General features: G+C 59.4%; 169 protein-coding genes, 7 tRNA genes, 2 rRNA genes, 6 pseudogenes and 1 riboswitch (1 of these 185 only partly in view). Of the genes and pseudogenes, 99 read left to right on the top strand and 85 right to left on the bottom strand.

What is annotated here, in order from left to right; all coding sequences use genetic code 11:
* Positions 1–151 precede the first annotated feature (151 nt).
* The 6 genes from ACTG27_RS12985 to ACTG27_RS12960 all read left to right on the top strand — a co-directional run bounded on the left by ACTG27_RS12985 (position 152) and on the right by ACTG27_RS12960 (position 8,658).
* Positions 152–3,041: ribosomal RNA gene (locus ACTG27_RS12985) — 23S ribosomal RNA — on the top strand.
* 122 nt (positions 3,042–3,163) lie between these two features.
* Positions 3,164–3,278, top strand: a 5S ribosomal RNA gene (gene rrf, locus ACTG27_RS12980).
* 283 nt (positions 3,279–3,561) lie between these two features.
* Complete coding sequence (locus ACTG27_RS12975; protein ID WP_031227982.1) at positions 3,562–4,014, top strand: pullulanase; 453 nt, start codon at positions 3,562–3,564, stop codon at positions 4,012–4,014.
* 211 nt (positions 4,015–4,225) lie between these two features.
* The gene (locus ACTG27_RS12970; protein ID WP_439979778.1) at positions 4,226–6,373 is read left to right on the top strand and encodes an adenosylcobalamin-dependent ribonucleoside-diphosphate reductase; all 2,148 of its coding nucleotides are present in this window, start codon (positions 4,226–4,228) and stop codon (positions 6,371–6,373) included.
* Positions 6,374–6,383: 10 nt separating this feature from the next.
* Positions 6,384–7,067 carry a TSCPD domain-containing protein gene (locus ACTG27_RS12965; RefSeq protein WP_204477725.1) on the top strand — a complete coding sequence of 228 codons (684 nt, stop codon included), beginning with the start codon at positions 6,384–6,386 and terminating at the stop codon, positions 7,065–7,067.
* Between the two features lie 220 nt (positions 7,068–7,287).
* Positions 7,288–8,658, top strand: a complete 1,371-nt coding sequence (locus ACTG27_RS12960) for a PhoH family protein (RefSeq protein ID WP_005358170.1) — start codon at positions 7,288–7,290, stop codon at positions 8,656–8,658.
* Between the two features lie 80 nt (positions 8,659–8,738).
* On the opposite strand, the gene thiQ is transcribed toward ACTG27_RS12960, so the two are convergent.
* From thiQ to thiB, 3 genes are read right to left on the bottom strand one after another with little or no spacing between them, the layout of a single operon-like run.
* Positions 8,739–9,434, bottom strand: coding sequence for a thiamine ABC transporter ATP-binding protein (gene thiQ / locus ACTG27_RS12955; protein WP_439979777.1), 696 nt, complete (start codon positions 9,432–9,434; stop codon positions 8,739–8,741).
* The gene (thiP, locus tag ACTG27_RS12950) at positions 9,421–11,040 is read right to left on the bottom strand and encodes a thiamine/thiamine pyrophosphate ABC transporter permease (protein WP_439979776.1); all 1,620 of its coding nucleotides are present in this window, start codon (positions 11,038–11,040) and stop codon (positions 9,421–9,423) included. Before thiP ends, thiQ begins: the two co-directional genes overlap by 14 nt.
* Entirely contained in the window at positions 11,037–12,017 is a 981-nt protein-coding gene (thiB, locus tag ACTG27_RS12945) for a thiamine ABC transporter substrate binding subunit (RefSeq protein WP_058057209.1), read from the bottom strand. The genes thiP and thiB overlap by 4 nt, the downstream gene beginning before the upstream one ends.
* Positions 12,018–12,077: 60 nt before the next feature.
* Positions 12,078–12,168, bottom strand: a riboswitch (TPP riboswitch).
* 89 nt (positions 12,169–12,257) lie between these two features.
* Between thiB and ACTG27_RS12940 the strand changes: the two genes are divergently transcribed.
* The gene (locus ACTG27_RS12940; RefSeq protein WP_005339160.1) at positions 12,258–12,548 is read left to right on the top strand and encodes a PilZ domain-containing protein; all 291 of its coding nucleotides are present in this window, start codon (positions 12,258–12,260) and stop codon (positions 12,546–12,548) included.
* 30 nt (positions 12,549–12,578) lie between these two features.
* Here the strand turns inward: ACTG27_RS12940 and ACTG27_RS12935 are convergent, their stop codons facing one another.
* The 5 genes from ACTG27_RS12935 to leuA form a co-directional block, all read right to left on the bottom strand.
* Complete coding sequence (locus ACTG27_RS12935; protein ID WP_439980518.1) at positions 12,579–13,508, bottom strand: transglutaminase domain-containing protein; 930 nt, start codon at positions 13,506–13,508, stop codon at positions 12,579–12,581.
* A gap of 117 nt (positions 13,509–13,625) precedes the next feature.
* On the bottom strand, positions 13,626–14,225 hold the full coding sequence (gene leuD, locus ACTG27_RS12930) for a 3-isopropylmalate dehydratase small subunit (protein ID WP_100654506.1): 600 nt from the start codon (positions 14,223–14,225) through the stop codon (positions 13,626–13,628).
* 12 nt (positions 14,226–14,237) lie between these two features.
* Complete coding sequence (gene leuC, locus ACTG27_RS12925) at positions 14,238–15,635, bottom strand: 3-isopropylmalate dehydratase large subunit (RefSeq protein WP_439979775.1); 1,398 nt, start codon at positions 15,633–15,635, stop codon at positions 14,238–14,240.
* A gap of 33 nt (positions 15,636–15,668) precedes the next feature.
* Positions 15,669–16,754, bottom strand: a complete 1,086-nt coding sequence (leuB, locus tag ACTG27_RS12920; protein ID WP_042052497.1) for a 3-isopropylmalate dehydrogenase — start codon at positions 16,752–16,754, stop codon at positions 15,669–15,671.
* A complete protein-coding gene (gene leuA, locus ACTG27_RS12915) occupies positions 16,751–18,313 on the bottom strand; it encodes a 2-isopropylmalate synthase (RefSeq protein WP_139399027.1) in 1,563 nt (520 codons plus the stop codon). The genes leuB and leuA overlap by 4 nt, the downstream gene beginning before the upstream one ends.
* A gap of 408 nt (positions 18,314–18,721) precedes the next feature.
* Between leuA and ACTG27_RS12910 the strand changes: the two genes are divergently transcribed.
* The 8 genes from ACTG27_RS12910 (at position 18,722) to ACTG27_RS12875 (ending at position 25,696) form a co-directional block, all read left to right on the top strand.
* Positions 18,722–19,342, top strand: a complete 621-nt coding sequence (locus tag ACTG27_RS12910; RefSeq protein ID WP_005349170.1) for a TetR/AcrR family transcriptional regulator — start codon at positions 18,722–18,724, stop codon at positions 19,340–19,342.
* A 126-nt stretch (positions 19,343–19,468) separates the two neighbouring features.
* On the top strand, positions 19,469–19,972 hold the full coding sequence (locus tag ACTG27_RS12905) for a phosphatase PAP2 family protein (protein WP_005339149.1): 504 nt from the start codon (positions 19,469–19,471) through the stop codon (positions 19,970–19,972).
* The gene (locus ACTG27_RS12900) at positions 19,969–21,078 is read left to right on the top strand and encodes an MJ1255/VC2487 family glycosyltransferase (RefSeq protein ID WP_439979774.1); all 1,110 of its coding nucleotides are present in this window, start codon (positions 19,969–19,971) and stop codon (positions 21,076–21,078) included. Before ACTG27_RS12905 ends, ACTG27_RS12900 begins: the two co-directional genes overlap by 4 nt.
* A 37-nt stretch (positions 21,079–21,115) precedes the next feature.
* On the top strand, positions 21,116–21,268 hold the full coding sequence (locus ACTG27_RS12895) for a hypothetical protein (protein ID WP_005339147.1): 153 nt from the start codon (positions 21,116–21,118) through the stop codon (positions 21,266–21,268).
* A 390-nt stretch (positions 21,269–21,658) separates the two neighbouring features.
* Positions 21,659–23,377 carry an acetolactate synthase 3 large subunit gene (locus ACTG27_RS12890; protein ID WP_043823044.1) on the top strand — a complete coding sequence of 573 codons (1,719 nt, stop codon included), beginning with the start codon at positions 21,659–21,661 and terminating at the stop codon, positions 23,375–23,377.
* A complete protein-coding gene (gene ilvN / locus ACTG27_RS12885; protein WP_005311605.1) occupies positions 23,377–23,871 on the top strand; it encodes an acetolactate synthase small subunit in 495 nt (164 codons plus the stop codon). The genes ACTG27_RS12890 and ilvN overlap by 1 nt, the downstream gene beginning before the upstream one ends.
* A 103-nt stretch (positions 23,872–23,974) precedes the next feature.
* On the top strand, positions 23,975–24,601 hold the full coding sequence (locus tag ACTG27_RS12880; RefSeq protein WP_439979773.1) for a LysE family translocator: 627 nt from the start codon (positions 23,975–23,977) through the stop codon (positions 24,599–24,601).
* A gap of 135 nt (positions 24,602–24,736) precedes the next feature.
* The gene (locus ACTG27_RS12875) at positions 24,737–25,696 is read left to right on the top strand and encodes a LysR substrate-binding domain-containing protein (RefSeq protein WP_439979772.1); all 960 of its coding nucleotides are present in this window, start codon (positions 24,737–24,739) and stop codon (positions 25,694–25,696) included.
* Between the two features lie 89 nt (positions 25,697–25,785).
* Here the strand turns inward: ACTG27_RS12875 and ACTG27_RS12870 are convergent, their stop codons facing one another.
* From ACTG27_RS12870 to dusB, 6 genes are all read right to left on the bottom strand, one after another.
* Entirely contained in the window at positions 25,786–26,967 is a 1,182-nt protein-coding gene (locus tag ACTG27_RS12870; RefSeq protein WP_439979771.1) for a M20 metallopeptidase family protein, read from the bottom strand.
* Positions 26,967–27,416, bottom strand: coding sequence for a hypothetical protein (locus tag ACTG27_RS12865; protein ID WP_033114935.1), 450 nt, complete (start codon positions 27,414–27,416; stop codon positions 26,967–26,969). Before ACTG27_RS12865 ends, ACTG27_RS12870 begins: the two co-directional genes overlap by 1 nt.
* Positions 27,413–28,231, bottom strand: coding sequence for a DUF3100 domain-containing protein (locus tag ACTG27_RS12860; RefSeq protein ID WP_005339140.1), 819 nt, complete (start codon positions 28,229–28,231; stop codon positions 27,413–27,415). Before ACTG27_RS12860 ends, ACTG27_RS12865 begins: the two co-directional genes overlap by 4 nt.
* Before the next feature lie 258 nt (positions 28,232–28,489).
* Complete coding sequence (locus ACTG27_RS12855) at positions 28,490–29,371, bottom strand: DMT family transporter (RefSeq protein WP_127007841.1); 882 nt, start codon at positions 29,369–29,371, stop codon at positions 28,490–28,492.
* 112 nt (positions 29,372–29,483) lie between these two features.
* Complete coding sequence (gene fis / locus ACTG27_RS12850; RefSeq protein ID WP_005309538.1) at positions 29,484–29,780, bottom strand: DNA-binding transcriptional regulator Fis; 297 nt, start codon at positions 29,778–29,780, stop codon at positions 29,484–29,486.
* Positions 29,781–29,806: 26 nt separating this feature from the next.
* Positions 29,807–30,772, bottom strand: coding sequence for a tRNA dihydrouridine synthase DusB (gene dusB / locus ACTG27_RS12845; protein WP_019445016.1), 966 nt, complete (start codon positions 30,770–30,772; stop codon positions 29,807–29,809).
* A 292-nt stretch (positions 30,773–31,064) separates the two neighbouring features.
* Here dusB and ACTG27_RS12840 point away from each other — a divergent pair, with 292 nt between their 5' ends.
* From ACTG27_RS12840 to ACTG27_RS12825, 4 genes are all read left to right on the top strand, one after another.
* Entirely contained in the window at positions 31,065–32,462 is a 1,398-nt protein-coding gene (locus tag ACTG27_RS12840) for a TolC family protein (protein WP_219264872.1), read from the top strand.
* Positions 32,463–32,535: 73 nt separating this feature from the next.
* The gene (locus tag ACTG27_RS12835) at positions 32,536–33,540 is read left to right on the top strand and encodes an HlyD family secretion protein (RefSeq protein ID WP_021231970.1); all 1,005 of its coding nucleotides are present in this window, start codon (positions 32,536–32,538) and stop codon (positions 33,538–33,540) included.
* Positions 33,540–34,694: an ABC transporter permease gene (locus ACTG27_RS12830; protein ID WP_219264871.1), complete on the top strand. Its 1,155-nt coding sequence runs from the start codon at positions 33,540–33,542 to the stop codon at positions 34,692–34,694. Before ACTG27_RS12835 ends, ACTG27_RS12830 begins: the two co-directional genes overlap by 1 nt.
* Positions 34,694–35,890 (top strand): ABC transporter permease, encoded by a 1,197-nt coding sequence (locus tag ACTG27_RS12825; protein WP_139747908.1) that lies wholly within the window; start codon positions 34,694–34,696, stop codon positions 35,888–35,890. Before ACTG27_RS12830 ends, ACTG27_RS12825 begins: the two co-directional genes overlap by 1 nt.
* A 110-nt stretch (positions 35,891–36,000) precedes the next feature.
* Here ACTG27_RS12825 and ACTG27_RS12820 read toward each other — a convergent pair whose 3' ends face one another.
* The 3 genes from ACTG27_RS12820 to ACTG27_RS12810 form a co-directional block, all read right to left on the bottom strand.
* On the bottom strand, positions 36,001–36,636 hold the full coding sequence (locus ACTG27_RS12820; RefSeq protein ID WP_439979770.1) for an SDR family oxidoreductase: 636 nt from the start codon (positions 36,634–36,636) through the stop codon (positions 36,001–36,003).
* A gap of 133 nt (positions 36,637–36,769) precedes the next feature.
* Positions 36,770–37,624, bottom strand: a complete 855-nt coding sequence (locus tag ACTG27_RS12815) for a DnaA ATPase domain-containing protein (protein WP_005341142.1) — start codon at positions 37,622–37,624, stop codon at positions 36,770–36,772.
* Between the two features lie 71 nt (positions 37,625–37,695).
* Positions 37,696–38,394, bottom strand: coding sequence for a DnaT-like ssDNA-binding domain-containing protein (locus ACTG27_RS12810; RefSeq protein WP_021231965.1), 699 nt, complete (start codon positions 38,392–38,394; stop codon positions 37,696–37,698).
* Between the two features lie 240 nt (positions 38,395–38,634).
* On the opposite strand from ACTG27_RS12810, the gene ACTG27_RS12805 reads away from it, so the two are divergent.
* The gene (locus ACTG27_RS12805; RefSeq protein ID WP_439979769.1) at positions 38,635–39,606 is read left to right on the top strand and encodes a response regulator; all 972 of its coding nucleotides are present in this window, start codon (positions 38,635–38,637) and stop codon (positions 39,604–39,606) included.
* 74 nt (positions 39,607–39,680) lie between these two features.
* On the opposite strand, the gene ACTG27_RS12800 is transcribed toward ACTG27_RS12805, so the two are convergent.
* The 5 genes from ACTG27_RS12800 to ACTG27_RS12780 all read right to left on the bottom strand — a co-directional run bounded on the left by ACTG27_RS12800 (position 39,681) and on the right by ACTG27_RS12780 (position 46,435).
* On the bottom strand, positions 39,681–41,078 hold the full coding sequence (locus tag ACTG27_RS12800; protein WP_021231963.1) for a peptide MFS transporter: 1,398 nt from the start codon (positions 41,076–41,078) through the stop codon (positions 39,681–39,683).
* A 213-nt stretch (positions 41,079–41,291) separates the two neighbouring features.
* Entirely contained in the window at positions 41,292–42,203 is a 912-nt protein-coding gene (galU, locus tag ACTG27_RS12795; RefSeq protein WP_323876275.1) for a UTP--glucose-1-phosphate uridylyltransferase GalU, read from the bottom strand.
* Positions 42,204–42,298: 95 nt separating this feature from the next.
* Positions 42,299–42,619, bottom strand: coding sequence for a ComEA family DNA-binding protein (locus ACTG27_RS12790; protein ID WP_064341080.1), 321 nt, complete (start codon positions 42,617–42,619; stop codon positions 42,299–42,301).
* Between the two features lie 377 nt (positions 42,620–42,996).
* On the bottom strand, positions 42,997–45,177 hold the full coding sequence (pta, locus tag ACTG27_RS12785) for a phosphate acetyltransferase (protein ID WP_005339119.1): 2,181 nt from the start codon (positions 45,175–45,177) through the stop codon (positions 42,997–42,999).
* Positions 45,178–45,232: 55 nt separating this feature from the next.
* The gene (locus tag ACTG27_RS12780) at positions 45,233–46,435 is read right to left on the bottom strand and encodes an acetate kinase (RefSeq protein WP_005349210.1); all 1,203 of its coding nucleotides are present in this window, start codon (positions 46,433–46,435) and stop codon (positions 45,233–45,235) included.
* Between the two features lie 304 nt (positions 46,436–46,739).
* Here ACTG27_RS12780 and yfbV point away from each other — a divergent pair, with 304 nt between their 5' ends.
* On the top strand, positions 46,740–47,180 hold the full coding sequence (gene yfbV / locus ACTG27_RS12775) for a terminus macrodomain insulation protein YfbV (protein ID WP_005339116.1): 441 nt from the start codon (positions 46,740–46,742) through the stop codon (positions 47,178–47,180).
* Between the two features lie 60 nt (positions 47,181–47,240).
* On the opposite strand, the gene ACTG27_RS12770 is transcribed toward yfbV, so the two are convergent.
* The 3 genes from ACTG27_RS12770 to ACTG27_RS12760 form a co-directional block, all read right to left on the bottom strand.
* The gene (locus tag ACTG27_RS12770) at positions 47,241–47,741 is read right to left on the bottom strand and encodes a YfbU family protein (protein ID WP_439979768.1); all 501 of its coding nucleotides are present in this window, start codon (positions 47,739–47,741) and stop codon (positions 47,241–47,243) included.
* A gap of 163 nt (positions 47,742–47,904) precedes the next feature.
* Complete coding sequence (gene bcp / locus ACTG27_RS12765; RefSeq protein WP_005358255.1) at positions 47,905–48,369, bottom strand: thioredoxin-dependent thiol peroxidase; 465 nt, start codon at positions 48,367–48,369, stop codon at positions 47,905–47,907.
* A 24-nt stretch (positions 48,370–48,393) separates the two neighbouring features.
* The gene (locus ACTG27_RS12760; protein ID WP_005349229.1) at positions 48,394–48,927 is read right to left on the bottom strand and encodes a glycine cleavage system protein R; all 534 of its coding nucleotides are present in this window, start codon (positions 48,925–48,927) and stop codon (positions 48,394–48,396) included.
* Between the two features lie 205 nt (positions 48,928–49,132).
* Between ACTG27_RS12760 and dapA the strand changes: the two genes are divergently transcribed.
* The 3 genes from dapA (at position 49,133) to ACTG27_RS12745 (ending at position 52,411) form a co-directional block, all read left to right on the top strand.
* Positions 49,133–50,020 (top strand): 4-hydroxy-tetrahydrodipicolinate synthase, encoded by an 888-nt coding sequence (gene dapA / locus ACTG27_RS12755; RefSeq protein WP_439979767.1) that lies wholly within the window; start codon positions 49,133–49,135, stop codon positions 50,018–50,020.
* Entirely contained in the window at positions 50,013–51,140 is a 1,128-nt protein-coding gene (gene bamC, locus ACTG27_RS12750) for an outer membrane protein assembly factor BamC (RefSeq protein ID WP_335832842.1), read from the top strand. The genes dapA and bamC overlap by 8 nt, the downstream gene beginning before the upstream one ends.
* 167 nt (positions 51,141–51,307) lie before the next feature.
* Positions 51,308–52,411 (top strand): phosphoribosylaminoimidazolesuccinocarboxamide synthase, encoded by a 1,104-nt coding sequence (locus tag ACTG27_RS12745; protein WP_162506306.1) that lies wholly within the window; start codon positions 51,308–51,310, stop codon positions 52,409–52,411.
* 127 nt (positions 52,412–52,538) lie between these two features.
* Here ACTG27_RS12745 and ACTG27_RS12740 read toward each other — a convergent pair whose 3' ends face one another.
* On the bottom strand, positions 52,539–53,141 hold the full coding sequence (locus ACTG27_RS12740; RefSeq protein WP_021231956.1) for a short chain dehydrogenase: 603 nt from the start codon (positions 53,139–53,141) through the stop codon (positions 52,539–52,541).
* Positions 53,142–53,238: 97 nt separating this feature from the next.
* Between ACTG27_RS12740 and ACTG27_RS12735 the strand changes: the two genes are divergently transcribed.
* The 4 genes from ACTG27_RS12735 to ACTG27_RS12720 all read left to right on the top strand — a co-directional run bounded on the left by ACTG27_RS12735 (position 53,239) and on the right by ACTG27_RS12720 (position 56,159).
* Positions 53,239–54,138, top strand: coding sequence for a LysR family transcriptional regulator (locus ACTG27_RS12735; protein WP_439979766.1), 900 nt, complete (start codon positions 53,239–53,241; stop codon positions 54,136–54,138).
* 71 nt (positions 54,139–54,209) lie between these two features.
* The gene (locus ACTG27_RS12730; RefSeq protein ID WP_439979765.1) at positions 54,210–54,851 is read left to right on the top strand and encodes a DUF2057 domain-containing protein; all 642 of its coding nucleotides are present in this window, start codon (positions 54,210–54,212) and stop codon (positions 54,849–54,851) included.
* Between the two features lie 73 nt (positions 54,852–54,924).
* The gene (locus ACTG27_RS12725) at positions 54,925–55,371 is read left to right on the top strand and encodes an HIT domain-containing protein (RefSeq protein ID WP_005358267.1); all 447 of its coding nucleotides are present in this window, start codon (positions 54,925–54,927) and stop codon (positions 55,369–55,371) included.
* An 89-nt stretch (positions 55,372–55,460) separates the two neighbouring features.
* Entirely contained in the window at positions 55,461–56,159 is a 699-nt protein-coding gene (locus tag ACTG27_RS12720) for a DUF3334 family protein (RefSeq protein WP_005339098.1), read from the top strand.
* A 67-nt stretch (positions 56,160–56,226) separates the two neighbouring features.
* Here ACTG27_RS12720 and ACTG27_RS12715 read toward each other — a convergent pair whose 3' ends face one another.
* Positions 56,227–57,213, bottom strand: a complete 987-nt coding sequence (locus ACTG27_RS12715; RefSeq protein ID WP_106842250.1) for a DUF2860 family protein — start codon at positions 57,211–57,213, stop codon at positions 56,227–56,229.
* Between the two features lie 206 nt (positions 57,214–57,419).
* On the opposite strand from ACTG27_RS12715, the gene arcB reads away from it, so the two are divergent.
* From arcB to ACTG27_RS12685, 6 genes are all read left to right on the top strand, one after another.
* A complete protein-coding gene (gene arcB, locus ACTG27_RS12710; RefSeq protein ID WP_439979764.1) occupies positions 57,420–59,732 on the top strand; it encodes an aerobic respiration two-component sensor histidine kinase ArcB in 2,313 nt (770 codons plus the stop codon).
* A gap of 51 nt (positions 59,733–59,783) precedes the next feature.
* The gene (dgt, locus tag ACTG27_RS12705) at positions 59,784–61,148 is read left to right on the top strand and encodes a dGTPase (protein ID WP_439979763.1); all 1,365 of its coding nucleotides are present in this window, start codon (positions 59,784–59,786) and stop codon (positions 61,146–61,148) included.
* A 315-nt stretch (positions 61,149–61,463) separates the two neighbouring features.
* Positions 61,464–61,667 carry a hypothetical protein gene (locus tag ACTG27_RS12700; protein ID WP_005349248.1) on the top strand — a complete coding sequence of 68 codons (204 nt, stop codon included), beginning with the start codon at positions 61,464–61,466 and terminating at the stop codon, positions 61,665–61,667.
* Positions 61,668–61,890: 223 nt separating this feature from the next.
* Positions 61,891–66,132: an ATP-binding protein gene (locus ACTG27_RS12695; protein WP_439979762.1), complete on the top strand. Its 4,242-nt coding sequence runs from the start codon at positions 61,891–61,893 to the stop codon at positions 66,130–66,132.
* Complete coding sequence (locus ACTG27_RS12690; protein ID WP_439979761.1) at positions 66,113–67,324, top strand: EAL domain-containing response regulator; 1,212 nt, start codon at positions 66,113–66,115, stop codon at positions 67,322–67,324. The genes ACTG27_RS12695 and ACTG27_RS12690 overlap by 20 nt, the downstream gene beginning before the upstream one ends.
* Before the next feature lie 39 nt (positions 67,325–67,363).
* Positions 67,364–69,340 carry a HAMP domain-containing methyl-accepting chemotaxis protein gene (locus ACTG27_RS12685; RefSeq protein WP_439979760.1) on the top strand — a complete coding sequence of 659 codons (1,977 nt, stop codon included), beginning with the start codon at positions 67,364–67,366 and terminating at the stop codon, positions 69,338–69,340.
* 59 nt (positions 69,341–69,399) lie between these two features.
* Here ACTG27_RS12685 and rfaH read toward each other — a convergent pair whose 3' ends face one another.
* The 4 genes from rfaH to metN form a co-directional block, all read right to left on the bottom strand.
* Positions 69,400–69,900, bottom strand: coding sequence for a transcription/translation regulatory transformer protein RfaH (rfaH, locus tag ACTG27_RS12680; protein ID WP_005339074.1), 501 nt, complete (start codon positions 69,898–69,900; stop codon positions 69,400–69,402).
* Positions 69,901–69,996: 96 nt separating this feature from the next.
* Positions 69,997–70,797, bottom strand: coding sequence for a methionine ABC transporter substrate-binding lipoprotein MetQ (gene metQ, locus ACTG27_RS12675; protein ID WP_421222463.1), 801 nt, complete (start codon positions 70,795–70,797; stop codon positions 69,997–69,999).
* Positions 70,798–70,822: 25 nt separating this feature from the next.
* Complete coding sequence (locus tag ACTG27_RS12670) at positions 70,823–71,476, bottom strand: methionine ABC transporter permease (protein WP_005339070.1); 654 nt, start codon at positions 71,474–71,476, stop codon at positions 70,823–70,825.
* Positions 71,457–72,500 (bottom strand): methionine ABC transporter ATP-binding protein MetN, encoded by a 1,044-nt coding sequence (metN, locus tag ACTG27_RS12665; protein ID WP_005339067.1) that lies wholly within the window; start codon positions 72,498–72,500, stop codon positions 71,457–71,459. The genes ACTG27_RS12670 and metN overlap by 20 nt, the downstream gene beginning before the upstream one ends.
* Before the next feature lie 505 nt (positions 72,501–73,005).
* Here metN and ACTG27_RS12660 point away from each other — a divergent pair.
* Positions 73,006–73,461, top strand: coding sequence for a hypothetical protein (locus ACTG27_RS12660; protein WP_064338722.1), 456 nt, complete (start codon positions 73,006–73,008; stop codon positions 73,459–73,461).
* Positions 73,462–73,565: 104 nt separating this feature from the next.
* On the opposite strand, the gene ppgK is transcribed toward ACTG27_RS12660, so the two are convergent.
* Both ppgK and queG read right to left on the bottom strand, forming a co-directional pair.
* The gene (gene ppgK, locus ACTG27_RS12655; RefSeq protein ID WP_005339062.1) at positions 73,566–74,306 is read right to left on the bottom strand and encodes a polyphosphate--glucose phosphotransferase; all 741 of its coding nucleotides are present in this window, start codon (positions 74,304–74,306) and stop codon (positions 73,566–73,568) included.
* Between the two features lie 111 nt (positions 74,307–74,417).
* On the bottom strand, positions 74,418–75,572 hold the full coding sequence (gene queG / locus ACTG27_RS12650; RefSeq protein WP_439979759.1) for a tRNA epoxyqueuosine(34) reductase QueG: 1,155 nt from the start codon (positions 75,570–75,572) through the stop codon (positions 74,418–74,420).
* Positions 75,573–75,632: 60 nt separating this feature from the next.
* On the opposite strand from queG, the gene ACTG27_RS12645 reads away from it, so the two are divergent.
* From ACTG27_RS12645 to ACTG27_RS12595, 11 genes and pseudogenes are all read left to right on the top strand, one after another.
* Positions 75,633–77,144 carry an NAD(P)H-hydrate dehydratase gene (locus tag ACTG27_RS12645; protein WP_439979758.1) on the top strand — a complete coding sequence of 504 codons (1,512 nt, stop codon included), beginning with the start codon at positions 75,633–75,635 and terminating at the stop codon, positions 77,142–77,144.
* Positions 77,145–77,154: 10 nt separating this feature from the next.
* Entirely contained in the window at positions 77,155–77,628 is a 474-nt protein-coding gene (gene tsaE / locus ACTG27_RS12640) for a tRNA (adenosine(37)-N6)-threonylcarbamoyltransferase complex ATPase subunit type 1 TsaE (RefSeq protein ID WP_005358296.1), read from the top strand.
* A gap of 23 nt (positions 77,629–77,651) precedes the next feature.
* Complete coding sequence (locus ACTG27_RS12635) at positions 77,652–79,340, top strand: N-acetylmuramoyl-L-alanine amidase (protein WP_235664768.1); 1,689 nt, start codon at positions 77,652–77,654, stop codon at positions 79,338–79,340.
* Between the two features lie 16 nt (positions 79,341–79,356).
* Complete coding sequence (locus ACTG27_RS12630) at positions 79,357–79,536, top strand: hypothetical protein (RefSeq protein ID WP_439979757.1); 180 nt, start codon at positions 79,357–79,359, stop codon at positions 79,534–79,536.
* 3 nt (positions 79,537–79,539) lie between these two features.
* A pseudogene (gene mutL / locus ACTG27_RS12625) lies at positions 79,540–81,410 on the top strand (DNA mismatch repair endonuclease MutL).
* Complete coding sequence (gene miaA, locus ACTG27_RS12620; protein ID WP_439979756.1) at positions 81,400–82,329, top strand: tRNA (adenosine(37)-N6)-dimethylallyltransferase MiaA; 930 nt, start codon at positions 81,400–81,402, stop codon at positions 82,327–82,329. Before mutL ends, miaA begins: the two are co-directional and overlap by 11 nt.
* A 72-nt stretch (positions 82,330–82,401) precedes the next feature.
* Positions 82,402–82,665: an RNA chaperone Hfq gene (gene hfq / locus ACTG27_RS12615; RefSeq protein ID WP_005339045.1), complete on the top strand. Its 264-nt coding sequence runs from the start codon at positions 82,402–82,404 to the stop codon at positions 82,663–82,665.
* Positions 82,666–82,728: 63 nt separating this feature from the next.
* A complete protein-coding gene (gene hflX / locus ACTG27_RS12610; RefSeq protein WP_005339043.1) occupies positions 82,729–84,015 on the top strand; it encodes a ribosome rescue GTPase HflX in 1,287 nt (428 codons plus the stop codon).
* Between the two features lie 91 nt (positions 84,016–84,106).
* Positions 84,107–85,258, top strand: coding sequence for an FtsH protease activity modulator HflK (hflK, locus tag ACTG27_RS12605; RefSeq protein WP_005339041.1), 1,152 nt, complete (start codon positions 84,107–84,109; stop codon positions 85,256–85,258).
* A 3-nt stretch (positions 85,259–85,261) separates the two neighbouring features.
* Positions 85,262–86,146, top strand: a complete 885-nt coding sequence (gene hflC / locus ACTG27_RS12600) for a protease modulator HflC (RefSeq protein ID WP_005339038.1) — start codon at positions 85,262–85,264, stop codon at positions 86,144–86,146.
* Between the two features lie 105 nt (positions 86,147–86,251).
* Entirely contained in the window at positions 86,252–86,440 is a 189-nt protein-coding gene (locus tag ACTG27_RS12595; RefSeq protein WP_139434898.1) for a DUF2065 domain-containing protein, read from the top strand.
* A gap of 81 nt (positions 86,441–86,521) precedes the next feature.
* On the opposite strand, the gene ispB is transcribed toward ACTG27_RS12595, so the two are convergent.
* Positions 86,522–87,493 (bottom strand): octaprenyl diphosphate synthase, encoded by a 972-nt coding sequence (ispB, locus tag ACTG27_RS12590; protein ID WP_335866283.1) that lies wholly within the window; start codon positions 87,491–87,493, stop codon positions 86,522–86,524.
* A 242-nt stretch (positions 87,494–87,735) separates the two neighbouring features.
* On the opposite strand from ispB, the gene rplU reads away from it, so the two are divergent.
* The 4 genes from rplU (at position 87,736) to ACTG27_RS12570 (ending at position 91,462) form a co-directional block, all read left to right on the top strand.
* Positions 87,736–88,047: a 50S ribosomal protein L21 gene (gene rplU, locus ACTG27_RS12585; RefSeq protein WP_005304210.1), complete on the top strand. Its 312-nt coding sequence runs from the start codon at positions 87,736–87,738 to the stop codon at positions 88,045–88,047.
* A 17-nt stretch (positions 88,048–88,064) separates the two neighbouring features.
* On the top strand, positions 88,065–88,322 hold the full coding sequence (gene rpmA / locus ACTG27_RS12580; protein ID WP_005339028.1) for a 50S ribosomal protein L27: 258 nt from the start codon (positions 88,065–88,067) through the stop codon (positions 88,320–88,322).
* Positions 88,323–88,522: 200 nt separating this feature from the next.
* Complete coding sequence (cgtA, locus tag ACTG27_RS12575; RefSeq protein WP_005339026.1) at positions 88,523–89,725, top strand: Obg family GTPase CgtA; 1,203 nt, start codon at positions 88,523–88,525, stop codon at positions 89,723–89,725.
* Between the two features lie 366 nt (positions 89,726–90,091).
* Positions 90,092–91,462, top strand: a complete 1,371-nt coding sequence (locus tag ACTG27_RS12570; protein ID WP_005339025.1) for a YjiH family protein — start codon at positions 90,092–90,094, stop codon at positions 91,460–91,462.
* 84 nt (positions 91,463–91,546) lie between these two features.
* On the opposite strand, the gene ACTG27_RS12565 is transcribed toward ACTG27_RS12570, so the two are convergent.
* On the bottom strand, positions 91,547–91,885 hold the full coding sequence (locus tag ACTG27_RS12565; RefSeq protein ID WP_106842265.1) for a hypothetical protein: 339 nt from the start codon (positions 91,883–91,885) through the stop codon (positions 91,547–91,549).
* Between the two features lie 305 nt (positions 91,886–92,190).
* Here ACTG27_RS12565 and ACTG27_RS12560 point away from each other — a divergent pair, with 305 nt between their 5' ends.
* Together ACTG27_RS12560 and ACTG27_RS12555 are read left to right on the top strand one after the other, a co-directional pair.
* The gene (locus ACTG27_RS12560) at positions 92,191–93,180 is read left to right on the top strand and encodes a luciferase-like monooxygenase (RefSeq protein ID WP_439979755.1); all 990 of its coding nucleotides are present in this window, start codon (positions 92,191–92,193) and stop codon (positions 93,178–93,180) included.
* A gap of 172 nt (positions 93,181–93,352) precedes the next feature.
* Positions 93,353–93,853, top strand: coding sequence for a 2TM domain-containing protein (locus ACTG27_RS12555; RefSeq protein WP_236563163.1), 501 nt, complete (start codon positions 93,353–93,355; stop codon positions 93,851–93,853).
* A 119-nt stretch (positions 93,854–93,972) separates the two neighbouring features.
* Here the strand turns inward: ACTG27_RS12555 and ACTG27_RS12550 are convergent, their stop codons facing one another.
* Genes ACTG27_RS12550 through lptD form a run of 6 tightly spaced genes read right to left on the bottom strand, consistent with a single transcriptional unit; the run spans position 93,973 to position 100,734 of the window.
* Positions 93,973–94,794: a symmetrical bis(5'-nucleosyl)-tetraphosphatase gene (locus tag ACTG27_RS12550; RefSeq protein WP_439979754.1), complete on the bottom strand. Its 822-nt coding sequence runs from the start codon at positions 94,792–94,794 to the stop codon at positions 93,973–93,975.
* 6 nt (positions 94,795–94,800) lie between these two features.
* Positions 94,801–95,163 (bottom strand): Co2+/Mg2+ efflux protein ApaG, encoded by a 363-nt coding sequence (gene apaG, locus ACTG27_RS12545; RefSeq protein ID WP_031227971.1) that lies wholly within the window; start codon positions 95,161–95,163, stop codon positions 94,801–94,803.
* Positions 95,164–95,167: 4 nt separating this feature from the next.
* The gene (gene rsmA, locus ACTG27_RS12540) at positions 95,168–95,980 is read right to left on the bottom strand and encodes a 16S rRNA (adenine(1518)-N(6)/adenine(1519)-N(6))-dimethyltransferase RsmA (protein WP_439979753.1); all 813 of its coding nucleotides are present in this window, start codon (positions 95,978–95,980) and stop codon (positions 95,168–95,170) included.
* Positions 95,970–96,965, bottom strand: a complete 996-nt coding sequence (gene pdxA / locus ACTG27_RS12535; protein WP_064337249.1) for a 4-hydroxythreonine-4-phosphate dehydrogenase PdxA — start codon at positions 96,963–96,965, stop codon at positions 95,970–95,972. The genes rsmA and pdxA overlap by 11 nt, the downstream gene beginning before the upstream one ends.
* Positions 96,965–98,263, bottom strand: a complete 1,299-nt coding sequence (gene surA / locus ACTG27_RS12530; protein WP_005349338.1) for a peptidylprolyl isomerase SurA — start codon at positions 98,261–98,263, stop codon at positions 96,965–96,967. Before surA ends, pdxA begins: the two co-directional genes overlap by 1 nt.
* Positions 98,264–98,289: 26 nt before the next feature.
* Positions 98,290–100,734 (bottom strand): LPS assembly protein LptD, encoded by a 2,445-nt coding sequence (gene lptD, locus ACTG27_RS12525; RefSeq protein WP_106842269.1) that lies wholly within the window; start codon positions 100,732–100,734, stop codon positions 98,290–98,292.
* Positions 100,735–100,908: 174 nt separating this feature from the next.
* On the opposite strand from lptD, the gene ACTG27_RS12520 reads away from it, so the two are divergent.
* The 3 genes from ACTG27_RS12520 to djlA are packed head-to-tail and all read left to right on the top strand — an operon-like array spanning position 100,909 to position 103,437.
* On the top strand, positions 100,909–101,919 hold the full coding sequence (locus ACTG27_RS12520; protein WP_439979752.1) for an aminoglycoside phosphotransferase family protein: 1,011 nt from the start codon (positions 100,909–100,911) through the stop codon (positions 101,917–101,919).
* Positions 101,916–102,584 carry an N-acetylmuramate alpha-1-phosphate uridylyltransferase MurU gene (murU, locus tag ACTG27_RS12515; RefSeq protein WP_100654471.1) on the top strand — a complete coding sequence of 223 codons (669 nt, stop codon included), beginning with the start codon at positions 101,916–101,918 and terminating at the stop codon, positions 102,582–102,584. Before ACTG27_RS12520 ends, murU begins: the two co-directional genes overlap by 4 nt.
* 19 nt (positions 102,585–102,603) lie before the next feature.
* Positions 102,604–103,437, top strand: a complete 834-nt coding sequence (djlA, locus tag ACTG27_RS12510) for a co-chaperone DjlA (protein ID WP_021231926.1) — start codon at positions 102,604–102,606, stop codon at positions 103,435–103,437.
* 81 nt (positions 103,438–103,518) lie between these two features.
* On the opposite strand, the gene ACTG27_RS12505 is transcribed toward djlA, so the two are convergent.
* A complete protein-coding gene (locus ACTG27_RS12505) occupies positions 103,519–104,970 on the bottom strand; it encodes an aminoacyl-histidine dipeptidase (RefSeq protein WP_439979751.1) in 1,452 nt (483 codons plus the stop codon).
* Between the two features lie 947 nt (positions 104,971–105,917).
* Between ACTG27_RS12505 and gpt the strand changes: the two genes are divergently transcribed.
* The 5 genes from gpt to ACTG27_RS12480 all read left to right on the top strand — a co-directional run bounded on the left by gpt (position 105,918) and on the right by ACTG27_RS12480 (position 110,851).
* Positions 105,918–106,385 carry a xanthine phosphoribosyltransferase gene (gpt, locus tag ACTG27_RS12500; RefSeq protein ID WP_005339007.1) on the top strand — a complete coding sequence of 156 codons (468 nt, stop codon included), beginning with the start codon at positions 105,918–105,920 and terminating at the stop codon, positions 106,383–106,385.
* 171 nt (positions 106,386–106,556) lie between these two features.
* The gene (gene frsA / locus ACTG27_RS12495) at positions 106,557–107,825 is read left to right on the top strand and encodes an esterase FrsA (protein WP_005349360.1); all 1,269 of its coding nucleotides are present in this window, start codon (positions 106,557–106,559) and stop codon (positions 107,823–107,825) included.
* Positions 107,826–107,887: 62 nt separating this feature from the next.
* The gene (crl, locus tag ACTG27_RS12490) at positions 107,888–108,280 is read left to right on the top strand and encodes a sigma factor-binding protein Crl (RefSeq protein ID WP_005339003.1); all 393 of its coding nucleotides are present in this window, start codon (positions 107,888–107,890) and stop codon (positions 108,278–108,280) included.
* Positions 108,281–108,459: 179 nt separating this feature from the next.
* The gene (proB, locus tag ACTG27_RS12485; protein WP_033114873.1) at positions 108,460–109,563 is read left to right on the top strand and encodes a glutamate 5-kinase; all 1,104 of its coding nucleotides are present in this window, start codon (positions 108,460–108,462) and stop codon (positions 109,561–109,563) included.
* Positions 109,564–109,597: 34 nt separating this feature from the next.
* Positions 109,598–110,851: a glutamate-5-semialdehyde dehydrogenase gene (locus tag ACTG27_RS12480; protein ID WP_439979750.1), complete on the top strand. Its 1,254-nt coding sequence runs from the start codon at positions 109,598–109,600 to the stop codon at positions 110,849–110,851.
* An 85-nt stretch (positions 110,852–110,936) separates the two neighbouring features.
* Here ACTG27_RS12480 and ACTG27_RS12475 read toward each other — a convergent pair whose 3' ends face one another.
* Genes ACTG27_RS12475 through rsgA form a run of 5 tightly spaced genes read right to left on the bottom strand, consistent with a single transcriptional unit; the run spans position 110,937 to position 113,771 of the window.
* Positions 110,937–111,326 (bottom strand): hypothetical protein, encoded by a 390-nt coding sequence (locus tag ACTG27_RS12475; protein WP_139747880.1) that lies wholly within the window; start codon positions 111,324–111,326, stop codon positions 110,937–110,939.
* Between the two features lie 2 nt (positions 111,327–111,328).
* Positions 111,329–111,580, bottom strand: a complete 252-nt coding sequence (locus ACTG27_RS12470) for a DUF2960 domain-containing protein (RefSeq protein WP_005338984.1) — start codon at positions 111,578–111,580, stop codon at positions 111,329–111,331.
* A complete protein-coding gene (locus tag ACTG27_RS12465; RefSeq protein WP_005349372.1) occupies positions 111,570–111,839 on the bottom strand; it encodes a VF530 family DNA-binding protein in 270 nt (89 codons plus the stop codon). The genes ACTG27_RS12470 and ACTG27_RS12465 overlap by 11 nt, the downstream gene beginning before the upstream one ends.
* The gene (gene asd / locus ACTG27_RS12460; protein WP_026034874.1) at positions 111,836–112,708 is read right to left on the bottom strand and encodes an archaetidylserine decarboxylase; all 873 of its coding nucleotides are present in this window, start codon (positions 112,706–112,708) and stop codon (positions 111,836–111,838) included. Before asd ends, ACTG27_RS12465 begins: the two co-directional genes overlap by 4 nt.
* Before the next feature lie 28 nt (positions 112,709–112,736).
* Positions 112,737–113,771: a small ribosomal subunit biogenesis GTPase RsgA gene (gene rsgA, locus ACTG27_RS12455; RefSeq protein ID WP_439979749.1), complete on the bottom strand. Its 1,035-nt coding sequence runs from the start codon at positions 113,769–113,771 to the stop codon at positions 112,737–112,739.
* A 91-nt stretch (positions 113,772–113,862) separates the two neighbouring features.
* Here rsgA and orn point away from each other — a divergent pair, with 91 nt between their 5' ends.
* The 8 genes from orn to ACTG27_RS12415 all read left to right on the top strand — a co-directional run bounded on the left by orn (position 113,863) and on the right by ACTG27_RS12415 (position 115,285).
* Positions 113,863–114,408, top strand: a complete 546-nt coding sequence (gene orn, locus ACTG27_RS12450; RefSeq protein ID WP_042080584.1) for an oligoribonuclease — start codon at positions 113,863–113,865, stop codon at positions 114,406–114,408.
* A gap of 178 nt (positions 114,409–114,586) precedes the next feature.
* Positions 114,587–114,662, top strand: a tRNA-Gly gene (locus tag ACTG27_RS12445).
* A 37-nt stretch (positions 114,663–114,699) separates the two neighbouring features.
* A tRNA-Gly gene (locus tag ACTG27_RS12440) sits at positions 114,700–114,775 on the top strand.
* A 33-nt stretch (positions 114,776–114,808) separates the two neighbouring features.
* Positions 114,809–114,884: transfer RNA gene (locus ACTG27_RS12435), tRNA-Gly, on the top strand.
* Positions 114,885–114,909: 25 nt separating this feature from the next.
* Positions 114,910–114,985 (top strand) — tRNA-Gly (locus tag ACTG27_RS12430).
* 24 nt (positions 114,986–115,009) lie between these two features.
* Positions 115,010–115,085: transfer RNA gene (locus tag ACTG27_RS12425), tRNA-Gly, on the top strand.
* Positions 115,086–115,109: 24 nt separating this feature from the next.
* Positions 115,110–115,185, top strand: a tRNA-Gly gene (locus tag ACTG27_RS12420).
* A 24-nt stretch (positions 115,186–115,209) separates the two neighbouring features.
* A tRNA-Gly gene (locus ACTG27_RS12415) sits at positions 115,210–115,285 on the top strand.
* A gap of 239 nt (positions 115,286–115,524) precedes the next feature.
* Here the strand turns inward: ACTG27_RS12415 and ACTG27_RS12410 are convergent.
* From ACTG27_RS12410 to ACTG27_RS12400, 3 genes are all read right to left on the bottom strand, one after another.
* Complete coding sequence (locus tag ACTG27_RS12410) at positions 115,525–115,734, bottom strand: cold-shock protein (protein ID WP_005338972.1); 210 nt, start codon at positions 115,732–115,734, stop codon at positions 115,525–115,527.
* A gap of 274 nt (positions 115,735–116,008) precedes the next feature.
* On the bottom strand, positions 116,009–116,677 hold the full coding sequence (locus ACTG27_RS12405) for a LysM-like peptidoglycan-binding domain-containing protein (protein WP_076492804.1): 669 nt from the start codon (positions 116,675–116,677) through the stop codon (positions 116,009–116,011).
* A 99-nt stretch (positions 116,678–116,776) separates the two neighbouring features.
* Positions 116,777–118,879: a methyl-accepting chemotaxis protein gene (locus ACTG27_RS12400; protein WP_439979748.1), complete on the bottom strand. Its 2,103-nt coding sequence runs from the start codon at positions 118,877–118,879 to the stop codon at positions 116,777–116,779.
* Between the two features lie 273 nt (positions 118,880–119,152).
* Here ACTG27_RS12400 and gltX point away from each other — a divergent pair, with 273 nt between their 5' ends.
* Positions 119,153–120,568: a glutamate--tRNA ligase gene (gene gltX / locus ACTG27_RS12395; RefSeq protein ID WP_439979747.1), complete on the top strand. Its 1,416-nt coding sequence runs from the start codon at positions 119,153–119,155 to the stop codon at positions 120,566–120,568.
* Positions 120,569–120,740: 172 nt separating this feature from the next.
* Here gltX and ACTG27_RS12390 read toward each other — a convergent pair whose 3' ends face one another.
* The 3 genes from ACTG27_RS12390 to ettA form a co-directional block, all read right to left on the bottom strand.
* A complete protein-coding gene (locus ACTG27_RS12390; protein WP_439979746.1) occupies positions 120,741–122,084 on the bottom strand; it encodes an NCS2 family permease in 1,344 nt (447 codons plus the stop codon).
* 264 nt (positions 122,085–122,348) lie between these two features.
* The gene (locus tag ACTG27_RS12385) at positions 122,349–122,678 is read right to left on the bottom strand and encodes a hypothetical protein (protein ID WP_005343410.1); all 330 of its coding nucleotides are present in this window, start codon (positions 122,676–122,678) and stop codon (positions 122,349–122,351) included.
* A gap of 93 nt (positions 122,679–122,771) precedes the next feature.
* Complete coding sequence (gene ettA / locus ACTG27_RS12380) at positions 122,772–124,439, bottom strand: energy-dependent translational throttle protein EttA (protein ID WP_005358378.1); 1,668 nt, start codon at positions 124,437–124,439, stop codon at positions 122,772–122,774.
* 243 nt (positions 124,440–124,682) lie between these two features.
* Between ettA and ACTG27_RS12375 the strand changes: the two genes are divergently transcribed.
* Together ACTG27_RS12375 and ACTG27_RS12370 are read left to right on the top strand one after the other, a co-directional pair.
* A complete protein-coding gene (locus tag ACTG27_RS12375) occupies positions 124,683–125,258 on the top strand; it encodes a Crp/Fnr family transcriptional regulator (protein WP_439979745.1) in 576 nt (191 codons plus the stop codon).
* A 57-nt stretch (positions 125,259–125,315) separates the two neighbouring features.
* On the top strand, positions 125,316–125,879 hold the full coding sequence (locus ACTG27_RS12370) for a YgjV family protein (RefSeq protein WP_439979744.1): 564 nt from the start codon (positions 125,316–125,318) through the stop codon (positions 125,877–125,879).
* An 8-nt stretch (positions 125,880–125,887) separates the two neighbouring features.
* Here the strand turns inward: ACTG27_RS12370 and ACTG27_RS12365 are convergent, their stop codons facing one another.
* The 5 genes from ACTG27_RS12365 to ACTG27_RS12345 form a co-directional block, all read right to left on the bottom strand.
* Complete coding sequence (locus tag ACTG27_RS12365) at positions 125,888–126,745, bottom strand: lytic transglycosylase domain-containing protein (RefSeq protein ID WP_439979743.1); 858 nt, start codon at positions 126,743–126,745, stop codon at positions 125,888–125,890.
* A gap of 155 nt (positions 126,746–126,900) precedes the next feature.
* Positions 126,901–127,089: a hypothetical protein gene (locus ACTG27_RS12360; protein ID WP_111901619.1), complete on the bottom strand. Its 189-nt coding sequence runs from the start codon at positions 127,087–127,089 to the stop codon at positions 126,901–126,903.
* A 204-nt stretch (positions 127,090–127,293) separates the two neighbouring features.
* Complete coding sequence (locus ACTG27_RS12355; RefSeq protein ID WP_439979742.1) at positions 127,294–127,899, bottom strand: DUF2076 domain-containing protein; 606 nt, start codon at positions 127,897–127,899, stop codon at positions 127,294–127,296.
* A 97-nt stretch (positions 127,900–127,996) separates the two neighbouring features.
* The gene (locus tag ACTG27_RS12350; protein ID WP_439979741.1) at positions 127,997–129,022 is read right to left on the bottom strand and encodes an NAD-dependent epimerase; all 1,026 of its coding nucleotides are present in this window, start codon (positions 129,020–129,022) and stop codon (positions 127,997–127,999) included.
* The gene (locus ACTG27_RS12345; protein ID WP_439980516.1) at positions 129,019–130,398 is read right to left on the bottom strand and encodes a UDP-glucose dehydrogenase family protein; all 1,380 of its coding nucleotides are present in this window, start codon (positions 130,396–130,398) and stop codon (positions 129,019–129,021) included. The genes ACTG27_RS12350 and ACTG27_RS12345 overlap by 4 nt, the downstream gene beginning before the upstream one ends.
* Before the next feature lie 242 nt (positions 130,399–130,640).
* Between ACTG27_RS12345 and ACTG27_RS12340 the strand changes: the two genes are divergently transcribed.
* Positions 130,641–131,252, top strand: a complete 612-nt coding sequence (locus ACTG27_RS12340) for a YitT family protein (RefSeq protein ID WP_005349421.1) — start codon at positions 130,641–130,643, stop codon at positions 131,250–131,252.
* Between the two features lie 101 nt (positions 131,253–131,353).
* Here the strand turns inward: ACTG27_RS12340 and ACTG27_RS12335 are convergent, their stop codons facing one another.
* The 5 genes and pseudogenes from ACTG27_RS12335 to ACTG27_RS12315 all read right to left on the bottom strand — a co-directional run bounded on the left by ACTG27_RS12335 (position 131,354) and on the right by ACTG27_RS12315 (position 137,523).
* Positions 131,354–132,400 (bottom strand): ABC transporter ATP-binding protein, encoded by a 1,047-nt coding sequence (locus ACTG27_RS12335; RefSeq protein WP_439979740.1) that lies wholly within the window; start codon positions 132,398–132,400, stop codon positions 131,354–131,356.
* Positions 132,397–133,455 carry an ABC transporter ATP-binding protein gene (locus ACTG27_RS12330; protein WP_100654459.1) on the bottom strand — a complete coding sequence of 353 codons (1,059 nt, stop codon included), beginning with the start codon at positions 133,453–133,455 and terminating at the stop codon, positions 132,397–132,399. The genes ACTG27_RS12335 and ACTG27_RS12330 overlap by 4 nt, the downstream gene beginning before the upstream one ends.
* Before the next feature lie 31 nt (positions 133,456–133,486).
* Positions 133,487–135,304 (bottom strand): extracellular solute-binding protein, encoded by a 1,818-nt coding sequence (locus tag ACTG27_RS12325; RefSeq protein ID WP_042054924.1) that lies wholly within the window; start codon positions 135,302–135,304, stop codon positions 133,487–133,489.
* A gap of 149 nt (positions 135,305–135,453) precedes the next feature.
* Positions 135,454–136,495 (bottom strand): annotated as a pseudogene (locus ACTG27_RS12320) (ABC transporter permease).
* Positions 136,496–136,497: 2 nt separating this feature from the next.
* On the bottom strand, positions 136,498–137,523 hold the full coding sequence (locus ACTG27_RS12315; RefSeq protein WP_005349436.1) for an ABC transporter permease subunit: 1,026 nt from the start codon (positions 137,521–137,523) through the stop codon (positions 136,498–136,500).
* Positions 137,524–138,262: 739 nt separating this feature from the next.
* On the opposite strand from ACTG27_RS12315, the gene ACTG27_RS12310 reads away from it, so the two are divergent.
* The 8 genes from ACTG27_RS12310 (at position 138,263) to ACTG27_RS12275 (ending at position 147,411) form a co-directional block, all read left to right on the top strand.
* Positions 138,263–140,818 (top strand): TonB-dependent receptor, encoded by a 2,556-nt coding sequence (locus ACTG27_RS12310; protein WP_100646683.1) that lies wholly within the window; start codon positions 138,263–138,265, stop codon positions 140,816–140,818.
* Between the two features lie 108 nt (positions 140,819–140,926).
* Complete coding sequence (locus tag ACTG27_RS12305; protein WP_005338938.1) at positions 140,927–141,691, top strand: DUF3450 domain-containing protein; 765 nt, start codon at positions 140,927–140,929, stop codon at positions 141,689–141,691.
* On the top strand, positions 141,688–143,061 hold the full coding sequence (locus ACTG27_RS12300; protein WP_439979739.1) for a MotA/TolQ/ExbB proton channel family protein: 1,374 nt from the start codon (positions 141,688–141,690) through the stop codon (positions 143,059–143,061). Before ACTG27_RS12305 ends, ACTG27_RS12300 begins: the two co-directional genes overlap by 4 nt.
* 10 nt (positions 143,062–143,071) lie before the next feature.
* A complete protein-coding gene (locus tag ACTG27_RS12295; RefSeq protein WP_005338936.1) occupies positions 143,072–143,599 on the top strand; it encodes a MotA/TolQ/ExbB proton channel family protein in 528 nt (175 codons plus the stop codon).
* 67 nt (positions 143,600–143,666) lie between these two features.
* Positions 143,667–144,074 carry an ExbD/TolR family protein gene (locus tag ACTG27_RS12290; RefSeq protein ID WP_005338933.1) on the top strand — a complete coding sequence of 136 codons (408 nt, stop codon included), beginning with the start codon at positions 143,667–143,669 and terminating at the stop codon, positions 144,072–144,074.
* Between the two features lie 16 nt (positions 144,075–144,090).
* Complete coding sequence (locus ACTG27_RS12285) at positions 144,091–144,726, top strand: energy transducer TonB (RefSeq protein ID WP_005343441.1); 636 nt, start codon at positions 144,091–144,093, stop codon at positions 144,724–144,726.
* A gap of 11 nt (positions 144,727–144,737) precedes the next feature.
* On the top strand, positions 144,738–145,979 hold the full coding sequence (locus ACTG27_RS12280) for a tetratricopeptide repeat protein (protein WP_439979738.1): 1,242 nt from the start codon (positions 144,738–144,740) through the stop codon (positions 145,977–145,979).
* A gap of 511 nt (positions 145,980–146,490) precedes the next feature.
* Positions 146,491–147,411: a L,D-transpeptidase family protein gene (locus tag ACTG27_RS12275; protein WP_005338927.1), complete on the top strand. Its 921-nt coding sequence runs from the start codon at positions 146,491–146,493 to the stop codon at positions 147,409–147,411.
* 92 nt (positions 147,412–147,503) lie between these two features.
* Here ACTG27_RS12275 and sppA read toward each other — a convergent pair whose 3' ends face one another.
* Positions 147,504–149,348, bottom strand: coding sequence for a signal peptide peptidase SppA (sppA, locus tag ACTG27_RS12270; protein WP_439979737.1), 1,845 nt, complete (start codon positions 149,346–149,348; stop codon positions 147,504–147,506).
* Between the two features lie 208 nt (positions 149,349–149,556).
* Here sppA and ACTG27_RS12265 point away from each other — a divergent pair, with 208 nt between their 5' ends.
* On the top strand, positions 149,557–151,584 hold the full coding sequence (locus tag ACTG27_RS12265; RefSeq protein WP_439979736.1) for an oxidoreductase: 2,028 nt from the start codon (positions 149,557–149,559) through the stop codon (positions 151,582–151,584).
* 114 nt (positions 151,585–151,698) lie between these two features.
* Entirely contained in the window at positions 151,699–152,247 is a 549-nt protein-coding gene (locus tag ACTG27_RS12260) for an NAD(P)H nitroreductase (RefSeq protein ID WP_201952553.1), read from the top strand.
* Between the two features lie 381 nt (positions 152,248–152,628).
* Here ACTG27_RS12260 and ACTG27_RS12255 read toward each other — a convergent pair whose 3' ends face one another.
* The 4 genes from ACTG27_RS12255 to ACTG27_RS12240 all read right to left on the bottom strand — a co-directional run bounded on the left by ACTG27_RS12255 (position 152,629) and on the right by ACTG27_RS12240 (position 156,862).
* Complete coding sequence (locus ACTG27_RS12255) at positions 152,629–153,183, bottom strand: sugar O-acetyltransferase (protein ID WP_439979735.1); 555 nt, start codon at positions 153,181–153,183, stop codon at positions 152,629–152,631.
* 66 nt (positions 153,184–153,249) lie between these two features.
* Positions 153,250–154,227: a D-2-hydroxyacid dehydrogenase family protein gene (locus ACTG27_RS12250; RefSeq protein WP_439979734.1), complete on the bottom strand. Its 978-nt coding sequence runs from the start codon at positions 154,225–154,227 to the stop codon at positions 153,250–153,252.
* A gap of 202 nt (positions 154,228–154,429) precedes the next feature.
* Positions 154,430–155,308 (bottom strand): 50S ribosomal protein L11 methyltransferase, encoded by an 879-nt coding sequence (gene prmA / locus ACTG27_RS12245; protein ID WP_005358410.1) that lies wholly within the window; start codon positions 155,306–155,308, stop codon positions 154,430–154,432.
* Positions 155,309–155,845: 537 nt separating this feature from the next.
* A complete protein-coding gene (locus ACTG27_RS12240; RefSeq protein ID WP_219595186.1) occupies positions 155,846–156,862 on the bottom strand; it encodes a zinc-binding alcohol dehydrogenase family protein in 1,017 nt (338 codons plus the stop codon).
* Between the two features lie 100 nt (positions 156,863–156,962).
* On the opposite strand from ACTG27_RS12240, the gene ACTG27_RS12235 reads away from it, so the two are divergent.
* On the top strand, positions 156,963–157,835 hold the full coding sequence (locus ACTG27_RS12235; protein WP_005358412.1) for a LysR family transcriptional regulator: 873 nt from the start codon (positions 156,963–156,965) through the stop codon (positions 157,833–157,835).
* Position 157,836: 1 nt separating this feature from the next.
* On the opposite strand, the gene ACTG27_RS12230 is transcribed toward ACTG27_RS12235, so the two are convergent.
* The 7 genes from ACTG27_RS12230 to acs all read right to left on the bottom strand — a co-directional run bounded on the left by ACTG27_RS12230 (position 157,837) and on the right by acs (position 165,727).
* On the bottom strand, positions 157,837–159,264 hold the full coding sequence (locus ACTG27_RS12230) for a PTS transporter subunit EIIC (protein WP_042080616.1): 1,428 nt from the start codon (positions 159,262–159,264) through the stop codon (positions 157,837–157,839).
* A gap of 89 nt (positions 159,265–159,353) precedes the next feature.
* Positions 159,354–160,811, bottom strand: a complete 1,458-nt coding sequence (gene panF, locus ACTG27_RS12225; protein WP_439979733.1) for a sodium/pantothenate symporter — start codon at positions 160,809–160,811, stop codon at positions 159,354–159,356.
* On the bottom strand, positions 160,801–161,064 hold the full coding sequence (locus tag ACTG27_RS12220; RefSeq protein ID WP_005349483.1) for a YhdT family protein: 264 nt from the start codon (positions 161,062–161,064) through the stop codon (positions 160,801–160,803). Before ACTG27_RS12220 ends, panF begins: the two co-directional genes overlap by 11 nt.
* Positions 161,065–161,191: 127 nt before the next feature.
* Complete coding sequence (gene accC, locus ACTG27_RS12215) at positions 161,192–162,532, bottom strand: acetyl-CoA carboxylase biotin carboxylase subunit (RefSeq protein WP_005338910.1); 1,341 nt, start codon at positions 162,530–162,532, stop codon at positions 161,192–161,194.
* Between the two features lie 15 nt (positions 162,533–162,547).
* Positions 162,548–163,006 carry an acetyl-CoA carboxylase biotin carboxyl carrier protein gene (gene accB, locus ACTG27_RS12210; protein ID WP_439979732.1) on the bottom strand — a complete coding sequence of 153 codons (459 nt, stop codon included), beginning with the start codon at positions 163,004–163,006 and terminating at the stop codon, positions 162,548–162,550.
* Positions 163,007–163,042: 36 nt separating this feature from the next.
* On the bottom strand, positions 163,043–163,492 hold the full coding sequence (aroQ, locus tag ACTG27_RS12205) for a type II 3-dehydroquinate dehydratase (RefSeq protein ID WP_005338907.1): 450 nt from the start codon (positions 163,490–163,492) through the stop codon (positions 163,043–163,045).
* Between the two features lie 288 nt (positions 163,493–163,780).
* Positions 163,781–165,727: an acetate--CoA ligase gene (gene acs / locus ACTG27_RS12200; RefSeq protein WP_439979731.1), complete on the bottom strand. Its 1,947-nt coding sequence runs from the start codon at positions 165,725–165,727 to the stop codon at positions 163,781–163,783.
* A 167-nt stretch (positions 165,728–165,894) separates the two neighbouring features.
* Here acs and ACTG27_RS12195 point away from each other — a divergent pair, with 167 nt between their 5' ends.
* Positions 165,895–166,176, top strand: coding sequence for a hypothetical protein (locus tag ACTG27_RS12195; RefSeq protein ID WP_234880392.1), 282 nt, complete (start codon positions 165,895–165,897; stop codon positions 166,174–166,176).
* A 57-nt stretch (positions 166,177–166,233) separates the two neighbouring features.
* Here the strand turns inward: ACTG27_RS12195 and ACTG27_RS12190 are convergent.
* From ACTG27_RS12190 to torC, 5 genes and pseudogenes are all read right to left on the bottom strand, one after another.
* Positions 166,234–168,599 (bottom strand): annotated as a pseudogene (locus ACTG27_RS12190) (sensor domain-containing protein).
* Between the two features lie 231 nt (positions 168,600–168,830).
* A complete protein-coding gene (locus tag ACTG27_RS12185) occupies positions 168,831–169,199 on the bottom strand; it encodes a hypothetical protein (protein WP_005349490.1) in 369 nt (122 codons plus the stop codon).
* Between the two features lie 7 nt (positions 169,200–169,206).
* Positions 169,207–169,875, bottom strand: a complete 669-nt coding sequence (gene torD, locus ACTG27_RS12180) for a molecular chaperone TorD (RefSeq protein ID WP_201905699.1) — start codon at positions 169,873–169,875, stop codon at positions 169,207–169,209.
* Between the two features lie 99 nt (positions 169,876–169,974).
* The gene (gene torA / locus ACTG27_RS12175; RefSeq protein WP_439979730.1) at positions 169,975–172,467 is read right to left on the bottom strand and encodes a trimethylamine-N-oxide reductase TorA; all 2,493 of its coding nucleotides are present in this window, start codon (positions 172,465–172,467) and stop codon (positions 169,975–169,977) included.
* A 27-nt stretch (positions 172,468–172,494) separates the two neighbouring features.
* Positions 172,495–173,661 (bottom strand): pentaheme c-type cytochrome TorC, encoded by a 1,167-nt coding sequence (torC, locus tag ACTG27_RS12170; RefSeq protein ID WP_080771394.1) that lies wholly within the window; start codon positions 173,659–173,661, stop codon positions 172,495–172,497.
* Positions 173,662–173,806: 145 nt separating this feature from the next.
* Between torC and torR the strand changes: the two are divergent.
* A pseudogene (gene torR / locus ACTG27_RS12165) lies at positions 173,807–174,519 on the top strand (two-component system response regulator TorR).
* A 36-nt stretch (positions 174,520–174,555) separates the two neighbouring features.
* Here the strand turns inward: torR and ACTG27_RS12160 are convergent.
* Positions 174,556–174,960 carry a GFA family protein gene (locus ACTG27_RS12160; RefSeq protein ID WP_201952530.1) on the bottom strand — a complete coding sequence of 135 codons (405 nt, stop codon included), beginning with the start codon at positions 174,958–174,960 and terminating at the stop codon, positions 174,556–174,558.
* A 37-nt stretch (positions 174,961–174,997) separates the two neighbouring features.
* Positions 174,998–176,044 carry a TMAO reductase system periplasmic protein TorT gene (gene torT / locus ACTG27_RS12155; protein WP_439979729.1) on the bottom strand — a complete coding sequence of 349 codons (1,047 nt, stop codon included), beginning with the start codon at positions 176,042–176,044 and terminating at the stop codon, positions 174,998–175,000.
* Between the two features lie 70 nt (positions 176,045–176,114).
* On the opposite strand from torT, the gene torS reads away from it, so the two are divergent.
* Positions 176,115–178,940, top strand: a complete 2,826-nt coding sequence (gene torS / locus ACTG27_RS12150; RefSeq protein ID WP_439979728.1) for a TMAO reductase system sensor histidine kinase/response regulator TorS — start codon at positions 176,115–176,117, stop codon at positions 178,938–178,940.
* Positions 178,941–178,994: 54 nt separating this feature from the next.
* Here torS and ACTG27_RS12145 read toward each other — a convergent pair whose 3' ends face one another.
* On the bottom strand, positions 178,995–179,279 hold the full coding sequence (locus ACTG27_RS12145) for a hypothetical protein (protein WP_236367529.1): 285 nt from the start codon (positions 179,277–179,279) through the stop codon (positions 178,995–178,997).
* A gap of 324 nt (positions 179,280–179,603) precedes the next feature.
* Here ACTG27_RS12145 and glyA point away from each other — a divergent pair, with 324 nt between their 5' ends.
* The 13 genes and pseudogenes from glyA to ACTG27_RS12080 all read left to right on the top strand — a co-directional run bounded on the left by glyA (position 179,604) and on the right by ACTG27_RS12080 (position 193,162).
* Positions 179,604–180,857, top strand: coding sequence for a serine hydroxymethyltransferase (gene glyA, locus ACTG27_RS12140; protein ID WP_005338884.1), 1,254 nt, complete (start codon positions 179,604–179,606; stop codon positions 180,855–180,857).
* Between the two features lie 150 nt (positions 180,858–181,007).
* Positions 181,008–181,457, top strand: a complete 450-nt coding sequence (nrdR, locus tag ACTG27_RS12135; RefSeq protein WP_005338880.1) for a transcriptional regulator NrdR — start codon at positions 181,008–181,010, stop codon at positions 181,455–181,457.
* 97 nt (positions 181,458–181,554) lie between these two features.
* Positions 181,555–182,663 (top strand): annotated as a pseudogene (gene ribD / locus ACTG27_RS12130) (bifunctional diaminohydroxyphosphoribosylaminopyrimidine deaminase/5-amino-6-(5-phosphoribosylamino)uracil reductase RibD).
* 55 nt (positions 182,664–182,718) lie between these two features.
* Entirely contained in the window at positions 182,719–183,372 is a 654-nt protein-coding gene (locus ACTG27_RS12125; RefSeq protein WP_439979727.1) for a riboflavin synthase, read from the top strand.
* 142 nt (positions 183,373–183,514) lie between these two features.
* On the top strand, positions 183,515–184,624 hold the full coding sequence (ribBA, locus tag ACTG27_RS12120; protein ID WP_005358461.1) for a bifunctional 3,4-dihydroxy-2-butanone-4-phosphate synthase/GTP cyclohydrolase II: 1,110 nt from the start codon (positions 183,515–183,517) through the stop codon (positions 184,622–184,624).
* A 276-nt stretch (positions 184,625–184,900) separates the two neighbouring features.
* Entirely contained in the window at positions 184,901–185,371 is a 471-nt protein-coding gene (gene ribH, locus ACTG27_RS12115) for a 6,7-dimethyl-8-ribityllumazine synthase (protein ID WP_005338866.1), read from the top strand.
* A gap of 14 nt (positions 185,372–185,385) precedes the next feature.
* Complete coding sequence (gene nusB / locus ACTG27_RS12110; protein ID WP_005343514.1) at positions 185,386–185,799, top strand: transcription antitermination factor NusB; 414 nt, start codon at positions 185,386–185,388, stop codon at positions 185,797–185,799.
* 57 nt (positions 185,800–185,856) lie between these two features.
* Positions 185,857–186,816 (top strand): thiamine-phosphate kinase, encoded by a 960-nt coding sequence (gene thiL / locus ACTG27_RS12105; protein WP_026034998.1) that lies wholly within the window; start codon positions 185,857–185,859, stop codon positions 186,814–186,816.
* Positions 186,813–187,307, top strand: coding sequence for a phosphatidylglycerophosphatase A family protein (locus ACTG27_RS12100; protein WP_021230380.1), 495 nt, complete (start codon positions 186,813–186,815; stop codon positions 187,305–187,307). Before thiL ends, ACTG27_RS12100 begins: the two co-directional genes overlap by 4 nt.
* Before the next feature lie 487 nt (positions 187,308–187,794).
* Complete coding sequence (locus ACTG27_RS12095) at positions 187,795–189,519, top strand: dipeptide ABC transporter ATP-binding protein (RefSeq protein ID WP_236321221.1); 1,725 nt, start codon at positions 187,795–187,797, stop codon at positions 189,517–189,519.
* 69 nt (positions 189,520–189,588) lie between these two features.
* Positions 189,589–191,145: an ABC transporter substrate-binding protein gene (locus ACTG27_RS12090; RefSeq protein WP_439979726.1), complete on the top strand. Its 1,557-nt coding sequence runs from the start codon at positions 189,589–189,591 to the stop codon at positions 191,143–191,145.
* 99 nt (positions 191,146–191,244) lie between these two features.
* A pseudogene (locus ACTG27_RS12085) lies at positions 191,245–192,218 on the top strand (ABC transporter permease).
* A 2-nt stretch (positions 192,219–192,220) separates the two neighbouring features.
* Positions 192,221–193,162 (top strand): ABC transporter permease, encoded by a 942-nt coding sequence (locus ACTG27_RS12080; RefSeq protein WP_040068611.1) that lies wholly within the window; start codon positions 192,221–192,223, stop codon positions 193,160–193,162.
* A gap of 126 nt (positions 193,163–193,288) precedes the next feature.
* On the opposite strand, the gene ACTG27_RS12075 is transcribed toward ACTG27_RS12080, so the two are convergent.
* Together ACTG27_RS12075 and ACTG27_RS12070 are read right to left on the bottom strand one after the other, a co-directional pair.
* The gene (locus ACTG27_RS12075) at positions 193,289–193,504 is read right to left on the bottom strand and encodes a SlyX family protein (RefSeq protein ID WP_005335285.1); all 216 of its coding nucleotides are present in this window, start codon (positions 193,502–193,504) and stop codon (positions 193,289–193,291) included.
* Positions 193,505–193,518: 14 nt separating this feature from the next.
* On the bottom strand, positions 193,519–194,259 hold the 3' portion of the coding sequence (locus ACTG27_RS12070) for a hypothetical protein (protein WP_005349516.1). It continues 228 nt past the right edge of the window; the window shows 741 of its 969 coding nt (coding positions 229–969); the start codon falls outside the window, past its right edge — the gene reads right to left on this strand; the stop codon is at positions 193,519–193,521.

Raw genomic sequence — 194,259 nt, 5'->3', positions numbered from 1 at the left:
TTTAACAATCTGGAAAGCTGATTTAAAAAGTAGTTCTCAAACATTTGTTACAAGTGCTTTGGAAACTTCTTGGCGAAAACCAAATTTTATTTGGTCCTTGTTGTACGACAACAAGCTGTGCCGGTTTCACCGACACTTCTTGGGGTTGTATGGTTAAGTGACTAAGCGTACATGGTGGATGCCTTGGCAGTCAGAGGCGATGAAGGACGTACTAACCTGCGATAAGCTGTGAGAAGTCGGTAAGAGACGCTATTACTCACAGATTTCCGAATGGGGAAACCCACCCGAGATAACTCGGGTATCTGTTACTGAATACATAGGTAACAGAGGCGAACCGGGAGAACTGAAACATCTAAGTACCCCGAGGAAAAGAAATCAACCGAGATTCCCTCAGTAGCGGCGAGCGAACGGGGATTAGCCCTTAAGCATCTTGGAAGTTAGTGGAACGGTCCTGGAAAGGCCGGCGATACAGGGTGATAGCCCCGTACACGAAAACAACCTTGATGTGAAATCGAGTAGGGCGGGACACGTGACATCCTGTCTGAATATGGGGGGACCATCCTCCAAGGCTAAATACTCCTGACTGACCGATAGTGAACCAGTACCGTGAGGGAAAGGCGAAAAGAACCCCTGTGAGGGGAGTGAAATAGAACCTGAAACCGTGTACGTACAAGCAGTGGGAGCCCTTCGGGGTGACTGCGTACCTTTTGTATAATGGGTCAGCGACTTACATTTTGTAGCGAGGTTAACCGTATAGGGGAGCCGTAGGGAAACCGAGTCTTAACTGGGCGTCTAGTTGCAAGGTGTAGACCCGAAACCGGGTGATCTAGCCATGGGCAGGTTGAAGGTTGAGTAACATCAACTGGAGGACCGAACCCACTAACGTTGCAAAGTTAGGGGATGACCTGTGGCTGGGGGTGAAAGGCCAATCAAACTCGGAGATAGCTGGTTCTCCCCGAAAGCTATTTAGGTAGCGCCTCGGACGAATACTACTGGGGGTAGAGCACTGTTTGGGCTAGGGGGTCATCCCGACTTACCAACCCCATGCAAACTCCGAATACCAGTAAGTAATATCCGGGAGACACACGGCGGGTGCTAACGTCCGTCGTGAAGAGGGAAACAACCCAGACCGCCGGCTAAGGTCCCAAAGTTCTGGTTAAGTGGGAAACGATGTGGGAAGGCTCAGACAGCTAGGATGTTGGCTTAGAAGCAGCCATCATTTAAAGAAAGCGTAATAGCTCACTAGTCGAGTCGGCCTGCGCGGAAGATGTAACGGGGCTCAAACCAGGCACCGAAGCCGCGGATTCACACTTATGTGTGAGTGGTAGGGGAGCGTTCTGTAAGTCTGCGAAGGTGTATCGAGAGGTATGCTGGAGATATCAGAAGTGCGAATGCTGACGTAAGTAACGATAAAGGGGGTGAAAAGCCTCCTCGCCGGAAGACCAAGGGTTCCTGTCCAACGTTAATCGGGGCAGGGTGAGTCGACCCCTAAGGCGAGGCCGAAAGGCGTAGTCGATGGGAAGCAGGTTAATATTCCTGCACGACTTGTAATTGCGATGGGGGGACGGAGAAGGCTAGGTGGGCCAGGCGACGGTTGTCCTGGTGAAAGTGCGTAGGTGGTGTTTCCAGGCAAATCCGGAGACACAACACTGAGACACGAGACGAACACACTACGGTGTGGAAGCCATTGATGCCCTGCTTCCAGGAAAAGCCTCTAAGCTTCAGATTACAAGTCATCGTACCCCAAACCGACACAGGTGGTCGGGTAGAGAATACCAAGGCGCTTGAGAGAACTCGGGTGAAGGAACTAGGCAAAATAGAACCGTAACTTCGGGAGAAGGTTCGCTCTTGACAGTGAAGTCCCTTGCGGATGGAGCAGTTGGGAGTCGCAGTGACCAGATGGCTGGGACTGTTTATCAAAAACACAGCACTCTGCAAACACGAAAGTGGACGTATAGGGTGTGACACCTGCCCGGTGCCGGAAGGTTAATTGATGGGGTTAGCGCAAGCGAAGCTCTTGATCGAAGCCCCGGTAAACGGCGGCCGTAACTATAACGGTCCTAAGGTAGCGAAATTCCTTGTCGGGTAAGTTCCGACCTGCACGAATGGTGTAACCATGGCCATGCTGTCTCCACCCGAGACTCAGTGAAATCGAATTCGCCGTGAAGATGCGGTGTACCCGCGGCTAGACGGAAAGACCCCGTGAACCTTTACTACAGCTTGGCACTGAACATTGAACCTACATGTGTAGGATAGGTGGGAGGCTTTGAAGGCGTGACGCCAGTTGCGCTGGAGCCGTCCTTGAAATACCACCCTTGTATGTTTGATGTTCTAACGCAGGGCCCTGAATCGGGCTCGCGGACAGTGCCTGGTGGGTAGTTTGACTGGGGCGGTCTCCTCCCAAAGAGTAACGGAGGAGCACGAAGGTTGGCTAATCCTGGTCGGACATCAGGAGGTTAGTGCAATGGCATAAGCCAGCTTAACTGCGAGACGGACAGGTCGAGCAGGTACGAAAGTAGGTCATAGTGATCCGGTGGTTCTGAATGGAAGGGCCATCGCTCAACGGATAAAAGGTACTCCGGGGATAACAGGCTGATACCGCCCAAGAGTTCATATCGACGGCGGTGTTTGGCACCTCGATGTCGGCTCATCACATCCTGGGGCTGAAGTCGGTCCCAAGGGTATGGCTGTTCGCCATTTAAAGTGGTACGCGAGCTGGGTTCAGAACGTCGTGAGACAGTTCGGTCCCTATCTGCCGTGGGCGTTGGATGATTGAAGGGAGTTGCTCCTAGTACGAGAGGACCGGAGTGAACGAACCTCTGGTGTTCGGGTTGTCACGCCAGTGGCACTGCCCGGTAGCTAAGTTCGGAATCGATAACCGCTGAAAGCATCTAAGCGGGAAGCGAGCCCTGAGATGAGTCATCCCTGACCCCTTGAGGGTCCTAAAGGGCCGTTGGAGACCACAACGTTGATAGGTGGGGTGTGTAAGCGCGGCGACGTGTTGAGCTAACCCATACTAATTACCCGTGAGGCTTAACCATACAACACCCAAGAAGTGTTCTAAGGCTTGTAACAGATACCAAGCGAACTACTCAAATTCAGTGATAGTGACAAGCCAAGCGCAACATCACTACTCACGTCAGCTTTCTAGATTAAGAATTTGCCTGGCGGCCATAGCGCCGTGGAACCACCTGATCCCATGCCGAACTCAGAAGTGAAACGCGGTAGCGCCGATGGTAGTGTGGCATTCGCCATGCGAGAGTAGGACACTGCCAGGCACCCAATACAAGAAACCCCGCTCATCGAGCGGGGTTTTTTATGCCTGCAATTCAGCACGTCACCGGATTATTAGACTTTCCCCTTCTTGTCATTCATTGATTACCCTTCTAAAGCCCCAAAACGACCTCTTTTTCTGTTCGATATTTGCTCACCAGTTCAATGTGTTGGATACAAAAAGTACAGAATGTGATGCCTCTACCTTTCTTGTGATGCCTGCTCTGGTTTAATTCTTCAGTCCACATGGATGGACCAAGGAATCACAATAATTTAAGGAATAGACCCATGTTCAAAAGAACAGTAACGATGATGCTGGCGGCGGGAACCCTGGTATTAGGCGGTTGCGCATCCAATGGTGGTGCAGAGCAGGCTGGGGCAGACAACGGCGATTTCGGTGGCAAGTCCATCTACCTGCGTGGGGAGATGAACGACTGGATGGCCACTGATGAAAGCAAGGTAGTCAAGGTGGCGGACAAGCTCTATATGGCCAAAGGCACCCTCAAGAAAGAGTGGGCCCCCTACAAGTTCAAGTTTGCTGATTCAGGCTGGAGCTGCGGTACCAACTTTGGCTACAAGAGCCCGAGTGATGGTGTTGCCGTGTTGGGTGGTGAGGCGGTGCCGGTTAACCCCTGCTCCAAGTATGAGGACATGAAGTTCTCACCGGATGCTGATGGCGTCTACGAGTTCTATCTGAATATGGCGGGTGAAACACCGACCGTTTACGTCAAGAAGCCCTGATCTATCTCTGAGTGTTAAATCTCTTAGCAAATTAATCAGTTAAGTGCCCTGGCCCAGAAATCTGCTGGCCGGGGCATTTTTTTAGGTTAGAATCGACCCCCTCATGGCATCAGGTGTACTATATGTTGTGCCATTAATTTTAGATGGCACCATTAGTTGTGTTTTCTGCTGTTGTCATGATGTTGATGCATTCACATAAGGTTGATTGAAAATGGCTAAATCGAACCCGGTGCTGGAGAGTGAGCTTGGCTCCCGCCTTATCCCCATGCAGGAAACGTCCCTCGAGATCTGGGATAGCAAGTATCGCCTCAAGAGCAAGGATGGCACTCCCATCGACAGCTCTATCGATGAGACTTACCAGCGGGTTGCCCGTGCGTTGGCAGATCAGGAGCTGGAACCTGAGGCCTGGTATGAGCCGTTCCTGTGGGCGCTGCGCAATGGGGCCATTCCGGCGGGCCGCATCACCTCCAATGCGGGGGCGTTTGAGCACAAGCCTGCTACTTCAACCATCAACTGTACTGTTTCCGGCACCATCGAAGATTCGATGGACGATATCCTCGGCAAGGTGCACGAGGCCGGTCTGACCCTGAAAGCCGGTTGCGGTATCGGCTATGACTTCTCGACCCTGCGCCCGCGCGGTGCCTTTGTCTCCGGTGCCGGTGCCTACACTTCCGGCCCGCTCTCCTTTATGGATATCTATGACAAGATGTGTTTCACCGTCTCGTCAGCCGGTGGCCGTCGCGGCGCCCAGATGGGTACCATGGATATCCGCCATCCCGATGTGATCGAGTTTATTCAGGCCAAGCGTGAAGATGGTCGCCTGCGTCAGTTCAACCTCTCCCTGCTCATCACCGAAGATTTCGTCAAGGCGGTGAAAGAGGATGCCCCCTGGTCGCTGATCTTCCCCTACACCGCCAAAGAGGTGGAGCAGGATGGCATTGCGCTGGACGATCCTGCTCAGGTGCTATGGGCCGACTGGCCCAACAAGGAAGGGGTTGTATTCAACGAGCTGGGGCAGGTCGCCTGCAAGGTCTACAAGACCCTGCCGGCACGCAAGCTCTGGAACGTCATCATGACCTCCACCTATGACTATGCAGAGCCCGGCTTCATCCTGATCGACAAGGTCAACCAGATGAACAACAACTGGTTCAGTGAAGAGATCCGCGCGACCAACCCCTGTGGTGAGCAGCCGTTGCCGCCCTACGGTGCCTGTCTGCTGGGCTCGGTCAATCTGACCAAGTTTGTGCGCGACCCTTTTACTGAAAACGCGGCATTCGATTGGCAGGCGTTTCGCAAGGTGGTGGCCATCTTTACTCGCATGCTCGACAACGTGGTGGAGATCAACCAACTGCCACTGGCCAAACAGCGCGAGGAGATCACAGCCAAACGCCGGCATGGCATGGGTTTCCTGGGTCTTGGTTCGACCCTCACCATGCTGCAGATCAAGTACGGCTCTGCGGCATCCGTCGCCTTTACCGAGCAGGTATCCCAAGAGCTGGCGATGACCGGCTGGCAGGAGTCCCTGCGCCTTGCCAAGGAGAAAGGCTCTGCCCCCATCATGGAGCAGGAGTTTGAAGTGACTGGCAAGATGCTGCGTCTGCGCCCGGAAATGGCGGCTGATGGCATCAAGGTGGGCGACAAGGTGAAGGGCAAGGTGCTGCACGCACGCTACAGCCGTTACATGCAGCAGGTTGCCGAGGTGGATCCTGCGCTGGTCGCCGAGCTGGCGGAAGTGGGTGGGCGTTTCACTCACCACAGCAGTATTGCGCCGACCGGCACCATCTCGCTGTCACTGGCCAACAACGCCAGCAACGGCATCGAGCCGAGCTTTGCCCACCACTACAGCCGCAACGTCATCAAGCCGGGCAAGAAGAGCAAGGAGAGCGTGGATGTCTACTCCTTCGAGCTGCTGGCCTATCGCGAGCTGGTGAATCCGGCCGCCATGCCCTATGCCGATGATGAGGCGAGCCGTCTGCCGGACTATTTCATTACTGCCGATGACATCAGCCCGGCGCAGCATGTGGACATTCAGGCGGCGGCCCAGCGCTGGATTGACTCCTCCATCTCCAAGACTGCCAACGTGCCAACCGATTTCCCGTTCGAGCAGTTCAAGGACATCTACATGTATGCCTCGGACTCTGGCCTCAAGGGGTGCACCACCTTCCGCTTCAATCCGGAGGCCTTCCAGGGCGTGCTGGTGAAGGAGAAGGATCTGGAGAACACCCTCTATGAGTTCACCTTGGAGGATGGCTCCGTCATCTCCGTCAAAGGGAACGAAGAGATTGAATACGATGGCGAGCTGCATACGGCCGCCAACCTCTACGACGCCTTGAAAGAAGGCTATTACGGTAAATTCTGAGAACGACATTATGGTCAAGAAGATCGACAAGAAAATCGTCGCCTACAAGGTGCGTACCAAGGATGAGCCGCAAGAAGATCTCTCTGCGCAGGATGACGTGGTGCACATGCACGAAACCGTGCTGCGCCCGGAGCGGCTGATGGGTACCACCTACAAGCTGAAGACGCCGGAGCATGTCTCCGAGCACTCGCTGTTCATCACCATCAACGACATTATTCTCAACGAGGGCACGGTTCACGAAACTCGCCGTCCGTTCGAGATTTTCATCAACTCCAAGAGTCTGGAGCACTACCAGTGGATCGTGGCGCTGACCCGTATCATCTCGGCGGTATTCCGCAAGGGGGGGGATGTCACCTTCCTGGTCGAGGAGCTGCGTTCCGTATTCGATCCCAAGGGCGGCTACTGGAACAAGGGCAAGTATGTGCCGTCGCTGATCGCCGAAATTGGCAACGTGATCGAGAGCCATCTCACCGAGATCGGCATGCTCAAGGCGCCGGGTCTGGACGAGCATCAGCAGGCGTTTCTGGCCGAGAAGCAAGCCGAGTTGAAAGCCGCTCAGGAGGCTGAAGAGCAGGAGGCGAGCAGTGGTTTCCCGGCCAATGCCGCGCTCTGCTACAAGTGCCACACCAAGGCGCTGGTGCTGAAGGATGGCTGCATGACCTGCCTCAACTGTGGCGACTCCAAGTGCGGCTGACAGACATGCCCAAGTAGTTGAACGATAGAGAAAAGACCGGCCACAGTGCCGGTCTTTTTATTGCTGTTTTTATGCGCAATCAAATCAGGCGGCCCAGTGACTTGTTGCGCGATAGTAAAATCGGGCGTAGCGTTGAGGGTAATAAAACTGTCACGGCCGTGTGGTTTCAATGACATCTGAGATTCACACACGTGGCCCTTCAGTGCCAAGGAGGATGCTTATGGACAATACGGACCGAAAGCTGTTTATCCTGGATACCAACGTTCTGCTTCACGAACCCCTCGCTATCTACTCCTTCAAAGAGCACGACGTGCTCATCCCCATGACGGTGCTGGAAGAGCTCGATAACATCAAGGATCGCAACAAGGATGTCAGCCGCGACGCGCGGGTAGCCATCCGTGCGCTGGAAGATGTGTTCCGCGATGCAACCCCGGATCAGATCACCCAGGGCGTTCCACTGGCTGGCGAAGCGAGCGGCAATATCTGCATCTTCAGCGATCACCATCTGCCGCAGGATGCCGAGGTGTTTACCGACAAGGAGGCCGACAACCGCATCATCAACGCGGCCCTCTATCTGCAAAAGCACGAGTTGAAGCGTCAGGTGGTGCTGGTCACCAAAGACATCAACATGCGCCTCAAGGCCAAGGGGGCCGGGCTTGCTCACGTTGAAGATTACCGTAGCGACCAGCTGATCGACGATATCCGCCTGCTGGCTAAAGGCTTTCAGGTTGTGCCCGGCAGCTTTTGGGAGCGGGTTGGCGAGTGCGAGAGCGAGACCCATGGCCGCGACACCATCCATGTGATCGATGCCAATCTGCTGGAAGGGGTTCACGTAAACCAGTATCTGGTGGATGAAGAGAATTTCTTCGCCGCCCGGGTACTCAGCCACGATGGCAACAAGATCCGCATCAAGGATCTGGGCCGCGAGCGGCTGATGTCCCGCAAGGCGTGGGGTGTCCATCCCAAGAATGTCTATCAGGGGATGGCTTTGGATGCACTGCTCGATCCGCACATCGATCTGGTGATCCTGACCGGCCCGGCGGGTTGCGGCAAGACCCTGCTGGCGATGGCGGCGGCGCTGGAGTTGGTGATTGAGAAGGGCATTTACGAGAAGGTGATCGTCACCCGGAATACCCCGGAAATTGCCGAAAGCATCGGCTTCCTGCCCGGCACCGAAGAGGAGAAGATGATGCCCTGGCTGGCGGCGGTGACCGACACCCTGGAGGTGCTGCACAAGCAGGACGAGAACATGAGCGGCTCGCTCAGCTACATCATGGAGAAGGCCAACATCCAGTTCAAATCGGTCAACTTCATGCGCGGGCGCAGCATCCAGAACACCTTCGTGCTGCTGGATGAGTGCCAGAACCTGACCGCGTCCCAGATCAAGACCATCATCACCCGCTGCGGCGAGGGTACCAAGATCGTCTGCTCCGGTAACCTGGCCCAGATCGACTCCAACTATCTGAGCCCGGTGACCTCGGGTCTCACCTACATAGTCGAGCGTTTCAAGGATTTTGACGGCAGTGCCAACATTTTCCTCAATGGCGTGGTGCGCAGCCGACTGGCTTCGTTCGCCGAGGAAAACCTCTGATTTAAATGAATATTTCCAGATACAAAGGGAGGCCAATCGGCCTCCTTTTTTGATCATGGCGCAGTCTTTACTCCCAAGGGCTATTGGCCAAGGTAGCGCAGCAGCCCCGGGTGGTCGCTATTTTGCAGAATATCCGGCTTGCCTTGCAGGGCGATGCGGCCCTCGTCGACAAAGAGCACCTGATCGGCAATCAGCTGGGCATCTTCCGGATTGTGGGACACCATCAGTACGGTAATGCCCTGTTCGCAGGCTAGCCTCGCCACTTCCGCCAGCATCTCCCGGCGCAGGGCGGGATCGAGGGCAGAGAAGGGCTCATCCAGCAGCAGCAGCGGTTTGCCGCGCACCAGCGCGCGAGCCAGCCCGACTCGCTGCTGCTGGCCGCCGGAGAGCTGTTCAGGCTGGCGGTTTAACATCTCGCCAAGACCAACCCGTGCGGCTGCATCGATCACCTGTGCCCGCTGGGCGGCACTCAGGCGCAGACCCGGGTGCAAGCCGATGGCGATATTGTCGAACACCGACAGATGGAGGAACAGGTTGTGATCCTGAAACAGGGTGGTGACTGGTCGCTCGGCCGGGCCCAGCGGCAGCAGATCTTCGCCATCGAAGCTGAGGCGGCCTGATTCCACCGGCACGAATCCGGCGATCATCCCGAGCAGGGTCGATTTACCTGCACCGCTTGGGCCGATCAGTGCGGTGATCTCCCCCTTGGGCAGGGTTGCGCTGAAGCTGACGCACCAGTCGGGGTAGCTGGTCACCAGCGTATCAATGTTCAGCATGTTTTCCTCCAAGCCCCCGTTCCACCAGCCAGAACAGGGAGAAACAGAGCGTAAGCAGCAGCAGAGCGGTGGCAGCCGCCTCGGTCAGCCGGTAACTGCCAAGCTGCTGGTAGAGCAGCCAGGGCAGGGTGGTGAGCTCCTGACTGCCAAACATGGCGATGGCGCCGAGATCCCCCAGCGAGAGGATCATCGACAGCGCCATCGCCAGTGCCAGCGGGCGGCGCAGCAGCGGCCACTCCACCAGCCGCAGGCGATGCAGGCCACGTACCCCCAGGCTATCCGCCAGCCGATCGTATTGGCGTACCACCAACTGCATGGGGGCTGAGAGGGTGCGCAGCACATAGGGCAGCGCCATAAGGGCGTTGACCAGCACCACCAGCCAGGGGCCGAGGGCGAACACATCGGCGAACGGCATAAACAGGATGAAGAGACCGGTGGAGAGCACCACCGCCGGGATCATCAGGATCATCGAACCGCTGGCCTCCCACAGGGCGGCAGCTCGCCGCTGGCGGGTGCGTACCTTGAGGTGACGGCTGGTGAGCAGCAGGCCGCTGCCAAGCAGAGTGGCCAGGGTGCCCGCCGCCAGCGCAATCAGCAGCGACTGGCCGCTTGCCTGCCACAGCTTGCTGGAGGTGAGCGCCGTCAGCAGGCCGGGGTGGAGGCCTGCCACCACGATAGCCAGCAGTGGCGGCAGAAAGATGGCGAGCCCGATACCGAGTGAGAGCAGATCCACCACGGCCGCGCCCGGCTGATGGCGATCCGGCCGCAGGCAGGGGCGACGAGGCGTCACCCGACTGGCCGGGGTGCTCTGCAGCTTGTGTTGCAGGGCGAGCAGGGCGGCGGTCAGGATTAGCTGCACCAGCGCCAGTCCGCCTGCGGTGGCGAGATCGAAGTCAAAGCGCAGCGCCTGATAGACGGCCACCTCCAGCGTGGTGGATTTCGGGCCGCCGCCCAGCGCCAGCACTGTGGTGAAGCTGGTGAAGCAGAGCATGAAGATGAGGCTGGCAAGCCCCGGCAATATGCCGCGAATAAGCGGCCACTCCAGCAGCCGGAAGATGTGGGATGAGCGCATGCCGAGCTGGCTGGCGAGGCGCCAGCTCGATTCGGGGATGCTCTCTATGCTCTGCAACATCAGGCGTGCCGCCAGCGGCATATTGAAGAAGACGTGGGCCAGCAGGATACCGAACAGGCCGTAGAGATAATTGCCGGGATCCAGCCCCAATGAGCGCAACAGTTGCGGCAGCCACCCCTGTTTGCCGTGGACAGCCACGATACCGAAGATGGCGATGATGACCGGTAGTACCAGCGAGAGACCAAACAGCTTGATCAGCAGGGTTCGGCCAACGAAACGGCGCCGCGCCAGCGCGCGGGCCACCGGAATGGCCAGCCCGAGACTGAGCAGGGTGGAGAGCAGTGCCTGCCCCAGACTGAAGCCCAGCACATGACGCAGATAAGGATCTGCGATCAGGGTGCGGGGGGCCAGCGAACCGGCCTGCCACAGCAGTGCCGTCAGCGGCCCGAGGGATAACAGCAGGATCAACAGGGTGGCAGCACTGCCCGGCAACCACCAGAGGGGACGAGCCTGTGGTTTCAGATAACGGCTCACTGGGTGACGGCTTGCAGCCACTCGCGGATCCACCCTTTGCGATTGGCGGCCACCTCATCGCTGCTGAAGGCGAGCGGCTTGGCTACGGTGATCATCTGCTCGAAGCCCTTGGGCAGCGGCGTGTCGATAACGGGATACATCCAGTTGCCGGTCGGGATCTCGTTCTGGAAGGCGGGGCTCACCATAAATTGCAGGAACTGGTCAGCCAGCTTCTCCTGTTTGGCGCTCTTCAGCTTGGCGGCCACTTCTACCTGACGGTAGTGACCCTCCTCGAAGGCGGCAGCCTGATACTGGGGCTTGCTCTCGGCAATCAGGTGATAGGCCGGAGAGGTGGTGTAGGAGAGCACCATGTCCGCTTCGCCATCGAGGAACATGCCATAGGCCTCTGACCACCCCTTGGTGACGGTGACCGTCTTTTTGGCAAGCTCGGCCCAGGCGGCAGGCGCCTTGTCGCCGTAGACAGACTTCATCCACAGCATCAGCCCCTGCCCCGGGGTGGAGGTGCGGGGATCCTGATAGATCACTTTGAGGTCGGGACGCTCCACCAGCTCTTTTAGGCTCTTGGGCGGCTGCTTGAGTTTGTCTTTGTCATAGACGAAGGCGAAGTAGCCGTAGTCGTAGGGGACGAAGGTGTCATCCTGCCAGCCACCCGGCACCTTGATGCCATCCAGCTTGGCGGGATGGGGGGCGAACAGACCGCTCTGTTTGGCTTCGCTGATGAGGGCATCGTCAAGCCCCAGCACCAGATCGGCCTTGCTGTGGTTGCCCTCCAGCCGCAGCCGGTTGAGGATGGCGACCCCATCTTCGAGGGGAACCAGATTGAGGGTGCAGTCGCACGCTTTCTCGAAGGCCTGTTTGATCTTGGGCCCCGGACCCCACTCGGCAGTGAAGGAGCTGTAGGTGTAGACGGTGAGGGTGTCGGCGGCGAACACATTGGCCGACAGCAGGCCGGTGGTGACCAGCAGCAGGGTCTTCATGGGTGGCACTCCCTATTACTTGTTAATAACGAGGTGCCAGCGGGTGAGGGCGCAAAAAATGAGCGCCATGCCTCAAATTCCTCCGCCAGCATTATCTGGATCAGGTACACGGGTATAATCTCAGCGGTAAACCGCACCCCGTTTGAGAAACGAACCGCATTGTATTAACGTTCTTTTGGGTAGACCAGCACAATTGTGCAATACCCATGAGATGACGCCCACCCAACAGAGGATGTTCGCGTGCTTACCAATACCAAGGAAAGGCGTGCCTTTGCGCGCATGGTCATCAATGCTCCGGTCACCGTCTATCAGCAGCAGCTGGTGCTGGAGGGGATCTGCCGGGATCTCAGTGCCAACGGCATGGGGATTGCGGTCTCTGAACATCAGCTCGACATCAATCAGCCCATCCGGATCAGTCTTGCCACCAACAACAACCTGTTGCCTCCCTTTGAAGCCCATGCCCGTATTATCCGGGTGCTGGAGGAGGAGAGCGGGTTGCTGCTGGCGGTAGAGTTTCTGCCTCAAGGTTAATCCTCTCTCCCCATCGGCAGAGGGAGGGGATTAGCCTTTTTCCTGAACCGGCTGCACACTCAACTGCTTGCTATCGACCAGCGTTTTGCTGGTCGATGCTATTTGGCCTGCAGGCAAGGTGGCGGGACCGGTAGGTTCGAGCAACAGGTAGTTCTGCCCCTGCCAGTTGAGGGTCACATCCCCCGGCTTGGCGGGCAGGTCAACGGCCAGCAGGGCATGGCCGGGGACGAACACCATGGCCTGTTTCAGCTCCGGAAAGAGCTGAGCCAGCATGGCGGCCATCAGGGTTACCTTGCTGTCGCAGTCCCCCCGGTTCTGCTCCAGCACCTGACGGGGAGATAGAAATCCCTTGCCCTGCCTGCCGTTCAGGCTGTCGAGCTGCTGATAGGGGATGCTCTGGATAAAGGTGAGCATATGGGCCACGGTCTTCTGGCGCGCTTCCGTTTCGGTGCTGCCCTGCTGCTTGAGTTGATCCGCCAGCGGAGCCAGCCCGCTGCGACTCTCCAGCGCGATGCGCACATGATCCTGCTTCACCGCCAGCTGCCCGTCTGGGGTGTTGAAGTACTGGAAGTAGTGTTTGGTCAGCCACGCCTGCTCCTCTTTGCTCCGTTTGGACTGCAGAAAGGCCATCGCCTCGCGCGCCTTGTCCTGATTGCGGCTTTTCAGATGCAGCTCCAGCGAGGGACGGGCGAGGGTGAACTGCACCTCGGGGTAGTTCTGGCGCACCTCCCGCAGCAACACCTGCAACACCTCCTCCTGCATTCTCGCCGAGCGATAGGCGATAAGGGGCGGCAACTTGCCCTGTTCGAGCCGGTAGGTGAGCTGTTGGGGTTTACCTTCGCTATCCTGCCAGCCGACGCTGATCTGGCCGAGGCTGTTGTTGAAGCTGGTTTGATTGGCCCCCGCAGGCAGGGTAAGCAGCAGGGCACAGAGCAGAGGGATTGCCGTCGGTCTCTTCATCATCCTTTCCTGTGGCACGGGCCAGTTCCGGTGGCCCAAAGTGGGAAGCGTAGCGGGCAGTAAAACAGGGAGCCGAAGCTCCCTGTTGATTCTACTCGTTTTTTTGCAGCTGGCGCGTTAAATCCAGCTCGGCTGCTTCGCCTCAAAGGCGCTGATGGCGGCCTCGTGCTGCAGGGTCAGGCCGATGGCATCCAAGCCGTTGAGCAGACAGTAACGGCGGAATTCATCGATCTCGAAACCGAAGCAGAGGCTACCTGCACGTACCTGATTGGCCTCCAGATCCACCTCGATCTCGATGCCTGGTTTGGCGGCAACCAGCTGGAACAGGGCGTCGACCTCCTCCTCCTTCAGACGCACCGGTACCATGCCGTTGTTGATGGCGTTGCCGTAGAAGATGTCGGCAAAGCTCGGCGCTATGATGGTCTTGAAGCCGTAGTCGGCCAGCGCCCAGGGGGCGTGCTCGCGGCTCGAGCCGCAGCCGAAGTTCTCGCGGGCCAACAGGATGCTGGCACCGGCGAATTGTGGCTGGTTCAGTACAAACTCGGGGTTGGGCTGCTGGCCTGCATCGTCGAGGAAGCGCCAGTCGTGGAACAGGTGCTTGCCAAAACCGATGCGGTTGACCTTCTGTAGAAACTGCTTGGGAATGATGGCGTCGGTGTCGACGTTGGCGCTGTCGAGGGGGACGACGATCCCTTTATGCTGTTTGAATCCTGTCATCATTGGTTCCTCTTACAGTGCACGAATGTCGGCGAAGCGGCCGGTGACGGCGGCAGCGGCGGCCATGGCCGGGCTTACCAGATGGGTGCGGCCGGCGCGGCCCTGACGCCCTTCGAAGTTGCGGTTGCTGGTGGAGGCGCAGCGCTCCCCCGGTTGCAGCCGGTCGTTGTTCATCGCCAGACACATGGAGCAGCCCGGCAGGCGCCACTCAAAGCCCGCTTCGATGAAGATCTTGTCCAGCCCCTCGGCTTCGGCCTGGGCCTTCACCTGCTCGGAGCCCGGCACCACCAGCGCCTGCACGCCAGCTGCCACCTTGCGACCGCGGGCGATGGCGGCGGCAGCACGCAGATCCTCGATGCGGCTGTTGGTGCACGATCCGATAAACACCTTGTCGATGGCGACGTCGGAGAGCTTCTGGCCCGGTTGCAAGTCCATGTAGGCGAGCGCCTTGCGGGCTGACTGCTGCTCCATCAGATCGCTGAAGGATTCCGGCGCCGGAATGGGTTCATTAACGGCAATCACCTGCCCCGGGTTGGTACCCCAGGTGACCTGCGGGGCGATATCAGCGGCGTCCAGCACCACTTCGGCATCGAAACGGGCACCTTCATCGCTCTTGAGGCTCTGCCAGTAGGCGATGGCCTGCTCCAGCGCCTCGCCCTTGGGAGCAAACGCCTTGCCACGGATGTAGTCGATGGTGGTCTGGTCGGGGGCTATCATGCCCGCCTTGGCACCCAGCTCGATGGCCATGTTGCACACCGTCATCCGCCCTTCCATGGAGAGGCTCGCAATGGCCTCGCCAGCGAACTCCACCACGTAGCCGGTACCACCGGCATGGCCGACCTTGCCGATAATGGCCAGCACCACGTCCTTGGCACTGATGCCCTCGGCCAGCTTGCCGTTGACCGAAATGCGCATGGTCTTGGCGCGGCCCTGTTTCAGGGTCTGGGTCGCCATCACATGCTCCACTTCGGAAGTGCCGATGCCGAAGGCCAGCGAGCCGAAGGCACCATGGGTGGCGGTGTGAGAGTCACCGCAGACGATGGTAGTGCCGGGCAGGGTGATGCCGAGCTCGGGGCCCATCACATGGACGATCCCCTGATATTTGTGGTTGAGATCGTAGAGGCGAACCCCGAACTCCTTGCAGTTGTCGGCCAGCGTCTCCATCTGGATGCGGGCCATCTCGCCGGAGGCGGCGATGTCCTTGGTGGTGGTGGAGACGTTGTGATCCATGGTGGCCCAAGTCAGGTCCGGGCGGCGCAGCTGGCGGTTCATGGCGCGCAGGCCGTCGAATGCCTGCGGGCTGGTCACTTCATGCACCAGATGGCGGTCGATGTAGATGAGGGGGGTCTCCCCTTCCACTTCCCGTACCACGTGGGCGTCGAATACTTTCTGATAGAGGGTCTTGGCCATTGCTTCTCTCTTCCTTGTTCTCTGTTATGCGGCTCAGATCCGGGCGGCGATCTGGCTACCCATCTCGGACGTGCTCTGCACCGGATGGCGGGCGCTGGCCTGATGCAGGTCGGCGGTGAAGTAACCCTCGGCCAAGGTCTGGGCCACGGCCTGCTCAATGGCCTGGGCGGCAGCCTCCATCCCTAAGCTGTAGCGCAGCATCAGGGCGGCTGAGAGGATCTGGGCAATGGGATTCGCAATACCCTTGCCGGCGATATCCGGGGCCGAACCACCGGCCGGTTCGAACAGGCCGAAACCCGATTCGTTGAGGCTGGCTGAGGGGAGCAGTCCCATGGAGCCGGTGATCATGGCGCACTCGTCGGAGAGGATGTCACCGAACAGGTTGGAGCAGAGCAGCACATCGAACTGGGATGGATCCTTGATGAGCTGCATGGTGGCGTTGTCGATATACATATGGTTGAGGGTTACGTCCGGATAGGACTTGGCGACTTGCGTCACCACCTCGCGCCACAGAATGGAAGAGGCGAGCACGTTGGCCTTGTCAATGGAGGTGACTTTGCCACGGCGCACACGCGCCGACTCGAACGCAATCTTGGCGATGCGCTCAATCTCGAAGCGATGGTACACCTCGGTGTCGAACGCCTTTTCGTTCGCCCCTTCTCCCTCACGCCCCTTGGGCTGGCCGAAGTAGATGCCACCGGTCAGCTCGCGCACGCAGGCGATGTCAAAACCGCGATCGGAGATATCGGCACGCAGCGGGGAGAACTGCTCCAGACCGGTGTAGATGCGGGCCGGACGCAGGTTGCAGAACAGCTTGAAGTGGGCGCGCAGGGGCAGCAGGGCGCCACGTTCCGGCTGATCGTTAGGGGGCAGATGTTCCCATTTCGGGCCGCCCACCGAGCCAAACAGCACGGCATCGGCCGCTTCACAACCTTTGATCGTGCTTTGCGGCAGCGGGGTGCCGTGGTTGTCGATGGCGATGCCGCCCACGTCATGGCGATCATACTCGAAGGCGAGGCCGAACCTGGCCTGCACCTTCTCCAGCACCTTGATGGCCTCGGCCATCACTTCAGGGCCAATGCCGTCACCCGGCAATACTGCGATCCGATAACTGCTCATACTGTCTCCGTCTTGATAGTGTTATTTCGTTCCATCTGTTCGGCGACCTGATCGGCGCGCCAGATGCTGTTGATCACATGGAGCAGGGCGTGGGCCGAGGATTCGATGATGTCGGTGGCCAGTCCCATGCCGTGGAATTTGCGCCCTTTGTACTCGGCGACGATATCGACCTGACCGAGGGCATCTTCCCCTTCGCCCTTGCTCTTGAGGGCATATTTGTCGATGCGGATCTCATAGCCGGTGATGCGGTTGATGCACTGGTAGACCGCATCCACCGGGCCATTGCCGGTGGCCGCTTCGCAGATCAGATCCTGTCCCACCTTCAATTTGACCGAGGCGGTGGCCAGTACCGAGCTGCCGCTCTGGACCCCGAGATACTCCAGCTTGAAGTGTTCCGGCTCTTCGTGGATCTGGCTGAAGAAGGCCAGCGCTTCGAGGTCGTAGTCGAACACCTGACCCTTCTTGTCGGCCAGGGTCAGGAATTTGCCGTAGAGGTGGTCGAGGTCGTAGCTGCTCTCGGCGTAGCCCATGGACTCCATCCGGTGCTTGATGACGTGGCGGCCGGAGCGGGAGGTCATGTTGAGGTTGTTCTGGGTCAGGCCAATGCTCTCGGGAGTGATGATTTCGTAAGTGTTTTTCGCCTTGAGCACCCCATCCTGATGGATGCCGGAGCTGTGGGAGAAGGCGTTGGCCCCGACGATCGCCTTGTTGGGCTGCACCGGCATATTGCACAGCTGGCTGACCAGCGTGCTGGTGCGATGAATTTCGTTGTGGCGGATATTGGTTTGCACCCCGAGCAGGTCGGCGCGGGTTTTGAGGATCATCGCCACCTCTTCCAGCGAGCAGTTGCCCGCCCGCTCGCCGATGCCGTTGATGGTGCACTCGATCTGGCGGGCCCCCATCTGCACCGCGCCGATGGAGTTGGCCACCGAGAGCCCCAGATCATCGTGGCAGTGCACCGAGATGATGGCCTTGTCGATGTTGGGAACCCGGTTGAACAGGGTGTGGATGATGCCGGAGAACTCGGTCGGTACCGTGTAGCCCACGGTATCGGGGATATTGATGGTGCGGGCCCCCGCCTTGATGGCGGCCTCCACCATGCGGCAGAGATTATCGATCGGCGTACGGCCCGCATCCTCGCAGGAGAACTCCACATCATCGGTGTAGCGCAGGGCGTGCTTGATGGCGCCGACTCCCATCTCCAGCACGTCTTCGAAGCTCTTTTTCAGCTTGCTCTCCACGTGGATGGAGGAGGTGGAGATGAAGGTATGGATGCGAAACGCCTCGGCGACCCGCAAGGCTTCGCCTGCGGCGTCGATATCCTTGGGCAGGGCGCGGGCGAGGGCGCAGACCCGGCTGTTTTTGATGTGGCGGGCGATGGTCTGCACCGATTGAAAATCGCCGGGAGAGGAGACCGGGAAGCCCACCTCCATGACGTCGACACCGAGCCGCTCCAGCGCCTGGGCGATCTGCAGCTTCTCCTTGACTGTCAAACTGGCCGCCAGGGCCTGCTCACCATCACGCAAGGTGGTGTCGAATATGATGACCCGATCTGACATGTGACTTCCCTCTTCCTAAGTTCGGTAACGTGCATCCTGCGGCGGCATAAAAAAACCCGTGCAGGGTGCACGGGTTTTTGTAAATTCCGGCTATGCCTTAGCCCGGCTACAAGGATCCCGCGCGAGTTAACGCGATTAGGGAGATTAGTAGTAGCGGGGTGGCGATACGCATGACGTTGTTATTCCTTCCAGTCGATAACGCTTTTACCAATATCGAGATTTTTATGCTGTGTCAACACGGAAGGTCAGGGGCAATCTGCTGACGTATTTAATCGGATTGTAAAGGATTGCAAATTTCCTTGTCCCATATTCGGCCCATGACCGATTATCTGGTCATTCCTGCTGTGCTCTATTCTCTGCACAACCAGATCGACTTATCAGCATTGGCTGAATTATCTGAGGTGTTAAATGGAAAAACGTAGACCTGGTCGTCCGGTCGGACGTTCTGACATTCGTGACAAGTTGCTTGCTGCCGCCCGTGAGCGTTTTCTCAATACTCCCTATAGCAAGGTAACTACACGCGAAATCGCGGAGCTTGCTGGCTCCAATCTGGCAATGATCCACTACTACTTCGGCAGTAAAGAGGGTCTGTACAAAGCGGTGCTGGGCGATGTCGCCGAGCCCCTCGACCATGCCTGGCAAGATGAACACAGCAATCACAGCCTCAACGAGCTGCTCAACACCTACTATCAGGTGATGGCGCCCAACAGCGAGCTGACCTCTGCCATCTCCAGCGCATTGTCGACCGAGAAGAGCCCGGGCCGGGATTTTGTGCTGAACCGCCTGCTGGAGCGTCAGCTGCCGCAGTTCGATGCCCTGCTGGAAACCATGAAGTCCAACGGCGAGCTGGGTGACAACCTGGATCCCGACATGCTGAAGATCTCCTTCCTCAGCATGATGTGGCAGCCGTTCGTGATGAAAGATCTCTACGAGCAGGTGTTTGGCCTGAAAGTGGATGAGCACTTCATGGCCCGTCTGGCGGACCACAACTGCCGTCTGATGGAGACCGGTCTGCGCGGCAGCCACTGATTTTGCCGCAACATCGAGATTAAAAAGGGCCATTCGGCCCTTTTTTCATAAATCTGTTATCCCTTGTTCAACGTAACGTCATCCCGCTTTCTTACTCTGCAAGCAGAATTCAGGGAAGGAGGGGATATGAACAAGATCCAGCAATGGGACCTGCAGGTGTGCCGGGTCTGCCTGCTTCACGGCTACAACCGGCAGCAGGCGAGGGTGAGTCGTCTCATTTCCCGCACCGGCGATGGCCCGCTTTACGCCGTGCTGGCCGCCCTGCTCTGGTGGCAGGGGGAGGCAGAGCGGGAGCTGGTGCGACTGGCGCTGCTCGCCTTCGCCATCGAATTGCCCCTCTATCTGCTGCTGAAAAACAGCCTGAAACGGCAACGGCCGGTCGGCTTGCCGGTCTTTATCACTCCTTCCGATCGTTACAGCCTCCCCTCCGGTCACACCGCTGCCGCTTTTCTGATGGCTACCATACTGGCCACCGGCTTTCCGCTCTGGGCGCCCCTGCTGTTTGGTTGGGCGGCGCTGGTGGGGGCATCCCGGCTGCTGCTCGGGGTACACTACCTGAGTGATTTGGTAGCCGGTGCCCTGCTGGGTGGCGGTTGCGCCGTGCTGGCGCTCGGCTGGAGTCACTCATGAGGATACTGTTTGGGGTGCAAGGCACTGGCAACGGTCATATCAGTCGCAGTCGCACCCTGGCGCGGGCGCTACGCACGGCAGGGGTCGAGGTGGATTATCTCTTCAGCGGTCGCCCCGCTGACCGCTACTTCGACATGGAGGAGTTTGGCGCCTACCGCGCCTTTCCCGGCCTCACTTTTGTCAGTCACGAGGGGCGAGTTTCTCCGTGGCGCACCCTGCAAGCCGCCTCGCCGCTCACCTTCTGGCGGGATCTGCGGTCTCTCGATTGCAGCGAATACGATCTGGTGGTGAGCGATTTTGAGCCGTTGACCGCCCACGCCGCCCGCCGCTATGGCAAGCCGAGCCTCACCGTCAGCCATCAGGCCAGTTTCAACTGGCCCATCCCGCGCTGGGGGGAGGATGGGGTCAGCAGCCAGCTGATGCGCCACTTTGCCCCGGTGGATCAGCCGCTCGGGCTGCACTGGTTTCACTTCGGTCACCCTTTGCTGCCGCCGGTGATCGACCCCATCACCGCCGTACCGGATAACGGCGAGATCCTGGTCTATCTGCCGTTCGAGCAAACCGAGGCGATCGCTGCCCTGTTGTCGCGCTTTGGCCAGCAGCGCTTCGTTTGCTTTCACCCCGCCATTCGCACCCCCAGCCAGTGGCGCAACCTGCGCTTCGAACCGCCATCGCGGCACGGGTTTATCGCCGTGCTGGCCGGTTGTCGCGGCGTCATCTCCAACGCGGGTTTCGAGCTGGCTTCCGAGGCGCTCACCCTCGGCAAGAAGCTGCTGGTCAAGCCCCTCGGCGGACAGTTTGAACAGCTGACCAATGGCAAGACGCTCGAGATGATGGGGCTGGCGACCCTGATGGATGTGCTCGATGCCAATCTGGTGCGTACCTGGCTCGACAGCGCCTCGCCAGGGGCTGTCTGTTACCCCGATGTGGCGGGGGAGCTGGCTCGCTGGCTGGCGGCAGGAGCCGACGAGAGCGTGGCCTCTCTGTCACGGCGGCTCTGGGCGCGCACCCTGTTTCCGGAGGAGGTGAGTGATCGCCTGAGCGAGCTGGATGGGGGCGACTGTTTATCCAGTTGCTGGTTATCGCAAGTGAGCGTTGTTGACTAGACTGAAAGGCGATCCCACCAAGGAGAGGACGGAGCAAATGCGCTTTACCAATGAAAACGGCGAAGTCATGAACCTGGCTGACAATCTCACCCTGCACGAGTTGCTCGATATGGGTGTCAGCATTTCGGTCAGTGAAGAGACCGATCCGGATCAGCAGATCTGGCTGGCTGAGCCGGATCAGGAGAACTGAGTAATCATTCGGCATCAAGCCCACCAATGAGCGGTGGGCTTTTTTGTGGCTGTTTTTCCCCTCTGCGGAATGATCCGCTGGCCATTCCCCGACTTCCTTCCCTTTTGTCTCATGGTCGCTGCGGCAAGTCATTGAATGTTAATAGCCGGTTGAAATGTATGACTGTTCTGGTCAGATAAAGCCGTGGACAAGCGTTATGAAGCGGGTTAAGTTGGTTTTTCACCCTATTTTCGGGTGAATGACGGAAAAATCCTTTTTTTCTACTGTCGACGGGGCTGAATTGGGCCGATCTGCATTCAGATAACAACAAGAAACGGATCGGGCCGTGCCGGGAAGCACGGCATCGTCGGCGGGATTCGCTAAACGGAGCAAAGCCTGGAGGGCTTTATCATGGAGATGTTATCAGGCGCCCAGATGGTGGTTAGAGCGCTGGAAGATCAGGGAGTTGAGCACGTCTTCGGCTACCCTGGTGGCTCAGTGCTCGACATCTATGACGCTCTCTTCGAAAACGGCAAGATGGAGCATGTCTTGGTGCGGCACGAGCAAGCCGCGGTTCACATGGCTGACGGTTACGCCCGTTCCACCGGCAAGGTGGGGACTGTGCTGGTAACGTCAGGCCCGGGAGCGACCAACTGCATTACCGGTATTGCCACCGCCTATATGGATTCCATTCCGCTGGTGATCCTCTCCGGCCAGGTGCCGACCAGCATGATCGGTGAGGATGCGTTCCAGGAGACTGACATGATCGGTATCTCCCGCCCGGTGGTGAAGCACAGCTTCCTGTGCAAGAAGGCGAGCGATATTCCCGAGGCCATCAAGAAGGCCTACTACATTGCCGCCAGCGGCCGCCCGGGGCCGGTGGTGGTGGATCTGCCCAAAGATGTGCAGAACCCGAAAGAGAAATTCCCCTATCAGTATCCCGAGACGGTCTCCCTGCGCTCCTACAACCCGACCAAGTCTGGCCATAAAGGGCAGATCAAGCGGGCAGCCAAGCTGCTGGTGGATGCCCAGCGCCCGGTGATGTACGTGGGCGGCGGCGCCATCAACGCCAATGCGGACCATCTGGTGACCAAGCTGGCGGAGCTGCTGAACCTGCCGGTGACCACCACCCTGATGGGACTGGGGGCTTTCTCCGGTGTCCATCCGCAATTTATCGGCATGCTGGGGATGCACGGCACCTTCGAAGCCAACAAGACCATGCACAACGCGGATCTCATCTTCGCCGTCGGTGCCCGCTTCGATGACCGCGTCACCAACAACGTGGCCAAGTTCTGCCCCAATGCGACCGTGGTTCATATCGATATCGACCCCACCTCCATCTCCAAGACGGTGCAGGCCCATGTGCCTATCGTCGGCTCGGTGGAAACCGTGCTGGAGCAGATGTTGGAAGTGATCCGCGAGTGTGGCTTCGATAACGACAAGGAGGCGCTGGCGGACTGGTGGAGCCAGATCAACCAGTGGCGCTCCCGTCACTGTCTGGCCTACGAAAAGTCGGCCACCCAGATCAAGCCGCAACAGGTGATTGAGACCCTCTACAAGGTGACCCAAGGTCAGGCGTTCGTCGCCTCCGACGTCGGTCAGCACCAGATGTTTGCTGCCCTCTACTATCCGTTTGCCAAACCGCGCCAGTGGATCAACTCAGGGGGCCTCGGCACCATGGGCTTTGGCATTCCGGCCGCCATGGGGGCCCAGTTTGCCAACCCGGATGCGGTGGTCTGCTGCGTCACCGGCGATGGCTCGGTGCAGATGAACATTCAGGAGCTCTCTACCTGCATGCAGTACGGGGTGCCCATCAAGATCATCTCCATCAACAACCGTGCGCTGGGCATGGTCAAGCAGTGGCAGAAGATGTTCTACGGCGGCCGTCACAGCCACTCCTACATGGAGTCCCTGCCGGACTTCGTCAAACTGGCGGAAGCCTACGGCCACGTCGGCATCGCGGTGAGTGATCCGGCCGAGCTGGAGAGCGCCATGGAGAAGGCCTTCGCCATGAAGGATCGGCTGGTGTTCATGGATATCTCGGTCGACCCGGATGAGCACGTCTATCCGATGCAGATCAAGTTTGGTGCCATGGATGAGATGTGGCTGAGCAAGACGGAGAGAACCTGATGAGACATATAATTTCCGTTCTGCTGGAGAACGAATCCGGCGCCCTGAGCCGCGTGGTGGGTCTCTTCTCCCAGCGCGGCTACAACATCGAGACCCTGACGGTGGCACCGACCGAGGATCCCACTCTGTCGCGCATGACCATAGTCACCATGGGTGACGAGCGGGTGCTGGAGCAGATCCAGAAGCAGCTGCACAAGCTGGTGGATGTGCTCAAGGTGTGTGACCTGAGTGAAGGGGAGCATATCGAGCGGGAGATCGCGCTGGTCAAGGCGCGCGCCGCCGGTGGGGCCCGTGACGAGCTGAAACGGCTGGCGGATATCTTCCGTGGCCAGATCGTCGACGTCACCCCCGAGCAGTACACGGTGCAGCTGGTGGGCACCAGCGAGAAGCTGGATGCCTTTATCAAGACTGCGGCCCAGACCAACGAGATCATCGAAGTGGTGCGCTCCGGCGTCTGCGGCATCTCGCGGGCGGACAAGGCGCTGCGGCCCTGATGGCTGGCGGGACAGCTGATGATACGTCAGCTGCCGCAGAGTGAAAGAAAAGAGGGCTCTGCGGAGCCCTTTTGTTTGGTTTTGCTTTACGAGGGGAGGGGTGATGTTCGGTATTCATGATCTTGCTCTGTTTATGGTCTCGGGGCTGCTGCTCAATATCATGCCGGGTCCGGACTCCCTGCTGGTCATGCTGCGCAGTGGCTCGCAAGGGTGGCGTGCCGGTTCGGTCGCGACGTTGGGCATCGGCACCGGTGTCATGGTGCATGTGCTGGCGGCGGCCCTCGGTCTGTCTGCCCTGCTCAGCGCCTCGGCCGAGTTGTTTGCCCTTATCAAGCTGGCTGGCGCCATCTACCTCATCTATCTGGGGTTCTCTCTGCTGCGCCAGCAGGCTACGGGTTCAATGGAGAGAGGGGCCACCCTGCCAGCTCTCTCCTATGGCCAGATTTACCAGCAGGGAGTGCTGACCAATGTGCTCAACCCCAAGGTGGCGCTCTTTTTCCTCGCCTTTGTGCCCCAGTTCATCGCACCGGATGCCCCCGCCAAGGCCCTCGCCTTTATTCTGCTCGGCTGCATCTTCAATCTGGGCGGTATCATCTGGTGTCACCTGCTGGTCTTTACCACCGTCTATGCCAGCCACAAGGTACGGTTGTCACAGCGTCTTGGTCGCTGGCTCAACCGGGGCATCGGCACCCTGTTTGTCGGGCTCGGGCTCAAGCTCGCCAGCGACTAGCTCGCGGCTTTCTGACCTGAGGCAGATTATCGTACGCCACGCTGTGGTATGGTCGGCAGTCAGCTGCGGGGCCAGCCCCGTTCTCTCTTTTTCAGGTCAGCCCTACTGGCCGCAGCAGCGAGATCCCTTGCCCAGATGAACATCGCCCGGCTCAAGAACTTTACCGAGATCGTGAAGAACAACTTCAACATCTCGGCGACGGCGGAGAAGCTCTACACCTCCCAGCCAACCCTCAGCAAGCAGATGAAGATGCTGGAAGATGAGCTGGGGCTCGCCCTCTTTACCCGCAAGGGGAAAAATCTGGTCGGCTTGACCAGCGCAGGCGAGCAGGTGATGGAGCTGGCCAAGGGGGTAGTGGCGCAGGTGGAGCAGATCAACCAGCTCTCGCTGGGTGAGCAGTTGGCCACCAGCGGGGTGCTGCGTATCGCCACCACCCACACCCAGGCTCGCTACAAGCTGCCAGCGGTGATCACCGAGTTCAGCCGTCGTTATCCCGATGTGGCGATCCAGCTCCATCAGGGGGCACCTGCCCAACTGGCCCAGATGGTGCAAAGCGGCGATGTGGATATGGCGATCGCCACCGAGTCCATGTATCTGTTCGACGAGCTGGCCGCGGTGCCCTGTTATCGTTGGGGGCGCAGCGTGGTGGTGCCCCACGCTCATCCGCTGATCGACTGCCAGCCGCTCTCGATGGCGGATCTGGCTCGCTATCCCCTCATCACCTATGTATTCGGCTTTACCGGCCGCTCCAAGATGGACAAGGCTTTTAGCCGCCACGGCCTCTCGCCGAAAACCGTGCTGACCGCCACCGACACCGATGTGATCAAGCACTACGTCCGGCTCGGGATGGGGGTCGGGGTGATTGCCTGCGTGGCCTTCGACGAGGGGGACAGGGAGGATCTGGTGAGCCTCAACATCGACCACCTGATCGCCTCGAGCGCGACCCACATCTGCCTGCGCAAGCATGCCCACTTGCGCGACTACATGTACGACTTTATCCACCTCTACGCCCCCCATATCAGCCGGGAGACGGTGCAACTTCATCTGATCAATCAGCCGCCGACTGCCAATATGGCGGAGTTGCCGTGGCTCTAGTCGCAGGTTGTTTGTCGTACACAGAGCAAAAATACAGAGATAAAAAAGAGAGGCCTTGGCCTCTCTTCTGGTTTTATCGGCATGCGGGATTAAGCGCTGCGGGTCGCCAGATTGATAAAGATCTGGGCTCCGACCAGCAGGCAATCGTCATCGAGGTCGTAGGGGTTGGCATGCAGGTAGTTGCAGATCCCCTTGGCCTGACAGCCGCTACCGAGGAAGAACATGGCCCCCTTGCGGCCACGGCAGGCGTTGACCATGTAGCTGAAATCTTCGCTGCCGGTCATCGGCTGACCCTGAGCGTTGATCCCCTCGGAGGGCAATACGTCGGCGGCCGCTTGCAGCAGACGGGCGCAGGCATCGGCGTGGTTCTCCACCGCCGGATACCCGGCATAGACCATCTTGGTCTTGAAGCCGCGCAGTTCGCTCTGGGCCACGATCTCCTTGAAGCTGTTCTTGAGGATCTGGTCGGTCTCGGCATCCATGGCTCTGATGGTACCGCGCGCCTGCACATGGTCGGCGATGGCGTTGGGGATGGTGCCGCCGTTGATCATGCCGCAGCCAAACACCGCCGGGCTGAACGGACTGGTGCGCTTGGCGACGATGTAGTCCATATCCTCGATGATCCGCACCGCTTCACGGATGGCATCCAACCCCTTGTGGGGGGTGGATCCGTGGGCGGAGATACCGTGCACATCCAGCGTCCAGGCGGAGCCCCAGGAGGACATCACACCGTGGTTGAACTTGATGGTGCCGGTCTCCATGGCGCCGTCGTTATGGAGGGCATAGACCTCGTCCACCCCCTTCATGCAGCCCAGTTCCACCATCTTCTCGGCGCCCGGCACCCGCATGTCCTCTTCCGCCATCTGAAAGATAAAGCGGACGTTGTACTGCAGGCGATCGCGGTTGGCGGCCAGAAACTTGGCCGCGGTCAGGGCGATCGCCATATGGGAGTCGTGACCACAGTTGTGGGCCATCCCTTCGTGGGTCGACTTGAACGCAACGTCGCTCATGTCGTGCATCTCGAGGCCATCCATGTCGGCACGGAAGGCGATGGTCGGCAGCACAGGATCAACCACCAGATCGCCGTGAAAACCGGTGAAGCCCGGGTAGTCGGTGAGGCGGTAGCCAAAGCCTGTCATCAGCTCGCGGCAGTAGGCCGAGGTCTTGAACTCGACGCCGGAGGCCTCCGGAATGGTGTGCAGATGGTGGCGCACTTCCTGACTGAAGTCGCGCAGGGCCAGCAGGGCCGGTTCAATGTGGATGTTGTTCATCAGATGATCCCTTGAATGGAGAAGCCGAGCTGGGCCACCAGCGAGGCGCCGAAGAAGCAGCAGGTGGAGACAATCATGAAGATCAGGATCACTTTCCAGGACATCTTCTTCAGCTCTTCCAGCTGACCACCCACCGAGAGACCGGCAAAGGCCAGCAGCGGTACGCAGCAGGAGAGGAAGGAGATCTTGGCGACGGCGTCGATAAAGAGGCCGCGCACCGGGGTCTCCGGCAGGCAGATGAGAATGCCGATGATGGTGGCATAGGCAAATGCCGGCAGGGAGGAGGGCAGATAGCGCTTGGCAATCAGCGAAGCGAACACCACCAGCGACATGGCTATGAAGCTGTCACCCATCAGCCAGAGCGGAGTGCCGGTGGTCAGGGTCTGGGTAAACATGGCCAGCAGGATCGCCAGAAAGACGAACCGCATATCCATTACGATGCTTTTCATGCTTTCTCTCCTTTGGCAGTCAGGGCATAGATTTTTTCAGCGAGCGGCAGACCCAGATAAGTGAGGGAGAGGGCCCCGAGAGCAGACGAGAGCAGGTTCGAGGCAGCCGCAATACTCAGCACCTGCTGGGCCAGCGCTTCGTCGAGACCGTTGATCAGGGCGCCGGAGGCGGCACTCAGCATGGAGCCTGAGCCCACGCCGGAGCCGGCAGCCAGCGCCAGTGGGTGCAGGCCGGTGAGCGGGGCGATACTGCCCAGCACGCTGAACCAGAGGGTGCCGATAACGGAGCCGCACAGGTAGATGGCCAGCACGCCGATGTATTCCTGAGAGCCGGTGCCGAACTTGCCCTGAATTACCGCGACGGAGGGCTCACGGCTGATGGAGGAGCAGGCCCCGATGGCGCGGCGGCCAAAGCCGAACTTCACCGCCAGCGGAATGGCGATCAGGATAGGCAGCAGGTTGCCAATCTCCTGCAGGAACAGCGGCACGCCGACGCTCAGGATCATCTTCAGGTTGGGGATGATCATCCCCGCATACTGGGTGCCCAGGATCAGCAGGCTGAAGCCCACCATCTTGCCGCAGAAGCCCTCTTCTTTTTCGGTGAAGAGCTGCTTCCAGCCGGGGATGCGATCCTTGACCGGTTTGGCGGAGACAATCATGCCGATGATGACGGCAAAGAGCATCGGCAGGATCGGGATGATGGCGATGCCGATCTTGATCTCCTGTTTTCCTATCAGGTACTGGGCCACAAAGATCAGCATGGCGGTTGCCAATATGCTGACCGTGACCGTCTTGAGGGGGCTGGTTTGCTGCATAGTCTTTTCTCTTGTTATTCCCATGTGTGGCCATCGTCAGGGTTGTCCAGACCGATGATGGGGGCATCATAGGGAGGGTCGCGGGGGAGGAATGTGACCTTCATCAAGCTGGCCATATGGCATTTTTTCATGGGGTATGCCCTTTAACCCTCTGGATACCAAGGGTTAAAGGCCGTTAACAGAACGTCAGCATTGGCAGGACAAGATAAGTAAACAGGAGGGAAATGGTGACACCGCCCCGCAGGGCGGTGACGCGGATCAGACGGGCGTTTTGAGCCGTGCACTGCGCAGCAGCAGGGGCAGTTGGTAGAGCACCAGGGCGCCGAGTACCAGTCCGGCACCGGCCAGTTTGGCGCCGCCGAGGGGTTCGTTGTAGAAGAGGGTGCTCAGCAGCAGAGTCCAGACCGGCTCCAGCAGCATCATCAGGGCGGCGTGGGCGGTAGTCATCTTGCTCAACGCATGGGTGAGCAGCCAGTAGCGCAATGTGGTGGCAATCAAGACGCTCGCCGCAAACCAGCCCCAGATGCCGTGGCTGACTCCAGCCTCGGGCCACTGTTCGGTCAGCAGGGAGAGCAGGGTGCCGAGCAGGCCGGTCATCGCCAGCTGGATGCAGGTGAGCCAGGTGGGGGCAATGGATTGGGCGAAGTGGCGATGGACGGCAAGCTGGATGCCGAGAGTGGTGGCCGCCGCCAGAAACCAGAACAGCGAAAGCGACACGCCCCAGTGGGTACTGCTGGAGAGCAGCAGCAAACCGGCGATGGCGATGGGCAGGGTGAGCCAGTAGTGGCGGCCAGGCTTGGTCCGAAAGGCTCCCCAGGCTGCCAGCGGGGCCATCAGGGTCGCGACGCTCATGATAAAGGCGCCGCTGCCCAGCGCATCGCTCTGGCTGATGGCAGTGACCCACAGCAGCAGGCTGGCGCCGAGGAGGGTGCCGCAACCGGCAGCGCGCACCAGCTGGGCGCGAGTCGGCGGTGGCTCGCGCAACCAGGCCAAGGGGAGCAACAGCAGCGCGGCCAGCAGAAAGCGGCTGCCGATAAAGGCGGCAGGGGGCAGTTCGCGGATCGCCTCTTTCGAGAAGAGCCAGCCAGCGGCGGCCAGCAGGGTGACCAGTACCATCAGCAGCAGGGGAGTGCGGTTCATCGGGGTCGCCATGGTGAAATGGAGGGGAGAGCATAAAGGAAAGGCGCCAGGTATTGCTACCTGGCGCCTTTCGCATCTGCCTTGAACCGCCGTCGCGGCTCGCGGCCAGCAATCAGTTCATGCCGTAACGCTTGAGCTTCTTGCGCAGGGTGCCACGGTTGATACCCATCATCACGGCAGCGCGAGTCTGGTTACCACGGGTGTACTGCATGATCACGTCCAGCATCGGCGCTTCGACTTCGGAGAGAACCATATCGTACAGATCAATCACTTCCTGACCGTTCAACTGGGCCAGGTAGTTACGCAGGGCCTGTTGCACAGAGTCACGCAGGGGGCGCTGGGTCGGCTCGGCAGCGTGATTGTGAGTAGTTGTTACCAATGCATCAGAAGTCAGGGTTTGTTCGAACATATTCGGTCGGCTCTTTAGTTATCTTGTTAACCTAATCCATCGAAATACGCTTCGAGTGCCTCAAGTTGCGCGTCTGCGCAATCCAGGGCATTGAAGTGCTTACGGAATTCTCGGCCCGTCTCTTCTTCATCCAGATACCAGCCCACGTGTTTACGGGCTATGCGCGCTCCCAGATATGCACCATAAAACCGGTGCAGGTTGGTTACATGCTCGTTCATCAGGGTGCGAACCTCTTCCCTCTCGGGAGGCGGCAGCTTGGTGCCCGTCTCAAGAAAATGACGGATTTCCCGGAAAATCCAGGGTCGTCCTTGCGCAGCTCGGCCGATCATCACGGCGTCAACACCGGTATAGTCGAGGACATACCGGGCTTTCTCCGGGCTGTTGATGTCACCATTGGCGACAACAGGAATCGATACGGCCTGCTTAATCGCCCTGATCGTGTCGTACTCCGCTTCGCCCTTGTAGAGGCAGGCGCGGGTACGACCATGCACGGCAAGGGCCGCGATACCGCAATCTTCGGCGATTCGGGCGATCTCCACGCCATTGCGGTTATCCGGATCCCATCCTGTGCGGATCTTCAAGGTGACAGGCACCTCCACTGCATCCACCACGGCCCGGCAAATTGCTTTGACCTGATCGGGGGCACGCAGCAGGGCAGAACCTGCCAACTTCTTATTCACTTTTTTTGCCGGACATCCCATGTTGATGTCGACGATCTGTGCGCCCTGCTCCACGTTGTAGCGGGCAGCAAACGCCATCATCTCGGGGTCGGCTCCGGCAATCTGGACCGAACGCAATCCGCCTTCTGCAGAGTGATCCATCCTCATCCGGGTTTTCTGGGTATCCCAGACATCCGGGTTGGCCAGCAGCATCTCGGAAACGGCCATGCCAGCCCCCAATCGCAAACAAAGTTCACGGAATGGTCGGTCAGTTACACCGGCCATGGGAGCCACAATCAAGGGAGTTTCAAGCGTGTGGGGACCTATCTGCATTCCACGGTTACCATCGGCTTAGGGCGGCGTATATTACGCATTTTTTAGGCAGGAGAAAAGGTTAGTATTTGAGCGTCAGCCATTTTTTTCTGAAAAAAACGTCGCGCCAAGGCTTGCAAATTCTGGAGTTATTGAAAAACGGCCAGATTGCCGGAGAGTGAGCGCTGTACCATTCGGGTCGGACGCCTGCATAATTGTCAGTCCACTTGCAGGCCCGCTTTGCGTTATGATAACGGGCTTAAGTCGAGCAAATGCTCCAAACATTTATGCAACAAAAGCGGATTGGGGATCTATGACGTCAAGGTTCATTAAATCACTCTGGCCGTGTCTGCTGGGGGCCGTGCTGGGGTCGGCGCAGGCGCAAACCATCAGTTTCGGCGAAGCCTGGACCCGGGTCATCCAGCAGGATGAAGGGCTGGCTGCCGAACAGGCCGGGGTCGATCGGGCCAAGCAGCTGCGCGAGGCGGCCAAATCCATGTATCTGCCCAAGGTCGATGTGGGGGCCAGCTATACCCATCTTGATCAGCCGATTGAACTTGATGCTCTCGATCTCAATCCGCTGGCCAAGCAGAAAGATCTGATCCTGGCGCTCGGCAGCCTGTTCGGGGTCGGGGCCAACGCATTTGTCACCCCCCTGACCAAACAGAATGTGGTGACCAGCTCGGTCAAGATGCTCTGGCCGTTGTTTGCCGGTGGTCGCATCGATGCGGCGCAGGATATCCGCCAGGCGCAGGTGAGCGAGGCGCAGCAGCTGCTGGTGCTCAAGCAGCAATCCACCTTCGAGAGCCTCTCCCAGACCTATTTCGGCGTGGTGCTGGCTGCTCAGGTGGTGCAGACCAAGCAGGAGATCGAAGAGGGGCTCGCCCACCATCTGGATCACGCCAAGAAGCTCGAAGTGCAGGGCCAGATCGCCAGGGTGGAGCGTCTCTCCGCCCAGTCGGCCTATGACAGAGCGCGCATCGATACCCAGAAGGCGCGCCGCAGCCTCGAGATCGCCGAGCTGGCCCTCGGCCGCATGCTGAAGTTGCCAAATGCCCAGCCGGGCAGCGGCCTGTTCGTCAACAAGGAGCTGCCGCGCCTCGAGGGGTTGGTGAGCCAGACCCTGGAGGTGCACCCCGGTCTCAAGCTGCTCAGTGCCAAGAAGGAGCAGGCCAAGGGGATGATCCGGGTCGAGCAGGGCAAATATGCCCCTGAGGTGTTTCTGTTCGGTAACTACAACCTCTATGAAGATGATTCGCTCGCCTCCAAGACCACGCCGGACTGGCTGGTGGGGGTGGGGGTCAGCATGCCGCTGGTGAGCCGCGATGGCCGCTCCGAGACGGTACAGGCCGCCAAGAGCGCCGAGCTGCAAGTCAATCTGCTGCAGGCCAAGACCCGCGAGGATCTGGAGTTGCTGGTAGAGAAGACCTGGCGCGAAGCGGCGCAGGGGCTGGAGGAGTATCAATCCCTCTCTTCCACCCAGGCGTTGGCAGAGGAGAATGTGCTGCTGCGGGACAAGGCCTTCGGTCAGGGACTCTCTACCTCCCTTGATGTGGTGGATGCCCAAAACCAGCTGGCGGGGGTCAAGACCCAGCGCGCAGCGGCGGCCTATCAATATGTGGTGTCGCTGGCCCGCCTGCTGGCGCTCTCCGGCCAGATGAACAGTTTCAATCAATATCAGCACGGTCGGGTGATCGAGGTGAACTCATGATCGCACTCCAGTCCGTTCCTTTTTCTATCTCTGTTTCGACCGCCAAGGGTCGCCCGTTTGTCGAGGTGAAGTGATGAGCCATCCCCCCATCAAAAAGAAGATGAGCCAGGGTAAACCGCTGTTGTTGCCGCTGGCACTGGTGATCCTGGTGGTCTGGCTCGGCTGGCGCTTCTGGCTCGCCTATCAGCCGGAGCCGGTGCATCTGCAAGGGCAGATTGAAGCGCAGCAATATTCGGTCTCCTCCAAGGTGCCGGGTCGCATCGACGAAGTGTTGGTGAAAAAGGGTGATCAGCTGACCAAGGATCAACTGGTCTTTACCCTGGCGAGCCCCGAGATCGAAGCCAAGCTGAGCCAGGCCAAGGCCGGTGAAGCGGCTGCAGGCGCGCTGGCGCAAGAGGCGGAGAAAGGAGCCCGAGCCCAACAGATCGCCGCTGCCAAGGATCAGTGGCAAAAAGCCAAGGCCGCCGCAGCCCTGCGCGGCAAGACCTATGAGCGGGTTGCCAGCCTGCACCGCGACGGCGTGATGCCGCTGCAAAAGCGCGACGAGGCCTGGACTGCCTGGCAAGCCGCCCGTTACAGCGAAGGGATGGCGTGGCAGCAGTACCAGATGGCTTTGGAAGGGGCGCGGGAAGAGACCAAGATCGCCGCCCGCGAGAAGGCCAAGATGGCGGCGGGTTCTGTTGCCGAGGTTGAGGCCTATCTGGCCGATACCCGCATCACCAGCCCCCACAATGGTGAAGTGAGTCAGGTGTTGCTGCGCAGCGGCGAGCTGGCGCCGCAAGGCTTCCCCGTGGTGACTCTGCTCGACATGAGCGATGCCTGGGCCCAGTTCCACGTTCGCGAGGATCTGCTGCCCCGCTTCCCGGTCGGTACCGAGTTTGATGCCCGCATCCCGGGCCTTGGCGACCAGACCGTGCGCTTCAAGGTGACCCATGTGGCCGTGATGGGGGATTTTGCCACCTGGCGCGCTACCGATACCCGTCAGGGTTTCGATATGAAGAGCTTCCAGGTGGAGGCTCGCCCGCTTCAACCGGTTGAGGGGCTGCGGGTTGGCATGAGTGTGCTGGTTGAACTCTGATGGGACGTGAATTTCGGCTGCTGTGGCAGGATCCCTTCAGTCGTGCCCTGATGAGCTGGGTGCCGCTGCTGCTGATGGGGATCCTCTGCTGGATCTTCTCGGCAGGGTTGGCCCGTGACCTCAAGGTAGGGCTGGTGGATCTCGACCGCAGCGTGCTCTCGCGCCAGCTCGCCTTCTCGCTGGATGGCTCGGCCGGGCTCAAGGTGGCGCAACAGTTTGACTCCATCGAGGCCGGGGCGCGCGCCTTGCGCGGTGGCGACATCTATGCGCTGGTGGTGATCCCCAACCATCTGGAGCGGGATGCCCGTCAGGGCACCCAGCCGCAGGTAACGGTGTTCAACAACGGCCAGTTCATCCTGATCGCCAAGCTGGTCAACTCGGCGCTGGCGCAGGTGGTAGGCACCCTTAACGGTCAGGTGGGCGTGCTGGAGGCGATGGCCGATGGCAAGGCGCTGCCTGGCGCGCTCGGGCAGTCGGTGCCTATCAGCAGTCAGGTGACTGCGCTCTATAACCTCAACTCCAGCTATGCCCAATTTCTGCTGAGCGCCATTCTGCCCGCGGTGTGGCAGATCCTGGTGGTGCTGTTTGGCCTCAATGCACTGGCCCGTACCGATCGGCTGGGGCTGGACTGGACCACTCGCGGGGTCTGGTTTGGCCTCTGGCGCACCCTGCTGCCCCACGTGCTGATTGGCTGGGGTTGGGGGATAGTCTGGACGCTGCTGCTGTTCAAGGGCTTCTCCTACCCCATGCACGGCAGCTGGCTGGTGCTGGTGGTGGGTCTGGGGCTCGCCTCGGCCGCCTGCGTCACCATGGGGGCCTTTTTCTACGGCATCATTCGGGATCCGGCCCGCGCCCTGTCGCTGGCGGGGGCTTACACGGCGCCCGGTTTTGCCTTTATGGGGGTCACCTTTCCGGTGAGCGCCATGGGGGATTTCGCCCGCTTCTGGCGCAGCCTGTTGCCGGTCTCTCACTATGTGGAGCTGCAGATTGGTCAGAGCAACTACGGTCTGCCTCTCGCATCGGCGTTGCCGCAACTGGGGGCGCTGCTGCTGTTTCTGCTTCCCTTGCTGCTGGTGGTACGTCGTTACAAGCAGCAGGCCGAGCTGGCCCGTCAATCAGCCGCAGTGGCGAGCGCCGAAAAGGAGCCTGAGTGATGCTGGGATTTGTCGATCTGTTGCGCCTAGAGCTGCGCACCCTGCTGGCGGATCGCGCCATCATGCTGACCCTGTTTGGCGGGGTGATCTTCTACTCGTTTCTCTATCCCCAGCCCTATCTGCATCAGCTGCCGCGGGAAGAGGCGGTGGTGGTGGTCAACGACGATGGCAGTCAGTTGTCCCGTCAGCTGGAGTTTATGGCCGATGCCACGCCGCAGGTGAAGCTGGTGGCGCGGGCCAATTCGCTGGCCGAGGCGCGCCAGCTGATGATGGCCGGGGAGGCGAGCGGCATCCTGCATATCCCCAACCACTTCTATCGGGATCTGATGCTGGGCAAGAGCGTCACCCTGAGCTATGCCGGTGATGCCTCCTACTTTCTGGTCTACGGCACCATTGCCGAAGGACTGGCACAGGCTGGGGGGACCCTCGCTGCGCAGGTGAAGGTGGCGCGGCTGCTGAGCCATGGCGAGGCACTGCCGCAAGCAGCCATGGGCTGGAACGCGGTGGCCCTCAACGTGGTACCGGTGTTCAACCCCACCATGGGCTATGTGAATTACGTGGTGCCGGCGGTGTTCGTGCTGATCCTCCATCAGGTGTTGCTGATGGGGGCGGGGATCCTGGGGGCGACCCAGAACCAGCGCAGTTGCCGCGGCGAGCATGGTTACTGGCAAAGCGCGCCGGTGTTGCCGCTGCTGCTGGCGAGAACCTTGGTGCTGGCGGGGTTGTTCCTGCTGCCGGTGAGCTACTTCCTCGGCTTCTGCTTCGATCACTACAACATCGCTCGCCATGCTGACCCTGTGCAGCTTTGGCTGTTCGCCCTGCCATTCCTGCTGGCGACCTGCTGGTTTGGCGTGGTGCTCGGCGCGATATTTACCCGGCGGGATCTGCCGACTCAGGTGGTGCTGATCTCCTCCCTGCCGCTGGTTTTTCTGGCGGGCTTTATCTGGCCGCTCGAGCTGATCCCGGCGCCTCTCAACTGGCTGGCTCAGTGGGTGCCCACTATCCCCGCCATCGAGGGTTTTCTGCGCCTTAACCAGATGGGGGCAGACTTCGCGCAGGTTTCCCGTTACTGGTGGCAGCTGTGGGGACTGGCGCTGCTCTACGGCGTGCTGGCTTGCCTGCTGCTGCGTTGGCGGCAGCAGTCACTGCCGGTGGCCAGTCAGCCGGTCGTACAGAGTGAGACGACCGCCGGTTAAGCGGGATAGGGCAAGCGCCCGTGAGATAGCGTGTGCGGTAAAGCGAAAACGGTCAGCCCTTGGGCTGACCGTTTTGTTATGTGGTGGGGTTACGCGGTTTTACTACTGCTTTAGCCACGCTGGAGCGTGGGATCCCCGATGGCGTAGATCTGCCCCACCGCCGCATCATCCGCCAGCAGGCGCAGCCCTTGGGCGGCCACATCGGCGCGGCGCACCAGTCCGTGTACCTCCTTGCCCTGACTCAGTTCGGCGCGGCCGTTGGCGTCGCCATCCTGAAGGCCCGCCGGGCGCAGAATGGTCCATGCGAGGGCGCTGGTCTGCAGCCAGCTCTCCGCCAGACTTTTGAGACGGATCTCGTGACCGAAGGCGGCGCGTGCCCGCTCCGGCAGATATTGCCAGCTGTCGCCGCAGCCGAGGGAGGTGACCAGCAGCAGCCGTTTCAGCCCTGCCTGCTCCATGACATCGATCACATGGCGGTTGCCCTGATAGTCCACCGGCGCGGCTTGACGGAAGCTGCCGAGGGTAGAGACGACCTGTGCATCTTGCCCCGCACGGGCACATGCCTGCTGCACCGCAGCCGGATCAAGCGCATCCCCCTCGATCACCTCAACTCCCAGCGTCTCCAGTTCCGTAGCCATCTCGGGGCTGCGTACCAGCGCAACGACCCGGTGACCCTGGCTCAAGGCGTGATGAGTAAAGGCACGGCCCAGCCCGCGGCTGGCTCCGAAAATCAGTGTGGTTGGCATAGCTGAGCTCCCTTGGCAAAAGGGGCTAGCCTAGTGGCTTGTTCGTCTGCTGTAAATGAGAGTTGTTTCTATTTGTGAGCTGGCAGGGAGGAGAGAGTGCGAGCCGCCAGCGACTCGCACTCTTTGAGATGCATCAGCCGTTGTAGTTGCCGATGCTGGGGCGACGGCTGGGGCCGCTCAGGTGGATATCCACCGGATTGAACGCCTTGATCGCCTCATAGCTGAAATCACCGATCGCCTGATGCAGGGTCTGTGGTGTGTGGTTGGTGATGATGATGACGCTCTTTGACAGGTTGCGACGGCGGCGCAGCAGGTGGCCGAGGAAGCTGGACTGGCTCTCCGCCATTTTGGCGCGGTTGGCCGATACCTCGTCGATGATCAGCAGATCCACCTCTTCCAGTGCGCGGCGGTACTGGTTGCGCTCATCCTGGTCGGGGATGACGTTGAAAAACAGCCGATCGACGATGGAGGCCCACTGCTGGAAGATCACCGATTTCTGGTGACGGGCGATCAGCTCATGCGCCACCGCTCCCGCCAGGGTCGACTTGCCGGTGCCGTAGTCGCCGTAGATCAGCATGCAGCCGCCACCGCTCTTCTCCCAGTGCTCGAAGCCGCTGATAAAGTAACGGGCTGTTTCGATAGGGTATTGCAGCGCCGGGTCACCGGCATCCATCTTGTCAAACACCCAGTCGGGGTTGAGGTCGGCCTGGGCGATCAGCTTCTGGATCCGCTCCTGACGGGCCGCCTTCTGCAGCTCGCGCACCTCGGCGTTGGCCTTGGCGTCATACTCCTTGCGCAGCGTCTCGTAGTCATACTGACCGCCGCCGGTCTCTTGCTGCAGGCGACGAATGCGCTCCAGCAGCCCTCCCACATGGCGGCTCAATTCCGGGTCGTGAATACGGTGATCCTGCTTGGCCTTGGCGATCTTCTGGCGCTTGGCTTCGATCTCTTCCAGCTCCTGGCGCAGGGGATCTTGCGGGTCAGTCATGGAATGCTCCTTCTGCTCGATCAGGGATGGGTAGACAAGGGGTTGATTCTGCCTGCAGGCGGGGGCCGCTATCAATCATTATCCGGCTCCTGCTGCGCTGCGGGTTCTTGCGTCTGCTGTTGGGCCAGTCGCTTGGCCTCTTCAATCATCTGTTGGGCCCGTTTGCTGGGGCCCGACTCTGGCGGGGCCGGCGTCACCTGCTGGTAGCCTTGCACCTCCATCGGTTTGCGACGGGTATAGCGGCGGGTCTTGAGGGCGCGAATGAACTTGAGCATCCATTGATGCTGGGAGTCGAACACCTCGGGGCGCCCCAGCCAGTAGGCGATAAACTCCCCCAGATCTTCTTCGCTATAGCTGGCATCGATCACCCCGCACAGGCGGGCGAGGGCGGGCAGCTCCTCGTCCGGTCGCCATTGCAGATGCATCTGGAAGGGGCGCTCCGGCAGCGGGCTGCGCAATTTCTGGGTCAGCAGTGGCAACTGGAACGGGCACTGATGGTAGTGCTCACTCTCGGGCTGAGCCTCGACCTGCAGCAGGCCCGCCTCCATCAGTTCATCGAACAGCTCGGTGAGCTGGCGGGCATTGACCTGAAACGAAAAGCCGCAGGGATCTCCCGGATCGACCACTGCCAGCGCCCGACCCAGCTCGGGATAGTTGAGCCTTGCCGCCTGATTTTCCAGCACCAGTCGGCGCAGCTGCAGGGTATAGAGACTGCGAGCCGGATGGGACAATCTTGGGTGGGCAAGGGCGCTGTATTCGGCTGGGGTCATGGTCTTCTTCACGAGCTGGAGTGGGGGGCATTATCCCTTATGGCGCCCACTTGCACAATTCGGATGGCGGTCGCAGTCACGGGGCCACCCGAGTGAATAGAGCTGCGCGGACAGATGGGGTTCTCTTGATGCCTTCGTATGATCGAGGTCTACTTTTGACGCAGGGTTTCCGCGCTGACCGCACTTTTGAGCTAGTCTTAATACCTAAATAACCAATTGACTAATAAGAGCTTTATCAAGATGTCAAAAGCCGGGCTACGGATCCTGGTGGTGGAGGACGAGGCCGTTTTTCGCCACTCGTTAGTGAGTTACCTCGCACGGGACGGGGCAACGGTGTTTCAGGCCGAAGATGGTATTGAGGGGCTATCGGCGGCGGCCCTCTACCATCCCGATGTGGTGTTGTGCGATCTCAATATGCCCAATATGGATGGCCACGAGGTGATCGCCTGCCTCTCTGCGCGCTATCCCCATATTCCGGTTATCGTCATTTCGGCCCAGAGCACCATGGAGGCGGTCGCCAGCGCCTTGCGTGCCGGTGCGCGGGACTATCTGCTCAAACCCCTCGAGGATTACGCGCTGGTCGAGCGCAGTATCGAACAGTGTCTCAACGGCAGCGCCAACCGGGCGCAGCAACTGGAGCTGATGGGTCACCTCGACTATTTCAGTGCCCACGACAAGGCAGCCAGCCGCCTGCTGGCGGGGCTCAAGCCGCCGGGCTTGCAGGAGTGGGGCCCCTGGCAGGTCACGTTCAAGGGGCTGGGGCAGTTGTTTATTCCCGATACCTTCAAGGTGGAAGACAAGCTGCTGGTGCTGGTGATGGAGCTGCCGATCATGGGGGCGGATGCGGCATTTTGTGGTGCGCTGGTGCGATCCTTGATGAACGTCCCCTACCGCCAGTTTCAGCAGAACGAGAGCCGGTTGCTGAGCCAGCCGCACCGGTTGCTCGACTACCTCAACCATCAGTTGATGGCGTCCGGGCTTCGCCACTCTTTTGCCATGGCGGCGCTACTGTTTGATCAGCATGATGGGTTGGTGTTTGCCAACGCAGGGCTCACCTCTCCCCACTGGCTGATGCGCTCAGGCGGCCTACCCCTTGGTCTGATGCGCAGCAGCCACTACGCCCTGCACAAACGCAGCTGGCATGAACCGTTCGCCCTGCAGTTTCGCAGCGACAGCGGCGGCTCGCTGGATGTGCAGGTTCGTCATCACTGATGCCGCCTGATAAACAGGCCAAAACAAACAGGGCGCCTATTGGCGCCCTGCTTGTTGTTTACAATCCTGACCGTTTAGACGGTGGCGGATTGCAGTTTCTTCTCTTGAGCTTGCGGCTCTTTGGCTGGGCCTTCGGCACCGTGCATCCAGTAAACCAGGCGGTTGGCCATGGTCAGCAGGATCAGGGCGCTAAGTACTGCAGCCAGGGCGATGCCACCGAAGATGGCGATCGGGCCGGCTTCACCTACGAAGGAGCCGATAAAGCCCGCAGCGTAGTTGGCCAGGGCAACGAAGCCAAACCAGGCACCCATCATCAGGGAAGCCAGACGCAGCGGAGCTAGCTTGGTCACCATGGAGAGGCCGATCGGGGAGAGGCAGAGCTCGCCCAAGGTGTGGAACAGGTAAGCACCTACCAGCCAGAACATGGAGGTCTTGACGGTGTTGTCACCACCCTGCTGCAGCACGGCACCGACCATGAACAGGAAGCCGATAGCCAGGAACAGCAGACCCATGGCGAATTTCACCGGAGAGTTCGGCTCTTTCTTGCCGAGCTTGATCCAGATGGCCGCAACGACCGGTGCCAGGGTGATAATGAAGAAGGGGTTCAGGGACTGGAACCAGGCGGTCGGCACTTCGAAGCTGCCGATCATGCGGTCGGTATACTCCTGGGTGTAGAGGTTCATCAGACCACCGGCCTGCTCGAAACCGGCCCAGAAGATGATGGTGAACAGACCCAGTACCAGAATAACCTTGATGCGATCCACTTCCTGTTTGGTCAGCGGTGCTTTCTGCTCGGTAGTACGCAGGGCGGCTGCGCGCTGGGCGGCAGTGACGCGACCGATGTCACCCAGGAAACGCTGGGCCATGGTGGCCTGGATCACCAGAGAGAGCAGCATACCGATACCAGCGCCGACGAAGGCAGCTTGCCAGCCGTAGGCCGTAGCGGCAGCACCACAGATCACGCCTGCCAGCAGGGAACCCAGGTTGATACCCATGTAGAAGATGGTGAAAGCACCATCACGGCGGTGATCGCCCTCTTCATAGAGGTCACCCACCATGGTGGAGATGTTCGGTTTGAACAGGCCGTTACCCACGATCAGCAGCGCGAGGCCCGCGTAGAACATGGTGTTGACCATATCCGGGAACATGGCGTGGGGCAGTGCCAGAGTGAACTGACCTGCGGCCATCAGCACGGCACCGATCAGGATGGCGCGACGTTGACCCAAGAAGGTGTCAGCCAGCCAGCCGCCGATCAGCGGAGTGATATAAACCAGACCGGTATAGATACCGTAGAGTTTGAGGGCATCTGCCTGACTCCAGCCCAGACCGCCGTTGGCAGTCAGGTCGGTCAGATAGAGCACCAGCACGGCACGCATGCCGTAATAGGAGAATCTCTCCCACAGTTCGGTACTAAAGAGCAAAAAAAGCCCTTTAGGGTGACCTAAAAAGGTCCCTTTTGACGGGTTATTCATTGGAACTTCCACCTGTGTCTTATATTTTTTTGAGTTTTTTATGCAAGGGCGAGAAACACGCCTCAATCCTTATAGAGCATGTGTGAATAAATTACAACATTATGATTTGCTGAGAGTTTATTTACTCTTGATTGATTTTTTGTTGCAAAAATGAAAAAGGAGCATCATTTGATGCCCCTTAAATACGTCTATAAAAAACAGATTTATCAACGATTACAACTGCTTGACGAACTGCTTCAGCCAACCGATAAATTCACCATTCAGCTCGTGATGGCGCACGGCATATTCCACATTGGCTTTCATGTAGCCCAGCTTGCTACCGCAATCGTGGCTCTTGCCCTTCATGAAGTAGGCGTTGACCTGCTCCTGCTCCATCAGCATGGCGATGGCGTCCGTCAGCTGGATCTCGTCACCGGCACCGGCCGGGGTTTTTTCCAGCAGCGGCCAGATATTGGAGGAGAGGACGTAACGACCCACCACCGCCAGATTGGAGGGGGCTTCGTCACGGGGTGGCTTCTCGACAATGGCCTGCATCGGCAGGGACATCCCCTCGCTCAGGGCCTCGCCCTTGATGTCGGCGATGCCGTACTTGTCCACTTCGCTCTCGGGAACCGCTTCCACCATGATCTGGCTGATCTGGTTCTCTTCGTACATGTGCACCATCTCGGCCAAGTTGTCCTGCTTGGGGTTGCTGGCAACGTCGTCGATCAGCACATCCGGCAGCAGCACGGCAAACGGGTTGTCACCGATCAGCGGGCGGGCGCACAACACAGCGTGGCCCAGACCTTTGGCCTCACCCTGGCGGACGTGCATGATGGTGACGTCTTTAGGGCAGATCTGTTGTACCTCTTCCAGCAACTGACGCTTGACTCGCTTCTCGAGGGTCGCTTCCAGTTCGAAACTCTTGTCGAAGTGGTTTTCGATGGAGTTCTTGCTCGAGTGGGTGACCAGAATGATCTCCTTGATCCCGGCGGCGATAGCTTCGCGCACTACGTACTGGATCAGCGGTTTGTCGACCACCGGCAACATCTCTTTCGGGATGGCCTTGGTGGCTGGCAGCATACGGGTACCCAGACCGGCTACCGGGAGCACGGCCTTGCGAACAACAAGAGGAGTCTTTTTCATGGAAAACTATCCAGCGGGATTAAAGTGCGGCAATCATACCCCAAGAAAAATGGGGCAGCCACAGGCTGCCCCATTTGCAACTGATCCATTCGACTTTATTTGACTATTATCATGTCTCTGTTAGCTTCCAGCGTGGCCGGGCCAATGCCATTGACATCCGCCAGCTGATCGACCGAGGTGAACTTTCCCTGTTTTTCCCGATAGTCGACGATGGCTTGTGCCTTCTTGTCACCAATCCCTTTAAGGCTGGTGAGTTCGGCAAGGGTGGCCGTATTGATATTCAGCTTGCCGGTCTCCTTGGCGACCGAGGCTGTGGTTGTTTGCTTGGGCGTTGCCTTATCTGCGGCCAGTACGGGTTGGCTGAACAGGGGCAAGCAGGCCAGCAGCATGATTGCAGAGAGTTTCTTCATCAGCATTTCCATTCCTCCATGATGTGGATATTGCCGAGCGGCACATTGATGAATAGCGTATCGAACGGGTCTTTTTCACTGCTATTTCTAACAGGTCAAAACCTCATGCCGATGGCGAAATATTTGCTATAAGCGCTTCGCTATGAATGCCCTCATATATCCAACCGTATGATCTTGAATCTATTTTAGATACATCTTTAAGGTGGCGGGCACCCTTTCCCGCAGCGCTACGCTCGAGACATTTCTGGCTCATCACATGGCATTGTTCTGTGCAACACTGCGCTGATGGCATGTTTCACTGGTCTTCAAAAGAGAACCAATAAAAAAGGCTGCTCACCTGGGGTGAGCAGCCTTTGTGATCGGTTTTTTCAGACAGGCACTGATTAGGCTTGTTCGTCAGCCTGGGCAGCCTGGATACCGGTCAGGGCGATGGTGTAGACGATGTCGTCAACCAGGGCGCCACGGGAGAGGTCGTTGACCGGCTTGCGCATGCCTTGCAGCATGGGGCCGATGGAGACCAGGTCAGCGGAACGCTGCACCGCTTTGTAAGTGGTGTTACCTGTGTTCAGGTCAGGGAAGACGAACACGGTGGCTTTACCTGCAACCGGTGAGTTCGGTGCCTTGGACTTGGCCACGTTCTCCATGATGGCCGCGTCGTACTGCAGCGGGCCGTCGATGATGAGGTCGGGGCGCTTGGCCTTGGCCAGCTCGGTCGCTTCACGCACTTTCTCTACATCGGCACCGGCGCCAGAGGTACCGGTGGAGTAGGAGATCATGGCGACGCGCGGCTCGATGCCGAACGCGGCAGCAGAGTCGGCGGACTGGATGGCGATCTCGGCCAGCTGCTCGGCAGTCGGATCCGGGTTGATCGCGCAGTCACCGTAGACCAGCACCTGGTCAGGCAGCAGCATGAAGAAGATGGAGGAGATCAGGGAAGAACCCGGAGCGGTCTTGATGATCTGCATCGGCGGACGGATGGTGTTGGCAGTGGTGTGCACCGCGCCGGATACCAGGCCGTCAACTTCATTGCGCTCCAGCATCATGGTACCCAGTACCACGTTGTCTTCCAGCTGCTCGCGGGCAACCACTTCGGTCATGCCCTTGTTCTTGCGCAGCTCGACCAGACGCGGCACATAGCGCTCGCGCACAACGGCCGGATCGATGATCTCGACGCGATCGGTCAGTACCACACCCTGCTGTTCGGCAACGCGACGGATCTCTTCCGGGTTACCCAGCAGTACCGGACGGGCAATGCCACGCTCGGCACAGATGGCGGCAGCCTTGATGGTGCGCGGCTCGTCGCCTTCCGGCAGCACGACACGCTTGTTGGCCTGACGGGCCAGCTCGGTCAGCTGATAACGGAACGCCGGCGGGCTCAGGCGACGGGAACGGGTAGAGCTGACAGTCAGTGACTCGATCCAGTGCTTGTCGATGTGGCCAGCGACGTAGTCCTGTACCAGTTCGATACGCTCGCGGTCATCTTCCGGAATGTCGACGTTGAAGTTCTGCAGGCTGACGGCGGTCTGCCAGGTGTTGGTACCGGTCATCATGATCGGCAGGCCGGTGGCCATGGCCTGTTGGCACAGCGCCATGACCTGCGGCTCCGGATGGTAGTTACCGGTCAGCAACAGGGCACCCAGCTTGACGCCGTTCATGGCGGAGAGGCAGGCAGAGACGATGACGTCAGATCGGTCGCCGGAGGTCACCAGCAGGCTGCCCGGACGGAAGTGCTCGACCATGTTGTGGATAGAGCGGGCGCAGAAGGTCACGGTCTGCAGGCGACGGCTGTCCAGCTCACCCTTGTGCAGGATCTTGGCGGCCAGATGCTTGGCGAGATCCTTGGCGCGCGGGGCGATCAGCTGGGTGTTCCAGGGGATGCAACCCAGAATGCGCAGCGGGCTCTTGCCGAACACTTGCAGTACTTCCAGGTTGTGAGCCGCGTCAGAAGCGTGGTGATGGGCTTCGAACATCTCGGTCAGGTCAGGACGGGTTACACCATGCTCGTCAACCGGCGCGCCAACCTTGTTGATCACGCAGCCAACGATACGGGGGTTGTTGACACCACCGAAGTTGGAGCAGGCCAGTTCGATGCGCTCTTTCAGCTTCTGGCTGGAGTCATGGCCCGGGTGGGTCACGAATACCATGTCAGCGTCCAGCGCCTTGGCGACGTCGTAGTTCAGCTTGTTGGCAAAGGGCTGCTTGTCGGTCGGCACCATACCTTCGACAACCAGCACTTCGGCACCACTGGATTTCACGTGCTCTTCGAAGCGGGCAACAATCTCTTCCAGCAGGATGTCGGTGTTGCTGGAGCTGATCATGTTCTCGGCGTAGGAGAGGGTGAAGGGCTCGGGCGGATTGATGTTGGCAGCAGCGCGGATAACGGCGGTTGAGCGCTCGGCACCGGTTTCACCCGGACGCGGCTGGGCAACCGGTTTGAAGAAGCTGACATTGACACCGTGACGCTCCATGGCGCGAACAACGCCCAGACTCACGGAAGTTACGCCGACACCAGTGCCGACCGGGATAAGCATAATAGTGCGTGCCACTTTATACCCCTTGTTCATTTTTTGGGATCAGGAAAAGGCCGCCCTGGTGGGCGGCCTCGAGTTACTGCGTCAATTAAGCGCCGACCAGTTCCAGCGCGTCGTGGGCGATAACCCACTCTTCGTTGGTCGGGATAACCAGGGCCTTGGTAGAACCAGCCTTGGTGATCTCGCCACCCTTGCCGAAACGAGCCTTCAGGTTGGCGTCGTGATCGACGTCAAAGCCCAGCAGACCCAGCTTGTTCAGGGTGATTTCACGGATCGGGGCGGAGTTTTCACCGATACCACCGGTGAAAACAACGGCGTCCAGACGACCGTCCATGGCGGCAGCGTAGGCGCCGATGTACTTGGCCAGGCGATAGCAGTAAACGTCCATAGCACGCTTGGCTTCTTCTTTGCTGTCGTAGTTGTCTTCAACAAAACGGCAGTCGGAGGTCACTTCGGTCAGACCCTGCAGGCCGGACTCTTTGGTCAGCATGGTGTTGATATCAGCAACGCTCATGCCCAGCTTGTCGTGCAGGAAGAAGATGATGGCCGGATCCAGATCACCGGAACGGGTACCCATCACCAGACCTTCCAGCGGAGTCAGGCCCATGGAGGTATCAACAGATTTGCCGTTCTTGATGGCGCAGACGGAACCGCCGTTGCCCAGGTGGCAGTTGATGATGTTCAGCTCTTCAACCGGCTTGTTCAGCTGCTTGGCAGCCTCCAGGCTGATGTAGTAGTGGCTGGTGCCGTGAGCGCCGTAGCGACGGATGCCGTTCTCTTTGTAGAGTTTGTACGGCAGGGCGTACAGGAAGGCTTCTTCCGGCATGGTCTGGTGGAACGCGGTATCGAATACGGCCACGTTCTTGTCAGCCAGCGCCGGGAATACTCGGCGAGCTTCACGGATACCGATCAGGTGAGCCGGGTTGTGCAGGGGTGCGTACGGAACAGCAGCTTCAATGCCGGCGATCACGTCTTCGCAGATGACAACGGAAGAGGTGAAGCGCTCGCCACCGTGAACAACACGGTGACCGATGGCGATCAGGTTCTTGGACAGTTCCGGATTGAGCGGCAGGATCTTGTTGACGATGAAGTCCAGCGCTTCCTGGTGAGCGGCACCCGCGCCCAGATCGGCACTGCCTTTCTCGCCATTCAGTTTCCACTTGATGCGGGCATCGTCGAGGTTGAAGCACTCGGCCAGGCCGGACAGCAGGTCATCACCGGTGGTTGCGTCAATGACGGCAAACTTCAGGGAAGAGCTGCCACAGTTAAGAACAAGAACCAGCTTACTCATGAATAAATCCTATCGCAGATTGGGTTGTGTAGGCGGATGCGTTGGACGCGGTGCGGCCAAAAACTTTCAACTTATCCTTATGAGGGTTGGCAATCTGTTGCTTGCCCCTTGTATAGTGATACAAGACCCGAAATCCAGACGTCCCTGACAGGTCAATAGCAAGAAGCTTTTGACGCAAAAATGGGCGTACAAAGGATAACCCGATTGTTGAAAAATAACAAAGTCATCCTCAACCTTTGTTACTTTGCATCAAATTTTGTCGAGGTTTTGCCGTTGGTACGTTCAAAAAGCGCTCGGAGGTAGTATGAGCATGAACATTTTTGGAACTAAGTTACAGCAAGGCCGCCATTATATGACGCTTTGGCCGCGCCGTCCCGAGCTCAATTCGATGTTTCCTGAAAATCGGGTGATCAAGGCGACCGAGTTCGCCCTCAAGGTGATCCCCGCGCTGGCGGTGCTGAGCGTGATGCTGCAGTTCCAGTTTGGCGAGCTGCACTACTGGCCCTCTGTCATCACCTCGGTGCTGTTTCTGCTCAGCTTGCCGCTGCAAGGCTACTACTGGCTCGGCCAGCGTGCCGACACCCGTTTACCTCCGTCGCTAGCGAGCTGGTATCGGGAGATCAACGGCAAGATGAACGAGCAGGGTGGCCGTCGTCAGCTGGTGTCACAACCGCGCTATGAAGAGCTGGCCGATACCCTCAAGGCCGCCTTCCAGCAGCTCGATAAATCCTTTCTCTACGAATAACCCGTTTCAGATGCAAAAAGGCGCCAGTGGCGCCTTTTTTGTTGCGGTCGGCGTGAGGGATCAGGCCGCCAGCACCTTGCGGATCTCCTGGATGGAGAGCTTGTACTGACGAGGGCACTGACGCCACACCTGCAGCATCCGCTGGTACTTGTCGCGCATGGCGATGTCGCTGGAGAGCTCGTCGCACGGGCACTTGAGCTCGGGGAAGCGCTTGTCCACCTCCAGCAGGAAGCAGACGTAGTCAGCCAGCTCACGCTCCTGGCTGCGGCTGTAGCCGTTGAACTCCAGACGGCTGGCGTTGATCTCGCCCTGATCGGCTGCATCCAGATTGCCCCATGAGATGGCCAGTGCGTGGTGCAGCTCCAGGGTGTCGATCACCTCTTGGCAGGTCGCCAGATCCAGATGGCCGAAGCTCTTCTCCAACTCGAGGATCTGCAGGCAGTAGCCGCGCTCGATGATGGTGCTGGCGCGCTGGTAGAGGTCCGCTTTCTCCGGATTGAGTTTCGCCAGAATTTCGTACTGGTTGCTCAGGATCAAACGCTCAGTGTTGCTCATGTTCATGGGATATCTCGCTGGAAGATGATTCTGGGGTCACGTTAACCCATATATAAAATGAATTTTTTGATCTGGGCGGGGGAGTTGGTGAGAAAAATCCGCTGGCAAGGGGCTACTGACCAGACAAAAAAGGCCTGCATGGCAGGCCTTTCAATGACGCAGGGGAGGGTTATCCCTTGAGGAAATCCAGTACCACCTGATGGTGATCGCTGGTTTTGAACTTGTCGAAGTGGTGGGCAATCTTGCCCTCTTCGTCGATCAGGAAGCTCTGACGGTGAATGCCGTCATACTCTTTGCCCATGAACTTCTTCGGGCCCCAGACGCCAAAGGCATCGGCGACGGCGTGGTCCTCATCGGCCAGCAGAGTGAAGTTGAGCTGGTCCCGCTCTTCGAACTTTTTCAGCCGTTTGGCCGGGTCCGGGCTGATGCCAAGTACCACCACATTGAGGGCGGCCAGCTCGGCGTTCACATCGCGCAGGCTGCAGGCCTGGGTGGTGCAGCCGGGGGTCATCGCCTTGGGGTAGAAATAGACCAGCACCTTCTTGCCGCGCAGGCCAGCGAGGCTGACCTGATTGCCATTCTGGTCGGGCAGGGAGAAATCGGGGGCGGGGCTGCCAGCTTGTAGTGGTTGCATGGGGTCTCCTCGGGTAAAACGCCCTCAGGCGTGTTTGCGATTGACGATAAACTCGAACGATTCGGCACCCAGTTGACGACAGAATTCGGCGAAGGCGGTTTGCGAACCTTCCACTTCACCCTCTCTGGCCAGATTGAGCTGAAAACTGATCTTCAGCAGGTTGAACGGCTGCTGCTCCAGGGTCATGGATTGCATCGCCTGAATGTTCCAGCCATGTTCGCTGAAGAACTGGGTGCACTGGCTTACGATGCCGGGCTCGTCGCGGATCAACAGGTCGGCACTGGCGCGGACGTCATACTGCAGGGACTGGTGGCGTTCGGTGCGTTTCATCATGGTGATGAGATCCCACTCCTGGCTACGCAGGGGCAGGCTGATTTCGAGTTGCATCATGCTGTTCCAGTCGCCCGAGAGCAGCATGATAAAGGTAAATTCATTGCCGAAGATGCCAAGGCGGCTGTCCACAATGTTGCAACCACAGCCACTGACGTGGCGGGTCACTTCATTGACGATGCCAGGCCTGTCCGTGCCGATGGCCGTTACGACCAGGTAGTGAGTCATAAATCTTCTCTCGTCCGTTATTTCGTTGCGAAAGCCGCGCTGGCAAGTCAACCCTCCGGCCCTGATGACCACTCCCTGAGGGACGCTGCCGACTTTCGTCCATTACTTTTTGTTCCGGATGGTATCACGGCTTGCCCCCTCTCTCCCTTGTTTTTCAAAGGGGTCAGCTTTACCATTACGCCCCTGAAAATCGGGAGAAAAGTCCATGTTACGCGGTAGTATTGTTGCGCTCATTACCCCCATGCTGGCTTCAGGTGAAGTCGATTGGGCCAGTCTGGCCAAGCTGGTTGATTATCATGTCAGCGCCGGGACCAGCGCCATTGTTGCGGTGGGGACCACAGGGGAATCGGTGACCCTGAGCGAGCAGGAGCATATCGCCGTCGTTGAAAAGACCGTTGAGTATGCCGCCGGACGCATTCCCGTCATCGCCGGTTGCGGCTCCAACAATACTGCCCATGCCATTGAATTGGCAAAGCGACTGGCCAAAACCGGCGTGGTGGCGGGTCTCTCGGTGACTCCTTACTACAACAAGCCCACTCAGGAAGGTCTCTATCGCCACTATTGTGCGATCGCCGAGGCTAGTGGTCTGCCCCAAATTCTTTATAATGTGCCCGGTCGCACCTGTTGCGATCTCAAACCGGAGACCGTGGCCCGTCTGGCCAAGGTTCCCGGCATTATCGGTTTGAAAGAGGCAACCGGCGATTTGAGCCGCACCCCGCTGCTGCGCGAGCTGTGTGGGCCGGAGTTTGCCCTTTACAGTGGCGACGATGCCACTGGTTGTGATTTTATGCTGCAAGGTGGCGATGGCGTGATTTCGGTCACCACCAATATTGCGGCGGCCCAGATGGCCGACATGTGTCGTGCTGCGCTGGCCGGTGATGCCGGGCAGGCGCATGACATCAACAATCTCTTGATGCCGTTGCACAAGACTCTGTTCTGCGAACCGAGCCCCACCCCGGTGAAATGGGCCTGTGCCCAACTGGGGTTGATTGCAACAGCCACCTTGCGCCTGCCGCTGGTTGACCTCACCCCCGAGGGCGAACAGCTGATGGCGCGAGCACTGACCACAGCGGAGTTGATGGCGAGTGTTTAAATCTAATGGAAAGGGAAATAGAGCCCGTCTGGTGCTGAGCGTTGCGACTGTGGCCGTCTTGGCCGGTTGCAGCACCCCCCAGGATCGCAAAATGGCCAACCGCGACTTCGGTTATGAAGATGCCCGCCTCGAGGGCCGCGCGTTCTTGATCCCCGCAGGATTGAGCGCCCCCACCTTCAACAGCCAGTACGATATTCCGCCGCTTCCTGAGAGCAGCCGTGAAGGTGCCCTCGGCGCCCAGGTCGATGTGCGCCCACCCGCCCAACTGCTGACCGTGGTACCGGGCAGTCAGGTCGTGCAGAGCGCAACCGAACCGACCGTTGCCTTCTATGCCCTGAGCACCAGCCAGAGCGTGGAGCGCGATACCTGGTCGTTCCTGATGAACTTCCTGGCCAAATACAAGGTCACCACCGAGAAGCTGGATCAGCAGGATGGCGTATTGCAGACCGGCTGGTTTGACAACACCGTCGCCCTCGATGGCTGGGGTGAAGATGACGAGGATTTCACAATCCGTCAGCGTTACCAGTTCACCGTGCGCAACGACGCCCAGCGCCACGCCGTCAACATGTCGGTCCGGGTGCTGGATCACGAAGAGACCATCGACGGCGAGACCAGCAACAAGCTGACCCCTGCCGATGCCCAGCGCTATGCCGCGCGAGTGCTGAACCAGTTCTCGCTCTATTACGACAGCCAGCTGAAAGCCCGCGAGCAGCACAAGTCCAACGATGGCATGGGTCTGCAACTGGGTCTGGACAACAACGAGCTGAGCGCCTGGATTGCCGAAGGCTCCTTTGACCAGGTGTGGCGTCGCCTCAACCAGGTACTGCCTGCTTACGGTTTCGCCATCAAGGATACCCAGCAGTCACTGGGCTGGATCGACGTCGAGTACGAAGAGCCGGGTGCCGAGTTCTGGAAGGCGAAAGGGAGCGAGCCGTTTAAACTGGAGGAGGAGAAATACCGCTTCCAGCTTGGCGAAATGGCGGGAGGCAAGACCTCCATCACCCTGTTCGACAAGGACAAGAAGCCGGTATCGTCCGGGGTTATCTCCCAGATGTATATCAGCCTGTCCGAGGCGTTCGCCAAGGGGCTGGCCGATCAGGCAGCAGCAAAAGCAGAATAAATACAGGGGCCTTGTGCCCCTGTTTTGTTATCAAAATCCCCCTGAAAACGCGGGGATTCCGAGTGGTTTTCGATGATGCGAGCCCCCTTGCCAGCCCGTTGCAAACAGAGCGCGCAGGTGAGGAACTCGCGATGTTTACCCCCCACAAACAGGAAGTGTTATTAGCCATGAGTCTTGCAGATCAAGTATTGGCGGTGAATGACGATTTGCCGATCCGTACCGATAAACCTGTCCATTCCGGCAAAGTGCGCAGCGTCTACTGGTTGACCCCCGAAGACAGTGCCCGGCTCATAAAAGAGAAAGGCTATGATGTGCCGGCCGATGCGCCCCTCGCCCTCATGGTGATCAGCGATCGCATCTCGGCCTTCGATTGCATCTGGCAAGGTGTGGATGGCCTGAACGGCGTACCGGGCAAAGGGGCGGCGCTCAATGCCATCTCCAGCCACTGGTTCAAGCTGTTCAAGGAGAAGGGACTGGCCGACAGCCACATTCTGGATATTCCGCACCCCTTCGTCTGGATCGTGCAAAAAGCCCGTCCGGTGATGATCGAGGCGATTGCCCGCCAGTACATCACCGGCTCCATGTGGCGTGCCTACAAGGATGGCGAGCGCGAGTTCTGCGGCATCACCCTGCCGGAAGGGCTCAAAAAGGATCAGAAGCTGCCGGAGATCCTCATCACTCCGTCCACCAAGGGCGTGCTGAAAGGGCTGGATGGCGTGCCGGAAGCCGATGACGTCAACGTCTCCCGTGCCGATATCGAGCGCCATTATAAGGGCTTCAACTTCAGCAAACCGGCCGACATCGACCGCTACGAAGTGCTGCTCAAAGAGGGCTTCAACGTCATCAGCGACGCGCTGGCCGGGCTGGATCAGATCTTCGTCGATACCAAGTTCGAGTTTGGTTACGTCCACGATGCGGCGGGCAATGAAAAGCTCATCTACATGGACGAAGTGGGCACCCCCGACAGCTCCCGTATCTGGGATGGCGCGGCCCTGCGCGACGGTCAGATTGTCGAGAAGTCTAAAGAGGGTTTCCGTCAGTGGCTGCTCAACCACTTCCCGGATCCGGACATCCTGCTCAACAAGAACCGCATGCCGGAACGTTTTGCCCTTGCCCGCGACAACAAGCTGCCGACCGAAGTGATGATGGATATCTCCAACACCTACGTCGGGATCGCCGAGAAGATCATCGGCCACAAGCTGGCGCGTTCTGCCAATCCCAAGCAGGAGATCATCGAGGTGCTGCGCGAGCAGTACGGTCTGATCGACTAAGGGTTGCTCTCTTTTTTGTCGCCAACAAACAAACGTTTGCTGGCAGCAAAGGAGATAGGCAGAGAAACAGACGGGCCCCATTGCGGGGTCCGTTTTTATTACTGGTCTGGCGGCAAGCGAGCGGCGATCAGCCGTTGACCCTGAACACCTGACCGGTCTGGATGCCCAACACCGACTTCTTGTAAGCCTGCGCCACCTTGGCGGCTGGCACCGGCACGAACCCCGGGAAGAAGTCGGCGTATTTGTCCATCGACTCCGCCAGCACGGTGGGGCTCACCACGTTGATGCGAAGGCCCCTTGGCAGCTCGCAGGCGGCCGCTTTCACAAAGTGATCGATGGCGCCGTTGACTGTGCTGGCGCTCACGCCCCAGTTGATCGGCTCCTCGCTCAGAATACCGCTGATCAAAGTGATGGAACCCTTGTCAGTCAGATAGGGAATGGCGGCTCGGGTCAGGTTGATCTGGCCCATCAGCTTGCTCTCCAGTCCCACCTGCCACTGCTCGTCGGTCATCTCGGTCAGGCCGTTGAAGGCCACGCTGCCGCTGGCGACAACCAGTGCATCAAACTGGCCCACTTGGGCAAACAGCGCCTTGATGGAGGCGGGATCGCGCATGTCGACCGTGGCATCGCCACGGCTGTGGCCGACCCGGATCACCTGATGATCTTTGGCAAGCAGTTCACTGACCGCGGAGCCGACGGTGCCGGAGGCACCCACAATCACAATTTTCATCTGCATCACTCCTGGTTGGGATGTGTTGATTCTAGCGCAACAGAAAATGCGAAAAAGCGCGTAAAATAAACCCATTGTTTCCATATTGGAGCTAATTATGGATATCGCCCATCTGGCCAGCTTTTATGAGGTGGTGCTGCGCGGCAGTTTCTCGACTGCTGCCGATACGCTGGGGGTCAGCAAGGGGATGCTGAGCCGCCACGTCAGCGCGCTGGAGTCCTCCCTCAATGCGCAACTGTTGCAGCGCACCACCCGCCGCCTCAGTCTGACCGAGGCGGGCAAGACCCTCTACCAGCAGGCGGGGGAGATCTTCGCGCTGGTTCGGCAGGCGGAGCAGGATATTCAGGCGCTGACCGAAGAGGATAGCGGAAGACTGCGTTTTACCTGCCCGGTCAGTACCGGCGATCGCATGGTGAGTGAGCTGCTGACCAGTTTTGCCGCGCTCTGCCCGGGGGTGGAGGTGGAGCTCAATTTCACCAACCAGATGGTCGACATGAGCCAGGGGGAGAACGACATCGCCCTGCGCGCCATGAACGAGGTGCCGGACAATCTGGTCGCACTTCCTATTGGCCGACTTAAGGATGTAGTGGTGGCCAGCCCCGCACTTGTAGCGAGAGAGGGGCGTCCAGCCACTCCCTATGAGCTGAGCGGGCGCAGCTGCCTGTTGCAGGGGCACAATCCGGCCTGGGAGCAGTGGCACTTTATCCGTGAGGGGGAAGAGGCCCACATTCTGGTGCAGGGCAAGGTGCGGGCCAACCACTACAGCACAGTGCTACAGCTGGCGCGCGCCGGTATGGGCTATGCCAAGTGCCCGCTGATGCTGGTGGAATCGCAGCTGACGGCAGGAGAGCTGGTGACCGTGCTCGACGAGTGGCAGAGCGGGCTGCATCAGCTTCATGTGCTGCATGCCCAGCAGCGGCGGGTGCCGCGCAAGATCAGGCTGTTCAAGCAGGTGCTGGCCCAGTGGTTTGCCGAGCGACCCCACTACCTTCTCTGAGCGGCGTTATTTTTCTGTCATCTTCGGCTGCTACCCTGCGCCCATCATCGGCATCAGGAAGATCAGCGGGAATGAAGAACAATAGAGGGTTGACCGGTTTTGTACTGCTCTGTGCAGTCTTGGGGGCCGGCAGTGTACAGGCCATGGTGGACGTGAAGGTGCCGGAGAATTTCCGCATCCTCGCGGTGAGCAACGGCACCTTGCAGGATGAGCAGCATGCCACCCTGGCGGATGGCGAGCAGCAACTACTGGTGCGCTTCGAGGGGGTGATCCCCAGTCGCAGCAGCAGCGAGAATGATCGGCAGGTACGCTCAGAGCCGCAGGTGGTGCGCTATCAGGGCAGCAATCAGCATTTGCAGTTGACGGCCAGCGTACCGGGGGACGAGCGGGGGATGCAAGCCTATGCCAAGGCTCCTGTGGTGACGTTGCAGGAGAATGGCCGCGCGCTTGCCATCCAGCAGGACGCGCTGGTGACAAGCGGCATGCTGCTAGGGGTGGATTGGAACGGCAAACTGGCTGAATACAACCGTAGTGGTGGCAAGGCGGCGCTGACGGCCGTCGCCGTTGCTACGCAGCCAACGGCCACGGCCGCTGGTGGGGCGCAACCCGTTGTGGCAGCCAGCGAGCTGGAAGGGCAGTTGCAGCAGCTGTTCCTCAAGGCAGATCCGGCTCTGCGCAAGCGCTTTATCGGTTGGGCCGTGCCACAGCTTTAAGTTTTCTGCCCGTTGCAGTAACGTGGACACTCCTTTTTCAGGCGCTCTGTTCATCGTACTCAACGAGGTTTTCATGTTTGAATTGCATTCACGCCTGCAGGCAGATACCCGGTGGCTCGGGGATCTGCCCCTCTGCCGTGTCTTGCTGGCCAAAGACAGCCAGTATCCCTGGCTTATCCTGGTACCGCGAGTAGCCAACCTGCGGGAAATTCACCATCTGGCGCCGGAGCAGCAGCAACAGCTGATGCAGGAGTCCTGCGCCGTCGCCGCCCTGATGGAGCAGGCCCTCAGCCCGGACAAGATCAACATCGGAGCGCTGGGCAATCTGGTGCCGCAACTCCACCTTCACCATGTCGCCCGCTTTGCGACGGATCGCGCCTGGCCAGGCCCCATCTGGGGCGCTCATCCGGTCGTGCCTTATGAGCCACAAGTTTTGGCCCAGCAGGCCGATATATGGCGTGCCCGGCTCGCCAAGCTGAGCGGTTTCACCCCTGTAGCTGCTGATAACGGAGTCAACTGAGAGGCGTATCGCTATTTCAGTCTCCGGGCCGCGCCATCTGTTAGAGTTATGGTATAGATAAGCCCATTTTCGATGTTCAGGAAGGTCCCATGATAGTGACAAGATCCGATGACGATGCCGTATTGACCACAGAGGATGTGCTGCTCAGCCTGTGCAACTCGGTGACGGACGTTTTGAGTGCCGCGACCATGAGTCAGGTGCGGTTTTCCGGCATGGTGCAGCGGATCAGCAAGACCTGCCTCAAGCCGGATATCGGCTGCTTCGTGCTGTTCGATGGCGGTTTTTCCGGTCTGGTGGTGATCAACTTCTCCGCCGCCGCCGCCATGGAGCTGTACGAGAGCTACATGCTGAGCATGGGACTCTCCAAGGAGGATCTCGCCATCTCCCACACCTCTGATGAGGTGAGCAACGTGATGGGCGAGCTGATGAACCAGATCGTCGGCAGCTTCACCGTCAAGGTGGGTCGGGATCTGCAGACCCACATCACCCAGAACCAGCCGAAGATGCTGGCCCTCAACAAGCAGGTGATGCTGAGTGTCGATACCAATCTCGACAGCCCGGAGTCCCGCCGCGTCACCTTCTTCACCGCTCGCAACAACATCTTCTATCTGGAGCTGGCGATGGACAAAACCGAGTTCATCCGCATCCACAATGAGGGGATGGAGCACGAGGAGCTGGATCCCGATGCGCTGATCGCACAGGCTAAGCAGGATGCCGCCAAGCCGGCTCAGGCTGCTGCCCCGGTAGCCAACGATCACGACGATTTGCTCGACTCCCTGGGTATTTGAGTCAATCGCCGGATAGCAACAAGGCCACCTTCGGGTGGCCTTGTTGTATCGGTGCGAACAACCGTTGTTAGAAGTTGTAGAGCAGGCCGGTGTTGAACATCACCGATTCAGAATCGTAGAAGTTGATGTCGGAATCGGACTTGGCGTAGCCAGCGGTAAAGGTCGCCGAGAGCGGCGCAATACCGAACAGGCGGTGCCAGAAGAAGGTACCGGTCAGGGCAAACTCGTCGGAGTCGGCGTTTTGGCCAAAGATGGGGTTGGCCTCATCATATTTGGTCTGGCCCAGATAGGCGTTGCTGACGAAAGACCACTGGGAAGCGCGCATGCCGTAAGTCAACTGCAGGCCGTTGCTCTTGTAGCTTTGGGCGCTGCCATCCAGATCAGCTTGGCGGTAGATAAAGGCTGGCTCCAGCATCTGACCGGGTGCCAGCTGCCATTTGTAGGAGAGGTCGAGGGCGTGGATCTTGCCGTTGCGATCCAGCTTGGCGGCAGTATCGGCGCCGTACTGACTGCCGCTGCGCTCCTCATCCACCTCGATGTTGCGGGTGGTCAGGCTGCCATTGAAGTTGCTACCCCAGATGCTGTCCCAGGCGAAGCGAACCCCTTTTGACTTGATATCGGTCGACTGGCGATCAACGCCTACGGCGAAGGGATCGCTCCACTGCTCGGTCGGCATGGCATTAAAGACCACGGAGCCAGCTACAATGCCCTTGTCGCTCATCTCCTGACGGATACCGAGCTGCTGGGTGAAGTCGAAACGGATGGCATCCTGGATCAGGTTACCAAGGAAGACCTGGGTGCGGGTATCGGCAAAGGTATAGCGGATATCGGCGTTGAGCAGCGGCGCAACGGCGGAGCTGCTATCGGCACTGCCCAGTCCGCTCAGGCGGCGGTTTTCATCATCACCGCTATAAAAATTTGATTCGTAATTGATGACACTGACCCCGCCAAGCAGGAAACCGGACCAGCCAGACTCCTTGGGAATTTCACCCAAATCAGCATAAGCACTATTTGCGACCAGCAGGCCCAGGCCCAGCAAGGTGGTGTTGCGCATCGGATAACTCCTAAATTAAATGGTGGTGAATTTTTTCGGCCGGTGAGTATAAAGAAAAAACCTTAATGGCAACTGACTCAATATTGTCAATTATCCTAACCCACTCATTTCATTCGGCGAATCGTTAATTAATTGTGCGAGATTAAGAAGAGTTCACTCGGTTGTGCTGGTATTCTGTACCGCGAATATCGGGGGAAAACAATAAGATGAAACAGATTAAATCCTGGGCGCAATATTATGTCGATCTGATGACCAAGCTGGGACTGGTGCGATTCAGCATGTTCCTAGCGGCGGGCATTATCGTGCTGGCGGTCGCCATCCAGATGGGGGTGACCCTGTTCCTGCGCGGCAATATCGATGTGATCGACTTCGTTCGCTCGGTCTTTTTTGGCCTGCTGGTGACCCCCTGGGCGGTCTATTTTCTCTCCATCGTGGTGGATCAGCTGGAGGATTCCCGTCAGCGACTGAGCCGGATGGTGCGCAAGCTGCAAGATATGCGCGAGCGGGATCTGGAGCTCAATACCCAGCTGCAGGAGAACATCAGCCGCCTCAACGCCCAGATTGCCGAGACCAACCGGGCCGAGAGCCTGCGTCTGCAGGCCATCGAGGATCTCGAGAACGAGGTGTTCCAGCGGGAGAAAGCCCAGCTCCATCTGGGGGAGCGCACCGCGCTGCTGCGATCCTTTATCGACTGCTCCCCGGATCTGGTCTACTACCGCAACGAGGATGAGCAGTTCTCCGGCTGCAACCGCGCCATGGAAGAGCTGACCGGCAAGGTGGAGGCCGAGCTGATCGGTCTGACCCCGTTCGATGTCTACAAGCAGGAGATTGCCAACAAGGTGGTGGAGACCGACAAGCAGGTCTTTGCCAGCAACGAGCCGCTCACCTACGAGCAGTGGCTGGAGTATCCCGATGGCCGTAAAGCCTACTTCGAGCTGCGCAAGGTGCCCTTCTTCGACCGCTTCGGCAAGCGACTCGGCCTGCTCGGCTTTGGCCGTGACATCACCGAGCGCAAGCAGTATCAGGACAAGCTGGAGAAGGCGAGCCGGGACAAGACCACCTTTATCTCCACCATCAGCCACGAGTTGCGCACCCCGCTCAACGGCATCGTGGGCTTAAGTCGGATGCTGATGGATACTCCCCTCGATCCCAAGCAGCAACAGCAGCTTAAGACCATTCACCTGAGTGCGGTGACCCTTGGCAATATCTTCAACGACATCATCGACTTGGACAAACTGGATCGCCGTCGCCTCGAAATTGCGCCAACCCGTATCGACCTGCCTGCCTTCCTCGACGAGCTGGAGACCCTGTCGCGCATTCAGGCGGAGCAGAAGGGGCTCTATCTCCATTTCGATCGCGATGGCGACATGCCGCAATTTGTGATGGCTGACGGTACCCGCCTGCGTCAGGTGCTGTGGAATCTGGTGGGCAACGCGGTCAAGTTTACCGATGAGGGGGGCGTCACCGTGCGTTGCCTATCCCATCCCGCCGACGAGCCGGGCAAGCTGGCCCTGCACTTCGAGGTGGAGGATACCGGTATCGGTATCCCGCGCGCTCAGCAGGAGAAGATCTTCGCCATGTACTATCAGGTGCAGGGCAAGAAGCACGCCACCGGCACCGGCATTGGCCTCGCGGTCTCCCGTCAGCTGGTGCAGGCGATGGGCGGCCAGCTCTATGTGGACAGCGATCCGGGCGAAGGCTCCTGCTTTACCGCCGAGCTGGAGGTAGCTTGCGCCGAGCCTGTGTTGCCAGAGCAGGAGGAGGAGATGCCCTCCCTCGATATCCTGCTGGTGGAGGATGTGGAGCTTAACGTGACGGTGGCCTGCGCCCTGCTGGGCAAGCTGGGTCATCAGGTGCAGGTGGCACGGGACGGCACCCAGGCGTTGGCGATGGCCAACCCGGATGATTTCGACCTCATTTTGCTCGATATCCAGCTGCCGGACATGACCGGCTTCGATGTGGCGAAAACCCTGCTGGAGCGTTATGGCGACAGCCTGCCACCCATGGTGGCGCTCACCGCCAACTCCACCGGCGATCGCCAGTACTACCGGGATCACGGCATGCAGGATGTCATTAACAAGCCGCTTGGCTCCAAAGCGGTGCGGGAGGTGATTGGTCACCTGTTTGCCGATCTGGCCGAGGATGAAGCGGACGAGCAGGCTGATGCGGGCAATCAGGATGCCCTGCTGGATATCCCCTTCCTCACCGATTACGCCGATACCGTGGGAAAGCAGGTGCTGCTCTCCAGCGTTGATCTGTTCGAGAAGATGATGCCGGACTACATGGCGGTGCTTGACTCCAACATGATTGCCAAGGATCAAGCTGGGGTGGTGGAAGAGGCACACAAGATAAAAGGGGCGGCAGGCTCCATCGGTCTGCGTCGACTGCAGCAGACGGCCCAGCTGATCCAGAGCCCGGATCACCCCGCCTGGTGGGAAAACGTGGAAGACTGGATTGAGACGCTGCGCCGCGAATATCCCGGCGATATCGCCCGTCTGCGGCGCTGGTTGCTGTCTTGAGGCTGGAGGTTGTCTTGAGTCTGATGGAAGTTGCTGGCAAGGAGCTGCGAGATGTATAGCCGTTTGATTACCCCTGCGCGCATCCACCCCTGGGGGGATGAGGAGCTGCTGGAGGCGACCGAGCAGGATCGCGCCCGTATCGTGCAGGCCGCGCCGGTGCGCCGGTTGCAGCAGAAGACCCAGGTCTTTCCGCTCGATGTGAAGGCCTCGGTGCGCAGTCGCCTCACCCACTCGCTGGAGGTGCAGGAGACAGGTCGCCAGATCAGCCGCCGCATTCTGGCCGCCTTGCCAACAGGAACGGTCTGCGAAGGGGCCTTTATCAATCTGGTGGAGATGTCCTGCCTGCTCCATGACGTGGGTAACCCGCCGTTTGGCCACTTTGGCGAGCAGGTGATGAGCCAGTGGCTCGGCGAGATGCTCGATCCCCTCTATCAGCAGGCGCTGGCGCAGACACCCTCGGCCCAGTGGGCTGAATTGCGTCAGGACCTGCAACTGTTTGATGGCAACGCCCAGAGTCTGCGGCTGGTGCACAGCCTGCACGAGCTCAACCTGACGCTCGGGCAGCTGGCGGCGCTCTGCAAATACCCGCAGCAGCCGCAACCCGGGGTGAGCTATGGCCAGCATCATGGCTGGAGCAGCAAACGAGGCATCTTCTTTAGCGAGCAGCCGCTCTACCGTGCCCTCGGTCAGAGCCTGGGATTGGCCCCCGGCTGTCGTCATCCGCTGGTCTACATCATGGAGGCGGCCGATGACATCTCCTACTGCATCGCCGATCTGGAAGATGCGGTAGATCGGCGGATCCTGACTCAGGGTGAACTGCTGGCGGCGCTGCGAGTTGCTGACCAGAGTGACTACATGGGCACCTTGCTGGATGAGGCGCTTGCCAGTGGTCGGGGCTTTTTCCCCCATTTTCGCCAGCTGTTGACCCGGGATCTGGTGGCGTTGGCGGCGCAGAGCTATGTCAGCGAACATCAGGCCATTTTGCAGGGATCCTATCCGCAAGCGCTGCTGCACGGTCAGGCGCCGGCGGCGCGGGTGCTCGATATCCTCAAACGGGTGGCCCGCGAGCTGGTCTTTATGCGCCCCGAGGTGGAAGCGCTTGAGCTGGAGGGGTATGCGGCGCTGCGCGGGGTGCTGACCAGTTATGCCTGCCTGTTGGCGCTGCCAGCGCCACAGTTTGCCCGTCTGCTGGCCGGGGAGGGGAGTCAGACGCTTTTCTTTGCGCGCCGCCTCTATCACCGCCTCTCGGCCCGCCATCTCAAGGCCTATCGATTGGCGATCGCCACTCCGGATCCGCGCTTTGCCTGCCAGAACGAGCAGGAGTGGTATTACCGGGTGCGGCTGCTGCTCGATTATGTCAGCGGCATGACGGATACCTACGTGCTGGAGGAGTACCGGCTACTCTCGGGGATCTGATGTCCCAAGCTCCCTGTCGGGCAGCATAAAATGCCGTAAAAACGTTTAAAAAGGAGTCGCAAGAGGCTTGTTTTAAATTCGGATATTTTTTAGACTTCTGCAACCTGTTCAACTTTTATCCGGTAAGGAGACGAATATGCAACATCTGATGCTCAATATTGCATTCTCTCGCGGCACTGCGTGCGGCGTGAAATCTCGTGCTCTTTTACCGCGTGGCGTAAACAGGTAACCCCTGTCTTTTTATCACCCGCGGTTCGTCCCGCAGGGTGATATCCACTTTCTCCGGGAGAACCGCATGTTCAACTGGAGAATGTCATGTCTATCGAACTGGTTTTACTGCGCAGTGTTGAATCCCTGGTCCAGAGAAGGATTGCCCGGGTCGAGCGTCGTCTCGTGCAGGTCAATCTGTCACCCGCCCTGCTCAGGGATATCGGGCTGGAAGGATATCAGGGTCAAATCGCCCTCGTTCGCGAGCGGGAGTATCAAACCGGCTTCCGCCTCGGGAATCGAATAACCTGATCGCGAAGGGGAGAATAAGATCCCCCTCGCTAGTGAAATGGCAGGCTGCATGCCTGCCATTTTTCCATCTTGCGGTTGATTCCAGGTTCACATGTTGGTGACTCAGTATTATCCTCTCCGCCCTCATTGTAACAGCTGCGATTGTTTTCTCGCCTTGCGTCGTCAGGATCTGCAAGATTAGAGGTGGCAGCCCTATCTGTTTTACTCATCAGGACAAGACCTTATGCCACTCCTTCGTCAGCTTTTTCTTCCCATTTTGCTGTTGTTTTCAGGCATGTTGGCTGTTGCGGCTCCCCAACCGCAAGATGAGAGCACAAGTAACGAAATTTCTGCACAAAAGGAGCTGCTGGTCGGGGTTCCCCGTGGTGGTTATCCCCCTTTCATCTATCAACTCCCCAACCTGCGTTATGCCGGTCCGCTCAAGGAGCTGGCCTCGCGTATTGCAGCCGAAATGGGCGTGTCATTGCGTTATATCCCCTACAACTCCTACGTAGATGCCCAGATTGCTCTCCAAGGTGGCCAGATCGATGCATTAATCGGGGTTGAACGTAATGCTCTTGAGCTGAAGGGGATAAACCATATCGGCAGTATCGGTTCATATGCCCGCTCCATTTTAATGCATACCCCGGATCAGCAATTGACCCTGGAGCAGGCGCGCAAGTTACGCTGGGTCTGTATTCGCGGGTTTGGCAGTTGTAATGAATTGGCGCGTTTGGGGATCTCTGATGTAACTGAGCTGGAGAGCCGCACTGAGGCGACCTATATGGTCAAGCTGGGCGCTGTCGATGCATATCTTGAGTTGGGGCCAATTGTTACCCTCAAGATGGAGAGAATGCCAGCGTCAATGGGGGTTGTCGCTCCTGGGTGGCTTTCTGGCAGCACGTTGACGATGGCGACCAGTTCCCTCCAGCCAGAACTGAGTGAGAAGCTTTGGCAGGCATATCAACGGATACCCGTTGCAGACTCACGATTACGGTTGCATCAGGAAGATGAACGCGCCAACGCTGGTCTGTTGCTGGAACCAGATGAGGCGATTTGGCTGAAGCAGAGAAACAAGGTCATCAAGTTCGCCGTTGCCCCCGGATTTGCCGGCATCAGTGAAATCGATGACGAAGGTGAATTGCATGGCTATACGGCAGACCTGATGAAGTTATTGAGTCTGCGCTCCGGGATCCGCTTTGAGCTGGCGTCGACAAATACCTGGCAGGAGTCACTTAAAATGCTGAAAGAGCACAAAGTGGACCTTATTCCCTTGATGACACCGCTCAAGGATCGTCAGTCCTTTGCCTCTTTTACCTCCTCCTATCTGAAGTTCGACAGCTATGTTGTAGCCAGACACGGTGCTCGCCCGCTGAAGTCGTTGGTCGAGCTGAAAGGGCGTCTGATTGGTGGTGTGACGGGCTCTTACGAAGCCTCTCTCATTCACGCGCTGGGCGCCAATATTATCGAAGTAGGCAAAGATGCCGATTTACTGACCTTGCTTGATACTGGGCGAGCCGAATATGTGCTGTTGACCATGACCAATCTGGGACAGCAGGCGATGAAGGGGTTCAATGATAAGTATCAGGTGGTGCTGAGCTCTCCCGAATTTTCCGTACCTATCAGTATGGCCGTCGACAATGCTCAGCCCGAGTTGCTCCGAATCATGGACAAGTTGCTGCTGACCATCACGGATGAGGAGTGGCAACTGCTGGAACGACGCTGGCTCAATGTGTCGGTCAATATCGAGTCTGATTACACCCTGATTTACAAATGGTTGGCCATAGGGGGGGGCGCCTTGCTCGTCAGCGGTTTGCTGGTGATGTTCTGGGCTCGCAGTTTGCGTCGCCAGATTGCGCAGCGCAAAATCGCAGAGGACAAGCTGAACGAACAGTTGCTGTTTGTGCAGACCTTGCTCAACTCACTGCCAACCATGGTGGCGCTACGTGATAGCGAGCAGCGGATCACCTTGTGCAATCAGGCCTATCGCGATGCTTTCCTCGGTGCTGGCAGTAGCAGTGAGGAGCTGCAAAACATGCCAGAGACACTCAGAAACAGTGTGTTGGAAGAAGAGCGTTTGGTGTGGCAGACAGGACAGGATCTGGAGGGGGCAGGCAGTAACCTGCGAGCTGATGGTACGCCCTGCCATGTTATCTATGCCAAACGCCCTTATCGCGATCCCGATGGCAATATGCTAGGGGTGTTGACAGTACTGACCGATGTCAGCCGGATCAAGGAGGCGGAGGAGCGCGCCCGTCAGGCTGAAAATCGCCTTACCCAGATTACCGACAGCATGCCTGGGGTGGTCTATCAGTATTTGTGGCAAGGGCCGGGCAAGGGGCGCTTTCTTTATGCCTCTCAGGGGGCCAACGAGATTCTGGGGGTATCTCACCAGGATTTATTTAACGCTGAATCGGGTGGTGAGGTATTTGGCTTTACCGAACAGGCCCTGCAGGAGTTTGTCAGCAAGGTGGCCAACCATGCCGAGACCCTGGCCCCCCTCGATCTGGAGGTCAGGGTGGAGCGGCCTGATGGAGATCGCTATCTGCAAGTGCGTGGCAACTTTGTCAGACAGGAGCAGCAGGCACTGATCCTCAACGGGGTGATTCAGGACATCACTGCCCTCAAGCAACAGGAATATGAGCTGCGCGAAGCTCGCGCCTATGCCGAGCAGGCGATGCAGGCTCGCAGCCGCTTTTTGGCAACGATGAGCCATGAGCTGCGCACTCCCATCTCAGGCATGCATGGCATGCTCGAATTGCTGCAAATGAGCGAGCTCAACGACGACCAGCGTTTTATGGTGCGCAATGTGGTCACCTCGACCAATAACCTGCTCTATCTGGTCAATGACATCCTCGATTTCTCCAAGATAGAAGCGGGTCAGTTGCAGTTGAATTACCAGAGCAGCCGGTTGCAAACGGTGATCTGCGATGCCATTCGTGGCCATGCGGCACTGGCTCATAACAAGGGGCTCAACGTGGTGCTGGAGTGGGAGCATCATGTGCCGGATTGGGCCGACATCGACGGGGTGCGTATCGGTCAGGTCATCTCCAACCTGCTCAACAATGCGGTGAAGTTTACCGAACAAGGGGGGATTACGATTCGGGTCAGCTACCTGAGCGAGCAACTGACCATCAGTGTCAGTGACACCGGTATCGGGATCGCCGCAGAGAAGCAGGCGCTGCTGTTCACGCCTTTTGAGCAGGTGGAGTCAGATATCAACCGTCGTTTTGGTGGCACCGGACTGGGGTTGGCAATCTGTGAGCAGCTGGTGTGCAAAATGGGGGGGGCACTGACACTGACCAGCAAGGCAGGAGAGGGCTCCAGCTTCCGCTTTACCGTACCGCTTACCAATCCGCAGTGGGATCCCCCTGCTCTGGCTGACACAGAATGGTGGTTTTTCAGCGATGACACCAACCTCGAAGTGGCCATGGTACGGCAGGGGGCCAAGCTCAGGTACTTGGGGGCCAATGAGCTCAGTCGCTCACTGGACGGGTTGCTGTTGGCCGATCAACGGTGGCTTGAGCAAGCGCTTGGGGGGGAATGGCAAAGCTGGCTGCAACACTCTGCGCTGAAGGGGATCATAGCGTCACCCGATGAGGCGTTACGGGGTCGGATTGGTGAACAGAAATGGTGGCGCCTGGGTCTATCTCCTCTCTATCCGGATCTTCTGCTGGAGAGCTGCCACGAATTGCTACAGGAGCGGGTCACACCAATCCTCCCTGCGCTTGCAGAGAAGCTGGGTGGCAAAGTATTGGTGGCCGATGATCATCCGGTCAATCGTGCCTTGCTGGCACGGCAGTTGGCCATTCTTGGTATCGAGGCTCAGGTCGTGGAAGATGGCGAGAAGGCTCTGCGGGCCTGGCAGGGACAGCAATTCTCTCTGCTGTTGACTGATTGCCATATGCCGGTGATGGATGGTTATGCCCTGACCAAGGCGCTGCGGGCTGCGGGAGTGACGGCCCCCATCATAGGGGTAACGGCAGATACGTCGGAAGAGGCGAGTGCTCGTATGGTAGAGGCCGGCATGAGTGACATGCTACTGAAGCCCTACCCGCTGGATATCTTGCGCCAGATGCTGGCCCATTGGCTGGCAGAGAGGACGCCAACCAGAAGCGCGGGTGCGCCCGTTGATGGGGCTACAGGCATGCAGGCTGAACGCTGGTTAGCGCTGTTTGGTGACGAGCTGACCGCGCGAGCCATGGCGGTGGAGTATCTCGATTCCAACCGGCAGGATGGCGAGGCCATGATGGCAGCACTGATTTGTCATGATGCCAGCGCCTTGGTAGAGACCGCCCACCGGATCAAGGGGGCTGCCCGAATGGTCGGGTTGGAGGAGCTTGCCAGTCAGGCCGCCATGCTGGAATCGGCAGCGCGATTGAAGCGGCTCGACGAGCTCGACGATCTGGTCAGCACAGTGCAGAGGTTGATGACGGCGATTGCCCACGACATTGGATTATGGCTCGATGAAAAAAGCACAACATGAGTTGGTCATCATGGTCGTGGAAGACCATGGATTTCAGCGCAAGGCGCTGCTGCACCAGATCCGCAGCCTGGGTTACCAGAATCTGCTGGAAGCGGTTGATGGTATCGAGGCGTTGGCGCTTAGCCAGCAACACAACGTCGATATCCTGTTTTGCGATCTGCGAATGCCCGGAATGGATGGCATGGCGCTGTTGCGCCGCCTGTCGCTGGGTGGTTTTCAGGGCGGCATTATCCTCTCCAGCGCGCTTGAGGGGGATGTGGTCGAAGCCGTATTGCGTATGAGTACCGCTTATGGCCTGCAGGTGCTCGGTCGCATAGAGAAACCCTCAACGCCGCCGCAGCTCCAGCGGCTTATCCAGGCTTGGTCACCCCGGCAGGAACCCCTCAGGGAGGAAGAGGGGCACAGAATAGGACTCGATGAGTTGCGTCGGGCGATCGAACAAGATCAACTGCTGCCCTGGTATCAGCCCAAGGTGAGTTTTGCATCCGGCGAGTGGGTCGGGATGGAGGCGTTGGCCCGCTGGCAACACCCCGAGTTTGGCCTGATCCCGCCCGGGCGTTTTATTTCACTGGCGGAGCACAACGGGCTTATCGATCCGTTGACCGAGGTGATCATCAGCAAATCTCTGAGTGATGGCCATTTATGGGAGGAAACCGGGTTGTCACTCAATCTGTCGATGAACCTCTCCACCACCTCACTCATTGAAGGGGATCTTTGCAACTTATTGATTGATCAGTGCAAGCGCTGGAGTATCAATCCTGAGCTCATCACCCTGGAGGTGACCGAGAGCGCATTCGTACAGGATCTGGGCAAGTCTCTGGAGGTGCTGACCCGGCTAAGGATGCATGGTTTTGGCCTCTCCATCGATGATTTTGGTACCGGCTACTCCTCGATGCAGCAGCTGGCACTGTTGCCGTTCACCGAACTCAAGCTGGATCGCTCCTTTGTCGATCGCTGCCATGCCGATCCGTCACGTTTGGCTATCATCGAGTCCAGTATCGAGTTGGCCCGCAAGCTGGGGCTGAAGTCGGTGGCGGAAGGGGTAGAAGATGAGGCGACCTGGCGAGTGCTGGCCCAACTCGGTTGCGACCTTTGTCAGGGATTTTTCTCTGCCCGCCCGATGCCGCGCAGTGAATTGGCTAATTGGCACCGGACTTGGCAAGATAGATTGCCTACACTGATATCTATCTGATTCTGTTGGCTGGATCCCTCTGTTTGAACAAGGATGTTCATGAAAATCTCAAGCAAGTTGCTGCTCAGCTTCGGTTTTATCAACCTGCTGATCCTGCTCTCCTCCACGCTGGTCTATTACCGGCTGACCCAGATAAATCAGGCCCAACACACCCTGCTGGAGCAGGCGCTGCCCGCTTTGCAGCGGGATGAGGCGAGCCAGAAGGCGCTGGTTGCCACCGTTTCTGCCTTGCGTGGCTATCTGATCCTCGGCAAGGATCCGGCTCAGGCTTCCCGCCTCAAGCAGGAGTGGGAGTCGGCCTGGCAGGCCATTGCCCATCAGGCCTTCAGTCCGGCGCTTGCCAAGTCTCTCGAGACTTTCAAAAGCCATCAGGAGAAGGTGTGGACCATCGCCCAGAGCGAAGAGAATCTGCCCGCTCACACCCTGATGTTGCAGGAGGCGGGGCCGTTGGCAGAGGCGGCGCTCGATCAGTTGCAATCCTTTGCCAATGAAGAAGTTGCTACACCGCAGGAGCAACTCTCCGGCGATCGCCGCATGCTGCTCAAACAGGTGGGGGATGCCTACAACAGCCTCGCCAACTCTCTCTCAGCCCTGCGGGATTTTCTCATCTCAGGTGACCCCGAATACCGCAGCAAGTATCAGGATTACTACCAGTTTCATCAGCAGCGTGTGGCTGAGGTTAAACAGCAAGCCGCGCTCTTTACCGACACCCAGCAGAGCCTCTGGCAGCTGTTTGAAGAGATGGCTACCCCCTTCTCCGAGCTGGTGGGGCAGGTGATCGAGAAGCGCCAGGCTCCGGATTGGGATCAGGCAAACTACCTGATGGCCACCGACATCGAGCCGATGCAGTCCAGCCTCAGTGAGCAGCTGGTCCAGCAGGTGGGGAAAACCCGTGCCGAGGTGGATCAGATTTCGGCGCAGATGACCGGAGCCGGGAGGGCCATCAACCAGACACTGCTGTTGGCTACCGGCAGCGCCATCGTGCTTGGCATGGTGGTCGCCTGGCTCTTTAGTCGCCGTCTGACCCGTGACATTGCCTGTCTGGTGACCCGGGCGGGGCAGGTTGCGGATGGCCAGCTGGCGGCCGAGCCCTTGCTGATAACAGGGCAGGATGAGTTGGGAGAGTTGACCGGTTCCATCAACCGGATGTCTGCCCAGTTACATCATCTGGTCGGGGAGTTGCAGGGTGCAGTGGGGCAGGTCGAGGTGGCCTGTCTCGATGTGGGCAGCACCACCAGAGCCATAGTGACGGATCTGACGGCGCAGGATCAACGGGTCGATGCGGTGGCGGCGGCTATCGATCAGATGTCGGTGAGTGCCCGTGATGTGGCTGGCAACATTGCCGGTGTGGCGGATAGTGCCCATCAGGTGCGGCGGCAGACCCGTCAGGGAGAGGCCGCGCTGGCACGAATGAGCGATACCATGCAGCAGATTGCCGCCATGATTGGACAGGCCAACGAAGCCATGGGGCTGTTGGAGCATCAGAGTGAACAGGTGGGGCAGATCACAGAGGTGATCGCCACTATAGCCGAGCAGACCAATCTGCTGGCACTCAATGCGGCGATCGAGGCGGCGCGGGCAGGCGAGCAGGGGCGCGGTTTTGCGGTGGTGGCTGACGAGGTACGCCAGCTGGCGACCCGCACCCATCAATCAACCGCCGAGATCAGCCAGACTATTGCGGCCATCTCCCAGCAGACTCGCCAGACGGTGAGTACCGTCAGCAGTGGTACCCGTTTGGTAGAGCAAGGACGGGATGCAGTTGGATTGGTGACCGATACCCTGAGTGCCATGAACCAGCTGGTACAGTCGCTGTCGGGCCAGCTGGAGGCCATTTCGGTGGCAACCGAGCAGCAGTCGCGGGTGGCCGCCGAGGTATCCGGGACGGTCGACGACATTGCCGCGCTCAGTCGGCAATCCTGTCAGCGTAGTCAGCAGGGGGAGGAGATCGTAGCCAGACTGGCTGGCGATACCGGCAAGCTGAAGGCGGTCATCGCCCGTTTTGATCTTGATGCGTGAGATGGCGGGATCATCCCGCCATTGCTAATGCCATGCACTGGGCCGTCTGGCCCGTGGGTTTAGTCCAGACGTCTGAAGGTGTGGTTGTCGAAGCTGCTGGTTGTCTCCCGGTTGAGCAGGCTGACCAGCAAAATCGCCCGTTTCTCTCCATCCGGCTCCATATAGATGGCTTCGAAGCCGGCAAGCGGCCCCTCTTCAATCAGCACCTTGTCGCCCGAGCAGGGCAGGCTGGCGTAGCTGGCTCTCGCCTCATCGCTGTCATCGCGACTCATCAGCTGATAGACCAGCTTGCTGCTGATGGGGGTCCATTCACTGCCAAAGTGGATGATCCGGCTGATGCCGCGGGTCGATTTCAGGGTGACCGGTGTTACCTCTTCCAAATCAACGAAGATAAACAGATAGTTGGGGAACATGGGTTCCCGTACCGGAACTCGCTTGCCCCGGCGCAGCTTCTCGATCTCCACCATGGGGTAATAGGATTCGATACCCTGGGCATCGAGGTGGGCGCGGGCGCGGGCCTCTTCTTTTGGCTTGCAGTAGGCCAGATACCATTTTTTCATGTTATGAGTATGTTCGTGTTGCCGTGCTCGCGGATATGATAGCGGCGCCAATAAAAAAGGCCACGCATTGCGTGGCCTTTTTTGCCGAGTGAGCAATTACCAACCTTTTACCAGGCCGCCTTTGAACAGCTCGAGACCTTTCTTGTAGACATCATCGGTCTGGAAAGCTTGTACGAACTGTTTGACCTTCTCGTCATCCTTGTTGTTGTCGCGGGCGACGATCAGGTTGACATAGGGGGACTCTTTGTCTTCAACAAACAGGCCGTTCTCGGTCGGGGTCAGACCAATCTGACCGGCGAAGGTGTTGTTGATGATGGCCAAGTCCACATCTTCCAGCGAGCGCGGCAGTTGGGCTGCTTCCAGTTCCACAATCTTGAAGTTACGCGGGTTGCTGGCGATATCCAGTACGGTCGCTTCCAGACCGGCACCATCCTTCAGGGTGATCAGACCCTGTTTGGCCAGCAGGATCAGGGAACGACCCAGGTTGGTCGGATCGTTCGGTACCGCGATCTGGGCGCCATCTTGCAGCTCGCTCAGCGCCTTGATCTTCTTGGAGTAACCGGCAATCGGGTAGACGAAGGTGTTGCCAACCGGCTCCAGCTTGAAGCCGCGATCACGCACCTGCGCATCCAGATAGGGTTTGTGCTGGAAAGCGTTGACGTCGATGCTGCCATCGTTCAGCGCCACGTTCGGGGTGACGTAGTCGGAGAAGTTGACCACCTCGACTGTCAGACCGTATTTCTCTTTGGCTACCTTGGCAGCCACTTCAACCAGTTCGGTCTCCGGGCCGGCAATAGCGCCCACTTTCAGAACCTTGCTCTCTTCTTTTTGACCGCAACCGGCCAGAACCAGACCAGCCAGCAGGGCAGCCGCAACGGATTTGATGCCAAATTTCATAAAACCTCCTGTCAGAAATCGACGATTAACGATGATCACATTTGTTGACCAGGCGCTCACCCGCGCTCTGGATAAGTTGAACCAGTACTACCAGGATAACCACGGTCACCAGCATGACGGTCGGGTCAAAGCGCTGATAACCATAACGAATACCCACATCCCCCAGACCACCGCCACCGATGGCCCCGGCCATGGCCGAGTAGTTCACCAGAGTGACGAGAGTAATGGTGACACTGTTGAGGATGCCGGGCAGAGCCTCGGGCAGCAGCACCTTGGTGATAATTTGCAGCGGCTTGGCGCCCATCGCCTTGGCCGCTTCCAGCAGGCCGTCCGGCACCTCCATCAGGGCCCCTTCCACCAGACGGGCGATGAAAGGGATGCAGCCGACAGTCAGCGGCACGATGGCGGCGATGGTGCCGATACTGGTGCCGACAATCAGCCGGGTTAGCGGAATGATGGCGACCAGCAGGATGATAAAGGGCACCGAGCGACCCACGTTGACCACCATACCCAGAGTACGGTTGAGCAAGGGGTTGGCCAGGATCTGGCCCGCCTTGGTCACGTGCAGTGCCACGCCGAGCGGCAGACCCAGCAGGCAGCCGAACAGAGCGGAGGCAAACACCATGATCAGGGTGTCGCCCAGGGCCGTGATGAGCAGATTAATCATGGCTTCTGACATAACCCATTACCTCCAGCTGAATGTGGTTGTCGATGAGAAACTGCTGGGTCGCCTCGCACTGGGCTTCATCCCCGAACAGCTCGGCCAGCAGGAAACCGAATTTGACGCCACCTGCGTATTCGATGTCCGCGCTCAGAATGCTGATGTCGATATTGAAACGGCGGCTCGCCTCGGAGATCAGCGGCGTATCGACCGTGCTGCCGGTAAAGCCGAGCTTCACCAGCGGGTAGCTACCCGGCACCCGCTCGCTGCTCATCCGATCCTGATACTCCTGCGGTACCTCCAGATGGATGGTGGAGTGGATGAAGTCACGTGCCAGCTGGGTTTTGGCATTACTGAAGAACCAGGCCACTTCGCCCTGTTCGATCAGACGGCCATCGCTGATGATGGCCACTTCGTCACAGATCCCCTTCACCACATCCATCTCGTGGGTGATAAGCAGGATGGTGAGCCCCAGCTTGACGTTGATCTCCTTGAGCAGGGTCAGGATCGAGCGGGTGGTCTGCGGGTCGAGGGCCGAGGTGGCCTCGTCACAGAGCAGTACCTTGGGGGCCGGTGCCAGTGCGCGGGCAATGGCGACGCGCTGTTTCTGACCGCCGGAAAGCTCGGACGGATAGGCCTGGGCACGGGCTTCCAGCCCGACCAGCGCCAGCAGTTCGGCAACCCGTTGCTGGATCTTCTCTTTGCTCCAGCCTGCCAGCTCCAGTGGAAAGGCGATGTTGGCAAACACAGTGCGGGAGGCAAGCAGGTTGAAGTGCTGGAAAATCATCCCGATCTGGCGGCGAGCCTGGGTCAGATCCCGTTCACTCAGGGCGACCAGATCCTGGCCATCGACAATCACCTGGCCCTCTGTCGGACGCTCCAGCAGGTTGACACAACGAATGAGGGTACTCTTGCCGGCACCGGAGGCACCGATCACCCCGAAAATTTTGCCTTGGGGTACATGCAGACTCACATCACGCAGGGCGTGCACGGCGTCACTGCCTGTACCGTAGACTTTGTTGAGACCGATCAACTTAATCATGGATTCTTCCGTGCTAACAGCCTTAAAGCACAGGGCGCTACAGGCGGGGAAATTGGGCAGAGGTTCCACTGGGTTACTCTGTCATCATGGAGGATGATGCTAAGATGTCTGGATGGCCATGTCAACGCATGTTTTTACGTCTAGACGTCTAAAAAAGTGATAAGGATTTCTGTCAGGCAGATAACGATCAGGATGGTATTGTTGCTCTTCCAGATCCTGTTTCGTCTCTGCGGCACATAACCGAATTAAAGATGGTTTATATCGGGTAAATGCTGGTTTTATTAGTGTGTCAGCCCGTTTCTGTTCACATCTGCTGTCGAGCCTGATGCTCCTCCATCGTTACACAAATTGCTGCACAAATCGTTCCCTATTCGTGACCGGATCACCTGATCGCTACTTTGTCGGCGTCAACCTTGATGCAGCGCAAGGGGGGCTCGGATAGGGATTGGGTCGGTGGCGCCGGTTTTTTATACTAATGACGTCGACAAGCATGGAGGGCAGTGCGATGAGATTCCAACAGATCAAAGAGTTGCTGCACTATCTTGAGCAGGTTCATCACCAGCTCGGACTCTGTTACGGGCGTTTGACCAGTCAGGTGGACAGCGAACGCAGCCGGATGTTGCTGGTCTATCTGCAAGGGCGTGAGGATGCGGCCAGTGCCCATCTGCACGAATATGCTGCTCAGCTGGGAGAGGCGGTCAGGGAGACCTGGCTGAACCAGAGTTTCAGCGAGGATATGCTGCCTGCCATTACCCGCTTCGAGCTGCCGGCATCAGTCCAGACCCAGGATATCGTCACTCAGGTATGCCGTTGGGAAGAGCAGCTGGTGGGCGAACTGAGTCATCTGGCCCGGGAGTGCCCGACACCGGCCACCACCGCCTTGCTTGAGAATCTGGCCAGGCTGGAGCAGACCCGACTGACCCGACTGGTGCACGGAGTGCACCGACTCGACGACATGTAACGGGTGATAAGCGCCAAACACGCAAGATGACCGCAAAACAAAAGGGCCCGGCAGCAGTGCCGGGCCCTTTCAATTGGTATCTGCTGACTTGCAGTGAGCGTCGGTCAGCCCTGCTGCTCGGCCGCGTAGAGGGCGGCCCCGATAATGCCCGCCTGATTGAGGCTGGCCGCCGGAATAAGCGGCGCCCGGGTCTCGATGCGATCGACAAACTTATCCAGCTTGGCTGCGCTGCCGCCCCCCAGAATGAAGAGGTCGGGGGAGAAGAGAAACTCGAGGCGCGCCAGATACTTGTTGAAACGCTTGCCCCAGCGGTTCCAGGAGAGATCTTCCCGTTTGCGCGCCGCATCGGAGCAGTAGTGCTCGGCGACCATTCCTTCCAGCATCAGATGGCCCAGCTCGGTGTTGGGCAGCAGATGGCCGTTGACGAAGATGGCGGTGCCGATGCCGGTGCCGACCGTGATGAGGATGATGACCCCCTTGCGATCCTTGCCAGCGCCAAAGCGCATCTCGGCCAGACCGGCGGCATCGGCATCATTCAGCACATAGCAGGGCTTGCCGGTGACATCGGCAAACAGATGCTCGGCATCGGTTTCGATCCAGCTCTTGTCGATGTTGGCGGCACTCTTGGCAACCCCGTTGTGGATGGTGGCGGGAAAGCCGCAGCCTACCGGCCCTTTCCAGTCGAAATGTTCGACCAGCGCCTTGAGGGTATGGGCGATGGCGGCCGGGGTGGCCGGTTGCGGTGTGGCAATGCGATGGCGCTCGCCAATCAATTCGCCGGTTTTGGTATCCACCAGACAGCCCTTGATCCCTGAGCCTCCAATATCCACTCCCAACATATGCATCTGTGTTGTCCTTGTTGTGTGCCGAGCAGTTTGCAGTGACCACGCTGTTATGGGCACTGCAGGTCGGCAGAGCATGAAAAAAGTGCTGCAATCCGGCAAGGGGCAGATCACTTATGCGTGATCCGACAGACCTTTTTCGATGCAGCGGATCAGCAAACGGGTCTTCTTGTTCTCTTCATCCTGACGCCGGGCAAGGGTGGCCAGCGCCCATTCGATATGTTCGGCCACCATGGGCTCGGCGGTGGTCCGCCCCAGTTGCAGGGCCGCGATCACCTCGGGGGTTGCCGGGCCATTGCCAAGGGCGACTGCCAGATTGCGGCGCCAGCGTTGATAGCCGATGCGGCGGAGCGGGCTCCCCTCGGTCTGTTTGAGGAAATCGCTCTCGCTCCAGCACCACAGCGCCAGCAGGGGCGGGCGGTGCAGGCTGGTGCGGGGGCTGAAGTCGGGTTCCGGGCTGGCATCGGCATAGCGATTCCAGGGGCAGATAAGCTGGCAGTCGTCGCAGCCGTAGATGCGGTTGCCCATCAAGGGCCTGAACTCTTCCGGAATAGGGCCGTCATTCTCGATGGTGAGATAGGAGATGCAGCGGCGGCCATCTACCACATAGGGGGCGACAATGGCGCCGGTCGGGCAGATGTTGATGCAGGCGACACACTTGCCGCACTGCTCCTTCTCCACTGGCTGGTCGACCGGCAGCGGCAGGTTGAGCAACAGCTCACCGAGAAAGAAGAAGGAGCCGGCCGATTCGTTGAGCAGCAGTGAGTGTTTGCCAACCCAGCCGAGGCCCGCCTTGGCTGCCAGTGGCCGCTCGAGGATGGGGGCGGAGTCGACGAAGGGGCGCCACTCACCCAAGGTCTCTTCAGTGCCTTGAAACAGCTCGGCGCAGCGCGCTTCGATGCGCTCACCCAGCTGTTTGAGCCGGTTGCGCAGCACTTTGTGGTAGTCGCGACCGAGGGCATAGCGGCTGATATAGCCCAGAGTCGGATCGCGCAGGGTAGCGGCGAAGCCCGCCTCGAACGGCAGGTAGTTCATCCGCACCGACAACACCCGCACCGTGCCCGGCAGCAGCTCGTGGGGGCGCGCCCGCATCATGCCGTGGCGCGCCATGTAATCCATGCTGCCGTGATAGCCCGCATCCAGCCAGGCCTGCAATCTCGGCTCTTCGATACGCAGGTCGGTGTCGGTGATGCCCGCCTGGTCAAAACCTAGCTCCCGTGCCCAGAGCTTGATATCGTGGGCCAGCTGGTGGAAGTCAGGTGCGCTCATGCGGCTTGGCCTGGCCGGAGTTTGCTGGCGTGGGTCGATTGATAGGAGGCGGGAGCCGTCATGGTAGAGATCATCAGGGGCGCGTTGGGCACAAAAGAGGGGGGCAGTTTACCACAGGGGCTGTGGCAGACTGAACAGATCCGCGCACTGGAGCGCAACTGGGCCGCGCGTGAGGGGCAACCTCTCTATGCCCTGATGGAGCGAGCCGGTGCCGCGCTGCGTACTTATGCCACCCTGCATTGGCCCGACAGTCGCTGCTGGTGGATTTTCGTCGGCCCCGGTAATAACGGCGGTGATGGCTATGTGCTGGCCCGCCTTGCCCGCCAGATTGGCATCGAGGTGGTGGTGATTGCCGCTAGGGCACCCGACCAGCTGAAGGGGGATGCCAAACAGGCCGCCGATGAGTGGTTGGCGGCCGGTGGCAGGGTCTGGCTGGCCGAGCAGTTTGATGATACCCAACACTCCGCCCCGGATCTGGTGGTCGATGCCCTGCTTGGCACCGGCGTCAACACGCCCCTCTCGCCACTACTGACAAAGATCGTCGCAACAATCAATGGCTTGGCTGTGCCCGTGCTGGCGGTGGATCTCCCCTCTGGCCTCAACGGCGATACCGGCCGTGCCATGGGGGCTGTGGTGCAGGCCACTCGCACCCTCACCTTTATCGGTATCAAGCAGGGGATGCTCACCGGCGACGGGGTGGATTGCGTCGGCCAGCTCGACTGCGATCCCCTTGGCGTGACGCCTGATGACACTATGCTGCCCGCCGCCTGGCGTATCGATTATCCGCAGCTCAGCACGCAGCTGACCCCGCGTCCGCGCGCTTCCCACAAGGGCTCTTATGGCAAGGTACTGCTGGTGGGGGGCAATCGCGGCATGCAGGGGGCCATCGTGCTGGCTGCCCGCGCCTGCCTGCGGGCGGGGGCCGGGCTGGTGCGGGTGTGTCAGCATCCGGAACATCCGCCGGTCAGCCTCTATCAACCCGAACTGATGAGTCTCACTACCGCAGATGACGAGGGGTGGGCGTCGGTGCGGGTCATTGGCCCCGGGCTCGGTCAGGATGAGTGGGGAAGAGCGCAAATCGCCCGTTATCTCACCGAACGGCTGCCACTGGTTTTGGACGCCGATGGATTGAATTGGCTGGCGCAATCTCCCCGCCATCAGGATAATTGGGTGCTCACGCCCCATCCCGGTGAAGCGGCGCGCCTGCTGGGATGCTCCATTGCCGAGATTGAAAGCGATTGGTTTGCCGCCGTGCAGGCGCTGCAGCGGCGCTATGGCGGTGTGGTGTTGTTAAAAGGGGCCGGAACACTTATTTATGACGGCGAGCGGGTCGCTCTCTGTTGTGAAGGCAATCCCGGCATGGCAAGTGGCGGCATGGGCGATCTGTTATCTGGTATAATCGCCGCCCTTTTGGCCCAGGGCTGGTCTGCCACCATGGCAAGCTGGCTGGGCGCCGTGATCCACGGTGAGGCTGCAGATCAGGCCGCCGCCGACGGCGAGCGGGGCATGCTGGCGTCAGACTTGCTGCCGCTGATCCGCAAACTGGTTAATCCCGACACCATTACAAGTTAAAAAGAAGAACATGGCAAAACAGTTGATGATGACACTGCCGGACGAGGCAGCAACCGTGGCACTGGGTGGCCGTCTGGCACAGGCTTGCCAGCAGGCGACCACAGTGTTTTTGCATGGCACGCTTGGCGCCGGTAAAACCACCCTGACACGCGGCTGGGTGCAGGGCCTTGGCCATCAGGGCAAGGTAAAAAGCCCAACTTACACCCTGGTCGAGCCCTATGAGCTCGATGGCTGGCAGGTCTACCATTTCGATCTCTATCGCCTGGCTGATCCGGAAGAGCTGGAATTCATGGGCATTCGGGACTATTTTGCCGCCAACACTCTCTGTCTGGTGGAGTGGTCCGAGAAGGGCGAGGGCTGGTTACCGGCTCCCGACCTGGAAATTACCCTCACCTATGTAGGCGAGCAGCGCGAGGTTCTGATAGAGGCTCGCTCTGCTATTGGCGAAGCCATTCTGGAACGGTTGTCATCTACGTGCGCTTGATCCTTGTTATTGCTCTCTCCTTGATGGCGTTACCCTCCTGGGCGAATCAGCTCAAGAGCGTACGAATCTGGCCATCACCGGATAACACCCGGGTGGTGCTCGATATGAGCAGCGCCCCCAATTACAACTACTTCACCCTCACCGGCCCGGATCGGCTGGTAATCGATCTGAAAGGGGCGAGCAACGCCGCCAATCTGGCCCGGATCGAGAACAACAGCGAACTGGTGCGCAAGATCCGCCAGAGCACTCCGCTGGAGAAGGGCGGTCTGCGGCTGGTGATGGATCTCAGCTCCGCCATCAAGCCTGTGGTCTTTCCGTTGGCGCCAGCCGGGCCTTATGGCCACCGTCTGGTCATCGATCTGCCTTATGAAGAGAAGCGCTCGGCGGCAGCAGTGCAATCCACGCCTGTCGGTGGCAAGGGCAAGGGAGTGGTGATTGCCATCGACCCGGGCCACGGCGGGGAAGACCCGGGCTCCATCGGCCCGCGCCGTACCTACGAGAAGCGGGTGACGCTGGCGGTCTCCCAGAAGCTGGCGGCACTGATCGACCGCGAGCCGGGGATGCGTGCCGTGATGACCCGTCGTGGCGACTATTTCGTCGACCTCAACAAGCGCTCCGAGATTGCCCGCAAGGCCAAGGCGGATCTGCTGGTGTCGGTCCATGCGGACAGTTTCCACAACTCCACGCCCCGTGGTGCCTCGGTCTGGGTCTTGTCGACCAACCGTGCCAACCGCGAGATGGGCAGCTGGCTGGAGAAGCAGGAGAAGCAGGGCGAGCTGCTGGGCGGTGTCGGCAAGGTGTTGGCGGAATCTGATCCCAACCCCTATCTGGCGCAGACCTTCCTCGACCTATCCATGGACAAGTCCCGTGCCGAAGGGTATGACGTCAGCCGCCAGATCCTGCGCTCCATGGGCAAGGTTGCCCGACTGCACAAGAAGGCGCCGGAGCATGCCAGTCTGGCGGTGCTGAAGGCGCCGGATATTCCCTCGGTGCTGGTGGAGACCGGTTTTATCTCCAACCATGCTGAAGAGAAGCTGCTGGCCACCGCCAGCTATCAGGACCAGCTGGCCCGCGCCATCTTCGAGGGGATCCGCAACTACTACCGCGCCCACCCGACCAAGGGGGCCATGCTGACCGGCAAAGGGCAGGTGAGCCAACCTGCTGCTACTCGCCCTGCACCGGTAGCCCGGCAGCCGGTGAGCCAGCCCAGGCAGACACAGTCGCAGCCGGTGGTGACCAACAAGATGCCCGCCACTGCCCGCGACGGCGGTGCTGGGAGCGGCTCCGGAGTCGGGGTGATCAAGCCTTACTCGGCGGCAGCGCAAGAGAGCGGTGCGCCGGTCAGCAGTGTGGGCGACTATGACAAATCGCGGATGCTCCGCCATGTGGTCAAACGGGGCGAGAGCCTCTCTCGACTTGCCGAGAAGCATGGGGTGAGTCAGTCCACTCTGGTGGAGATCAACCAGCTGCGCAGTCGGGATATTCAGATTGGTCAGACCATCTATATCCCCCAGCAGGGGCAGAGCCGCAGTGCCGCCCCCGTTCGCAGTGACGACAAGTCGCAGATGATCCGCCATGTGGTCAAGCGGGGGGAGAGTCTCTCCCGCCTTGCCGAGAAACATGGGGTGAGTCAGGCTCGGCTGGTAGAGATCAACAAGCTCAAGTCGCGGAATATTCAGGTAGGGCAGGTGCTCTACATTCCGCAAAACTGACGCGCGGGAGCGAGCGATGCCGCTCCCGCTGTTAGCGAATAACATCAGCAAGATTGAAATTCAGGAGCAAGTGATGCCGATCCGTATATTGCCCCCTATCCTTGCTAACCAGATTCCGGTTGGTGGAGAGGTGGTGGAGCGGCCCTCCTGGAGCCTTAAGAGACTGACCATCCGCAAGAAAGAAATTCAGGAGTAAATGATGCCGATCCGTATTTTGCCACCCATTCTGGCCAACCAGATTGCAGCCGGAGAGGTGGTGGAGCGGCCCTCTTCTGTGGTGAAAGAGCTGGTGGAAAACAGCCTGGATGCGGGGGCCGACCGGGTCGAGATCGACATCGACAAAGGGGGAGCCAAGCTGATCCGCATCCGTGACAACGGCTGTGGCGTCGCCAAAGACGAGCTGGTGCTGGCGCTGTCGCGTCATGCGACCTCCAAGGTGGCCACGCTGGATGATCTGGAAGGGATCAACAGCCTCGGCTTTCGTGGTGAGGCGCTCGCCTCCATCAGCTCGGTCTCCCGTCTCACTTTCACCTCCCGTACTGCAGATCAGTCCGAAGCCTGGCAAGCCCAGGCGGAAGGGCGCGAAATGAGCGTCACCATCAAGCCGGCGGCCCATCCGGTGGGCACCACGGTGGAGGTGGTGGATCTCTTCTTCAATACCCCCGCGCGGCGCAAGTTCATGCGCAGCGAAAAGACCGAGTTTGCCCATATCGACGAGCTGGTGCGCCGCATCGCGCTCTCCCGCTTCGATGCCACCCTGATCCTGCGCCACAATGGCAAGGTGGTGCGCCAGTACAAGGCCGCCAATACCGTGCCGGAGCAGGAGCGTCGCCTCGCCGCCGTTTGCGGCACCCCCTTCATGCACCATGCGCTGGCGGTGGAGAGCGAGCATAGCGACGTGCGGTTGTGGGGCTGGTTGGCGACTCCGGAGGGGGCAAGACCGCAAAACGATCTGCAATACACCTATGTCAACGGCCGGATGATGCGCGACAGCTCATCAACCACGCCATTCGTCAGGCCTATGACGAGCTGCTGCCTCCCGATCGCTTCGCCGCTTATGTGCTCTATATCGAGCTGGATCCCCGTCAGGTAGATGTCAACGTCCACCCGGCCAAGCATGAGGTGCGCTTCCATCAGGCGCGGCTGATCCACGACTTTATCTTTCAGGCGCTGTTTACCGCGCTGCGCCGCGAAGGGGGGAGCACCGCTCATCAGGACACTCCGCTGGCCGAAACTCTGGTCGAGTTGCCGGTCAGTCCGCAGATTGAATATCCCGGTCAGGCGCCACGTCCCGAATGGTACGGTGCCGAGCACAGCTACCGGGCACCTGCACAGGTGCTGGAGGGGGGCAGTGGGGCTAGCCGAGCCAGCAATTATCAACCGCCCGAGCCCCCAAGCCGGGAGGCGATGCACGGCATGGGCGCTCTGCTCACTACGCTGCCTATCGCAACTGCGACTGAGGCTGCTCCCGCACAGTCCACCGACACGGTGCCGTCACCCAAACAGGGGGGATGTCGCGCCCTGACACTGGTGGAGCAGGCCTACCTGTTGATCGAGCGGGATAATCAGCTGGCCCTGCTCTCGCTGGTACGCGCCGAGCGGGTGCTGCTACGCCACTGGTTGCTGGAGACCTGGGGTCAGGGGCTGGCGGCCCAGCCACTGTTGCTGCCGGTCTCCTTCAAATTGCCGAAGAATTTGATCGCGCTGGTGACCGAGCAGGAGCGTTTGCTGAAACGGATGGGACTGGAGTTGAAAAGCGGGGGGCGCGACACCATGATCCTGACTCGGGTACCGGCTCTGCTGCGCCAGACCGATCTGGTGCGTCTGTTACCCGAATTGCTGCAAATTATCGAGGGCGGATCTGACAGTGATGCTGGTCAGCAGGCTGAAGTATTATGCCAATGGCTGGTGGAGCAGGGGATAAGCCGCGAGAAGATATACGATTTTTCAACTGCCAGTCGTCTGCTGACGGAACTTGTGACTGATTTCAGTGACCAACTGGCAGACATTCGCATGGTACGCCCGCTTTCGCTGGCGACCGTGCTGGAGGAGTTTGAACATGGCGAGTGACTTGCCGACCGCAATTTTTCTGATGGGGCCGACGGCCTCCGGCAAGACGGATCTCGCCATTGAACTGTGCCAGGCATTGCCTTGCGACATCATCAGCGTCGATTCTGCGCTGATCTATCGCGGCATGGATATAGGTACGGCCAAGCCCACCGCTGATGAACTGGCGCGGGCTCCGCACCGGCTGATAGACATTCTTGATCCCGCTGTGAGCTATTCGGCAGCCGATTTTTGCAAGGATGCCCTGCGGGAGATGAAAGAGATCGCCGACCGTGGCCGCATTCCGCTGCTGGTGGGCGGTACCATGCTCTATTTCAAGGCGTTGCTGGAGGGATTGTCCCCGCTGCCCTCTGCCGATCCCGCCATTCGTGCCGGGATTGAGGAAGAGGCTGCCCGCTGCGGTTGGCAAGCGCTGCACGACGAGCTGGTGCGCATCGACCCTGTGGCCGGGGCGCGGATCCACCCCAATGACCCGCAGCGACTCTCTCGGGCGCTGGAGGTCTACCGTATCAGCGGCAAGACCCTTACCGAGCTGACGCAGGTGCAGGGGGAGGGCTTGCCCTATCGGGTGCTGCAGTTTGCCATCGCCCCGAGCGATCGCTCCGTGCTGCATCAGCGGATCGAACAGCGCTTTGACAAGATGCTGCAAGGCGGCTTTGAACAGGAGGTTCGTGCGCTGATGGCGCGCGGCGATCTGCACCCGGATCTCCCCTCCATTCGCTGTGTGGGTTATCGCCAAATGTGGGACTACCTGTGCGGTGAAGTGGGGTATGATGAGATGCGTTATCGTGGAATTGTTGCCACACGCCAATTGGCAAAACGACAGATGACCTGGTTGCGCGGCTGGCCCGATGTGACCTGGTTGGAATCTGGTGAGTCTGGCAATCTCGACCGCGTGCTTGCTCGCGCTGGTGCGGCTTGACACTCCCTGTATAATCAGGTTGTTATATTGATATTCGGTGTTTAAAAACAACAAACTATAAGGAAAAGAAAAATGGCTAAGGGGCAATCTCTCCAAGACCCGTTTTTGAATGCGCTGCGCCGTGAGCGGATTCCTGTTTCTATCTATTTGGTGAACGGCATCAAACTGCAAGGTCAGATCGAGTCTTTTGACCAGTTTGTTATCCTGCTGAAAAACACCGTGAGCCAGATGGTTTACAAGCACGCCATCTCGACTGTCGTACCGGCCCGTGCCGTCAATCATCACCAGCCCACTCCGGGTGGCGCGGCTGATGAACAGGGTGATGCCGAGGCGTGATACCCCTGGGCGAGTCGACTCGCCAACTCAGATTCATCATGATTCCTGTTAAGGAGCAAGCGCTTGTTTGACCGTTATGAAGCTGGCGAACAGGCCGTTCTGGTGCATGTCAACTTCAGTGATGAGGGTGAGCGGGAGGATCTGGAAGAGCTCAAGATGTTGGTGAGCTCGGCCGGAGTCAATGCGCTGGGGGTAATTACCACCAGTCGCAGTGCGCCCAGTGCCAAATTTTTTGTCGGCAGTGGCAAGGCTGAAGAGATCGCGTCCCAAGTCCAGATGCTGGATGCCGACGTCGTCATCTTCAACCATGCCCTGACCCCTGCCCAGGAGCGCAACCTAGAGCGTCTGTTCCAGTGCCGGGTGGTGGACCGAACCGGCCTGATCCTCGATATCTTTGCCCAGCGCGCCCGTACCCACGAAGGTAAACTGCAGGTCGAACTGGCCCAGTTGCGCCATCTTTCCACTCGTCTGGTGCGAGGCTGGACCCACCTTGAGCGTCAAAAGGGCGGGATCGGTCTGCGTGGCCCGGGTGAAACCCAGCTTGAAACTGACCGACGTCTGCTGCGGGAACGCATCAAGGCGATTTTGCGTCGGCTCGACAAGGTGGCCAAGCAGCGGGAGCAGGGACGCCGTGCCCGCAACCGCAACGAAGTACCGACGGTGTCACTGGTTGGTTATACCAACGCCGGAAAGTCCACTTTGTTCAACCAACTTACAGCTGCCAGCGTGTATGCTGCCGACCAATTGTTCGCAACTCTGGATCCCACCCTGCGTAAACTGGTGATCCGGGATGTGGGTGATGTGATTTTGGCGGATACAGTTGGATTTATTCGACACTTGCCCCATGATCTGGTCGCGGCCTTCAAGGCGACCCTGCAGGAGACCCGTGAAGCGGATCTGCTGCTGCATGTGGTGGACTGTGCCGATGAGCAGATGCAGGAGAATATCGACTCCGTGCAGCAGGTGTTGGCCGAGATTGAAGCCGATGACAGGCCCCAGCTGATGATCTGCAACAAGATCGACAAGCTGGCGGATCGTCCGGCAGGTCTGGAGCGAGATGACGAGGGGCGCCCGTTGCGCGTCTGGCTATCGGCCCAGACTGGTGAAGGTTGTGAGCATCTGTTTACGGCGCTGACCGAATTGCTGGCTGGCTCCATGGTGCATCACACCCTGCAGTTGCCTCCTTCTGCCGCGAGATTGCGCAGTGCGCTCTATCAGCTGAAAGGGATTGAGCAGGAAGGTTTTAGCGAGGAGGGTGATTTCGTGCTGGAAGTCCGTTTGCAAGTGGCCGACTGGAACCGCCTCGTGAAACAGGAAGGTGAGAGTTTACAACGCTTTATCAGGCATTGATTCGTTGATGAAGGTGAACCCTTAGGGGCTTCTCAACGTATGATGGCACGATAGAGATGATATCCATCCGCATGTATTAATGGAGACGCTGATGGCTTGGAATGAGCCTGGTAACAACGGCAAAGACCGTGACCCTTGGGGGAATAACGGCAAGAATCAGGGACCCCCTGATCTGGATGAAATGCTGCGCAAAGTGAGTCGCCGTTTCGGTGGCTTGTTTGGTGGCGGCAAATCTGGCGGCGATGTAGGTCGCTTTGGTATCTCCATCGCGCTGGTTGTGGCTGTGGTGGTGTGGGTCGTCAGCGGCTTCTACACCATTCGCGAAGCGGAGCGTGGTGCCGTGCTGCGGTTTGGCAAGTTTTCCCATATTGTCGAGCCGGGCCTGCGCTGGAAGCCGACCTTTATCGATCAGGTGATCCCGGTGGACGTCGAGTCCGTGCGCTCCCTGCCTGCCTCCGGTTTCATGCTGACTCAGGATGAGAACGTGGTACGGGTCGAGATGGACGTGCAGTACCGTGTCGTCAATCCCGAGCAGTATCTGTTCAGCGTGACCAATGCCGACGAGAGTCTGGGTCAGGCCACCGATAGCGCCCTGCGCTACGTGGTGGGTCATACCCGGATGGATGACGTCCTGACTACCGGTCGTGAGAAGGTGCGTCAGGAGACCTGGCAGGTGATCGATGGCATCATCGAGCCCTACCAGATGGGTCTGCAGATCGTCGATGTCAACTTCCTGCCGGCGCGTCCGCCGGAAGAGGTGAAAGACGCCTTTGATGACGCCATCTCCGCTCAGGAAGATGAACAGCGCTTCATTCGTGAAGCAGAAGCCTATGCCCGTGAAGTGGAGCCGAAGGCTCGTGGTCAGGTGAAGCGTCTGGAGCAGGAAGCGGAAGCTTACAAATCCCAGATCGTGTTGAAAGCCCAGGGTGAAGTTGCTCGCTTCAACGAGCTGCTGCCCCAGTATCTGGCTGCCCCCGAGCTGACCCGTGAGCGTATCTATCTGGAAACCATGGAAGAGCTCTATCAGCAGGCCAACAAGGTGGTGGTCGACATGCCGGCTGGCAACAACAGCATGATCTACCTGCCGCTCGACAAGCTGTCTGGCAAGCCGAAGGCTGCCCAGTCTGATCGTGCCACTGTCGCCCCGGTCACAGAGCAGGTCCCCGTTTCCAACGAGGGTGCCAACTCTACCCCGACAATGCCGCTGCGTAGCGGTGACCGCTTCAGCTCAGGGAGAAACTGATAGATGAAAAAGCTAGCTATTGGTGCAATCGCTGTCGCGGCCATGGTCTGCTTCTCCTCTGTCTTTATCGTTGATGAAGGTCAGAAGGGGATTGTGGTGCAGTTTGGCAAGGTGAAGCGGGTTGACTCCGGTGAACCCCGCCTCTATGAGCCGGGCCTGCACTTCAAGGTGCCGCTCATCGACCAGGTTCGCAAGATGGATGCCCGCATCCAGACCATTGACAGCCAGGCCGATCGTTTTGTTACCTCCGAGAAGAAAGACCTGATCATCGACTCCTACGTGAAGTGGAAGATCGAGGACTTTTCCAAGTACTACCTGGCAACCGGTGGTGGCAACAAGCTGCAGGCTGAAGATCTGCTCAAGCGCAAGATCAACAACGGTCTGCGTTCCGAGATCGGTAACCGCACCATCAAGGACATCGTCTCCGGTGAGCGCAGTACCGTGATGGAAGATGCCCTGAAGAAGATGGCGCGCTCCTCCGAGCTCGGTATCAAGGTGGTGGATGTGCGGATCAAGCAGATCAACCTGCCGGTGGAAGTCTCCAACTCCATCTACCAGCGGATGCGCGCCGAGCGTACCGCAGTCGCCCGTGAGCACCGCTCTCAGGGTCGCGAGAAGGCTGAAATCCTGCGTGCCGATATCGACCGCAAGGTAACCGTCATGATCGCCGACGCCGAGAGTAACGCTCGCCAGCTGCGTGGTGAAGGGGATGCGGAAGCCGCCAAGATCTATGCCGACAGCTACAAGAAAGACCCCGAGTTTTTCAGCTTCGTGCGTAGCATGGAGGCCTATCGCAAGAGCTTTGCCGGTGGCAACGACCTGATGGTGCTCAAGCCGGACAGCGAGTTCTTCCGTTACCTCAAGTCTCCTCACGGCACCAAGCAGTAATCGCCACGAGGTCACATTCAAAGGGTCTGCATTGTCAGACCCTTTTGTTTTTGGTGCCAACGCCAGCCGTCGACCCAGGGGGCTGGTTGCATTGAAGGAGGTCAGATGCTGACATCCATGCTGATGGGGTTGGGATTGCTGTTGTTGTTCGAGGGACTCGGCCCGCTGTTGATGCCGAGGGCATGGCAGCATATGTTGCGGTTACTGAGCGATCAGCCACCGGAGCAGTTGCGCCGTATCGGCGGCTCGCTAGTGGTGGCGGGTAGCGTGATCCTCTGGATGCTGAGTCGCTGAGTCTGGCGCAATGCACTGTCCAGCAGATAGCAGACAATAAAAAAGAGGCCGAAGGCCTCTTTTTTCATGCATGTCGTTTACTCAGGCACTGCGCTGCACGGCCATGTGGGCCAGTGTTTCCAGCGCGTGCTTGTGCGGGGAGTCCGGCAGGATGGCGAGGGCAGCAATGGCCTTGTCGGCCTCTTTCCTGGCACGCATGCGGGAGTATTCCAGCGCGCCAGTGCGGTCGAGAATGCCAAGGATCTGCTCAAGATGCTCCATGCCGTTGCGGTGCTCGATGGCATCGCGCACCAGCTGGCGCTCTTCCGGCGTACCCACTGCCATGGCGCGCAGCAGCGGCAGGGTCGGTTTGCCTTCGGCCAGATCGTCGCCGACGTTCTTGCCCATCTCTTCGCTCTGGGAGCAGTAGTCCATCACGTCATCAATGATCTGGAACGCGGTGCCCAGATACTTGCCGTAATCGGTCATGGCCTGCTCGACGGGCTCGGGCTGATGGGTCAGCACGGCGGCAAGGCGAGTGGCGGCCTCGAACAGCTTGGCGGTCTTGCAGTAGATGACCGTCATGTAGCTCTCTTCGGTGGTATCCGGGTCGTTGCAGTTCATCAGTTGCAACACTTCCCCTTCGGCGATGGTGTTGGTGGCATCCGAGAGGATCTCCATCACCCGCAGGTTGGAGAGTTCGGCCATCATCTGGAAGGAGCGGCTATAGAGGTAGTCACCGACCAGCACGCTGGCAGCATTGCCAAACATGGCGTTGGCGGTCTCCCGGCCGCGGCGCAGGTCGGATTCGTCGACCACGTCGTCATGCAGCAGGGTAGAGGTGTGAATGAATTCGATGATGGCGGCCAGTTTCAGGTGATCCTCACCTTCATAGCCCAGCGCACGCGCAGCCATCACGGTCAGCATGGGGCGCATCCGTTTCCCGCCGGCGCTGACAATGTAGAAACCCAGCTGATTAATCAGACTAACGTCGGACTGGAGTCGGGCCAGGATCAGTTCATTGACCGCCGTCATGTCGGCGGCACAGAGCGCACGGATAGTCTGTTGGTCCATAAGTCTCGTAACGTGACAGCAGCAATAACTGCGATTTTAGTAATGGCAGGGATTCTACACGATTTCACAATGGGTTACAGTTAGGCGTTTATCCACGGCGGCAGATATGCGCACAAAATAAACTTTTTGCTAAATTGGCCTTGCCTGAGCAGATCGATTTGCGTAGAATGCCCGCCCATTGTTATAGGTTTTTGCGCATGTCTAGCCTTGAGCAAAAGACATGCCTTTACGGAGTTAATCAAATGTACGCGGTATTCCAAAGCGGCGGAAAACAACACCGTGTGGCCGAAGGTCAAATCGTTCGTCTGGAAAAGCTGAACGTTGAGACTGGCGCTACCATCGACTTCAACGAAGTTCTGATGGTTGCTGCAGGCGACACTTTTAAAGTAGGTGCTCCTTTCGTTGAAGGTGGCAAGGTTGTAGCTGAAGTTGTGGCTCACGGCCGTGGCGAGAAAGTGACTATCGTCAAGTTCCGTCGTCGTAAGCACCATCGTAAGCAAGCGGGCCACCGTCAGTGGTTCACTGAAGTCAAAATCACTGGCATCAGCGCTTAATTAGAGGAGTCCGATAAATGGCACACAAAAAAGCTGGCGGTTCATCCCGCAACGGTCGCGATTCTGAAGCTAAACGCCTGGGCGTGAAGCGTTTCGGCGGCGAAACAGTTCTGGCTGGCAGCATCATCGTTCGTCAACGTGGTACCAAGTTCCACGCTGGCACTAACGTTGGTCTGGGCAAGGATCACACCCTGTTCGCTACCGCGACTGGTAAAATCCTGTTCGAAGTTAAAGGTCCGCTGAATCGTAAGTACGTTAGCATCGTTGCTGAGTAATTACGGACCGCAAGGATCCGAAGCCCCGCCAACAGGCGGGGCTTTTGTTTTTCTGACGTCTTTCTGATGTCGTTGACGAAAAAACGGAACGCAGCTGACTTTGGCTCTGACGGGCATGATTGGCAAGATGCGTATCGCCCGCAGGGGTCTGTACCACTATAATTGCGTATCGGTTTTTCGAATTAAGGTGACGGTTACCTATGAAGTTTGTTGATGAAGTCCAGATTCGAGTCGATGCCGGTGACGGTGGTAACGGTTGTGTAAGCTTTCGCCGTGAAAAATATATTCCCAACGGTGGTCCGGACGGCGGTGACGGCGGTGACGGTGGCGACGTATATCTGATCGCCGACGAAAACCTCAATACCCTGATCGACTACCGTTTCGAGCGTTTCCATGCTGCCGAGCGCGGTGAGAATGGCCAGAGCGCCAACTGTACCGGTCGCCGCGGCAAGGACAAGATCCTGCGCGTGCCGGTCGGTACCCGTGCGACCGATGAAGATACCGGTGAACTGCTGGGGGACCTGACCCACCACGAGCAGAAGCTGCTGGTTGCCAAAGGTGGTTTCCACGGTCTGGGCAACACCCGCTTCAAGAGCTCCGTCAACCGTGCTCCCCGCCAGAAGAGTAACGGTACTCCGGGTGAAGTGCGTACCCTGAAGCTGGAGCTGCTGCTGCTGGCCGATGTCGGCATGCTGGGTCTGCCCAACGCAGGCAAGTCTACCTTTATTCGCGCCGTTTCTGCGGCTCGCCCGAAAGTGGCTGATTACCCCTTCACTACCCTGGTACCGAACCTGGGTGTGGTGCGTGGTGAGAACTCCCGCTCCTTCGTGATCGCCGATATCCCGGGTCTGATCGAAGGCGCTGCCGAAGGCGCAGGCCTGGGTATCCGCTTCCTGAAACACCTCGAGCGTTGCCGCGTGCTGATCCACCTGGTGGATATCTGCCCGGTTGATGGCTCCGATCCTGCTGAAAATGCCGTGACCATCGTCAAGGAGCTGGAGAAGTACAGCCCGGAACTGGCTGGCAAGCCGCGCTGGTTGGTGTTTAACAAGATGGACCTGATCCTGGAAGAAGAAGCTCAGGAGGTGATGGATCGCGTCAAGGCGGCCCTGAACCACGAAGGTCCGGTCTATGCCATCACTGCCATCAGCAAGGAAGGCACCAAGAAGGTCTGCTACGACATTCTGGATCTGCTGGATACCATGCCCCGTCAGCTGGCGGAAGATGCCAAAGACGCCATCGAGAAGGTGGAGTTCAAGTGGGATGACTACCACAAGAACCAGCTGGCCAAGGCTGAAGCGGAAGCACTGGCTGCCTCTCTTGCCTTCGATGAAGGGCTTGATGATGACGATTGGGATGACGACGAAGATGATGGCGTTGAAGTCATCTACGTCCGTGACTGATCCCCGTCACTCTCATTGAAAACCGGAGCCTGAACAGGCTCCGGTTTTTTTATGTCTATCGAGCAGCAACTCATTAGATATATTTGTGATGTCACTTATTGCCTGCCACTGATAACCGATTATACTGCCCACCAAAATTAACAATAACGAAACAATCATCTGGCGATGTCGATTGAATCGATATGCGCCGCTGTATCTTATTGTTTTAATGGAAGGTTTACCTGTGGAAATATTTATGCGCAGATTTCTGCCTTAAGGGCTTGTTTGTGCATTTTTTTAGAGTATTCTTGCGCCCGCTTTGCCGGTTAATGCATGAATACGCAGGTTGGCCTGGCTAGGGAAAAGTAACATTAGGGCTGTCATATCATGTTGGAAAAGAGTCTCGAAGCACCTGCGGTCAATACTCGCCGTAATTTGTTGATGTTTCTGGTTCCGTCACTTATCGGGATCCTGCTGTTCATGACGCCGGTCGTCTATGACGGTAACGTCACCATCCCGGTGGCCGTGCTGGCCAAGCTGGTACAGCGCGTTTTTGCCGATTATCTAGTCGCCATGGTCAGTGCGGTGATCACCACCACCATGCTGATGACGGTGATTGCCTGGTTGTTCAAGCCAGCGATTCTGGTGCGTCGTCCTTTCCTCAACAGTTTGTTCAATGTCTCCCCTTTCTGGGCCTGCGTGCGGGTATTGGGCGGTATCTTCGTGCTGCTGACCTTCTTCCAGGTGGGGCCAGAGGTGCTTTACTCCGGCGCAACCGGTGGACTGGTGCTCAACGATCTGCTGCCGGTGCTGTTTTCGGTCTTCATTTTTGCCGGCCTGCTGCTGCCGTTGCTGCTCGATTTCGGGTTGCTGGAATTTGTCGGCACCATGATGACCCGCATCATGCGTCCGGTGTTCCGGTTGCCGGGGCGCTCCGCAGTGGACTGCTTTGCCTCCTGGCTTGGCGATGGCAGCGTCGGCATCCTGCTGACCAGCAAGCAGTACGAAGGGAAGTTCTATACCCAGCGTGAAGCCGCGGTGATTGGCACCACCTTCTCTGCGGTCTCCATCACCTTCTGTCTGGTGGTGATCTCCCAGGTGAAGCTGGAGCACATGTTTGTCCCCTTTTACCTGACCGTCTGTCTGGCGGGGGTGGTCGCCGCTATCGTGGTGCCGCGTTTACCGCCACTTTGCTGGAAGAAGGACATCTATGCCGATGGCACCCCCCTGTGCCGCAAGCAGGAAGCAGTGCCGCACCAGCACAGCGTGATGAGCTATGGCTTCGAGCGGGCGCTGACCAAGGCTGACAGCATGACTGATCTCGGCGCAGTCGCACGGGAAGGGGTGAAGAATGCACTGGATATGGTGTTTGGCGTGCTGCCGGTGGTAATGGCGATCGGTACCTGTGCCCTGATGCTGGCCGAGCACACCCCTATCTTCAACTGGCTTGGCGCTCCGTTTGTCCCCTTGCTGGAGCTGCTGCAACTGCCGGAGGCGGAAGCGGCGTCCAAGACCATCATGGTCGGTTTTGCCGACATGTTCATTCCGGCGGTGCTGGCCTCGACCATCGAGAGTGACATGACCCGCTTCGTGATTGCCGCCATGTCGGTGACCCAGCTGATCTATATGTCGGAAGTGGGCGCCCTGCTGCTGGGCAGCAAGATCCCGGTCAAGCTGTGGGAGCTGTTCGTTATCTTCCTGCTGCGCACCCTGGTCACCTTGCCGGTTATTGCCGGGGTGGCACACCTGCTGTTCTAAGGGTGCTGCGCAGTGAAAAACGGTCAACCTCGGTTGACCGTTTTCTTTTTCGCAGTAACGGGAGAGAGCACCCCTTCGGTTGGCTCAGCCTGTAGTGACGGGACACTGGATGGTCAGCGAGAGGATTGTGTTGGCGATGCGATAGGGCTTGGCTGCTTTGTAGACCTTCTTTTCGTCGTCATAGCTTCCCCCCAGATACTGGGTGCTGTAGAGCGTCTGCTGGCGGCGGTCGGTCTCCTTGTAACCTTGCGGGCAGGTCTGGTTGGCCTGCTGGAAGCAGGCTTTCATGCTGCTGCACTCGATGTAGAAGCCGCGCTGGCTGGTATCGGCAAGGTGCACCGGGGTGACGGTGGGGGCGGGGGGAGACAACAGGGCGCAGCCGGAGAGCGTCAGCGCGCCCAGCAGAACGAGATGTTTTGACATAGATAACCTGAACAGTGTGGTGTGACAAAGAGTGAGGGGGAGTCTGTTGCTCCCCCTTCGCTATAGGGGCACCGTTATAACCAGCCCGGGGCGCTCAGGCCAGCCCGCAAATGTAAGAAAATATGATCCACCCCCAGGCTTGCGCGGCCAGCAGGATGAGCGTTCAAACAATACTTGCCTGAGATTTGTTCCGTTCGATTGCTGCCGCTTGGCAGGCAGAGTGTGGCAGGAGATAGTGATTCATTCAGGTATCCCGTGCTACATTGCCCCACTTGTTACTGGTCTGTAAATCAATGGAGTGACCCATGTCTGCCATCCCCTATTCCGTGCTCGATCTGGTGCCTGTTGCCGAAGGTTCCGTGCCTGCCGAGTCGTTTCGCCGTTCACGGGATCTTGCCCGCCATGCCGAGGGTTGGGGTTACCTGCGCTACTGGCTGGCCGAACATCACAACATGCCGGGCATTGCCAGTGCAGCTACCTCGGTGCTGATCGGCCATCTGGCTGAAGCCACCACCACTCTGCGGATCGGCGCGGGTGGCATCATGCTGCCGAACCACTCGCCGCTTGTGATTGCCGAACAGTTTGGCACCTTGGCTTCGCTCTATCCCGACCGCATCGATCTCGGTCTTGGTCGCGCCCCCGGGACCGATCAGCGCACCATGCGGGCGCTGCGGCGTATGCGCAGCGGTGAGGTGGATGATTTCCCCGCCGATGTGCGTGAGCTGATGAGCTACTTTGGCGACGAGATTGGCGCGGTGCAGGCGGTGCCCGGTCAGGGGCTGCATCTGCCCATCTGGCTGCTGGGCTCCAGCCTCTACAGCGCGCAACTTGCAGCGGCAATGGGCTTGCCATTCGGTTTTGCTTCCCATTTCGCGCCCGCCATGTTGCTGCAGGCGCTGGAGATCTACCGCAGCCAGTATCGCCCCTCCGCTCGCTGGCCCAAGCCCCATGCGGTGGTCTGCATCAACATGATCGCCGCCGACAGTGAGCGGGAGGCCCGCTTCCAGTTCACTACCGTGCAGCAGCAGTTCTTGCGCCTTCATCGCGGTGATGCGGGCAAGCTGCCCGCGCCGGTCGTCCAGCTTGGTGACGAGTGGGCGCCCCGTGAACTGATGGCGATGGAGCAGACCTTGGCCCGCTCGCTAGTGGGCAACCCGGAGCAGGTTCGTCATGGCCTCAAGGCGCTGCTGGCGGAAACCCGCGCTGATGAGCTGATGTTCAATGGGCCCATCGTCGATCATCAGGCCCGACTGCGTTCTTTCGAGATTGCCGCCGAGCTGATGCAGAGCCTGTGATGACACTTCCGGGCACATCTGCATGTGTGCCAGAGCTTGACCTTATATCTCTTTATGTTTATTCAACTAATTGATTTTAAAGAGTTGTCAGGTTGATGTCGGCCATCTGTCGTGTCATCTTTCGCGGCGCAAGCCCTATGCTGGCCCTGTCAATTACCACAAGGAGTTCGAGATGATCGTCAGGAAGTTGAGATTGCAACGGGGTTGGTCTCAGGATCAGTTGGCAACGTTGACTGGTTTGAGTGTCCGCACTATCCAGCGGATCGAGCAGGGGCAGCAACCCGGACTGGAATCTCTCAAGGCCCTGGCCGCCGTCTTTGAACTCGATGTGGCTCAACTGGATGGATCAGAGCAACAGGAGCGCGAGATGAGAGGAAGTGACACTATGGGTCAGGATGCGGTGCAGGTATCGACAGAGGAGCGGGCGGCAATGCGCTATGTGGAGGAGCTCAAGGGCTTCTATCACCATGTCGCCAGCTACGTGGTGGTGATCTGCGGGCTGTTTGTTATCAACTACCTGAGCAATCCGGAGTACATCTGGGCATGGTGGCCAACCCTGGGCTGGGGATTGGGGCTTGCCTCCCATGCTGTTCGGGTGTTTCAGCCCTTCAAGCTGTTTGGCCCCGAGTGGGAGAGGCGCCAGATCGAGAAGCGGCTGGGGCGCAAGTTGTAACTTCATTCGCCGGAAAACAGGGAACCTAAAACAGCAAGCCCGGCAACCAGCCGGGCTTTGTTATTGGAGCGGGTTGTGGCAATCCGTGCGGCAGCGACCGCCAGATTGCTGTGTTCCCCCTAGCTGGCGTGAGTGGGGCAGGGGGTGGCCAAGAGGGCATCATCCTCGTAGCGCCACAGGGTGAGGCTATTGCCCCAAACACAGCCGGTATCGAGCGCCTTGATATCGCTTTTGCCGGTGTTGCCCATCAGCGCTGCCCAGTGGCCGAACACTAGAATGGGGTCATCTACGTGATGCTCGCGCTGCTCGAACCAGGGACGCAGCCCCGGGGTCGACTCCTTGGGCCCCTTCTTGCATTTGAAGTCGAGACGACCGTCGAAATAGCAGAAGCGCATCCGGGTGAAGGTGTTGATGATGTAGCGGTAGCGGTCGATCCCGACCAGATCATCTTTCCAGCCATCGGGCTGGTCGCCGTACATGTTGTGCAGCAGCCAGCTGTACTGGTCACCGCGCAGCAGGCTCTCTACCTCGCGGGCGCAGTTGCGCGCGGTGCGGACATCCCATGCGGGGGAGATCCCGGCATGCACCATCATGATGGGCAGATCCGGATGTTCGGCCAGCAGCGGGCGGTGGCGCAGCCACTCCAGCAGTTCATCCCGATCCGGCGCATCCATCAGGCTCTGCAGCTTGTCCTTCTTCTTGAGCGGTGCAACGCCATTGGCGACCGCCAGCAGGTGCAGATCGTGGTTGCCGAGCACGGTGACGGCGCGGTTGCCCAGCCCTTTGACAAAACGTAGGGTATTGAGGGAGTCCGGGCCGCGAGCGACCAGATCGCCGCAGAGCCAGAGCACGTCATTTTCGGGATCGAACGCGGCAAGATCCAGCAGACGGCGCAAGTCGTCGTAACAGCCCTGGATGTCACCGACAAAATAGTTCGCCATGAAACCTCAGTTGATAATATTGGGGATAGCCAGCGTGAAGGGGGCGATGGGCGCCTCAAACTGCTGACCAGAGCCATCTTGCAGGGTATAGCTCCCTTCCATCACCCCAAGCGGGGTCGCCAGCGGCACGCCACTCTGGTAGCGGTAGGTTTCACCTTCGGCAATGACGGGTTGTTCCCCGACCACGCCCGGGCCTGCCACTTCCAGCATCTTGCCATTGGCATCGGTGATGAGCCAGCGCCGATGCAGCAGTTGCACCGGGCCGGGCCCCAGATTCTCAATCTCGATCAGATAGTGAAACTGGTAAGGGTCTTTGGAGCCCGCCACATACACGGGGTATGGGCGGATCTCGATGTGCGGGAGTGCCACAGGATCAGGCCTGTTGCTGATCCGCCAGCCAGTTGGCGATCATGACAAACTGCTCGAGGGAGAGGTTCTCCGGGCGCAGGTTGCCATCGATACCAAGCTCGGTCAACTGGGCGTCGGTTATGAAGTTGGAGAAGCTGTTGCGGATGGTCTTGCGACGCTGGCCAAAGCCCTCGGTACAGACGCGATTCAGACAACGAATGTCTTTTGCGACTATGGTCGGATTCTTGTGCGGGATCAGGCGAACTACGGCAGAGTCCACTTTCGGCGCCGGTTTGAAGGCGCCCGGGCCCACTTCCAGCACCGGCACCACCTGGCAGTAGTACTGGGTCATCACGCTCAGGCGGCCATAAGCCTTGCTGCCCGGGCCTGCTGCCAGACGCAACACCACTTCCTTTTGCAGCATGAAGTGCATGTCTTCAACCCGGGCGGCGAACTCGCACAGGTGGAAGATGAGCGGGGTGGAGATGTTGTAGGGCAGGTTGCCGAAGATCCGCAGCGGCCCCTTGCCTTCACCCATCAGGGTGCCGAAGTCGAAACGCATGGCGTCCGCTTCGATGACGGTCAACTTGTCTTTGAGGGTCGGGTGCTCGCGCAGGCGAGCTGCCAGGTCCCGGTCAAGCTCGACCACGGTCATTTTGTCCATCTGGGCGGCGACCGGCTCGGTCAGCGCGGCCAGACCCGGACCGATCTCCACCAGATTCTGACCCGGCTGCGGGTTGATGGCGGCGACGATCTGATCGATCACATACCGGTCGTGCAAGAAGTTCTGACCGAAACGCTTACGGGCCGTGTGGCCCATGTGCACCTTACTGCTCATATCTTTTTTTCTCTACCATCTTGATGGCGTGGTTAATCGCGGTGACAAGGCTGCCCGGATCGGCCAGGCCCTTGCCTGCCAGATCCAGCGCGGTGCCGTGATCCACCGAAGTGCGGATGAAGGGAAGCCCCAGGGTGATATTGACCGAACTGCCGAAGCCCTTGTATTTGAGCACAGGCAGCCCCTGGTCGTGGTACATGGCGAGTACCGCATCCGCATCCTTGAGGTATTTCTCCTGGAACAGGGTGTCGGCCGGCAATGGGCCGACCAGATCGATCCCTTCCTGGCGCAGGGTGGCCAAGGCGGGTTCGATCACGTCAATCTCTTCACGTCCGAGATGGCCACCTTCCCCCGCATGGGGGTTGAGGCCGCAGACGTAAATACGGGGTTTGGCGATGCCAAACTTGGTGGCGAGATCCTCATTGAGGATCCGGATCACCTTGCCGAGGCGATCCTCGGTGATGGCCATCGCCACATAGGCCAGCGGAATATGGGTGGTCGCCAGCGCAACCCGCAGCCCCTCGGTTGCCAGCATCATCACCACATCGGCGGTGTTGGATTGCTGGGCAAAGAACTCGGTGTGGCCGCTGAACGAGACCCCGGCCTGGTTGATGATCCCCTTGTGCACCGGCCCGGTCACCACGGCGGCAAATTCGCCGCTCATGTTGCCATCACAGGCGCGCTGCAGGGTAGCCAATACATAGGCGCCATTGCCTTCGTTCAGCTCGCCCGGCACCACAGAGGCGCCGAGGATGACCGGACAGACGGTCAGGGTGCCCGCCCGCTGGGGGCGGGCAGGGGCAGCGGCATCGTAGGGCTCAAGCTCGATGGGCAGCCCAAGCAGGGTTGCCCGCTCGCGCAGCAGCGCCGGATCGGCGATCACCACCAACTGGTGGGGCCAATCCTGCTGGGCAATCTGCAGCACCAGATCCGGGCCGATCCCGGCCGGTTCGCCCGGGGTAACGGCAAGGCGACGGCAGCTCATCAGCTACCGGCTCCTTCGATCTGGATGTAGGCCTCGTCACGCAGCTCATCCAGCCACGCCTGGGACTCTTCCACGAAGCGACGGTTGTAGATCAGCTGGTAGGCGCGCTGCTCCTGAGCCTTGTCGGTCGCATCCTGGCTGCGGCGATCTTCCACCTGCACGATGTGCCAGCCGTGGCTGGTACGGAACGGGGCACTGATCTGGCCCGGTTGCAGACGGTTGACCATGTCGCGGAACTCGGGGACATAGACGTTGGGATCAGACCAGCCCAGTTCGCCACCTTGCACCGCAGAGCCCGGATCTTCGGAGTACTTCTCCGCCATGCTGGCGAAGCTTGCCTTGCCGCTCTTGATGTCGTGCAGAATGCCGTCCAGCATCCCCTTGGCTTTCTCTTCGCTCAGGATAATGGACGGCTTGATCAGGATGTGGCGGGCCTTCACCTCGGTCTGCATCACTTGCTGCTGACCCTTGGTGTCGAACACCTTGACGATGTGCAGGCCGGCGCCGGAGCGCAGCGGGCCGACGATGTCGCCCTTCTTGGCACCCTGTACCGCTTCCGCCATCAGGGTCGGCATCTCTTGCGGGCTCATCCAGCCCCAGTCGCCCCCTTCCAACGCCTTGGGACCGTTACTCTCGGCAATGGCCAGTTTGCGGAAGTCGGCACCCTGCTTGAGGGCGGCCAGAATGCGCTCGATCTTGCTCTTGGCGGCATCCAGCTGGGCGGCAGTGGGGTTGTCCGGCAGGGCAATCTGGATATGGCCGACGTGGTATTCGTTCTGCTGTTGACCCTGTTTCTTCAGGATCTCCACCACCTGCTTCACCTCCTGCTCGGAGATGTTGATACGGCGGCGCACCTGGTTGCGGCGCACCTCGTTCATCAGGATCTCGCGGCGAACCTCTTCCCGATATTGGGCATAGGTCATCCCTTCACGGGCGAGCTGGGCCCGCAGCTGATCCAGGGTCATCTTGTTGTCGGCAGCGATGCCCTGAATAGCCTGTTCCAGCTGGGTGTCGCTGATCTTCAGCCCCTGGCGCTCCGCCAGTTGCAACTGCAGGCTCTCCTGGATCAGGCGATCCAGCGCCTGTTTGCGCAGGGTGGCATCGTCAGGCAGGGACTGGCCGCTCTCCTGAGCGGAGAGTTTTACCTTGTTGACCAGTGCGTCCTGTTGGCTGGACAGCACCACGTCCTTGTTGACCACGGCCAGCACCTTGTCCATCAGCTCGGGCGCAGCCAGTGCGGCCTGGCTCATGGCACCGAACATTCCCGCGGTCAGCAGGGCAATCAGGGTCTTTTTCATATCCATCTCTCAAGGCTGGACCAGCATCATTGCTGGCCTTTCAGATTAAACGGGCGAACATAGGGCAACAGCTCGGTATCCAGTGTGACGCTGCGGCCACCGGTACCCACGCTGCCAAGTCCCTTCATTTCAAACTGCAGACCAATGACTTTTTCCGAAGTGGGCTTCAGGGTTACGTTGTCCGGCTGATTGTGCCACTCCAGGCTCATGTTGATGCTCCAGCAGCAGGAGTCGTATTTGACACCGATCTTGCGGTCAATGTTCACATCCTGCTTGATGTCACGGTAGTAACCGCCATACATCTGCCACTGATCGGCGATCGGCGCCATCATCACCAGGCCCGCCTGGCTCAGATCTTCTGCTAGTGCCGTGTTGGTCGGATAGCGATAGTCCAGGTTGCCATCCTTGATGTAGCGGTAGTTGACCTGAGTGGTCAGCTTGCCGGTTCGGTACTCGACTGCACCGTTGCCAGCCGTAAATTCACCCTCGGAGGTATCGTACTGGGTCCCCGCATGGGCAAACCACTCATCGGTGATCCGGGCATCCCCCTCGAACGAGAGCAGGGAGCGGGCGTTGGTGCTTTCCGGATTTGAAGGGTAGAGGCGCACCTTGGGTGGTGTCATTTCGAAGGCCTGGGCCACCGCCAGACGCAACCGTTCATCACCCACATTGTCATAGACCCGGCTGGTCAGGCCAACGGTGACCCGATTGGCATCGCTGATGCGGTCGAGACCGGCAAAGCGGCGGTCACTGAACAGGCTGTAGTAGTCCTGACGGGTGGTGGTGGAGTCGTAGATCCCGATCTCGTCCTGATTTTTGTAAGGGATATAGAGGTACTGGAACTCGGGTTCCAGGGTTTGGGTGCCCTTGCCATCATACCAGTCGAGCGGCCGATCGAAGTTGACGCCCCCCTTGAGGCGGAAGGAGGGCAGAGTACGGGTAATGGTGCCCTCTTTCAGGGTCAGCTGTTTGCTGTCTGCATCGGTGAAACGGCTGCGGTCCTGGCTAACCAGATTATCGGGTACCTCCTGGTTGTAGGAGGTAAACATCAGCTTGTACTGACTGGTCAGGTAGTAACCCGGTGCATCCACCAAGGGCACGGTCAGGGTTGGCGCCAGATGCAGGCGGGTGGCGGTATAGCGCTCACCTGCTTGCAGAGTAGCGGCACTGCCACTGTCATAGCCAAACTTGGTCAGTTCACTGTTCCAGGCCAGATCGAACCACTTGCCTTGCTGATAGTAGTTGTAGTCGATACGCGGCAGCATCTCGTGGGGCAGCAGCGCATATGGGCTCAGGATCTGGTAGCGGCGCACCTCGGAGGTGAGGTTCCAGTTGTGCTGGTAGTAGCCGGCGGTAAAGGATTGCTGCAACTGACTGTCGACCTGAGTGCCCACTTGCGGGCTGAAGTCGTTGAAGTAGTTGTAGTCCTTGTCGCGCACCTGGGTGTAGTCGATACCAAAACGCAGGCTGCCATCCATCAGGGCGGAACCGTGGCGGACGTTCATCAGGTAGCGATGGCCATCGGACAGGCCAGCCAGACTCGGATTGCTCGGGCTGTACTGCTTGTCATCCGCCAGATTTTCAAAATAGAGGGTGCCGGTGTGGGCGGGGTCCGGCATGTAGCGGAACTCCACCTGCTCCATCAGGCCGCGTTTGTCCATAAAACGGGAAGTGATGGTGGCATCGTAGTTGGGAGCTATGTTCCAGTAGAAGGGCTGGGTGATATCCATGCCGTTGCTGGAGCTTTGCTTGTAACCCGGGTAGAGCAGACCGGTTTTCCGCTCATCCTTGATGGGGAAGTTGATATAGGGGAAGTAGAACACCGGGTAGTCATAGAGCCAGAGGCTGGCATTCCAGGCTTCGCCGAACACCTCTTTCTGGTCGATGTCGATGCTGCCCGCCTTGAGGGTCCACACTTCCTGACCGGGGGGGCAGGTGGTGTACTGGGCCCCCTCCATGGTGATGTTCTGGTTGTTGTTGGTCATCACCACGCGCTTGGCAAAGCCGCGCACCGGTGAGCCATGCACCTGATACTTGCCCTCTTCCAGTTCGGAGTTCTTGGTATCCAGGTTGGATTTGAGGGTCTTGTCGCTGGTGACGGTCACCTGACCGTCGTTGTAATAGATGTTGCCGATGGCGATGACATCCCGGCTCTTCTGGTCGAGCTGGGCATAGTCGGAGTCAAACTTGCGAACACCCTGACGAACCTTGACGTCGCCTTCATAGACGGCGGTGCCGCCCTGTTTGGCCTCGAGACGGTCAGCATCAACCTCGACCGGCTGTGCGTTGGCATCCTGATCCGATGCAGGCTTCTCTATCTTGGGAACATAGTCATAGCAGAGACTATCGAGAATGCCGGTGGCTGGCGGCGCTTCGAACGGGGCCGCCTGCACCATCATAGAGGTGAGTGCGGGGGCCAGGCTGATAGTCAGGGCGATGGGATAGCGGTACCCCAGTGTCCATTTTGTCATGTGAAAGACTCGTGCAATCCGTGATAGATACGGTTGATCCAAGGCATGCATTTTACGACAGGTTTCATCGAGTTGACATTGCATGTCATTGCTTTATGTTAGCCGGCAATGATAAAGCATTATTGCGGCCAGGGCTAACAGCCAAGTGCTGCTTTCCACCTTGGTCCTCTACTTATGCACGATCGCGATTCCCTGCTATTGCAGTGGGCACGCCGTATTTCCGGTGATGCCACTCTCACGCTTACCCTCATTTCCGGTGATGCCAGCTTCCGCCGCTACTCTCGTGGTGGTGGTCTTGTGTGGGTGGATGCCAATCCGAAAACCGAAAAAAATCATGAGTTTGTTCGTAACGCGGCGGCCTTGCAGGCGCGTCAGCTGTTGGCGCCAGAGGTGAAGGCGGTGGACTACGAACAGGGTCTGCTGGCGGTCAGCGACCTGGGTGATACCCAGCTGATCTGCTGCCTGAACGAGCACAACGTGCTGGCCTGGTATGGCAAGGCGATTGATTTGCTGCCCCGCCTGGGGGCGGTTGAACTGGCGCTTGAACCCTTCGATGCGGCATTTATGGCGCGGGAAAACAGCATTTTCCCCGAGTGGCTGCTGGGTCACCATCTAAAACTGACCCTGAGCGACGAAGAGCAGCAACTGCTGGACGAGACCTTTGCCTGCCTCACCGCCTGCAATCTGGCCCAGCCGCAGGGGGTGATGCATAGAGATTTTCACAGTCGCAACCTGATGGTGTGTGGCGGTGATACCCCCGAGAGCAGCCGGCTGGCCATCATCGATTTTCAGGATATGGTCATCGGGCCGCTCACTTATGATCTGGTCTCCCTGCTGAAAGATTGTTACGTGCGCTGGCCGGACGAGGTGATCGATGAAGGGATGCGCCACGGCTTTGCCACCCTGCAACAGGCGGGTCTGCTTGGCGAGCTCGATTATGCCAGTTTCCGTCGTGATGCCGACCTGACCGGCATGCAGCGCCACCTCAAAGCTGCCGGAATCTTTACCCGGCTCTATCATCGCGACGGCAAGTCCGGCTATCTCAAGGATATTCCCCGCACCCTCGGCTACGTGGTGGATGTCTGTCGCACTCACGGTAGCGCCTATCCGGTACTGGCCCGTTTTGGTCAGTGGCTGGAGCAGGTGGTGTTGCCGGGAATTGCCAATGCAGGGGTAAAACCATGAAGGCGATGATCCTGGCCGCTGGCCGTGGCGAGCGGATGCGCCCGCTGACCGACCTGCTGCCCAAGCCGTTGTTGGCGGTGGGGGGCAAGCCGCTCATCGTTCATCACATCGAAAAACTCAAAGCCGCTGGCGTGACCGAGCTGGTGATCAACCATGCCTGGCTCGGCCACAAGTTGGTCGAGAGCCTTGGTGATGGCAGTGCGCTTGGCGTGACCATCCACTGGTCAGCCGAGGAGAGCGCGCTGGAGACCGCAGGCGGCATCGTGCAGGCGCTGCCGCTGCTGGGTTCAGAACCCTTTTTGGTGATCAACGGCGATACCTGGCTCGATCTCGATTATCACACTCTGGTCAGTCAGCCCCTTGGCGATGATTTGGCCCACCTTTGGCTGGTGCCCAATCCGCCCCAGCACCCGAACGGGGACTTTGCCCTGCAAGAAGGGCGAGTCGTGGATACGCCAGCGTTTACCTTCAGCGGGGTCGGACTATATGATCCGGCGGCCTTTGCCGGTCTCGCGGGCGGCGCCCGCAAACTGGCGCCCCTGCTCCGTGACTGGATGGCGCAAGGGCGGGTGGGCGGCAGCCTGCTCGCTGGCGAGTGGCGCGATATCGGCACGGTCGATCGACTGCGCGAGCTGGATGACCAGCTCCAGGCCCGCACTCATTAACTTCAAGAGGTCTTGAACCATGCGTATTTGGGGTAAGGTGCTGGGCGCCTTCTTCGGTTTTCTGCTCGGCAATATCATCGGCGCCCTGATTGGCCTCTGGATTGGCCACCGTTTCGACCGTGGCATGGGGCTGCAGGGGGCGTTTCGTCGCGGTCCGAGTCAGGAGCAGCAAGCCGTCTTCTTCCATGCCACCTTCTCGGTGATGGGCCATATCGCCAAGTCCAGCGGTCAGGTGACCGAGCAGGAGATCCGGGTTGCCTCCAACCTGATGGATCGGATGCGGCTGGCGGGTGAACAGCGTGCCCGGGCTCAGGAGTCGTTTCGTCTCGGTAAAGAGGCCGACTTCCCGCTGCGCGAGACCCTGGCCGAGTTCCGCCGTGCCAGCCTCGGCCAGCGCGACATTCTGCGCTTCTTCCTCGAGGTACAACTGCAGGCGGCCTTTGCCGACGGGCGGGTAGAGGAGGGCGAGCGCGCCATTCTGCACACCATTGCCGACGAACTGGGCTTCAGCCGCATCGAGCTGGCCCGCATTCTGGCGATGGCCGAAGCGCAGATGAACTTCTTCAATCAGGCCCATGGCCAGTATCAGGGGGGCCATTCCGGTGGCCAGCAGTATCGGCAGGCGGCACCCTCTGCGGAGCGCCTCAAGAATGCCTACCAGTTGCTGGGGGTGAGCGAGAGCGACAGCGATCAGGATATCAAGCGCGCCTACCGCAAGGAGATGAGCAAGCATCACCCGGACAAGCTGGCCGCCAAAGGGCTGCCGCCGGAGATGATGGAGATGGCCAAGGAGAAGACCCAGGAGATCCAGCAAGCCTGGGAGTGGATCCGCGAGGCCCGCGGCATCCGTTAAGCGCCAAAATCTGGCTGTAACAGACAATAAAAAGCCCCGCAGCAGTGCGGGGCTTTGTTTTGCCGTGTGGCGCAGGCCGGGTTATTTGGCCGGAATCGCTTCCAGTACGTGCACCAGCAGTTGCCAGAAACGTTCGACCGCCGGGATATGTACCTTCTCGTCAGGGGAGTGGGCACCGCGGATGGTCGGGCCGAAGGAGACCATGTCCCACTCCGGATAGGCGCTCTTGAACAGACCGCACTCGAGACCAGCGTGGATCACCATCACGTTGGGCATGGTGCCAAACAGGGTCTGGTAGCTGTTGCGTACCAGCGCCATGACGGGGGAGTCCACGTTCGGCGCCCAACCCGGGTAGGCACCGGTGAATTCGCAGCTGGCGCCTGCCAAGGTGAACAGGGAGCGGGTCATCTGCTCGATGCTCTCGCGGCCGGAGTCAATCAGGGAGCGGACCAGGCACTGGACGTACACTTCGCCATCCTGAGTCTTGATGACCCCCAGGTTGGTAGAGGTTTCGGTCACGCCGGGCATAGCATCGCTCATGCGCATCACGCCGTTCGGGCAGGCCATCAGGGCATCCAGCAGGCGCTGCTGCAGGGAGACGCTCATCAACTTGGCCGGTTTGGCGGCGCTGTTAACCAGCACGGTCAGGTTCGGCTCGGTGGCGGCCAGTTCGGTCTGGTAGATCCCGGTGTAGCGGTCAACCAGCGCCTTGAACTCGTTCACGCTGGCAGCGGGCACCTGCAGGGTGGCACGGGCTTCGCGCGGGATGGCGTTGCGCAGAGTGCCGCCGTGGATCTCGGCCAGACGCACACCCAGCGGCTCGGCTGCTTTGAGCAGACGCACCAGCAGCTTGTTGGCGTTGCCACGGCCGCGATGGATATCGCAACCGGAGTGGCCGCCACGCAGCCCTTTCACGGCCAGCTCGAATGCTTCGCCTTCGCTGGCGTCAACCAGCTCGAGCGGGAAGCGGATATTGGCATCCACACCGCCAGCGCAGCCCATGTAGACCTCGCCATCCTCTTCGGAGTCGGTGTTGAGCAAAATTTCGCCCTCCAGCCAGCCCGCTTCCAGACCGAAGGCGCCGGTCATGCCGGTCTCTTCGTCTGTGGTCAGCAGCACTTCCAGCGGGCCGTGCTTGATGGTCTTGTCAGCCAGCACAGCCAGACAACCGGCCATGCCGATGCCGTTGTCGGCACCCAGGGTGGTGCCACGGGCAGTGACCCACTCGCCATCGACATAAGCATCGATGGGATCGGTCGCGAAGTCGTGTTTGGTGTCGGCGTTGGCCTGCGGCACCATGTCGATGTGGGCCTGCAGTACCACGGCTTTGCGGTTTTCCATCCCCGGGGTGGCCGGTTTCTTGATGATGATGTTGCCGACCTTGTCCTGCTTGACCGCCAGACCTTCCCCTTGGGCCCATTGGATGATCCAGGCGCTCAGTTTGGCTTCATGTTTGGAAGGGTGGGGGATGGAGCAGATCTGTTCGAAGAAATGCCAAATCAGTTTGGGAGAGAGAGAGCTAAGCTGTGCCACGTCGGGACTCCTTACCAGCACGGAATTAACAGGGCCCCATCAGCGGGCCGGGGAAGAGGATAACGATAATACAGTCAATCACACAAAAATGTGAGCAATCAGCGCAAATCGCAGGCAGCTTGTGCTGGCTGATGGCAACCAGGCAGTACGATCGTCAGGTTCGGACGACGCTGACCGATAGAAAAGAAAATGTGTGACCGATCTCACAAAAATATTGAATTTAACGCACCGACTGGTAAATTAGCTCCCGTGGTTCGCCACCCGTCAGGATGACGATGAAAGCCTCCAGGGAACCGAAGCAAAGCAAGTGCGCCTCCATGGAACCGAGTGTTCGTTCAAGGATTTGAGCCCGCATTAAAGGTACGTAACTTGTTAAGCAATCAGGAGTTTCAATATGCCAGGCAGCAACTCAACCTATTGGTTTGCCCCCTCTTTGTATACCCAGGGTTTCAGCTACCCTAATCCCTTCGTCACTCGTCGCTAAGACGAGCTGCCCAACCAGGCAGAGGCGAGAAAGCAGCAGGTGCGTGAGGTAAATCCTCCCCCTGCTATTTTTTTATCTGCGATTTGCCGCACAGCCCATCTGGACTCGGCAGCAGGGACGGCAGGTTAGTCGTTTGGCGCTCTAGATGGGCCGAATGGAGAGGGTGATGCCGATTTTTCCTGTTTTTGGCATACGTTTGCCAGGCATTTTCTTTGCAAACGGTGCTATCATATCGGCCCAACAGCCTGTCCGCGGTTTGGACACATCATCTAACCGATCGCCGGATAAGCCCATCTTGCTTCCATTGTTATCAGATTTGCTGCCGAGGCTTAGCCCTGAGGCAGCCGAAGTGCAATCTGAATTCAGTCGGGCAAGGGCCACCATTTACTGGCATCCGCAGGGATAATTGCGGATGTTGTTATTTTAAGTGATTGTTTTTAAATAACTATTCGAGATCGATAACATGCCGAAAAAGTTCTATGTGTCGTGGGACAACCTGCAACGTGAAGCTCGCCGTCTGGCCCGTCGTCAGCTGCCTGTCAGCCAGTGGAAAGGTATCATCGCGGTCAGCCGTGGTGGTCTGGTGCCCGCAGCCCTGATGGCCCGTGAACTTGGCATTCGTAATGTGGAAACCCTCTGCATCTCCAGCTATGACCATGACAGCCAGCGCGAGCTGGTAGTCGTGAAGGCTGCCACCACCGCCGGTGACGGCGAAGGCTGGCTGGTGGTGGAAGATCTGGTGGACACTGGCACTACCGCCAAGGCGATCCGCGAGCTCTACCCTAAAGCCAAGTTCATCGCGATCTTTGCCAAGCCGATGGGCGAAGCGCTGCTGGACGATTTCGAAGTGGCGATCCCGCAGGATACCTGGATTGAACAGCCGTGGGATATGGCACTGGAGTTCGCCACACCGATCTGCGACGAAAAGTAACGGGATCGGGATGTGATGCTCGCTGCGTCCATTGGTCGCAACCGGCAATAATGGTTTCACAGGGCTCCAATTTGGAGCCCTGTTTTTTGTATATCAATCTGTTGCAGGGTGGCTGATGGGCAGTAAAAGTGGTTAAGATGAGCTATTGCCTGATATGAATGGGACACTATCTTGGACTTGAACGAAGACCTAAACCTGACCGAACAGCTCTTTACCCGCGTCAAGAAGGTATTGGAAACATCCGAGATCTCCAACTCCAGTGCGGCTGATCTGGCGCAAGCCGAGTCAGACGAGATGTTTATCGACGGATCCATGTCAAAGAGCTGGTATCGCCTGCTGCGCCGCCCCTCCTGGACCTGGCAGGGGGCTGATCCCATCGAAGTGGAGCAGACCCTGGCCCGTATCGCCATGGCGACCGGCGAGCGCACCCACGATTGCTATCTCGATACCATCAAGGGCTATGTGCCCGGCAACTGGATCTACGAGTGGAGTCAGGTGGCTGGTAACTATTTCAAGCAGGGCCGCGAACTGCGCGAGAAGGGTGATCCTTCTGGCGCCTTGAAACAGCTGCTCAAGGCGGTGCGCTACTACTCCATCGCCAGCTATCCCCATCTCAAGGATGACGAGCTGGCGGATCAAGCCCAGCTGCTTGGCAACATGGCCTATCGCGAGGCAGGTCGCCTGTTCAAGGTGCCGCTCAAAGAGATCCAGGTGCCTTTTCGCGGCAAGCATATTCAGGGTTATCTCCACCTGCCGACGACCGAAAAACCGGTGCCGCTGGTGATCATCAGCGGCGGGATCGACTCCCTGCAGCTCGATTTCCTCAACTTCTATCTCAAACGGCTCGAGCCCAACGGCATCGGCATGCTCTCCCTCGATATGCCCGGGGTTGGCTATGCCGAGCATTGGCCGCTGGTGCAGGATACCAGCCGCCTTCATCAGGCGGTGCTCCATTACCTTTCCGAAGTGGCCTGGGTCGATCATCAGCGTATCGCCATGGTGGGAATGCGTCTGGCGGGTAATATCGCAGCCAGACTGGCCTTTATCGAACCGTTCAAGCTGCGGACCGTGGTCTGTGTCGGCGCCGGGGTCAATCAGGTGTTTACCAATCAGGAGCTGTTTGCCAAATGCCCGCGCATGATGCGGGACAGTCTGGCCAACCGGTTGGGGGCGGATGCGGCGCAGTGGGACGGCATGCGTACCAAGTGCCAGGTTTTTTCACTTAAAACACAAGGATTACTGGGGACTCGCACCTCTGTGCCGATATTGAGTATTGGACACAAGCGAGATTTTATTTGTCCCGAGCAGGATGTACGGGCATTGGCGGCGGCCAGTCGTAACGGCAAGGCCATCGTATTCGACAAACAGCCTTTGCTGGAGGTGTATGACAAGGCACTGGACGAAATCGTCGAGTGGCTGAAACAGCATTTGTGTACCTGATATTGCGCTAAAGAACTGACGCCATCCCGAGGTGGCGCGGCTTGTTTAACAGGGAGGTTAACATGTCTGAAAGAGTGACTTACAAGCGACTGCTGAGGCAGTTTGCTGCCATTGGCCCCTATTTGCGTGAGGATCTCTGCGAAGAGGGGCGTTATCGTTTCGACTGCCTGTCGGTCTGTGTCAGCGCCAAGCCGGCGCCGGACAAACGGGAGTTCTGGGGCTGGTGGCTGGTGCTGGAGCAGGACGATCACCATTTCCGTTACCACTATCAGCTCGGTTTCTACAATGCTGATGGCGAGTGGCTGGACAAGCCGATCCCCAAGAAGCACCAGGTAGAAGTGGAGCGGACCCTCAACCGTTTCTACAAGCTCATCAGCGACAAACTGACGGCACTGGAGTGTCAGTTAGCGCCAGCGGATCAGGTCACCAATGAGTTGACCGTGACCGCCGCTTGATCCCTGATGCCCGGCGAGCAGCATCCCGCTGTTTGCCGGGCCATCAGTCAGCCATCTCCCCTTCCGCCCGCAATCATCCGGGCTTTGCCCCATCTCCTCACCCCGGCGTTAATTGCCTTGCAGGGCACCATGGCCGTGGGTATAAAGATATTCCTTACTTTTTTAGCCTTTATGCTCCCATGGAAAACAGAACCATAGTCGTCAAGTTGGGCACCAGCGTGCTCACAGGGGGGTCTTCCCAGCTCAATCGTGCCCATATGGTCGAGCTGGTCAGACAGTGTGCGGCCTTGCACCGTCACGGCCATCGGGTCGTGGTCGTCACATCAGGGGCTATCGCCGCCGGGCGTGAACATCTGGGTCACCCGCCACTGGCGCCAACCCTGCCCAACAAGCAGATGCTGGCGGCGGTTGGTCAGACCCAGCTGATTCGGGTATGGCAGGATCTGTTCAACCTCTACGGTCTGCATATCGGCCAGATGCTGCTGACCCGCGCCGATCTGGAAGATCGGGAGCGCTACCTCAACGCCCGCGACACTATGCGCACCCTGCTCGATCACCGCATTATTCCGGTCATCAACGAAAACGATGCGGTGGCGACCGCCGAGATCAAGGTAGGCGACAACGACAACCTCTCCGCCCGCGCCGCCATCCTGGCGGATGCCGATCTGCTGATCCTGCTCACCGACCAGAAGGGGCTGTTTACCGCCGATCCGCGCACCAATCCCGATGCCCAGTTGATCGAAGAGGTGCAGACCATCGACGATACCCTGCGTTCGCTGGCGGGTGACAGTGTCAGTGGCCTCGGTACCGGCGGCATGGCCACCAAGCTGCAGGCGGCCGATGTTGCGCGTCGCGCCGGCGTCAACGTGGTGATCGCGACCGGCCAGATGCCGGAGGTGATCGGCCGTCTCGCCAAGGGCGAGCGTATCGGAACCCTCTTCCCGGCGCTGGCCTCCCCGCTGGAAGGGCGCAAGAGCTGGATCCTGGCAGGCCCACCCCCTCACGGCGAAGTACATGTGGATCAGGGGGCTGTCGCCGCCATGAAGGAGAAAGGCTCCAGCCTGCTGCCCAAGGGGATCGTCGCGGTCAAGGGAGACTTTATTCGGGGCGATGTGGTGCGCATTCTTGATCCCAAAGGCGCCGAGCTGGCCCGCGGCATCTGCCGTTACGACCATCTGGAGCTGGACAAGCTGCGCGGCGTCCACTCGGATCAGATTGAACAGGTATTGGGCTATGGCTACGGCTCTGTGGCTATCCATCGAGACGACATGGTGCTGCTCTAATCAGGGCGGCACGGCATGAACAAAGGGAAATGAGATGAGTCTGGAGAAAATGGGGCAGGCGGCCCGTGAAGCCGCCTATCAGCTGGCGACCGTCAGCACGGCGCAGAAGAACCGGGCGCTGGCCGCCATCGCCGACGAGCTGGAGGCGCGCAGTGAGCAGATCCTCGCTGCCAACGCGAAAGATATCGCAGCCGGCCGTGAGGCGGGCTTGTCAGAGGCGATGCTGGATCGCTTGCTGCTCAATCCGGCCCGGCTGGCCGGTATCGTGGCGGATGTACGCAAGGTAATCACGCTGGATGATCCGGTCGGCGCCGAAATGGATAGCCGGGTGCTGGAGAATGGCCTGCGGCTCTCCCGTCGTCGGGTGCCCATCGGGGTTATCGGCGTTATCTACGAGGCGCGTCCCAACGTCACCATCGACATCGCCAGCCTCTGCCTCAAGACCGGCAACGCCAGCATATTGCGTGGCGGGCGCGAGACCTTCCACTCCAATCTGGAGCTGGTGCGGGTTATCCAGCATGCCTTGGCGGCCTCCGGTCTGCCCGAAGCGGCGGTGCAGTACATCGACAACCCGGATCGGGCGCTGGTCGGCGAGTTGCTTCGTCTCGACCGCTATGTGGACATGATCATCCCCCGTGGTGGTGCTGGCCTGCACAAGATGTGCAAGGAGAACAGCTCCATTCCGGTCATCATCGGCGGGTTCGGCATCAGCCATATCTTCGTCGACGAGAGCGCCGATCTGGTGCGCTCTCTGGCGGTCATCGACAACGCCAAGGTGCAACGCCCCTCCGCCTGCAATGCCCTCGATACCCTGCTGGTACACGAGAAGGTGGCAGCCACCTTCCTGCCGCAACTGGTGACGCTGATGAACGAGCGCAAGGTGACGCTGGTGGCCGCGCCCAACGCCATGACGCAGTTGGCGGGTGCCGACAACCTGTGCGAGGCGGGGCCGGAGGATTTCGATACCGAGTGGCTCGGGCTGACCCTGGGGGTCAAGTTGGTGGCGGATGTGAACGAGGCGCTGGCCCATATGCGCGAGCACAACGCCGGCCACTCCGATGCCATCCTGACCAACGATCTGGCCAACGCCGAGCGTTTCGTCAATGGGGCCGGCTCGGCGGCTGTCTATGTCAACGCCTCGACCCGCTTCACCGATGGCGGCCAGTTTGGGCTGGGGGCTGAAGTGGCGGTGTCGACCCAGATGCTGCACGCCCGTGGCCCCATGGGGTTGACCGAGCTCACCAGCTACAAGTGGGTAGGGCAGGCCGATTATCTCAGCCGCGCCTGATAACCGGTTGTGTCAGATACAAAAATGCCGACTCTTGGGTCGGCATTTTATTTGGTGGATATCGTGAAGATATCAGGCGCTCGGGTTATTCCCCGTGATAGATCGCCTTGTCACCGTGCTTGAGCACATAACCCTTCCAGATAAAGAGGGTGTAGCCGCTGCCCTGCCACGACCAGTTGCCCTCCGCACCTTGACGGGTCAGCAGGTGCTGCTCGCCGCTTGGCAGATGCAGTTCGGCCTGCGTCTGGTCGGCATTGAACATCACGAAGGCGCTGCTGGTCTGGCTGGCATCGGTCGGATTGAGCCGGATACCCTCTTCAAACAGGCGCACACATTTGCCAGTCAGCGCTGACCACTGATAGCCCGCACTGCCGATACAGCCGTGGCTGTCGCGATCGCCGCCCACTAGATGTTGTTCCGGTGTACTGCATGCCGCCAGCAGCAGAGAGGCGGCCATCAGGGTCAAGGTGCGCATGGTTACTCCTGCAGATCCCGTTCGATGACGATGTTGGAGAATCCCAACTCTTTGAAGTAGTTCTCCTGATAATCCTTCACGCTTTTCTTGTCGCGGCGACAAACCTGAGCCAGCTGGGCCTCCATGGCGTGAAAACTGGTGAGATCCAGCCCTTCAGCAGCAGCGATGGCGTCGTAGATACTGCGGAACTTGTCGTTCGCGTAGCCGATCTCTTTGGCCTGTTTTTTATAGGTGTACGTAATCTTAAAGGCCATCTTGCCCTTCCTTCTTCGATTTGGCTTGCTTGCGCTGGACGTAGAGGTAGAGGCTTTCGACCTTCTCCCGGGCCCAGGGGGTCTTGCGTAAGAACTTCAGGCTGGACTTGATGCTGGGATTATCGGTGAAGCAGCGGATATTGATCTGCTGCCCCAGCTCTTCCCAGCCATAGTGTTCGACCAGCGCGGTGACGATGGCTTCCAGCGTCAGCCCGTGCAGTGGGTTGTTTTTCTGCGAGGCGTTCGGTTGCTCGCTCATGCCTGCTCCGCCAGCTTGGCAAAGGGCTGACCCATGCGGGTGGTGACGCCATTGGCCAGATGGGGCTCGAAACCGGCCAGCATGCCCGGGCCAAACAGGCAGACCACGGTGCTGCCCAGCTTGAACAGGCCCATTTCGGCGCCTTTCTGCAGAGTAATGGCCTCGTCGCCGGTGTAGTCCCAACGCACCACCTTCTTCTCTTTAGTCGGCGCAATGTTGCCGGCCCAGATGGTCTCGATGCTGGCCACGATAGTGGCACCGACCAGCACCAGCGCCATGGGGCCGTGCGGGGTGCGGAAGGTGGCGACCACCCGCTCGTTGCGAGCAAACAGGTTCGGCACGTTCTCGGCGGTGAGCGGGTTGACGGAGAAAAGATCCCCCGGCACGAACACCATGCTCTCCAGCACACCATCCAGCGGCATGTGGATGCGGTGGTAATCCTTGGGCGCCAGATAGATGGTGGCGAAGTCGCCATCCTTGAACGGCGCAACCAGATCCTCATAGCCGCCCAGCAGCTCGCGAGCGCTGTAGTCGTGGCCCTTGGCCTGAATGATGCGACCCTGCTGGATCGGACCGAGCTGGCTGACGGTGCCATCGACCGGCAGCGCCAGGGTCATGGCATCTTCTACCACGGGGCGGATACCGGGTTTGAGCTCGCGGGTGAAGAACTCGTTGAAGCTCTTGTAGTGGGCCGGGCTCTCGTGCAGCGCCTCACTCATGTCGACCTGATACTGCTTGATAAAAGCCTCGATCACTTTGGTAGTGATGTTGCCCGCTTCGGCGGCGGCAAACTTGCCGATCAGACGGGAGAGGGCGTGCTTGGGCAGACAGTATTGACCGGCAATTTTCAGGTTGTCAGTAATGCTCATGTTCATCATCAACGTAGGTTTATTAGGGTCACAGGCGCGCTTGCTGGCGACCGTGACGGGCTTCCTGCATGGTTTCCAGGATGCGGTGATAGTTGTGGAAGCGATCGGCGCTGATGGCGCCCGCGTCGACCGCGGCGCGCAGGGCACAGCCGGGATCGTCCTTGTGGGTACAGTCGCGGAACTTGCAGCCACCCAGATAGTCGCGAAACTCGACGAAGCACCAGGTGATGCGGTCGGCCTCCAGATGCCAGAGGGCGAACTCGCGGATCCCGGGGGAGTCGATGAGATCGCCACCGCTCGGGAAGTGGTAGAGCCGCGCCGTGGTGGTGGTGTGCTGGCCGAGCCCCGAGTTTTCGGAGATCTCGCCGGTCAATACATCCAGCCCCGGCATCAGGGCGTTGGTGAGCGACGACTTGCCCACCCCGGACTGGCCGACGAAGATGCTGATCTTGTCGGTCAGGGCTGCCTTGAGTTCATCCAGCCCTTCGCCGCTCTCGCAGCTCACCAGCAGCACCTCGTAATTGAGTTTGCGGTAGGTTTCGAGCTGGCTTTCGATGCGCGCTCTGGCGGCATCATCGAGCATATCGACCTTGTTCAGCACGATGAGGGGGCGGATCTCCACATCCTCGGCGGCCACCAGATAGCGGTCGACGATGTTGGTGGAGAACTCGGGCATCACCGCCGAGACGATGATGATCTGGTCGATATTGGCGGCGATGGGTTTGACCCCGTCGTAGAAGTCCGGCCGGGTCAGTACCGAGTGGCGCGGATGCACCGCCTCGATGACGCCCGCTGTCGCGGCATTGAAGCCGGGACGCCACACTACCTTGTCGCCACAGACCAGACTGCTGATGCTGCTGCGCCGCAGGTTGCTGCGGTGGATGGTGCCATCGACCGCTTCCACGTCTGCGTGCTGACCAAAACGGCTGATCACCACCCCTTCGATGGCGGGGCCAAACAGGGTGTCATCCACCACTGTGGTGTGATCTTTTTGCAGCCGCCGTTCGCGGTTGGCCTGGACGCGCCTTTGTTGACCCAGATTGAGTTTTGCTTTCTTTGCCACTCGATTCGCCAGTTTATGAACAGATCCAAAGCCAGTATGATACATGCAAATTGGCAAAATTCCGCCATTCCTCCCAATAGAGAGAGCAATCATGACAGTCAGCGCGCAGAACCTGGTATGGATCGACATGGAGATGACGGGTCTCGACCCCGAAGAGAACGTGGTACTGGAGATTGCCACCATAGTCACCGACAAGGATCTGAACGTACTGGCCGAAGGGCCGGTCATCGCCATTCATCAGAGTGATGAAGAGCTGGCCAAGATGGACGACTGGAACGTCAACACCCATACCAAGAGCGGTCTGGTCGCTCGGGTCAAGGCGAGTCAGCACGATGAGGCGAAAGCCATTGCCGAGACCCTCGAGTTCATTCGCCAGTGGGTGCCGGAGCGCACCAGCCCGCTGTGCGGCAACAGCATCGGTCAGGATCGCCGCTTCATGGTCAAGCACATGGCCGAGCTGGAAGCCTTCTTCCACTACCGCAACGTCGACGTCAGCACCATCAAGGAGCTGGTACGCCGCTGGCAGCCGGAACTGCTGGATCAGTTCAAGAAGAGCGGCACCCACCAGGCGCTGGACGATATCCGCGAATCCATCGCCGAGCTGCAGTTCTATCGCAGCCACGTCTTCAAGATCTGATTCCCCGGCAAGGGTTTGTCATACTCTGGCTGCTAAAATCGACAGTTCGGCCAGCTTTTGAGCGAACGCGCGCAACCAGACAAAAAAGCCCTTGCAATTGGAATGACTGCTCTTATAATTCGGCTCCCGTACAGTAGCGCAAGCAACCAAATGCTGTACGGCCTGTTTTAAGGTAGTTGCGGGAATAGCTCAGTTGGTAGAGCACGACCTTGCCAAGGTCGGGGTCGCGAGTTCGAGTCTCGTTTCCCGCTCCAAAAATCTGATGATGACACTGGTGCAAACCAGCCCGATGCGGGAATAGCTCAGTTGGTAGAGCACGACCTTGCCAAGGTCGGGGTCGCGAGTTCGAGTCTCGTTTCCCGCTCCAATCATCAGCCAGCCTCAAGACAACCAAATTGTTGCGGGAATAGCTCAGTTGGTAGAGCACGACCTTGCCAAGGTCGGGGTCGCGAGTTCGAGTCTCGTTTCCCGCTCCAAAAAATTTGTAAGTGATATTCCGATGCGGGAATAGCTCAGTTGGTAGAGCACGACCTTGCCAAGGTCGGGGTCGCGAGTTCGAGTCTCGTTTCCCGCTCCAATCACTTGCAGATGACATTCTGTTGCGGGAATAGCTCAGTTGGTAGAGCACGACCTTGCCAAGGTCGGGGTCGCGAGTTCGAGTCTCGTTTCCCGCTCCAAACATTTGTAAGTGACATTCCGTTGCGGGAATAGCTCAGTTGGTAGAGCACGACCTTGCCAAGGTCGGGGTCGCGAGTTCGAGTCTCGTTTCCCGCTCCAATCACTTGTAAATGACATTCTGTTGCGGGAATAGCTCAGTTGGTAGAGCACGACCTTGCCAAGGTCGGGGTCGCGAGTTCGAGTCTCGTTTCCCGCTCCAATCTCTCTTCGAAGTTTTCATAATCCCTTTGAATTGCCCTTCACATCGCGCTGCGATGTTTTGTCGTATCTGGCGTTTACTAGGCGCGTCTCTACCACCTCCTGCCAACAGGAAGGGGATGTGGGCTCATGGTGCGGATTGTACGAGGCAAGCGGTTGTAACAGGTGGTGGGAGGCGAGAATTGCGGGCAAAAAAGAGGAGGGGCCTTGGCTCCTCCTGCATGATTCACTGGCGCGGGCTTAGACCAGAGTAACGTTCTCAGCCTGAGGGCCTTTTTTGCCCTGGGTCACAGTGAACTGGACTTTTTGACCTTCAGCCAGGGTTTTGAAACCGGTGCTCTGGATGGAGGAGAAGTGAACGAATACGTCCGGACCCTGGGATTGTTCAATAAAGCCAAAACCCTTGGTTTCGTTGAACCATTTTACCTGGCCGGTGCGAATGTCAGACATGTGCTAAATCCTATCAATAACAAAATGAAACTAAGCCCGTGCTGGGCTGCATTTGCCTTGCAAGCAGGGGTTGGCTCATGACTGACCACGTCTCTTTGTCCCAGTAGCACGCAGAACAATCCCTGTCTAAAGCACAAACGATTGTACGTTAGCGCCGATCCTTGTCAATTTGACCCCTTTCGTTTTTTGGACAAGCTAAAAATATTGTGAAGTCAGTAGCTTATTTGAAGATATTTGACTGAAAAAAACGGGAGGCCAGCGCCTCCCGTTTTTGTTATTCCTTGAGGGCGAACCCTTCGCCCTGCCGGTCGTAGCGATAAACCGCCTGACCGTAGGAGCGGATCTCCACCCGCTGGATGCGGCGGGTGTCGTCCACCAGGATGAAGATAGAACGGCCCGATTGCAGGCGGGTCAGGGGGCGATCCGGTCCCTCGATGGCGATCAGGCGGCTTAGCTCGGCACCCGGCAACTCGAATTTACGCCAGATGGAGTAGAGGGTCTCACCCGCCTGCACATCGTGTTGCAGCCAGGTACCGTTGACCTTCTCTTCGACCGGCTTGGCTGCCGCGGGCGCACCGCCTGCCGCGCCATTACCGACAGTTAGAGCTTGAGCAGGCACGGCCAGCGGCACTTCCAGCGAGCCGGAAGGGGCTGCTTTGGGGGCGGATGGTGCCGGCTCCCAGGCCAGTACCAGCAACCAGAGCGGGATCAGTATCAGCAGACCTATGGTGTTTTTGCGGGGCAGCGGGCTGGACAGCTTGAATTTGCCTGCTTTGGCATCCTGGCGGCGTTGGCCGAGGTCGCTCATCCCTTGGCCAAAACGTTGGCGCAGGGACAGGGTCGCGGCATTGATGCGATGGAGCAGGGATCCTTGTGATTCGTCTTGGCGACGCTGCTGGGCTCGTCTGTTATGGCCTCGTGGGCGACGGTCCGGGGTGGGCACGGCATTTACCTCTCACTACATTGCCTGCCATCAGGCAAATTCGTCGCCTATGGTAAACGGACTCGCCCCCGAGGGGGAGAGTCCTGAGGCGGAAAATTATCAGCTGAGACGAAATTGACCCAATAATTGCTGCAATTTGTCGGCCGCCTGACGCAATGCCTGACTGGCTTTGGCCGTTTCGGTCGCATCCTGAGCAATGTCGTTGGCCAGTGCGTTGGTTTTTGACAGGTTGCCGGAGACGGTTTCTGAGACCGAGCTCTGCTCTTCGGCGGCGGAGGCGATCTGATAGGTCATGTCGTTGATGGTGGAGATGGCCTGGTAGATGCTGCCGAGCGCCTCTTCCGCCAGATCCGCCTCGCCCACCGCCTGATGGGTCAGCTGCTGGCTCTGGGTGATGGCGTTGACTGCATTGGTGGAGCTGAGGCGGATCTTCTCTATCAACTCCTGGGTGTTCTGTACCGCCTGCTGGGTATTGCCCGCCAGTTTGCGCACCTCGTCGGCGACTACCGCAAAGCCGCGGCCCTGTTCGCCAGCCCGGGCAGCCTCGATGGCGGCGTTGAGGGCCAGCAGGTTGGTCTGATCGGCAATTCCCTGAATGACGGTGAGGATGCTGGTGATCTGGGCGCTGTCGTGGGCCAGCCCTTCCACCACTTCGGCCCCTTTCCCGGCTTCTGCCGCGACCTTGTGCATCGACTGGATCACCTGCTGGAAGCGCTCCTTGCCCTGATCGGCAGCGCTTTGCGCCTGTTTAGCCGAGTCGGCGGTATTGTTGGCGTGGGTGGCGACCTCCTGACTGACGTAGGACATCTCCTGCACCGCGGTCAGCATCTGCTCCATCTCCGCCTGATGGTGCTGCAGGTTGTTGTCGGTCTGACCGGCGATGCGATCGGTGTCACCGGCGTAGCGGTTCACCTCGCTGGCAGTCTTGAGCACATCCCCGAGCAGCCCTTGCAACTTGTCGATAAAGCGGTTGATCCCCTTGGCGAGATCCCCCAGCTCGTCGACAGATCGGGTTGCGAGACGTTTGGTGAGATCCCCTTCACCATCGGCGATATCATCCACCAGGCTGACCATCTGACGGATGGGGCCTGTGATGCTGCGGGCAATCACCAGCATGGTGGCCAGCGCCAGCACCAGTACGATAACGGCGCCCACCAATTGCTGGGTCACTGCGGCCCGGTTCATCTCATTGAGCTGGCTCTCCAGCTGATCGGCCCCCGCCAGTACCACCTTGTAGGGCAGGGTGACGATGATGGCCCAGTTGCGGCTCATTCCCGGCACCATGATGGGGACGGAAATACGGAATGACTCGTCCAGCTCCTGACGCTGAACTTCCGGTTTCAGGTACTGCTGCCACTGGTTGCCCAGCACCTTACTTGCGCTGCTGCCAAGCTGGCTGGCATCACCGCTGGTGCCGGTGATGACACCGGCGGCGCTGACGATCAGGGTCTCCCCCTGGCCATCATAGATATTGCTGTTGAGGCTTTTGGCCTGACGGCTGATGGAGTCCACCGCCAGATCGAGCGCTGCGATCCCCTTGAACTGACCATTCACCATGATGGGGGTGGTGATAGTGCTCACCAGCACCTGCTGACCGTTGATATCCACCTTGAAGGGATCGATCAGACAAGACCGGCCTTCCCGCTTTGGGCAGGCGTAGTAGTCGTTGGCGGGATTGCCGAATTCGTCCGGGTCGGTTTTTTCGATGGAGAGCAGCAGATCGGTACCGATTTGATCCTTGTCGCGATAGAAGTAGGGCACGAAGCGCCCCTTGTCATCACTGCCCAGCGCACTCTGGCCAGCAAAGCTGGCATCCTGACCGTCGAAACCGTTGGGCTCGAAGCCGGCAAAGGCGCCATAGAGCTGGGGCTCCAATGCCAGTTGTGCCTTGAGCAGGTCGGTGGCCTGCTGGCGATCCAGCGGCAGTTTGCCCTGTTGTTGCAGGGCGAGGGCGCTGGCCATCTGCTGGGTGTAGGAGAGCCCTTTTTGCAGCAGCTGGGTGATGGTGGCCGCCTCGGCGCGGGCATTGGCGCTGACCTTCTGCCATGCCTCCTGTTGCAGCGCTTCACGGCTGGAGCTGATGGTGAGTTGTTGGGTCTGTTGGCCGGAGTATTGGTTGAGCAGGATCAGGATGACCAGGGCTGCGGTCATGGCGATCCCGGCCATCACTAGAATGCGATTCTGGATAGAACGGAACTGCATCGTCTCTTCCTTGTTCGTGAGAAGTGTGGTGAGCGTTATTTGGGTATCGACCGGAGGAGGCAGCTCTCCAGCATTGTGCATAGCAAATCGGAAACGGGGCTTCGGTTTTGCGATCCTCTTCAAATATCGGGCTACAGATGCAAATGGCGACAGATTTAATCCCCTACTTTAGCCCGCAATGGCGTCATGGTTTTCCCATCCGTGATTGTCGGTGCTAAAATGCGACGGTTTTTTTAATGAATTGGCCCAAGGCCCTCTACACAAGGCTTAAAGATGAAAGTCAAAACCCGTTTTGCTCCCAGCCCGACCGGCTTTTTGCATGTCGGCGGTGCCCGTACCGCACTCTATTCCTGGTTGTTTGCAAAGAACCAGGGCGGTGAGTTCGTGCTGCGTATTGAGGATACCGACCTGGAACGTTCCACTCAGGAGGCGATCGACGCCATCATTGAGGGCATGGAATGGCTGGAGCTGAACTGGGATGAGGGCCCCTATTACCAGACCAAGCGCTTCGATCGCTACAACGGTCTGATCGACGAGATGCTGGCCGATGGCCGCGCCTACAAGTGCTATTGCTCCAAAGAGCGTCTGGAAGCGCTGCGTGAAGGCCAGATGGCCAACGGCGAGAAGCCCCGTTATGACGGCAAGTGCCGCGACCACGCCCACGATCACCCGGCCGATACGCCGCACGTGATCCGCTTCCGCAACCCGACCGAAGGTTCTGTGGTGTTCGATGACCACGTCCGTGGCCGCATCGAGTTCGCCAACACCGAGCTGGACGATCTGATTATCCGCCGTACCGACGGCGCGCCGACCTACAACTTCTGCGTAGTGGTCGATGACTGGGATATGGAGATCACCCACGTGGTGCGTGGTGAAGACCACATCAACAACACCCCGCGCCAGATCAACATCTACAAGGCACTGAATGCGCCGGTGCCGGAGTTTGCCCACGTCTCCATGATCCTGGGTGACGACGGTGCCAAGCTCTCCAAGCGCCACGGTGCCGTTTCCGTGATGCAGTACCGCGACGACGGCTACCTGCCGGAAGCGCTGCTGAACTATCTGGTACGTCTGGGCTGGTCCCACGGCGATCAGGAGATCTTCAGCCTGGACGAGATGATCAAGCTGTTCAGCCTGGATGCCATCTCCAAGTCCGCCTCTGCCTTCAACACCGACAAGCTGCTGTGGCTGAACAACCACTACATGCGCAGCCTGGATCCGACCTATGTGGCCAAGCATCTGGCATGGCACATGGAAAACCAGAAGATCGACACCAGCAATGGCCCGGCGCTGGCCGACGTGGTCACCCTGCTGGCCGAGCGCTGCAACACCCTGGTCGAGATGGCCGCCCAGAGCCGCTATCTGTTCGAAGATTTTGAGGCGATCGACGAAGCGGCAGCCAAGAAGCACCTGCGTGGCGTTGCTGCCGAGCCGCTGGCTCTGGCCAAGACCAAGCTGGCTGCACTGGATAGCTGGACCACCGAAGCGCTGCACGAGCTGATAGAAGCGACCGCCGCCGAGCTGGGTCAGGGCATGGGCAAGGTTGGTATGCCGCTGCGTGTGGCCGTCACCGGTCTGGGTCAGTCTCCTGCTATCGACGCGGTAATGGCGTTGGTAGGTAAAGAGCGTGTTCTCGCTCGTATCGACCGCGCACTGGCTTACATCGAAGCCCGCATGGCTGCCGAGTAAGTTCTGCCGATGTGGCAGGCGAGGGGATAACCCCGCTCTGCCGCATGCTGAATAGCAAAAATCCGAAACCACAGGTTTCGGATTTTTTTACGGCCAGCGCACAGGCCGAAAATACTTTGGATAAAAAAATGCCAGTCAACTGACTGGCATTTTTATTGGGACAGAGTGCCGCTTAGTGGCTGTCGACCCAGACGAACTTGAGCACGAACAGCAGGGCCACCACCAGCACGCAGGGGTTGATCTCGCGCCAGCGGCCGGTGCCCGCCTTCATCACGCAGTAGGAGATAAAGCCCACGGCGATCCCCTCGGTGATGGAGAAGCTGAACGGCATCATCACCGCGGTCATGAAGGCCGGTACCGCTTCGGTCAGATCTTCCCACTTCACCCTAGTCAGCTCGGAGCACATCAGCACGCCCACATAGATAAGGGCGCCAGCGGCGGCGTAGGCCGGCACCATGGCGGCGACTGGGGAGAAGAAGATCGCCAGCAGGAACAGCAGGCCGACCACAATGGCGGTCAGACCGGTACGGCCGCCGACGGCGACGCCGGAGCTGCTCTCGATAAAGGCGGTAACCGAGGAGGTGCCCATGAAAGCGCCGCCGACGGAGCTCACGCTATCCACCATCAGCGCCTGTTTCATGCGCGGGAAGTGGCCCTTTTCATCGGCCAGCTTGGCGCGGTTGGTGACGCCGATCAGGGTGCCGGAAGAGTCAAACAGGTTGACCAGCATAAAGGAGAAGATGATCCCGGCGAGGCTGATATCGAGCGAGCCCATCAGATCCAGCTGGCCGAACACCGGTTCGATGCTGGGGGGCATGGAGACAAAGCCCTTGAAGGTGACATCGCCAAACAGCCAGCCCAGACCCGTGGTGACCACAATGGCGATCAGCACGGCTGAGTGGACGCCGCGAGCGGAGAAGATGCAGATCAGGAAGAAACCGAGCAGACCCAGCAGGCAGGGCAGGGAGGTGAGGTTGCCCACGGTCACCATAGTCGCAGGGCTGGCCACGACGATCCCTGCGTTGTGCAGGCCGAGCAGGGCGATCAGCAGACCGATACCGGCGGTGATGCCGACCCGCAGGGTGAGCGGGATGTTGCCGATCAGCCAGTAGCGCACCCGCAGCAGGGTGAGGATCAACAGACCCATGGCACCCCAGAAGATGGTGCCCATGCCCACTTGCCAGGAGTAGCCCATACCCGCGACCACCACGAAGGCGAAGAAGGCGTTGAGGCCCATGGCGGGGGCCAGCGCGATCGGCAGGTTGGCCAACAGGCCCATCAGGATGCTGCCGATACCGGCGATGAGGCAGGTGGTGACGAACACGGCCTGGGTGTCCATGCCCGCCGCAGAGAGGATCTGCGGGTTGACGAACACGATATAGACCATGGTCAGGAAGGTGGTGATACCGGCAATCACTTCGGTACGGGCGGTAGTGCCATGGCCTTGCAGGGCAAACAGGCGCTCAAGCAATCCTTGCCCGGCGGCCTGATTGGCAGCTTGGTGTTGTTGATTCATGTTGGATTCCAATAGGTGACGTGAAATAAGCAGCAGGGGAACGGGCTATCCCATCCATGCGGGGTAAATTGCCCTGTTTCTGGCGGTTAAGTAACCAGACTCGTCCTGATACCGTGACAGCGCGCACATTTTTACACAGGCGGCGCCGTTTACAAACCCCGGATCTGCGAAGCAGATCAATGAATAGAGTAAAAATTCAAACGTTTGCTTTTTGAGCATGAAAAAAGGTTCTCAGCAGAGAACCTTTTATCGAAAATTGGGGGCTTACAGGGTTTTGAAGTAGCGCTCGACCAGCTGGGCCAGCACCGAGTCGAGCCGGTCTTGAACCTCACCCAGCTCGCGGCCGAAGCGGCGCAGAAAAAGGCTTGCCTGCTCTTCGGTCAGCTTGCGTCCCTCGATAAAGAACTCCTGCTCCGGTAGTTGCTTGTCGTAGCGGGGGATCAGCACCCAGCTCACCAGCTCGGGCTCCACGGCGGCAAAAATCTTGGCGGCAGCAGCACAGAAGGTCTCTATGTGCTCCTTGCCATCCGGCCCGAGGCAACCCGGTTCAACCCGGATCTGGATGGTGAGTTTTTTCTCTATAGGGGTCGTCATCGTGCTACATCCATGCAAAGGCATCCGTCTAGGATTGTAAGTCAAAAGGCAAGAGAAAGGGGAGCCGAAGCTCCCCTCAACACGCAGTCAGCCTTATTTGGCGATGCGCTTATATTTAGCGCGGTGCGGTTGGATAGCCTCGGCGCCGTAGGTCTTCTTCTTCCACTCTTCGTATTCGGTAAAGTTACCTTCGAAGAACTCGATCTTGCCCTCATCCTGATAGTCGAGGATGTGAGTGGCGATACGGTCGAGGAACCAGCGGTCGTGGGAGATGACCATGGCACAACCCGGGAACTCCAGCAGGGCGTTCTCGAGGGCGCGCAGGGTTTCGATATCCAGATCGTTGGTCGGTTCATCCAGCAGCAGCACGTTGCCGCCGGTCTGCAGCAGCTTGGCCAGATGCAGACGACCACGTTCACCACCGGAGAGTTCGCCAACCCGCTTCTGCTGGTCGGAACCCTTGAAGTTGAAGCGGCCGATGTAGGCGCGGCTCGGGAACTCGTAGTTGCCGATGCGCAGGATATCCTGACCGTCAGCGACCTCTTCGAATACCGTCTTCTTGTCATCCATGCTGTCGCGGAACTGATCGACAGAGGCCAGTACCACGGTTTCACCAAGCGTGATGGCGCCGGAATCCGGCTGCTCCTGACCCGACATCATGCGGAACAGGGTCGACTTACCGGCACCGTTCGGGCCGATGATGCCGACGATGGCACCCTTCGGAATGGCAAACGACAGATCGTCGATCAGTACACGATCACCGTAGGATTTGCGCAGGTTGGCCACTTCCACTACCTTGTCGCCGAGGCGCGGTCCGGGCGGAATGAACAGCTCGTTGGTCTCGTTGCGCTTCTGGTAGTCGTTGGTGTTGAGCTCTTCAAAGCGAGCCATACGGGCCTTGGACTTGGCCTGACGCCCTTTCGGGTTTTGACGAACCCACTCCAGCTCTTTCTCGATGGACTTGCGACGGGCCGCTTCGGAACTTGCTTCCTGCGCCAGACGGGCGTCCTTCTGCTCCAGCCAGGAGGAGTAGTTGCCTTCCCACGGGATACCTTCGCCGCGGTCCAGCTCCAGGATCCAGCCCGCCACGTTGTCGAGGAAGTAACGGTCGTGGGTGATCGCCACTACAGTGCCTTCGTAGTCGTGCAGGAAGCGCTCGAGCCAGGCCACGGATTCCGCATCCAGGTGGTTGGTCGGTTCGTCCAGCAGCAGCATGTCCGGCTTTTCCAGCAGCAGACGGCAGAGTGCCACACGGCGGCGCTCACCACCGGAGAGGTGCTTGATCTTGGCATCCCAGGCCGGCAGGCGCAGGGCATCGGCCGCGCGCTCCAGCTGGTTTTCCATGTTGTGGCCACCCTGAGCCTGGATGATGGCTTCCAGCTCGCCCTGTTCGCGGGCCAGCTTGTCAAAGTCGGCATCCGGGTCGGCGTAGGCTGCATAGACCTCGTCCAGACGGGCCATGGCGCGCTTCACTTCGCCAACGGCCTCTTCGACCGCCTCGCGTACGGTCTGCTCCGGATCCAGCTTCGGCTCCTGCGGCAGGTAGCCAATCTTGATGCCGGGCTGCGGACGGGCTTCCCCTTCGATCTCGGTGTCGATGCCTGCCATGATGCGCAGCAGGGTCGATTTACCGGCGCCGTTCAGACCCAGAACGCCGATCTTGGCGCCCGGGAAGAAGCTCAAGGAGATGTTCTTGAGAATATGACGCTTGGGCGGCACTACCTTGCCGACCCGGTTCATGGTGTAAATAAATTGAGCCATTGGCTAATTCTCTTCCTTTTCAGCAGGTTAATGTCTTGGCATTAACAGACTGATGTCGTGGTGGGGCCAGGTCGACACGCCGTCAACCGGGTTCCAAAAAACCCGTCGATTGTAAACCAACGGACGAGGGGGGGCAAAGGCGGCACCCGGCTATGTCCCCCCTTTGCCAACAGGGTCACGCCTTGCTGCATCAGTCGTGCAATTTGGGCATGATGTGGGCTGCCGTTTTGTTCCGGAGCCGTCATGAAACCATCCCCTCAAGTCCCCTCACTGGCAGCTTTTCTCTGCACAATGGGATTGGACGCCGCGCTGAGCGAAGCCATCAGCCTGCGCTTGCCACGGCAGACGCTGCGCGCCGGTCAGGCACTGTTGGCGCAAGGGGCAGAGCAGGAGGCGGCCTTCTATATCGAAGCGGGCATCGTTCGCGCCTGCCACTACACCCGGGACGGACAGGAGCGCTGCAAGGAGTTCTACTTCGAAGGGGAGCTCTGCCTGCTCTATGACAGCTGGCTCACGGGGGCGCCCGCCCGCTACCAGCTGGAGGCGCTGACGGAGTTGCAGGTGGTGCGGGTGCCGCTCGCCCTGCTGGATGAGCCCGCCTGGCAGTCGGTCTGCATGGCCCTGTTGCGCCAGCAGCTCGGTTACAAGGAGCGCAAGGAGGCGTTTTTGCTGCTCCACTCCCCCGAAGAGCGTTATCGGGAGCTCTGCCACACCTTCCCTCACTGGCCGGCGCGGCTCACTCAGGTACAGCTCGCCAACTACATCGGCATCAGCCCGGTCACCCTGTCACGGATCCGCAGGCGCATTAACACGGGTTAATGCCGCTCTCCGACCCCTCCCTCATGCTGTGCCATCCAAATGACGGATGAGGTGTGGATGATGTCGCTGTTTCTGTGGTCGCAACTGGTGGTGAGTCTGGCCTTGTTGCTCGATCTGTTGTCGTTTCAGTTGCGGGATCGCCGCAGGATCCTGGCCTGTCTGGCCCTCTCCTGTGCCCTCAATGCCGGTCACTTTGCCCTGCTCGGGCAGTGGTCTGCCGCCAGCCTGTTGCTGCTGGCCAGCGTACGCTTTCTGGTCAGCATCTGGCTGGTTCGCCGCATCTTGATGTGGTTTTTCATGGGGTTGGCCTGTGCGGCTGCGCTGGCGACCTATCAGGGCGTACTCTCATTGATCGGGCTGCTGGCCAGCCTGCTGCAAACCCGGGCCGCGTTTTGCCCGGATGATCGCCAACTGCGGCGCTGGATGCTGCTCGGTACCCTCTGCTGGCTGATCAACAACCTGCTGGTGGGCTCACCGGTCGCCGCACTGATGGAGGGGCTGTTTCTGGTCAGCAATTTGGTGGGTTACTACCGCCACTATGGCTTCGATTATTGGGGGCGTGGCCGCCACAGTGGCCGCAGAAAGAGGCGTGTGCCGCCTTCCGGTCGGGCGACCTTCTGATTTTCCGCTCAGGGCTGTTTGTGGCCAGCGAAGTAGAGCACCCGTTTCACGTACTCCTGCGTCTCGTCATAGGGTGGGATCCCGCCATAGCGCTCCACCGCTTTTTCCCCGGCATTGTAGGCTGCCGAGATCAGCACCCAGTCGCCATCGAAACGGCGATCCAGCCATTTGAGATAACTGACGCCACCCTTGATGTTCTGAGCAGGATCAAAGGGTTGAGTGACACCAAAACGTTGCTGGGTTTCGGGGATCAGCTGCATCAGCCCCTGAGCATTCTTGGGTGAAACGGCGCGGCTGTTGAGATTGGATTCGGCGATGGCAATCGCCAGTACCAGCCGGGCATCCACCTTATGGTGTTTGGCGGCGTGACGCAGCATGGTGACCAGCTTTTGCTTGGCGGGGGGCTGGCGGGCAACCCAGGAGTCGACATTGAAGGGGGTGGAAGGGAGCCCGGCCAGATAGCCACCCTGCCCGCCATGGATCCCGATGCCACACCGCTCTCCCATAGGGGCATTGCCGATGCGGGCGTTGTAGTAACGGGCGGCCTGTTGGTTGCCCAGGCGCATCGCCATGGCGAGATAACTGTTGGCCAACCTGGCGCTGCGTACCGAGGCGGGGCCGGTGGCGAGCAGGCGGCCGATCCGGAAATATCCCTCTGGGTTGCCACTGCTGGCGGCGACACAGTAGAAGGCGATGGCTTTTTGCAGATTGCCGTGTTGCTGGGCCACTTGACCCTGCTTGATCGCCGTCAGCGCCTTGGGGGCCTGTCTGAAATCCCTGCCTTGTGCCATCGCCCGCGGCGTACCTGCCAGTAACAACGACAAAAAAAGCAGCAAAAACAGTCCGTTTTCGCTGATGTGCCTCATGGGTTATCTCCTGTTTGAGTACAGAAGATATAGAGGAACATGGCTGCTATCGCCACGAACCCAGAGGATCCTGTTGTTATAGCCGGTTGATTTCAGAGAACAAAACGGTATGGAACTAACGGTATCTCGACCGTTTCACACCATTTTTCATCCGGTTAGAAGTCGTGGTGATACTCCTGTTCATCCTGCACCGTGGGAGGAAGCGTGTGATAGAAGCTGCCAATTTCGCTGACAACCCAGAGCGAAAGCAGGGCCAGCAGGCTGAGCAGGGGAAGCAGAGAGTGGCTCTGGGTCAGGGCATAGGCCGCAATGGCGGCACCGGTCAAAAGCAGGGTTCGGATCATGAGGTGGCTCCTTGTCGTCATGGGGGTGTTGCGTGGCCACGGACAGAGCGCCTGGGGTCGGGAGTTGTTCCCGGGTGGCACGAAGCGCGCTGAGTATATCGCGTCATGCCGCTGCCGATCCGTGGTGTCATCACACTTTCCATAGTCATGGGTTTCGTATCGAGTTGGGCCCCGCCAGATGCGGAGCCAGTAATGGTTTGACGGTCAGAAGAAACCGCCGTTGCTATCGTCGCTGTCGGCCCAGCCGCCACTCTGGCTATCGTCGTCGAGAAAATTGCTGCCAACATCGGGAGGTGAATCCCAGCTGTCCCAGCGTACCGGTTCTGCATCGACCGGATTGGCAATGGGCGCTGGCTCTATGATGTCGATGATCTCCTCGGGCCGGTTGCTGTGAAACAGTCCGCCGATCATATCGGCCAACATGACGCCACCGGCCACACCCGCGGCGGTTTGCAGGGCGCCCCCTAAAAAGGAGCTGGTACGGGATGCTGGCTGGGCAGGAGCGGATGCCGGTGGCGGCGTAAAGCGCGGGGGCGGGCTGCTTTCGCTACCAAACAGGCCGGAGAGAAAACTGCCGCCATTTGGGGCGCTCTGGCTGGCTTCCAGCTCCTTGACCCGCTCGTTGAGGCGAGTAAGAGCAGCCTGCTGAATTAGCAGCGCCTGGGCCATGTAGTAGGGGGCATCGGGCTGCTGGGCCAGATGCTGGCGGATCAGCTGATCCGCTTGTTGGTCTCGCTTGCTATCCCTGGCTTGCGCTTGCTTGAGGCGGTCGAACAGTCCATCGATCAGACCCTGTTCCTGTGATTGCATCTCAAATCCTCGCTATGGTGCGCAGACAGTGCGTTCAGCCATCCTAAAACCCGCGGGGCATCAGTGGTATCTGATTAACTCATCAATGACCGAGGGGCTACCCGCGCTCGTCAGCGGTGGGCCGATAGTAGTCGAGATACCAGCGGACAAACTCGGCAACACCTTGCTTGAGAGGCGTAGCGGGGCGCAGGCCGGTGAGGGTGTGCAGCGGCTCGCTGTCGGCCCAGGTGGCGTGCATGTCGCCTGCCTGCATCGGCAGCATCCGTTTGATAGCGGGTTTGCCGATGGCCTCTTCCAGTGCCTCGATAAAATCGAGCAGCCGTACCGGCTGGCCGTTGCCGATATTGAGGATGCGGTAGGGGGCTGCGCTCTCGGCCGCGTTCTGCTCGCTGGCGTGCCTATCGGGATTTGGGCGGGGCGGCTGATCGGCGACGGCAAGGATCCCCGCGACGATGTCGTCGATAAAGGTGAAGTCGCGGCTGAGATCGCCGTGGTTGTATACGTCGATGGGCTCACCCGCGAGGATGGCTCGGGTGAACTTGATGATGGCCATGTCGGGGCGGCCCCAGGGGCCGTAGACGGTAAAGAAGCGCAGCCCTGTGGTGGGCAGGCCATAGAGCGCCGAGTAGGCGTGGGCCATCAGCTCGCCGCTCTTTTTGGTGGCGGCATAGAGGGAGACGGGGTGATCCACCTGCTGCGCAGTGGAGTAGGGCATCTGATCCCCCATGCCATAGACCGAGCTGGAGGAGGCGTAGAGCAGATGCTGAATCCCGTGGTGACGACACCCCTCCAGCACCGTCAGCATACCGGTGAGGTTGCTGTCGGCATAGGCGAACGGATTGTCGATTGAGTAGCGCACCCCCGCTTGCGCCCCCAGATGGAGCACCCGCTCGAAGCGATGGCGGGCAAACAGGGCCGCCATGGCTTCACGATCCGCCAGATCCAGCCGCTCGAAGTGAAAATGGGGGAAACTGGCCAGCTGGGCCAGCCGCGCCTCTTTCAGACTCACCGCGTAGTAGTCGTTGAGGTTGTCGATGCCCACCACCCGATGACCTGCGGCGCACAGCTGGTTGGCCACGTGAAAGCCGATAAAACCGGCGACGCCGGTGACCAGATAGATCATGGTTTAGTCTCCGGGTTGCAACTGGTGTTGGCAGGCTGCTTTTTGGCGGGAAGATGTGGCCGCCCGATGGCGTGATAGTCAAACCCGAGCTCGCTGAGCTGGCGGGGGTCATAGAGGTTGCGGCCATCGATGATGACGGGCTGGTTGAGCAGGGCCTTCAACTGCTGGAAATCGGGGGCGCGAAACGCCTGCCACTCGGTACAGATCAGCAGAGCATCGGCCCCTTCCAGCGCAGCTTCCTGAGTCGGGCAGAGCAGCAGATCCGGCCGCTGGCCGTAAAGCTCATGGGTACGCCCCATCGCTTTGGGATCAAAGGCCTGCACCCGGCCACCGGCAGCCCAGATGGCGGCCAGCAGCGGGCGGCTCGGCGCATCGCGCATATCGTCTGTGCCGGGTTTGAACGCCAGTCCCCACAGGGCAAAGGTGTGGCCACGCAGATCCGGGCCGAAGCGGGTCAGCAGGGTTTGCGCCATCTTCTGTTGCTGGCGCTGGTTGACCTGCTCGACCGCCGCTAAAAGCGGGGCGTCGCAGCCGACACTCGCCGCGGTATGGCGCAACGACTTGATATCTTTGGGGAAGCAGGAGCCGCCGTAGCCGCAGCCCGGGTAGATAAAGTGGTAACCGATGCGGGGATCGGCCCCCATCCCCTGGCGCACTGCCTCGATATCGGCCCCCAGCTGCTCGGCGAGGGCCGCCATCTCGTTCATAAAGGAGATCTTGGTGGCCAGCATGGCGTTGGCGGCGTACTTGGTGAGCTCGGCGCTGCGTAGATCCATCACCACGATCCGGTCGTGATTGCGGTTGAAGGGGGCGTAGAGGGCGCGCAACTGCTCAAGCGCCCGCTCGCTGTCACAGCCGATGATGATGCGATCCGGCCGCATGCAGTCGTTGACCGCCGCTCCCTCCTTGAGAAACTCGGGATTGGCCGCCACCTCGCAGGCGAGGGTCAGCCCACGCTCGGCCAACTGTAGCTCAATATGTTCCCTTACTTGTTGCGCCGTGCCGACCGGTACTGTGCTCTTGGTCACCACCAGCTTGGGGCTGCTCATCAGTCGGCCTATGGTGTCGGCCACAGACAGCACATGTTGCAGGTCGGCCGAGCCATCCTCGTCAGCCGGGGTGCCCACGGCGATCAGCAGCAGGTCGGCGTGTGCCACGGCAATGGCGGGATCGACCGTGAAGCTCAGGCGGCCGCTGGCCAGATGACTCTCGACCAGCGTGGCCAGCCCCGGCTCGTAGAAGGGGATCTGCCTCAGCCTGAGGGCGGCGATCCGTTCATCATCCACATCCACGCAGCAGACCTGATGGCCCACCTCGGCCAGAACGGCGGCCTGCACCAGCCCGACATAGCCTGTGCCAAAAATGGTGACCTTCATGAAAAGTGCCTCGTGCTGTGAATGGGGGATGGCGCGCTTAAACCGCGGCATGCTGCATCTTGGTGCAGCGAGTGTCAATGCCAGATGACAGGCACCAGAATGGGGCGTTCAGCCTGACTGTTGTGATCCTTTTCACAAAAAATAGACTGGACCCCATAACGAAGCCCTGTGGACAGGGCTCGCAGCCCGCCCGCAACGGCAGGCGACAGACACTCTCTCTTTACTTCGCTTGGATACAGGTTATGGACAACACCTCGATTCGCACTGCCCATCCTATTTATGAGGATGTGCTGGCCCTGCTGACGGCGGCCGGCTTTGTTTCCCTCGGCATCTTTCTGTTTCATCAGGTTGGCCTGCTCACCGGCGGGACTGCCGGGCTGGCGCTGTTGCTGCAAAAGGTGACCGGTATCAGCTTCGGCCTGCTGTTTTTCGGCATCAACCTGCCCTTCTACGCGCTGGCATGGCTGCGGATGGGGCCACGTTTTACCTTCAACACCTTTGTCTCGGTGGCGGCGGTCTCCTACATGACCGATCACCTCAACGGGGTGCTGCAGATCGGCAAGATAGAGCCTCTCTATGCGGCGCTGATCGGCGGCACCCTGATCGGCATGGGGCTGCTCATCATGTTTCGCCACAAGTCGAGTCTGGGGGGCTTCAACATTCTGGCGCTCTTTATTCAGGATCGCTTTGGCATCCGGGCGGGCAAGCTGCAGATGGGGCTCGATTGCGCCATTGTTGTTGCCTCGTTTTTCGTGGTGCAGCCCTGGATCCTGGCGCTCTCCATCGTGGCGGCGGTTATCTGTAATCTGGTGTTGACACTCAACCACAAGCCCGGCCGTTACCAGATTGCCTGACAAGCTGCGGCAGTGGCTCGATAAGACAAGCGTGACCCGATAGCACGAGGCGGCCTGATGGCCGCCTCGTCTGTTTCTACCCTGGCGTTTGTTCGCTGCGCCTAGCTCGCCTGTTCCAGCCTGCTGTCGCCGCTCATGGCGTTGTCACTGATGGCGCTGCCGCTGATAGCGTGACCACCGACGGCGAGCGGGGTGTGACAGGCCACCTGATGATGGGACTCATCACGCGCCTCAAGCCTTGGCGCCTTGCTTTTGCACAGCTCGGTCGCATGGGGACAGCGCTGGTGGAAGTGGCAGCCGCTTGGCGGCGAGATGGGGGAGGGCACATCGCCGGTCAGCAGAATGCGCTGGCTGCGCCTGCGCGGGTCCGGCACCGGAATGGCGGAGATTAGCGCCTGAGTATAGGGGTGGCGCGGCGTCAGATAGAGTGACTGGGCATCCGCCAGCTCGACGATGCGTCCCAGATACATCACTGCGATGCGATCCGAGATATGTTTGACCACCGACAGATCGTGGGCGATGAAGATGATGGAGAGGTTCATCTCCCGCTGCAGGCTGAGCAGCAGGTTGACGATCTGCGACTGCACCGAGACATCGAGGGCCGAGACCGCCTCGTCACACACCAGCAGCTTGGGCTTGAGAGCGATGGCGCGGGCGATGCCGATCCGCTGGCGCTGACCGCCGGAAAACTCGTGGGGGTAGCGATCCACCGCGCTGCCCGGCAGGCCCACTTTTGCCAGCAACTCCTGCACCCAGCCGCGGCGCTGCTCAGTGTTGCCTTTACCGTGGATGATAAAGGGCTCCTCCAAAATTTGGCCCACGGTGTGGCGGCTGTTGAGAGATTCTGCAGGATCCTGAAACACCATCTGCATCTCCTGGCGCAGGGATCGCATCTCCTTCGGGCTGAGGGCGGTGATATCGCGCCCCTCGAAGGTGATGGTGCCCGCGGTCGGCTCGAACAGCTTGAGCAGGCTGCGCCCGAGGGTGGACTTGCCGCAGCCCGACTCACCCACCAGCCCCAGCGTCTCTCCCTGTTTCAGGTCGAAGCTGATGCCATCCACCGCGTGAACCGTATATTGCTTGCGCAGGAAGCCGCCTCCCAGCCGGAAGTGCTGTTTCAGATCCCTGACCGATAACAGAGTGCTCATACGGTCAACTCCTTCCAGTAGTGACAGGCGACATGGTGGCGCGAATTGAGTTGCTCCACCGCCGGAATGGCGCTGATGCAGAGATCGGTCGCATGGGGGCAGCGGTTGGAGAAGCGGCAGCCTGCGGGCATCTCGTGCAGGGCAGGCACCTGTCCCTTGATGGTCTTGAGCAGGCTCTTGGGCTCATCCTCAAGGCGCGGGATCGAGCTCATCAAGCCGTGGGTATAGGGGTGACGGGGGTGGTCAAACAGCTCGAACACGTCGGCCTGCTCCACCGCCCGCCCGGCATACATCACCACCACTTCGTCGCACAGCTCAGCTACTACCCCCAGATCGTGGGTGATAAAGATGATGGCCATGCCGGTCTGGGCCTGCAGCTCTTTCATCAGTTCGAGGATCTGGGCCTGAATGGTGACATCCAGCGCCGTGGTCGGCTCGTCACAGATAAGCAGGTCCGGCTCGCAGGAGAGTGCCATGGCGATCATCACCCGCTGGCGCATGCCGCCGGAGAGGTTGTGGGGATAGACCGCAAAGCGCTGGGCCGGCTCAGGGATCCCCACCTTCTGCAGCATGGCGATGGCCGCGGCTTTGCGCTGGGCCTTGTCATATTCGGGGCGATGGAGGCGAAACACCTCCATCAGCTGCTCACCGACCGTCTGCACCGGGTTGAGGGCCGTCATCGGCTCCTGAAAGATCATCGAGATGCGGTTGCCGCGCACCTTGTACATCTGATCCGGTGCAAGCGACAGCAGCTCCTCCCCCTGAAAGCGGATGGAACCGGCGACTACCTGACCGTGGGGCTTGGGCAAGAGCCCCATGATGGCGAGTGAAGTGACACTCTTGCCACAGCCGGACTCGCCGACGATCCCCAGCGTCTGACCCGGGGCCACCTTGAAGCTGACCCCGTCGAGCACCTTGATCTTGCCGTCATCGACGGCGAACTCCACCTCAAGATCGCGTACTTCGAGGATTGGGGCCTGGTGCTGGCCGTTATCAGCGGCGAACTCCCCCCCGTTATCCGGTACGTCAAGAATGGGGGCCTGAGTGTTGGGCATAACGGCTGCTCCCTTCGCTATGGCCTGAATATCAATGACGTGCATAGGTCTTGTCGAGCAGGTTGATGGGCGCCAGCGCCTCCCCTGCCTCCTTGGCGTTGCGGGTCTCTTCCTTCACCTTGGGATCGAGCCAGAGCAGACCGCCACTACTGTGAGGATAACCGTCCATCGGCCAGTAGAGCAGATCCGGCGTGTTCTTGGTGGCAGGCACTTCCGGCAGCATCACATAACGCCAGCTGCTGGCCCGCACATAGTTGAGCTGCACCCCGGGCACGAAGATGGCGAGGTCATAGATGCGCTGCTGGATCTGCTGGGAGAGCTTGGCCCGCTTGGCCATGTCGAATTCGACGTTGTAGGCATCGATCAGCGCGTCCAGCTCCTTGTCAGCCACGTTGAACAGGTTGTTGGTCTGCGGTTTGTTGGCGTTGGCGGAGTGGAAAAACTCCCAATATTGCGGATAGAGACCGCCGCCGCCCCAACCGAGCCAGGCCGCCTCGTGTTTCTTCTCCAGCATCACCTTGAAGCCGGTGGCGCCATCCACCAGGTTAAGCTCCAGATCCAGACCCGCCTTCTTGGCCTCCTCTTTCAGCACGGTCAGTCGCTTGGAGTGCTCCTGACTGGTGTAGGTGAGCGCCAGCGTCAGCCGCTCTCCCTTCTCATTTTGCAGGATGCCGTCCGGCCCCGGCTTGTTATAGCCGCCCTTGGCAAAGTACTCCCGCGCCTTGCCGATGTCATAAGCCCGCTCAGGCAACGTGATGTCAGTGAACTCGCCAAAGCCCGAGTCGAAGGTGGTGGCTCTGTCGTAATCGCCGCGCAGCACGGTCTCGATCATCTTGTCGATATTGAAGGCGTGCTGGATGCCGAGGCGCACGTTTACGTCCGCCAGCTTGGGGTTGGCCACATTGAGGTGAACCCCCTGACCGCCCTGTTTGGTGTCGGTCATGGCCATTACCTTCTGCACGTAGCCTTTTTTGTACTCCGGGGTGACCGCTTTTTCATGCCACCAGTTGGGCAGGATCATCTCGAAGGTATCGATCTCCCCTTTCAGGAAGTGGCGGAAGGCGATGTTGTGGTCGCGGATCACCTGCACCTTGATGGTGTCGATGTTGAATCTGTGCTGGTTGTAGCGATCATCCTTTGCCCACCAATCCTTCTGCTTGCTGAAGGTGACCGACTTGCCCTTCTTGACGTCGCTGATCACGTAGGGACCTGTGGTGGGCACCACGGCCCAGTTGTACTGCTTCACCCAGTTGGGGGTCAGCTTGTAATAGTGCTTGGGCTGGGGCCACAGCTCGGTGGTGTTGAGCAGGTCCATCTTGGCCTTGCGGTTGCCCGCTTTGACCATAATGGTGTGATCATCGATCTTCTCTACCGCTACCACTTCGGTGGTGTAGTAGTTGTTGAACCAGGGCCCCTTGATGTGTTTGGAGCGCATCATCTCGTAGCCGAAGGTGTAGTCATCGGCATTGACCGGCTTGCCATCCGACCATTTGGCTCGCGGATCCAGCTTGAAGTAGACGGTCTGGCTGTCTGGCGCTATGGCCCAGTGGGTCGCCAGCGAGGGGATGGGGTTGCCGGTATTGGGGTGGAAGCTGATGAGCCGTAGTTGGTTATCGAGAATAAAGGAGCGGAACGATCCGTTGGAATCTGGCCCCACGGTGCGAAACGTCAGCGGAAAGCTCTCCACAAACATATTGAGGCTGCCGCCCGGCAGCGCCTTGGGGGAGGCGAACACCGGATCCGTGTCGTTGGTCTCCCATTTGAGATCCGCGGGCAGGCTGGCCGCCCAGACCCAGGATCCGTTTACCAGCACAAAGAGAGCACCTATCCATTTGATTTTATTTTTCATGTTTGACTTCCAGGTCTGGCCCCTGCACTGGGGGTCTTGATTGATAACGGGATTATCCCTTGCTCCCGGGACCGCCGATGGCGGCGGCCCGTCCTTCATTTATCACTGTTCGTTATCTGGCGCCTGCCGATGCGCTGGCATCGGCTGGCTTATTGGTAACGGGTAAATTTGCGCGGATCAAACGCCTCGCGGATCGCCTCACCGATAAAGGAGACCATGATCAGCACCAGACTCACCGCTGCCACCACCGAGCTGACGATCCAGATGGCATCCAGATTGTTGATGCCCTGGGAGAGCAGCTCCCCCCAGCTTGGGGTCGGCGGTGCCAGCCCGAAGCCCAGATAGTCGAGTGCCGTCAGGGTGGAGATATTGCCCACCACGGCGAACGGCGCCAGGGTGACGATCATCATCAGGGTGTTGGGCAGGATGTGGTTGAAGATGATCCGCCCGGTGGTCGCCCCTTGCGCCCGCGCCGCCATCACATAGTCCCGTGCCCGCTCCTTGTAGGTGAGGGTGCGCATATACCAGGTGATCCCCATCCAGCCGAACAGCACGTTGATGGCGACAAACAGGCCGAAGTTGGGCTTGGCCAGCGACACCAGGATCATGATGACGTAGAGAAACGGCACCTGGGACCAGATCTCGATAAAGCGTTGCAGAATGAGGTCAAAGCGGCCGCCGAGAAAGCCCATGAGACAGCCGATGGTGACCCCGATGGCGTAACTGGCCGCAAGCGCGATAAAGGCAAAGCCGATGGCGATGCGAAAGCCGTAAACCAGTCGCGCCAGTACGTCGCGGCCGCTGGTGTCGGTGCCGAGGAAGTGGCGCTCGGCCGCGCTGGGGGCGTAGGGCGGGTAGGCATCCTCCTTGAAATCCTGCTCGTAGGGGTTCCAGGGCACCGGCGGAAGCAGCACCCAGTCGCCCTGGCCCTCTGCGGCAAACTTGGCCTTGAGCTGGCGGTAGTTGGTTTCGTACTCGTAATCGAGCCCGAACTGCTGACCGGGGATCACATCGCCATAGGTGGGGAAGTGGCTGGCCCTGATAGCTCACCATCAGTGCCCTGCTGTTGACCAGTAGCTCCGCCAGCAGGGAGAGCAGCACCAGGGTGGTGAAGATGATGAAGGAGTAGTAACCGCGCTTGATCGACTTGAAGCGCTTGAGTTTTTTCAAGGTAACCGGATTGAGCTTCATGGTCAGTCTCCAAACCGCACGCGGGGATCAACGAGGGCAACGCAGATATCGGAGACGATATTGCCAATCAGCATCAGCATGGAGGTGATGGCCAGAATGCCCATTACGGTGGGGTAGTCCCGCTCGACGATAGCCTCGTAACCGAGCAGGCCGATGCCGTCGATGTTGAAGATGGTCTCGATGAGGAAGGAGCCACCAAAGAAAACGGTGAGCACAGACCCTAGGTGGCTGGCGATGGGGATCAGGCTGTTGCGCATGGCGTGGTCGGTGACCGCCTTGCGAAACGGTAACCCCTTGGCCACGGCGGTACGCACATAATCGGCCGACAGGTTCTCCATCAGGCTGTTTTTCATGGTCATGGTGAGGATGGCGAAATCGCCGATGGCGTAGGCGATAAGCGGCAGCAGGGCGTGGGCAAAGACAGTGCGGATCTGATCCCAGCTGCTCTCCATGTATTCAAAGTCGTCTCCCGGAAAACCGCCCATCGGCAGCCACTCCAGATGGAAGGCGAAGACGGTGATGAGGAAGATCCCCACCACGTAGGCTGGCAGGGCATAGGCCATGTAGATAAGCATGGAGCTTAACGAGTCGAAGCGGCTATTGTGCCTGAGCGCCTTCGCCACACCTAGCGGAATGGAGACCGCATAGCTCAGCAGAAAGGTCGCCAGCCCGAAGAAGGCGGTGACCGGGAGCCGATCCTTGATGAGATCCCACACCGGCTCGTAGTAGCGGGTCGATTCGCCCAGATCGAGTACCGCCAGCTTCTGCAGCCACTCCCAGTAGGCGACCAGCATGGGCTTGTCGAGGCCATAGAAGGCCTTGAGCTCCTCGATCTGTTCATCGGAGAGGGCCTGCGCCCCCTTGCTGCCACTGGAGCGGCCGGATTCATTCTGGGAAACCTGGGCTTGCAGCAGCATGCGTTCGACCGGTCCACCCGGCACGAAACGGGTGATGGTGAAGACGAGCAGGGTGATACCGAGAAACGTCGGGATGATCAAAAGCATCCGGCGTAGGAAATACGACAGCATGGTGGAACCTCGTCCTTGTTGTTCTTTTTTGCGGCCAGTCAAATCCGGTGACGGGCCTGTCCTTCCTGGCATTACGCGCTGGATTGGTTGCCAAACAGCAGACAATCCGCTTGGCCACTGTAAAAGCTCTGCAACAAAAATCAAGTACAAGGAAATGGAAAACTGGGACAAATGACCCGCTGAGACCAAAAGCACCGAAAAATGACGTTTTTTATCTGAAAAGTGAAAATCAAAACAAAACGCTACTGCTCAACATTATTTTAAAAAATATAAACAGCTGTTTATTTGAGTTTTTGGTGTTTTTAAGTTGTTGATTAATAGTGTTTTTGTTTGAGCGGTGAAATTGAAGGAAAACGATATCATCTCGACGATTTTAACAGTTATCCCCATGGGAGCGGTCAGGTTCAACCCTCATGAAGTTAGTGTTTTATTCTCATTAAGGCCGATAAATCAAAATAAGATATAAACGGACAGCACGTTAACTAATAAGTTCATCAAATTTTAATTCAGCGCCATTTACGCCATTTAACAATGTTTTTACATTGTGTGAATTGTTTTTGGCAGAATTATTCACTAATTATGCCGGTCAAAATTAATACACTCCGCTTATTCTACGCCTGACCTCGCTACACCCCTGCTCCATTGACGTCGCTAGTCAAAGATTGATAAGCCTTACACATCGCTCCAAAGAGGGCGGTATCAGGAAGCAAACAATAAACAACCAGGAAGGATATAAGCGATGCTTAGGAAGAGCAGAATCTCTGCTGCGATTGCGTTCGCCTTGGCGAGCCTTGCGGCGGCCCCATCCGTATCTGCCGAAGAAGGGCAGAACGTCGAAAAACTGCAGAAAATCAAAGTCACTGGCTCTCGTATCTCCCGTGTTGATGTTGAGGGGGCGACTCCGGTTGTCTCTGTCAGCAAGGCTCAAATTGAACAGTCTGGTCAGCAGACTGTGGCTGATTATCTAAAACAGGCCTCCTACAACTCCTTTGGTGGTTTCTCCCCATCCTCCGGTAGTTCTGCCCAGTCACAAGCCACAGTAGGGCTGCGTGGTCTTGGTGAAGATCGCACGCTGGTGCTGCTTAATGGCAAGCGTATCGCCGGTTCTCCCTCCATGGGTGGCACTGCCATCAACCTCAACACCATCCCCATGGCGGCGGTTGAGCGGGTGGAAGTGAACCTGGATGGTGGGTCGGCTCTGTATGGCTCTGATGCCATCGGCGGCGTTATCAACGTGATCCTCAAAGAGGGTTTCGAAGGGCTGACTTTCCAGGGACGTATTGGTTCGCCGACTGAAGAGGGTGGTGACGAGCAGAGTGGTTCCATCGTTAGCGGCATCTCGGGTGAGAAAGGCTCCCTGATGATGGTCTACGAGCACGATGTGAAAGACGAGATCTATTACAAGGATCGCGACTATCTGGCGAAAGAGGGGGCAACTGCTCCGAGTCTCTATGGCCGCAATATCAAGGGAGTGGATGCCACTACCGGCAAGACGGTTACCCGTACCCTGAAGGGAGTTGACTGTGAAGGTACCGGCACCGGTTTCGTCACCAAGGGCACGGCTTGCCGCTTCGACTTTGCCCAGGTCGCTGCCAAGACTGCCTCTCGTACCCGCGATACCGTTTATCTCAACGGGCGCTACCATATCAACGACAATGTGGATTTCGTGCCACAGATGATTGGTTCCCGCGTCACCAGTTTTGGCCGCTTCGCGCCAGCTGCCGGTGCCTTTACCGTGGATGGTTCCACCCCTGAAAGCGCAGCAGTTCTGTCTGCCAACAACTTCAGCACCGCCAAGGCCGCGACCGTGTACTACCGCTTTAACAACGTCGGTCCCCGTGACAACGATGTGACTGACTTGACCGGTACCCTGAACCTGGGTTTTGAAGGGGTGGTGCCGACCGAAGCAGTAGGCGATCTGGAATGGAATGCCGGTTACATGTATTCCAAAACAGATAACCAGAGCACCGGCAATGGTTATGTCTTGGCACCCGCTGTGGAAACGCAGGTCAATACCGGCAAGTTTGTTAATGGCAGCTTCTCTGATGCGGCGACCAAGGATCTCTCCTATACCACCAGCCGCAATTCCAAGATGGACTTCTTCCAGTGGTACGGCGGTGTAGGTTGGGATATGGGCGAACTGCCCGCTGGCCCGGTCAGCTGGTATCTTGGGGCCGAGTATAACGATTGGGTTTACTCCGATACCTATGACAGCCAGTCCGAAGCGGGTAACGTACTGGGTTCATCCGGTAACTCCGGTGGTGGTGTGCGCGATGTGTTCGCCACCTATATTGAGAGTCTGATCCCCATCACCGAGCAGATCGAGCTGAACCTGGCGGGTCGTTATGACAAGTACAGCGATTTTGGCAGCGCCTTCTCGCCCAAAGCGAGTCTGCGTTATCAACCGCTCGACCAGCTGATGTTCCGTACCTCCTGGTCCCAGTCTTTCCGCGCGCCGGGTCTGAACGATCTCTATGCGGCGGATGCCCAGTCAGCGGACTTTGCCAAGGACTATGTATACTGCCAGGCCAATGGCATTGCCAACTGTTCCGAAGCGCAGTACGAGACAACACGTCAATCCAACAAGAACCTGAAGGAAGAGACGGCTGATACCTTTACCATCGGTGCTGCTTACAACCCGCTGGACAACCTGAACCTGTCGCTCGATTACTACTACATCAAGATTGATGACGTGATCCAGCTGGCTACCACCCAGACCCAGTTCTATCAAGAGCTCAATACCGGCAGCAACCCGAACGTCATCCGTGATGCCAACGGCGATGTCGAGAAGGTCTATGCCGGCATGGTCAACCTGGGGCAGCTCAAGACCAGTGGTATCGACTTCAAGGCGGATTACAAGTACGACTTCAACTCCTTCACCCTGCGTTACGACTTTGGCAGCAGCTACATCCTGAAATATGAGGAAGGTCTGTTTGCTGGTGGCCCAATGGTCGACAAGAAGGGCTGGAATGGCAAACCCGACTTCCGCTTCAACTCCGGGATCGGTGCCAACTTCCCGCAGCTGTGGAATCTGGATACCTACCTGAGCACCAACTATATCGACTCCCAGAGCCAGGACTATGTGGATGACAAGGAAGAGGGCCATATTGCTTCCAACACCATCTGGAACCTGAACGTCGCGGTCGATACCAGCTGGAATGCCAAGATCCAGACCGGCGTGAAGAACATGTTCAACCGCGGGCCTTCCCTGTCCAACGATGGTTTCACTTACGATGAATACCTCTACGGCATCGACGGTCGCGTCTACTACATCGACTACACCCAGAAGTTCTAATCAACCCCGTTGATATACAACCTCAGCCGGCCCGGTCGGGCCGGCTGTGCCCAACGTCCAAGGAAGTTACGGAGATAGGGTAATCCTATGAAGACAAGGACCATTACAATGAAGAAAGCGCTCCTTGGCAGCCTGGTTTCGGCCGCCTTGTTGACCAGCTTCAATCTGAGTGCCGCCACTGCCGGTCAGGCCGTGGACGCTCAAGCCGCCACCGACAACGCATCCAAAGTTTCCCAGCAGAAGATCGACAGCTATGCCGAATCTGCCGAATCCGCACTGGCTCAGTACAAAGCAGCCCTGCGTCAGGTCGACAGTCTGCGCACCTACAACGAGCAGGTGAGCAAGATGGTCGAGTCCCAGAGCGCCGAGCTGGCGTCGATGCAAAAGCAGATCGCCCAGATTGATCAGACCAGCACCGAAGTGGTGCCCCTGATGCTCAAGATGATCGACTCCCTCGAACAATTTGTGTCACTGGATCTGCCGTTTCAGAAGGTCGAGCGCGAGGACCGCGTAGCGGCCCTGACCGACCTGATGAACCGCGCCGATGTCACCATCTCCGAGAAGTACCGCAAGATCCTGGAAGCCTACCAGATCGAGGAGGGCTTCAGCCGCACCATCGAGGCCTACAAGGCGAGCCTGGACAAGGATGGCAGCGAGAAGACCTACGAGTTCCTGCGGGTTGGCCGCATCGCGCTGCTTTACCAGTCCCCGGATGGTCAGGAGACCGGCATGTGGAACAAGCAGACCCGCCAGTGGGAAGAGTTGCCCCAGGAGTATCGCAGTGCGGTTGAACAGGGCCTTCGCATCGCCAAGAAGCAGGCGCCTCCCGCGCTGATCAAGCTGCCGGTTCAAACTGCGGAGAAAGCATCATGAAAGGAATCAAACTTGCTATTGCCTCCCTGATTGCGGGAGCAACCCTGGTCACCCTGCCGGTGACCGCTGCCGAAAAACCGGTGGATCTCAATGCGCTGCTGAACCAGGTCAAGGCCTCCAGCCTGAGCGAATCCCAACTCAACAAGGAGCGGGAAGCCCGTTTCCTGGCTGACAAGAACGAGCAGGGGGCGCTGCTGGCCAAGGCAAAGGCCGAGCTGGCAGCCGAAACCGCCAAGGGCGAGCAGCTCAAGGCGACCTTTGATGCCAACGACAAGCAGCTGACCGAGCTGACCGAAACCCTGCGCCAGCGTTCTGGCAACATGGGCGAGATGTTCGGCGTACTGCGTCAGTTTGCCGGTGAGTTCAAGGGGATCTTCAATGCCTCCGCCCGTCGGGTCGAGCATCCGGAACAGACCGCGCTGCTGACCCGTCTGGCCGAGAGTAAAGAGCTCCCCTCAAGCGACGATCTGGAAGCGTTCTGGACCACCACCCTCAGCCGTATGGTGGACGGTGGCAAGGTGAGCCAGATCCCGGCGACTGTGGTCTACGGCGAAGGCAACCAGGCCGAGAAGACCGTTACCCAGATCGGCGAGTTCAACACTGTCTCCGAAGGCAAGTACCTCACCTTCGTACCGGAGACCGGCAAGTTCGAGCAGCTCTCCCGTCAACCGGAAAAGAGTGTGCTGGCTCCCATCGCCGAGTTTGAACAGGGTGGTGACGGGGTCAAACCCATCTTCATCGACCCGTCTCGCGGCGTGATCCTCTCTCTGCTGGTGCAGTCACCGACTCTCAAGGAGCGGATCGATCAGGGTGGTGAAGTGGGTTACGTCATCATGGTGCTCGGTGTGCTCGGTACCCTGCTGGCCATCTTCTGCGGTATCCGGCTGTCGTTGATCGGCTCGTCCATGCGCAAGCAGCTGAAATCCGATCAGATCATCAAGGGTAACCCCATTGGTGACATGCTGGGGGCCTACCAGAACCATCGCGGTGACAATATCGAGGATCTGGAGTCCAAGCTCGACGAGATCATCCTGCGCAACGTGCCCAAGTTCGAGAAGGGCATCAGCATCATCAAGCTGATCGCCTCCGTAGCACCACTGCTGGGCCTGCTCGGTACCGTGGTGGGGATGATTGCCACCTTCCAGGCCATCACTCTGTTTGGTACCGGCGATCCCAAGCTGATGGCGGGCGGTATCTCCGAGGCGCTGGTGACCACCATGCAGGGTCTGGTCGTCGCGGTGCCCATGCTGTTCCTCTACACCATTGTGCAGACCCAGAGCCGTCGTCTGATCCAGGTGCTGGAAGAGCAGAGCGCCGGTTTCGTGGCCCGTTATCAGGAACGTCTGCACGCCTCCAAAGCCGCAGCGTAAGGAGTCACCCATGTGGTTCTGGTTGATTGAAGAAGTCGAGTCGGTCCGCCGGTTTTTGGGATTGGGGGGCGATGTACTGGTCGCCCTGTTCTTCCTGACCCTGATGATGTGGGCCCTGTTGTTGGAGCGCTGGTTCTACTTCATGGCGGTCTACCCCAAGCAGGTGAAGCAGACCAAGGCCACCTGGCTGGCCCGTACCGATCATCTCTCCTGGTCTGCCAAGCAGATCCGCCGCGAGCTGGTCTCACGGGTTGCCATGGCGGTGGACAAGGGAATGCCGGTCATCAAGGTGCTGATCGCTCTCTGCCCGTTGATGGGGCTGCTGGGGACCGTGGTGGGGATGGTGCAGGTGTTTGACACTTTGGCCATCACCGGCACCGGTTCGCCGCGGGCGATGGCATCGGGGATCTCCAAGGCAACGGTACCGACCATGGCGGGCATGATCGCCGCCCTTTCCGGCCTGTTTTTTGTCAACCAGCTCGATCACAAGGCCAAACTGGCGGTGCAAAAGCTGGAAGACAACCTGAAACACGGTTGATGCAGGATGCATACCCCCGGCGAGGCATGGCCTGCCGGGGGCACAGAACAAGCAAGGAGTTTCTGCTATGAGAAAACGTTACAGTGACAGCGGTGCTGACGAGGCGGCTATCGATTTGACCCCCATGCTGGACATAGTGTTCATCATGCTGATCTTCTTCATCGTCACCACCTCCTTCGTCAAGGAGTCCGGTGTCGAGATCAACCGTCCCAGTGCCAGCACGGCCGAGACGGTGAAGAAGGGCAATATCATGGTCGCGGTGCGCGAAAACGGTCAGGTCTGGGTCGACAAGCGGGTGGTCGAGGTGGGGGCGGTACGCGCCAACATCGAGCGGCTGCGGGCCGAAAACCCGGAGAGCGCCGTGGTGATCCAGGCCGATAACGAATCCCGTTCCGGTCTGGTGGTGCAGGTCATGGATCAGATCCGCATGGCCGGTGTCCAGAACATCTCCATCGCGGCAGACAAGAGCAGCTGATGCCGGAGAGAGACCTATGAGATACCTGATATCGTTGGCGGTCTCCTGTGTGGTGGTGTTCTTTCTGTTTCTGGGAATGAACAAGCTGATCACACCGGATCACCGGGAGCTGGTGGAGAAGGATGACGTCACCATGACCGATTTCATCCGCCTCAAGCCCCAGGAGACCCTGCAAGAGAAACAGCGGGAGCTGCCCAAACCGCCGCCGCCCAAGCGTCCGCCACCGCCTCCCGAGATGGAAGTGGCCAGCACGGATCGGCCGAAGATGGAGAGCGCGCCGATGGACATGCCCAAGCTCGACATCCCGGTCAACATCGGTGGTGGCAACGCGCTGGGTGCCTACAGCACCGGCGGCGGTGGTGGCGGCGTCGGTGGCAACAACGGCGCCATTCCGCTGGCAACCTTCGAGCCCATGATGCCCCGCAAGGCGGCACTGGCGGGGTTGGCCTCCGGCAAGGTGCTGGTGGAGTTCACCGTTACCGAGCGCGGCACCGTCAGCAACGTGCGGATCGTCAAGGAAGAGCCGCGCAGTTATGACCTCGGCAAAGAGGCGCGCAAAACCATCGCCAAGTGGACGTTCAAACCTGCCATGGTGGATGGCAAGCCGCAGGCGAGCCGGATGCAACAAGAGATCGAGTTTGCGGTCAACTAAGGAAGGTGGCGATGAACAAGTTACACAAGATGATCCTCGCCCCGGTCGCCATGGCGGTGCTGCTCAGCACCGCCAGTTGGGCCGCCGAGCAGCCGGCTCTGTCGGATCGGGCCTATCGGGCGGTCAACAAGGCGCAGGAGCTGATCACCGAGAAGAAATACGGTGAGGCCAATGCCAAGCTGCAAGATGCCCTCTCCGGCGCGGGCGAGCGGGTCTACGACAAGGGGGTCATATTGCAGACTCTCGGTTTCGTGGCCGCCCAGCAGGAGAAATACGGTCAGGCGACCAAGTACTTTGCCGATGCCATCGCGACAGGCGGCCTGCCGCCACCGGTGGCCCAGCAGGTGCGCTACAACCTGGCCCAGCTCTATATGGCTGAGGGCGATTATCAGGGGTCGATCAAGACCATGAAGGAGTGGTTTGCCAACCAAGGCAAGGATGACAAGCCCAACTCCCATGCCTATATCACGCTGGCCAACGCACACGTGCAGCTCAAGCAGTACCGTGACGCGATCCCGGCGGTGGATCAGGCGATCAAGCTGTCGGCAGGTAAAGCGCCGGAGTCCTGGTATCTGCTGAAGATGGGGGCTCACTACGAGCTGAAACAGTACAAACCGGCGACCGAGGTGCTGACCTCTCTGGTCAACATGTTCCCGGAGAAGAAGAAGTACTGGACCCAGCTGTCGGCCATGCATATGCAGGCAGGCAACGATGCCAAGGCGCTGGCTGCGCTGGAGTCGGCCTATAACCTCGGCATGTTGACCGAGGCCGCCGAGCTGCAGCGCCTCGCCAACTACCTCGCCTTCACCGGCATTCCCCATCGCGCCGCCCGGGTGATGGAGAAGGGGATGAAGGACGGGGTGATTGAGCAGAGCGCCAGCAACTACAAGACCCTGGCCAACTACTGGCATCAGGCCAAGGAGCTGGATCCGGCCATCGACACCCTGGCCAAGTCCTACCAGCTGGCCCCGAGCGCCGAATTGCAGCTGAAAATGGCGCGCATGATGATCCAGAGCAAACGCTATCAGGATCTGGTGGCGCTGGCCGCCAAACCGGCAGCCAATGCCAATGGTGAACAGCGGGCGGATCTCAAGTTCCTGACCGGTGTCGCCTATTTTGAGCAACAAAAGCCGAAGGAGGCCCTCAACGCCTTCACCCAGGCGGCTCAGAATGGCAACGTCAGCGGTCGGGCATCCCCCTGGATCAGCTTCCTCAAGGAGCAGAGCGGTGCAGGGGAGGCAGCCGTCCAGTAATTCCAATGACAACTACCTGTAGTCCCTTTTATGGTTGCCTGGTGGCTCCATTAACCGCTCTTCGGAGCGGTTTTTTTATAGCTGAAACCGGCACCGGCTAATGGCCGACACACGGTTTTATCCCTCTTCATGCCAATAAAGAGCCTCCGTCGACATTGGTCTATCTCTCCCGGTGTGACAAACGTTTTAGCTAGGGCTGCAACCGTGACACAAGGTGGCGCTGCGCTGTGGTTGACGGGGGCTTGGGTGGCTCGCCGACTGGCGGGCAGTGCCATTCATCTTTCTCTTTGCTGCGACTTGCCAGTGTGGCTTTTGCCCTGTTGATAAGCGTCACACCGAAAACGGCTACTTTTAACAAGAAAAGCAACATATGGAAGTTGAAATTTTGGCCGACTCAGGAAAGAATGCGCGCTCGGTTATTGGCGTCGTGGGGCAGGTTGACCCGCCACCGGCAGACCGAGGATGAGACGGCCCCCGGCCCATTTGGTACAGGAAACCACACAGGAATTTTATGAATCCCCTTCGCACTGCCGCTTCGGCCCTTTTATGCACTTTTGCGCTGGTCAGCCAGCAGGCTGCCGCCGTCGAGTACCGTCTGCCTGCGGCCAACAGCCGCCTGATCGGTGAAAACCAGGAATACGTTGTGCCTGCGGACAACCGTCCGCTGGAGCAGATCGCTGCTGACTTCCAGCTGGGTCTGACCAACATCATGGAAGCCAACCCGGGCGTTGATCCCTATCTGCCGAAAGCGGGTAGCACCCTGATCATCCCCCACCAGCTGATCCTGCCCAACGCGCCCCGCGAAGGGATCGTCATCAACGTTGCCGAGATGCGTCTCTACTACTACCCGAAAGGGAAGAACGTGGTGGAAGTGCTGCCCATCGGCATCGGTCAGCTGGGGGTAAACACCCCGGAAAACTGGATCACCAAGGTAGAGCGCAAGCGCGCCAACCCGACCTGGACCCCGACCGAGAACATCCGTCGCCGCTATGCCGCCCAGGGCAAGACTCTGCCGGCAGTCTGGCCAGCTGGTCCGGATAACCCCATGGGTCTGCACGCCCTCTACATTGGCAACCTCTATGCCATCCACGGCACCAATGCCACCTTCGGTATCGGTCTGCGGGTGAGCAGCGGTTGCGTGCGTCTGCGCGCTGACGACATCAAGTATCTGTTCGACAACGTGCCGGTCGGCACCCGCGTCCAGTTCGTCAACCAGCCGGTCAAGACCACGGTCGAGCCGGATGGCGGGCGCTACATGGAAGTACACGAGCCGCTGTCGCGCACCGAGGAGGAGTTCAACTCCACCGCCTCCGTGCCGCTCCCGATGACACCGGCTATCACCCGCTTCATCGCTCACGCCGAGTCTGACTCCAACGTGGTCAAGCAGGTGCTGGAACAGCGTACCGGTATGCCGACCCGTCTCAATCCCTGATTGAGCAAGTTGGCGGTGCCGCGCGCACTGGCTGAATAAAGAAAACGGCGACCAGATGGTCGCCGTTTTTTATGGGGGGAGTCACCGCTTGCTTACTGCACGCAGACCGGGCAGAAGGCGTAGGTGCCTTGCGGATCGTTGAAGCGGGTGAGCGGGTCGAGACTGCGGTTCACTTCCACCAATGCCTTGCCAAATCCTGCCGGCAGCCAGCTTTGCAACTGGGGGGCCAGCACTTGGGCACTGCTGTCAAACAGCTGGCGCAGGAACTTGTCCTTGGTGGACTCCTCCTGCTCGATGGGGGTCACCTGCCACTCCTTGAGGTTGGCCAGTTCGGCGGCGGCCTTGATGGCGTCATCCAGATTGCCGAACTCGTCCACCAGACCCAGGGCCTTGGCATCTTCGCCGGTCCAGACTCGGCCTTCGGCTGCTTTCTCGGCCTCTTCCGGGCTCAGGCCGCGGCCCTTGCTGACCAGACCGATGAAGCGCTGGTAGGTATCTTCCACGCTCAGCTGGATAGCCTGACCGACGTGATCCGGCAGGGCGCGGGTCGGGCCGACGCCGACGTAATCTGTGGTGCCGACCCCGTCGGTATGCACCCCGAACTGGGCCAACGCCTTGTCGATGGTGGCAAACATGCCGAACACCCCGATGGATCCGGTGAGGGTGGTCGGGGAGGCGAAGATCTTGTCCGCATCGGCGGAGATCCAGTAGCCACCGGAGGCGGCGTAGCTGCCCATGGAGACCACCACCGGCTTGCCAGCCTGTTTCAGGGCCAGCAGCTCGGCGCGGATCTGCTCGGCGGCGAAGGCGCTGCCGCCCGGGCTGTCGACCCGCAGTACCACGGCTTTCACCTTGTCATCGCGGCGAGCATCGGCCAGCAGGTCGGAGAGGGTATCGCCGCCGATGGTGCCGGCAGGCTGGACGCCATCCATGATGGCGCCGCTGGCGACCACCAGACCCACTTCATCCTTGCCGCTCTGGGGATACTGATCCGGGATGGCGGCCAGATACTCTTTCAGGCCAACCCCTTTCCAGCCGTGGTCGTCAGCTTCACCCACCTCTTTAATGACCGCCTGGGTCATCTCGTCGCGGGTGGCCAGCTGATCCACCAGCCCGTTGTCGAGGGCGTAGTTGGCGGCATTGCCACCGGCCTTGCGCAGCAGCTCGAGGAAGCGCTCCTTGCCCGGTGCGACCGCCTCGGGTTCGATCTCTCGCTGCTCGGCGACATCAGCCACATAGGATTGCCACAGCTGATCCAGCCAGCGCTGGTTCGCCTCTTTGCTCTCGGGGGACATCTCGTCGCGGGTATAGGGTTCGACGAAGGATTTGTAGGTACCGACCTTGAATACATGCGGGGTGATATTGAGCTTCTCCAGCGCTGACTTGAAGTAGGTCTGGTAGACCCCAAGCCCCTCGATCACCACGGCGCCGCTCTGGTTGAGCAGCACGTGATCGGCGTGGGCCGCCAGCAGGTACTGGCCCTGAGTGTAGAAGTCGGCCATGGCGATCACCGGTTTGCCGCTCTCCCGGAAGGAGTCGATGGCGCTCGCCACCTCCTGCAGTTTGGTGAAGTTGGCCCCCTGGAGCCCTTGCGGCTTGATCACCAACGCCTTGATGCGCTCGTCATCCTTGGCACTCTTGATGGCCCACAGCAGGTCGGAGAGGACGATCTCGCTCGGCTGCTCATCGCTGCTGTCCATCTGGCGCAGCAGTTGTACGGTGGGATCTGTCTGGGAGCGTTGCTCCACCAGCACGCCGTTGAGATTGAGGGTTAGCGCCCCTTCGATGGGCGCCTTGGGGGCCTCTTTCTGGCTGACGCTGAAGACGATGACCAGCACTACGATGAGAAACAGCAGATTGACCAGCATCAGCCGGGTGAAATTGAGCAGGCGCCACAGGCTGCGGAACAACCAACCCAGACCTTTGAAAATAGACATAGTCGCGTTATCGCCCTGTTAATGGGTAGAGAAGAGCCATTATTAACCAGTTGCGGGCGAAATTGCCATTTCCGACTGGCGGATCCCGCCTATCTTCGTTCAGGGCACGGCTGTTCGCTGAAAAATTGTCCAAACATTTGTTTGAAAAAGAATTTTCGATTCTTTACTCTAGCCTCAGTTTGATAACAAAAAATTAACTGGAGGCATCGTGAGCCGCTATCCGACCTTGCTGACCCCGCTCGACCTTGGTTTTACCCAGCTGCGCAACCGCGTGTTGATGGGCTCCATGCATACCGGCCTCGAAGAGGAGAAGGGCGGTTTTGACAAGCTGGCCGCCTTTTATGCCGAGCGCGCCCGTGGTGGTGTGGGCCTTATCGTCACCGGCGGCATTGCCCCCAACCTGCGCGGTCGGCTGGTGCCTCACGGCTCGCAGCTGAGCTTTCCCTGGCAGGTGAGCAAGCACAAGAAGGTGACCAGCGCCGTACATCAGGAGGGGGGCAAGATAGCGCTGCAGATCCTCCATGCCGGTCGTTACGCCTATCATCCCTTCAGTCTGGCCCCGAGCGCCCTCAAGGCCCCCATCTCCCCGTTCAAACCGCGCGCCATGAGCGAGCGGCAGATCCGCGGCACCATTCGCGACTTCGCGGCTACAGCTGCGCTGGCCAAGGCGGCAGGTTATGACGGCGTCGAGGTGATGGGCTCGGAAGGCTATCTCATCAACCAGTTCATCTGCGAGCGTACCAACAAACGCACCGATGGCTGGGGCGGCAGCAGTGAAAACCGGATGCGCTTTCCGGTGGAGATTGTTCGCGCCATCCGCGAGCGGGTCGGCACCGACTTCATCATTATCTTCCGCCTCTCCATGCTGGATCTGGTGGAGCAGGGCTCGACCCTGGAAGAGGTGATCGCCCTTGGCAAAGCGCTGGAAGCGGTGGGGGTGACCCTGATCAACACCGGCATCGGTTGGCACGAAGCGCGCATTCCCACCATCGCCACCAGCGTGCCGCGCGGCGCCTTCAGCTGGGTCACTGCCGAGCTGAAAAAACACCTCAAGGTGCCCCTCATTACCACCAACCGTATCAACACCCCCGAGGTGGCCGAGCGGATTCTGGCGGGGGGCGAGGCGGATATGGTCTCCATGGCGCGCCCCTTCCTGGCGGATCCCGAATTTGTCATCAAGGCGGCCGAGAACCGGGCGGACGAGATCAACACCTGCATCGCCTGCAACCAGGCCTGCCTCGACCATGTCTTCAAGCAGAAGCGCGCCTCCTGTCTGGTCAATCCTCGCGCCTGTTTCGAGACCGAGCTGACCTTTGGCCGCGTGCCCCAGCCCAAAAAACTGGCGGTCGTGGGGGCGGGCCCGGCCGGGCTGGCGTTCGCCTGCTACGCTGCCGAGCGCGGTCATCAGGTGAGCCTGTTCGATCAAGCCAGCGAAATCGGTGGCCAGTTTAACTTCGCCAAGCAGATCCCGGGCAAGGAGGAGTTTCACGAAACCCTGCGCTATTTCGCCAAGCGGCTGGAGAAGTGCGGCGTCGAGCTCTATCTGGGCCAGCGCCAGAGTGCCGAGAGCCTGCTCGGCGGCGGTTTTGACGAGGTGATCCTCGCTACCGGTATTCGTCCGCGCACCCCCAATATTCCGGGCATCGAGCATCCCAAGGTGATGAGTTATCTCGATGTATTGCGGGATCACAAACCGGTCGGACAGAAGGTGGCGGTGATCGGTGCCGGCGGCATCGGTTTCGATGTAGCTGAGTATCTGGTAGAGAAGAAGGTGGAGATGGATGCCGATGGGCACCGTGATCACTGGCTCAAGGAGTGGGGCATCGACAAACAGCTTGGCGAGCGCGGTGGCCTGACTACTCCTGAAGTCGATGCCCCCGAGCGCCAGATCTGGCTGCTCCAGCGCAAGGAGAGCAAGGTGGGTGACGGACTTGGCAAGACCACCGGCTGGATCCACCGTACCGTGCTCAAGAACCGCAAGGTGCAGATGCTCTCCGGGGTGCAATATCTGGGGATCGATGACGAGGGCTTGCACATTCAGGTGGGCGAGTCCAAGCAGTGTCTGCCGGTGGATCAGGTGATAGTCTGCGCCGGGCAGGAGCCCCTTAAAGAGCTGCAGGCCGGGTTGCAGGCGGCAGGCAAGCCGGTGCATATCATCGGCGGAGCCGACGTGGCTGCCGAGCTGGATGCCAAGCGAGCGATCAGACAGGGCGCCGAACTGGCTGCGGTCATCTAGCCAACTGTGCTCTCTTGTCCTTTATAGTGCGATAAACCCCTGAGCCTCAGGGGTTTTCTTCATTCGGTGCTGTGCTAAGGTAGCGCCATCATTGCCCCAGAGAAGGAATTGCCCATGGATGCCCTCACCCTGTTGCTCAACCGCCACTCCTGTGGCCGTCTCGCCGAGCCCGCCCCGAGCGGTGAGGTGCTCGACAATATCCTCAAGGCGGGCCTGCGTGCGCCGGATCATGGCACCCTGACCCCCTGGCAGTTCATTCTGTTTGAAGGGGAGGGGCGTGAGCGGCTGGGCAAGCTGCTGGCCGAGGCGGCCCGTGCCCGTGGCGAAGATGAAGAGAGCATCAAGAAGTGCAGCGAAGCGCCGCTGCGGGCGCCCTTGATCGTCGCCGTGGCAACCCGTTATCAGGATCACCCCAAGGTGCCGAAACTGGAGCAGGAGCTCTCTGCAGGTTGTGCCCTGATGGCGATGCAGATGGCGGCGCAGGCGCAGGGCTTCAACGGCATCTGGCGCTCCGGCTGGTTTATCTTCGATGAGCAGATCAACAAGGGATTGGGACTGGCGGCAGAGGATCAGCTGGTGGGTTTCCTCTATCTCGGTACTCCCATGCTGGAAGCACGCAAACTGCGCGAGCTGCCGCTCGATGAGTTTGTCCGCCGTTTCTGACTCCTCGGCCACGTTGCGGTTGAGAGAAGCAAAGCCTCGAGAAATCGGGGCTTTTCTGTTTAACTGTGAATAGTAACCAGAGAAATTGGGGAAAATAAATGGGTCAAAGAGGCTTCGCGCGCCATAGCAGGTAATTATTTAAATAGTGCGATGTACCTCGCAATCCTGTTGTATTTCACTATGTAAAACGTTTGCGCATTCGCTAATATCTCCCTGCCAGTTTAGAAGGGCACTCCTTCTAATTTTTCTGCGATGAGAGTCGCAATTCCGTAGCACCTTTTAACAGCCCAACGTCTTCGTGACATTGGGCTTTATTTTTTATGGGGAGGCGGGGTTGTTGTGAGTTGATGGCGGCATCAAGATGCAGCCCGGTTGGCAGCCTTATGACCTGTTTTTGGCTGGCAGGATCCGGGCCGGGTTGCCGACAACCCGAATACCGGCCGGTACATCTTTGGTGACTACGGCGCCCGCGCCGACGATCGCCTCCCGCCCTATGGTGACGCCGGGCAGCAAGATGGCGCCGCCACCAATCCAGACCTTGTCTTCAATGGTGACCGGCAGCGCCGTCTCTGTGCCCTGAATTCGTTCGTCGGTCTCCAGTGCATGGGCTGCGGTATAGATCTGCACGTTTGGCCCAATCATCACGTTGGCTCCGATGCGGATGGGGGCATTGTCCAGCAGGGTCGCTCCCATATTGATGTAGGAGTCCTTGCCCAGGTGGATGTGGCGGCCATAGGTGCAGTAGAGGGGCGGGCAGATAAAGGCATTCTCTGCCAGTCCGCCAATCAGCTCCGCCAGTAGTGCCCGCTGTTCTGCTTCCTCTTCCGTCTGATTGAAACGGCGATAGCGCCGTGCCGCCTCCCGGCGCAACTGGGCCAGCTCGGATGCCATGCAGTTGTACGGTTGGCTGCTAATCATCTTCTGGTATTCGCTCATGAAGGTTGCTTTCCTTTATCTGCCAAGGATTTAGATATTGGCGCCAATACAGCAGAAGTAACGTGATCATCCACCCGATATGGGCAGAACCAGGTTGGCAGGTTTGCCTTCGGCAAAGGCCAGCACATTTTCGAACGCCACGCGAAAGTAGAGTTCGTAGCTGTTTTGCTCCACATAGCCGAGATGAGGCGTCGCCAATACGTTGGGCAGACGCAGCAGGGGCTCGCTTTCCTGTGTCGCCGGCTCGATGTCAAATACATCGAGCGCGGCCCGTTTCCCTGGATGGTTACTGAGCTCTGCATAGAGGGCGCCCGGCTCGATAAGTTCGGCACGGCTGGTATTGACCAGCAGAGAGTCAACTTTCATGCGGGCCAGATCTGCGCGGGTAACAGCGCTGCGGGTTGCCTCGCTCAGGCGCAGATGCAGCGTGAGGATATCGGCTTGACTGAAGAGAGCCTCCTTGCTGGAGGCGCAGGCATAGCCATCCAGCTCGGCCTGCCTGCGCGAAGCCTCACTGCCCCATATCAGTACCGACATGCCAAATGCCTTGCCATAGCGGGCGATCCGCTGGCCTATCTTGCCGTAGCCCCAGATGCCGAGCGTCAGCCCATGCAGCGTGCGTCCCAAACCGAGGTCACCAGATTGCTGCCATTGGCCTTGGCTTAACGCCTGGCTGTAAGCAGGTATATGGCGGGAGGCTGCCATAATGAGCGCCCAGCAGAGCTCGGCGGGGGCAATAGGGCTGCCGATCCCTTCTGCCACGGCAACGCCGTACTGCTGGCACAGTGCCGGGTCGATATGCTGGCTGACTTTGCCGGTCTGGCTGATGAGTTTAAGGGTGGGAAGCCGCATCAGCAGCTGTTCGTCGATGCGGGTACGCTCGCGGGTCAGCACCAGTGCTTCCATTCCTTCCAGCAGGGCGGCAAGGCGCGTTGTATCGGGTTCGCTCTGGTTGAGGATGGTGACATCATGACCCGCCAGCAGGGCAAAGCAGGGGAGGTGGCGCACCTGATCCTGATAGTCATCCAGAATGGCAATCCGCATAAGAAATCCTTCTCGGTTGCGTTGGCTCGGACCGCTATCTTACCGGAATAAAAGGTGTCTGTTGTTTTCAAACGAACACAATCAGAAGGGAGTGCAATCAAGCCCATGTCCACGGACCGGGAAGAGCCCGGCAGGCCAAAACAGTCAGGGCCCCCGAACGGGAGCCCTGATGGCATTAAGTTGATGTCATTGTTGGCAGCACTTAGCCGTGTTTGCGGCCAGAGAGGCGGCACCACTCCTCCTTGACGGCGGTCGGGTCCATCTCGAACCACTGGCCGTAGATGGTTTCCAGCTCCGGGGCCTGGCTCTCCAGCACGCCGGAGAGGGCCATCAGGCTGCCCGGCTTGCCGTGGCCGGCGATAAGTGGAGCCAGTTCGCGCAGCGGGCCGGCCAAGATGTTGGCGACCACCACGTCCGCTTCGACATCTTGCGGCTGGTCGGCTGGCAGATAGAGCTCAATCTGGTCGGCAACGCCGTTGCGCGCGGCGTTGTCACGGCTGGCCTGAATCGCCTGCGGGTCGATGTCGATGCCGATGACGCGGGCAGCACCCAGTTTCAGGGCGGCGATGCCGAGAATGCCGGAGCCACAGCCAAAATCGACCACGGTTTTACCGGTCAGATCCAGCCCGTCCAGCCACTGCAGGCAAAGTGCCGTGGTGGGGTGGGTACCGGTACCGAAGGCCAGGCCCGGATCCAGCATGACGTTGACCGCATCGGGGTTCGGCACGTCGCGCCAGCTCGGGCAGATCCAGAGGCGCTCGCCAAACTGCATGGGGTGGAAGTGATCCATCCACTCGCGCACCCAGTCCTTGTCTTCCAGCTGCTCGACCTTGTAGCCGACATTTTCGCCGAAGATCTGCTGGAAGAAGGCGATGGTGGGGGCCGGATCGGTTTCGGCATCGAACAGACCCATCACTTCGGTCTCGCCCCAGAGCGGGGTTTCACCGGGCATGGGTTCATAGACGGGCACATCCTTGGCATCCATAAAGGTCACCGCCTGGGCTCCACGCCCCAGCAGCATGTTGCTCACCTTGTCTGCGGTCTTGGCAGTGGCGTTGATTCGAATTTGTATCCAGGGCATGGCGTCGACTCTTCATAAATGTGAAACCGCGAGATTCTACCATCATGGGGCAGTGCTGTCGTGGTTTGCCCATGACGTGGAGGGGTACGGGGACTTTTGCCGGATTGGCACGGTTCCTGTATTGCTCTATGCAAGCGAAGACGACCGGTTTTCGCTGAACGCTTTGCTCAAGTTCCGTCATCTTTCACTGCCACCCTCGGGTGGCATTTTTTTATCTGCACTTGTTTGCCTGGTAAACAGTCTGCCAGACAAAAAAAGAGCAAGGTCGGCACCTTGCTCAAGGACGGGCTGACGCCGTTTTGGCGCATTCATGCTGCTGTTGGCACGCCAGATGCAAAGACTTATATGTCCTGCATAAGGATATGTGTGTGATTGTTACCCCAATGTTCAGGTATTCAGGCCATTTCTCGCGAAATGGCCTCTTTTTTGGCTGATTGTCGGACGTTGGCCTGCCACAGGCAGTCATGAGTGCCGCTGGTTGTGCCCGTTTGGGGCATCTCCTTGGTGAACTTATCCCATCATGGTGCGTTTGAGGGCTTAGTTGGCAAAGCCGCTCATGTCGATCACCAGCTTGCCTACCATGCGTCCCGCTTCCACCTCGGCATGGGCCTGAGCCAGCGTGACCGGGGTCAGTGACGGAATGGTTCTGGTCAGGGTGGTCTGCAGTACTCCTTCATCGACCAGTGCCGCCACCCGGCCGAGCAGGCGGTGCTGTTCGATCATGTCCGGCGTCTGGAACAGGGAGCGGGTGAACATGAACTCTTGGCTGAAGGTGACGCTCTTGCTCTTGAGCAGGGAGAGATCCCACGGCTCGCTCGATTCGGCGATGGTGCAGATATGGCCAAACGGGCGGATCAGCCCTGCCATGGTGGCCCAGTGCTTGGCGGTGGCGTTGGTGCAGAAGATGGCATCGACCTGAGTGATGCCAAGAGCGGTCAGCTCCTCCTGCAACTTGTGGTGGTTCACAACCTGATGGGCGCCCATCTCGAGGCACCACTCGCGGCTCTCGGGGCGGGAGGCGGTAGCAATCACCTCCATGCCGGTGAGCTGGCGGGCCAGCTGGATGGCGATGGAGCCCACGCCACCGGCGCCGCCGATGATCAGCAGTTTGCCACGGCTCTCGCGGGTGAGGGCGAAGCGCTCGAACAGGGTCTCCCAAGCGGTGATGGCGGTGAGCGGCAGGGCGGCGGCCTCCACATCGCTCAAGCTGGTGGGGGCGATCGCGGCGATGCGCTCATCCACCAGTTGCAGGGCGCTGTTGCTGCCCGGGCGGCTGATATCACCGGCATACCAGACTCGGTCGCCTGCCTTGAACAGAGTAACTTCGCTGCCGGTGGCGATCACTTCCCCCACCGCATCCCAGCCGAGTACCCGAGGCGAGCTTTCAATTTTGGCCTTGGGGGAGCGCACCTTGGTATCTACCGGATTGACAGAGGTGGCGGTGACCCGTACCAGCAGATCCCGCGGGCCCGGGACCGGATCGGGCAGGTTGGCGGCGATGAAGCAGTCGGGGTGGTCGCTTGGCAGATAGTGAGTCAGGGCAATGGCTTTCATGGTTTTTCCTTTCAAATCGCTGTGTTCGGGATTGCCACTCACTCTAGTCTGGTTGATTATCAAGATTAAGATGGGTAATCGGTAAAGACTGTTTGAATATATGAATAATGTCGATCTGGAGTTGATGGGGCTGTTCGCCACCGTGGTGGAGCAGGGGAGCTTTACCCGGGCCGCCGAGCTGCTCGGTATGCCCAAGTCATCGGTGAGCCAGAAGATCTCGCGGCTCGAATCCCAGCTCGGGGTGCGGCTGTTGCAGCGCACCACCCGCAGGTTGAGCCTGACGCCGCAGGGGGAGCTCTATGTGGAGCACTGTCAGGGGCTGCTGGCACTGGCCCGCAGCGCCAATCTGGCGATGGCACGGCTGCGCTCGGCCCCGGCGGGGCGGGTACGGATCACCGCCCCCGAGGCGACCGGCACCCTGCTGCTTGGCCGGATCCTCGCCGAGTTTCGCGCCCTCTATCCCGAAGTGGTGCTGGAACTGACCCTGAGTGACGAACAGCTCGATCTGGTGGGGGAAGGTTATGATTTGGCGCTGCGGGCGGCGCCGCTGAAAGACTCCAGCCTCATCTGTCGGCGTATCGGTCAGGTGGCGCGTCATCTAGTGGCAGCGCCCGCCTATCTGGCGGCCCACGGCATGCCGCAACAGTTGAGCGAGCTGGGCCGTTATGCCTGTCTGGTGCACTCGGCCATGCCGGTGTGGCCATTGCAGGAGGGTGGCTGGCGGCCGCAGGGGGCCTGTGTCAGCAACAGCTTGCTGGCGCTGCGGGAGATGGCGCTCCATGACGGGGGGATTGCACTGTTGCCACACCATGTCTGCGAAGGGGATTTGGCGGCGGGGCGGCTGCAGAAGGTGTTGCCGGATCAGCCCATTCCGGCCAACCCGTTCTACCTAATCTATCCGAGTCGGGAGCATCTGGCCCCCGCCCTGCGCACCCTGATGGATTTCGTGGCCGAGCGGTTGCCGTTTGCCTGAGTTACCAGCTGCTCTGGCTGGCCGACTCCTGATTGGGTTTGAGGCCGAGGGGGACCGACTGGCGCTCCGCCAGCATGCGGATCTGCCCTTCAATCAGGCTGGCGCTGGGGCCCAGCACCAGCACCAGCTGGTGGTCGTTGAGCTGGATCCAGGAGAGGCAGCCTAGGCCCAGCAGGCGGGATTCATCCACCAGTGAAATATCGCGCACCCGCAGGCTGAGGCGGGTGATACAGACACTCATCGCCACCAGATTGTCCATCCCGCCCAGCACCTTGAGGTACTGGATCGCCAGCATCTGCGGGTCGGAGGGGGCAACACTGGCAAGGCGCGGATGCTCCACCGCGATGGGCTTGCTCGGCATGCTGAGGGGGGCACGCTCCAGCAGCTGATAGAACAGCAGGGTGTAGGCGACGAAAAACAGGATACCGACCGGGATGAGCCAGAAGCTGTGCTCCCCTGCCTGATAGCTCAGCACCAGATCCAGCAGACCGGCGGAGAAGTAACTGCCCACCTTGATCCCCAGCCCGCTACAGACAGCGAGCGATAGCCCGGTCAACAAGGCGTGGGCGAGAAACAGCCAGGGGGCGGTAAAGGCGAACAGAAATTCGATAGGCTCTGTGATACCCACCAGTGCCGAGGTGAGCGCCAGGGTGAGCAGCAGCCCGCCCTGTGGCAGCCGCTGCATCCGCTGGCGGTGCAGCCAGATGGCAAAACAGGCGCCCGGCAGGCCGAACATGATGATGGGGTAAAGACCGGCCACATACCCTTCATGAAGGGGTTGGGCGGTGGCCAGCGCCTGCAGGTTGCTCTCGCCAAGGCCGATGACGCTGCCCAATACCTGATGGAGCCCGAGCGGGATCAGCAGCCGGTTGAGGGTGCCGTAGCAGAAGGCGCCAAACGGCGTGGTAAGCAGCTCGGAGGTGAGCAGGGTCAGCCCGCGCTCCAGCGGCGGCCACAGCAGCGAAAGGGGGATGGCGATCAGCAGACAAGCCAAGGCCGACACCAGCAGGCTGGGAAACTCCCCCCTGGCGATCTGCAGCCAGCGGGGCAGTGTTTGTTGGTGAACCCAGGGATAGATGATGGCAGTGGTGAGCCCCGCCAGCAGGCCGCAGATCATGTCGGCGTGCAGGTTGGGGGCCAGCGTATTGAAGGCGGTGCTGAGCAGCAGGAAGTTGACCGCACCCGCCAGCGTCTGCCCGCCCAGCTCTTGCCGACTCAGGCCAAAGGCGATCGCCACCGCATAGATAAGCGGCATCTGGCTGAAGATCGCCTGACCGGTGAGGGAGAGCACCGCCAAATCGAGCACGTCGGGTTGACCAAGCCGGTAGATCAACGCCGCCATCGGCAGGATGGAGACGGGCAGCAGCAGGGCATAACCGAGCCGCTGCAGGGCTTGAGTAACGACTTGTCGAGTGGCTTTAACGGGCATACAGCGGCTACGTTCTGTGACTTGGCGCACAGTTTAACCGGAAAACACCTATTTGGGGATAGTTTTGGAACCCCTAATTTATATTTTTATTATTTCTGCCCGAAAAGCTCGCGTACTTCCCGCGAGGGCGGTGCCGTCAGCAGGCTGACCGTGATAAAGACCACCAGCGCCAGCGTGAGGCTTGGCACGATGGCGTGCAGGCCAGCCAGCTTGATCCCCCACTGACTGAGTACCCCATAGCTGACGATGCCGCTGACCATGCTGGCCAGCGCGCCCGGGCCGTTGGCCCGCGACCAGTAGAGGCCGAGCACCAGCGGCCAGAGGAACACCGCCTGCAGACCGCCAAAGGCGAGCAGGTTGAGCCAGATGATCATCTCGGGCGGTTGCAGCGCCGCCAGCAGCACCAGGGTGCCGAGGATCAGGGTGCAGAGCAGGGAGAGGCGGGGGATGCGCACCTCCAGCTTCTCCTGCTTTGGATTGAGATAGTTGAGATAGAGATCCTTCACCAGAGTGGCGGAAGCCTGGATCAGCTGGGAGTCGATGGTGGACATGATGGCCGCCATCGGTGCCGCCAGAAAGACCCCGGCCAGCCAGGGGGGCAGCACTTCCATCATCAGGGAGGGCATGATCTTGTCCGGGCTGTCCATGCTGGGCAGGATGGCGCGGCCGAGGGCGCCCGCCAGATGCATGCCGAACATCAGCAGGGCGCTGACCACTGTGCCGATCAGAATGCCGCGATGGAGCGCCTTGCTGTCTCGATAGCCAAAGCAGCGCAGCGCCGAGTGGGGCAGCCCCACCACCCCGACACAGACCAGGATCCAGAAGCTCAGCATAAAGGGCTGGGTCAGCATGTCGCCGGCCCCTTGCGGGCTCACCAATTTGGGATCGATCTCTCTGAGCTGGTGGATGAGGTTCGGCAGACCGTCACCGGCAACCAGAATCCCCGCCAGCAGGGCGCCGGTGCCGATCAGCATGATGATCCCCTGCAGGGCATCGGTCATCACCACCGCACGGAAGCCGCCGATGATGGTGTAGAGCAGCACGCAGCTGGCAAACAGCATCAACCCCTGCTGGTAGGAGAGGCCGGTGGCGGTCTCCAGCAGGCGGGCGCCGCCGATAAACTGCACCACCATGGTCGCGATAAAGGCGAGGATGATAGTAACGGAGCCGAGGATCACCACCGCCTTGCTCTGGTAGCGGGCCCACAGCATGTCGTTGATGGTCACCGCATTGACCCGGCGGGCAATGATGGCGAACTTCTTGCCAAGCACCCCCAGAGTGAGCCAGACGGTGGGCAGCTGGATCATCGCCAGCAACACCCAGCCCAGACCGATCTTGTAGGCCGCGCCCGGCCCACCGATAAAGGAGGAGGCCGAGGTGTAGGTGGCCACTAGCGTCATCGCCAGCACCAGCCCGCCCATGCTGCGGTTGCCGATGAAGTACTCCTGCACGAAGTTGCCTTGCGCGCGATGGCGGCTGGCCCAGAAACCCACCCCCAGCACCAGCACCAGATAGATGACGAGCGGCAGCATCAACTCAAGATTCATGGGATGACTCCTTGCCGGAAGGGGAGTGGGTATCGAGGGGGATCTCCACAAACAGCCGGTTCACCATCAGGGCGCAGAGCAGAATGAACAGCAGCGGCATCACCATGCAACTGAGCAGGAACCACAGTGGCAGCCCCCACAACTCCAGCTGGAGCGGGATAAAATAGGCGGTGCCATACCAGGCAAAGAAGTAGAACAGGGTCAGCAGCAGGCAGAAAGCTGCTTCCCGGCGGGCGAGAGCAAAACGGTTCACCTTGGCCTCCGACAAATTTGAGGGGCGCAAGGATAACAAAAAAGGGCCATGTCGCCATGGCCCTTTTTCAGCAGAGGCTCCTTGCGGAGCAGACTTCCACCGGAAGTCCGGTCTCTATCAGCGATCCTTACAGACCTAATTTCTTGTGCAGATAGTGGATATTGGTGCCACCGTGCTGGAAGTTTTCGTCTTTCATGATCTCTTTTTGCAACGGTACGTTGGTCTTGATCCCTTCCACCACCAGCTCGTCCAGCGCATGGCGCATGCGGGCGATGGCAATGTCACGATTCTCGCCGTAGCAGATCAGCTTGCCGATCATCGAATCGTAGTGGGGCGGTACCTTGTAACCGGCATAGATGTGGGAGTCCCAACGCACGCCCAGACCACCCGGCGCGTGGAAGCGCTGCACCAGACCCGGAGAGGGCATGAAGGTGGCCGGATCTTCGGCGTTGATCCGGCACTCGATGGCATGGCCACGGATGCGGATATCCTGCTGGGTGATCGACAGGGGCTGACCGGCGGCGATGCGCAGCTGCTCCTTGATCAGATCGATACCGGTGACCATCTCGGTGACCGGATGCTCAACCTGAATACGGGTGTTCATCTCGATGAAATAGAACTCGCCGTTCTCGTACAGGAACTCGAAAGTACCCGCGCCGCGGTAGCCGATCTCGATACAGGCGCGCACACAGCGCTCGCCGATGAACTTGCGCATCTCGGCGGTGATGCCGGGCGCCGGCGCCTCTTCCACCACTTTCTGGTGGCGACGCTGCATGGAGCAGTCACGCTCGCCCAGATAGAGGGCGTTGCCCTGGCCGTCTGCCAACACCTGAATTTCAATGTGGCGCGGGTTTTCCAGGTACTTCTCCATGTAGACCATGTCGTTCTTGAAGAACTGGCCTGCTTCGGATTTGGTCAGCGCGATGGCGCCCGCCAGTTCCGCTTCATTGCGCACCACGCGCATACCGCGACCACCACCGCCACCGGCGGCCTTGATGATCACCGGATAGCCGATGCGCTTGGCAATGGCGGCGTTGTGCTTGGCATCGTTGTCGACGGGGCCGTCAGAGCCCGGTACACACGGTACGCCCGCTTTCTTCATCGCTTCGATGGCGGAGACCTTGTCACCCATCAGGCGAATGGTCTCGGCGCGCGGGCCGATGAAGATGAAGCCGGATTTTTCGACCACTTCGGCGAAATCGGCGTTCTCGGAGAGGAAGCCGTAACCCGGGTGGATGGCCACGGCACCGGTTACCTCGGCGGCGGCGATGATGGCCGGGACGTTGAGGTAGGATTCGGTACTGGCCGGTCTGCCGATACAGATGGATTCGTCGGCCAGCAGCACATGTTTGAGCTCCCGGTCGGCGGTGGAGTGAACGGCCACTGTCTTGATCCCTAGCTCTTTACAGGCGCGCAGGATCCGCAGGGCAATTTCACCGCGGTTGGCGATGACTACTTTGTCCAACATGGGTGGCGATTTCCCTTATTCGATGATGAACAGCGGCTCGTCAAATTCGACGGCCTGACCATTTTCAACCAGGATCGCTTTGATCACACCGGCCTTGTCAGACTCGATTTGGTTCATCATTTTCATGGCTTCGACGATGCACAGGGTGTCGCCGACATTGACTTGCTGACCTACTTCCACGAACGGCTTGGCATCCGGGCTGGAGGAGCGGTAGAAGGAGCCAACCATCGGGGAGCGCATCAGGTGACCGCTCGGGGCGGCATCTGCGGCCGGTGCGGCGGCAACCGGGGCGGCAGCGGCAGGTGCGGCAACCGGAGCGGCTTGCTGCATCATCATCTGCGGCATGGCGGTGGTCACCTGACCGGAGAAGTTGCGGCTGATGCGAACGGACTCTTCACCTTCGGAGATCTCCAGTTCGGCGATGCCGGACTCTTCAACCAGTTCAATCAGCTTCTTGATTTTGCGGATATCCATTAGCATTCTCTTTCTTCTTTATCTGATCAGTGATTATCAAGCCGCGCGCAGATGGTGCACGGCCGCGGTTAAAGCGAATTGGTAGCCATCGGCCCCCAGACCACAAATGACCCCTTTGGCGACATCAGACAGATAGGAGTGATGACGGAACGGCTCCCTGGCATGGACGTTTGACAGGTGAACCTCGATAAAAGGGATGGCGACACCCAGCAGCGCATCGCGAATGGCGACGCTGGTGTGGGTGAAGGCGGCTGGATTGATGATGATAAAATCCACCTGGCCCATGGCCTGATGGATGCGGCCGACCAACTCATGTTCGGCGTTGGATTGCAGATGTTCCAGAGTGACACCGAGTTCGCTGGCGTTAAGCTTCAGATCGGCGACGATCTCGTCAAGCGTCTTGCTGCCGTAGATACCCGGTTCCCGTTTGCCCAGCAGATTCAGGTTTGGTCCGTTGAGCAGGAGAATGCGGTGATTTTGCGACATATTGAGTACATCCTCGATGATAATGCTGCTATCTATCAGCTATCTTGTGGACTACCAGAAATCTAGCCATTTTCTGCGCAAATCGGTGTGCCCTGGCACACAGATTTCGCAATTATATTGATTTCGTGAAAATTAGCAGCATTTTACTGGTCTAATCTCTACATCTGGCTATTTATTGCTCGTTTCGGCCTGAGATACTTCGTCGCTGCCACCTTGCTGTTTGCTGGCAGATAAGAAACGATAAAGCCGGCACAGGGCCGGCTTTGTTGAGCAACAAACGAAGCGGGATCAGGCTGCTTCCGACTTCTCGCGGATGAGTTTGTCTACTACCCCCGGATCCGCCAGGGTGGAGATATCCCCCAGGCTGTCGGTCTCGCCGGTGGCGATCTTGCGCAAGATGCGGCGCATGATCTTGCCGGAACGGGTTTTCGGCAGCCCCTCTGCCCAGTGAATGACATCTGGCGTGGCGATGGCGCCAATCTCCTTGCGCACCCACTCCTTCACCTCTTTGTGCAGCTCGCGGCTCGGCTCTTCCCCGGCGATCAGGGTGACATAGGCATAGATACCCTGACCCTTGATCTCGTGAGGAACCCCCACCACCGCGGCTTCAGCGATCTTGGGATGGGCCACCAGCGCCGATTCAATTTCGGCGGTACCCATGCGGTGGCCGGAGACGTTCAGTACATCATCCACCCGACCGGTGATCCAGTAGTAGCCGTCCTCGTCGCGACGGGCACCGTCGCCGGTGAAGTAGCGGCCCGGGAAGGTGGAGAAGTAGGTCTGCTCGAAGCGCTCGTGATCGCCGAATACGGTGCGCATCTGGCCCGGCCAGGAGTCGGTGATCACCAGATTGCCCTCGGTGGCCCCCTCCAGCGGCTCGCCCATGTTGTCGACCAGCGCCGGCTGCACCCCGAAGAAGGGTTTGGTGGCAGAGCCGGGTTTCAGATCGGTAACGCCGGGCAGCGGGCTAATCAGGATGCCGCCGGTCTCGGTCTGCCACCAGGTATCGACGATGGGGCAGCGCTCATCGCCAATGGTGCGGTAATACCACTCCCAGGCTTCCGGGTTGATGGGCTCACCCACCGAACCCATGATGCGCAGGCTCTGGCGTGATGTGCCGGTGACCGCTTCGTTGCCTTTGGCCATCAGGGCGCGGATGGCAGTGGGGGCGGTATAGAGAATGGTGACCTGGTGCTTGTCCACCACCTGACTCATGCGGTTGGTGGCCGGGTAGTTGGGCACCCCTTCGAACATGATGGTGGTGGCACCGTTGGCAAGCGGCCCGTAGACCAGATAGGAGTGGCCGGTGACCCAGCCCACATCGGCGGTACACCAGTAGATATCCTCTTCGTGGTAGTCGAACACATATTTGAAGGTGAGGGTGGCATAAACCAGATAACCGCCGGTGGTGTGCAGTACCCCCTTGGGTTTGCCGGTGGATCCGGAGGTATAGAGGATAAAGAGCGGATCTTCGGCGTTCATCGCCTCCGGCGGGCAGTCGCTGCTGACGGTGGCGGTCGCTTCATGCCACCAGATGTCGCGGTGGTTGTGCCAGGCGACATTGCCGCCGGTGCGCTTGAGGACGATCACCTTGTTGACCTGGGTATCCGGGTTGGTGAGCGCTTCATCCACATTCTTCTTGAGCGGCACCGGACGGCCACCACGCAATCCTTCGTCGGCGGTGATGACGATGCGCGAGCCCGAGTCGATGATGCGGCCAGCCAGCGCTTCCGGCGAGAAGCCGCCGAAGACGATGCTGTGTACCGCGCCGATGCGGGTACAGGCCAACATGGCGATGGCGGCTTCGGGCACCATCGGCATATAGAGGCAGACCACGTCGCCGCGGTGAACCCCTTGTGCTTTCAATACGTTGGCAAACTTGCACACTTCGTTGTGCAATTCGCGGTAGGTGAGTTTGCGATCTTCGGCGGGGTTGTCCCCTTCCCAGATGATGGCGACCTTGTCGCCACGCTCGGCGAGATGGCGATCGAGACAGTTGGCCGAGACGTTGAGCTGGCCATCTTCAAACCATTTGATGGAGACATGGCCCGGATCGTAGGAGGTGTTCTTGACCTTGGTATAGGGTTTCATCCAGTCGAGGATTTTTCCCTGCTCTCCCCAGAAGGTATCGGGATCCTCGACGGAGGCCTGATACATGGCAGCGTAGTCGCCCTTGTCCAGCAGTGCATTGCTGCTGATGTGGGGTTTGATCGGGTAGACCTTGCTCTCGCTCATCACTCACTCCTTTGAATACATACTTTTAATAATTAAGTAACAACTTATACCTTTGGCTGATGGGGGCAATTAGACTTTTGGATAGGCGGCAACAGTTGGTTACAGGACAAAGAGTGACAATTAATCGGCGAGTGGGTAAAAGGGGGCGTGTCGATTAATTGGAGGTCATGATGTTTTCTCTGTTGCTCTGTGCATCCCTCTGGCAGTTTGATGCGCCAGTGCCCGCTGGCGAACCCCCGAAAGAGTTTGCGATCACCCATCAGGAAGCTTCACCTGCGCTGCGGGATCGGGTGGCCGATCAGCTTGGTCATGCATGGCAGGCCAAGGAGCCCGGTACCAGATTCACCTTCAGCGAGCCAGCTCCCCGTTATGCTGGCGAATCACCGTTGACGCGCATGCTCAATGATCGTGATGATGGTTGGGAATCCCGCTTGCAGATCGAGTGGTAATCCAGTCGGCAGCCAGGAGGCGGATGCCTCCCGGCTGGTGATGATGATTGCCTGCCGCTATGAGACGTAGCGTTGATGCAGGCGATCTCCCATATGTTCGACATGCAGTGGTTTGCTGAACAGATAACCCTGTCCTTCGCCGCAGTTGAGTGACTGCAAAAAGGCGTGTTGTGCCTTGGTTTCAATCCCTTCGGCGGTGACCTCCATATCCAGACTGTCGGCCAGATTGATGATGGTGCGGCAGAGCTCCCGACTGTTCTTGTCTTCCGGTAATGCCTGCACAAACGCCCGGTCGATCTTGATGCGATCGATCGGCAGGGTCTTGAGCAGACTCAGTGACGAGAAGCCGGTACCAAAGTCATCGATGGCAATCTGCACGCCGAGATTTTTCAGGCGGGTAAAGAGATCCAGACTCTGTTCGACCCGCTGGATGATGCTCTCCGTCACTTCGATCTCCAGCCGCTCTGGCGGAAATCCGGTCTCGGCCAGGATGGCGGCGACCCGTTCAACATAGCCCGGGGAGCGCATCTCCCGCACCGACACATTGACCGACAAGCGGGGCACCGGCAGTCCGGCGGCCAGCCAGTTTTGTCCCTGCTCGCAGGCGTTGCGCATCACCCATTCCCCAATTTTCTCGATCAGGCCGCACTCCTCTGCCACGGAATAAAACGGGTCGGCGCTATCATTCCCTCATTGGGATGCTGCCAGCGCAGCAGGGCTTCCAGTCCACTCAGGTGGCCGCTGGCCAGATTGGTCATGGGTTGATAGAAGATGCAGAGCTGTTCGAGCTCCAGGGCCTTGAGCAGACCCTGCTCAATCTGCATTCGCTCGCGGGCTCGAGCCGCCATGCAGGGGGTATAGAACTGGAATCCGTTGCGCCCCTGACTTTTCGCCTCGTACATGGCGCTGTCGGCGGCGCTGACCAGGGTTTCCGGGCTGTCTGCATGATCGGGATAGATGGCGATACCGATACTTGCCGAGATTGCCACCAGCTCATGGGCCAGCTCAACCGGTTCACGCAACACGGTCAGCAGGGTATTGGCCAGGGTTGCCAGCTCGTCAGGCTCCTCCAGATAGGGGATCAGCACCAGAAACTCGTCTCCCCCGAGGCGGGTCGCCAGATCGTTGTGTTGCAGGCAGCCGCGGATCCGCTCTGCCAGCCGCTTGAGCAGCTCATCGCCAACCCCGTGGCCCAGGCTGTCGTTGATCAGCTTGAAGCCATCCAGATCGATAAAGAGCAGCCCCAACCGTTTGCGATTGAGCTGCGCGGTTTTCAGCTCAAGGGCCAGCCGCTCCTGCAATAGATGACGATTGCCCAGCTCGGTCAGGGGATCGTGATAGGCAAGGTGATTCAGCTCGGCCTCCACCTTGCGAATGGCGCTGATGTCGGAGAGGGCGATCACATAGTGAGTAGTGTTGTTGAAGTTGTCATAGACAGCGCTGATCTGCTGCCAGGAGGAGAAGTAGCTGCCATCCTTGCGCAGACAAACCATCTCGCCATGCCAGGCGTTGTTGCCGGGGCGCAGGTGATACCAGGGATAGTCGAGGTCGGTGTAGCGCCTGGGATGCATGATGATATCCGGGGTGCGGCCTATCACCTCCTCGGCATTGTATTGGGTCAGCATGGTGAAGGCCGGGTTGACCGACAGAATATGGTGCTCGCTGTCGAGGATGATGATCCCCTCGGCCGTGGTATCGAATACCACGTTGGCTTGATGAAGCCGCTCCTCCTGACGGCGGCGGGCGGTGGCATTGTGAATGACCCCCATGACCCGGTGGCCGACCGACTCGGTGGCGGGGACATGGTCGGCATGAATATCGACCCAGTGGCGCTCGTTGAGCGCGGTGAGGTAGCTCAGGGTGAGATGGATGGGGTCATGACTTTGCAGGGCGGCCTTGAGCTGGCTGCCGGATTCCGGTTCAAAACAGTCGACGAACGCTTGCAGCCCGCCGTGGAACTGGTTGGCCTCGATACCCAGCAGCGGCTCAATCTGGCCGTCGAACAGTAATCTGTCCTCCGCAACGTGCCATTCCCACACCCCGATTTGGGCCGCTCGCATTGCCAGCTGCAGCCGTTGTTCGGTTTCGTACTGCTCGGTGATGTCCCGTACGATGGCGAGGATGCCGTTCAGCTCTCCCTTCTCATCACGCATCGGGCTGTAGGTGGCCTGAAAGCGGCGGGAGCTGCTGTCGTACGCCGCGGTTTGGCCCGTGATGGCGATATCCACGTAGGGCATGCCGCTTCGCATGATCTGCTGAAACATGGGCTCCAGCGTCGGTGCCAGCTTGGGAACCACCTCTCGGAGGTGCTTGCCCTGATGCTCCTCGATGCTCTTGCCATTGATGTCGGCCAGCACCTGATTGACTTTACGGTAGCGAAATTCGCAGTCAAAGACGCCGATGCCCAGAGGGGCATTATCCATCAGCTGTTCCAGGACGGTGTGATCTGACAGCTGGGTCAACATTGCCTCGGTGTCGGCGTTGAAAAGCTTCCCATCCATGATGACCTCGGCATTGATTGTTTTATCACTTGCATCAGTTGTCAGTATGGCACGAACTGTTTGGCCGGGAGTCAAGCGGGGTTATCTGGTTGTTTTGACGGCAAGAATAGGCAGAAAAACCTGATAAAAAGGGTGGAAGAAGGGGGCGAGTGGTTATCCCTTCTGGCGACCAAATGCTTGAATGCCGCGCACCAGTACCAGCCAGCCGAGCAGATGGAAGGGGAGGGCAAGCAGATAGAGCAGCAGGAAGTGCGACTCGCTGCCGCTGCTGTTGATGAAGTCGATCCAGGCGGCCAGCAGCGCCAGCATGCCGGCTATCTGGAAGCGGCGGCGCAACACCACCTCGACGCCGAGATTGGCAAGGTAGAGGGTGAGCAGGATGCCGGCAAAGCCGGTGAGCTGGGCGGTGCCGTAGAGCTCGCGATCCGGGTTGAACAGCAGCGCAATCAGGGGAGTAATGCCCTGATCCAGCGGGATCAGGGCCAGCAGCCAGCATGCAATCAGAAGCAGGGCTGTCTTCATCGCGGCCTCAGTCGGCAGACGGTGCCGGTTTGACCAGAGAGAGGTAGTTGGCATCCATCTTGAGGAATACCCCCAGCAGACGGGCACTGGCGCCGTAGAAGCCAAACCGGTCGGCGGCGCGACAGGCGCTTTCGAACTTGTCAAACCAGCCCAGCAGATGACCGTGCAGTAGTGCTTCCTGCTCGTCGAGCCAGCGTTCCCGCTCGGCTGCACTCTTGGCTTCCGCCCCACGGATGATGAGATTGCCCATCAGATCCAGCTCGATGGCCAGATGATCCGCAGGCTCTTTGTATTTGTCGCTGACATTGATGCCGAGGCGATCGAGGCGGGCCTGCATCTCGGCCATCGGGGCCTGCATCAGCAGCTTGGCCTCGCCGCGGTAGAGCGATTCGTAGGGCAGGGCGCCCTGTTTGGGATCCACCAGAAACAGGCCGGCGAAGTCGGCAGCGAGTTCGAGTTGGCGATCCGGGCGCACCAGCAGGCGGGCGATGGCATCATTGAGCTCGGCCACGGCTTCGCGCATCGGATCCAGGGTGGAGAGGCTTTTCAGGAAGCTTCGCACATCATAGGTGTCATATTCGGCGATCTGCTCATCACTGAGTTCGGCGGCGAACAGGGTGGAGAACCACCAGTAGAGTTCGGCCCGGCGTTCGCTGGTAGCCATAAATTCCTGCATTTTTCCTCCGTGGATGGCAATCGGGAGCCTTGATGGCTCCCGATTCTAACGACTTTAAAAATAAAGGAAACTCAAGGGGGTGCTTTCGTTCCCCCGAGGTCAGAGTGCCGGGAACATGGGGTCGATGCCCTTGGCCGATTCCGGCGCGCCGAAGGCAGTGACGGCGGGCGCCTGTCCGCGGAACTTCTCGATCTCCACCAGCGCGGTATGGGCCGTGGTGGCCTGCGCCAGGCTGGAGGAGCCGATGTCGGCGGTCAGCACGTTGGGATCGCCGTAGGTACAGAGCGTACCCACCTTGCCGCCCTCTTGCGGGCCATACCAGGCACCTTCCTGAATGCGCACCACCCCAGGGGCGTAATCATCGCTCACCACCAGACCAGCCAATACCTGACCGCGACCGTTGAACACCCGCACCAGATCGCCGTCCTTGAGGCCGCGAGATTTGGCATCCTGCGGATTCATGTAGACAGGTTCGCGACCCTGCACCGTGTAGGTGGCGCGGTAGTGGTCGGAGGAGCAGAGCTGGCTGTGCAGCCGCTTGTCCGGGTGGCAGGATTGCAGGTGCAGCGGGTACTGTTTGCTGCCCGGCCCGCCGTGGGAGCGCTCGTAGGGCTCGATCCAGACCGGATGGCCCGGGCAATCCCCATAGCCGTAATCGGCGATGGTCTTGGAGTAGATCTCGATAAGGCCAGATGGGGTACCGAGGGGTTCCAGATCCGGCTCCTGACGGAACGACTCGTGACGCACCCAGGGCTGGCCCGCCGGGAAGGTGACGAAGCCTTCGCCGTGCCAGAACTGGCTGAAACGGGGCAGACGAATGCCGATGCCGCGGCCCTGCAGGCGGGCGTCGTCATAGATGCTCTGGATCCACTCCAGCTTGCTCTTGCCGCCGGTGAACTCGGCCTCGCGACCGAAGCGACGGCAGAGATCGGCGAAGATGTCATAGTCATCCCGCGCCTCGAACAGCGGCTCCACCACCTTGTACATGGCCAGAATGCCCGCGTTGGAGTGGGAGCCCCACTGCTCTATGTCGTCCCGCTCATAGGTGGTGGTGGCGGGCAGCACGATATCGGCGAAGCGGCAGCTGGCGGTCCACTGGTGATCGATGCTGACCACGGTTTCCAGCTTGCGCCAGGCGGCGACCATCTTGTTGCGATCCTGCTGGTGGTGGAACGGGTTGTTGCCGCAGAACACCGCCATCTTCATGTGGGGGTAGGTGATGGTCTGGCCGTTGAAGGCGATCTGCTTGCCCGGATTGAGAATGCAGTCGACGAAACGGGCCACCGGAATGAATTTGGAGTAACCCTTCCAGTCGCCGTCATGGAGCGGCTTGACCCCGGGAATGACCGAGCTGAAACCGGACATGATGGGGCCGCTGGAGGTGATGGTGCCCGCCCCGTTGTAGTGCCAGCCAAAGCCGTAACCGCCCCCCGGCAGGCCGATCTGGCCAATCATCGAGGCCAGAACCACCAGCATCCAGGCGTACTGTTCGCCGTGGTGCATGCGCTGCACGCACCAGCCGCCGATAAGCTGGGTGCGGCCGCTGCTCATGGCGCGGGCCAGCTCGCGGATGGTCTCGGCTGGTACGCCGCAGATGGCGGCGGCCCACTCGGCGTCCTTCACCTGACCATCGCTGGTGCCCAGCAGATAGGGCAGGAACTTGTCAAAGCCGGTGGTGTAGTTCTTCAGGAACGCCTCGTCGTGGCGCTTCTCGCTGTAGAGGGTGTGGGCGATGCCCAGCATCAGCGGCACGTCGGTTTGCGGATTCAGGGTCACCTGATCGCAATTGAGGTACTTCTGGGTCTTGGATTTGACCGGATCGACACTGATCACCCGGATCTCGCCCTTGGCTACCTTCTCTTTCAGCTGTGCCCAGTAGTCGTAGACGCTGTGATCCGGCACCAGCCAGCCCACCTGCAGATTCTTGATGGGATCGGAGCCCCAGATAACGATGGTCTTGCTGTGTTCCAGCACCAGCGGCCAGGAGGTTTGCTGCTCATACACCTCCATGGCGCCCGCCACGTGGGGCAGGATCACCTGGGCGGCACCGGTGGAGTAGTCACCGGCCTTGGCCAGATAGGTGCCGTGCAGGTTCATGGCGCGTCCGAGCATCGCACCAGCGGAGTGCAGTTTGCCCACCGACTGCCAGCCGGAGTGGCCGGCATAGAGGGCGCTCGGGCCATAGGTTTTCTGCACCCGTTCCAGCTCGTGATAGAAAAAGTCCAGCGCCTGGGACCAGGTGACCCGCACGAAGCGGTTCTGGCCGCGTTCGCTGGTGTCGGACTGGTGGCCCTTGCGTAGCCAGTCCAGTCGCACCATGGGGTAGCGGATGCGGGAGGGGTTGTAGACCACCTCACTCAAGGCCTTGAGCATGTCGGTGGGGTGCTTGTCATGCTCGAACGGCAGGGTCTCGACCCAGCGCCCATCGACCACCCGGGCACGGAAGGCGCCCCAGTGGGAGCCTGACTGCACTAGCTTGTCGCCAGACTCGGCAGCCATCACGGCGCGACCGAGCAGGGAGGGGCCGATCAGGGCAGAGGCACCGCTGGCCAGCAAGCCACCCAGAAAACCACGACGGGAAATATTGATCATCTTGTTATTCCTCTTTCGAATCCGGACTTAGTGGCTGCCCTGACCACCGGTATCGGCGGCATGGTTTTGCAGGTATTTGAGCAGGGTGCGCTCCTCTTCCTTGCTCAGGCGATAGTAGGCAGACATCGCCTTGAGTCCCGAAATCCAGCCGTTGGCAGTGAAGTGAGCGGGATCCGGCGCGCCGTGGCAGGAGTTGCAGGTGGATTTGTACATCTCGCCGGCGTAATCCCAGATCGGCTTGAGCGAGGACTCAAAGCCCTTGCCATCGACCCAGGCCTGCACCTGAACCTGCTCCCACTTGATATGGGTGGCGCTGTCGGTCTCCTGTTTGAGCACTTTCTCGCTCGCTTTCAGTTCGTCACGGATGGTGGCGACGAAGACCCGCTTGCCCATGTATTCGCTCAGCACCCGGCCCTTGCCGTCGCTCTCGCGCCACCCTTCGATGGTCACCTTGAGGCGATCGCCGCTGCGGTCCACCACGTCGATGCGGGAGGCGGGCAGCAGTTTGCCGACCGGGTCGCTGCTCTGTTCGCTGGCATAGAGATCTTTTTCACCCAGGTTGTAGAGGGTCTCGGCGGCTGGCGCCTCTTGCGCGTCGTTGACCAGGGTGGCGTAAGTGGCCCGGAAGCCGCCCGCCATGTTGGGCAGTTCGTGGGCGATGCCCTTGTGGCACTCGATGCAGTTCATGTTCTTCGCCGCCGCATCTTTCATCGCCAGCGCTGCCGCCGGGGACTGCTTGGCGTGATCCATGTTGTCGTAGCTGTGGCAGGACTTGCAGGTCTTGGAGTTCTGGCTGCTCATCCGTGCCCACACCTTCTCGGCCAGATGCAGGCGCCGGTCCTCGAACTTCTCCTGGGTGTCGATGCTGTGGCCTATGTACTCCTGATAGAGGTCGTTGGCCGCCTCCATCTTGCGGGCCACCTTGCCGACAAAGTCCTTCGGCTGGTGACAGTCGGTACAGACCGCCTGTACCCCGGAGGCATTCTTGAAGTGGATGGACTCCTTGTACTCCGGATAGACGGTGTCTTTCATGGAGTGGCAGGAGATACAGAATTCGAGGCTGCTGGTTTTCTCAAAGCCATAGTGCAGGCCGACGGTGCCCGCGAGGGTGACGCCGACGCCCACCAGAAGCAGCGCCAGTACCGACCAGCGACGGCTGGGGGTGCGCAGGAAGTGCCACAGTTTTTTCATCATGCTCTCTCACATCACTTTTTTGATGGGAGCCATGATAGGGAGGCGTTGTGAACAGGGCTGCCGCCACAAATTAATGAAATAGGGGTATTTATGACAAAATGTGAATAGAATAATCCTCCCTTGTCGACCATCGTGAACCCTGCCCATGAGCTACCACATTCTGGTTGTTGAAGATGATGCGGTTACCCGCGAGAAGCTGACCGGCTATTTCGAGCGGGAGGGCTATCGGGTGACGGCGGTCGAAAACGGCCAGGAGATGCGCGCCGTGCTGGCGGAGCAGACGGTCGATCTGGTGATGCTGGATATCAATCTGCCGGGGGAAGATGGTCTGCTGCTGACCCGTGAACTGCGGGCGCGCAGCACGGTAGGGATCATTCTGGTCACCGGCCGCAGCGATGCGGTGGACCGGATTGTCGGCCTCGAGATGGGGGCCGACGACTATGTCACCAAGCCGTTCGAGCTCAGGGAGCTGCTGGTGCGGGTCAAGAATCTGCTGTGGCGGATCTCGCTGGCGGCCGCCGCACCGAGCGAGCCTGCGGTGGCTGACGATGCGGTGCGCTTTGGCCCCTGGCGTTTTGATATTCCCCGCCGCCAGCTCAGCAAGGACGGAGCGCCGGTGCGTCTGACCAAGGCCGAATATGAAGTGCTGGTGGCCTTTGTCGCCCATGCCGGCGGGTGCTCAGTCGGGAGCGGATCCTGACCCTCATCAGCCATCGCGGCGATGGTCCGAGCGATCGCACCATAGACGTGTTGATCCGGCGGCTGCGCGGCAAGATGGAAGCGGATCCGCGGGATCCCCAGCTGTTTGTCACCGTCCATGGTGAAGGCTATCTGTTTGCCGGTGAGATAGCCTCCTGACCCCGTTGCGGTGGCTTTGACCTGTTTGACCGGGTATCAGATCGGCGGGCGGGTATCAAATTGCGGGCAGTCGTCGCCAATCTGGTGCCAGGGCGCCTTGGAACCGACAAAGATGTGAAACGTGGGTCGCTGGCTCGGCACATCGTCCAGTACCCCGAGGCGCAGGTTGATCTTGCCGCTGCTGCTCTTCTGGCTGAACAGGCTGGAGCCGCAGTGACGACAGAAGGCCAGGGTGGTCTCTGCCGATTTCCGGTAGCGGCCGATGGCCTCTTCCCCTTTCACTATGGTGACCTTGTTGCCATCCAGTCCGCCAACCGAGGCGTAATCTCCCCCTGAAAACTTGCGGCATTCGCTGCAGTGGCAGTTCCCCATATAGTCGAACTGATCCGGCAGGGTCAGGGCGACGGCGCCGCACAGGCAGCTGGCATGTAACTCTTTCATCTCTTCTCCTTGAGTGTGCTAATCGGATTTGGAGCGGCTATTCGACCCGATAGACGGGGCGAAAAGCGCCATCCGAGAGGGAATCGGCGGGGTCGGCCAGTGGCGCAGAGAGCGTCAGAATGGGGGGGCCCATCACCCGCGGGCACTGCTCGGCATTGGCATCAGGGTCTTGCAGCAGGCAGACCGCCTGAGCGACCGCAAGGCGCCCCTGCAGCCGCATCTGATCGCTGTTGGCGGCGAGGATCTTGCTCCGACGAAGGCCCCGCTGTACACCGTGGCTGAAGTAGGTGCTCAACACCTGAGGTCGGTCGAGATGGCGCTGTGACAGTTCGTTGACCGCCACTTCGGCGGCGATGGCACCGCCCACCAGATAGTCGAGGTCGGGATAGCGGGCCAGCGTCTGCTGCACCAGCGTGCGCTGGATTTCCCGGCTGTTGTCGCCGCGCTCGGTGGTGACCAGCTTGATGGCGCTCCCCTTGATGGCGTCGGCAAAGCCCGGTTCGACGAAGTTGTTGCCGCCGCTCGCCTGCGGGCCGGGGAAGAGGGCGACCGAGACCTGCTTGCTGCCTGCGGGGTGGCGCTGCGCCAGCCAGTAGCCAATTTGCCAGCCCATCTGGTACCAGGAGACTCCCACCTTGGCCTGCACCAGACCAGTGGGCAGATCGTTGACCAACCCAAAGATCGGCAGCGACGTGGCCTTGATCGCCTCGCGCAAGCCCTGATAGCTCACGGCGCCGAGCAAGATGGCGTCGCTCCCTTCCTGCACGCAGCGCTGCAACTGCAGGCGCTGCTCGGCGAGGGCGCCATAGCCCCCTGCTTCGTGGATCTGCAACTTGACTCCCAGCCGCTTCGCTTCGTCCACCATGCCCTGATTGACCGAAAGCCAGTAGGCGTCGCGCAGATGGGGGTAGAGGGCACAGAGGGTCAGCGGTTTGGTTGCGGCGGCGGGTTCCGGCCACTGCTGGCGCACCGGCTGGCCGCTGAATTCGCCGCCGGGCCAGATATCGACCGCAAAGGCGAGGGCGGCGCGGGGAAGCATTAGCAACCAGATCAGCAACAACGGGGAGAGATAGACGCTTCGCATGGTCAGGGGTTTTGTTAAAGTGTTGGGCCATATTATCCGGTCAAAGCCGACCACAACCAAGGGACTTCCTGTGAGAATCTTTTCCGGCCTGGGTGGCAAGTTGCTGCTGGCTTTCTCCCTGATGGCGTTGCTGACCCTGAGTGCCTCCCTGCTGGGCTGGGTGGGGCTTAGTCATCTGCGCCAGCTGGAACAAGGGGTGCAGCAGACCCTGGCCGATCAGGAGCTGGCCCGCACGCTCTCTCGCCTCAGCGGCGAGATCCAGAGTGCGTCACGGCTGCTGGCCACTGCAACCAGCGAGCAGGAGCGGGAGCATCAGGGGCGCTTGCTCACCCTGCAGGGACAGCAGCTGCAACAGGTGCTGGCGCAACTTGGCCGTGGGCAGGGTTCCGCAAGCCTCGATCAGCTCAGTCAGAGCATCATCGGCAATCTGGGCCAGCAGGGCTGGCTGGTGGGAGAGCGCCTGACCCTGATGGCGCAGGGGGAGGCGCAGCGCGCCCGTCTGGTGGCGGCAGCCGGGCAGATCGCCGAGCTGGCGCGCAGCCAGATGGAGAACGCCGAAACCGTGATGGTGGCGGGGCTGGGCTCCCTCTACCAGCAGCAAGGGGGGCAAGAGGCCCGGACGCTGGACCGCCTGCTGGAGCAAGATCTTGACTGGCTGGAGCAGATGACCGAGCTGCGTCATCGCACCCTGATGCAGCAGCAGCGCATCGAAGAGATGTGGCGCAGCGAACAGCAAGGGCAACTGCAAACGCTATTGCAAGATGGGCAACGGGAGCTGGCCATCTTGCAACTGCGGGCCGGGGCGGTGACCGATCCGGCCCGCCGGCAGGCGGTGGAGCAGGCGCTGACCGTACTGGCGCAGAGCGACAAGCTGGTGCAACTGCGCAGCGACTGGCTCGGCAAGGGGGAGGCGCTGCGGGTGCTGGCCAATGCCAATGAAGCTCTGATGAGCAGTCTCAACCAGCAGGTCGGAGAGCTGGTCAGCCGTGCCCGCGATTCGCTGGGGCAGAGCCAGCAGGCGCTAAGCCAGCGCCTCAGGCTGCTGGAGCAGGCGTTGATGGCCATTGGACTGCTCACCCTGCTACTGCTGATGCTGTTGATGTGGCGCATGGTCTATGGCCGGATCGTCTGGCCGCTGCAACGGGCGGTGGCGGGGATGAGCCGGTTGGCGCGCGGGGATCTGGCCCCCCTTGAGCCGATCGCCAGCACCGGGCGCGATGAGCTGGCGGAGTTGGGGCGGGCCCTGCAGGTGTTTCGTGACAATGCGGTTGAGCTGGGCCGCTATCAGCGCGAGCTGGAGTCGCGGGTCGAGGAGCGTACTGGCCAGCTCAGCCACGCCAACGAGCGGCTTAATGAGGAGGTGGAGAAGCAGCGGCAGGCCCGCGCCGAGGCAGAACAGGCCAACCGCGCCAAGTCGGTGTTTCTCGCCACCATGAGCCACGAGATCCGCACCCCCATGAACGGCATTCTGGGGGGGCTGACACTGCTGGAAGATACCCATCTCAGCGATACCCAGCAGAGCTATCTGGCCGCCATCGAGCACAGCGGCGAATCCCTGCTGGAGATCCTCAACGACATTCTCGACTACTCCAAGATCGAGGCGGGCCATGTGGAGGCGCGCCGCGAGCCCTTCCCCCTGTTCCAGCTGGTGGATGAGCTCAGCGCGTTGTTTCGGCCAAAGGCGGCGGCCAAGGGAGTCACCCTGGCGCTGAAATATGCGCCCGGGCTGGCGCCTGTGGTCGAGGGGGATCTGGGCAAGCTGCGGCAGGTGCTCGGCAATTTGCTCGGCAATGCGGTCAAGTTTACCGCCCGTGGCCAGATTACCCTGACGGTGGCGCCCCTTGTCTGTCACGGCCCTTGCGCCGAGCCCTGCATCCGCTTCGTGGTGCGCGATACCGGCCCCGGCATTCCGGCCGATGAGCAGGAGGCGGTGTTCGAGGCGTTTCGCCAGCGCAAGCGTGATATAGGCCATCAGGGCGGCACCGGGCTGGGACTGGCGATCAGCCGCAAGCTGGTGACTGCCATGGGGGGCGAGCTTATCCTTGCCAGCGAACCGGGCAAGGGGTGTGAATTCAGCTTCAGTTTGCCGTTGCAGCGTTCGAGCGCCCAGTTGCCTGCCGAGGCGCAACCGCTGCACCTTAGCCAGTCCCGTGACATCCTGCTGGTGGAGGATAACGAGATCAACCGGTTGGTGGCGCACGGCATGCTGACCCGCCTCGGCCATCGCGTCACCCTGGCGGAGGATGGTCGCAGTGCGCTGGCGCTGGTGACCGAGCGCCCCTTCGAGCTGGCGCTACTCGATATCAATCTGCCCGATATGGACGGCATGAGCCTTCGTGAGGATCTGGCCGCCATCAGCGAGGAGATGCATGAGCGGTCGCTGCCCGCCATCGCCATCTCGGCCCAGATGTATCCGGAGGATATCCGCCACTGCCTTGCCGCCGGCTTTGTCGATTTTGTCGGCAAGCCGGTGCGGCTGGCGGTGCTGGCGAACGCCATAGATCAACTATTTCGGCAAGAAGGGGCCTCTATCGAGCCGCAGGTGCAATTATCTGCAGCCGCGTCCTCAACTAACCAGCCCGAGTTGGCCAATCCGGTGCTGGATGCCGATCTGCCCCTGCTCGGCATGGCGCGGATCCGCCAGCTGGTCGCGCTGTTTGAGTCGCAAGGGCGGGTGTTGGTAGATAAGTTGGCTCAGGGGGAGGGGAGTGAGCAACGTCAGCTGGCGCACAAGCTCAAGGGGAGTGCGCTGGCGCTGGGGTTGACCGAATTTGCCAGCCACTGTGCGGCTCTTGAGGCGGGAGGCGGGGAGCCTGCGGCAATCGGGGCGCAATTTGACGCGGCGGTGAGCGGGTTGCAGCAGTGGCTGGTGGCAAACAGGGATGCGCCGTTCTGATCCCTGCTGGCGATGTACAACGTTCATATAGGGGGTGGCCAGTCCCTGCGCCGTTTATTCGATCTCCCGAAATAGCACCTGCTTGCACCTGGCACAGACCCATTCCCGGCGAAAATCGGTCAGGTGCACCATGCCCACCTCCAGCAACTCGTGGTGGCCGCAGTGATAACAGAAGATGATGTCGCCATCGACTGATTCAGGGTGGGCCGCCAGATAGTCGGCTTTGGTGGGGAGTTGATCCCACGAGGTGGTGGGGACATGCTTGCGTTGGCTGGTGTAGTAGACCCAGTAGAACAGAAAAAAGACAGCCAGGATCACGAATGTCAGCAGATGGTCCATCTTGAACTCCTCCGGTTAGGTGCAGCCCCTCGGATGCATGGCTGCAATCAGCTCCATCATCATTAAATTTGTTTCGAATGAATATGTTACAGGATGGATAAAGAGGGCGTTGTGATCCCCTTCGGGTTTTGCCCGCCCGCTGCGGGATGAAAAATGTGCCGTTTGGCGGAGCGGCCAGAGTATTGAACGGGGAGGGAATCTTGCTTTTTACAACATAAATTCAACATTTTTTTAGGTGGTTGGACTGTCTCTTTGATCCAGCTCACGTTACAATGCCCGCGCCCACTTCACCTAACGCGCAAACGATTTTCAGGAGAGAAACGGATGTTGAAACGTGACATGACCATCGCCAATTATGATCCGCAATTGTGGCAGGCCATCACAGACGAAACCCGTCGTCAGGAAGAGCATATCGAGCTGATTGCGTCTGAGAACTACACCAGCCCCCGAGTCATGGAAGCCCAGGGCTCCCAGCTGACCAACAAGTACGCCGAAGGTTACCCCTCCAAGCGTTACTATGGTGGTTGCGAGTATGTGGATGTGGTCGAAACCCTGGCTATCGAGCGCGCCAAAGAGCTGTTCGGTGCCACCTACGCCAACGTGCAGCCGCACTCCGGCTCCCAGGCCAACAGCGCTGTTTACATGGCTCTGCTGCAGCCGGGCGACACCGTGCTGGGCATGAACCTGGCCCACGGCGGTCACCTGACCCACGGCTCTCCGGTCAACTTCTCCGGCAAGCTTTACAACATCGTGCCTTACGGTATCGATGAGTCCGGCAAGATCGACTACGACGACATGGAACGTCAGGCTGTCGAGCACAAGCCAAAGATGATGATCGGTGGCTTCTCTGCCTACTCCGGTATCGTTGACTGGGCCCGCATGCGTGAAATCGCCGACAAGGTCGGTGCCTACCTGTTCGTCGACATGGCCCACGTGGCTGGTCTGATTGCCGCTGGCGTCTACCCGAACCCGGTTCCCCACGCTCACGTGGTCACCTCCACCACTCACAAGACCCTGGCCGGTCCGCGCGGTGGTCTGATCCTCTCCGCTGCTGACGACGAGGAGCTCTACAAGAAGCTCAACTCCGCCGTCTTCCCGGGTGGTCAGGGTGGCCCGCTGATGCACGTCATCGCCGGTAAAGCCGTTGCCTTCAAAGAGGCGCTGGAGCCGGAGTTCAAGACCTATCAGGCTCAGGTCGTGAAAAACGCCAAGGCGATGGCTGCGACCTTTATCGAGCGCGGTTACAAGATCGTCTCCGGCGGTACCGACAACCACCTGATGCTGGTTGATCTGATCGGCCGCGAGCTGACCGGTAAGGATGCTGACGCTGCGTTGGGTAAAGCCAACATCACCGTCAACAAGAACTCCGTGCCCAACGACCCGCGCTCCCCGTTCGTCACCTCCGGTGTACGTATCGGTACCCCGGCCATCACCCGCCGTGGTTTCAAGGAAGCCGAGTCCATCGAGCTGACCCACTGGATCTGTGACGTACTGGACAACCACGACAACGATGCTGTGCTGGCCACCGTACGCGAGAAGGTGCTGGATATCTGCCGCCGCTTCCCGGTCTATGGCTGATAAGTCAGACCATCCGGTTTGAGACCAATGCCACCTGCGGGTGGCATTGTTTTTTCTGGCTTTTACCGGTTTTGGATGGCCGTGCTACACTGGCCGACCTAGATCCTGGCCCGCCGGGCCGGTCCCTGTTCCATTAACGCCGGAGGTCCGATGCATTGCCCATTCTGTAGTGCGGTTGATACCAAGGTGATCGATTCCCGCTTGGTGGCAGAAGGCCATCAGGTGCGCCGCCGTCGTGAGTGTCTGCTCTGTCACGAGCGTTTTACCACCTTCGAGATGGCCGAGCTGGTGATGCCCCGCGTCATCAAGTCCAACGGCTCCCGCGAGCCGTTCAACGAAGACAAGCTGCGCGCCGGCATCCTGCGGGCGCTGGAGAAGCGGCCGGTGAGCATGGAGGCCATCGAAAAGGCGGTCAACCATATCAAATCCCGCCTGCGTGCCACCGGCGAGCGCGAAGTCGCCTCCGAGCTGGTGGGCAATCTGGTGATGGATGAGCTCAAGAGTCTGGACAAGGTGGCCTATATCCGCTTTGCCTCCGTCTATCGCAGCTTCGAAGATATTCGCGAGTTCGGCGAAGAGATCGCCAAGCTGGAGAAGTAAACCGCCATTCTCACCCATGTTGCCGCGTCCGATTACGCTGCGCTAATCGAACCTACGATACCGCGTAAAGTCGAGATGTGTTGTCAAAGGAGCCCGAATGTTTAGTCAAGATGATTACCAATGGATGAGTCGGGCCCTCGAACTGGCCCGCCGCGGCCGCTACACCACGGCCCCCAACCCCTGCGTCGGCGCCGTGCTGGTCAAAGATGGCGTGGTGGTTGGCGAAGGGTGGCATCAGAAGGCGGGCGAGCCCCATGCCGAGGTTTACGCCCTGCGCGCCGCCGGTGACAACGCCCGTGGCGCTACCGCCTATGTGACCCTCGAACCCTGCTCCCACCACGGTCGTACTCCCCCCTGTGCCGAGGCGCTGATCAACGCCGGCGTGGCCCGGGTGGTAGCAGCCATGGTCGATCCCAATCCCCAGGTGGGCGGACGTGGCCTGCGTATGCTCTCCGAAGCGGGCATCAAGACCGATTTCGGCCTGCTGGCGAGCGAAGCCGAAGCGCTCAACCCGGGCTTTTTCAAGCGGATGCGTACCGCCTTCCCGCGGGTGACCGTCAAGTTGGGAGCCAGCCTCGATGGCCGCACCGCCATGGCGAGCGGCGAGAGCCAGTGGATCACCTCCCCCGATGCGCGCCGCGATGTGCAACGACTGCGGGCCCGCCACGATGCGGTACTCTCCAGCGCTGAAACCGTGCTGGCCGATGGTGCCTCCCTGACCGTGCGCTGGGACGAGCTTCCCCCTCGGTCAAGGCGAGCTATCCCAAAGAGACCCTGCGCCAGCCGCTGCGGGTCATCGTCGATTCGCAAAACCGCCTTACCCCGGATCTACCGCTGTTCCAGAGCGAGAGTCCGGTGCTGCTGGCCCGTCACAAGGCGTCCGGCGAGTGGCCCGAGTGGGTGCAGCAGCTGGAGCTGCCGCTGCTGGATGGCAAGCTGGATCTGGTCAGCCTCTTCATGTTGCTGGCCAAACAGAACGTCAACTCGGTGCTGGTCGAGGCGGGCCCGCGGCTCTGCGGCGCTCTGCTGGAAAAAGGGCTGGTGGATGAGCTGGTGCTCTATCAGGCTCCCAAACTGATGGGTGACGAAGGGCGCGGCCTGTTCCATCTGCCGGGTCTGACCCGGCTGTTCCAGGCGCCCAAGCTTGCCATCAAGGATGTGCGCATGGTGGGGCCGGATATTCGCATTACCGCCAAAATAGCCTGATTTATCAATGTTCAAGGGGGCATAATCAGTCCCCGTCATCAGCAAGGTGATCTGCATGTTTACCGGAATTATCGAAGCGGTGGGAACCCTGGCCGAGCTGCGCCGTCAGGGCGATGACATGGCCCTCACCGTCCACGCACCAGGTCTGGATTTTAGCGACGTCAAACTGGGCGACTCCATCGCCACCAACGGCGTCTGCCTCACCGTGGTGGCGCTGGGCGACAAGAGTTATACCGCCGACGTGTCGCTGGAAACCCTCTCCCGTACCGGTTTTGCCGCCGCCAGAGTGGGCGATCGGGTCAACCTCGAGAAGGCGCTGATGCCCACCTCCCGCCTCGGCGGCCATCTGGTCTCCGGCCATGTGGATGGGGTAGGGGAGGTGAAAAGCGTCTCCAGCAGCGGCCGCGCCATCGAGTACTGGATCAAGGCGCCGGGGGAACTCTCCCGCTACATAGCCGAGAAGGGGTCGATTGCAGTGGATGGCATCAGCCTGACGGTCAACGCCGTGCAGGGGGACTTGTTCCGCCTGACGATAGTGCCCCACACGGTGCAGGAGACCACCATAGCGCGCTGGAAACCGGGTCATCGCGTGAATCTTGAGGTGGATCAGATAGCCCGCTATCTGGAGCGACTGATGCAAGGCAAGGCCCATGACGGCTCGTCATCGACCCTGACGTTGGAAAAGCTGGCCCAGTCCGGCTTCCTGTAACGGTCGATGCTGCGGGAAAAACGCTTTTCTGTGATCCCGCTCCGATTGAATTGGGGCCTTGTGCCCCCATCTAGAGCAGAATAATCCCGTATCAAGCCGAGCCGGCAGGCTCAATCCCCGAAGCATGTTGATGGAGTAGCCCATGGCGCTGAGCACAACCCAGGAAATCATTGCCGATATCAAGGCGGGCAAGATGGTGATCCTGATGGATGACGAAGACAGGGAGAACGAAGGGGACCTCATCATGGCCGCCTCCTGCGTCCGTCCGGAGGATATCAACTTCATGGCCCGCTACGGCCGTGGCCTCATCTGCCTGACATTAACCCGGGATCGCTGCAAGCAATTGGCGCTGCCGCTGATGGTGGATCGCAACAATGCCCAGTTCTCCACCGCCTTTACCGTCTCCATCGAGGCGGCAGAAGGGGTGACCACAGGTATCTCCGCCGCCGATCGTGCGGTGACCGTGCAGGCGGCTGTCGCTCCCAATGCCAAGGCGGCCGATCTGGTGCAGCCGGGCCACATCTTCCCGCTGATGGCGCAGGATGGCGGCGTGCTGACCCGTGCCGGTCACACCGAAGCGGGCTGCGATCTGGCCCGTCTGGCCGGTTTCGAGCCAGCCGCCGTCATCGTCGAGATCCTCAACGAAGATGGCACCATGGCGCGCCGTCCGGATCTGGAGGTGTTCGCCGAGGAGCACGGCATCAAGCTTGGCACCATCGCCGACCTGATCGAGTACCGCAACCAGCACGAGACCACGGTCGAGAAGGTGGCCGAGTGCAAGCTGCCGACCGAGTTTGGCGAGTTTGACCTCATCACCTTCCGCGATACCATCGACAATCAGGTTCACTTCGCCCTGAAAAAGGGTGAGGTGCAGGCCGACCAGCCGACTCTGGTGCGCGTCCATCTGCACGATGTGCTGAGCGATCTGCTGCTGACCGACCGCCACGCCGCCCGCAGCTGGCCGCTGCCCAAATCCATGGCCCGCATCGCTGACGAAGGCGGGGTGCTGGTGATTTTGGGGGCTGAATCCCACGGCGCCGAGCTGCTGGCTAGGGTCAAGGGTTTTGAAGCCGCCGACAAGGGACTGGCACCGGAAGGGGCCAAGTGGCAGGGCACCTCGCGCCGGGTTGGTGTGGGTTCCCAGATCCTCAAGGCCCTTGGCGTGAGCAAGATGCGCCTGCTGAGCTCGCCGAAGAAGTACCATGCCCTCGGTGGTTTCGGTCTGGAAGTGGTTGAGTACGTCGGCGAGTAAAGCTCTACCAGAGAAGTACCATCCCCTTCCGGGTGGTTTCGGTCTGGAAGTGGTTGAGTACGTAGGCGAGTAAAGTTCCACCAGAGAAGTACCATCCCCTTTCGGGCGGTTTCGGTCTGGAAGTCGTGGAATTTACCGGCGAGTAAGCGCGTCGGACTGGTTAAATCGCGATCATGGCCGTCTATTGCGGCCATGGTTTTTGTCGTGGGTCTGTTGTGCTAGAATGTGCGCACTTTTGACTCCGGCCCTTTTGATTGCACAGATACAGGATTTCCAATGAAGGTTATCGAAGGAAATATCGCCGCTCCTGAGGCGCGCGTTGCTATTGTTGTTGCCCGTTTCAACAGCTTCATCAACGATAGTCTGGTGAACGGCGCGGTGGACGTACTGAAGCGTCAAGGTCAAGTGCAGGACAGCAACCTGACACTGGTAAAAGTGCCGGGCGCGGTTGAAATGCCATTGGTCATCAAGAAGCTGGCCAAGAGTGGTCAATACGACGCCATCGTGGCGGTCGGTACTGTCATCCGTGGCGGCACCTACCACTTCGACCTGGTGGCAAACGAGAACAGCAAGGGCATGGCCCAGGTAATGATGGAATATGAAATTCCCGTTGCCTTCGGTGTGTTGACCACTGAAAACATTGAACAAGCCATCGAGCGTGCAGGTACCAAGGCGGGTAACAAGGGTGCAGAGGCTGCACTGGCAGCGCTCGAAATGATCAACGTCCTGAAAGAACTGGACGTGTAACGAGGAGAAGTACATTGAAACCGTCTGAGCGCCGTAAAGCCCGCCATTGCGCCACCCAGGCCATCTACCAGTGGCAGATGACCAAGGCTAACGTGGGTGACATCGAAGAGCAGTTCAAGATCGATCAGGACACCAAGGGTGTAGACCTGAACTATTTCCGCGATCTGCTGTTCGGGGTAGCCCTCCACTGCAGCGAGCTGGATAAGGTGTTTGCACCTTTCCTCTCCCGTCCGCTGGAAGAAGTGGACATGGTGGACAAGGCGATCCTGCGTCTGGCGACCTACGAGCTGACCCGTCGTGATGATGTACCGCCGCGCGTGGTCATCAACGAAGCGATCGAGCTGGCCAAAGCTTTTGCTGCCGATGACAGCCACAAGTTTGTCAACGGTGTACTGGACAAGGTGATCAAGTCGCTGAACAAGCGTTGATCCTGCTGTCCGTCAGCATCTAAGAGAGGAGCCAGCTTATTGCTGGCTTTTTACTGTATGGGTGAATTTGAGCTGATTGATAAGTACTTCAAGGTCCCCCACGCCCGCAAGGACGTGGTGATGGGCCCTGGAGATGACTGTGCCCTGCTGACCCTGCCCCCCGATACCCAACTGGCGGTGAGCACCGACACTCTGGTGAGCGGCGTACACTTCTTTCCCGACATGGATCCGGTGGATCTCGGCTACAAGGCGCTGGCGGTCAATCTCTCCGATCTCGCCGCCATGGGGGCCGAGCCGCGCTGGGTGTCGCTGGCGCTGACTCTGCCTGCCATCAACGAAGGTTGGGTTGCCGGGTTTGCCGAAGGGTTTCTGGAGCTGGCCGAGTACTACAATGTGGCGCTGGTGGGCGGAGACATGACCCGCGGGCCGCTCTCCATCACCATCTCGGTGAAGGGATCGGTGCCTGCCGGGCGCGCCCTGATGCGCAGCGGTGCCAAAGCCGGTGACGGCATCTATGTGACCGGCACTCTGGGTGATGCCGCGCTGGCGCTCTCCCACCTGCTGGGCAAACGCACCCTCAACGAGAACCAGCTGGCTGCGGTGCTGCCACGGCTCGACCACCCCCATCCCCGCATTCTGGCCGGTCAGGCCTTGCGCGGGCTGGCGGGTAGTGCGCTGGATCTCTCCGATGGTCTGGCATCGGATCTCGGCCATATCCTCAAGGCCTCCGGTGTACGGGCCCAGATCGATCTCGATCTGCTACCGCTCTCGCCGGTGCTGCAGGATGCGGTGAGCGAGCAGGAGGCGTGGCAACTGGCGCTGGCCGGTGGCGATGACTACGAGCTCTGCTTCACCGTACCGGAGGAGCACCGCGGCGCGCTCGATACGGCGCTGGCCCACAGCGGGGTCAAGTTCAGCCGTATCGGCCGCATCGTGGCGGGCGAGCCGGGCATCGACTACCTGCGTGGCGACCAAGCGGTCGAGTTGCAACTGAAAGGGTGGGATCACTTCGCATGAGTTTGTTCAGGATAAAGCCCGAGCTGACACGACTGGATCTGAAAAATCCGCTTCATTTTTTGGCGGTGGGGTTTGGTTCCGGTCTCAGCCCCAAAGCGCCGGGCACCATGGGCACCCTGGCGGCCATTCCGCTCTACCTGCTGGTGAGCGGGCTGCCGACCTATTGGTTTATCGCCTTGCTGGCGGTGGGTTTTGTCGTGGGGATCCGTATCTGCCAGAGCGCCACCGATGCCATCGGCATGCCGGATCACGGCGCCATCGTCTGGGACGAGGTGATCGGTTTTGGCGTCACCATGATCGCCGCGCCTGCCGGCTGGGAGTGGGTGGTGGCGGGCTTCGCGCTGTTCCGGTTGTTTGACGTGCTCAAGCCCTGGCCCATCTCCTGGTTTGATCGCCGGATCCACGGTGGCCTGGGTATCATGCTGGACGATCTGATCGCTGGCCTGTTCGCCCTGTTTTGTATGCAATTACTGGCATTCTGGCTCGGCTGAGAGCCATCTTCCGGGGGATGACCGTTCTGGCATCCCCCGATTTATATCTGCTTAATTTTCATTCATCGGCATATGCTGCCGTTTATCATCCATTTCACATAAATATTCACTACTCATTCGGGGCTCGTGATTGTTTTGGAAATAGTGATAAATGCTGCTTGTTGCGTTGTTGTTGAAATTAAAGTAATGATACCAATAGATGTGCGGACGCACCGGCCATTTGTGTGATGAAAATCATCATTTATCTCTGTCGAATTGGTGGTTATCTGCACAAAACATTGCAGAATTGTATAACTCAATCATTTACACCCGTGGTCAAACCGTCTAAGTTACTCGCGGGTTATTCCAAAAAAATGCAAAAAACCCGCCCGGATCGCTGGTTTCGCTGCCTCATGGATTGAGCAAATATTGCCCAAGGTAACAACCGGCATCTGCGGCTGATTTACGGACGAATTATTTGGGACGGATGTCCCCCGCAGAGGTAAACATGTCCTTGCTCGAAGTAAAGAACTTGCGGATCGAGTACCCCTCCCGCTACGGGGTGCTGGCCGCGGTGAAGGATCTCTCTTTCTCTATCGAAAAGGGTGAGATTGTCGGGGTGGTCGGTGAATCCGGCGCCGGCAAGTCCACCATCGGCAACGCCGTTATCGATCTCCTGAGCCCGCCGGGTCGCATCGCCCGCGGTGATATCTATCTCAATGGCGAGCTCATCTCCGGCAAGAGCCAGAACGAGATGCGGGCCATCCGTGGCTCCCGTATCGGGTTCATATTCCAGGACCCCATGACCTCCCTCAACCCGCTGTTCACCGTTGAGCATCAGCTGGTGGAGACCATTCTGGCCAATACCGACCTCTCTCGCGAAGCCGCTTTTGCCAAGTCGCTGGAGCTGATGGGGGCTGTGGGTATTCCGCAGCCGGAGCTGCGCATCAAGCAGTATCCGCACCAGTTCTCCGGTGGCATGCGTCAGCGGGTGGTTATCGCCATCGCGCTCTCCTGCGATCCGGAGCTGATCATCGCCGACGAGCCGACCACGGCGCTTGACGTCTCCATTCAGGATCAGATCCTCCAGCTTATCCGCGCCCTCTGCAAAGAGCGTCAGGTGGGCTGCATGCTGGTGACCCACGACATGGGCGTGGTCTCCAACGTTACCGACAAGGTGGCGGTGATGTATCGCGGCGATCTGGTGGAGTTCGGCCTGACCGAACAGGTGCTGGGCAGCCCCAATCACCCCTATACCCGCAGCCTCATCTCGGCGGTCCCCCGCTCCGATGTGAAGCTGGTGCGCTTCCCGCTGGTCTCCTATATCGAGGATGCCAGTGCGCCGGATACCAATATCGACCTCAAGACCCACTGGCTCGGCCAGAGTCAGGACGAGCGTGCCTATGAAGGGGCGCTGCTGCGGGTGGAGAACGTCGATCTGAAATTCGTCACCAAGGACTCCATCTTCCCGAGCCGCCGCCAGTATGTACGCGCTTGCAACAACATCAGCTTCGAGATCTTCGAAGGGGAGACCTTCGGTCTGGTGGGGGAGTCCGGCTCCGGCAAATCGACCATTGCCCGCGCCATCACCGGTCTCTATCCGCCTGATACCGGCAAAATCTTCTTTGAGGGGATCGATCTCACCGCCCTCAAGAGCGAGCGCGAGCGTCGCCCGCTGCGTCGCCAGATGCAGATGGTGTTCCAGAACCCCTATTCGTCGATGAACCCGCGGATGAAGGTGCGCGACATCATTGCCGAGCCGATCCGCTTCCATCAGCTGGCGAGCAGCGAGAGCCAGATCGAGGGGATTGTCGGCGATCTGCTGGATCACGTAGGTCTCGGTCGTGGTGCCGGGGTCAAGTATCCCCACGAGTTCTCCGGCGGCCAGCGCCAGCGCATCTCCATTGCCCGCGCCCTGGCCACTCGCCCGCGCTTCCTTATCTGCGATGAGCCGACCTCGGCGCTGGATGTGTCGGTGCAGGCCCAGATCCTCAACCTGCTCAAGGATCTGCAGCAGGAGCTCAAGCTCACCATGCTGTTTATCAGCCACGATCTGCCGGTGATCCGCCAGATGTGCGACCGCATCGGGGTGATGCAGCACGGTCATTTGGTGGAGGTGGCCGAGACCGAGAAACTCTTTACCAATGCCGAGCATGAGTACAGCCGCAAGCTGATCTCCCTCATGCCGGAGTTCAAGGGAATGTCCCGCGAGGGGCTGGAAATCGCAAGCTAGGAGAGCGCCGGTGCGCCGGTCTGCTTGTCAAAAAAGTGTCATAAGAAAGCCAAAAGCATGGAGAACAAGATGAAGAAAGGATTGTCCAAGATTGCCCTGGCGCTGTTTGCCGCCGGTTTCGCCTTCAGTGTCTCAGCCGCTGATATCAAGGTGGGTGTCGCTTCTGACGCCACTTCGCTGGATCCGCAGGAGCAGCTCTCCGGTCAGACCCTGGAGATGTCGCACCTGGTATTCGATCCCCTGATGCGTTACACCCAGGACCTGCAGTTCGAGCCCCGTCTGGCCGAGAAGTATGAGCGTATTGACGACAAGACCGTCCGCTTCCACCTGCGTAAAGGGGTCAAGTTCCACTCCGGTAACGACTTCACCGCAGACGACGTGGTGTGGACCGTCAACCGCCTGAAATCCTCCGTCGACTTCAAGGCGATCTTCGATCCCATCAGCGAAGTGAAGAAGGTCGATGACTACACCGTCGATCTGATCACTGCCAAGCCCTTCCCGCTGGTGCTGCAGACCGTCACCTACATCTTCCCGATGGACTCCAAGTTCTACACCGGCAAGACCGACGCGGGCAAAGACAAGGCCGAGATCGTCAAAAACGGCGACTCCTATGCCTCTACCCACGTCTCCGGTACTGGCCCGTTCACCGTCAAGTTCCGCGAGCAGGGTGTGAAGCTGGATTATGCACGCAACGCCAACTACTGGGACAAAGCCTCCAAGGGTAACGTCGAGAACCTGACCGTGGTGCCGATCAAGGAAGATGCGACCCGTGTTGCAGCCCTGCTGGGTGGCGACGTGGACATGATCTATCCGGTTGCGCCGAACGATCTGGAGCGCGTGAAGAATGGCAAGGACTCCCAGCTGGTCACCCTGTCCGGTACCCGCGCCATCATCATCGAGCTGAACCAGAACACCAATCCGGCGCTGAAAGACAAGCGCGTGCGTCAGGCGATCAACTACGCCATCAACCAGGTGGGCATTGTCGAGAAGATCAACAAGGGCTTCGGTACCCCTGCTGGTCAGCTGAGCCCGAAAGGCTATGCCGGTCACAACGAGGCGCTGGTGCCCCAGTATGATCTGGCCAAGGCCAAGGAGCTGATGAAAGAGGCCGGTTACGAGAAAGGCTTCAAGATGACCTTCATCTCCCCGGCTGCCCGCTACGTCAACGACGTCAAGATTGCCCAGGCTGTCTCCGCCATGCTGGCCAAGATCAACATCAAGGTGGATCTGAAGACCATGCCGGTGGCCCAGTACTGGCCTGAGTTTGACAAGTGCGCCGCCGACATGCAGCTGATCGGCTGGCACTCCGACACCGAAGATACCGCGAACTTCTTCGAGTTTCTGACCTTCACCAAGGACGCCAAGACCGGTATGGGTCAGTACAACTGCGCCGGTTACGCCAACGCCGAAGCTGACAAGCTGGTGATGGATGCCAACGCCGAGACCGATCCGGCCAAGCGTGCCGAGATGCTGAAGAAGGTCGAAGCCATGCTGATCGAAGATGCTGCCTACGTGCCGTTGCACTGGGAAGATCTGGCCTATGGCGCCAAGAAGAACGTCGACATCAAGCCGGTGGTCAACGTGATGAACTTCCCTTACCTGGGTGACCTGGTGGTCAGCAAGTAAGAGAACGTCGCAAGGAAGGACGGGGCGGGGTGGTCAGCTGGCCACTCCGCCCACTAACAGAAGCCTGTGCCACGACACAGGCCACGTAGAAGGACAAGCATGTTTACATTCCTGCTGAAACGGTTCTATCAGGCCGTGATAGTGATGTTCGTCATCAGCCTGGTCGCCTTCTCCATCCAGGACAACCTGGTGACCCGTTGCGCGAGCTGGTGGGACAATCCGTCTCCGAAGCCCAGCGTCACGAGTTGCGCGAGAAGATGGGCCTTAACGATCCCTTCCTCATCAAATACAGCCGCTTTCTGAAAAATGCGGTGCATGGGGATTTGGGTACCTCCTATTTCTTCAAGCGACCCGCTCTCGAGGTGATCCTCGACAAGCTGGTGGCTACCCTTGAGCTGGTGTTTGCTGCCGCGCTCATCATCGTGGTGGTCTCCATTCCACTCGGTGTCTATTCGGCGATCCGCCCGCGCAGCATCCCCACCAAGATCATCATGGCGGGGAGCAGTATCGGCATCTCGATCCCGGTATTTTTGACTGCCATCATGCTGATGTACCTCTTCTCCATCCAGCTGGGCTGGCTGCCGGCCTATGGCCGTGGCGAGACCCGTAACCTGCTGGGCTGGGAGTCGGGCTTCTTCACCTGGGATGGTATCAAGCACCTGATCCTGCCCGCGGTGTCGCTATCTTCCATCATGCTGCCGCTGTTTATCCGGCTGGTGCGCTCCGAGATGCTGGAGCAGCTCTCCTCCGAGTACGTCAAGTTCGCCCGTGCCAAGGGGCTGGACAACAACAAGGTCTACTATCAGCACGCTCTTAAAAACACCATGCTGCCGGTCATTACCGTCGGCGGGGTGCAGATCGGCACCATGGTGGCCTACACCATCCTGACCGAGAGCGTGTTCCAGTGGCCGGGCACCGGCTTCCTGTTCCTTGAGGCGATCCACCGGGTCGATACGCCCCTCATCACCGCCTACGTCATCTTCGTGGGACTGATCTTCGTGGTGACCAATACCCTGGTCGACCTGCTCTACGGGTTGATCAACCCGACCGTTAACCTGACTGCCAAGGGGTAAGCATGAGTAACGCTGTAACTGCAAGCCCAAGCCGTTGGGCACGATTCAAGAACTCTGACATCGTCTACTACTTCCTGCGGGACAAGGTAGCCATGTTCAGCTTTGCGGTGTTCGTGGTATTTGTGCTGGCGGCGCTGCTGGCGCCCTGGCTCGCCCCGCACAACGTCTATGACCAGACCAGTTTTGATCTGATGGATGCCGAGTTGCCCCCCTCCTGGCTCGAAGGTGGCGAGGAGCGCTTCTGGCTCGGTACCGACAACCAGGGGCGGGATATCTGGAGCACCATCCTCTATGGCGCCCGTATCTCCCTCACCATCGGCCTGTTTGCGGTGGCGCTGCAGCTGGTGCTTGGTATCGTCATCGGTCTGATTGCCGGTTACTTCGGTGGTCGTATCGACAACCTCTTGATGCGCTTTGCCGATGTGCAGCTGTCGTTCTCCACCATGATGGTGGCGATCATCATCTCCGCCATCTTTCAGGCAACCTTTGGCTCCGAGTTCTACTCGAAGTTCGCCATCATGATGCTGGTGGTGATCATCGGTATTGCAGAGTGGCCGCAGTACGCCCGTACTGTGCGCGCCTCTGTGCTGGCGGAGAAGAAGAAGGAGTATGTGGAAGCGGCCAAGGTGATGGGGTTCCGCGCCCCGCGCATCATGTTCCGCCACATTCTGCCCAACTGTTTGTCGCCCATTCTGGTGATCTCCACCGTGCAGGTGGCCAACGCCATCATGAGTGAAGCTGCACTCTCCTTCCTCGGTCTGGGGATGCCGGTTGATCAGCCCTCGCTCGGTTCGCTTATCAGCGTCGGCTTCAACTACATCTTCTCCGGCTCCTGGTGGATCACCGCCTTCCCGGGTATCTGTCTGGTGGTGCTGGTGCTGGTCATCAACCTGCTGGGTGACTGGCTGCGGGATGTGTTTAACCCCAAGATCTACAAAGGTTAACGCGGGCTGATTCTGAAGCGCCGAGTCGCAGCTGTCAGAGCATTTGGATAAAAAAATCCGAAACCGGTTTAGCCGGTTTCGGATTTTTATTGGTCTTGAGCAGACAGCTTGTTGATTGCACACCCATCAGTAGTGCGGTGGCGGGGTCTCTTCGGCCATGCTGGCAATCTGGCTGGGCTGTACGCTTTGCAGTTTGTCGATCAGCAGCTGGATCTGGTATTTGAGTCGATCGAGTTCACGGCCCTGGGTGGTCACCTCGTCGTTGAGCTGCTCTATGGTGTATTCCGCATAGGCGAGACGGGTTTCCAGGGTTTCGATGCGATCGTTAAGTTGCTGACTCATGGGCCTTCGGGTCCTTACTTGATTGTCCAGATTTCGGCCAGACCACTGGAGCTGGCACTGACAAGGTGGCTATTGTCGCGCAAAGCGACGCCGTAGACCACTGCGCTGGGCGGTTTCACCTTGGGTTGCGGCGAGACGCGCCAGCTCTGCAGCAGGGCACCATCGCTCACTTGCCACAGGGAGAGCTGACGGGAAGGGGCGCCGGTGATGAGCCACTTGCCATCGTTGGCAAAGCGGGCGCTGGTGTAGACCTCGAAGCGGTGATCATATTGCAGCTGACTCACCTCCTTGCCGGTTTTCAGATCCCAGATGCTGGCCCGGCTGCTGTCGGCGGTGAAGGCGTAGCGGCCGCTCGGCTCCAGTCTGGCCATGATCACCCGGCCACCATGGTTGAAGCGCCAGATCACCTGCCCGCTACGGGTATCCCACAGATAGGCGCTGTAGTCGTTGCCGCCGGTCAGGGCGTAGCGACCGTTGGCGGAGAGATCCACCGTATTGACCTGTTCGGTGTGCCCCAGAAACTGCAGGCGACGGCCGCTTCGGGTGTCGAGCCACTCAGCTTTGCCATCTTCCCGCCCGATCAGCACATAACGACCGTCGGCAGAGAGCGCGATGTCCCTCAGCCTGGATTCAGGAAGTGAGTAGTAGCCTTGTGATTGCCCGTCGTTCAGCCGCCAGGTAGCAAAGGTGTCTGGGGTGGCGGTGACGGCATGGCTGTTGCCTTCGGAAAAGCGGGTAATGAATACCAGATCTTC

It is taken from the genome of Aeromonas sp. 97A (assembly GCF_051919185.1).
Classification (GTDB): Bacteria; Pseudomonadota; Gammaproteobacteria; order Enterobacterales; family Aeromonadaceae; genus Aeromonas; species Aeromonas veronii.
The sequence above is the reverse complement of the archived record's forward strand: the minus strand, read 5'-3'. Positions and strand labels throughout refer to the sequence as shown.

Excerpts from the sequence above, each read along its gene's own strand:
- ACTG27_RS12375 (WP_439979745.1), top strand. The coding sequence starts at position 124,683 with ATGAAACCATCCCCTCAAGTCCCCTCACTGGCAGCTTTTCTCTGCACA.
- pta (WP_005339119.1), bottom strand. The coding sequence starts at position 45,177 with ATGAACAAGGGGTATAAAGTGGCACGCACTATTATGCTTATCCCGGTC.
- ACTG27_RS12820 (WP_439979770.1), bottom strand. The coding sequence starts at position 36,636 with ATGCCAACCACACTGATTTTCGGAGCCAGCCGCGGGCTGGGCCGTGCC.
- ACTG27_RS12895 (WP_005339147.1), top strand. The coding sequence starts at position 21,116 with ATGCGCTTTACCAATGAAAACGGCGAAGTCATGAACCTGGCTGACAAT.
- ACTG27_RS12875 (WP_439979772.1), top strand. The coding sequence starts at position 24,737 with ATGAACATCGCCCGGCTCAAGAACTTTACCGAGATCGTGAAGAACAAC.
- ACTG27_RS12745 (WP_162506306.1), top strand. The coding sequence starts at position 51,308 with ATGAGTCTTGCAGATCAAGTATTGGCGGTGAATGACGATTTGCCGATC.
- orn (WP_042080584.1), top strand. The coding sequence starts at position 113,863 with ATGACAGTCAGCGCGCAGAACCTGGTATGGATCGACATGGAGATGACG.
- ACTG27_RS12235 (WP_005358412.1), top strand. The coding sequence starts at position 156,963 with ATGAATAATGTCGATCTGGAGTTGATGGGGCTGTTCGCCACCGTGGTG.
- proB (WP_033114873.1), top strand. The coding sequence starts at position 108,460 with ATGGAAAACAGAACCATAGTCGTCAAGTTGGGCACCAGCGTGCTCACA.
- thiQ (WP_439979777.1), bottom strand. The coding sequence starts at position 9,434 with ATGCTGAACATTGATACGCTGGTGACCAGCTACCCCGACTGGTGCGTC.
- ACTG27_RS12090 (WP_439979726.1), top strand. The coding sequence starts at position 189,589 with ATGAAGAAAGGATTGTCCAAGATTGCCCTGGCGCTGTTTGCCGCCGGT.
- pdxA (WP_064337249.1), bottom strand. The coding sequence starts at position 96,965 with ATGAGCTGCCGTCGCCTTGCCGTTACCCCGGGCGAACCGGCCGGGATC.
- ACTG27_RS12080 (WP_040068611.1), top strand. The coding sequence starts at position 192,221 with ATGAGTAACGCTGTAACTGCAAGCCCAAGCCGTTGGGCACGATTCAAG.
- ACTG27_RS12835 (WP_021231970.1), top strand. The coding sequence starts at position 32,536 with ATGAGCCATCCCCCCATCAAAAAGAAGATGAGCCAGGGTAAACCGCTG.
- ACTG27_RS12400 (WP_439979748.1), bottom strand. The coding sequence starts at position 118,879 with ATGCAGTTCCGTTCTATCCAGAATCGCATTCTAGTGATGGCCGGGATC.
- fis (WP_005309538.1), bottom strand. The coding sequence starts at position 29,780 with ATGTTCGAACAAACCCTGACTTCTGATGCATTGGTAACAACTACTCAC.
- cgtA (WP_005339026.1), top strand. The coding sequence starts at position 88,523 with ATGAAGTTTGTTGATGAAGTCCAGATTCGAGTCGATGCCGGTGACGGT.
- ACTG27_RS12825 (WP_139747908.1), top strand. The coding sequence starts at position 34,694 with ATGCTGGGATTTGTCGATCTGTTGCGCCTAGAGCTGCGCACCCTGCTG.
- ACTG27_RS12125 (WP_439979727.1), top strand. The coding sequence starts at position 182,719 with ATGTTTACCGGAATTATCGAAGCGGTGGGAACCCTGGCCGAGCTGCGC.
- lptD (WP_106842269.1), bottom strand. The coding sequence starts at position 100,734 with ATGACAAAATGGACACTGGGGTACCGCTATCCCATCGCCCTGACTATC.
- ACTG27_RS12595 (WP_139434898.1), top strand. The coding sequence starts at position 86,252 with ATGCTGACATCCATGCTGATGGGGTTGGGATTGCTGTTGTTGTTCGAG.
- accC (WP_005338910.1), bottom strand. The coding sequence starts at position 162,532 with ATGTTGGACAAAGTAGTCATCGCCAACCGCGGTGAAATTGCCCTGCGG.
- ACTG27_RS12360 (WP_111901619.1), bottom strand. The coding sequence starts at position 127,089 with ATGATCCGAACCCTGCTTTTGACCGGTGCCGCCATTGCGGCCTATGCC.
- dgt (WP_439979763.1), top strand. The coding sequence starts at position 59,784 with ATGTATAGCCGTTTGATTACCCCTGCGCGCATCCACCCCTGGGGGGAT.
- ACTG27_RS12240 (WP_219595186.1), bottom strand. The coding sequence starts at position 156,862 with ATGAAAGCCATTGCCCTGACTCACTATCTGCCAAGCGACCACCCCGAC.
- ACTG27_RS12325 (WP_042054924.1), bottom strand. The coding sequence starts at position 135,304 with ATGAAAAATAAAATCAAATGGATAGGTGCTCTCTTTGTGCTGGTAAAC.
- ACTG27_RS12730 (WP_439979765.1), top strand. The coding sequence starts at position 54,210 with ATGAAGAACAATAGAGGGTTGACCGGTTTTGTACTGCTCTGTGCAGTC.
- ACTG27_RS12255 (WP_439979735.1), bottom strand. The coding sequence starts at position 153,183 with ATGAGCGAATACCAGAAGATGATTAGCAGCCAACCGTACAACTGCATG.
- ACTG27_RS12770 (WP_439979768.1), bottom strand. The coding sequence starts at position 47,741 with ATGAACATGAGCAACACTGAGCGTTTGATCCTGAGCAACCAGTACGAA.
- ACTG27_RS12470 (WP_005338984.1), bottom strand. The coding sequence starts at position 111,580 with ATGGCCTTTAAGATTACGTACACCTATAAAAAACAGGCCAAAGAGATC.
- ACTG27_RS12100 (WP_021230380.1), top strand. The coding sequence starts at position 186,813 with ATGAGTTTGTTCAGGATAAAGCCCGAGCTGACACGACTGGATCTGAAA.
- ACTG27_RS12480 (WP_439979750.1), top strand. The coding sequence starts at position 109,598 with ATGAGTCTGGAGAAAATGGGGCAGGCGGCCCGTGAAGCCGCCTATCAG.
- ACTG27_RS12290 (WP_005338933.1), top strand. The coding sequence starts at position 143,667 with ATGAGAAAACGTTACAGTGACAGCGGTGCTGACGAGGCGGCTATCGAT.
- crl (WP_005339003.1), top strand. The coding sequence starts at position 107,888 with ATGTCTGAAAGAGTGACTTACAAGCGACTGCTGAGGCAGTTTGCTGCC.
- ACTG27_RS12095 (WP_236321221.1), top strand. The coding sequence starts at position 187,795 with ATGTCCTTGCTCGAAGTAAAGAACTTGCGGATCGAGTACCCCTCCCGC.
- ACTG27_RS12720 (WP_005339098.1), top strand. The coding sequence starts at position 55,461 with ATGATAGTGACAAGATCCGATGACGATGCCGTATTGACCACAGAGGAT.
- rplU (WP_005304210.1), top strand. The coding sequence starts at position 87,736 with ATGTACGCGGTATTCCAAAGCGGCGGAAAACAACACCGTGTGGCCGAA.
- ACTG27_RS12630 (WP_439979757.1), top strand. The coding sequence starts at position 79,357 with ATGCCGCTCCCGCTGTTAGCGAATAACATCAGCAAGATTGAAATTCAG.
- ACTG27_RS12560 (WP_439979755.1), top strand. The coding sequence starts at position 92,191 with ATGTCTGCCATCCCCTATTCCGTGCTCGATCTGGTGCCTGTTGCCGAA.
- thiB (WP_058057209.1), bottom strand. The coding sequence starts at position 12,017 with ATGAAGACCCTGCTGCTGGTCACCACCGGCCTGCTGTCGGCCAATGTG.
- ACTG27_RS12970 (WP_439979778.1), top strand. The coding sequence starts at position 4,226 with ATGGCTAAATCGAACCCGGTGCTGGAGAGTGAGCTTGGCTCCCGCCTT.
- hflC (WP_005339038.1), top strand. The coding sequence starts at position 85,262 with ATGAAAAAGCTAGCTATTGGTGCAATCGCTGTCGCGGCCATGGTCTGC.
- ettA (WP_005358378.1), bottom strand. The coding sequence starts at position 124,439 with ATGGCTCAATTTATTTACACCATGAACCGGGTCGGCAAGGTAGTGCCG.
- ACTG27_RS12670 (WP_005339070.1), bottom strand. The coding sequence starts at position 71,476 with ATGTCAGAAGCCATGATTAATCTGCTCATCACGGCCCTGGGCGACACC.
- ACTG27_RS12965 (WP_204477725.1), top strand. The coding sequence starts at position 6,384 with ATGGTCAAGAAGATCGACAAGAAAATCGTCGCCTACAAGGTGCGTACC.
- ACTG27_RS12275 (WP_005338927.1), top strand. The coding sequence starts at position 146,491 with ATGAATCCCCTTCGCACTGCCGCTTCGGCCCTTTTATGCACTTTTGCG.
- gltX (WP_439979747.1), top strand. The coding sequence starts at position 119,153 with ATGAAAGTCAAAACCCGTTTTGCTCCCAGCCCGACCGGCTTTTTGCAT.
- ACTG27_RS12300 (WP_439979739.1), top strand. The coding sequence starts at position 141,688 with ATGAAAGGAATCAAACTTGCTATTGCCTCCCTGATTGCGGGAGCAACC.
- ACTG27_RS12340 (WP_005349421.1), top strand. The coding sequence starts at position 130,641 with ATGGACAACACCTCGATTCGCACTGCCCATCCTATTTATGAGGATGTG.
- ACTG27_RS12520 (WP_439979752.1), top strand. The coding sequence starts at position 100,909 with ATGCACGATCGCGATTCCCTGCTATTGCAGTGGGCACGCCGTATTTCC.
- ACTG27_RS12790 (WP_064341080.1), bottom strand. The coding sequence starts at position 42,619 with ATGCTGATGAAGAAACTCTCTGCAATCATGCTGCTGGCCTGCTTGCCC.
- ACTG27_RS12725 (WP_005358267.1), top strand. The coding sequence starts at position 54,925 with ATGTTTGAATTGCATTCACGCCTGCAGGCAGATACCCGGTGGCTCGGG.
- ispB (WP_335866283.1), bottom strand. The coding sequence starts at position 87,493 with ATGGACCAACAGACTATCCGTGCGCTCTGTGCCGCCGACATGACGGCG.
- galU (WP_323876275.1), bottom strand. The coding sequence starts at position 42,203 with ATGAAAAAGACTCCTCTTGTTGTTCGCAAGGCCGTGCTCCCGGTAGCC.
- ribBA (WP_005358461.1), top strand. The coding sequence starts at position 183,515 with ATGGCGCTGAGCACAACCCAGGAAATCATTGCCGATATCAAGGCGGGC.
- murU (WP_100654471.1), top strand. The coding sequence starts at position 101,916 with ATGAAGGCGATGATCCTGGCCGCTGGCCGTGGCGAGCGGATGCGCCCG.
- ACTG27_RS12805 (WP_439979769.1), top strand. The coding sequence starts at position 38,635 with ATGTCAAAAGCCGGGCTACGGATCCTGGTGGTGGAGGACGAGGCCGTT.
- ACTG27_RS12310 (WP_100646683.1), top strand. The coding sequence starts at position 138,263 with ATGCTTAGGAAGAGCAGAATCTCTGCTGCGATTGCGTTCGCCTTGGCG.
- ACTG27_RS12840 (WP_219264872.1), top strand. The coding sequence starts at position 31,065 with ATGACGTCAAGGTTCATTAAATCACTCTGGCCGTGTCTGCTGGGGGCC.
- torT (WP_439979729.1), bottom strand. The coding sequence starts at position 176,044 with ATGCGAAGCGTCTATCTCTCCCCGTTGTTGCTGATCTGGTTGCTAATG.
- ACTG27_RS12975 (WP_031227982.1), top strand. The coding sequence starts at position 3,562 with ATGTTCAAAAGAACAGTAACGATGATGCTGGCGGCGGGAACCCTGGTA.
- ACTG27_RS12195 (WP_234880392.1), top strand. The coding sequence starts at position 165,895 with ATGATGTTTTCTCTGTTGCTCTGTGCATCCCTCTGGCAGTTTGATGCG.
- ACTG27_RS12645 (WP_439979758.1), top strand. The coding sequence starts at position 75,633 with ATGGTAGAGATCATCAGGGGCGCGTTGGGCACAAAAGAGGGGGGCAGT.
- nrdR (WP_005338880.1), top strand. The coding sequence starts at position 181,008 with ATGCATTGCCCATTCTGTAGTGCGGTTGATACCAAGGTGATCGATTCC.
- ACTG27_RS12935 (WP_439980518.1), bottom strand. The coding sequence starts at position 13,508 with ATGAAGAGACCGACGGCAATCCCTCTGCTCTGTGCCCTGCTGCTTACC.
- ACTG27_RS12695 (WP_439979762.1), top strand. The coding sequence starts at position 61,891 with ATGCCACTCCTTCGTCAGCTTTTTCTTCCCATTTTGCTGTTGTTTTCA.
- ACTG27_RS12370 (WP_439979744.1), top strand. The coding sequence starts at position 125,316 with ATGATGTCGCTGTTTCTGTGGTCGCAACTGGTGGTGAGTCTGGCCTTG.
- torD (WP_201905699.1), bottom strand. The coding sequence starts at position 169,875 with ATGCAGGAATTTATGGCTACCAGCGAACGCCGGGCCGAACTCTACTGG.
- yfbV (WP_005339116.1), top strand. The coding sequence starts at position 46,740 with ATGAGCATGAACATTTTTGGAACTAAGTTACAGCAAGGCCGCCATTAT.
- aroQ (WP_005338907.1), bottom strand. The coding sequence starts at position 163,492 with ATGTCGCAAAATCACCGCATTCTCCTGCTCAACGGACCAAACCTGAAT.
- sppA (WP_439979737.1), bottom strand. The coding sequence starts at position 149,348 with ATGTCTATTTTCAAAGGTCTGGGTTGGTTGTTCCGCAGCCTGTGGCGC.
- ACTG27_RS12365 (WP_439979743.1), bottom strand. The coding sequence starts at position 126,745 with ATGAGGCACATCAGCGAAAACGGACTGTTTTTGCTGCTTTTTTTGTCG.
- ACTG27_RS12660 (WP_064338722.1), top strand. The coding sequence starts at position 73,006 with ATGAGATTCCAACAGATCAAAGAGTTGCTGCACTATCTTGAGCAGGTT.
- thiL (WP_026034998.1), top strand. The coding sequence starts at position 185,857 with ATGGGTGAATTTGAGCTGATTGATAAGTACTTCAAGGTCCCCCACGCC.
- dapA (WP_439979767.1), top strand. The coding sequence starts at position 49,133 with ATGTTACGCGGTAGTATTGTTGCGCTCATTACCCCCATGCTGGCTTCA.
- ACTG27_RS12860 (WP_005339140.1), bottom strand. The coding sequence starts at position 28,231 with ATGCAGCAAACCAGCCCCCTCAAGACGGTCACGGTCAGCATATTGGCA.
- metN (WP_005339067.1), bottom strand. The coding sequence starts at position 72,500 with ATGATTAAGTTGATCGGTCTCAACAAAGTCTACGGTACAGGCAGTGAC.
- ACTG27_RS12800 (WP_021231963.1), bottom strand. The coding sequence starts at position 41,078 with ATGAATAACCCGTCAAAAGGGACCTTTTTAGGTCACCCTAAAGGGCTT.
- torC (WP_080771394.1), bottom strand. The coding sequence starts at position 173,661 with ATGATGAAAAAACTGTGGCACTTCCTGCGCACCCCCAGCCGTCGCTGG.
- glyA (WP_005338884.1), top strand. The coding sequence starts at position 179,604 with ATGTTGAAACGTGACATGACCATCGCCAATTATGATCCGCAATTGTGG.
- ACTG27_RS12760 (WP_005349229.1), bottom strand. The coding sequence starts at position 48,927 with ATGACTCACTACCTGGTCGTAACGGCCATCGGCACGGACAGGCCTGGC.
- asd (WP_026034874.1), bottom strand. The coding sequence starts at position 112,708 with ATGAGCATTACTGACAACCTGAAAATTGCCGGTCAATACTGTCTGCCC.
- arcB (WP_439979764.1), top strand. The coding sequence starts at position 57,420 with ATGAAACAGATTAAATCCTGGGCGCAATATTATGTCGATCTGATGACC.
- ACTG27_RS12635 (WP_235664768.1), top strand. The coding sequence starts at position 77,652 with ATGGCGTTACCCTCCTGGGCGAATCAGCTCAAGAGCGTACGAATCTGG.
- ACTG27_RS12855 (WP_127007841.1), bottom strand. The coding sequence starts at position 29,371 with ATGAACCGCACTCCCCTGCTGCTGATGGTACTGGTCACCCTGCTGGCC.
- ACTG27_RS12280 (WP_439979738.1), top strand. The coding sequence starts at position 144,738 with ATGAACAAGTTACACAAGATGATCCTCGCCCCGGTCGCCATGGCGGTG.
- ACTG27_RS12465 (WP_005349372.1), bottom strand. The coding sequence starts at position 111,839 with ATGAGCGAGCAACCGAACGCCTCGCAGAAAAACAACCCACTGCACGGG.
- ACTG27_RS12880 (WP_439979773.1), top strand. The coding sequence starts at position 23,975 with ATGTTCGGTATTCATGATCTTGCTCTGTTTATGGTCTCGGGGCTGCTG.
- ACTG27_RS12355 (WP_439979742.1), bottom strand. The coding sequence starts at position 127,899 with ATGCAATCACAGGAACAGGGTCTGATCGATGGACTGTTCGACCGCCTC.
- rpmA (WP_005339028.1), top strand. The coding sequence starts at position 88,065 with ATGGCACACAAAAAAGCTGGCGGTTCATCCCGCAACGGTCGCGATTCT.
- ACTG27_RS12230 (WP_042080616.1), bottom strand. The coding sequence starts at position 159,264 with ATGCCCGTTAAAGCCACTCGACAAGTCGTTACTCAAGCCCTGCAGCGG.
- ACTG27_RS12690 (WP_439979761.1), top strand. The coding sequence starts at position 66,113 with ATGAAAAAAGCACAACATGAGTTGGTCATCATGGTCGTGGAAGACCAT.
- ACTG27_RS12715 (WP_106842250.1), bottom strand. The coding sequence starts at position 57,213 with ATGCGCAACACCACCTTGCTGGGCCTGGGCCTGCTGGTCGCAAATAGT.
- accB (WP_439979732.1), bottom strand. The coding sequence starts at position 163,006 with ATGGATATCCGCAAAATCAAGAAGCTGATTGAACTGGTTGAAGAGTCC.
- ACTG27_RS12735 (WP_439979766.1), top strand. The coding sequence starts at position 53,239 with ATGGATATCGCCCATCTGGCCAGCTTTTATGAGGTGGTGCTGCGCGGC.
- ACTG27_RS12870 (WP_439979771.1), bottom strand. The coding sequence starts at position 26,967 with ATGAACAACATCCACATTGAACCGGCCCTGCTGGCCCTGCGCGACTTC.
- ppgK (WP_005339062.1), bottom strand. The coding sequence starts at position 74,306 with ATGCATATGTTGGGAGTGGATATTGGAGGCTCAGGGATCAAGGGCTGT.
- ACTG27_RS12295 (WP_005338936.1), top strand. The coding sequence starts at position 143,072 with ATGTGGTTCTGGTTGATTGAAGAAGTCGAGTCGGTCCGCCGGTTTTTG.
- ACTG27_RS12570 (WP_005339025.1), top strand. The coding sequence starts at position 90,092 with ATGTTGGAAAAGAGTCTCGAAGCACCTGCGGTCAATACTCGCCGTAAT.
- hflK (WP_005339041.1), top strand. The coding sequence starts at position 84,107 with ATGGCTTGGAATGAGCCTGGTAACAACGGCAAAGACCGTGACCCTTGG.
- ACTG27_RS12305 (WP_005338938.1), top strand. The coding sequence starts at position 140,927 with ATGAAGAAAGCGCTCCTTGGCAGCCTGGTTTCGGCCGCCTTGTTGACC.
- leuA (WP_139399027.1), bottom strand. The coding sequence starts at position 18,313 with ATGTCAGATCGGGTCATCATATTCGACACCACCTTGCGTGATGGTGAG.
- ribH (WP_005338866.1), top strand. The coding sequence starts at position 184,901 with ATGAAGGTTATCGAAGGAAATATCGCCGCTCCTGAGGCGCGCGTTGCT.
- leuC (WP_439979775.1), bottom strand. The coding sequence starts at position 15,635 with ATGGCCAAGACCCTCTATCAGAAAGTATTCGACGCCCACGTGGTACGG.
- bcp (WP_005358255.1), bottom strand. The coding sequence starts at position 48,369 with ATGCAACCACTACAAGCTGGCAGCCCCGCCCCCGATTTCTCCCTGCCC.
- ACTG27_RS12475 (WP_139747880.1), bottom strand. The coding sequence starts at position 111,326 with ATGCGCACCTTGACCCTGATGGCCGCCTCTCTGCTGCTGGCGGCATGC.
- ACTG27_RS12565 (WP_106842265.1), bottom strand. The coding sequence starts at position 91,885 with ATGTCAAAACATCTCGTTCTGCTGGGCGCGCTGACGCTCTCCGGCTGC.
- dusB (WP_019445016.1), bottom strand. The coding sequence starts at position 30,772 with ATGCAGATAGGTCCCCACACGCTTGAAACTCCCTTGATTGTGGCTCCC.
- leuB (WP_042052497.1), bottom strand. The coding sequence starts at position 16,754 with ATGAGCAGTTATCGGATCGCAGTATTGCCGGGTGACGGCATTGGCCCT.
- ACTG27_RS12330 (WP_100654459.1), bottom strand. The coding sequence starts at position 133,455 with ATGCCCAACACTCAGGCCCCCATTCTTGACGTACCGGATAACGGGGGG.
- rsmA (WP_439979753.1), bottom strand. The coding sequence starts at position 95,980 with ATGAGCAGTAAGGTGCACATGGGCCACACGGCCCGTAAGCGTTTCGGT.
- ACTG27_RS12160 (WP_201952530.1), bottom strand. The coding sequence starts at position 174,960 with ATGAAAGAGTTACATGCCAGCTGCCTGTGCGGCGCCGTCGCCCTGACC.
- ACTG27_RS12315 (WP_005349436.1), bottom strand. The coding sequence starts at position 137,523 with ATGCTGTCGTATTTCCTACGCCGGATGCTTTTGATCATCCCGACGTTT.
- ACTG27_RS12555 (WP_236563163.1), top strand. The coding sequence starts at position 93,353 with ATGATCGTCAGGAAGTTGAGATTGCAACGGGGTTGGTCTCAGGATCAG.
- ACTG27_RS12905 (WP_005339149.1), top strand. The coding sequence starts at position 19,469 with ATGAACAAGATCCAGCAATGGGACCTGCAGGTGTGCCGGGTCTGCCTG.
- ilvN (WP_005311605.1), top strand. The coding sequence starts at position 23,377 with ATGAGACATATAATTTCCGTTCTGCTGGAGAACGAATCCGGCGCCCTG.
- ACTG27_RS12145 (WP_236367529.1), bottom strand. The coding sequence starts at position 179,279 with ATGGACCATCTGCTGACATTCGTGATCCTGGCTGTCTTTTTTCTGTTC.
- ACTG27_RS12550 (WP_439979754.1), bottom strand. The coding sequence starts at position 94,794 with ATGGCGAACTATTTTGTCGGTGACATCCAGGGCTGTTACGACGACTTG.
- ACTG27_RS12385 (WP_005343410.1), bottom strand. The coding sequence starts at position 122,678 with ATGACGACCCCTATAGAGAAAAAACTCACCATCCAGATCCGGGTTGAA.
- ACTG27_RS12865 (WP_033114935.1), bottom strand. The coding sequence starts at position 27,416 with ATGAAAAGCATCGTAATGGATATGCGGTTCGTCTTTCTGGCGATCCTG.
- surA (WP_005349338.1), bottom strand. The coding sequence starts at position 98,263 with ATGAAAAAGACCCTGATTGCCCTGCTGACCGCGGGAATGTTCGGTGCC.
- acs (WP_439979731.1), bottom strand. The coding sequence starts at position 165,727 with ATGAGCGAGAGCAAGGTCTACCCGATCAAACCCCACATCAGCAGCAAT.
- ACTG27_RS12260 (WP_201952553.1), top strand. The coding sequence starts at position 151,699 with ATGGATGCCCTCACCCTGTTGCTCAACCGCCACTCCTGTGGCCGTCTC.
- ACTG27_RS12185 (WP_005349490.1), bottom strand. The coding sequence starts at position 169,199 with ATGAAGACAGCCCTGCTTCTGATTGCATGCTGGCTGCTGGCCCTGATC.
- queG (WP_439979759.1), bottom strand. The coding sequence starts at position 75,572 with ATGAGCGCACCTGACTTCCACCAGCTGGCCCACGATATCAAGCTCTGG.
- ACTG27_RS12780 (WP_005349210.1), bottom strand. The coding sequence starts at position 46,435 with ATGAGTAAGCTGGTTCTTGTTCTTAACTGTGGCAGCTCTTCCCTGAAG.
- ACTG27_RS12960 (WP_005358170.1), top strand. The coding sequence starts at position 7,288 with ATGGACAATACGGACCGAAAGCTGTTTATCCTGGATACCAACGTTCTG.
- gpt (WP_005339007.1), top strand. The coding sequence starts at position 105,918 with ATGCCGAAAAAGTTCTATGTGTCGTGGGACAACCTGCAACGTGAAGCT.
- ACTG27_RS12685 (WP_439979760.1), top strand. The coding sequence starts at position 67,364 with ATGAAAATCTCAAGCAAGTTGCTGCTCAGCTTCGGTTTTATCAACCTG.
- prmA (WP_005358410.1), bottom strand. The coding sequence starts at position 155,308 with ATGCCCTGGATACAAATTCGAATCAACGCCACTGCCAAGACCGCAGAC.
- panF (WP_439979733.1), bottom strand. The coding sequence starts at position 160,811 with ATGAATCTTGAGTTGATGCTGCCGCTCGTCATCTATCTGGTGCTGGTG.
- ACTG27_RS12740 (WP_021231956.1), bottom strand. The coding sequence starts at position 53,141 with ATGAAAATTGTGATTGTGGGTGCCTCCGGCACCGTCGGCTCCGCGGTC.
- ACTG27_RS12390 (WP_439979746.1), bottom strand. The coding sequence starts at position 122,084 with ATGAATCAACAACACCAAGCTGCCAATCAGGCCGCCGGGCAAGGATTG.
- ACTG27_RS12250 (WP_439979734.1), bottom strand. The coding sequence starts at position 154,227 with ATGCGGATTGCCATTCTGGATGACTATCAGGATCAGGTGCGCCACCTC.
- rfaH (WP_005339074.1), bottom strand. The coding sequence starts at position 69,900 with ATGAAAAAATGGTATCTGGCCTACTGCAAGCCAAAAGAAGAGGCCCGC.
- ACTG27_RS12285 (WP_005343441.1), top strand. The coding sequence starts at position 144,091 with ATGAGATACCTGATATCGTTGGCGGTCTCCTGTGTGGTGGTGTTCTTT.
- ACTG27_RS12910 (WP_005349170.1), top strand. The coding sequence starts at position 18,722 with ATGGAAAAACGTAGACCTGGTCGTCCGGTCGGACGTTCTGACATTCGT.
- ACTG27_RS12890 (WP_043823044.1), top strand. The coding sequence starts at position 21,659 with ATGGAGATGTTATCAGGCGCCCAGATGGTGGTTAGAGCGCTGGAAGAT.
- ACTG27_RS12410 (WP_005338972.1), bottom strand. The coding sequence starts at position 115,734 with ATGTCTGACATTCGCACCGGCCAGGTAAAATGGTTCAACGAAACCAAG.
- ACTG27_RS12345 (WP_439980516.1), bottom strand. The coding sequence starts at position 130,398 with ATGAAGGTCACCATTTTTGGCACAGGCTATGTCGGGCTGGTGCAGGCC.
- leuD (WP_100654506.1), bottom strand. The coding sequence starts at position 14,225 with ATGACAGGATTCAAACAGCATAAAGGGATCGTCGTCCCCCTCGACAGC.
- metQ (WP_421222463.1), bottom strand. The coding sequence starts at position 70,797 with ATGAAATTTGGCATCAAATCCGTTGCGGCTGCCCTGCTGGCTGGTCTG.
- djlA (WP_021231926.1), top strand. The coding sequence starts at position 102,604 with ATGCGTATTTGGGGTAAGGTGCTGGGCGCCTTCTTCGGTTTTCTGCTC.
- ACTG27_RS12700 (WP_005349248.1), top strand. The coding sequence starts at position 61,464 with ATGTCTATCGAACTGGTTTTACTGCGCAGTGTTGAATCCCTGGTCCAG.
- ACTG27_RS12350 (WP_439979741.1), bottom strand. The coding sequence starts at position 129,022 with ATGATCTATCTGGTCACCGGCGTCGCCGGTTTTATCGGCTTTCACGTG.
- hfq (WP_005339045.1), top strand. The coding sequence starts at position 82,402 with ATGGCTAAGGGGCAATCTCTCCAAGACCCGTTTTTGAATGCGCTGCGC.
- miaA (WP_439979756.1), top strand. The coding sequence starts at position 81,400 with ATGGCGAGTGACTTGCCGACCGCAATTTTTCTGATGGGGCCGACGGCC.
- ACTG27_RS12900 (WP_439979774.1), top strand. The coding sequence starts at position 19,969 with ATGAGGATACTGTTTGGGGTGCAAGGCACTGGCAACGGTCATATCAGT.
- ACTG27_RS12335 (WP_439979740.1), bottom strand. The coding sequence starts at position 132,400 with ATGAGCACTCTGTTATCGGTCAGGGATCTGAAACAGCACTTCCGGCTG.
- ACTG27_RS12075 (WP_005335285.1), bottom strand. The coding sequence starts at position 193,504 with ATGAGTCAGCAACTTAACGATCGCATCGAAACCCTGGAAACCCGTCTC.
- ACTG27_RS12815 (WP_005341142.1), bottom strand. The coding sequence starts at position 37,624 with ATGACTGACCCGCAAGATCCCCTGCGCCAGGAGCTGGAAGAGATCGAA.
- ACTG27_RS12810 (WP_021231965.1), bottom strand. The coding sequence starts at position 38,394 with ATGACCCCAGCCGAATACAGCGCCCTTGCCCACCCAAGATTGTCCCAT.
- ACTG27_RS12830 (WP_219264871.1), top strand. The coding sequence starts at position 33,540 with ATGGGACGTGAATTTCGGCTGCTGTGGCAGGATCCCTTCAGTCGTGCC.
- tsaE (WP_005358296.1), top strand. The coding sequence starts at position 77,155 with ATGGCAAAACAGTTGATGATGACACTGCCGGACGAGGCAGCAACCGTG.
- torA (WP_439979730.1), bottom strand. The coding sequence starts at position 172,467 with ATGATCAATATTTCCCGTCGTGGTTTTCTGGGTGGCTTGCTGGCCAGC.